The organism is Synechococcus sp. N32 (assembly GCF_900473895.1).
Classification (GTDB): domain Bacteria; phylum Cyanobacteriota; class Cyanobacteriia; order PCC-6307; family Cyanobiaceae; genus Parasynechococcus.
The window spans coordinates 109,639-327,105 of record NZ_UCND01000015.1 but is presented as its reverse complement, the minus strand read 5'-3'; the positions used below and the strand labels follow the sequence as shown (position 1 = coordinate 327,105).

Annotated in this window: 260 protein-coding genes, 3 tRNA genes, 3 pseudogenes and 1 riboswitch (2 of these 267 cut by a window edge); of the genes and pseudogenes, 142 read left to right on the top strand and 124 right to left on the bottom strand. The window is 60.7% G+C overall.

The window, feature by feature from the left end:
* The 3 genes in view from typA to DXY35_RS10265 are tightly spaced (at most 57 nt apart) and all read right to left on the bottom strand, a layout consistent with a single transcriptional unit that may run on beyond the window.
* A protein-coding gene (gene typA / locus DXY35_RS10275; RefSeq protein ID WP_114989070.1) for a translational GTPase TypA crosses the window boundary here: on the bottom strand, positions 1-28 show its 5' portion. 1,781 nt of this gene lie to the left of the window's left edge; only the first 28 of its 1,809 coding nucleotides appear in the window; it begins with the start codon at positions 26-28; its stop codon lies off the left edge, out of view.
* A gap of 57 nt (positions 29-85) precedes the next feature.
* Positions 86-2,617 (bottom strand): U32 family peptidase, encoded by a 2,532-nt coding sequence (locus tag DXY35_RS10270; protein ID WP_115082207.1) that lies wholly within the window; start codon positions 2,615-2,617, stop codon positions 86-88.
* Positions 2,614-3,366, bottom strand: a complete 753-nt coding sequence (locus DXY35_RS10265) for a M15 family metallopeptidase (protein ID WP_115082485.1) — start codon at positions 3,364-3,366, stop codon at positions 2,614-2,616. The genes DXY35_RS10270 and DXY35_RS10265 overlap by 4 nt, the downstream gene beginning before the upstream one ends.
* A 108-nt stretch (positions 3,367-3,474) precedes the next feature.
* On the opposite strand from DXY35_RS10265, the gene chlP reads away from it, so the two are divergent.
* Positions 3,475-4,857 (top strand): geranylgeranyl reductase, encoded by a 1,383-nt coding sequence (gene chlP / locus DXY35_RS10260; RefSeq protein ID WP_115082206.1) that lies wholly within the window; start codon positions 3,475-3,477, stop codon positions 4,855-4,857.
* 49 nt (positions 4,858-4,906) lie between these two features.
* Here the strand turns inward: chlP and DXY35_RS10255 are convergent, their stop codons facing one another.
* Positions 4,907-5,131: a hypothetical protein gene (locus DXY35_RS10255; protein ID WP_244273099.1), complete on the bottom strand. Its 225-nt coding sequence runs from the start codon at positions 5,129-5,131 to the stop codon at positions 4,907-4,909.
* A gap of 50 nt (positions 5,132-5,181) precedes the next feature.
* The gene (gene glyS, locus DXY35_RS10250; protein WP_115082205.1) at positions 5,182-7,347 is read right to left on the bottom strand and encodes a glycine--tRNA ligase subunit beta; all 2,166 of its coding nucleotides are present in this window, start codon (positions 7,345-7,347) and stop codon (positions 5,182-5,184) included.
* A gap of 88 nt (positions 7,348-7,435) precedes the next feature.
* Here glyS and DXY35_RS10245 point away from each other — a divergent pair, with 88 nt between their 5' ends.
* Complete coding sequence (locus DXY35_RS10245; RefSeq protein ID WP_115082483.1) at positions 7,436-9,178, top strand: NADPH-dependent assimilatory sulfite reductase hemoprotein subunit; 1,743 nt, start codon at positions 7,436-7,438, stop codon at positions 9,176-9,178.
* Here DXY35_RS10245 and DXY35_RS10240 read toward each other — a convergent pair.
* The 11 genes from DXY35_RS10240 to DXY35_RS10190 all read right to left on the bottom strand — a co-directional run bounded on the left by DXY35_RS10240 (position 9,142) and on the right by DXY35_RS10190 (position 19,756).
* Positions 9,142-9,843, bottom strand: a complete 702-nt coding sequence (locus DXY35_RS10240) for a M15 family metallopeptidase (RefSeq protein WP_115082204.1) — start codon at positions 9,841-9,843, stop codon at positions 9,142-9,144. The genes DXY35_RS10245 and DXY35_RS10240 overlap by 37 nt on opposite strands.
* A gap of 22 nt (positions 9,844-9,865) precedes the next feature.
* A complete protein-coding gene (gene recG / locus DXY35_RS10235; RefSeq protein ID WP_115082203.1) occupies positions 9,866-12,382 on the bottom strand; it encodes an ATP-dependent DNA helicase RecG in 2,517 nt (838 codons plus the stop codon).
* The gene (locus tag DXY35_RS10230) at positions 12,337-13,458 is read right to left on the bottom strand and encodes a hypothetical protein (protein WP_115082482.1); all 1,122 of its coding nucleotides are present in this window, start codon (positions 13,456-13,458) and stop codon (positions 12,337-12,339) included. The genes recG and DXY35_RS10230 overlap by 46 nt, the downstream gene beginning before the upstream one ends.
* A gap of 5 nt (positions 13,459-13,463) precedes the next feature.
* Positions 13,464-14,126 carry a translation elongation factor Ts gene (tsf, locus tag DXY35_RS10225; protein WP_115082202.1) on the bottom strand — a complete coding sequence of 221 codons (663 nt, stop codon included), beginning with the start codon at positions 14,124-14,126 and terminating at the stop codon, positions 13,464-13,466.
* An 84-nt stretch (positions 14,127-14,210) separates the two neighbouring features.
* Positions 14,211-14,927 (bottom strand): 30S ribosomal protein S2, encoded by a 717-nt coding sequence (gene rpsB / locus DXY35_RS10220; protein ID WP_006850376.1) that lies wholly within the window; start codon positions 14,925-14,927, stop codon positions 14,211-14,213.
* 130 nt (positions 14,928-15,057) lie between these two features.
* On the bottom strand, positions 15,058-15,990 hold the full coding sequence (locus DXY35_RS10215) for a glycosyltransferase family 2 protein (protein WP_115082201.1): 933 nt from the start codon (positions 15,988-15,990) through the stop codon (positions 15,058-15,060).
* Positions 15,991-16,081: 91 nt separating this feature from the next.
* On the bottom strand, positions 16,082-16,237 hold the full coding sequence (locus DXY35_RS10210) for a hypothetical protein (protein WP_006850288.1): 156 nt from the start codon (positions 16,235-16,237) through the stop codon (positions 16,082-16,084).
* Between the two features lie 36 nt (positions 16,238-16,273).
* The gene (locus tag DXY35_RS10205) at positions 16,274-16,951 is read right to left on the bottom strand and encodes a DevA family ABC transporter ATP-binding protein (protein ID WP_115082200.1); all 678 of its coding nucleotides are present in this window, start codon (positions 16,949-16,951) and stop codon (positions 16,274-16,276) included.
* Complete coding sequence (devC, locus tag DXY35_RS10200; protein ID WP_115082199.1) at positions 16,951-18,120, bottom strand: ABC transporter permease DevC; 1,170 nt, start codon at positions 18,118-18,120, stop codon at positions 16,951-16,953. The genes DXY35_RS10205 and devC overlap by 1 nt, the downstream gene beginning before the upstream one ends.
* On the bottom strand, positions 18,117-19,013 hold the full coding sequence (locus tag DXY35_RS10195) for an HlyD family efflux transporter periplasmic adaptor subunit (RefSeq protein WP_115082198.1): 897 nt from the start codon (positions 19,011-19,013) through the stop codon (positions 18,117-18,119). The genes devC and DXY35_RS10195 overlap by 4 nt, the downstream gene beginning before the upstream one ends.
* Positions 19,013-19,756: a phycocyanobilin:ferredoxin oxidoreductase gene (locus DXY35_RS10190; RefSeq protein WP_115082481.1), complete on the bottom strand. Its 744-nt coding sequence runs from the start codon at positions 19,754-19,756 to the stop codon at positions 19,013-19,015. The genes DXY35_RS10195 and DXY35_RS10190 overlap by 1 nt, the downstream gene beginning before the upstream one ends.
* Before the next feature lie 18 nt (positions 19,757-19,774).
* Between DXY35_RS10190 and DXY35_RS10185 the strand changes: the two genes are divergently transcribed.
* Both DXY35_RS10185 and DXY35_RS10180 read left to right on the top strand, forming a co-directional pair.
* Positions 19,775-21,058, top strand: a complete 1,284-nt coding sequence (locus tag DXY35_RS10185; RefSeq protein WP_115082197.1) for a pitrilysin family protein — start codon at positions 19,775-19,777, stop codon at positions 21,056-21,058.
* Positions 21,055-22,311 carry a pitrilysin family protein gene (locus DXY35_RS10180; protein WP_115082196.1) on the top strand — a complete coding sequence of 419 codons (1,257 nt, stop codon included), beginning with the start codon at positions 21,055-21,057 and terminating at the stop codon, positions 22,309-22,311. Before DXY35_RS10185 ends, DXY35_RS10180 begins: the two co-directional genes overlap by 4 nt.
* Here DXY35_RS10180 and DXY35_RS10175 read toward each other — a convergent pair.
* The gene (locus tag DXY35_RS10175) at positions 22,308-22,535 is read right to left on the bottom strand and encodes a DUF3148 domain-containing protein (RefSeq protein ID WP_115082195.1); all 228 of its coding nucleotides are present in this window, start codon (positions 22,533-22,535) and stop codon (positions 22,308-22,310) included. The two genes, DXY35_RS10180 and DXY35_RS10175, sit on opposite strands and share 4 nt — an antisense overlap.
* Before the next feature lie 56 nt (positions 22,536-22,591).
* On the opposite strand from DXY35_RS10175, the gene DXY35_RS10170 reads away from it, so the two are divergent.
* The 3 genes from DXY35_RS10170 to DXY35_RS10160 are packed head-to-tail and all read left to right on the top strand — an operon-like array spanning position 22,592 to position 25,273.
* Positions 22,592-23,161 carry a biotin transporter BioY gene (locus DXY35_RS10170; protein WP_115082480.1) on the top strand — a complete coding sequence of 190 codons (570 nt, stop codon included), beginning with the start codon at positions 22,592-22,594 and terminating at the stop codon, positions 23,159-23,161.
* Positions 23,158-23,649 carry a signal peptidase II gene (gene lspA, locus DXY35_RS10165; protein WP_115082194.1) on the top strand — a complete coding sequence of 164 codons (492 nt, stop codon included), beginning with the start codon at positions 23,158-23,160 and terminating at the stop codon, positions 23,647-23,649. Before DXY35_RS10170 ends, lspA begins: the two co-directional genes overlap by 4 nt.
* Positions 23,650-23,683: 34 nt before the next feature.
* Positions 23,684-25,273: a YcjF family protein gene (locus tag DXY35_RS10160; RefSeq protein ID WP_115082193.1), complete on the top strand. Its 1,590-nt coding sequence runs from the start codon at positions 23,684-23,686 to the stop codon at positions 25,271-25,273.
* Positions 25,274-25,394: 121 nt separating this feature from the next.
* On the opposite strand, the gene DXY35_RS10155 is transcribed toward DXY35_RS10160, so the two are convergent.
* Positions 25,395-26,804, bottom strand: a complete 1,410-nt coding sequence (locus DXY35_RS10155) for an aminotransferase class V-fold PLP-dependent enzyme (RefSeq protein ID WP_115082192.1) — start codon at positions 26,802-26,804, stop codon at positions 25,395-25,397.
* A gap of 100 nt (positions 26,805-26,904) precedes the next feature.
* Between DXY35_RS10155 and DXY35_RS10150 the strand changes: the two genes are divergently transcribed.
* The gene (locus tag DXY35_RS10150; protein ID WP_244273095.1) at positions 26,905-27,348 is read left to right on the top strand and encodes a nucleoside deaminase; all 444 of its coding nucleotides are present in this window, start codon (positions 26,905-26,907) and stop codon (positions 27,346-27,348) included.
* Here the strand turns inward: DXY35_RS10150 and DXY35_RS10145 are convergent.
* Positions 27,320-28,516: an alanine--glyoxylate aminotransferase family protein gene (locus DXY35_RS10145; RefSeq protein WP_115082190.1), complete on the bottom strand. Its 1,197-nt coding sequence runs from the start codon at positions 28,514-28,516 to the stop codon at positions 27,320-27,322. The genes DXY35_RS10150 and DXY35_RS10145 overlap by 29 nt on opposite strands.
* A gap of 95 nt (positions 28,517-28,611) precedes the next feature.
* Positions 28,612-29,136 (bottom strand): allophycocyanin subunit beta, encoded by a 525-nt coding sequence (locus tag DXY35_RS10140; RefSeq protein ID WP_115082189.1) that lies wholly within the window; start codon positions 29,134-29,136, stop codon positions 28,612-28,614.
* 206 nt (positions 29,137-29,342) lie between these two features.
* On the opposite strand from DXY35_RS10140, the gene glnA reads away from it, so the two are divergent.
* From glnA to DXY35_RS10125, 3 genes are all read left to right on the top strand, one after another.
* Positions 29,343-30,764 (top strand): type I glutamate--ammonia ligase, encoded by a 1,422-nt coding sequence (gene glnA / locus DXY35_RS10135; RefSeq protein ID WP_115082188.1) that lies wholly within the window; start codon positions 29,343-29,345, stop codon positions 30,762-30,764.
* Between the two features lie 115 nt (positions 30,765-30,879).
* Positions 30,880-31,953, top strand: a complete 1,074-nt coding sequence (locus tag DXY35_RS10130; protein WP_115082187.1) for a class I SAM-dependent methyltransferase — start codon at positions 30,880-30,882, stop codon at positions 31,951-31,953.
* A gap of 74 nt (positions 31,954-32,027) precedes the next feature.
* Positions 32,028-32,342 carry a copper-binding protein gene (locus DXY35_RS10125; protein WP_115082186.1) on the top strand — a complete coding sequence of 105 codons (315 nt, stop codon included), beginning with the start codon at positions 32,028-32,030 and terminating at the stop codon, positions 32,340-32,342.
* Positions 32,343-32,355: 13 nt separating this feature from the next.
* On the opposite strand, the gene DXY35_RS10120 is transcribed toward DXY35_RS10125, so the two are convergent.
* The gene (locus DXY35_RS10120) at positions 32,356-32,625 is read right to left on the bottom strand and encodes a hypothetical protein (protein ID WP_115008949.1); all 270 of its coding nucleotides are present in this window, start codon (positions 32,623-32,625) and stop codon (positions 32,356-32,358) included.
* A 49-nt stretch (positions 32,626-32,674) separates the two neighbouring features.
* On the opposite strand from DXY35_RS10120, the gene DXY35_RS10115 reads away from it, so the two are divergent.
* Entirely contained in the window at positions 32,675-32,929 is a 255-nt protein-coding gene (locus DXY35_RS10115) for a DUF6439 family protein (RefSeq protein ID WP_115082185.1), read from the top strand.
* Here DXY35_RS10115 and DXY35_RS10110 read toward each other — a convergent pair.
* Positions 32,889-33,326 (bottom strand): ATP-binding protein, encoded by a 438-nt coding sequence (locus DXY35_RS10110; RefSeq protein ID WP_115008947.1) that lies wholly within the window; start codon positions 33,324-33,326, stop codon positions 32,889-32,891. The genes DXY35_RS10115 and DXY35_RS10110 overlap by 41 nt on opposite strands.
* A 53-nt stretch (positions 33,327-33,379) precedes the next feature.
* Positions 33,380-34,099 carry a GUN4 domain-containing protein gene (locus tag DXY35_RS10105; RefSeq protein ID WP_115082184.1) on the bottom strand — a complete coding sequence of 240 codons (720 nt, stop codon included), beginning with the start codon at positions 34,097-34,099 and terminating at the stop codon, positions 33,380-33,382.
* Between the two features lie 39 nt (positions 34,100-34,138).
* Between DXY35_RS10105 and mnmH the strand changes: the two genes are divergently transcribed.
* From mnmH to DXY35_RS10085, 4 genes are read left to right on the top strand one after another with little or no spacing between them, the layout of a single operon-like run.
* A complete protein-coding gene (mnmH, locus tag DXY35_RS10100; protein WP_115082183.1) occupies positions 34,139-35,182 on the top strand; it encodes a tRNA 2-selenouridine(34) synthase MnmH in 1,044 nt (347 codons plus the stop codon).
* 30 nt (positions 35,183-35,212) lie between these two features.
* Positions 35,213-35,596, top strand: coding sequence for a photosystem II reaction center protein Psb28 (gene psb28 / locus DXY35_RS10095; RefSeq protein WP_115082182.1), 384 nt, complete (start codon positions 35,213-35,215; stop codon positions 35,594-35,596).
* On the top strand, positions 35,593-36,672 hold the full coding sequence (locus DXY35_RS10090; protein ID WP_115082181.1) for an AI-2E family transporter: 1,080 nt from the start codon (positions 35,593-35,595) through the stop codon (positions 36,670-36,672). The genes psb28 and DXY35_RS10090 overlap by 4 nt, the downstream gene beginning before the upstream one ends.
* Positions 36,669-37,658 carry an AI-2E family transporter gene (locus DXY35_RS10085; protein ID WP_115082180.1) on the top strand — a complete coding sequence of 330 codons (990 nt, stop codon included), beginning with the start codon at positions 36,669-36,671 and terminating at the stop codon, positions 37,656-37,658. Before DXY35_RS10090 ends, DXY35_RS10085 begins: the two co-directional genes overlap by 4 nt.
* Positions 37,659-37,807: 149 nt before the next feature.
* On the opposite strand, the gene DXY35_RS10080 is transcribed toward DXY35_RS10085, so the two are convergent.
* On the bottom strand, positions 37,808-37,987 hold the full coding sequence (locus tag DXY35_RS10080) for a hypothetical protein (protein ID WP_115132528.1): 180 nt from the start codon (positions 37,985-37,987) through the stop codon (positions 37,808-37,810).
* A gap of 128 nt (positions 37,988-38,115) precedes the next feature.
* Here DXY35_RS10080 and DXY35_RS10075 point away from each other — a divergent pair, with 128 nt between their 5' ends.
* Positions 38,116-38,337, top strand: coding sequence for a hypothetical protein (locus DXY35_RS10075; RefSeq protein WP_115082178.1), 222 nt, complete (start codon positions 38,116-38,118; stop codon positions 38,335-38,337).
* On the opposite strand, the gene DXY35_RS10070 is transcribed toward DXY35_RS10075, so the two are convergent.
* From DXY35_RS10070 to DXY35_RS10035, 8 genes are all read right to left on the bottom strand, one after another.
* The gene (locus DXY35_RS10070; protein ID WP_115082177.1) at positions 38,334-38,555 is read right to left on the bottom strand and encodes a hypothetical protein; all 222 of its coding nucleotides are present in this window, start codon (positions 38,553-38,555) and stop codon (positions 38,334-38,336) included. The two genes, DXY35_RS10075 and DXY35_RS10070, sit on opposite strands and share 4 nt — an antisense overlap.
* On the bottom strand, positions 38,548-39,537 hold the full coding sequence (gene secF / locus DXY35_RS10065) for a protein translocase subunit SecF (RefSeq protein ID WP_115082176.1): 990 nt from the start codon (positions 39,535-39,537) through the stop codon (positions 38,548-38,550). The genes DXY35_RS10070 and secF overlap by 8 nt, the downstream gene beginning before the upstream one ends.
* Before the next feature lie 3 nt (positions 39,538-39,540).
* Positions 39,541-41,022: a protein translocase subunit SecD gene (gene secD, locus DXY35_RS10060; RefSeq protein ID WP_115082479.1), complete on the bottom strand. Its 1,482-nt coding sequence runs from the start codon at positions 41,020-41,022 to the stop codon at positions 39,541-39,543.
* A gap of 5 nt (positions 41,023-41,027) precedes the next feature.
* The gene (locus DXY35_RS10055; RefSeq protein WP_011364166.1) at positions 41,028-42,011 is read right to left on the bottom strand and encodes a pyruvate dehydrogenase complex E1 component subunit beta; all 984 of its coding nucleotides are present in this window, start codon (positions 42,009-42,011) and stop codon (positions 41,028-41,030) included.
* 182 nt (positions 42,012-42,193) lie between these two features.
* On the bottom strand, positions 42,194-42,511 hold the full coding sequence (locus DXY35_RS10050; RefSeq protein WP_114989036.1) for a DUF3082 domain-containing protein: 318 nt from the start codon (positions 42,509-42,511) through the stop codon (positions 42,194-42,196).
* A complete protein-coding gene (gene ispE / locus DXY35_RS10045) occupies positions 42,508-43,431 on the bottom strand; it encodes a 4-(cytidine 5'-diphospho)-2-C-methyl-D-erythritol kinase (protein WP_115082175.1) in 924 nt (307 codons plus the stop codon). The genes DXY35_RS10050 and ispE overlap by 4 nt, the downstream gene beginning before the upstream one ends.
* 9 nt (positions 43,432-43,440) lie before the next feature.
* Positions 43,441-44,265 (bottom strand): 16S rRNA (adenine(1518)-N(6)/adenine(1519)-N(6))-dimethyltransferase RsmA, encoded by an 825-nt coding sequence (rsmA, locus tag DXY35_RS10040; protein ID WP_115082174.1) that lies wholly within the window; start codon positions 44,263-44,265, stop codon positions 43,441-43,443.
* Positions 44,266-44,279: 14 nt separating this feature from the next.
* Positions 44,280-44,642 (bottom strand): YraN family protein, encoded by a 363-nt coding sequence (locus DXY35_RS10035; RefSeq protein WP_115082173.1) that lies wholly within the window; start codon positions 44,640-44,642, stop codon positions 44,280-44,282.
* A gap of 78 nt (positions 44,643-44,720) precedes the next feature.
* Between DXY35_RS10035 and DXY35_RS10030 the strand changes: the two genes are divergently transcribed.
* The 5 genes from DXY35_RS10030 to DXY35_RS10010 are packed head-to-tail and all read left to right on the top strand — an operon-like array spanning position 44,721 to position 47,538.
* A complete protein-coding gene (locus DXY35_RS10030) occupies positions 44,721-45,206 on the top strand; it encodes a pentapeptide repeat-containing protein (protein ID WP_115082478.1) in 486 nt (161 codons plus the stop codon).
* A gap of 3 nt (positions 45,207-45,209) precedes the next feature.
* Complete coding sequence (locus tag DXY35_RS10025; RefSeq protein ID WP_115082172.1) at positions 45,210-45,638, top strand: hypothetical protein; 429 nt, start codon at positions 45,210-45,212, stop codon at positions 45,636-45,638.
* Positions 45,635-46,069 (top strand): 23S rRNA (pseudouridine(1915)-N(3))-methyltransferase RlmH, encoded by a 435-nt coding sequence (locus DXY35_RS10020; protein WP_115082171.1) that lies wholly within the window; start codon positions 45,635-45,637, stop codon positions 46,067-46,069. Before DXY35_RS10025 ends, DXY35_RS10020 begins: the two co-directional genes overlap by 4 nt.
* A gap of 9 nt (positions 46,070-46,078) precedes the next feature.
* Positions 46,079-46,936 carry a hypothetical protein gene (locus DXY35_RS10015; RefSeq protein ID WP_115082170.1) on the top strand — a complete coding sequence of 286 codons (858 nt, stop codon included), beginning with the start codon at positions 46,079-46,081 and terminating at the stop codon, positions 46,934-46,936.
* A gap of 2 nt (positions 46,937-46,938) precedes the next feature.
* The gene (locus DXY35_RS10010) at positions 46,939-47,538 is read left to right on the top strand and encodes a 2OG-Fe(II) oxygenase (RefSeq protein ID WP_115082169.1); all 600 of its coding nucleotides are present in this window, start codon (positions 46,939-46,941) and stop codon (positions 47,536-47,538) included.
* Here the strand turns inward: DXY35_RS10010 and DXY35_RS10005 are convergent.
* On the bottom strand, positions 47,507-47,896 hold the full coding sequence (locus DXY35_RS10005; RefSeq protein ID WP_244273093.1) for a hypothetical protein: 390 nt from the start codon (positions 47,894-47,896) through the stop codon (positions 47,507-47,509). The two genes, DXY35_RS10010 and DXY35_RS10005, sit on opposite strands and share 32 nt — an antisense overlap.
* An 88-nt stretch (positions 47,897-47,984) precedes the next feature.
* Here DXY35_RS10005 and DXY35_RS10000 point away from each other — a divergent pair, with 88 nt between their 5' ends.
* Together DXY35_RS10000 and DXY35_RS09995 are read left to right on the top strand one after the other, a co-directional pair.
* Positions 47,985-48,416, top strand: a complete 432-nt coding sequence (locus DXY35_RS10000; RefSeq protein ID WP_011364155.1) for a LexA family transcriptional regulator — start codon at positions 47,985-47,987, stop codon at positions 48,414-48,416.
* A 12-nt stretch (positions 48,417-48,428) separates the two neighbouring features.
* Positions 48,429-49,703 carry a Y-family DNA polymerase gene (locus DXY35_RS09995; RefSeq protein ID WP_115082167.1) on the top strand — a complete coding sequence of 425 codons (1,275 nt, stop codon included), beginning with the start codon at positions 48,429-48,431 and terminating at the stop codon, positions 49,701-49,703.
* Positions 49,704-49,724: 21 nt separating this feature from the next.
* Here the strand turns inward: DXY35_RS09995 and DXY35_RS09990 are convergent, their stop codons facing one another.
* Genes DXY35_RS09990 through dnaG form a run of 3 tightly spaced genes read right to left on the bottom strand, consistent with a single transcriptional unit; the run spans position 49,725 to position 52,382 of the window.
* Positions 49,725-50,021: a hypothetical protein gene (locus tag DXY35_RS09990; protein WP_115082166.1), complete on the bottom strand. Its 297-nt coding sequence runs from the start codon at positions 50,019-50,021 to the stop codon at positions 49,725-49,727.
* Positions 50,021-50,278 carry a hypothetical protein gene (locus tag DXY35_RS09985; protein ID WP_115082165.1) on the bottom strand — a complete coding sequence of 86 codons (258 nt, stop codon included), beginning with the start codon at positions 50,276-50,278 and terminating at the stop codon, positions 50,021-50,023. The genes DXY35_RS09990 and DXY35_RS09985 overlap by 1 nt, the downstream gene beginning before the upstream one ends.
* A gap of 55 nt (positions 50,279-50,333) precedes the next feature.
* Complete coding sequence (dnaG, locus tag DXY35_RS09980; RefSeq protein ID WP_115082164.1) at positions 50,334-52,382, bottom strand: DNA primase; 2,049 nt, start codon at positions 52,380-52,382, stop codon at positions 50,334-50,336.
* Positions 52,383-52,435: 53 nt separating this feature from the next.
* Between dnaG and DXY35_RS09975 the strand changes: the two genes are divergently transcribed.
* On the top strand, positions 52,436-53,326 hold the full coding sequence (locus DXY35_RS09975; protein ID WP_115082163.1) for a DMT family transporter: 891 nt from the start codon (positions 52,436-52,438) through the stop codon (positions 53,324-53,326).
* A 3-nt stretch (positions 53,327-53,329) separates the two neighbouring features.
* Here DXY35_RS09975 and DXY35_RS09970 read toward each other — a convergent pair whose 3' ends face one another.
* Entirely contained in the window at positions 53,330-53,791 is a 462-nt protein-coding gene (locus DXY35_RS09970; protein WP_170950597.1) for a hypothetical protein, read from the bottom strand.
* A 22-nt stretch (positions 53,792-53,813) separates the two neighbouring features.
* Here DXY35_RS09970 and ruvA point away from each other — a divergent pair, with 22 nt between their 5' ends.
* Genes ruvA through DXY35_RS09955 form a run of 3 tightly spaced genes read left to right on the top strand, consistent with a single transcriptional unit; the run spans position 53,814 to position 55,210 of the window.
* Entirely contained in the window at positions 53,814-54,458 is a 645-nt protein-coding gene (ruvA, locus tag DXY35_RS09965) for a Holliday junction branch migration protein RuvA (protein ID WP_025362328.1), read from the top strand.
* Between the two features lie 56 nt (positions 54,459-54,514).
* Positions 54,515-54,784, top strand: coding sequence for a 30S ribosomal protein S15 (rpsO, locus tag DXY35_RS09960; RefSeq protein ID WP_006851408.1), 270 nt, complete (start codon positions 54,515-54,517; stop codon positions 54,782-54,784).
* 12 nt (positions 54,785-54,796) lie between these two features.
* Complete coding sequence (locus DXY35_RS09955; protein ID WP_115082161.1) at positions 54,797-55,210, top strand: PAM68 family protein; 414 nt, start codon at positions 54,797-54,799, stop codon at positions 55,208-55,210.
* Between the two features lie 28 nt (positions 55,211-55,238).
* On the opposite strand, the gene DXY35_RS09950 is transcribed toward DXY35_RS09955, so the two are convergent.
* The 8 genes from DXY35_RS09950 to trpD form a co-directional block, all read right to left on the bottom strand.
* Positions 55,239-58,757 carry a DNA polymerase III subunit alpha gene (locus DXY35_RS09950; protein WP_115082160.1) on the bottom strand — a complete coding sequence of 1,173 codons (3,519 nt, stop codon included), beginning with the start codon at positions 58,755-58,757 and terminating at the stop codon, positions 55,239-55,241.
* Positions 58,758-58,827: 70 nt separating this feature from the next.
* Positions 58,828-60,303, bottom strand: a complete 1,476-nt coding sequence (gene gatA / locus DXY35_RS09945) for an Asp-tRNA(Asn)/Glu-tRNA(Gln) amidotransferase subunit GatA (RefSeq protein ID WP_115082159.1) — start codon at positions 60,301-60,303, stop codon at positions 58,828-58,830.
* A gap of 28 nt (positions 60,304-60,331) precedes the next feature.
* A complete protein-coding gene (locus DXY35_RS09940; protein ID WP_115082477.1) occupies positions 60,332-60,577 on the bottom strand; it encodes a DUF1816 domain-containing protein in 246 nt (81 codons plus the stop codon).
* A gap of 57 nt (positions 60,578-60,634) precedes the next feature.
* Entirely contained in the window at positions 60,635-62,263 is a 1,629-nt protein-coding gene (gene rlmB, locus DXY35_RS09935) for a 23S rRNA (guanosine(2251)-2'-O)-methyltransferase RlmB (protein WP_115082158.1), read from the bottom strand.
* Between the two features lie 16 nt (positions 62,264-62,279).
* Entirely contained in the window at positions 62,280-62,690 is a 411-nt protein-coding gene (locus DXY35_RS09930; RefSeq protein ID WP_115082157.1) for a Mini-ribonuclease 3, read from the bottom strand.
* Positions 62,687-63,076, bottom strand: a complete 390-nt coding sequence (locus DXY35_RS09925) for an STAS domain-containing protein (protein ID WP_115082156.1) — start codon at positions 63,074-63,076, stop codon at positions 62,687-62,689. Before DXY35_RS09925 ends, DXY35_RS09930 begins: the two co-directional genes overlap by 4 nt.
* Positions 63,077-63,118: 42 nt before the next feature.
* Positions 63,119-64,279, bottom strand: coding sequence for a glutamine-hydrolyzing carbamoyl-phosphate synthase small subunit (carA, locus tag DXY35_RS09920; protein ID WP_170950596.1), 1,161 nt, complete (start codon positions 64,277-64,279; stop codon positions 63,119-63,121).
* A 7-nt stretch (positions 64,280-64,286) separates the two neighbouring features.
* Positions 64,287-65,333 carry an anthranilate phosphoribosyltransferase gene (trpD, locus tag DXY35_RS09915; protein WP_115082155.1) on the bottom strand — a complete coding sequence of 349 codons (1,047 nt, stop codon included), beginning with the start codon at positions 65,331-65,333 and terminating at the stop codon, positions 64,287-64,289.
* Between the two features lie 161 nt (positions 65,334-65,494).
* Here trpD and DXY35_RS09910 point away from each other — a divergent pair, with 161 nt between their 5' ends.
* The 6 genes from DXY35_RS09910 to DXY35_RS09885 all read left to right on the top strand — a co-directional run bounded on the left by DXY35_RS09910 (position 65,495) and on the right by DXY35_RS09885 (position 69,596).
* Complete coding sequence (locus tag DXY35_RS09910) at positions 65,495-67,258, top strand: ABC transporter ATP-binding protein (protein WP_115082154.1); 1,764 nt, start codon at positions 65,495-65,497, stop codon at positions 67,256-67,258.
* Positions 67,259-67,325: 67 nt separating this feature from the next.
* Positions 67,326-67,589, top strand: coding sequence for a hypothetical protein (locus DXY35_RS09905; RefSeq protein ID WP_011364125.1), 264 nt, complete (start codon positions 67,326-67,328; stop codon positions 67,587-67,589).
* Between the two features lie 603 nt (positions 67,590-68,192).
* Complete coding sequence (gene msrA / locus DXY35_RS09895; RefSeq protein WP_115082152.1) at positions 68,193-68,906, top strand: peptide-methionine (S)-S-oxide reductase MsrA; 714 nt, start codon at positions 68,193-68,195, stop codon at positions 68,904-68,906.
* A 34-nt stretch (positions 68,907-68,940) separates the two neighbouring features.
* Positions 68,941-69,105 carry a hypothetical protein gene (locus tag DXY35_RS12825; protein ID WP_170950595.1) on the top strand — a complete coding sequence of 55 codons (165 nt, stop codon included), beginning with the start codon at positions 68,941-68,943 and terminating at the stop codon, positions 69,103-69,105.
* Positions 69,106-69,172: 67 nt separating this feature from the next.
* A complete protein-coding gene (locus DXY35_RS09890) occupies positions 69,173-69,508 on the top strand; it encodes a hypothetical protein (protein WP_115082475.1) in 336 nt (111 codons plus the stop codon).
* Between the two features lie 14 nt (positions 69,509-69,522).
* A tRNA-Pro gene (locus DXY35_RS09885) sits at positions 69,523-69,596 on the top strand.
* A gap of 79 nt (positions 69,597-69,675) precedes the next feature.
* On the opposite strand, the pseudogene DXY35_RS09880 reads toward DXY35_RS09885, so the two are convergent.
* From DXY35_RS09880 to DXY35_RS09865, 4 genes and pseudogenes are all read right to left on the bottom strand, one after another.
* Positions 69,676-69,888, bottom strand: a pseudogene (locus DXY35_RS09880) (replication/maintenance protein RepL); the annotation flags it as partial.
* 49 nt (positions 69,889-69,937) lie between these two features.
* Positions 69,938-70,918: a phosphate ABC transporter substrate-binding protein PstS gene (pstS, locus tag DXY35_RS09875; RefSeq protein WP_115082151.1), complete on the bottom strand. Its 981-nt coding sequence runs from the start codon at positions 70,916-70,918 to the stop codon at positions 69,938-69,940.
* Between the two features lie 88 nt (positions 70,919-71,006).
* Positions 71,007-71,276: a hypothetical protein gene (locus tag DXY35_RS09870; protein WP_115082150.1), complete on the bottom strand. Its 270-nt coding sequence runs from the start codon at positions 71,274-71,276 to the stop codon at positions 71,007-71,009.
* Between the two features lie 79 nt (positions 71,277-71,355).
* Entirely contained in the window at positions 71,356-72,198 is an 843-nt protein-coding gene (locus tag DXY35_RS09865; RefSeq protein WP_115082149.1) for a 3'-5' exonuclease, read from the bottom strand.
* An 85-nt stretch (positions 72,199-72,283) separates the two neighbouring features.
* On the opposite strand from DXY35_RS09865, the gene DXY35_RS09860 reads away from it, so the two are divergent.
* Positions 72,284-72,739: a peroxiredoxin gene (locus DXY35_RS09860; RefSeq protein WP_115082148.1), complete on the top strand. Its 456-nt coding sequence runs from the start codon at positions 72,284-72,286 to the stop codon at positions 72,737-72,739.
* 2 nt (positions 72,740-72,741) lie between these two features.
* Positions 72,742-73,470 carry a DUF1350 family protein gene (locus DXY35_RS09855; RefSeq protein WP_115082147.1) on the top strand — a complete coding sequence of 243 codons (729 nt, stop codon included), beginning with the start codon at positions 72,742-72,744 and terminating at the stop codon, positions 73,468-73,470.
* Here DXY35_RS09855 and acs read toward each other — a convergent pair.
* Positions 73,460-75,433 (bottom strand): acetate--CoA ligase, encoded by a 1,974-nt coding sequence (gene acs, locus DXY35_RS09850; protein ID WP_115082146.1) that lies wholly within the window; start codon positions 75,431-75,433, stop codon positions 73,460-73,462. The genes DXY35_RS09855 and acs overlap by 11 nt on opposite strands.
* Before the next feature lie 129 nt (positions 75,434-75,562).
* On the opposite strand from acs, the gene DXY35_RS09845 reads away from it, so the two are divergent.
* Positions 75,563-76,213, top strand: coding sequence for an HAD family phosphatase (locus DXY35_RS09845; protein ID WP_115082145.1), 651 nt, complete (start codon positions 75,563-75,565; stop codon positions 76,211-76,213).
* Positions 76,214-76,222: 9 nt separating this feature from the next.
* On the opposite strand, the gene sds is transcribed toward DXY35_RS09845, so the two are convergent.
* Genes sds through DXY35_RS09820 form a run of 5 tightly spaced genes read right to left on the bottom strand, consistent with a single transcriptional unit; the run spans position 76,223 to position 80,713 of the window.
* Complete coding sequence (sds, locus tag DXY35_RS09840) at positions 76,223-77,194, bottom strand: solanesyl diphosphate synthase (protein ID WP_115008902.1); 972 nt, start codon at positions 77,192-77,194, stop codon at positions 76,223-76,225.
* A 37-nt stretch (positions 77,195-77,231) separates the two neighbouring features.
* Entirely contained in the window at positions 77,232-78,029 is a 798-nt protein-coding gene (gene murI / locus DXY35_RS09835; protein WP_115082144.1) for a glutamate racemase, read from the bottom strand.
* Positions 78,026-79,120, bottom strand: a complete 1,095-nt coding sequence (locus tag DXY35_RS09830) for an N-acetylmuramoyl-L-alanine amidase (RefSeq protein WP_115082143.1) — start codon at positions 79,118-79,120, stop codon at positions 78,026-78,028. The genes murI and DXY35_RS09830 overlap by 4 nt, the downstream gene beginning before the upstream one ends.
* 5 nt (positions 79,121-79,125) lie before the next feature.
* A complete protein-coding gene (locus DXY35_RS09825; RefSeq protein ID WP_115082142.1) occupies positions 79,126-79,947 on the bottom strand; it encodes a carbon-nitrogen hydrolase family protein in 822 nt (273 codons plus the stop codon).
* A 34-nt stretch (positions 79,948-79,981) separates the two neighbouring features.
* Positions 79,982-80,713, bottom strand: coding sequence for a 2-phosphosulfolactate phosphatase family protein (locus DXY35_RS09820; RefSeq protein WP_115082141.1), 732 nt, complete (start codon positions 80,711-80,713; stop codon positions 79,982-79,984).
* Positions 80,714-80,776: 63 nt separating this feature from the next.
* Between DXY35_RS09820 and DXY35_RS09815 the strand changes: the two genes are divergently transcribed.
* The 4 genes from DXY35_RS09815 to glmU are packed head-to-tail and all read left to right on the top strand — an operon-like array spanning position 80,777 to position 85,994.
* Positions 80,777-82,339 (top strand): UbiD family decarboxylase, encoded by a 1,563-nt coding sequence (locus DXY35_RS09815; RefSeq protein WP_115082140.1) that lies wholly within the window; start codon positions 80,777-80,779, stop codon positions 82,337-82,339.
* A 24-nt stretch (positions 82,340-82,363) separates the two neighbouring features.
* Positions 82,364-83,689, top strand: coding sequence for a 3-phosphoshikimate 1-carboxyvinyltransferase (aroA, locus tag DXY35_RS09810; protein ID WP_115082139.1), 1,326 nt, complete (start codon positions 82,364-82,366; stop codon positions 83,687-83,689).
* Positions 83,670-84,605 carry a tRNA (5-methylaminomethyl-2-thiouridine)(34)-methyltransferase MnmD gene (locus DXY35_RS09805; protein ID WP_115082138.1) on the top strand — a complete coding sequence of 312 codons (936 nt, stop codon included), beginning with the start codon at positions 83,670-83,672 and terminating at the stop codon, positions 84,603-84,605. Before aroA ends, DXY35_RS09805 begins: the two co-directional genes overlap by 20 nt.
* A 36-nt stretch (positions 84,606-84,641) precedes the next feature.
* Complete coding sequence (gene glmU, locus DXY35_RS09800) at positions 84,642-85,994, top strand: bifunctional UDP-N-acetylglucosamine diphosphorylase/glucosamine-1-phosphate N-acetyltransferase GlmU (protein WP_115082137.1); 1,353 nt, start codon at positions 84,642-84,644, stop codon at positions 85,992-85,994.
* Positions 85,995-86,004: 10 nt separating this feature from the next.
* Here glmU and murF read toward each other — a convergent pair whose 3' ends face one another.
* From murF to menD, 6 genes are read right to left on the bottom strand one after another with little or no spacing between them, the layout of a single operon-like run.
* Positions 86,005-87,354 carry a UDP-N-acetylmuramoyl-tripeptide--D-alanyl-D-alanine ligase gene (murF, locus tag DXY35_RS09795; RefSeq protein WP_115082136.1) on the bottom strand — a complete coding sequence of 450 codons (1,350 nt, stop codon included), beginning with the start codon at positions 87,352-87,354 and terminating at the stop codon, positions 86,005-86,007.
* Complete coding sequence (locus tag DXY35_RS09790) at positions 87,351-88,127, bottom strand: hypothetical protein (RefSeq protein ID WP_244273091.1); 777 nt, start codon at positions 88,125-88,127, stop codon at positions 87,351-87,353. Before DXY35_RS09790 ends, murF begins: the two co-directional genes overlap by 4 nt.
* A 2-nt stretch (positions 88,128-88,129) precedes the next feature.
* Positions 88,130-89,665: a glycogen synthase GlgA gene (gene glgA, locus DXY35_RS09785; protein ID WP_115082134.1), complete on the bottom strand. Its 1,536-nt coding sequence runs from the start codon at positions 89,663-89,665 to the stop codon at positions 88,130-88,132.
* A gap of 55 nt (positions 89,666-89,720) precedes the next feature.
* Positions 89,721-90,266 carry a L,D-transpeptidase gene (locus tag DXY35_RS09780; RefSeq protein ID WP_115082133.1) on the bottom strand — a complete coding sequence of 182 codons (546 nt, stop codon included), beginning with the start codon at positions 90,264-90,266 and terminating at the stop codon, positions 89,721-89,723.
* Between the two features lie 5 nt (positions 90,267-90,271).
* Positions 90,272-91,141, bottom strand: coding sequence for a 1,4-dihydroxy-2-naphthoyl-CoA synthase (gene menB, locus DXY35_RS09775; RefSeq protein ID WP_114988990.1), 870 nt, complete (start codon positions 91,139-91,141; stop codon positions 90,272-90,274).
* A 5-nt stretch (positions 91,142-91,146) separates the two neighbouring features.
* A complete protein-coding gene (gene menD, locus DXY35_RS09770; protein WP_115082132.1) occupies positions 91,147-92,832 on the bottom strand; it encodes a 2-succinyl-5-enolpyruvyl-6-hydroxy-3-cyclohexene-1-carboxylic-acid synthase in 1,686 nt (561 codons plus the stop codon).
* 57 nt (positions 92,833-92,889) lie between these two features.
* Between menD and lepB the strand changes: the two genes are divergently transcribed.
* Both lepB and DXY35_RS09760 read left to right on the top strand, forming a co-directional pair.
* Positions 92,890-93,480: a signal peptidase I gene (gene lepB / locus DXY35_RS09765; RefSeq protein ID WP_115082131.1), complete on the top strand. Its 591-nt coding sequence runs from the start codon at positions 92,890-92,892 to the stop codon at positions 93,478-93,480.
* 49 nt (positions 93,481-93,529) lie between these two features.
* Positions 93,530-93,883 (top strand): DUF760 domain-containing protein, encoded by a 354-nt coding sequence (locus DXY35_RS09760; protein ID WP_006849758.1) that lies wholly within the window; start codon positions 93,530-93,532, stop codon positions 93,881-93,883.
* Here the strand turns inward: DXY35_RS09760 and DXY35_RS09755 are convergent.
* The gene (locus DXY35_RS09755; RefSeq protein ID WP_115082130.1) at positions 93,873-95,066 is read right to left on the bottom strand and encodes a DUF4336 domain-containing protein; all 1,194 of its coding nucleotides are present in this window, start codon (positions 95,064-95,066) and stop codon (positions 93,873-93,875) included. The genes DXY35_RS09760 and DXY35_RS09755 overlap by 11 nt on opposite strands.
* Positions 95,067-95,460: 394 nt before the next feature.
* Here DXY35_RS09755 and DXY35_RS09750 point away from each other — a divergent pair, with 394 nt between their 5' ends.
* Together DXY35_RS09750 and DXY35_RS09745 are read left to right on the top strand one after the other, a co-directional pair.
* Positions 95,461-95,745 carry a DUF1651 domain-containing protein gene (locus tag DXY35_RS09750; protein WP_115082129.1) on the top strand — a complete coding sequence of 95 codons (285 nt, stop codon included), beginning with the start codon at positions 95,461-95,463 and terminating at the stop codon, positions 95,743-95,745.
* A 77-nt stretch (positions 95,746-95,822) separates the two neighbouring features.
* Positions 95,823-96,047 (top strand): hypothetical protein, encoded by a 225-nt coding sequence (locus tag DXY35_RS09745; RefSeq protein WP_244273089.1) that lies wholly within the window; start codon positions 95,823-95,825, stop codon positions 96,045-96,047.
* A gap of 1,341 nt (positions 96,048-97,388) precedes the next feature.
* Here the strand turns inward: DXY35_RS09745 and DXY35_RS12820 are convergent.
* Both DXY35_RS12820 and DXY35_RS12815 read right to left on the bottom strand, forming a co-directional pair.
* On the bottom strand, positions 97,389-97,562 hold the full coding sequence (locus tag DXY35_RS12820; RefSeq protein WP_170950594.1) for a hypothetical protein: 174 nt from the start codon (positions 97,560-97,562) through the stop codon (positions 97,389-97,391).
* A 287-nt stretch (positions 97,563-97,849) separates the two neighbouring features.
* Entirely contained in the window at positions 97,850-97,996 is a 147-nt protein-coding gene (locus tag DXY35_RS12815) for a hypothetical protein (protein ID WP_170950593.1), read from the bottom strand.
* A 401-nt stretch (positions 97,997-98,397) separates the two neighbouring features.
* On the opposite strand from DXY35_RS12815, the gene DXY35_RS09740 reads away from it, so the two are divergent.
* Positions 98,398-98,610: a hypothetical protein gene (locus DXY35_RS09740; RefSeq protein WP_115008888.1), complete on the top strand. Its 213-nt coding sequence runs from the start codon at positions 98,398-98,400 to the stop codon at positions 98,608-98,610.
* 2 nt (positions 98,611-98,612) lie between these two features.
* Here DXY35_RS09740 and DXY35_RS09735 read toward each other — a convergent pair whose 3' ends face one another.
* The 6 genes from DXY35_RS09735 to DXY35_RS09715 all read right to left on the bottom strand — a co-directional run bounded on the left by DXY35_RS09735 (position 98,613) and on the right by DXY35_RS09715 (position 102,046).
* Positions 98,613-100,247, bottom strand: coding sequence for an FAD-dependent oxidoreductase (locus DXY35_RS09735; RefSeq protein WP_115082127.1), 1,635 nt, complete (start codon positions 100,245-100,247; stop codon positions 98,613-98,615).
* Positions 100,248-100,485: 238 nt separating this feature from the next.
* Positions 100,486-100,695, bottom strand: a complete 210-nt coding sequence (locus tag DXY35_RS09730) for a hypothetical protein (protein ID WP_115082126.1) — start codon at positions 100,693-100,695, stop codon at positions 100,486-100,488.
* Complete coding sequence (locus tag DXY35_RS12810) at positions 100,688-100,840, bottom strand: hypothetical protein (protein WP_170950592.1); 153 nt, start codon at positions 100,838-100,840, stop codon at positions 100,688-100,690. The genes DXY35_RS09730 and DXY35_RS12810 overlap by 8 nt, the downstream gene beginning before the upstream one ends.
* Before the next feature lie 107 nt (positions 100,841-100,947).
* Positions 100,948-101,106 (bottom strand): hypothetical protein, encoded by a 159-nt coding sequence (locus DXY35_RS12805; RefSeq protein ID WP_170950591.1) that lies wholly within the window; start codon positions 101,104-101,106, stop codon positions 100,948-100,950.
* Between the two features lie 91 nt (positions 101,107-101,197).
* Positions 101,198-101,845: a ParA family protein gene (locus tag DXY35_RS09720; RefSeq protein WP_115082124.1), complete on the bottom strand. Its 648-nt coding sequence runs from the start codon at positions 101,843-101,845 to the stop codon at positions 101,198-101,200.
* A gap of 9 nt (positions 101,846-101,854) precedes the next feature.
* Complete coding sequence (locus DXY35_RS09715) at positions 101,855-102,046, bottom strand: hypothetical protein (RefSeq protein ID WP_244272209.1); 192 nt, start codon at positions 102,044-102,046, stop codon at positions 101,855-101,857.
* A 33-nt stretch (positions 102,047-102,079) separates the two neighbouring features.
* Between DXY35_RS09715 and DXY35_RS12800 the strand changes: the two genes are divergently transcribed.
* From DXY35_RS12800 to DXY35_RS09700, 3 genes are all read left to right on the top strand, one after another.
* Positions 102,080-102,445, top strand: a complete 366-nt coding sequence (locus tag DXY35_RS12800; RefSeq protein ID WP_170950566.1) for a hypothetical protein — start codon at positions 102,080-102,082, stop codon at positions 102,443-102,445.
* Between the two features lie 532 nt (positions 102,446-102,977).
* The gene (locus DXY35_RS09710) at positions 102,978-103,184 is read left to right on the top strand and encodes a hypothetical protein (protein ID WP_115082122.1); all 207 of its coding nucleotides are present in this window, start codon (positions 102,978-102,980) and stop codon (positions 103,182-103,184) included.
* A gap of 2,031 nt (positions 103,185-105,215) precedes the next feature.
* The gene (locus tag DXY35_RS09700; protein ID WP_071823061.1) at positions 105,216-105,320 is read left to right on the top strand and encodes a DUF4278 domain-containing protein; all 105 of its coding nucleotides are present in this window, start codon (positions 105,216-105,218) and stop codon (positions 105,318-105,320) included.
* A gap of 53 nt (positions 105,321-105,373) precedes the next feature.
* Here DXY35_RS09700 and DXY35_RS12795 read toward each other — a convergent pair whose 3' ends face one another.
* The 6 genes from DXY35_RS12795 to DXY35_RS09675 all read right to left on the bottom strand — a co-directional run bounded on the left by DXY35_RS12795 (position 105,374) and on the right by DXY35_RS09675 (position 108,100).
* Positions 105,374-105,538 (bottom strand): hypothetical protein, encoded by a 165-nt coding sequence (locus DXY35_RS12795; protein ID WP_170950590.1) that lies wholly within the window; start codon positions 105,536-105,538, stop codon positions 105,374-105,376.
* Entirely contained in the window at positions 105,535-106,320 is a 786-nt protein-coding gene (locus tag DXY35_RS09695; protein ID WP_115082120.1) for a J domain-containing protein, read from the bottom strand. Before DXY35_RS09695 ends, DXY35_RS12795 begins: the two co-directional genes overlap by 4 nt.
* Before the next feature lie 15 nt (positions 106,321-106,335).
* Positions 106,336-107,001 carry an SDR family oxidoreductase gene (locus DXY35_RS09690; RefSeq protein ID WP_115082119.1) on the bottom strand — a complete coding sequence of 222 codons (666 nt, stop codon included), beginning with the start codon at positions 106,999-107,001 and terminating at the stop codon, positions 106,336-106,338.
* Positions 107,002-107,056: 55 nt separating this feature from the next.
* The gene (locus DXY35_RS09685) at positions 107,057-107,269 is read right to left on the bottom strand and encodes a hypothetical protein (protein ID WP_114989190.1); all 213 of its coding nucleotides are present in this window, start codon (positions 107,267-107,269) and stop codon (positions 107,057-107,059) included.
* A 110-nt stretch (positions 107,270-107,379) separates the two neighbouring features.
* Entirely contained in the window at positions 107,380-107,589 is a 210-nt protein-coding gene (locus tag DXY35_RS09680; protein ID WP_206749208.1) for a hypothetical protein, read from the bottom strand.
* Positions 107,590-107,773: 184 nt separating this feature from the next.
* Positions 107,774-108,100: a hypothetical protein gene (locus tag DXY35_RS09675; protein WP_244273087.1), complete on the bottom strand. Its 327-nt coding sequence runs from the start codon at positions 108,098-108,100 to the stop codon at positions 107,774-107,776.
* A gap of 98 nt (positions 108,101-108,198) precedes the next feature.
* Between DXY35_RS09675 and DXY35_RS09670 the strand changes: the two genes are divergently transcribed.
* A complete protein-coding gene (locus DXY35_RS09670) occupies positions 108,199-108,354 on the top strand; it encodes a hypothetical protein (protein ID WP_244273085.1) in 156 nt (51 codons plus the stop codon).
* Positions 108,355-108,657: 303 nt separating this feature from the next.
* Positions 108,658-108,822 carry a hypothetical protein gene (locus tag DXY35_RS12790; RefSeq protein WP_170950589.1) on the top strand — a complete coding sequence of 55 codons (165 nt, stop codon included), beginning with the start codon at positions 108,658-108,660 and terminating at the stop codon, positions 108,820-108,822.
* A gap of 135 nt (positions 108,823-108,957) precedes the next feature.
* Here the strand turns inward: DXY35_RS12790 and DXY35_RS12785 are convergent, their stop codons facing one another.
* Complete coding sequence (locus tag DXY35_RS12785; RefSeq protein ID WP_170950588.1) at positions 108,958-109,122, bottom strand: hypothetical protein; 165 nt, start codon at positions 109,120-109,122, stop codon at positions 108,958-108,960.
* A 175-nt stretch (positions 109,123-109,297) separates the two neighbouring features.
* Positions 109,298-109,398, top strand: a riboswitch (guanidine-I (ykkC/yxkD leader).
* A gap of 26 nt (positions 109,399-109,424) precedes the next feature.
* Between DXY35_RS12785 and speB the strand changes: the two genes are divergently transcribed.
* The 7 genes from speB to DXY35_RS09635 are packed head-to-tail and all read left to right on the top strand — an operon-like array spanning position 109,425 to position 115,462.
* Positions 109,425-110,615 carry an agmatinase gene (speB, locus tag DXY35_RS09665; protein ID WP_115082116.1) on the top strand — a complete coding sequence of 397 codons (1,191 nt, stop codon included), beginning with the start codon at positions 109,425-109,427 and terminating at the stop codon, positions 110,613-110,615.
* A gap of 3 nt (positions 110,616-110,618) precedes the next feature.
* Complete coding sequence (locus DXY35_RS09660; protein WP_115082115.1) at positions 110,619-111,017, top strand: hydrogenase maturation nickel metallochaperone HypA; 399 nt, start codon at positions 110,619-110,621, stop codon at positions 111,015-111,017.
* 21 nt (positions 111,018-111,038) lie between these two features.
* Entirely contained in the window at positions 111,039-111,743 is a 705-nt protein-coding gene (gene hypB / locus DXY35_RS09655; RefSeq protein ID WP_115082114.1) for a hydrogenase nickel incorporation protein HypB, read from the top strand.
* A gap of 38 nt (positions 111,744-111,781) precedes the next feature.
* Complete coding sequence (locus DXY35_RS09650; RefSeq protein ID WP_115082113.1) at positions 111,782-112,783, top strand: ABC transporter substrate-binding protein; 1,002 nt, start codon at positions 111,782-111,784, stop codon at positions 112,781-112,783.
* Positions 112,783-113,610 (top strand): ABC transporter permease, encoded by an 828-nt coding sequence (locus DXY35_RS09645; protein ID WP_115082112.1) that lies wholly within the window; start codon positions 112,783-112,785, stop codon positions 113,608-113,610. The genes DXY35_RS09650 and DXY35_RS09645 overlap by 1 nt, the downstream gene beginning before the upstream one ends.
* 3 nt (positions 113,611-113,613) lie before the next feature.
* Positions 113,614-114,369, top strand: coding sequence for an ABC transporter ATP-binding protein (locus DXY35_RS09640; protein WP_115082111.1), 756 nt, complete (start codon positions 113,614-113,616; stop codon positions 114,367-114,369).
* A gap of 22 nt (positions 114,370-114,391) precedes the next feature.
* Positions 114,392-115,462: an aromatic ring-hydroxylating dioxygenase subunit alpha gene (locus DXY35_RS09635; RefSeq protein ID WP_115082110.1), complete on the top strand. Its 1,071-nt coding sequence runs from the start codon at positions 114,392-114,394 to the stop codon at positions 115,460-115,462.
* Here the strand turns inward: DXY35_RS09635 and DXY35_RS09630 are convergent.
* Genes DXY35_RS09630 through DXY35_RS09620 form a run of 3 tightly spaced genes read right to left on the bottom strand, consistent with a single transcriptional unit; the run spans position 115,384 to position 116,802 of the window.
* Positions 115,384-116,253 (bottom strand): sugar phosphate isomerase/epimerase, encoded by an 870-nt coding sequence (locus DXY35_RS09630; RefSeq protein ID WP_115082109.1) that lies wholly within the window; start codon positions 116,251-116,253, stop codon positions 115,384-115,386. The genes DXY35_RS09635 and DXY35_RS09630 overlap by 79 nt on opposite strands.
* On the bottom strand, positions 116,250-116,426 hold the full coding sequence (locus tag DXY35_RS09625) for a hypothetical protein (protein WP_244273083.1): 177 nt from the start codon (positions 116,424-116,426) through the stop codon (positions 116,250-116,252). Before DXY35_RS09625 ends, DXY35_RS09630 begins: the two co-directional genes overlap by 4 nt.
* 37 nt (positions 116,427-116,463) lie before the next feature.
* On the bottom strand, positions 116,464-116,802 hold the full coding sequence (locus DXY35_RS09620; protein ID WP_038555629.1) for a phenylpyruvate tautomerase MIF-related protein: 339 nt from the start codon (positions 116,800-116,802) through the stop codon (positions 116,464-116,466).
* Between the two features lie 158 nt (positions 116,803-116,960).
* Here DXY35_RS09620 and DXY35_RS09615 point away from each other — a divergent pair, with 158 nt between their 5' ends.
* The 5 genes from DXY35_RS09615 to DXY35_RS12770 all read left to right on the top strand — a co-directional run bounded on the left by DXY35_RS09615 (position 116,961) and on the right by DXY35_RS12770 (position 119,815).
* Entirely contained in the window at positions 116,961-117,299 is a 339-nt protein-coding gene (locus DXY35_RS09615; protein WP_115082108.1) for a hypothetical protein, read from the top strand.
* A gap of 16 nt (positions 117,300-117,315) precedes the next feature.
* On the top strand, positions 117,316-118,776 hold the full coding sequence (locus DXY35_RS09610) for a glycosyl hydrolase family 57 (RefSeq protein ID WP_115082107.1): 1,461 nt from the start codon (positions 117,316-117,318) through the stop codon (positions 118,774-118,776).
* A gap of 56 nt (positions 118,777-118,832) precedes the next feature.
* A complete protein-coding gene (locus DXY35_RS13205; protein WP_256359520.1) occupies positions 118,833-118,955 on the top strand; it encodes a hypothetical protein in 123 nt (40 codons plus the stop codon).
* A gap of 492 nt (positions 118,956-119,447) precedes the next feature.
* Complete coding sequence (locus DXY35_RS12775; protein WP_170950586.1) at positions 119,448-119,621, top strand: hypothetical protein; 174 nt, start codon at positions 119,448-119,450, stop codon at positions 119,619-119,621.
* Between the two features lie 35 nt (positions 119,622-119,656).
* Entirely contained in the window at positions 119,657-119,815 is a 159-nt protein-coding gene (locus DXY35_RS12770; RefSeq protein ID WP_170950585.1) for a hypothetical protein, read from the top strand.
* Positions 119,816-119,818: 3 nt separating this feature from the next.
* On the opposite strand, the gene DXY35_RS12765 is transcribed toward DXY35_RS12770, so the two are convergent.
* Complete coding sequence (locus DXY35_RS12765) at positions 119,819-119,995, bottom strand: hypothetical protein (RefSeq protein ID WP_170950584.1); 177 nt, start codon at positions 119,993-119,995, stop codon at positions 119,819-119,821.
* A gap of 45 nt (positions 119,996-120,040) precedes the next feature.
* On the opposite strand from DXY35_RS12765, the gene DXY35_RS12760 reads away from it, so the two are divergent.
* Together DXY35_RS12760 and DXY35_RS09595 are read left to right on the top strand one after the other, a co-directional pair.
* Positions 120,041-120,196: a hypothetical protein gene (locus tag DXY35_RS12760; RefSeq protein ID WP_170950565.1), complete on the top strand. Its 156-nt coding sequence runs from the start codon at positions 120,041-120,043 to the stop codon at positions 120,194-120,196.
* Positions 120,197-120,228: 32 nt separating this feature from the next.
* Positions 120,229-120,594 (top strand): DUF1499 domain-containing protein, encoded by a 366-nt coding sequence (locus tag DXY35_RS09595; RefSeq protein ID WP_371681786.1) that lies wholly within the window; start codon positions 120,229-120,231, stop codon positions 120,592-120,594.
* A 7-nt stretch (positions 120,595-120,601) separates the two neighbouring features.
* On the opposite strand, the gene DXY35_RS12755 is transcribed toward DXY35_RS09595, so the two are convergent.
* Positions 120,602-120,742, bottom strand: a complete 141-nt coding sequence (locus DXY35_RS12755; RefSeq protein WP_170950583.1) for a hypothetical protein — start codon at positions 120,740-120,742, stop codon at positions 120,602-120,604.
* Positions 120,743-120,829: 87 nt separating this feature from the next.
* Here DXY35_RS12755 and DXY35_RS09590 point away from each other — a divergent pair, with 87 nt between their 5' ends.
* The 3 genes from DXY35_RS09590 to DXY35_RS09580 all read left to right on the top strand — a co-directional run bounded on the left by DXY35_RS09590 (position 120,830) and on the right by DXY35_RS09580 (position 123,338).
* Positions 120,830-122,206 (top strand): DUF2130 domain-containing protein, encoded by a 1,377-nt coding sequence (locus tag DXY35_RS09590; RefSeq protein WP_115082103.1) that lies wholly within the window; start codon positions 120,830-120,832, stop codon positions 122,204-122,206.
* 3 nt (positions 122,207-122,209) lie between these two features.
* Positions 122,210-122,707, top strand: a complete 498-nt coding sequence (locus tag DXY35_RS09585; protein ID WP_115082102.1) for an early protein (E6) — start codon at positions 122,210-122,212, stop codon at positions 122,705-122,707.
* 313 nt (positions 122,708-123,020) lie between these two features.
* Positions 123,021-123,338: a hypothetical protein gene (locus DXY35_RS09580; RefSeq protein WP_115082101.1), complete on the top strand. Its 318-nt coding sequence runs from the start codon at positions 123,021-123,023 to the stop codon at positions 123,336-123,338.
* A gap of 12 nt (positions 123,339-123,350) precedes the next feature.
* Here the strand turns inward: DXY35_RS09580 and DXY35_RS09575 are convergent, their stop codons facing one another.
* On the bottom strand, positions 123,351-123,584 hold the full coding sequence (locus DXY35_RS09575) for a hypothetical protein (protein ID WP_006851686.1): 234 nt from the start codon (positions 123,582-123,584) through the stop codon (positions 123,351-123,353).
* 93 nt (positions 123,585-123,677) lie between these two features.
* Between DXY35_RS09575 and rpsU the strand changes: the two genes are divergently transcribed.
* From rpsU to DXY35_RS13200, 4 genes are all read left to right on the top strand, one after another.
* A complete protein-coding gene (rpsU, locus tag DXY35_RS09570) occupies positions 123,678-123,854 on the top strand; it encodes a 30S ribosomal protein S21 (RefSeq protein ID WP_009790002.1) in 177 nt (58 codons plus the stop codon).
* Positions 123,855-123,997: 143 nt separating this feature from the next.
* A complete protein-coding gene (locus tag DXY35_RS13130; RefSeq protein WP_114988968.1) occupies positions 123,998-124,237 on the top strand; it encodes a hypothetical protein in 240 nt (79 codons plus the stop codon).
* Between the two features lie 39 nt (positions 124,238-124,276).
* On the top strand, positions 124,277-124,897 hold the full coding sequence (locus DXY35_RS09560) for a hypothetical protein (RefSeq protein ID WP_244273081.1): 621 nt from the start codon (positions 124,277-124,279) through the stop codon (positions 124,895-124,897).
* Positions 124,898-125,031: 134 nt separating this feature from the next.
* Entirely contained in the window at positions 125,032-125,166 is a 135-nt protein-coding gene (locus DXY35_RS13200; RefSeq protein ID WP_256359519.1) for a hypothetical protein, read from the top strand.
* A 212-nt stretch (positions 125,167-125,378) separates the two neighbouring features.
* Here the strand turns inward: DXY35_RS13200 and DXY35_RS12745 are convergent, their stop codons facing one another.
* The 3 genes from DXY35_RS12745 to DXY35_RS09540 all read right to left on the bottom strand — a co-directional run bounded on the left by DXY35_RS12745 (position 125,379) and on the right by DXY35_RS09540 (position 126,456).
* Entirely contained in the window at positions 125,379-125,534 is a 156-nt protein-coding gene (locus DXY35_RS12745; RefSeq protein WP_006850963.1) for a hypothetical protein, read from the bottom strand.
* 108 nt (positions 125,535-125,642) lie between these two features.
* Entirely contained in the window at positions 125,643-126,146 is a 504-nt protein-coding gene (locus DXY35_RS09545; RefSeq protein WP_250397550.1) for a DoxX family protein, read from the bottom strand.
* A 91-nt stretch (positions 126,147-126,237) separates the two neighbouring features.
* Positions 126,238-126,456 carry a CP12 domain-containing protein gene (locus tag DXY35_RS09540; RefSeq protein WP_006852050.1) on the bottom strand — a complete coding sequence of 73 codons (219 nt, stop codon included), beginning with the start codon at positions 126,454-126,456 and terminating at the stop codon, positions 126,238-126,240.
* A gap of 187 nt (positions 126,457-126,643) precedes the next feature.
* Here DXY35_RS09540 and DXY35_RS12740 point away from each other — a divergent pair, with 187 nt between their 5' ends.
* Entirely contained in the window at positions 126,644-126,802 is a 159-nt protein-coding gene (locus DXY35_RS12740; RefSeq protein ID WP_156915504.1) for a hypothetical protein, read from the top strand.
* 147 nt (positions 126,803-126,949) lie between these two features.
* Here the strand turns inward: DXY35_RS12740 and DXY35_RS09535 are convergent, their stop codons facing one another.
* On the bottom strand, positions 126,950-127,120 hold the full coding sequence (locus tag DXY35_RS09535) for a hypothetical protein (RefSeq protein ID WP_244273079.1): 171 nt from the start codon (positions 127,118-127,120) through the stop codon (positions 126,950-126,952).
* A gap of 77 nt (positions 127,121-127,197) precedes the next feature.
* Between DXY35_RS09535 and DXY35_RS09530 the strand changes: the two genes are divergently transcribed.
* The gene (locus DXY35_RS09530) at positions 127,198-127,695 is read left to right on the top strand and encodes a hypothetical protein (RefSeq protein ID WP_115082098.1); all 498 of its coding nucleotides are present in this window, start codon (positions 127,198-127,200) and stop codon (positions 127,693-127,695) included.
* Between the two features lie 17 nt (positions 127,696-127,712).
* Positions 127,713-128,462, top strand: a complete 750-nt coding sequence (locus DXY35_RS09525) for a sulfite exporter TauE/SafE family protein (protein WP_114989185.1) — start codon at positions 127,713-127,715, stop codon at positions 128,460-128,462.
* Here the strand turns inward: DXY35_RS09525 and DXY35_RS09520 are convergent.
* Complete coding sequence (locus DXY35_RS09520) at positions 128,439-128,669, bottom strand: hypothetical protein (RefSeq protein WP_115008869.1); 231 nt, start codon at positions 128,667-128,669, stop codon at positions 128,439-128,441. The genes DXY35_RS09525 and DXY35_RS09520 overlap by 24 nt on opposite strands.
* A 97-nt stretch (positions 128,670-128,766) precedes the next feature.
* Here DXY35_RS09520 and DXY35_RS09515 point away from each other — a divergent pair, with 97 nt between their 5' ends.
* The 6 genes from DXY35_RS09515 (at position 128,767) to DXY35_RS09495 (ending at position 131,346) form a co-directional block, all read left to right on the top strand.
* The gene (locus DXY35_RS09515) at positions 128,767-129,036 is read left to right on the top strand and encodes a hypothetical protein (protein ID WP_006850218.1); all 270 of its coding nucleotides are present in this window, start codon (positions 128,767-128,769) and stop codon (positions 129,034-129,036) included.
* A 52-nt stretch (positions 129,037-129,088) separates the two neighbouring features.
* Positions 129,089-129,214 (top strand): hypothetical protein, encoded by a 126-nt coding sequence (locus tag DXY35_RS13195; protein ID WP_006850359.1) that lies wholly within the window; start codon positions 129,089-129,091, stop codon positions 129,212-129,214.
* A 4-nt stretch (positions 129,215-129,218) separates the two neighbouring features.
* On the top strand, positions 129,219-130,118 hold the full coding sequence (locus DXY35_RS09510; RefSeq protein WP_115082097.1) for a DUF481 domain-containing protein: 900 nt from the start codon (positions 129,219-129,221) through the stop codon (positions 130,116-130,118).
* On the top strand, positions 130,118-130,564 hold the full coding sequence (locus DXY35_RS09505; protein ID WP_244273077.1) for a nuclear transport factor 2 family protein: 447 nt from the start codon (positions 130,118-130,120) through the stop codon (positions 130,562-130,564). The genes DXY35_RS09510 and DXY35_RS09505 overlap by 1 nt, the downstream gene beginning before the upstream one ends.
* 22 nt (positions 130,565-130,586) lie before the next feature.
* Complete coding sequence (locus tag DXY35_RS09500) at positions 130,587-131,096, top strand: ATP-binding protein (protein ID WP_244273075.1); 510 nt, start codon at positions 130,587-130,589, stop codon at positions 131,094-131,096.
* A 67-nt stretch (positions 131,097-131,163) separates the two neighbouring features.
* On the top strand, positions 131,164-131,346 hold the full coding sequence (locus DXY35_RS09495; protein WP_041434599.1) for a hypothetical protein: 183 nt from the start codon (positions 131,164-131,166) through the stop codon (positions 131,344-131,346).
* An 8-nt stretch (positions 131,347-131,354) separates the two neighbouring features.
* Here DXY35_RS09495 and DXY35_RS12735 read toward each other — a convergent pair whose 3' ends face one another.
* From DXY35_RS12735 to DXY35_RS09475, 5 genes are all read right to left on the bottom strand, one after another.
* Positions 131,355-131,507, bottom strand: a complete 153-nt coding sequence (locus tag DXY35_RS12735) for a hypothetical protein (RefSeq protein ID WP_170950581.1) — start codon at positions 131,505-131,507, stop codon at positions 131,355-131,357.
* 180 nt (positions 131,508-131,687) lie between these two features.
* On the bottom strand, positions 131,688-131,885 hold the full coding sequence (locus DXY35_RS09490; RefSeq protein ID WP_006851951.1) for a hypothetical protein: 198 nt from the start codon (positions 131,883-131,885) through the stop codon (positions 131,688-131,690).
* A 122-nt stretch (positions 131,886-132,007) separates the two neighbouring features.
* Positions 132,008-132,226: a hypothetical protein gene (locus DXY35_RS12730; protein WP_170950580.1), complete on the bottom strand. Its 219-nt coding sequence runs from the start codon at positions 132,224-132,226 to the stop codon at positions 132,008-132,010.
* A 108-nt stretch (positions 132,227-132,334) separates the two neighbouring features.
* Positions 132,335-133,411 carry a photosystem II q(b) protein gene (psbA, locus tag DXY35_RS09480; RefSeq protein ID WP_115008865.1) on the bottom strand — a complete coding sequence of 359 codons (1,077 nt, stop codon included), beginning with the start codon at positions 133,409-133,411 and terminating at the stop codon, positions 132,335-132,337.
* Between the two features lie 140 nt (positions 133,412-133,551).
* A complete protein-coding gene (locus DXY35_RS09475; protein ID WP_244273073.1) occupies positions 133,552-134,868 on the bottom strand; it encodes a YcjF family protein in 1,317 nt (438 codons plus the stop codon).
* A gap of 136 nt (positions 134,869-135,004) precedes the next feature.
* Here DXY35_RS09475 and DXY35_RS09470 point away from each other — a divergent pair, with 136 nt between their 5' ends.
* From DXY35_RS09470 to DXY35_RS09450, 5 genes are all read left to right on the top strand, one after another.
* Positions 135,005-135,907, top strand: coding sequence for a cation diffusion facilitator family transporter (locus DXY35_RS09470; RefSeq protein WP_115082094.1), 903 nt, complete (start codon positions 135,005-135,007; stop codon positions 135,905-135,907).
* Positions 135,900-136,427, top strand: a complete 528-nt coding sequence (locus DXY35_RS09465; RefSeq protein ID WP_115082093.1) for a hypothetical protein — start codon at positions 135,900-135,902, stop codon at positions 136,425-136,427. The genes DXY35_RS09470 and DXY35_RS09465 overlap by 8 nt, the downstream gene beginning before the upstream one ends.
* Positions 136,428-136,443: 16 nt before the next feature.
* Entirely contained in the window at positions 136,444-136,944 is a 501-nt protein-coding gene (locus DXY35_RS09460) for a hypothetical protein (protein ID WP_115082092.1), read from the top strand.
* 3 nt (positions 136,945-136,947) lie between these two features.
* Positions 136,948-137,961, top strand: coding sequence for a tryptophan--tRNA ligase (trpS, locus tag DXY35_RS09455; RefSeq protein WP_115082091.1), 1,014 nt, complete (start codon positions 136,948-136,950; stop codon positions 137,959-137,961).
* Between the two features lie 234 nt (positions 137,962-138,195).
* The gene (locus DXY35_RS09450) at positions 138,196-138,885 is read left to right on the top strand and encodes a glycoside hydrolase family 104 protein (RefSeq protein ID WP_244273071.1); all 690 of its coding nucleotides are present in this window, start codon (positions 138,196-138,198) and stop codon (positions 138,883-138,885) included.
* On the opposite strand, the gene DXY35_RS09445 is transcribed toward DXY35_RS09450, so the two are convergent.
* Positions 138,870-139,226, bottom strand: coding sequence for a DUF2605 family protein (locus DXY35_RS09445; protein ID WP_115082090.1), 357 nt, complete (start codon positions 139,224-139,226; stop codon positions 138,870-138,872). The two genes, DXY35_RS09450 and DXY35_RS09445, sit on opposite strands and share 16 nt — an antisense overlap.
* A 3-nt stretch (positions 139,227-139,229) precedes the next feature.
* Here DXY35_RS09445 and thrS point away from each other — a divergent pair, with 3 nt between their 5' ends.
* From thrS to DXY35_RS09415, 6 genes are read left to right on the top strand one after another with little or no spacing between them, the layout of a single operon-like run.
* Positions 139,230-141,065 (top strand): threonine--tRNA ligase, encoded by a 1,836-nt coding sequence (gene thrS / locus DXY35_RS09440; protein WP_115082089.1) that lies wholly within the window; start codon positions 139,230-139,232, stop codon positions 141,063-141,065.
* The gene (locus DXY35_RS09435; RefSeq protein WP_115082088.1) at positions 141,062-141,457 is read left to right on the top strand and encodes a DUF1824 family protein; all 396 of its coding nucleotides are present in this window, start codon (positions 141,062-141,064) and stop codon (positions 141,455-141,457) included. Before thrS ends, DXY35_RS09435 begins: the two co-directional genes overlap by 4 nt.
* Positions 141,458-141,492: 35 nt before the next feature.
* Positions 141,493-142,527, top strand: a complete 1,035-nt coding sequence (glk, locus tag DXY35_RS09430; RefSeq protein WP_115082087.1) for a glucokinase — start codon at positions 141,493-141,495, stop codon at positions 142,525-142,527.
* Positions 142,528-142,541: 14 nt separating this feature from the next.
* Positions 142,542-143,489 (top strand): homoserine kinase, encoded by a 948-nt coding sequence (thrB, locus tag DXY35_RS09425; protein ID WP_115082086.1) that lies wholly within the window; start codon positions 142,542-142,544, stop codon positions 143,487-143,489.
* A gap of 57 nt (positions 143,490-143,546) precedes the next feature.
* Positions 143,547-145,082: an NAD(P)H-quinone oxidoreductase subunit 4 gene (locus DXY35_RS09420; RefSeq protein ID WP_115082085.1), complete on the top strand. Its 1,536-nt coding sequence runs from the start codon at positions 143,547-143,549 to the stop codon at positions 145,080-145,082.
* 1 nt (position 145,083) lies between these two features.
* Positions 145,084-147,186 (top strand): M3 family metallopeptidase, encoded by a 2,103-nt coding sequence (locus DXY35_RS09415; RefSeq protein WP_115082084.1) that lies wholly within the window; start codon positions 145,084-145,086, stop codon positions 147,184-147,186.
* A gap of 2 nt (positions 147,187-147,188) precedes the next feature.
* On the opposite strand, the gene DXY35_RS09410 is transcribed toward DXY35_RS09415, so the two are convergent.
* Genes DXY35_RS09410 through DXY35_RS09390 form a run of 5 tightly spaced genes read right to left on the bottom strand, consistent with a single transcriptional unit; the run spans position 147,189 to position 154,820 of the window.
* On the bottom strand, positions 147,189-147,776 hold the full coding sequence (locus tag DXY35_RS09410; protein ID WP_114988318.1) for a triacylglycerol lipase: 588 nt from the start codon (positions 147,774-147,776) through the stop codon (positions 147,189-147,191).
* Positions 147,773-148,144: a dihydroneopterin aldolase gene (locus DXY35_RS09405; protein WP_114988319.1), complete on the bottom strand. Its 372-nt coding sequence runs from the start codon at positions 148,142-148,144 to the stop codon at positions 147,773-147,775. Before DXY35_RS09405 ends, DXY35_RS09410 begins: the two co-directional genes overlap by 4 nt.
* Positions 148,144-149,451, bottom strand: a complete 1,308-nt coding sequence (locus DXY35_RS09400; protein WP_170950579.1) for a glutamate-5-semialdehyde dehydrogenase — start codon at positions 149,449-149,451, stop codon at positions 148,144-148,146. Before DXY35_RS09400 ends, DXY35_RS09405 begins: the two co-directional genes overlap by 1 nt.
* Before the next feature lie 8 nt (positions 149,452-149,459).
* Positions 149,460-150,368 (bottom strand): ROK family protein, encoded by a 909-nt coding sequence (locus DXY35_RS09395; protein WP_115082082.1) that lies wholly within the window; start codon positions 150,366-150,368, stop codon positions 149,460-149,462.
* Between the two features lie 3 nt (positions 150,369-150,371).
* A complete protein-coding gene (locus DXY35_RS09390) occupies positions 150,372-154,820 on the bottom strand; it encodes a translocation/assembly module TamB domain-containing protein (RefSeq protein ID WP_244273069.1) in 4,449 nt (1,482 codons plus the stop codon).
* Between the two features lie 66 nt (positions 154,821-154,886).
* On the opposite strand from DXY35_RS09390, the gene DXY35_RS09385 reads away from it, so the two are divergent.
* From DXY35_RS09385 to DXY35_RS09325, 13 genes are all read left to right on the top strand, one after another.
* Positions 154,887-155,324, top strand: coding sequence for a Ycf51 family protein (locus tag DXY35_RS09385; RefSeq protein WP_115082080.1), 438 nt, complete (start codon positions 154,887-154,889; stop codon positions 155,322-155,324).
* Positions 155,324-155,725: a DUF4332 domain-containing protein gene (locus DXY35_RS09380; RefSeq protein ID WP_115082079.1), complete on the top strand. Its 402-nt coding sequence runs from the start codon at positions 155,324-155,326 to the stop codon at positions 155,723-155,725. Before DXY35_RS09385 ends, DXY35_RS09380 begins: the two co-directional genes overlap by 1 nt.
* A 46-nt stretch (positions 155,726-155,771) precedes the next feature.
* A complete protein-coding gene (locus DXY35_RS09375; protein ID WP_244273067.1) occupies positions 155,772-156,053 on the top strand; it encodes a hypothetical protein in 282 nt (93 codons plus the stop codon).
* Complete coding sequence (locus DXY35_RS09370) at positions 156,043-157,647, top strand: CocE/NonD family hydrolase (RefSeq protein ID WP_115082078.1); 1,605 nt, start codon at positions 156,043-156,045, stop codon at positions 157,645-157,647. The genes DXY35_RS09375 and DXY35_RS09370 overlap by 11 nt, the downstream gene beginning before the upstream one ends.
* A 10-nt stretch (positions 157,648-157,657) precedes the next feature.
* A complete protein-coding gene (locus tag DXY35_RS09365) occupies positions 157,658-158,368 on the top strand; it encodes a DUF3887 domain-containing protein (RefSeq protein WP_115082077.1) in 711 nt (236 codons plus the stop codon).
* Positions 158,369-158,428: 60 nt separating this feature from the next.
* Positions 158,429-160,726 (top strand): 1,4-alpha-glucan branching protein GlgB, encoded by a 2,298-nt coding sequence (glgB, locus tag DXY35_RS09360; protein WP_115082076.1) that lies wholly within the window; start codon positions 158,429-158,431, stop codon positions 160,724-160,726.
* A gap of 81 nt (positions 160,727-160,807) precedes the next feature.
* Positions 160,808-161,866 (top strand): uroporphyrinogen decarboxylase, encoded by a 1,059-nt coding sequence (gene hemE / locus DXY35_RS09355; protein WP_115082075.1) that lies wholly within the window; start codon positions 160,808-160,810, stop codon positions 161,864-161,866.
* Positions 161,863-162,882, top strand: a complete 1,020-nt coding sequence (locus DXY35_RS09350) for an NAD(P)-dependent oxidoreductase (protein ID WP_115082074.1) — start codon at positions 161,863-161,865, stop codon at positions 162,880-162,882. The genes hemE and DXY35_RS09350 overlap by 4 nt, the downstream gene beginning before the upstream one ends.
* A gap of 7 nt (positions 162,883-162,889) precedes the next feature.
* The gene (petE, locus tag DXY35_RS09345) at positions 162,890-163,249 is read left to right on the top strand and encodes a plastocyanin (RefSeq protein ID WP_006851002.1); all 360 of its coding nucleotides are present in this window, start codon (positions 162,890-162,892) and stop codon (positions 163,247-163,249) included.
* A gap of 133 nt (positions 163,250-163,382) precedes the next feature.
* Positions 163,383-163,760: a c-type cytochrome gene (locus DXY35_RS09340; RefSeq protein WP_115082073.1), complete on the top strand. Its 378-nt coding sequence runs from the start codon at positions 163,383-163,385 to the stop codon at positions 163,758-163,760.
* Entirely contained in the window at positions 163,757-164,014 is a 258-nt protein-coding gene (locus DXY35_RS09335) for a Nif11-like leader peptide family natural product precursor (RefSeq protein WP_170950578.1), read from the top strand. The genes DXY35_RS09340 and DXY35_RS09335 overlap by 4 nt, the downstream gene beginning before the upstream one ends.
* Positions 164,014-164,409, top strand: coding sequence for a hypothetical protein (locus DXY35_RS09330; protein ID WP_115082071.1), 396 nt, complete (start codon positions 164,014-164,016; stop codon positions 164,407-164,409). The genes DXY35_RS09335 and DXY35_RS09330 overlap by 1 nt, the downstream gene beginning before the upstream one ends.
* Positions 164,410-164,428: 19 nt before the next feature.
* Positions 164,429-164,707 (top strand): hypothetical protein, encoded by a 279-nt coding sequence (locus DXY35_RS09325; protein ID WP_244273065.1) that lies wholly within the window; start codon positions 164,429-164,431, stop codon positions 164,705-164,707.
* Between the two features lie 110 nt (positions 164,708-164,817).
* Here the strand turns inward: DXY35_RS09325 and DXY35_RS09320 are convergent, their stop codons facing one another.
* Together DXY35_RS09320 and DXY35_RS09315 are read right to left on the bottom strand one after the other, a co-directional pair.
* Positions 164,818-165,288 (bottom strand): glycine zipper 2TM domain-containing protein, encoded by a 471-nt coding sequence (locus DXY35_RS09320; protein WP_115082070.1) that lies wholly within the window; start codon positions 165,286-165,288, stop codon positions 164,818-164,820.
* 324 nt (positions 165,289-165,612) lie between these two features.
* On the bottom strand, positions 165,613-165,813 hold the full coding sequence (locus DXY35_RS09315) for a hypothetical protein (RefSeq protein WP_115082069.1): 201 nt from the start codon (positions 165,811-165,813) through the stop codon (positions 165,613-165,615).
* A gap of 143 nt (positions 165,814-165,956) precedes the next feature.
* On the opposite strand from DXY35_RS09315, the gene clpB reads away from it, so the two are divergent.
* Positions 165,957-168,545 carry an ATP-dependent chaperone ClpB gene (gene clpB, locus DXY35_RS09310; RefSeq protein ID WP_115082068.1) on the top strand — a complete coding sequence of 863 codons (2,589 nt, stop codon included), beginning with the start codon at positions 165,957-165,959 and terminating at the stop codon, positions 168,543-168,545.
* On the opposite strand, the gene DXY35_RS09305 is transcribed toward clpB, so the two are convergent.
* On the bottom strand, positions 168,531-169,007 hold the full coding sequence (locus tag DXY35_RS09305; RefSeq protein ID WP_115082067.1) for a 6-carboxytetrahydropterin synthase: 477 nt from the start codon (positions 169,005-169,007) through the stop codon (positions 168,531-168,533). The genes clpB and DXY35_RS09305 overlap by 15 nt on opposite strands.
* 67 nt (positions 169,008-169,074) lie before the next feature.
* Between DXY35_RS09305 and hisIE the strand changes: the two genes are divergently transcribed.
* Positions 169,075-169,743, top strand: coding sequence for a bifunctional phosphoribosyl-AMP cyclohydrolase/phosphoribosyl-ATP diphosphatase HisIE (hisIE, locus tag DXY35_RS09300; RefSeq protein ID WP_115082066.1), 669 nt, complete (start codon positions 169,075-169,077; stop codon positions 169,741-169,743).
* On the opposite strand, the gene DXY35_RS09295 is transcribed toward hisIE, so the two are convergent.
* The 3 genes from DXY35_RS09295 to DXY35_RS09285 are packed head-to-tail and all read right to left on the bottom strand — an operon-like array spanning position 169,740 to position 171,599.
* The gene (locus DXY35_RS09295) at positions 169,740-170,396 is read right to left on the bottom strand and encodes a L,D-transpeptidase (RefSeq protein WP_115082065.1); all 657 of its coding nucleotides are present in this window, start codon (positions 170,394-170,396) and stop codon (positions 169,740-169,742) included. The genes hisIE and DXY35_RS09295 overlap by 4 nt on opposite strands.
* A gap of 46 nt (positions 170,397-170,442) precedes the next feature.
* Positions 170,443-171,108, bottom strand: coding sequence for a peptidase (locus DXY35_RS09290; protein WP_115082064.1), 666 nt, complete (start codon positions 171,106-171,108; stop codon positions 170,443-170,445).
* Positions 171,108-171,599, bottom strand: a complete 492-nt coding sequence (locus DXY35_RS09285; protein ID WP_011363983.1) for a DUF2214 family protein — start codon at positions 171,597-171,599, stop codon at positions 171,108-171,110. Before DXY35_RS09285 ends, DXY35_RS09290 begins: the two co-directional genes overlap by 1 nt.
* A gap of 180 nt (positions 171,600-171,779) precedes the next feature.
* Between DXY35_RS09285 and DXY35_RS09280 the strand changes: the two are divergent.
* From DXY35_RS09280 to DXY35_RS09260, 5 genes and pseudogenes are all read left to right on the top strand, one after another.
* A pseudogene (locus DXY35_RS09280) lies at positions 171,780-172,705 on the top strand (sigma-70 family RNA polymerase sigma factor).
* A 68-nt stretch (positions 172,706-172,773) separates the two neighbouring features.
* A complete protein-coding gene (locus tag DXY35_RS09275) occupies positions 172,774-173,139 on the top strand; it encodes a YkvA family protein (RefSeq protein WP_115008832.1) in 366 nt (121 codons plus the stop codon).
* Between the two features lie 24 nt (positions 173,140-173,163).
* The gene (locus tag DXY35_RS09270; RefSeq protein WP_115082063.1) at positions 173,164-173,484 is read left to right on the top strand and encodes a hypothetical protein; all 321 of its coding nucleotides are present in this window, start codon (positions 173,164-173,166) and stop codon (positions 173,482-173,484) included.
* 40 nt (positions 173,485-173,524) lie between these two features.
* A complete protein-coding gene (locus DXY35_RS09265; protein WP_244273063.1) occupies positions 173,525-173,767 on the top strand; it encodes a hypothetical protein in 243 nt (80 codons plus the stop codon).
* A gap of 5 nt (positions 173,768-173,772) precedes the next feature.
* On the top strand, positions 173,773-174,267 hold the full coding sequence (locus tag DXY35_RS09260) for a phosphate-starvation-inducible PsiE family protein (RefSeq protein ID WP_115082062.1): 495 nt from the start codon (positions 173,773-173,775) through the stop codon (positions 174,265-174,267).
* A 483-nt stretch (positions 174,268-174,750) separates the two neighbouring features.
* On the opposite strand, the gene DXY35_RS09255 is transcribed toward DXY35_RS09260, so the two are convergent.
* Positions 174,751-175,272: a Nif11 domain/cupin domain-containing protein gene (locus DXY35_RS09255; RefSeq protein ID WP_115082061.1), complete on the bottom strand. Its 522-nt coding sequence runs from the start codon at positions 175,270-175,272 to the stop codon at positions 174,751-174,753.
* 90 nt (positions 175,273-175,362) lie between these two features.
* On the opposite strand from DXY35_RS09255, the gene DXY35_RS09250 reads away from it, so the two are divergent.
* Together DXY35_RS09250 and DXY35_RS09245 are read left to right on the top strand one after the other, a co-directional pair.
* The gene (locus DXY35_RS09250; RefSeq protein WP_115082464.1) at positions 175,363-175,596 is read left to right on the top strand and encodes a DUF3136 domain-containing protein; all 234 of its coding nucleotides are present in this window, start codon (positions 175,363-175,365) and stop codon (positions 175,594-175,596) included.
* A gap of 19 nt (positions 175,597-175,615) precedes the next feature.
* Complete coding sequence (locus tag DXY35_RS09245) at positions 175,616-175,972, top strand: c-type cytochrome (protein WP_115082060.1); 357 nt, start codon at positions 175,616-175,618, stop codon at positions 175,970-175,972.
* Here the strand turns inward: DXY35_RS09245 and DXY35_RS09240 are convergent.
* Positions 175,948-176,217, bottom strand: a complete 270-nt coding sequence (locus tag DXY35_RS09240) for a YciI family protein (RefSeq protein WP_115082059.1) — start codon at positions 176,215-176,217, stop codon at positions 175,948-175,950. The two genes, DXY35_RS09245 and DXY35_RS09240, sit on opposite strands and share 25 nt — an antisense overlap.
* A 98-nt stretch (positions 176,218-176,315) precedes the next feature.
* Here DXY35_RS09240 and DXY35_RS09235 point away from each other — a divergent pair, with 98 nt between their 5' ends.
* A complete protein-coding gene (locus DXY35_RS09235; protein WP_115082058.1) occupies positions 176,316-176,687 on the top strand; it encodes an AbrB family transcriptional regulator in 372 nt (123 codons plus the stop codon).
* 71 nt (positions 176,688-176,758) lie between these two features.
* Here the strand turns inward: DXY35_RS09235 and trpA are convergent, their stop codons facing one another.
* The 3 genes from trpA to DXY35_RS09220 are packed head-to-tail and all read right to left on the bottom strand — an operon-like array spanning position 176,759 to position 178,218.
* Positions 176,759-177,574, bottom strand: a complete 816-nt coding sequence (gene trpA / locus DXY35_RS09230) for a tryptophan synthase subunit alpha (protein ID WP_115082057.1) — start codon at positions 177,572-177,574, stop codon at positions 176,759-176,761.
* 34 nt (positions 177,575-177,608) lie between these two features.
* Positions 177,609-177,965 (bottom strand): DUF3007 family protein, encoded by a 357-nt coding sequence (locus tag DXY35_RS09225; RefSeq protein ID WP_115082056.1) that lies wholly within the window; start codon positions 177,963-177,965, stop codon positions 177,609-177,611.
* Position 177,966: 1 nt separating this feature from the next.
* The gene (locus DXY35_RS09220; RefSeq protein WP_115008824.1) at positions 177,967-178,218 is read right to left on the bottom strand and encodes an NAD(P)H-quinone oxidoreductase subunit L; all 252 of its coding nucleotides are present in this window, start codon (positions 178,216-178,218) and stop codon (positions 177,967-177,969) included.
* 39 nt (positions 178,219-178,257) lie between these two features.
* Between DXY35_RS09220 and DXY35_RS09215 the strand changes: the two genes are divergently transcribed.
* A tRNA-Leu gene (locus DXY35_RS09215) sits at positions 178,258-178,346 on the top strand.
* Positions 178,347-178,353: 7 nt separating this feature from the next.
* Here the strand turns inward: DXY35_RS09215 and DXY35_RS09210 are convergent.
* Genes DXY35_RS09210 through DXY35_RS09200 form a run of 3 tightly spaced genes read right to left on the bottom strand, consistent with a single transcriptional unit; the run spans position 178,354 to position 181,319 of the window.
* On the bottom strand, positions 178,354-178,656 hold the full coding sequence (locus DXY35_RS09210; protein WP_025362365.1) for a thioredoxin family protein: 303 nt from the start codon (positions 178,654-178,656) through the stop codon (positions 178,354-178,356).
* Positions 178,631-179,677 (bottom strand): dihydroorotase, encoded by a 1,047-nt coding sequence (gene pyrC, locus DXY35_RS09205; protein WP_115082055.1) that lies wholly within the window; start codon positions 179,675-179,677, stop codon positions 178,631-178,633. Before pyrC ends, DXY35_RS09210 begins: the two co-directional genes overlap by 26 nt.
* Positions 179,670-181,319, bottom strand: a complete 1,650-nt coding sequence (locus tag DXY35_RS09200) for a SulP family inorganic anion transporter (protein ID WP_115082054.1) — start codon at positions 181,317-181,319, stop codon at positions 179,670-179,672. Before DXY35_RS09200 ends, pyrC begins: the two co-directional genes overlap by 8 nt.
* An 81-nt stretch (positions 181,320-181,400) precedes the next feature.
* On the opposite strand from DXY35_RS09200, the gene DXY35_RS09195 reads away from it, so the two are divergent.
* The 7 genes from DXY35_RS09195 to DXY35_RS09165 all read left to right on the top strand — a co-directional run bounded on the left by DXY35_RS09195 (position 181,401) and on the right by DXY35_RS09165 (position 188,450).
* Entirely contained in the window at positions 181,401-182,486 is a 1,086-nt protein-coding gene (locus DXY35_RS09195) for a calcium/sodium antiporter (protein WP_115082053.1), read from the top strand.
* A 111-nt stretch (positions 182,487-182,597) separates the two neighbouring features.
* Positions 182,598-183,098 (top strand): DUF2231 domain-containing protein, encoded by a 501-nt coding sequence (locus DXY35_RS09190; RefSeq protein WP_115082463.1) that lies wholly within the window; start codon positions 182,598-182,600, stop codon positions 183,096-183,098.
* Complete coding sequence (locus DXY35_RS09185) at positions 183,095-183,715, top strand: DUF2231 domain-containing protein (RefSeq protein WP_115082052.1); 621 nt, start codon at positions 183,095-183,097, stop codon at positions 183,713-183,715. The genes DXY35_RS09190 and DXY35_RS09185 overlap by 4 nt, the downstream gene beginning before the upstream one ends.
* Positions 183,712-184,647 (top strand): cytochrome c oxidase subunit II, encoded by a 936-nt coding sequence (locus tag DXY35_RS09180; RefSeq protein WP_115082051.1) that lies wholly within the window; start codon positions 183,712-183,714, stop codon positions 184,645-184,647. Before DXY35_RS09185 ends, DXY35_RS09180 begins: the two co-directional genes overlap by 4 nt.
* 3 nt (positions 184,648-184,650) lie before the next feature.
* Positions 184,651-186,339, top strand: a complete 1,689-nt coding sequence (locus tag DXY35_RS09175; protein ID WP_115082050.1) for a cbb3-type cytochrome c oxidase subunit I — start codon at positions 184,651-184,653, stop codon at positions 186,337-186,339.
* Positions 186,340-186,343: 4 nt separating this feature from the next.
* The gene (locus tag DXY35_RS09170) at positions 186,344-186,940 is read left to right on the top strand and encodes a heme-copper oxidase subunit III (protein ID WP_115082049.1); all 597 of its coding nucleotides are present in this window, start codon (positions 186,344-186,346) and stop codon (positions 186,938-186,940) included.
* A gap of 4 nt (positions 186,941-186,944) precedes the next feature.
* Positions 186,945-188,450 (top strand): GMC oxidoreductase, encoded by a 1,506-nt coding sequence (locus DXY35_RS09165; RefSeq protein ID WP_115082048.1) that lies wholly within the window; start codon positions 186,945-186,947, stop codon positions 188,448-188,450.
* Between the two features lie 14 nt (positions 188,451-188,464).
* Here the strand turns inward: DXY35_RS09165 and gorA are convergent, their stop codons facing one another.
* A complete protein-coding gene (gorA, locus tag DXY35_RS09160; RefSeq protein ID WP_115082047.1) occupies positions 188,465-189,823 on the bottom strand; it encodes a glutathione-disulfide reductase in 1,359 nt (452 codons plus the stop codon).
* A gap of 115 nt (positions 189,824-189,938) precedes the next feature.
* Here gorA and DXY35_RS09155 point away from each other — a divergent pair, with 115 nt between their 5' ends.
* The 3 genes from DXY35_RS09155 to DXY35_RS09145 are packed head-to-tail and all read left to right on the top strand — an operon-like array spanning position 189,939 to position 192,083.
* Entirely contained in the window at positions 189,939-190,184 is a 246-nt protein-coding gene (locus DXY35_RS09155) for a hypothetical protein (protein ID WP_244273060.1), read from the top strand.
* Complete coding sequence (locus DXY35_RS09150) at positions 190,159-191,391, top strand: glutathione S-transferase family protein (protein ID WP_115082046.1); 1,233 nt, start codon at positions 190,159-190,161, stop codon at positions 191,389-191,391. The genes DXY35_RS09155 and DXY35_RS09150 overlap by 26 nt, the downstream gene beginning before the upstream one ends.
* Positions 191,392-191,414: 23 nt before the next feature.
* Positions 191,415-192,083: a ParB-like protein gene (locus DXY35_RS09145; RefSeq protein WP_115082045.1), complete on the top strand. Its 669-nt coding sequence runs from the start codon at positions 191,415-191,417 to the stop codon at positions 192,081-192,083.
* Here DXY35_RS09145 and dnaA read toward each other — a convergent pair whose 3' ends face one another.
* Positions 192,084-193,481: a chromosomal replication initiator protein DnaA gene (gene dnaA / locus DXY35_RS09140; protein ID WP_115082044.1), complete on the bottom strand. Its 1,398-nt coding sequence runs from the start codon at positions 193,479-193,481 to the stop codon at positions 192,084-192,086. It abuts the gene before it with no gap.
* Between the two features lie 83 nt (positions 193,482-193,564).
* Between dnaA and DXY35_RS09135 the strand changes: the two genes are divergently transcribed.
* The 3 genes from DXY35_RS09135 to DXY35_RS09125 are packed head-to-tail and all read left to right on the top strand — an operon-like array spanning position 193,565 to position 196,012.
* Complete coding sequence (locus DXY35_RS09135) at positions 193,565-194,692, top strand: trypsin-like peptidase domain-containing protein (RefSeq protein ID WP_244273149.1); 1,128 nt, start codon at positions 193,565-193,567, stop codon at positions 194,690-194,692.
* A gap of 1 nt (position 194,693) precedes the next feature.
* Positions 194,694-195,335: a TIGR04282 family arsenosugar biosynthesis glycosyltransferase gene (locus DXY35_RS09130; protein ID WP_115082042.1), complete on the top strand. Its 642-nt coding sequence runs from the start codon at positions 194,694-194,696 to the stop codon at positions 195,333-195,335.
* Positions 195,323-196,012, top strand: a complete 690-nt coding sequence (locus DXY35_RS09125) for a TIGR04283 family arsenosugar biosynthesis glycosyltransferase (RefSeq protein ID WP_115082041.1) — start codon at positions 195,323-195,325, stop codon at positions 196,010-196,012. The genes DXY35_RS09130 and DXY35_RS09125 overlap by 13 nt, the downstream gene beginning before the upstream one ends.
* A gap of 9 nt (positions 196,013-196,021) precedes the next feature.
* Here the strand turns inward: DXY35_RS09125 and DXY35_RS09120 are convergent, their stop codons facing one another.
* The 3 genes from DXY35_RS09120 to hisG are packed head-to-tail and all read right to left on the bottom strand — an operon-like array spanning position 196,022 to position 198,950.
* Positions 196,022-196,525: a GNAT family N-acetyltransferase gene (locus DXY35_RS09120; protein ID WP_115082040.1), complete on the bottom strand. Its 504-nt coding sequence runs from the start codon at positions 196,523-196,525 to the stop codon at positions 196,022-196,024.
* Complete coding sequence (locus tag DXY35_RS09115) at positions 196,522-198,300, bottom strand: ABC transporter ATP-binding protein (RefSeq protein ID WP_115082039.1); 1,779 nt, start codon at positions 198,298-198,300, stop codon at positions 196,522-196,524. Before DXY35_RS09115 ends, DXY35_RS09120 begins: the two co-directional genes overlap by 4 nt.
* Entirely contained in the window at positions 198,300-198,950 is a 651-nt protein-coding gene (gene hisG / locus DXY35_RS09110) for an ATP phosphoribosyltransferase (RefSeq protein ID WP_115082038.1), read from the bottom strand. Before hisG ends, DXY35_RS09115 begins: the two co-directional genes overlap by 1 nt.
* A 40-nt stretch (positions 198,951-198,990) precedes the next feature.
* Here hisG and gloB point away from each other — a divergent pair, with 40 nt between their 5' ends.
* From gloB to DXY35_RS09085, 5 genes are all read left to right on the top strand, one after another.
* A complete protein-coding gene (gene gloB, locus DXY35_RS09105) occupies positions 198,991-199,740 on the top strand; it encodes a hydroxyacylglutathione hydrolase (RefSeq protein WP_115082037.1) in 750 nt (249 codons plus the stop codon).
* 64 nt (positions 199,741-199,804) lie between these two features.
* Positions 199,805-200,197: a RidA family protein gene (locus DXY35_RS09100; protein ID WP_114988626.1), complete on the top strand. Its 393-nt coding sequence runs from the start codon at positions 199,805-199,807 to the stop codon at positions 200,195-200,197.
* Positions 200,198-200,242: 45 nt separating this feature from the next.
* Positions 200,243-200,470 (top strand): DUF3136 domain-containing protein, encoded by a 228-nt coding sequence (locus DXY35_RS09095; RefSeq protein ID WP_006850228.1) that lies wholly within the window; start codon positions 200,243-200,245, stop codon positions 200,468-200,470.
* Positions 200,471-200,657: 187 nt separating this feature from the next.
* A complete protein-coding gene (locus DXY35_RS09090) occupies positions 200,658-200,957 on the top strand; it encodes a hypothetical protein (RefSeq protein WP_244273058.1) in 300 nt (99 codons plus the stop codon).
* Between the two features lie 18 nt (positions 200,958-200,975).
* Entirely contained in the window at positions 200,976-201,218 is a 243-nt protein-coding gene (locus tag DXY35_RS09085) for a hypothetical protein (protein ID WP_115082035.1), read from the top strand.
* Positions 201,219-201,579: 361 nt separating this feature from the next.
* On the opposite strand, the gene DXY35_RS09080 is transcribed toward DXY35_RS09085, so the two are convergent.
* Positions 201,580-201,762: a hypothetical protein gene (locus tag DXY35_RS09080; protein ID WP_115082034.1), complete on the bottom strand. Its 183-nt coding sequence runs from the start codon at positions 201,760-201,762 to the stop codon at positions 201,580-201,582.
* A 172-nt stretch (positions 201,763-201,934) separates the two neighbouring features.
* Positions 201,935-202,042: transfer RNA gene (locus DXY35_RS12725), tRNA-Ser, on the bottom strand.
* Positions 202,043-202,151: 109 nt separating this feature from the next.
* On the opposite strand from DXY35_RS12725, the gene DXY35_RS09075 reads away from it, so the two are divergent.
* The 3 genes from DXY35_RS09075 to DXY35_RS09045 all read left to right on the top strand — a co-directional run bounded on the left by DXY35_RS09075 (position 202,152) and on the right by DXY35_RS09045 (position 208,941).
* The gene (locus tag DXY35_RS09075) at positions 202,152-203,432 is read left to right on the top strand and encodes a hypothetical protein (RefSeq protein WP_170950577.1); all 1,281 of its coding nucleotides are present in this window, start codon (positions 202,152-202,154) and stop codon (positions 203,430-203,432) included.
* 426 nt (positions 203,433-203,858) lie between these two features.
* Positions 203,859-204,098, top strand: coding sequence for a hypothetical protein (locus DXY35_RS09065; RefSeq protein ID WP_115082031.1), 240 nt, complete (start codon positions 203,859-203,861; stop codon positions 204,096-204,098).
* A gap of 4,147 nt (positions 204,099-208,245) precedes the next feature.
* The gene (locus DXY35_RS09045) at positions 208,246-208,941 is read left to right on the top strand and encodes a ParA family protein (protein WP_115082029.1); all 696 of its coding nucleotides are present in this window, start codon (positions 208,246-208,248) and stop codon (positions 208,939-208,941) included.
* A gap of 422 nt (positions 208,942-209,363) precedes the next feature.
* On the opposite strand, the gene DXY35_RS09035 is transcribed toward DXY35_RS09045, so the two are convergent.
* Together DXY35_RS09035 and DXY35_RS12720 are read right to left on the bottom strand one after the other, a co-directional pair.
* Positions 209,364-209,588 (bottom strand): hypothetical protein, encoded by a 225-nt coding sequence (locus DXY35_RS09035; protein ID WP_115082027.1) that lies wholly within the window; start codon positions 209,586-209,588, stop codon positions 209,364-209,366.
* 56 nt (positions 209,589-209,644) lie between these two features.
* Positions 209,645-209,809, bottom strand: a complete 165-nt coding sequence (locus DXY35_RS12720; protein WP_170950576.1) for a hypothetical protein — start codon at positions 209,807-209,809, stop codon at positions 209,645-209,647.
* A gap of 1,563 nt (positions 209,810-211,372) precedes the next feature.
* Between DXY35_RS12720 and DXY35_RS12500 the strand changes: the two genes are divergently transcribed.
* From DXY35_RS12500 to DXY35_RS13025, 3 genes are all read left to right on the top strand, one after another.
* Positions 211,373-211,816, top strand: a complete 444-nt coding sequence (locus DXY35_RS12500; protein WP_137006742.1) for a hypothetical protein — start codon at positions 211,373-211,375, stop codon at positions 211,814-211,816.
* 1,865 nt (positions 211,817-213,681) lie between these two features.
* A complete protein-coding gene (locus DXY35_RS09020) occupies positions 213,682-214,071 on the top strand; it encodes a hypothetical protein (RefSeq protein ID WP_115082025.1) in 390 nt (129 codons plus the stop codon).
* A 66-nt stretch (positions 214,072-214,137) separates the two neighbouring features.
* Positions 214,138-214,491 (top strand): hypothetical protein, encoded by a 354-nt coding sequence (locus tag DXY35_RS13025; protein WP_137006741.1) that lies wholly within the window; start codon positions 214,138-214,140, stop codon positions 214,489-214,491.
* 20 nt (positions 214,492-214,511) lie between these two features.
* Here the strand turns inward: DXY35_RS13025 and DXY35_RS09010 are convergent.
* A pseudogene (locus DXY35_RS09010) lies at positions 214,512-214,586 on the bottom strand (DUF3104 domain-containing protein); the annotation flags it as partial.
* A 76-nt stretch (positions 214,587-214,662) separates the two neighbouring features.
* On the bottom strand, positions 214,663-214,764 hold the full coding sequence (locus DXY35_RS09005) for a DUF4278 domain-containing protein (RefSeq protein ID WP_115008803.1): 102 nt from the start codon (positions 214,762-214,764) through the stop codon (positions 214,663-214,665).
* A gap of 511 nt (positions 214,765-215,275) precedes the next feature.
* On the opposite strand from DXY35_RS09005, the gene DXY35_RS09000 reads away from it, so the two are divergent.
* Complete coding sequence (locus tag DXY35_RS09000; protein WP_115082023.1) at positions 215,276-216,562, top strand: site-specific integrase; 1,287 nt, start codon at positions 215,276-215,278, stop codon at positions 216,560-216,562.
* 11 nt (positions 216,563-216,573) lie between these two features.
* Positions 216,574-217,467 carry the 5' portion of a hypothetical protein gene (locus tag DXY35_RS08995; protein WP_115082022.1) on the top strand. The gene runs 12 nt beyond the window's last position, so 894 of the gene's 906 nt are visible here — the first part of the coding sequence; the start codon lies at positions 216,574-216,576; its stop codon lies beyond the right edge, outside the window.

Here is a 217,467-nt window from a genome sequence, read left to right as displayed (position 1 = left end):
TGCGGATCGCCTTGTTGTTGGCGCTCATGCGGGCTGACCGTAAGTATTTGTGAAGAACGCCAAAGGCGCAGTGCGACAGGTTATCTCAACGTGAGAATCGACTGGTGCGCTCCGGACCCTTGCTGCGCAAGCTGCCGCGGGTGACGCCCAGCTGGTGGTGGATCTGCTCCTGGGACCAGACCTCCTGGGTGGCCATCCGACCCGCCAGAGCCTCGGCGTAAAGGCTGACGCGCCGTTGCGTCGCAGCGGCATCCTCATCGAGAAGTTCGAGCCGGATCCTGCGCACGCCTGCCCGCAGCAGCGACGGAAGCGCTTCAACGCCCGATTGCGCCGTCCCATTGAAAAGGGTGTTCCGACAACCCAGATCAGCCCGCAGTGGGTGTTCAACGCCACTGCGATCCCGCAGAGTGACGTGGTGCTTCTCACAGGGACGACCGCAATCGGTGTGGTCCTTGCCGTCCGAGAGGAATGCACAGAACAGGCAATGCTCCATGTGGAACAACGGCATGTGCTGATGCAGGGTGACCTCCAGCAGCGCTGGATCAACGGCGGCGGCCAGATCCAGCAGTTGCTGAAGGTTGAGGTCGTAACTGGCCGTGAGTCGCTGCAGCGCCCAATGGTCGCGATACCAGTGGAAACTCAGGGGGTTGGCGGTGTTGAGGGAAAAGTCACCAATGCAGGGGGCCAGCGGCGTGAGCACCTCCAGCTGATCGGCATTTCGCACCAGGAAACCGTCAGGACGGGCCCGAATGAGTGGCTCAAGCGACCAGCGTTCATCAGGCCGTGTGATCCGTGCACCGGCCAGCCATACACCCTCTGGCCAGCAGCCTCGACCGATCGCCACCGCTTCCCGCAGCTCCCGAGGCTGCTCGAGATCCGCCATCACCGAGCGAATCGGCAGGTCCGTGTCGGAGAGATCCACCAAGGCCTGCAGCTGCTCCAGGCTGCGCACCAGCACCACCAAGCCTGGCTTGGTCTCGCTGAGGGGAACGACAGCTGGTGGGCACATCTGAGCCAGCAGCTCTGTTGGGTCTGCCGTTTTGGTGGCTGCAGGGACAGGCCCTGAATCGGTGCTGCAATTCCCTGAGGCCTCCAACTGCTCCAGCAGAGCCCTGCGCATGCGGTTCAGTTCCGCCACGGGCAGAAAGAGATCGCCCTCCAGTTCGATCTCCAAATGCTGAAGCGACCAACCGGTGCCCCCCAGGCGTCCCAGTTGCTGCTCAAGCCGTTCCCGGTCAAGGGGGCGCTGCGAAGCGCTCTGCAGCGGCATGGTGCTGCAGAGCTTCAGCTCAAATCCCTGGGGCTCAAGCACGTGCAACTCCAGCGGGGCATCCAGCCGACCGGACACTCGCAGCGCCAGATCCCGGGACCGAGGCTCCACCGTGCGACGGGCGGCACGCTGCCAACGGGACTGCCAATCGGGGTCACTGGTGAGCCAGACCGAGGCGCCAGGCCTCAAGCCAGAACCGTCCACACGATCGGGCCCCAGGCGCAGCTTCCAGCGTTCGTCGCCCATCCGCTCACACACCATGATCCGGCCACCGATCTCCCGAGGCGGCTGCAGAGGATCGGACGACAGTTGTTCCAGCACAAGGCCCTGCCCGGGATGCAGCTGTTCACGGCTGCGCAGATGCAGCCAGCCACCCCGCTCCACCCGCAGCAACTGCCCCAGCAGCGGGCCCCGCTTCTTGCTCCAGCGGCCATGCACCAGACGGCGATGGTTCACCCCTTCAAGCCAACCGGTGGAAAGGCCTCTGGAAAAGGCCAGCTCAAGCTGGCGTTGCACCTGCGGCGCCGAAGCGGGGGTTTGATCCAGGCGCTGGCGATAGGCGTCGGTTACGGCAGCCACGTAGGCAGCGTCCTTCAGACGCCCTTCGATCTTGAGGCTGGCCACGCCGATGCGCTGCAACTCCGGCAGCAGCTCCCAGGCCGCCAGATCCTGGGGCGAGAGGAGGTAGCGCTGGTCTTCAAGGGGATGGGGTTGCCCATCCACCACCATTGCGTAGGGCAGGCGACAGGCCTGGGCACACTCACCTCGATTGGCACTGCGCTGCCCGAGGGATTCGCTGGTCAGACATTGACCGGAATAGGCGACGCAAAGGGCACCGTGCACAAACACCTCCAACGGCATCGCAAGGTTCCGCTGGATCAGTTGTGTCTGCAGGCGCTCGAGATCACGCAGGGCCAGCTCACGGGCCAGCACCACCCGCTGGCAACCGAGCGCCGCAGCCTGGGCAATCCCCGCGGCACTGGTGATCGACATCTGGGTTGAGCCGTGCAAAGAGAGGTTCGGCACCAGCCGCTGGGCCAGGCGACACAGCCCCACGTCCTGAACGATCACCGCATCCACGCCGGCTCGATCTGCAGCGATCAGCAACTGAGCCGCTGCCTCCAATTCATCGCTGAACACCAACACGTTGAAGGTGAGGAATCCCTTCACCCCCCGCTGATGCAGCCACTGCATCACCTCAGGAAGGTCTTGCAGTCGGAAATTCTCAGCCCGCTGGCGGGCGTTGAAGGCATCAACGCCGAAATACACCGCATCGGCACCGGAGGCAGCGGCCGCCTTCATCGCAGCCCAGTCGCCGGCAGGTGACAGCAGTTCGGGAACGGTCAAGGGTCGCGCCTGGAGAACCGACTGGCCGGCTCGAACAAACGCAGTGCATCCGCATTGCCCTCGTAACGCCAATGCCAGGGTTCGTACATCACACCCTGTTTGTTGCCCTCAGGGAAGGACAACACGAAGTGATATCTCGCCGCATGGTCCTGCAACCAGCGAAAGGCCGCGGTGTCTTGAAAGCTCTGGGAGAGGTTGGTCTCAGGAAAACGGCCATCGCCTAGATCGACGGCGTAACCCGTGCTGTGCTCGGAGTAGCCCGGTGGAGCTGACACCTGGGCTCGCTCTTCGGCGGTCTGGTTCCGTTCGGAGGCCACATCAAAGAAGATCGATTCCTGGAGGGCCAGGGAGCGGAATCCACTGAGCAGTCGCAGATCGATCCCGTCAGCCAAGGCGGAACGCATCATCGTGTCGAGGGCCGCGGCGGCTTTCACATTGAGCTCGATCCCCGGTTCAAAGACGATGAGTTGATCAGCGTCAGCCTCTCCATAGGGGAAGTGGCCCAGGAGTCGGCCATCGGCGTCGGGACGTTCGCGAAAGCCTGAAATCTCAAGGCTCTGCGTGGGCTGGCGCTGCGACAGCAGCGTAGGAACCAGCATCACCACAGCCAGGCTTCCGGCACAGACGAGAACGAGCCCGAACAACAAGCCAGCTGCGCCATTTCCCTTGCGTTGACGCGGCTGCCGTGTTCGTCGAGCGACCGGAATGTCCTCCCGCTCGATGCGTCGCGCAGAGGAGGCCCGAACCAAGGCGCTGATGCGTGTTGTTTCGATCGTAAAGGCAGCAGCCAGCTCAACCCACAATGGTTGTTGTGACAGTGATAGCTTCACAAAACAATCCAGCGGAGACGGGCTGAGATGTTGCGAGTTGCGGTGATCGGTGGTGGCCCCAGTGGCTCCTGTGCTGCCGAAATTCTGGCCAAGGCGGGAATTGAAACTTGGCTGTTCGAGCGCAAACTCGACAACGCCAAACCCTGTGGTGGGGCCATTCCGCTCTGCATGGTCGAAGAGTTCGACCTGCCCGACGAAATCATCGACCGCAAGGTCCGCAACATGAAGATGATCTCCCCTTCCAACCGGGAGGTGGACATCAAGCTCGATCCCCTCGGTTACGACGAAAACGCCTACATCGGCATGTGCCGTCGTGAGGTGTTCGATGCCTTCCTGCGCAACCGCGCCGCCGATCTGGGCACAACCCTGATCAACGGCCTGGTGCAGAAAATCGACACCGGTGCAGACCGTCAGGGCCCTTACACCATTCATTACGCCGACTACAGCGGTGGTGGCCCCACCGGTGAGCAGAAGACTCTGGCTGTGGATCTGATCATTGGTGCCGATGGCGCCAATTCCCGGGTGGCGAAAGCCATGGACGCCGGGGATTACAACGTGGCCATCGCCTTCCAGGAACGGATCAAGCTTCCTGCTGAGGAGATGACCTACTACGAAGATTTGGCTGAGATGTACGTCGGAACAGACGTCTCTCCCGACTTCTATGCCTGGGTGTTCCCCAAATACGACCACGTGGCCGTGGGAACGGGAACCATGCAGCAGAACCAGAGCTTGATCAAGGGTCTGCAAAGGGGCATTCGTGAGCGGGCCAACAAGCGCCTGTTCCAGGGCGAAGTGATCAAGGTGGAAGCCCACCCGATTCCTGAGCACCCTCGTCCGCGCCGGGTTGTGGGCCGCATGGCCTTGGTGGGCGATGCAGCGGGCTACGTCACCAAGAGCTCCGGGGAAGGCATTTATTTCGCTGCCAAGAGCGGACGGATGTGTGCCGAAGCGATTGTGGAAATCTCCAACAACGGTGCCTCCATCCCCACTGAAAAGCAGATCAAGTCGACCTACCTCAAGCGCTGGGACCGCAAATACGGTGCCACCTATGCGGTGCTCGACATCCTGCAGCGAATCTTCTATCGCAACGACGCTGCCCGGGAAGCCTTCGTCGAGATGTGCGACGACAAGGACGTGCAGAAGCTGACGTTTGACAGCTATCTGTACAAACGGGTGGTGATGATGAACCCCTGGCAGCAGATCAAGCTCACCCTCCGCACCCTGGGCAGCCTGATCCGGGGCGAGGCTCTTGCTCCATCCGTCTACAACCCTGTGCCTTCGGCCGTTGGCCGTTCCGACGGTGATTTCCTGGCGGAGGAAGCGGCCCAGCAGATCAAGGCTCAGGCTGGCGAATCCAAGAAGGGGAACTCCAAAGGTTCCGAGTCGAAGGAAAAGGCCGGCGTCTCCTGAGGGAGGCCGGCCCTCAACATCACTCCAACATCAATGACAATGCTGCTGGTCAGTTGCGCGACTCGATCGCCTTGCCAGCGGCATCCTTAACCCGTTCAATCCCCTGCTCAATGTTCTTGGCGGGGAATGTGTCTTTCTTGGTCGTCGACCAGACGTTGATGGCATAAACGGCGGCAGCAGCCAGGATCAGCGCCGCAATCACGCTGCCCAGACCACTTCCTCCCTGGCGGATCACCACAGGCTGCTGGGTGGTGTGCGTCTGTTGATCAGACATTGCGGCTCAAGCGGCTGGCCCCTACTTAGCCGCAGAGGTCAGGGCTGCCTTCATTTGGATTGAATCGATTCAAATTCGGCCAAGACCGAAGCCTGATTGCGCAGGACCGCCAACAGGTTGAGGCGATTGAGCCTCAGTGCGGCATCGTCGACCATCACCATCACGCTGGTGTCACCATCAAAGAAGGCCTGGAGCGCCGGGGTTGCCGCGACGAGCGCATCGGCAAGGGCCTGATATGACCGCTGCTGAGCCAATGGCTGCAGCTGCTCCAGAGCTGCGAACAGATCCTTCTCACTGGCGGACTCGAACCGTTCGGGCTCAACCACTTCGCCGGCCACAAGCTGATCGCGTGCCAGATCACCTTTTTCGGCAAGCTTCGCTGCCCGCTGCACCACCGCCTGGACGGCATCCAGCTGACCGCTGTCCCGAAGGTCACGCAACAGTTGAATCCGCTGCTTGACATCCAGGGGATCACTGAGCAGACGCTGACTGGAGACGGCATCACCAGCCACAGCCTGCACCAGATCAGGCGCAAAGGCGTCGTCTTCCAGTTGAGACATGATCCGCTGCCGCATCAGCTGACAGAGGTCGTTATGCAGTTGGCTGGCATCCACCGCAAAGGCCGGGAAGAGAGCAGCCCACTCCTCCACGGCGTTGCTGAGGAAGGCCATGAGGTCGAGGCGCCAGGCCATGCCCCAGAGAATCTGCACAACACCATTACCGGCCCGCCGCAGGGCATAGGGGTCGGAGGATCCGGTTGGTCGCTCTCCCTTGGCAAAGATGCTGAGCAGCAGCTCGAGCCGTTCCGCCAAGGCCACAACGGCTCCCGCGGGGGTTGCGGGCAGAGCATCACCGGCTCCTCGTGGCAGATAGTGCTCCACCACAGCGAGAGCAACATCGCGGGGTTCTCCCTCCTCCAGGAGGTATTTGCCCCCCATCAGGCCCTGAAGTTCAGGGAACTCACCCACCATCTGGCTGACCAGATCGTTCTTGCAGAAATGAGCGGCACGCTGGGCCGCATCCACCACGCCCTGATCCAGACCGAGTTGCTTCAACAGCAGGCCCGTGAGCCGCGCGATTCGCTCGGAGCGGTCCAGAAGACTTCCCAGGCCTTCGGCGAAAGTGACACGGTCGAGGGCTTCACGCCGGGATTCGCTGGACTGACGCCGGTCAACATCGAGGAAAAATTCGGCATCCGCCAGGCGAGCTCCAAGCACGCGTTCATTGCCGCGAACAATCAAGGACGACGCCGGGGCCAGGCCATTGCCCACCAAAAGGAACTGGGGCCGAAGCACAGCCTCAGCGGTGAGTCGGAGCGGGTCTGCTTCCAGACCAGGCACCTGCAGCGGCACATAACGCTGGTGGGCCTGCATCACCGTGCTGATCACCTCCGGAGGAAGCTGCAGGAACCGCTCAGCAATGGTTCCCTCGAGAATCCTGGGGTCTTCAACCAGGTCCACCAGTTCCTCAAACAGGGACTCCGGACAGTCGGGAGTTCCGTTGGCGGCCTGTGCCGACTGGTCCAGGCTGGTGCGAATTCGTTTGGCTCGCTCCGCACGATCGACAACAACGCCAGCGGCGGCAAGGGTCTCTCCAAACTGCTCCGCTGATGCGATGGAGAGGGGCTCGTCACCATGGAGACGGTGAGCACGGCTGAAACGATCGCTGCGGACCTCAGGGTCAGCGCCGCCCAGCACCACAGGGATCACCTCTGAACCCTTCAGCGCCAGCAGCCAGCGGATGGGGCGGCTGAAGCGCTGGGCTCCGGTGCCCCAGCGCATGAACCGCCGGCCCTGCAACGCATCAATCCATTGGGGGATCAGCCCCTGGAGCAGTTCAACGCAGGCTTGACCGGGGGTGAGCACGGTTGCGAAGACACAAGGCCCCTTGGGAGTGTCACGCTGCTCAAGTGCTGAGGGATCAACCCCGCAGCGTTTGGCGAAACCGATCGCCGCTGGCCCTGGGATGCCGTCCTTAAAAGCCTGAGCCACGGGAGGGCCCTTGCGGTCTTCCTCAAGATCGGGTTGGCGGTCCTCCAGATCAGCGACGGAGACCACCAGACGCCGGGGGGTGCCGTACACCGACACCACTCCATGGCCAAGCCTTGCCTCACGCAGATCACGGCTCACCCGCTGCTGCAGCTGGTCAAGCGCTTGCCTGACGAAATCGGCAGGAAGCTCCTCGGTGCCGATTTCCAGAAGAAAGGTTGCCGTCACGCCAAGGTCAGAGCCGGAAGCGACTGTATTGGAAGCCGTTTCGCTACGTTCAAATCAAGAAATCCTTTTCGGGGTGGGGGAAGGCTCCTTGGCAGTGGCGGAAACAGGAACTCAATCGCTGTCCAAGGCGGAGCAGCGCAAGCTGGACAGCGACCATCTACGCAACCCGTTGTTGAGCGAGCTCAGCAACGACGACGTGCGCTTCACGGAAGATGCCGTTCAACTGCTGAAGTTTCACGGCAGCTACCAACAGCACCACCGCGAACTGCGCAAGACGGACAAGGTTCGCAGCTGGCAGATGATGCTGCGGCTGCGCAGCCCGGGCGGACGCATCCCTGCCCGACTGTTCCTCGCACTCGATGACCTCTCCAACCGCCTTGGGGACGGAACTCTGCGGGCCACCACCCGTCAGGCCTTCCAGATGCACGGCATCGCCAAGGCCGACTTGAAAGAGGTGATCGGCACCATCGTTCGCAACATGGGCTCGACCCTGGCGGCCTGCGGGGACATCAACCGCAATGTGATGGCACCACCAGCTCCTTTTGAGAAAGGCGGCTATCCCGTGGCACGGCGCCTGGCCGATGAAATTGCTGATCTGCTCAGCCCCGAAGCGGCCGAGGGGGCCTATCTGGACCTCTGGGTGGATGGTGACCTGAGTTATCGCTTCAAGCCCAGCCGAGCCGTTCAGAAGGCCAGAAAGCGCCAGAGCGAGGGCGGCGTTTTTTCCGGCAGCACTGAGGAACCTCTCTACGGAGACACCTATCTACCCCGGAAATTCAAGGTGGCCGTAACCGTGCCGGGGGACAACTCTGTTGACCTGCTCACCCAGGACATCGGCCTGGTGGCCTTCACCGACCCCTCCGGCGATCTGCGGGGCTGCAATGTCTACGTGGGCGGTGGCATGGGCCGCACCCACAACAAGGAGGAGACCTTCGCCCGCACGGCGGACCCCTTGGGTTACGTCGATGCTGCCGACGTTCTGGATGTGGTTCAGGCGATCCTGGCGCTGCAACGGGATCACGGTGATCGGGAGGTGCGCAAGCACGCCCGCATGAAGTATCTGCTGCACGACAAGGGAATCCAGTGGTTCCGCGACACCCTGTGCGCGACCTACTTCAAGGGAAGCCTCAAGGGGCTGCGCAATGAGCCCAAGGCCAAGCTTTTGGACTATCTCGGCTGGCATCGCCAGAAGGCAGGGATGTGGTTCGTGGGACTTCCCCTGCTCTGTGGCCGCCTGAACGGAGATCTCAAGGCAGGGCTGAGGGAGCTGGTGGAGACCTACCAACTGGAGATTCGCCTCACCGCCAACCAAGACCTGCTGCTGTGCAACATCGGCACCTCCCAGCGAGCCAGCATTCGAACCCAGCTGGAAGCCCTCGGGTTTGAGGTGCCTGAAGCTCCAGCACCTCTAGCCAGGCATGCGATCGCCTGCCCAGCTCTACCCACCTGCGGGCTCGCCATCACCGAATCTGAGCGCATCCTTCCGGATGTTCTGGATCGCCTCGATGCCCAGCTGCGACGGCTCGAGATTGAGAAGTCCCTGCTGGTGAGGATGACCGGCTGCCCCAACGGCTGTGCCCGCCCCTACATGGCGGAGCTGGGCTTGGTGGGCAACGGTGTTAACCAGTACCAGCTGTGGCTCGGCGGCACCCCAAACCTCCAGCGTCTGGCGCGCCCTTACCTGGAAAAACTGCCCTTGGATGATCTGGAGACAACCCTTGAACCGCTCCTCCTCAGCTGGAAAGCCGCCGGTGGACGTCGCAGCTTCGGGGACCACATCGAGAAGCTTGGTGATCAGGAAGTGAGCGCGCTGTTGACGGCCTCGGCGTAGACCGCCACAGCTGCACCTTTTCGCCAGGCCCAGAGCTGATCACCGAACGAGTAGTGCCACCACTCGTTCGGATGCTGAGCAAAGCCGGCTGCTCCCATCACTTCAGCCAGCAACTTCCGGCGTTGATGCCAGCACCGAGCTTCGGAATCCTCCCGACCGGCGTAGTGCTGCGGTTCAGACACCGCACCTATGGCATCAATCTCTCCCCCCATGGCCAGCGGCGTTCCATCGCTGCTGCTGAGGGTGAGATCAACAGCCGCACCGGTGCTGTGGGGAGGCGGGGTCGCAGGATCCCGACTGGGAGCAGCCCAGAAGCGCCCCACATCGGCCACCACCTGATCGAAGACGTGCCCTGAGCGCGCTTCCACGCCGCGTTCACGGCAGAGTTCCGTAATGCTGTGGTCCACCATGAAGGCCTGCACGGCGATCGGCCGCCAGGCATCAAAAATGCTCAGGCGCAGGCGGGGATCGTGCTCGACCAGCTGCTGCTGAGCATCAAGCAGGCGCTGAACGACCCCGAGGCGCAACTGAAAGGGATTCCCCGACGTCCCATAGGGCGCCCCCAGCGCCATGTACGGGTGAGGTTCCATCCGAAACAAAGCGGGAGGCAGCGCTTGCAAAGGCTCGCCGCACTCTTCGATTGGAATCGGACTCCAGGGGCGCATCGAATCGCGGCAACGGGATGGATCAGTTCAAGGGGGTGCCACCGCTGAGGCGACGCTGCTGGGCCTCCAGGGTCTCGCGCAGCAACCGGTGCTGCTTGAGCTCAGGATCGTTGTTCAACAGCTCCTGGGCAGCTGTTCGTGCGTCCTCCAGCACAGCACCATCATCGGCAAGGCTGGCCAGGGCCAGATCAGGCAGCCCCGACTGTCGGGTTCCCAGCACCTGGCCAGGCCCCCGCAAGCGCAGATCCATCTCGGCGATCTCGAAGCCATCGGTGGAGCGCACCAGCACATCCAGACGCTGGCGGGCCAGGGGATTGGAGCTGCCATTGATCAACAGGCAATGGGAGGCAGCGGCGCCACGGCCAACGCGCCCCCGCAACTGATGCAGCTGCGCCAGGCCGAAACGTTCGGCATGGTCGATCACCATCACGCTGGCTTCGGGCACGTCCACGCCCACTTCCACCACCGTGGTCGAGACCAGCACCTGAGTCGTGCCAGCAGCGAAATCGGTCAGCACTGCCTGCTTTTCAGCACTGGAGAGACGCCCATGCAGCAAACCAACGGCCAGATCTGGGAACACCTCCGAGGCCAATTCAGCGTGAACTTCAACGGCTGAGCGAAGCTCGAGCTTTTCAGACTCTTCTACCAGAGGCAGAACGACATAGGCCCGCTGGCCCAGCTGCACCTCCTCACGGATCAACTCATAGGCCTTCTCGCGCTTTGCGGCCGTGAGCATGCGGGTGCGAATCGGTGTTCGCCCTGGCGGCAATTCATCGATCTGGCTGACATCGAGATCCCCATGCATCGAGAGCGCCAGGGTCCGGGGGATCGGTGTTGCCGTCATGGTGAGCAGATGGGGCTGCAAGCCCTTGTTGAGCAGGCGATCCCGTTGATGCACACCGAAACGGTGCTGTTCATCCACCACCACCAGCCCCAGGCGGTTGAAAACGACAGGATCCTCGAGCAAGGCATGGGTGCCCACAAGCACCTTCAGCGAACCATTGGCCAGGTCATCCAGCAGTTCCCGACGGCGGGGCCGCGGCGTGGATCCCGTCAGCAAGGCGACGCTCACATGGAGCTGCGGCAGCCACTGACAGAGGTTGCGGTAATGCTGCTCGGCCAACACCTCCGTTGGGGCCATCAGGGCCCCCTGCCAGCCCGAGGCAATGGTGCTGAGCAACGCTGCAATGGCAACCACCGTTTTGCCCGAGCCCACGTCCCCCTGCACCAGACGGGCCATGGGTTCGCTGCGCGCCAGATCGGCTTCGATCTCCTGAAACACCCGTTGTTGGGCTGCGGTGAAGCGGAAGGGCAGAAGATCCATGAACTCCCCCACAAGCCCATTAGCACTGGATTGGAGATCCAGGTCCGGGCCCGTCCGAGAGCGCAGCGCCTGGCGTCGGCGCAACAGACCGAGCTGCAGGAGCAGAAACTCATCGAACACCAGCCGGCGCCGTCCCCGATCGAGGCTCTCGCGGTCCTTAGGCGCATGCAGGTCCTGCAGGGCCTCCGACAGTGCCGGCAGCTGGAATTGCCGCTGCATCGCGGCGGGGAGAGGATCAGGCCACGATGCCGCGAGGGGCAGGACCTGATCGATCAGGCTGCGGAACCGATCCGCGCCAACTCCTTCGGTGAGGGGATACACCGGGAGAAGCCGGCCGATGCTGGGGGATTTCACCGGAGAGGAGGGGCTGTCCAGCACCTCAATCAACGGATCCTGAAAGGTGATGCCGTAGGGGCCGTCTTTCACCAGACCACTGACGGCCACGGTGGCACCAACGGGGTAGAGACGCTGCTGGCCTTTGAGGTAAGCCGGAGAACTGAAGCGTTTGCCCGCCAGGAAACGGCTCACCTTCAGGCGACCGGTCGGGTCCTGCAGCTGGAGCTCAATGATGGCGAGGTTGGTGTTCCGTGGGCTGACGAATCCGTTGCAACGGCGAATCGTGGCGACGATCGTGGCTGTTTCACCCGACACCAGCGCCTCAATGCGGCGCATCGCGGAGTAATCGACATGATCACGGGGGTAATAGCGGAGCAGGTCACGCACCAGAAGCAGGCCGATCGAAGCCAGCCGTGCCGCGAATTTCGGACCCACACCACGGATCTGGGTGATGGGACTATCGAGCTGCAGTGGTGAGCTGGCACGCTGCTGGGGCGACGCCTGAACCTTGAGGCGTGGCGGTGCCATCGGAGCCGAGGGTTCCAGGCGATGGCGCAGCTCATGCAGCCACTGACGGGCATCGGTGACCAAGCGACGGCGGGCAGGATCAGCGAGCTCCGGATAGTCGGCAAAGCCAGAGCTGAGCTTGGACATGCGTTCACTGACCCCCTGGGGGAAGGGAACGGCCGGAGGCGCTGCGAGTTGCTGCTGCAGAAACGCGTGAAAGCGCTGCTGGCGACCCTGCAGATTCTGAAAACCACGGTCGGCCTCCAACCCCAGCGAGCGCTGAAGGGGAAGCATCCAGGTGAGGAGCAGCGACAGCTGCTCGCTGGTCAGTCCCCGCTCAGCTGCTGCGTTGAATCCGATGGGGTCTGCCAATGGGTCCGGGCCTCACGATCCAGAGAGCGACGCTGCCAATGACGCTGCTGCCGCACCATTGTGAGCAGAGTATGGTGATGAGCGCGCAATCGTTTGCGGCACTGACGCAGACGTGGGCTGTCGAACTCCAGATCGTTGCTGCGTAACAGCACGCAAAGCACGTCCATGCCCTGGTCAAGCTCACCGACGGCCAGAGGGAGGCGCAGGCGAAGCACGTTCGTGGCGGTTGGCTGCGTTTCGATCTGCCCCTTCAGGACAGCATCCAGAAGGCTGATGGGAAGAAGGGTCTGGGCCAGTCCTGACCGCAGCATCTGCACATTCACCGCATGGGACAGGTTGCGAAGGCGTCGCTCAAGCGCCTGATCCATGGCCTGGATCCAATGCAACAGCGCATCCGGTTCATTCGGAAGAAAGTGGTCGTTGCCGTCCACCGAAGGATCAAGAAGAGCACCGGGATCAAGGGGCTGTTGGGCCTGCTGCATCGCATCACCGGCCAACTCGAACAGTGAGCGGAGTACATCCAAATCACCCGAAGATTTGTTGTCTGCGGGTTCAGGGACGGGTTCTTTAACGGGATCCGGGGAAGCCGTCCTCGAGGGGGATTCAAGCGGTGAAGCCAAGCTCAACTGAATGGATCCGCTCGGTTCGTCCCGTGGGAGCTCAGACGTGGGTGGCTCGGGTTCAGGCGCACTCTCCTGGGACTGGCGACTGAGCTTCTGCAGCATGCTTCTGCTGGCATGGGCCTGCTGGCGCCGTTGCTCCTGCTGCATCTGCCGCACCAGCTGCATCAGCTGCTCAACTGTGAGCAGAACGCTGCAGCGGTCGATCAGGTCTGTGACCGCTGCATGAAAATTCTGACGGGTCGACTCCGGCAGCTGACCAAAACGGGAGGGATCAACCTCACCGAGAAGATTGAACAGGGCCTGACGGGTGGCTCCTTCCAGCAGTTCCCGCAGCACCTGAAGATATAGAGCCTGCTCCCTGTACAGGGCGATGGCCCGCAGCCGGCACAACCGTTGAAGGCGTGCCAGCTGTTCTGACGGGTCGTAAGCAGGCCTGACGTCCGGGTCGGACAAGGGAATCAGCCGGCGTTCTGCATGGACGCCACTTCAGCAGCGAAATCGTTCTCTTCCACCTCGATGCCCTCGCCCAGGGTGTAACGGGTGAAGCGACGAACTTTCACGTTCTCGCCGATCTTGCCAGCGGTTTGCTTGACGAGGTCAGCAACGGTGATGGAGCTGTCCTTGATGAAGGGCTGCTCCATGAGGGCGAGTTCCTTGAGGCGCTTGCCGATGCGGCCCTCAACGATCTTTTCCTTCATCTGCTCAGGCTTGCCCTCGAGATCGTCACGACCCATCTCGATCGCCTTTTCCCGCTCACGGATCTCGTCGGGAATCTCGTCGGTGGTGACGTACTCAACGTTGGGGCATGCCGCCACCTGCATGGAGACATCACGCAGCAGCGACTGGAACATGTCGCCCCGGGCCACGAAGTCGGTTTCGCAGTTCACCTCAACCAGCACACCCACGCGGGCACCGGTGTGGATGTAGCTGCCGATGGCACCCTCGGCGGCGGTGCGGCCGGATTTCTTTTCAGCGCTGGCGATGCCTTTCTGGCGAAGCCACTCAACGGCCTTGTTGGCATCGCCTTCCGTGGCGGCCAGGGCCTTTTTGCAATCCATCATCCCCGCGCCGGTCTTGTCGCGCAGTTGTTTGACAAGCTTGGCGGATACGGCAGCAGCCATCGGTCGGAGCAGTGAGAAGGGAAATTGAATCGCCGCCGATTCCCTGATTGGAATCAGCGGCGTGAACTTAGCGGTGAGAGGAGATCAGCCTTCGCTGTCGCCACCACGCTGATCGTTGGAACCGTGGCGGCCCTCATTGATCGCATCGGCCAGACGGCCCAGGATCAGTTGCACAGAACGAACGGCGTCGTCGTTGCAGGGAATCGGCACCTCACAGAGGTCCGGATCACAGTTGGTGTCCAACATGGAAACCAGGGGGATGTCGAGCTTGCGGGCTTCGAGCACCGCATTCGACTCACGACGCTGGTCCACCAGGACCACAACATCGGGAAGGCGACGCATGTTCTTGAGGCCACCCAGATACTTCTGAAGACGCTCGAGTTCGCGACGCAGCACCGCACCTTCCTTCTTGGGGCGCATGGCGATGGCGCCGCTGGACTCCATCCGCTCCAGATCCTTGAGACGGTCGATCCGGGCCTTCATGGTGGTCCAGTTGGTGAGCATGCCGCCCAACCAGCGCTGGTTCACGTAGGAGGCCCCGCAGCGGGCGGCTTCCAGCGCCACAACTTCAGAGGCTTGCTTCTTGGTACCAACGAAGAGGAAACGCTTGCCGCTGCGTGCCGCAGAACGGGTCCACTTGTAGGCGTTGTTCATGCAGACGGCGGTCTGCACGAGGTCAATGATGTGAACGCCGTTGCGCGCGCAATAGATGTAGCGCGACATCTTGGGGTTCCAACGACGGGTCTGGTGCCCAAAGTGGGCACCAGCCTCCATCATCTCGGCGAGGGTGACGACAGCCATGGTTTGAGGGTTTCGGGTTCGCCTCCACCTGCCAGGGACCTGAACAACCAGCAGGAGCTGGTCTCACGGTGCACCCGAAACGGGCAGGTGTGCGGAGTGAAAGGACCTATAGAAGGTATCAAAACGTTGATCAGCGAAGCCCTGCCGCTCTGGCTTCACGGAACAGGGCACGCACACCGATGCGATTGAGGGGCAAACGAAGCAACTCCATCGCCGTTCCGGGATAGCCATGCCGGATCAGCCAACGGAGCAGCGGGCGAAGGCTTGAGGGATTGATCAGCCCACCGAGGGTGAGCACTTCCCAAAGGATGCGATGGAACCAGGTGAACTGGATGATCAACCGCACCCGCCTGGTGGGATGTTTGCGGTAAAAAACAAGCCCCATACGGGCCCGTTCACCCTCCACTTCCACAAGTCGGGGGATCTGGTCGAGACTCAGGGCGGGGTGCCAGTGATAGCCGACAGCGTCCGGGCACTTCACCAACTCAACCCCCATCCGCCGCAGACGCTCACCCAGTTCCAGGTCCTCCCAGCCGTAGAGGCGGAAACCGGTGTCAAACAGGCCTGAGCGCTCCAGCACCTGCCGATCGATGGCCACATTTCCAGTGGCGAAATAAGCCCAGGACAAGTCTCGTAATTTGTGGCGCTCCGAGCAGGGTGCTTCGAAGTTGGCGGTGTTAATGACAGCGCCGTAGGTGAAGCAGAGCCGATTACCGCGCCGTTGCCAGCACTGCTGCAACGCCCGTGCATGGGTGGCCAGAAAGGTTTCTGTGACCACCAGATCGCTGTCGATGAAGACGATCACATCGCCACGGGCGTGATCCACACCGCGGTTTCGGCCCTCGGCAGGACCACCGTGCTCCTGCTCGATCAGGCGCACATGGGGAAAACGCTGGGACTGCTCCCTCAGCCATGACGGCGTTCCATCAGTGGAACCGTCGTCAACCACAACAACCTCGTAGTCCTGAAGAGCTCCAGCAAGCTGCTGATCTTCCAGTGCCGAGAGGCATTTCTCGAGGATCGGGCGTCGGTTGTAGGTCGGAATAACGACGCTGACGAACATCGCGACGGCCGATGCAAATGGCCACCCACCCTACGAACAACAAAAAAGGGGCCCGCAGGCCCCCTTTTTGATGCATGGTCTGATCCGTTGATCAGTCGGCGGCACCACCGTTGTTGGCGGTTCCGGTCACACCGTTACCAGCGCCTTCACCACGGCCATCGTTCCGCATCTTGCGCTTCTTGAACTTGCGGGCGTAGGCGCGGTTCCGCTCCTGCTTTTCTTTCTTCAGGTTTCTGCGCTTGGCCATGCGGAACTGCGGGCTCTGATGTCAACTTTCATCGTACTAAACAGCATTCTTTAATCGCCCGTCCTCCATCTGAAGCAGGCGATCGGCCACATCAACGATGCGCGGGTCATGGGTCACCATCAGCACCGCGCAGGATTGTTCACGGGCGAGTCGGTGAAGCAGCTCCACCACCTCCCGGCCCGTACGGCTGTCCAGGGCAGCGGTGGGTTCGTCAGCCAGGAGAAGGCGGGGGTTTGCAGCAAGGGCACGGGCAATGGCGACCCGCTGCTTCTGTCCACCGGACAAGTCATGTGGGACTTTGGCCATGTGGTCCTCCAGGCCAACGGCACGGAGCCACTGACGAGCCTCATCCCGGCGCGCCCTGTAACTGAGATCAGGCAGAAGATCGGCTCCCATCTGCACGTTCTGTTCAGCCGTGAGGCAGCGCAGAAGGTTGTGCCCCTGAAAAATCATTCCAATGCGCCGGCGCACCTGCTGGCGGCGCCGGCGGCCTGCACCATGCAGGGACTCACCAAGCACCGACACCTCACCCTGCTGAACCGTCCGCAAGGCGCCGATCAAGGTGAGCAGTGTCGTCTTGCCACAGCCCGAAGGACCGGTCAGCAACACCACTTCGCCCGGCTCGATGCTGAAGCTGATGTTCTGAAGAACCGCGCGGCGCATCTCCCCTTGGCCGAAAGCGTGGGAGAGGTTGTCGACAACAACAGCTGCCATCAGAAGATCTCCGCAGGGTCTGCATCGATGAGACGACGCATGGCCAGGAACGACGACAACATGCACATCACCAGGATCATCATCAGAACGGTCAACGCTCGGGACAGATCCATGCCGACGGGCAGCTTGGTGGCGTCACGAACGAACCAGTACAGCCCCTGACCAGCCATGTAGGCGGGGACGTACCCCATCGCCGCCAGATAGAAGCCCTCACGAACCACCACTCCCAACAGATGGCTGAGGCGATAGCCCATGGCCATCAAAGTGGCGTACTCCGGCAGGTGATCACTCACATCGGTGTACAGCACCTGATAAACGATCACGCAGCCCACCACGAAGCCCATGGCGGCGCCGAGCGTGAAGATGAAACCGATGGAGGTGCTGCTCTTCCAATAGTTCTGCTCGAAATCGATGAAGCCCTGCTTGGTCAGCACCGAAACATCCTTGGGCAGTCGCTGTCTCAATCGGGACACCACCTGCTCAGGATCCGTGCCGGGCTTCAACCGCACCAGACCCACTTCGATCGCCCCAGGCGGCTTCTGAGGCATCAGATCGAGGAACGTCTCCGTGCTCGTGAGCAGGTTGCCGTCGGCACCGAAGCTGGTGCCCAGGCTCACCAGACCCGCCACCCGGACGCGGTTGCCAGCGATCTCGGTTACCACCACACGGCCATCGCGATACCAATCGGCAATGGGTCCGAATTCAGGACGTGACAGCTGATCGAAGAGGATCCGCCCCTTCTGCTTGAGAGCGTCAGTTTTCTCAGCCAGGGAGGGATCGACAAAAAAGGGGTCGTCGGGATTGAAACCCAAGGCCAGGATCGACCGGTTGCGCCGCGTTTCCGGGTTCCGCCACAGCATCAGCCCCCAATGCACCGGGGTCACCCCATCGACGTCTGGATCAGCCAGGGTCTGAACCAGTCGCCGCCTTGGAAAGGCCTCCATGCTTACGGAGCTGGCAGAGCGGGGACTGATCAGAACAACATCAGCATCGAACAGCCGGTGCGCTGTGACGCTGGCGTCAAAGAGGCCATCACGGAATCCAAGCTGCATGAACATCAGAATTCCCGCGAAACTGATGCCAGCAAGCGCCACCAGCAAGCGAACGGGCTGGCGCGTCAGCAACAGCCAGGAGAGGGGAATCCGACGCCCCCGCCAGAACCGATTCATGGATCGAAGCGGGCGATCACCTTCAAACCCGCCAGACGGCTGACTTTGGCGGCATCTTCAGGGTTCAGCACCACATCAACCATCACAACGCGGGCGTCGGCATCGCCGGTGGGATCGGTGGAGAGAACAGACCGTTGTTCGACCTGCGGGCTGATGCGCAGGACGCGCCCGACGAGTTCACCGCGGAAACCACCGTTCTCGCTGATGAGGCGCACGGACTGGTCGAGCCGAATCAGGGAAATATCGGATTCGTAGACCTCGATGCTGGCCTGCATCGCCTGATTGGCCCCCACATCCATCACCCCATCTGCACCGGGGCGCTCGCCTGCACGGGCATGCAGCTTGAGCACAACACCATCAAGGGGCGAGATCAGCTGACTGAGCACGAGGTCGGCCTGAAGCCCTTTGCGCTCCGCCAGGGCCTGATCCCGCTGTCCCTGAAGACGCACCAGCTCTTCACGCTTGTTGTCCACCAGAGTCAATTCGGCCGCACCCCAATCGGCGGCTTTGCTGAAGCGCTCCACCTCAAGGGCCTGTAGTTGTATCTCCTGATCGAGGCTGCGCAGCTGCGCATCGACGCGCTCCAGATCAGCGAGCAGTCCATCCCGGTGATCGAAGGACGCCAACACCTGGCCGGTCTTGATCAGATCACCCTCATTCACATTGAGGGCTGCCACCCGGGGTGTCCCCGCCATCCCCGCATTGGGAGCCGCCAGATTGCGGATGTCCCCGGCGGGCTCCAGCTGCCCCAGGGCCGCGACCGCTTCGGGACGAACCGTGGGTGCAGGCGTCGGTTCAACCGGCTTGGGTTCGGGCGTCGGCCGCAGCAACCAGCCGCCGATGACCGCAATGACCAAACTTCCAGCCAGAACAGACCAGCGCTTGGGGGTCATCAGAGTTCCGGAGGGTTGTCGAACAGAAGCATGTCGATATAGCGATCGGCCCAGGCTGAATCGAAGGCCTTCTCGAGCACGCGGCGGGTCTTGTCGTTGCGTTTCTGCTGAAGGCAATAGTTCAACTGACCCTCGTACCGGCGGACTGTAGTGAGAGCCGTGGACGGTTCGGGAGTCGCCTCGATCACGCTGGTGGCCATCACTTGCAGGTAATGGCTCACCAGTTCCTGAAAGGCTGCTTCCTCGTCAGCACCATCGGGGCGGATGAAGCACACCTTGTTCGAGAAGATGGCTGATCCCCAGGCCGGCAGCTCCCGAACCTGACGGAACGCCGGCCATGGCCTGGCCTCAAGCCGCTGGATCAGCTGCTCCGGCAAGGCATCGGAGGTGGGGGACAGATCGACGATCGCGGCGGAGATGCCTGCAGGGCCGGCCACGATGTCGGCCCCGAAGATCGGCAAGTCGTAGTGGGGATCGGGGAACCAGACGCTGTGGAGGATCTGCAGGCCGTTGCCGAGTCGCGCAACCTCCAAATGAAGTTTGCGAAGGCCGATGCAGCGAAAAAGCTCGTTCCCGATCGATAGGCCCTCGCCATCGAGTTGCCCCTGGATGAAGCGCAAATCCTCATCGCAGGGGAGGATCTCCAATCCGGGCAATCCCGCCCAGGCACTACGGATCGACGCCGCCAAGGCCTGCACGAGGGGATGCTGTCCTGGCGGTGGCGCCAGCGGCTTGGGCTGCATCGAAGGGGCAGGCACAGAATGGAACTTTGCCACGCAGTTCTGAACCTTCCGTTCTCCGGTCCCCCACTGGACCATTGGACCCTCCCCAACGGAGTGCGCTGCGTGACGGCGGACATGCCGGATGCACCCCTGACCTGTCTCGATCTCTGGTGCCGTGCCGGCAGTGCCAGTGAGCAGCCAGGGGAAGAGGGCATGGCCCATTTCCTGGAGCACATGGTGTTCAAGGGAAGTGAGCAACTGGCCGCAGGGGCATTCGATGAAGCCATCGAAGCTCTGGGGGGCAGCAGCAATGCCGCCACAGGCTTTGATGACGTTCACTTCCACGTGCTGACACCCCCGGATCGAGCCCGCGAAGCGTTGGATCTGTTGTTGGAACTGGTGTTGCAGCCAAGCCTCGAGCCTGACGGGTTCAACACGGAACGGGGGGTGGTGCTTGAAGAGATCGCTCAATACGCCGATCAACCCAATGAGCAGGTGCTGCAACTGCTGTTGAGCAAGGGCTGTGACCAGCACCCCTACGGCCGCCCCATCCTGGGTACCCCCCGCAGCCTGGAGGCCATGACGCCCGGGGCCATGCGGGCGTTTCATCAGCGGCAGTACCGCGGTTCCAACTGCTGCCTGGCGATGGCCGGGCCTTCGTCAGCGGAGCTGCGCAGTGCCCTGGGTTCCTCGGCTCTGGCGGACCTCCTGAATGCGCCTGAGCCGTCATCGCCGTCATCGCCCCTGAGCGTGCGTCCTGGACGCGAAAGCGTTGTTGTGGACCGGCTCGAATCCGCCCGACTGCTGATGCTCTGGGAAGCTCCACGGGCCCAGGATCAAACAGGCGTAATGGCCGCTGATCTCGCGACAACCCTGCTGGGGGAAGGACGACGCAGTCGTCTCGTGAACCGCTTGAGGGAGGAACTGCAGATCGTTGAAAGCGTGTCGATGGACCTCTCGGTTCTGGAGCAGGGAAGCCTGATCACGCTGGAGGTGATCTGTCCGGACGAGCTTCTGAAGGCCGTGGAAGACGAGGTGAACCGGCAGCTGCGCGCCATGGCGGAAGAGCTCGTCAGCGATCAGGAGCTGAAACGGGGCCAGCAGTTGGTGAGCAACGGACTGCGCTATGCCTTGGAATCGACGGGCCAGGTGTCTGGGCTCAGCGCCAGCCAGACCCTCTGGGACCGGCAGCAGGATCTGCTCCAGCCCCTTGCTTTCCTGCCGCCATGGACAGCCGAGCGGCTTCGCTCAGACCTGTTTCCAAGGCTTCAACCCGAACAGGCGTTTGTGCTGACCGCCCAGGCCAAGACGAAACACGGATGAACAACCCCGAACTGCTGATCGAACCGGTCTCAAGCCCGGGGATTCTGGCCGCGAAACTGCTGCTTCCTTTCGGCAGCGCCGACGACCCTGCAGGAACACGGGGTGCCCATGACCTGCTGGCATCTCTGCTCAGCCGCGGCTGTGGACGACACAACCACGTTGACCTGGCGGACCTGGTTGAGGGATGCGGAGCAGGTCTGCGCTGCGATGCCCAGGAAGATGCGCTCGTGCTGAGCCTGCGCTGCACGGTGGAAGACGCGCAGCAGCTCCTGCCCCTGCTGGCCCAGATGGTTCGTTCCCCCCGGCTTGAGCCTGGCCAGGTGGCCCTTGAACGTTCGCTCACGATTCAGGCCTTGCAACGGCAGCGGGAGGACCCCTTCCATTGCGCCACGACCGGATGGCGGCAGCTGACCTATGGCAACGGGGGCTATGGCCACGACCCGATGGGCATCGCTGAAGAGCTGGATGACCTGGATCGGGAGGCACTTCTTCCCCTGGCCGAGCGGCTACCGAGGGCATCGAGCGTTCTCGCCCTGGCGGGCAGCGTCCCACCGCAAATCATCGACACGATTGGCACCCTGGAGGACTTTCGCGACTGGCCAGAAGGGAGCGGCAACGATCGCTCAGGCCGCCGTCCCTACGCCGAAGCAGTGGGATCCGAAACGATCCAGCTCGAAGCGATGGACACCGAACAGGTGGTTCTGATGCTTGGGCAGGCGACGCTGGGGCATGGACACCCGGATGAACTGGCATTGCGTCTGTTGCAGTGCCATCTGGGCGTGGGCATGTCGAGCCTGCTGTTCCAGCGCCTGCGGGAAGACCATGGCGTGGCCTACGACGTGGCCGCGCACTTCCCTGCCCTGGCAGGACCGGCGCCCTTTGTGCTGATGGCCTCGAGCGTGGAGGAGCGCTCAGAGCTCGCGCTGGACTTGCTGCTGAACATCTGGGACGAGCTGAGTGAGCAACCCCTCAGTGAGGCCGCACTCGAGCTCGCACGGGCCAAGTACATCGGTCAGCTCGCTCAGGGCCTGCAGACCTGCTCCCAACGGGCAGAACGACGGGTTCAGCTGAAGGCCCAAGGGCTTCCCGACGATCATGACCAGCGCTGTGTGCGGGCTCTTGCGGAACTGACACCGACGGATGTGCTCCATGCCGCCCAACGTTGGCTAAGGGACCCACGACTCAGCCTGTGCGGAACCTCCGCTGCACTGAAGCAGCTTGAACGGCGCTGGGATCGGCGGGACGCTGCTTAGTCCACCTCAGCGGCATCCACCGGATCCAGCCGATCGAGGGGGATCAGAAATGTGCCCCGGCGAAAACGCACAGCAACCGTTTCCATCGGATGAAGTGCAACCACCTCGCCCACTTCACCGGCGGCCACCAGATCCGGCGGTCGCAGCATCGGCATCGGATCCGCCGACTTGAGGTACGGAAGCTGCTGCGACAGGCGCAGCTGATCACCAATCGATACCGACATCTGAACTGGGCAGGATCTGCATTGTCGAGCAGGATGGGCCGAGTTGAGTGAGTGATGTGAGGGCTCTCGCCTCCTGGTGTGGTGCCCTGGCGGGTCTGCTGGCCATCCTCATCGGTGGTCTTGTGCCGGCCGCGATGTTCCTGCCTGCTCCCGAGCCGATCCTTCTCCCCCTGCCGGTCACGTGGCAGGTGCCAGCGCTGCTTCTCTGCGCCATGGTCAGTGGCCCGCGTGCCGGCGTGATGGCCGCTGTTGGCTATCTGAGCCTGGGATTGTTCAGTCTGCCGGTGTTCCATGGCGGTGGAGGGCTGAACTACGTGCTTGAACCGGGTTTCGGCTATCTCGCGGGCTTCGTGCCCGCAGCCTGGCTCACCGGTCGACTCGCGCAGCAGGACGGCATGGATGACCTGCCCAGACAGTCGCTCTGTGCCCTGGCAGGGCTGCTCGCTCTCCAGATCTGCGGGGTGCTGAATCTCGCCCTCGGGGCACTGCTGGGGCGATGGAGCCTTGGTTTCCCCGAGCTGCTGATGCAGTTTTCAATCGGTCCGCTACCGGCTCAGATGCTGCTCTGCATCGGTGCAGGATTGCTTTCAATTGTGCTGCGTCGGTTGCTGATCATCGAGCCATGACGAGACCACTTCCACGTCGCTCAACCCTGCTGATTGCCCTGGTGATCGTGGTGGTGGATCAGCTGAGTAAGGCGGCGGCCTCGAGCGCTTTGCGAGAGGGTCAATCCCTACCCCTGCTGCCACATCTGCTCTCGCTGCAATTGGTGCACAACACCGGCGCGGCCTTCAGTGTTCTGCAGGGCTCCACTGCCCTGCTTGGGCTGCTCAGCTTGGGGGTGGGCATCGGGCTAATCCTCTGGATCTGGCGTGAACGGGTGCTGCCGTTCTGGCAGGCCCTCGCCGCAGCAGCGCTTCTAGGCGGAACGGTGGGCAATGGGATCGACCGTTGGCGTCTCGGCCACGTGGTGGATTTTCTGGCCCTCGAACCGATCGATTTCCCGATCTTCAACGGGGCGGATGTCGCCATCAATCTCGCCGTGCTCTGCTTTGCCATCGACCTCTGGACCCGCCGGGGGGACAGCAGCCTCCGTGACAACAGCCGTGGCTGACCCAAACTTGCCCTGAGGCTGGTGTGACGCAGGCATGAAACGCCAAACCCGGTTGCTGATCGGTCTCGCCGTTGCCTTTGTGGCACTCGTGCTGATCGGCGCTGCCGTTCAGACCATCCGCAGCCTGCTGTGGGATCTGAGTTACTTCCTACCTCCTTGGTTGCTCACGCCGGTGCTGCTGCTGGGGTTCGCGCTGGTGGCCACCCTGGCGGTGCAGGTGGGTTGGCCGATGTGGAAACGCCTGAAATCACGCCCAACCCAACACCCACGCCAAGCCAACCCGGCTCCACAGAACCGGCGGGATGCCGCGACCACCAGCCTCGGCCATGTGGATCGTCTGATCGAACGCATTCAGGACGACATCAGTCGCCGCAGCCTTCAGAACGAACGCGACCGGGTCGCCGAGGAACTGAAGCGAGGCGATCTGGTGGTTGTGGTGTTCGGCACTGGATCCAGTGGCAAGACATCACTGATCCGTGCCCTGCTCAATGAAATGGTCGGCGATGTGGGAGCGCCCATGGGCGTAACCAAAACCAGCCGCGCCTACCGGCTGCGTTTGAAAGGCCTGGAGCGTGGTCTTCAGCTCGTGGACACCCCAGGAATCCTGGAAGCCGGAGACGAAGGACTCAGCCGGGAGGAAATAGCCCGTCGTCGGGCAGTTCGTGCCGATCTGTTGATCGTGGTGGTGGACGGGGACCTCAGAGCCTCGGAATACGCCGTCGTGACCTCGCTCGCCGGGCTCGGCAAGCGGCTGCTCCTGGTGCTGAACAAGCGGGATTTACGCGGAGTTGACGAGGAGAAAAGGCTCCTGCAGGTGCTTCGCTCCCGTTGCCAGGGACAGCTCAACGCTGCTGATGTGGTGGCCTGCAGCGCCTCTCCTCAATCGATTCCTCAACCCGGCCGTCGCCCGCTGCAGCCGCTGCCTGACGTCAGCGATCTTCTGCAGCGCCTCGCCGTTGTGCTGCACGCCGAGGGGGAGGAATTGATTGCCGACAACATCCTTCTGCAGTGCCGATCCCTCGACAGCCGCGGGCGTGACCTCTTGAACGACCAGCGGTCTCGGGAAGCCAAACGCTGCATTGACCGCTACAGCTGGATGGGAGCGGGGATTGTTGCTGCCAATCCGCTGCCAGGGGTGGATCTGTTGAGCACCGCAGCGGTGAATGCCCAGATGATCCTGGAGATGGCCAAGATCTATGGGGTCGAGATGTCCCGTGATCGCGCCAAGGATCTGGCCCTGTCCCTTGGACAGACCCTGGGCAAGTTGGGCATCGTCAAAGGTGCCATGAGCTTGCTGGGCACCAGCCTGAGCCTGAGCTTGCCCACTCTGGTGCTGGGGCAGGTGCTCCAGGGGGTGGTGACCGCATGGCTCACCCGAATCGCCGGAAGCAGTTTCATTCGCTACTTCGAACAGGACCAGGACTGGGGTGACGGTGGCATGCAGACCGTGGTTCAACAGGCCTTTGAGCTCAACCGACGGGAACTCTCACTGCAGCGCTTTCTGACCAGTGCCATGCGGCAAGTGGTTGAACCGCTTCAGCAGTCGGCGGCGGGACGTCTCCCCCCCCGGCCAGGGCCTCAGCAGGAGGGGGAAGCATCGGCCCCCGGGCATCCAGAACGGTGATCAGAAGCAGATAGAGCACACCAATCGCCACTGAGATCGCCCCCGTGACGATGGCAACCCAGCGTGAACCCTGCTGCTGTTCCGGCATCGGAGCGTCTCGAACGATGGCGATTGTGAACGATCAGGCTGGAGCCAGCGATTTATTCAGTCGTCCCGACAGGTCGCTGAGGTGCTGAGCCGTGGTGTGGGGGTTTCCAAAAACCGCCTTGAGGCAGAAACGGTCGCCGTAAAAGGGTCGCGACAGCATGTAGCCGTGAGACAGCAGCATTTGCCGGGTGTCTTCACTCCAACGGCCGGCTGCAGCAGCATCTCCATGTTTGGGATGAAAGGCCAGCAGGTGCAGGTCACCCGCCAGCAACGTGAACTTCTCTGGGTCCAATTGGGCTGCGAAGGCGTTTCGCCGTTGCAAAGCTCCGCTAAGCGTTGCTTCGATGCCCGCCTCGCCCAACTGGCGTAGGCCCAGCCAAAGCTTGAGGATCTCCGCAGGTCGGGTGCCCTGCAAGCCGATCTCCCCGCCGTGATCCATCCCCTTGGGCGCCTCCATGTAGGGCAATCCTGTTGAAAAGGCCTGACGCAGATGGGTTCGATCCCGAAGCAACAGCAGGGATGACGCCTTGGTGATGCCCAGCAATTTCTGGGGATTCAGCGTGATCGAATCGGCAGATTCCATGCCATCCATCAGAGAGGCATGGCGGGCCGTGAGGGCGAACACACCGCCGATGGCCGCATCAACGTGCAACCAGACCCCAGCATCACGGCAGAGGGTTGCCAGATCCGACAGAGGATCAATGGCTCCACGCACCGTGGTGCCAGCCGTGGCCACCACCGCCAGACAAGGCCGCCCCTCCGCTTGCAGAGCTCTCAAACGCTTGGCCAAAGCCTCGAGGCAAAGGCCACCATCCGCGGCCACGGGAAGCGTCTGAAGGGCATCATCCGCCAGCCCCATCACCTTTGCCGCCTTGTTGATGGAGACGTGAGCGTCTTGGCTGCACAGCAGCACAGGATCCCGATGACTGGCCTTCAACGCCGCCCGTGCGGCCACCAGGGCCATGAGATTGCTCAGGGTCCCACCGCTGGCCAGCACCCCTCCGGAACCGGCGGGCAAGCCAATCCTGTGGCAGAACCAGCGGCAGAGGTCATGTTCCAGGCCGGTCAGACCAGGCGAAAGCTCCTCGGCCAGGAGGTTGTTGTTGAGACCTGCACAGACCAATTCCGCTGCAATCGACGCAGTAAGCGGGGGCGGATCGAGATGGGCGAGAGCACCAGGATGGGACGGCTGATAGGCCCCATCCATCACCTGCTGAAGATCACTGAGCAGCGATTCAACGCTGGCCCCATCAAGCCCTGGTGCCACGTCAGGCAAGGGCCGCATGACAGGGACCGGGCTTGATCGATCAGCGGAGCCGATCCAACGGCAGAGCAGATCCGAACTGCGATGCAGGAAGTTCCTCAGCACCGGGTCTTCGGCCGAGGGGATGGCGAACGGAGCAAGCCGATCCGGTGGGTGCTGAGACTCGGAACAGGCTTGCAACGGAGACCCGTGAACTGCACCGATCTTCGCGTCTCGTGGGATGGTGCTCAAAGGACAACGTGGAACAGCAGTGGATCAGCGGGATGAGTTCACTCGCTGGATGGATGTTCTGCTCCAGCGCGCGGAGGAGGCTGGAGCGGAAGGAGAAGTTCCGGTGGCCGCAGTGATCCTGGATGGACAGGGCCGAGCCATCGGCCATGGGCGGAACCGGCGGCAGAACGACAGGGATCCCCTCGGGCATGCCGAACTGGTGGCCTTGCAACAGGCAGCGATCGTTCAGAACGACTGGAGATTCAACAGCTGCACCCTGATCGTGACCCTCGAACCCTGTCCCATGTGTGCGGGGGCCTTGGTGCAGGCCCGCATGGGAACCGTAATTTTTGCGGCGTCAGATCCAAAGCGCGGTGGCCTGGGGGGAAGCCTTGACCTCTCCACCCATGCCAGTGCCCATCACCACATGAACGTGATTCAGGGCGTGCGCGAAACCGAGGCGAGGGAGCAGCTGGAACGCTGGTTCAGGCGGCGGCGGCGACGGAACCGCTGAAGCGAGGCAGCTCTGACTCAAACAGGTTGAGCAGACGATTCACGTTTTCAGGGGTGGAGTTGTAGCCCATCAGGCCGATGCGCCAGATTTTGCCGGCCAGGCTGCCGAGTCCACCACCAACTTCAATGCCGTGATTGTTGAGCAGGTGCTGACTGAAGGCCTTGCCATCTACACCTTCAGGGATGCGAACTGTGGTGAGGGTGGGCAGTCGGCGCTCGGCCGGCACATGCATCGAAAGGCCGAGACTTTCCAGCCCGTTCCAGAGCATCTCCGCATTGCTGCGATGGCGTGCCCAGGCCTGGTCGAGACCTTCTTCAGCCAGGAGCCGCAGGGCCTCACGCATGCCGAAATTCATGTTGACCGGCGCGGTGTGGTGATAGACGCGGTCGCTGCCCCAGTACTGGTTCAGCAAGGAGACGTCCAGATACCAGTTGGGCACCTTGCCCTGACGGGCTGTCATCTTGGCCTCGGCACGGGGACCCATGGTGAAGGGTCCGAGACCGGGAGGGCAGCTCAGGCCCTTCTGGCTGCAGCTGTAGGCAAGATCGACTTTCCACTCATCGATGTAGAGCGGAACGCCCCCCAGAGAGGTGACGGTGTCGAGCAGCAGAAGGCAATCATGCTTCCGGCAGAGGTCGCCGATGCCCTCCATGGGTTGGCAGACACCCGTTGAGGTTTCGGCATGAACCATCGCCAGAATGGCGGGCTTGTGCTCAATAAGTGCAGCTTCCAGCTCATCGAGCGAAAACCACTCACCCCAAGGCTTTTCAATGGTTTTCACCTCAGCGCGATAGCGGCCGGCCATGTCAGCCAGTCGCAGGCCGAAGTATCCCTTCACCGCCACCAAAACGGTGTCTCCAGGCTCGACGGTGTTGGCGATGGTTGCCTCCATGGCAGCACTGCCGGTGCCGCTCATGGGAAGCGTGAGGCGGTTGTCGGTCTGCCAGGCGTAACGCAGCAGTTCCTGCACTTCGCCCATCAGATCCACATAGAGAGGATCAAGGTGACCAATCGGGTTTCGCGACAGTGCCTTCAGAACTGTTGGATGGGCGTTGGAGGGGCCTGGTCCAAGCAGGAGGCGGTCGGGTGTGCCGATCGGTGCAAAGGCTTTGCGGTGACGATCGTCAACAGAGAGGAGTGAGTTCGTCGTCGCCAAAGCCCTGTTCATTGGTTCGAGTGTTGAGCCTACGCAGTCACGCCCCTTTGAAAGGGTGAGGGAGGCTTGATTGCAATCTGTTCAGATCTTGCGTTGAGCGTGCTGGATCAGCGCTGGCGCACATTGGTTTCACCCAGGCCCTTGGCCAGGTGATCAAACGGCTGAAGAACAGCGGCGAGCTGATTGGATGCAGCACCGTTGGCCAGAAGCATCTCGGAAACAACCTCTCCCAGCAGAACGATGCTGCGGACCGTTGGGCCGGTGGGAACGCCGAGACTCTTATAGGTGTCGTCGAGTCCGTTCAGCACACGCTCATTGAGGATCGTGGAGTCACCTGCCACCAGGGCGTAGCTGGCGTAACGCAGGAAATAGTCCATATCCCGTAGGCAGGCGGCGAGCCGACGGGTGGTGTAGGCGTTGCCGCCAGGCAGCAACAGGTCGGGCTCATCCCGGAACAGGCGCTGGCTGGCCTCACGCACAATCTCGGCCGAGGATCCATTGATCAGCTCTACGGCCTGAATCCGCAGCGCGGATTCATCCAGATACGCATTGATGCTGTCGATCGCCGGACGGTCGAAATAGCGACCCAGTTGGTCGTAACGACCGATCAGACCGCTGATTGCATCGCGCATGTCCCTGAATCTCCAGAGGATTCCCAGCGGAAGCTAACACCGTTGAGGCGGGCAGATCCTTTGGCATGCCTGCATTTCAGCCAAGTTGACAGAAACGGTTACGCAGTCGCCTTCCAGCAGCTGAAACGTACCTCTTGATACAAAATGGTGACTTGTGGCTGTATACGGTCACATCACTGCACAATTCAGTCGAGCAGTCCCTTCTTATGTCGAAATCCCCCCAGGACGTCCTGCGCCAGATCAAGGACGAAGGCATCGAACTGATCGACCTCAAATTCACCGATCTGCACGGCAAGTGGCAGCACCTGACGGTGTGCACCGATCTGCTGGAGGAAGAATCCTTCACGGAGGGCCTGGCTTTTGACGGCTCATCCATCCGCGGCTGGAAAGGCATCCAGGCCTCCGACATGGCCATGGTGCCGGACGCCAACACGGCCTGGGTGGACCCCTTCTACCGGCACAAAACCCTGAGCATGATTTGCTCGATTCAGGAGCCACGCACCGGCCAGCCCTACGAGCGCTGCCCCCGTGCCCTGGCCCAGCGGGCACTGAATCATCTGGCCAGCACCGGTCTGGCCGACATGGCCTTCTTTGGTCCTGAGCCGGAGTTCTTCCTCTTCGACGACGTCCGCTACAACTCGGCTGAAGGGGGTTCTTTCTACAGCGTCGACACGATCGAAGCGGGCTGGAACACCGGACGGATCGAAGAAGGCGGCAACCTCGCCTACAAGATCCAGGAGAAGGAGGGCTACTTCCCTGTCGCTCCCAACGACACCGCCCAGGACATCCGCTCCGAGATGCTCCTGCTGATGGGTCAGCTGGGCATTCCCACCGAGAAGCACCACCACGAGGTGGCAGGCGCTGGTCAGCACGAACTCGGCATGAAATTTGCTGAGCTGATCCAGGCCGCCGACAACGTGATGACGTACAAGTACGTCGTGCGCAACGTGGCCAAGAAGTACGGCAAGACGGCCACCTTCATGCCCAAGCCGGTCTTCAACGACAACGGCTCCGGCATGCACGTGCACCAGAGCCTCTGGAAAGGCGGTCAGCCCCTGTTCTTCGGCGAAGGCACCTACGCCAATCTCTCGCAGACGGCACGCTGGTACATCGGCGGCATCCTCAAGCACGCCCCCGCCTTCCTGGCCTTCACCAACCCCACCACCAACAGCTACAAGCGTCTGGTGCCCGGTTTCGAAGCCCCGGTGAACCTCGTCTACTCCGAGGGCAACCGCTCTGCCGCCGTGCGGATCCCGCTCACCGGCCCGAGCCCGAAGGCCAAGCGCCTCGAGTTCCGTTCCGGCGATGCCCTCGCCAACCCCTATCTGGCCTTCAGCGCCATGCTGATGGCTGGTCTGGACGGCATCAAGAACCAGATCGATCCCGGCGATGGTGAAGATCGCGACCTTTTCGAACTGGCAGCTGAGGAGCTGTCCAAGATCGCTACGGTCCCCGCATCCCTCAACGGTGCACTGGAAGCGTTGAATGCCGATCGCGGCTTCCTCACCGCTGGCGGTGTGTTCAGCGACGACTTCATCGACAACTGGATCGACCTGAAGTACGAGGAGGTGCAGCAGCTGCGCCAGCGGCCTCACCCCCATGAATTCACCATGTACTACGACGCTTGATCAGCGCCCGTGCATCCCACGACCCGCCTCCAAGAAGGCGGGTTTTTTTTGTGGACTGCTAGCCACGCGATTGTGCGCCTCATTCGTTGGAATGGGGTCGTTGTCTGAATCCGCGATGGCGTCAACGCCCCTGAGCAAGCTTGCGTACCAAACGCTTCAGCAAGGCAAAAGCATCGCGGGCCTGGCCCACAAGGAGCTGAGCACCAAGCTGATGGAGCTGTTGGCGCCAGATGCGGTGCCGAAAACCGAGCCCGTGTCCGCCGAAGTTCTTGGAGAGCTGCAGCTGGATATGAAGAAACTCCAGGAACAGGACTGGCAGGACGCCGAACAGGGGATCTACCCCGAGCAGTTGTTGTTTGATGCACCCTGGCTCGACTGGGTCAGCCGCTACCCGCAGGTTTGGATGGATCTTCCCTCCACCTGGGATCGACGCCGCGAGCGCAATGTGCGGGATCTCCCCAAGGAAACCGAAAAAGCGCTCTACCCCGAGTACTACCTCCAGAATTTTCACCATCAAACCGACGGCTACCTGAGTGACCATTCGGCTGGTCTTTACGACCTGCAGGTGGAAATCCTCTTCAATGGCACCGCCGATGCCATGCGACGCAGGGTTTTGGCTCCGCTGAAACGTGGCTTGAAGCACTTCGCAGACCGTGCTCCGGGTTCCCTCAAGATTCTTGATGTGGCTACCGGCACCGGCCGGACCCTGCAGCAGATCCGCGCCGCCGTTCCCCACGCGCAACTGATCGGAACCGATCTCTCCGAGTCGTACCTGCGTCAAGCCAACCGCTGGCTGAATGACGGCGATGCATCGCTGGTTCAGCTGATCCGTGCCAACGGGGAATCACTGCCCTTGGCTGATGAATCGGTTCAGGCAGTCACCAGTGTGTTCCTGCTGCACGAACTTCCGGCGGATGCCCGCCAGAACGTGCTCAACGAGGCCTGGCGGGTGCTTGAACCCGGTGGTGTGTTCGTGCTCGCCGACTCTGTGCAGATGGCCGATTCAGCCAAGTTCGCCTCCGTGATGGAGAACTTCAGGCGCGTCTTCCATGAGCCTTACTACCGCGACTACATCGGCGACGACATCGACGCCCGCCTCTCAGCTGCAGGGTTCGAAGGCATCACCGCGGAAACCCACTTCATGACGCGGGTCTGGTCGGCACGCAAACCCATCCCAGAGGCCAGCTGAGGGGATTCCCTGACAGCCTCCCTTGCACGAACGGCTGCGAGCCATAGGGTGTGCTGAATCCCGAAGGGAATGTCATGACCAATCCCTTCCGGCTGCGTTGGCTTCAGGGCTGGACATTCCAGGTGGTGCTGATGGAAGGCCATGTGCAGGTCGAAGCCCATGGCTTCGGTATCTGCCTGCGCACGGCCGTGATGCCTGGGGAAAGTCCTCAGTCTGCAGCCGATCGTTTGGTGTTGTCTGAAGATCGTCGCAGGCGAGCCCTGCACAATGCCTGGCTTCGCGGTCAGGACATGGCACTGCACGCGGGGGTTACACCCACGAAGGAATCAGCACCGGCCTCGAATTCGCTGGTGGTGGTTGGCCAGGCCCATTGCCAACGGGTGGCCTGATCTTCTTATGCGTTCAAAGCTGCGCCAGCAGCCAGGCCAAGGCAAAGCCTGCTCCACCGAAGCGTAGGGATCTCCAGAAGCGCTCCCCAGACACTGGGGAGAGGGCCCAGCCCACAGGCCGTTGCGTGATCAGATTCGCAGCAAGTTTGCGGCGCTGCAGCCATCGCCGCGCCGCAACACCCGACCGGGCATGGGCCTGACATTGCCCTTGCAACACCAGCCGTGAGGCATGGTGCAACCAACGCAGTTCACGAACGCGTCGTTGGCCTTTGCGCTGTTCCACGCCATTGCGCCCACATCAACCGAAACTAGATCGATCTGCTGATTCAGGGATGACTTCACCTGACGCCCCATGGCCCGACTCCGCTACAGCCAAGGCGGAAGAACTGCACCAGTTGCTCCGCATCGGCGATCGCGACTGGCATCAGCTGAAGAGCAACCGACAGCGGCGTGGAGCTGAGTTACTAGCAGCAGCGATGGTGCAACTGCTCCGCCAAGGGGACAGCACCGACGTGGAGAACCTGACCCAACAGGCACTGGGGTGGTTCAAAGGAGAGCTGAAGGATCCGGGCTGTCCGCGTCATTGACGGGCCGACGGCAGGCCAGCTGCAGGCGATTCCCCCGACGGCTCCAGCGCACATCATCAAAACATTGATGGATCAGGAACAACCCACGCCCGCTAGGAGCATCGAGAGCCGGCGGCAGGGTGGCTGTGCGGGACTGTTGTGGGAGGCCGCAACCCTCATCCTGAACCTGCCAGACCATCCAGTTGGGCGTGAGGATGCGGCGAACACGGAGCTTCTTGGCGGGGTTCTCGGCATTGCCATGGCGAACGGCATTGACCAGGGCTTCATGCAACCCCAGCTCAATCCGCTGACTGGTGAGAACACAACCGACGGGCTCTGTCAGCAGCTCCAGCAGAGGAGCCAGCTGCAGGGTCGACGGCAAGGTGAACTCAGCCCAGCGAAACCTCTTGGACGGCACAGTGGGGCCCGTTGACGTCGGTGTTTCGAACTTACCGTTAATGGGAAGCCCCGTCAGGATCTGCGGGCCACAAGTGCCGGATGCTTCAAGAGGGAATCCATCAGGCGAACGCCACGGAGCTGGTTGATCAACGGCATGTGCCCCTCTGGAGCCTCGATCGACCAGGTAAAGGCACCGGGATAACGTGTCCAGACGCCATCACATTTCCAGCCAATCCGGGGCCAAAGGCGTTCGTAACGCCCATCGAGGGCTGACAGCAACTGGGACTGGGCTGTGAAGCCGAAGCGACCTTGGGAATAGACCGTCCAGAGGCGATCAAGACTGACTAGATCAACGCCTGACATCGGCGCAACTTCTGTGAAGTAGACGTAGCCCCGCTTCACGGCGGCATCACCGGCCAATTCACGCAGGCACTGGCTGGTGACGCGATCCGCCTCTTCAAAGTTCTGATCCAGCAGCTCCTGCTGGAGCGGCCCGTAATCCAGGCCAACTCCGGAATCAGTGGTGAACCAACCTCGATCGGACGACGGAATGAGAGCGGTGATTGCATCGGGCTGGTGGCGCTGCAACACCTGCAAGATCCAACCTGCAGCCCAGTCATCACCGGCGGGGTCAAAGCCAGACAGAAGGTCTGGGCCCACCGCAGCCAACTCCTCGGCGCGGGTTTCGATCTGCTTGATCAGCGGACGACGCTGGCGAGGTGTTCCCTTCGCGAAACGATCCAGCAGCTGATCGATGCTGAGTTTGGTGGCGGGTGTGGAACCGGAGAGCATGAGTGGCAACCGGCCCCAACTGGCTCGGTGTTGGCCACTATGTCAGGCATGGGCGAAACAAGTTCAATCGAGATCCAGCAGCTTCGTGAGCTGAAAGGTCCACTGGTGGACGTTCGCAGCCCCAGCGAATTTGAAAAGGGGCACTGGCCCGGCGCCATCAACGTGCCGCTGTTCAACGATGAGGAACGTGCCGCAGTGGGCACCGCTTACAAGCAGCAGGGACGCACACCAGCGATTCACCTGGGGCTTGAACTCACCGGCCCCAAGCTCAGCAGCCTGGCCCGCCAATTGGACAACCTGCGTCAGCAGGGGGAACCACGGATCTACTGCTGGCGGGGCGGAATGCGCTCGGCCAGTGTGGCCTGGCTGGCCCAGCAGATCGATCTCAAGCCAAGGCTCCTTCAGGGGGGCTACAAGAGCTATCGGCGCTGGGCACAGAGCCGCTTTGAGCAGATCTGGCCCCTTCGCGTGATGGGAGGCCGCACGGGAACAGGGAAAACCGATCTGCTGTTGGCCATGGCCGCGCGCGGTGCAGCCGTGGTTGATCTGGAAGGGCTGGCCAACCACCGCGGCAGCAGTTTCGGCGGTCTGGGTCTGCCGGATCAACCCAGCACCGAGCACTACGAGAACCAATTGGCTGAGGCTTTGGACCAACACCAACGCTGTGGAGCCACAGCCATCTGGTTGGAAGCGGAAAGCATCCAGGTGGGCCGCTGCCGCATTCCCAAGGCCCTGTTCGATCAAATGCAAGAGGCGCCTGTGCTGGAGATTCAGCGCGACCTCGGGGAACGGGTGAACCAATTGGTGCAGGTGTACGGCCACCAGGGGGGAGCCGCCCTGGCTGAAGCAACCGAACGGATCAGCCGTCGCCTGGGGCCCCAGCGCACCAAGGAAGCCCTTGAAGCGATTGCCAGGGAGGACTGGGCCACCGCCTGCCGCGCCACGCTCGATTACTACGACCGCTGTTACGACCATGAACTGGCGCGATCGCCCAAACGCGACACGATCGATCTCTCAGGGCTCAGCGCTGATCAAGCCGCCGAGACCTTGATCAACGGCGGGTTAGTTGAAATCCCCGCTTAGGATCGCCCCCATCGATGGTTCGAGAACGGCATGAGCAAAGCGGCGATTCAGTTTTTTCGCGGGGTCAATGAGCCGGTAGTGCCCGACATCCGCCTGACCCGCAGCCGCGACGGCCGCACCGGTCAAGCCACCTTCCGTTTCGAGCAGCCTGCTGCGATTGCTCCCGAAACCATGGGTGACATCACCGGAATGTGGATGGTGGATGAAGAAGGCGAAATGGTCACCCGCGAAGTGAATGGCAAATTCGTGAACGGCACCGCCAGTGCCCTCGAAGCCGTTTACTCATGGAAGTCCGAGCAGGACTTCGAGCGTTTCATGCGCTTCGCCCAGCGCTACGCCGATGCCAATGGCTTGGGTTATTCACAAAGCCAGGATTCCAATCAGACTGTAGGGGCCGACGACCAACAAGCTTGAGACTGCCCCAGTGGCTGTTTCTGACAGCCTTCATTGCAGCCATCGTTCTGCTGTGGTCACTGCGTGAGCTGCTGCTGCTGATCTTTGCGGCAGTGGTTCTGGCCATGGCGCTGTGCACCTTGGTGGGCATTCTTCGCGAGCGGCGGCCGATGCAAAGGCCCCTGGCCCTGTTGCTCTGCATCGTTGGGTTGTTGTTGTTGGTCGCCGGTGCGGCTGGTGTTGTTGTCCCCCCGTTTCTCGAGGAATTCTCACTGCTGTTGCAGAAGCTGCCCGAAGCGGGTCAGACCCTGGTGCGGCTGGGACTCGGTTGGATCGACAGCATCAGTGAGGCCATCTATGGCGCCGATGCATTCCCCGACCTGGATCAACCGGGCCTGAACGGTCCGCTCCAGCTTGTTCCCGACAGTTCATCCCTCGCCGCTGGTGTGGGTAGTGGGTTTCTGGGTCTGCTCGGTTTGGCGGGCAACCTCGGCAACGGCGTCCTGCGGCTGTTGTTCGTGGTGGCGGTGGCTCTGATGATCAGCATTCAGCCCCAGGCCTATCGGAATGTTGGCCTGCAGTTGATTCCCTCCTTCTACCGACGCCGAGGGCGTCGCATCCTGGATCAGTGCGGTGCTGCCTTGAGCAGCTGGATGGTGGGTGTGCTGATCAGCTCCTTGGCCGTGTTTGTGCTTTGCAGCCTTGCGTTAACGCTGTTGGGCGTGAAGCTCGTTCTGGCCAATGCACTTCTTGCAGGGCTGTTGAACGTGATCCCCAATGTGGGACCAACCATGAGCACGATCTTCCCAATGGCGGTGGCTCTGTTGGATGCACCCTGGAAGGCCGCTGCGGTGCTGGGTGCCTACGTGGTGATCCAGAACATCGAGAGTTACGTGATCACGCCATCGGTGATGCACCACCAGGTGAAGCTGCTGCCCGGATTGACTCTGGCGGCTCAGTTCCTGTTCACACTCCTGTTTGGCCCCCTCGGTCTGCTGATGGCGCTGCCGTTGGCGGTGGTGCTGCAGGTGATCATCCGTGAAGTCGTGATCCACGATGTGTTGGATCGCTGGAAACGCCTGGAGCCGGTTCGATGACTGCCGGCACGTTTCTCATTGCACTCACCTTGGTGGTGCTGGTGCTTTTGCTCTGGCACCTGCGTTGGGTGCTGCTGGTGCTCTTTGGCGCCGTGGTGGTGGCCGTGGCCCTGGATGTGCTGATTGTTCAGTTTCAGAAGCGAACCCCACTGGAGCGCCCCCAGGCCATGGCGGCGGTACTGGGGATTTTGATCTTGGCCGGGGGGCTGCTGGGGCAACTGCTGGTGCCGGAACTGATCAGCCAGTTTCAGCAACTGGGAGAGGATCTGCCGCAGTTGGTCAGCAAGGTGTCCGACCTGCTGAGCAGTGAGCCACGCCTGGCGCAGCTGAATGACGCTTTGGGGGAGGGCCTCAACCTGAACGGCCTTCAGCCATTGCTGGGGTTCGCAGGAGGTGCAGCGAACTCGCTGATTCAACTGTTCTTGATGGTGCTGCTCGCGATCCTGCTGGCCTTGGATCCAAGCGCCCACCGGCGCATGGTGGTCGTCATGACGCCCCGACCCGCCCGGGAGCGGATGGAGCACCTGCTCGACGAGTGCAGGCAAGCGTTGGGGGGTTGGCTCAGTGGCATGACCCTCTCCGCCACCACCGTTTTTCTGCTCACCTGGGGCGGCTTGTTGCTGCTGAAGTCCCCCCTGGCCCTGTTGAGCGCCCTGGTTTGTGGCCTGCTCACGTTCGTGCCGACCATTGGGCCTACGGCGGCAACGCTGCTGCCCACGGGATTGGCCCTGCTGCAGTCGCCGCAATTGATGCTGTCGGTGCTGGTGCTCCGGCTGGTGCTGCAGAACCTGGAGGCATTTCTGCTCACACCACTGTTGCTGCGGAAAACCGTGAATCTGCTGCCAACGGTGGCTTTAACGGCTCAGCTCAGCCTTGGCGCTCTTCTCGGGCTTCCGGGCGTGCTGCTGGCCCTTCCGTTGGTGGTGGTGCTTCAGGTGTTGATGCAGCGGGTGGTGGTGCAGCAGATCATGGACCGCTGGGCCTGAGGACAACTCTGAAAGATGTAACCCAGCGAACATCGTGTAGCGGGGGTCACATCTGAGACCCGCACTGTATGAGTATTTTTACGGAGTCGTGAGAACGACGCGTCGAGCCTTGGGACTCTTGGGAGAGGGTCCCATTTTTTTCGACCACATCAGAGCAGGTGACGTTTCTTTTTTTCGCTCGAATCACGCTCCCGCTCAACCGCCTGCCAATAGGCCGCAGAGACCGCCACCTCTTGACCACGCTCAATCTTGTTCAAGCGCGTCTTCAGAGCTTCCACCTCAGCACGCAAGCCGAAGACCACCTCGCTGAGACCAGGATTCAACTCCATGGAACCTGAGCAACCAAATGTGTCGTAGCTCAGGCTTCCCAAGAACTGACGTTCATAGCGATACCGAAAAGCCACCTCCACGCCCTTCAATCCAATAGTGTGTCCAAGAGGTCGTGAGACGAGCGGGCTTGGACGTCATCTTCAATTTCTCCCGTTACGAGGAACTGAGGCAGGCCGTGATGCAGCTGGTTCGCGAGAATCTTGACTCCGATTTGCTGCAAGAGGAAGCCCACGATCTGTTCGAATCGTGGTGGGCCTCAACCCACAGCCAGGGGCAGTGGAACGCCGAGGTGAAACAACGCACCTGGGATTCGATCTGGCGGGAATTCGGCAACGGCCCCAAGCGCTAACCGAAACGACGCCAGAGAGAGCCGGAACCCAGCAAGACCACCACAGCGAGCTGATGATGCCGAATGGCATAACCAAGCCCTGTGATCGTGAACTGATCACTGAGCAGCAGAACTTCGGTGCGCAGATCAGCCAGAGCCAGCAGGATCAACAGAATTGGAAACCAACGGGCCGAAACAGCACGGCGTCTCCGCTCTGAATCACCCCTGGATTTAGTCACGGGAGCGGTCCCACAGCGTGAGCAACGAGGGCGCCAGGGCGATGCTCGACCAGGAACCAACAACAACCCCGAGGGCGAGGGCGATGGCAAACCAATACAGGGTTGCTCCACCGAAACACACGAGCGCCAAGAGAGGCAGAAGCGTGGTTCCGCTGGTGTAGAGCGTTCGGGTCAGGGTGGCGGACACCGCTTGATCCACCTGCACTGAAAGCGGCAGGTCGGCAGCATCCTTGCTGCGTTCACGGATGCGATCAAAGACCACCACCGTGTCGTTGACCGAATAACCAGCAATGGTCAGCAATGAAACCGCAAAGAGGCTGTCCACCTCCAGCTGGAGCACAACCCCGAGCCAGGCAAAAACTCCACAGACGATCGCCACGTCATGGGCCAGCGCCACCAGAGCGAGAAAAGCGTAGCGGCGGTCGTAGCGGAAGCTGATGTAGGCCGCAATACCGCTGAAGGCCACCAACAAAGAAATCAGACTGCTGCGCAGCAATTGTTTGCCCAGGCTCGGCCCGATCGTGTCGACCGATTGACCACCGGAGAGGAATGGCCCTGCAACGGGTTCAACCGCTTCAATCACCGCTTGGCCCTGGGCAGCCGACAACGTTGGCAGGCGCAGCAACAACGACTGACCGCCATCCAGAAGCTGAACCCGGGGAGCACCCAGGTTGGGGAGAGGTTGACCCTCCTCCTGGGGCAGCTCCAGGCTGCGGATCACATCCGAGACCTGAATCGCCTTGAGCTCGGCGCAGGCGTCATCACAGCGACGCTCCAGTTGAATCTGCGTGCCACCGGTGAAATCCAGACCCGGACGGAGGGGAGCACGAATCGCAGGATCCAACCAGCTGAGCACCAGGCCCAACAGGCTGATCAGAACCACCAGACCAGAAACGAGCCACACCTTGCGGCGCATGCTGCTGAGGGACCAGCGCAATCTGAGGACCGTTGCCGCTTGTGCCGATGACGATGCTTCAGTCATGGTTCAGGCGGTGGGGGAAGGAAGTTGCCCGGTGGGCAGAAAGTTGCTGGCACGACGCAGACCGGCGTAGCCCATCAGGAAACGAAGCAGGGTGCGGGTGCAGGTCAGGGCCGTGAACAAACTCAGCAGAACACCAATGCCCAGGGTCGCGGCAAAGCCCTTGACCAGGCCGGTGCCAAGGAAGAAGAGAGCTGCACAACTGATCAGCGTGGTCAGGTGACCATCGACGATCGATGAAAAGGCCTCGGAGAAGCCTGTATCGATCGAGCGGATCAAGGTGTTGCCCCGCCGCAATTCGTCCTTGATCCGTTCAAAGATCAGCACATTGGCATCCACGGCCATGCCGATCGAGAGGATGAAACCAGCGATTCCCGGCAGGGTGAGGGTGACCGGAATCAAGGCGTACACCGCCAGGTTGAAAAGGGCATAAAGGCTGAGGGCCATCACAGCCACCGCCCCTGGCAGGCGATAGGCCACCACCATGAACACCGCCACCAGAGCCAGGCCCGAGAGGGCGGCCACCAGGCTGCGGCGGATGTTCTCTGCTCCGAGCGTGGGCCCGATAGTGCGGACCTCGATCACTTCAACGGGAAGGGGCAGGGAGCCGCCGCGGAGCTTCACCTCGAGCTCACGGGCCGTTTCCGCACTGAAATTGCCACTGATGGTGGCTGCACCACCAGAGATTCCAGCACTTTTGAACTGGGGGCCAACGCTGGCGGCACTGATCAGCTGATCATCCAGAGTGATGGCCAGCAACCGGTCGGTACCGGCAATCGATTTGGTGAGGTCAGCGAAGGCCTCAGCACCCTCACCATCGAAATTGAGGGTCACCTCCCAGCTGTTCGGGTTGTTCTGGAGCGGTTGACGGCCTGCCGTCACCAGCTGCTTGCCCGTCAGGGCTGCTGGCTCAAGCATCGTGAGCAGATCGGCATCAACCTTCTTCAGAAGCTCGCGGAGCTGCTCCTCTTCCGAGCTGGCCTGCCCATCCAGACCCAGGGTCTGCTGGGTTGACTTCAGCTGAGCCAGATCCAAAGGCTCCGGGGTCTCACCACGGCGGATCTGATCTTCACGCAACCTGAGGATCGCTTCCACCTGGGAACGGAGCTGCCTCAGACCTCGGAACTCTGCTTCGGTGTCGGCTTTTTGGGCACGAAACTCCAACAGGGCTGTGTCGCCGAGAACCCGCGCAGCAGCGGTGGGATCCTGCTCACCTGGGAGCTGCAGAACGAGCTGCGACTCACCCACCGTCTGAAGGGTGGACTCAGCCACACCAAGACCGTTGACCCGTCGATCGAGCACGGCTTTCACCGCTTCCATCTCTTCGGCACCAACGCGGGTGATTTCTCCAGCTGGCTTCACCTCAACGGTGAGCTGACTGCCGCCCCGCAGATCGAGGCCCAGTTCCAGCGGCGTCCGAACCAAAAACATCCCGGCGGCGATCGCCAGGGCAAGAACAAGGGCAAACCAACCCTGATAACGCGCCATCAACGTCAGATGCCCTTGTTGACCAACGCCTGCGCCGCCTCAACGATCTGATGCGGCTGAATGATCGTGAGGTTCTCGAGAGAACCGTTGTAGGGGGTGGGGATGTCCTGACTGGAAAGACGCACAGGCCGGGCATCCAGATCGTCGAAGCACTGTTCGGTGATCAGCGCAATCAACTCGGCCCCGATGCCGCCGGTCTTCATGCATTCCTCCACCACGATCACCTTGTTGGTCTTGCGGATGGAGCGGCTGATCGTCTCCATGTCGAAGGGCTTGAGGCTGATCAGATCGATCAGCTCAACGCTCACCCCCTCTGCCTCCAGTTGCTCCACAGCCTTGAGGCAGTGATGACGCATCCGGGAGTAGGTGAGGATCGTCACATCGGTGCCTTCCTTCACCAGATCCGCCTGGTCGAGGGCACAGGTGTAGTCGCCTTCGGGGAGCTCCTCGCTGAGGTTGTAGAGCAGAACGTGCTCGAAGAAGAGCACGGGGTTGTTGTCGCGAATCGCGGCCTTCATCAGACCTTTGGCATTGGTGGGCGTGCTGCAGGCCACGATCTTGATGCCGGGGACGGCATGGAAGTAGGCCTCCAGCCGTTGGCTGTGCTCAGCGCCAAGCTGACGACCCACACCGCCGGGGCCGCGCACCACGGTGGGAATGGTGAAGTTGCCGCCGCTCGTGTAGCGGAGCATCCCCATGTTGTTGGAGATCTGGTTGAAGGCCAGGAGCAGGAAGCCCATGTTCATGCCCTCAACGATCGGCCGGAGACCGGTCATCGCGGCACCAACCGCCATTCCGGTGAAGCCGTTCTCAGCAATCGGGGTGTCGAGCACCCTGAGATCGCCGTATTTCTCCGCCAGATCCTTGGTGACCTTGTAACTACCGCCGTAGTGACCGACGTCCTCCCCCATCACGCAGACGTGGGGGTCTCTCCCCATCTCCTCGTCGATGGCTTCCCGGAGGGCGTTGAAGAGAAGTGTTCCTGCCACGGCGTCACAGTGATCCCGGCCAATCCGGGTGGTGAAGCCAAGCTATCTCAGTCAGCGCAGGGTCAACCGCCCGCCGCGAAGGTGAACAACAACAAAACGGAAAGCAGCATGGCCGGAGACAGCAGCAACGCCAGCTGGCCGAGGTCGTGGGGCGTCATCCAAACCCTGGCAATGAGCGGACGCTAGGCAGGGTTCTGATCGCGAGCCGTAAAGAGACTGCGAAGAAACACCAGGGTCAGGCCAAGGGCCACAAAACCCGTGCTGAAGGTGGCCAGGAAGGACAAACCCACCAGAAGGGTCTTCAGGGTGACAGCGATGTTCTGGGCAATCGGCGAGCTGTAGTGCGGGGGATGAACGGCGAAATACACCACCATCCGCCGACTCAGGCCCAGGGCCAGCCAGGCCAACAGCCCGGCCGTCAGCGCTCCGGAAAGAAAACTCAGCGGACCTTTGCGCGGATCCTGTGGTTCGGGGCTCTCTGGTGTGGGGACATCAGTCATGCCTCGATCCTCACGCCATCGCTGCGAAGGGCGCAAGACCAGGCCTTCAGGCCGGCGCGGTCCAGCTGGGGAGTGAGCTGATCCTGCGCCTGGCGACATGACGCCAGATCGGAGAACAGCGCGAAACAACTGGGTCCAGAACCACTCATGGCCACCGCCAGGCTTTCGGGAACGCTGTTCAACAGATCGAGCGCCGAACGCACCGCAGCTGTTTCAGGAGCAACCACCTCCTGCAGGTCATTGCGCAGGGGAGGTGGCAGCTCGCTGCGCAATGGCTGGAGCCAATCAACGCTGCGCAAGGCTTGCCGGCGTTGTTCAAAAGCCGCCTCGTCAGCGAGGTAGTGGGATTGATTTAGCTCACGGCAACGCTTGTAGGCCCAGGGCGTTGAAACGGTCACCGTGGGGTCTTTGACCAAGAGCACAGCCAGGGGTTGAGGCGTTGGTGGCACAGCTTCCAGTTGTTCGCCTCGCCCGAAGCAGAGCTGACATCCTCCGGCCACACAGAAGGGCATGTCTGAACCGAGCTCAGCGGCCATTCGCTCCAGATCCGCGGGGCTGTGGCCCAAGCCCCACAGAGCATTCAGACCAACCAGTGCCGCGGCGCCGTCGCTGGAGCCACCAGCCAGGCCAGCACCGATGGGGATGCGCTTCTCGAGATGAATGGACGCCCCCAATTCACTGAAACCCGAACGGTCCCGCAGCAACTGGGCCGCCCGGAGGATCAGGTTGTCGTCGCCGACGCTGAGGCTGGCGTCATCGCAGGTGAGGCTGAGTTGTGCATCAGCGGTGTTCTGAAAGCTCAGGCGATCCGCCAGTTCGATGCTCTGCATCACCATGGCCAGCTCATGGAAACCGTCCGAGCGCAGCCCCAGGACCTCCAGGTGCAGGTTGACTTTGGCCGGGGCCGTCACCGTGATCATGGTGGTTGTTCAGTCGCCCCGATTCAAACCCCTGGCCAGGGCGACCCAGGTGGCGGGCGCGAGTTCCTGGGGGCGTTGCTGCAGGCTGAAACCCGCGGAGGCCGCCAGCTCCTTCAAGCGGTCTGGCTCAGCCACACCCGCCAGGGTGTTGCGCAACATCTTGCGCCGGGCCAGAAACGCCTGCTTCAACAGCGATTCCACCCGGGCGGCCATAGCCGGCTCCACCCGCTCCGAGGCCGGCAAGGGCTCCAGGCAGATCACTTCCGATTGCACCTTTGGCGGCGGCTGGAAACAGCGCGGCGGCACCGGACACACCGAACGGCACCGGGCCAGCAGCTGCATGCGCACACTCAGGGCGCTGAAACTGCTGTGGCCGGGTCGGGCACGAATCCGCTCCGCGACTTCCTTCTGCACCAGCAACACAAGCCGTTGGTAGGGCGGATCCACCGGCCGGTCCAGTCGGCCCACCAACCGCTCCAGCAGTGGGCCAGTGATGTTGTACGGAATGTTGGCCACCACCTTGTCGGCGATGCGGCCATCACTCAATTCCAGTGGGGCTTCAAGAACATCGCCCTGATGGAGGCTGAACCCAGGCTGAGCCTCAAAACGTTCCTGAAGACCATCCACCAGATCGCGGTCGAGCTCAATCGCATGCACCGCCTTCAGACCCGCGGCCAGTAGACGCTCGGTTAATGCCCCGCGACCGGGCCCCACCTCCAGCACCCGATCGGTGGACTGCAGGTCAGCAGCCTCGATGATTCGTTGCAGCACGGATTCGTCCCGCAACCAGTGCTGACCAAAGCGCTTGCGGGCGTGATGTCCGGAGAAACCCATGGGTCAACTGTGCATCAGCACAGCCGCTCCATATCAATCCAGCGAATCGTTCGGCGGGACGTCATCAAGGGAACAAGGGCCAGCTTGACCCGGAGCAGCTGCTCAGCAGATGCCGGATGCACAGCTCTCCAGCAACTGATCGCGCGAGCCATGCGGCGCCGTTTGGCGGAATGAAAGGCATCAAGGCCATGGCAGTCCCGATGCCCCGTGCGACGGCCCTTCACCTCCACCACCAGCAGCTGCTGCTGCCGCTCCAGCACCAGATCGAGCTCGCCCCAGCGGCAGTGCCAGTTGCGGTCCAGCAACCGCCATCCCTGCGCTTCCAGCTGCTGCAAGGCCTGCTGCTCCGCCCAGCCACCGCTGCATTGAAACCCCACCGGCTTGAACCCTCACGTCTTGGTTCAAACCATTCCCCCCTGGAACGGTTCTAGGGTTCGGCGGTGATGGTTCCGATCATGGGCAGACGCTTCACGGCCGTACTGATCTCTCTGGTGGTGTTCACATGCCAGTGGCTGATGGCGGCTCCGGCCCACGCCGCGATTGATGTGGCCAAACAGGTGTTGATTGGGGCCGACTACTCCAACAAGGACCTGCGGGGGGCCACCTTCAACCTCAGCAACCTGCGCGAAGCCAACCTGTCCGGGTCTGATCTGCGGGGAGCCAGCCTCTACGGCGCCAAGCTGCAGGATGCCGACCTCAGCAGCACCGACCTGCGCGAAGCCACCCTGGACGCCGCTGTGATGACAGGCACCAACCTTGAGGATGCCGTGCTGGAGGGGGCTTTTGCCTTCAACACCCGCTTCAGCGATGTGTTGATCACGGGGGCCGACTTCACCGACGTTCCCATGCGCGGGGACCAACTCAAAAGCCTCTGCGCCGTTGCCGACGGAACGAATTCCGTCACGGGCCGCAGCACCCGTGAAAGTCTCGGTTGCGCCTGAACCATGAGCTTTGATCCCCGCAGCCTCGAGCGCCTGCGTGAGTTGGGGCGTCAACTCCCTGCACGCCTGCCGGAACCGGAGAAGCCTGCGTCAGCTCCCAAAGCCAGCCAGGTGCGCCATCGCGTTGAAACGGAGAAGAACCCCGAGGAGCTCTTCCGGGAACTGATGAAGGCCAGCCAGGACGGCACCGTTCCTGAGCACCTGATGGAGCGCCTCAAACAGTTGGAGGCCCAACGCAAACCATCGGCTCAACCATCGCCGTTTAACAACAACGACACCACCCCAGCCCTTGCCGCACCAGCGCGCAACCAGCCCGGACCGGGAAAAAACACCCAGCCGAAACGGCCTAGGGTGAACCCGGGCAGCGAGGAGGAAAGCCTCTACGTGGCTTTCGGGCAGCTGCTGCTCGAGGATGAGGGAGACGACGTTTGAACCCGGCCCGTTGCCGGATTCTTGCGGTGGGCAAAGTGCGTCGTGGCTGGATTCAGGACGGCATTGACCTCTACCTCAAACGCCTGCCTGGGTTGACCATCAGCGAACTGCGCGACAGCAATCCAGACAAGGAAGCCGATGCCATCAGAGCGGCCCTGCGACCCGACGAAACCCTGATCGCACTGATGGAACAGGGCGACACCTTGGCGTCGGTTCCCTTCGCGCGACGTCTCGAGCAATTCGGCAACCAACGGCTGGCCTTTGTGATCGGTGGGGCCGACGGTCTGACGGCTGAGCTCAAGGCACAGGCCAAATGGCGCCTGAGCCTTTCACCGATGACCTTCCCCCACGAACTGGCGCGGCTGATGCTCGTGGAACAACTGTTCCGAGCCCAGGCGATTGTTCAAGGCAGCCCATATCACCGTGCCTAGGGTTCGGCGATGGTCGCCGATCTTTCTCCCTCCACCATGCGTCTGGCTCTGCTCTCACCGATCCATGGCCAGTCGATTGATCACATCGCCCGCCAACTGGAGAACTACAGGGTGTTTCTTGCACCCTTTGAATTGCGACATTACTTCCATATATCTCTGGAGAGTTACCCAGAGCTGCAATCCGACCTCACCGCCTACGCCGAACGGGAGGGTCACAGCATCGTCTTCACCCAACACAGACGAGCCACTTGGCGTTACTGCACTGCTGATGCCTTATCAGAACTCATCAAGAGCGCACTAATAGACCCTTCAGAGCATGATGCCGTCCTCATTCACACCGACGCCGACCTGCTCTTCTCAACCAAGATCAAAACATCAATTCTCACTAGAATGGTTCACTGTGGCGAAAAAAAATTCAAAACTCGTACCAAATGGAAATGGATCAAACATTCACTCTCCGACCCTAGAATCAAGACATTTACAGATCGGTATTTCGAAGGAAACTTCAACAACTTAAGCAGAGGTCGCGTTTGTGGCAGCTTGATCCCTTGGAACATTTTTGAAAAATTCAGCAACACCTACCTTTCCGCTTTCGACAACAACTACTTCGAATCAACCACCAAGACTCAATGGCCCCTGACAGAGGTCACAATTCCTACAATACTCAGAATGATTACAGGAGATGAACAGGATTTTCTTCCTCCTCTGATTACAGCACCCAAAAAAAAATTGATAACTGTTCGCGACATCAAACGCGCGCTCAAACAGGGTGAAAGCTTCGGGCTCAAGAAAATTGCCCGCGACACCGACAGCGACGCGTTTCATTACCTCATGCGCCTGCAGGCCCAAGCCGCCGAGGAGACCTGACCGTGCTTCACATCATCGACAACCTTCTGCCCGCCAGCGCCCTTCAGGACCTACGCGACCTCTGTGACATCCACGGGCGACTCAAGGAGGAACACGACGGTGATGCTCAATTCAGCTGGCGACCCGAGAGCGGTGCTCCCCGCACCATCCATGCCCCTGCGCAGCAAGCCGTCGTCGACCGCTACCTCGACGACGCCCTTCTTCCCCTGGCCACCGCGTTCGCCCCCCAGCGGGCCGGAGTCGAGTGGTGGTGCAACACCAACAACGATCTCGACTGGCACATCGACAAGGACGAGCTGGAAGGTCGACGCAGCGGCCGTTTTCTGCTTCCGTTGCTGTCCACCGTGTTCTACCCCCACGTGAGCTGCGCTGGCGGCGAACTGCTGGTGGCCGACAGCCCTCCGATCGAAAACGGATACCAGGGGCCGTTACCCACATTCCGCTCGGCGATCTCGATCCCGCCGGTGGTCAACCGTCTGGTGCTGTTCTCCCCCGGCATCCTGCACCGGATCAACCCGTTCGAAGGCGATCGCTATTCCGTGGCCGTGAACATCTGGGAGCAAGCGCCCCTCACCACAACGGCTGCAGAGCCACCGGCTTGAATTTTTCGATCGAAACCGTCCAGGCCCGCGGGGAGAAAGCCTGCAATGCCGCTTTGAACGCGGCCGTATCCCCCGTGTTCAACCAGTCCGCCTTGAGCCTGGGCACGTCCTCCGGCAGCCGTTCCATCGGCAGCTCCACCAGCAGCAGGCTGTCGGCTCCAGCCGCACGTTGCAGCACACCCTGATCACTGCGCTGCCACACCCGTAGCAACAGCTCCAGCACCAGTGCATGGCCCAACGCCTCCGGGGCCTCACCCTGCGGAGTCACCTCTTTCTGAGACCGTCCCCCCAGGGGCAGGGCGCGCCGGCCCTGCTGATCGATCAGCGCCATGGCCACGAGGTAAGGGGAGTCAGCCAACACCAGATGTCGAAGGCCACCATCCTCACCGGATCCTCCCCACAGCGAGCAGTACATGCGTACTATTTAGTCAGTTGTCGCTGCTGCCGTGGAGCTCCAACACAGACCGCTTCCCCTGCAGCCCAAGCGCAGTCGGCTCACGCTGCCCCTGGCCGGGGAACGGGTCGCCGCTGGCTTCCCGTCCCCCGCCGATGACTACGTCGACGTGGGGATCGACCTCAATGAACAGCTGATCCGGCATCCCACCAGCACCTTTTTCCTGCATGTGAGCGGCGAATCGATGACCGACGCCGGCATCCACGACGGCGATCTTCTGGTGGTCGATCGCAGCCTCGACCCGCGCCCGGGCCAGGTGGTTGTAGCTGTGCTCGACGGTGCCTTCACCCTCAAACGCCTGATGCATCATCGCGGCCGGTTGCGCCTGGAAGCCGCCCATCCGGACTATCCGCCACTGGAGCTTCACCGCTGCGGCGAAGTGCAGATCTGGGGCGTCGCCATCCACGTGATCCATCCGCTCTGAAGCGACATCGCCATGCCTCAGGCCACGGCCCTGATCGATGGAAACAACTTCTATGCCTCCTGCGAACAGAGCCTGGATCCGGCTCTGATCGGTCACCCCGTGGTGGTGCTGTCCAACAACGACGGCTGCATCGTTGCGCGCAGTGCCGAAGCCCGTGCCCTCGGCATCCGCATGGGGACGCCGTACTTCAAGGCGCGCCGGGAGCTGGAACGGCACAACGTGGTGGTGCGCAGTTCGAACTACGCCCTTTATGCCGACATGAGCCAGCGGATGATGAGCCTGCTGGAGGCCCACTGTGAAGAGCTGGAGGTGTATTCGATTGACGAGGCCTTCGGGAGAATTCGTCGTCCCCGCGATGGCGACCTGCAGGGTTGGGCCCGCCAGCTGCGAGCACGGGCACGGCAGAACCTCGGCCTACCGATCGCCATCGGCTTAGGGGCCAGCAAGGCTCAGGCCAAGCTGGCCAATCGCCTGGCCAAACAGACCCCAGACCATGCCGGGATGTTCGACCTCGGCCAGTGCGACAACCCTGATCGCTGGCTGGAAACCATTGCGATTGAGGATGTCTGGGGAATCGGTCGACAACTGGCCCATTGGTGTCGCCTGCGGGGCGTCAGCAACGCACGACACCTCCGGGACATGCCGAGCGGTGAACTGCGCGCCAAATGCGGCGTGGTGGGTCTGCGGCTGCAACGGGAGCTGCGGGGCCATGCCTGCCTGCCGCTGGAGCTGGCACCAGCACCGAAGCAGGAAACCTGCGTGAGTCGCAGTTTCAGCCGACCCATCACCAGCCAGGAGGAGCTGCACCAGGCCATCACCACCTATGTGGTGCGCGCCGCCGAGAAATTACGCAGGCAACGGCAACGGGCAGCAGCCCTCACCATCTTCACCCGCACCAGCCCGTTCGCTCCTGGGTTTTACAGCCAAGCCGCCAGCACGCAGCTGGACCTGCCGAGCAATGACACAGCCGTGCTGCTGGAAGCGGCACGCCCCTTGGTGGCACGGATCTTTCGCCCCCACCGTCCACTGGCCAAGGCCGGCGTGCTGATGCAGCACCTGCAGAGCCACGACATCCTGCAGACCCATCTGATGGTGCCGATGAGTGAGCAGCAGCAGCAGAAACGGGAGTGCCTGATGCAGACCATCGACCGGATCAATCGGCGTTACGGGCGTGGAACCCTGCAATGGGCCGGTTGCGGACTGCAGCCCAGTTGGTTGATGCGGCGTGAGCAACTCAGCCGCGCCGCCACCACCCGTCTGCAGGATCTACCGGTGGTGAAGGCCTGACCCACAGCGTTGAGCCAGGCCTCAAACCTCCTGCAGCAGCTGGATGACCTGCTCACGGGTGCTGAGCAGCAAGACCATCCGCTCGCCGTGGGCGTTGAGACCCGTCTGCTCCCGCACCAGATCGGTGCTGGCCAACGCCAGTCCTCCGGTTTCAGTGAACAGCACCGGCAGGGTGCCCTGGTGCCCTCGCATGCCCTGCAGATCCAGCGCCTGACGAACAGCCCGCTGAGCCTTCTCGGAACCCAGACGCTCCACGAAGGCCGGCCAGAGGTGGTTGACCGGATCGAGCACGGCGAAATCCAGCTGCGAATCAGTCATCAGGACGGCAACAACGCAAGGGCTTCGCTGATCATCTGCGGGGTGACGGCAATGCGCTCAAGCGGATCAGCATTGTCGAGGTAGGCGTCAAACGAGGCGAAGCGCTCGATCACAGGGTCGGCCCCCTCGGCGGCGCAAGCCTCGACCCAATCCCCCTCCTCCGGCTTCACCACGACGTAGGCCTGCAGCGCTTCCTCCAGATCACCGCCGTCGCCGACGCCCTCACCGTGCCAGATCGCTTCGAAGAATTCAGACATCTTCAACTCGAGGAACAGATCCTGATGCAGTTTGCCCAGACCACCGGCCCATGGCTCAGGCGGCCGGGGGAACGGTGTAGCTGGCGCAACGTTGCTGATCCAGATGGCCGATGTGTTTTCGCTCGGTGTAATACAGCTCCTGGTAGCGCAGCGCATCACGGTTGAGGTCATCGAAGAGGGCCTGAATCCGTACCTCCATGTCCACGGAGGCCTGATCTGACGAAGCCTCCTGATCAATCAGAACAGCGATGCAGGATTCCAGGGTTTGCAGACGCTGGCCGCCCCAGGCCTCCAACAGGTGCCGGCAGCGCTTCAAGCTTTTCTGACGCTCCAGCAGAGCAGCAATGCCCCGCAGCTGCTCCAGGGGCTCCGCCAGGGCAACACGCTGCAATTCACCTGGCTCCAAAAGGGGCGTCAAGCGGGACAACAGCGCACTGCTCTCCAGCAGAAGCTGATCGGTGAGCAAGCGGGGCAGATCGATGAGATCCAGACCCTCGCCGTCGTCGTCGCAACGGCTGATCGACTCCATGCGCCCCTCACCCAGGTTGGTCTCCTCGAGATCCGTAATGGCCGCCCAGAGATGGCGGTGATGGGGAATGGCGAAATCCTCCAGTTCGCGTTTGCGCAGTTCCTGGCGAATCGTGGCCCGATGCCGGGGGCAATGCAGATACAGCCGCAGCAGATCGGCCTCACAACGCTCCCGCTGTCCGGATTCACCGGGCTGCTCGTGACGGCTGGAGCGCCCATGCCAACGCTGGCCCTTCACCTGCTGCCGCAGGTCGTCCTCGAGCTGAAGCGCCAGGCGTCCCTGGCCACCACTGAGGCGCTCCGCCACCCGTTGGAGGTAGTGGGTGCGCACGGCGGACTGGGGCAGTTTGCCCAGCAGCCCCACCAGGGCCGTAACCGCCTGTTGGAACTGGTCGGCCCGGCTGAGATCGCGCTGCTCCAGCACCTGCTCGATCTGCCAATCCAGCCAGAGGGGGGCCTGATCGAGCAGAGCGCGGTAATCGCCGGCCCCGTTCTGTTTGAGGAACTCATCGGGGTCCTTGCCTGAAGGGAGGTGCAGAACCCGCAGCTCCAGCTGGCCCTGCATCGCCAGCTGCTCCACCTCACCGATGGCTCGATTGGCTGCACGGACACCGGCGCCGTCGGCGTCGAAATTCAGAACGATCCGCTTGCTGTCGCTGACGCGGCACAACTGGGTGATCTGCTGACTGCTCAGGGCCGTGCCGAGGGAGGCCACAGCGTTGGTGATGCCAGCGGCATGCAGGGCAATCACATCGAAATAGCCCTCCACCACCACCGCCCTGTCGTCCTTGCGGATGGCATTGGAGGCCTTGTCGAGACCGAACAGATGCTTCCCCTTCTCGAACACTTCGGTCTCGGGGGAGTTGAGGTATTTCGGTTCACTGCCATCAAGGCTGCGTCCCCCGAAACCGATCACCCGGCCCTGACGGTCATGGATCGGCACCATGACCCGATGGCGGAAGCGGTCATAGAACCCGTTGCCTCCCTTGCGGGGAACCACCAGCCCAGCAGCCTCGAGAAGCTCGGGCGCCAGCCCCTCAACTTGCTGAAGATGCTTCAGCAGGCCATCCCACTGATCCGGCGCATAGCCGAGTTGAAAGGTCTCCTGGGTGGCGGGACTCAACCCTCTGGCCTCACTGAGGTACTTGAGGGCCTCTGCGCCAGCAGGCGCCATCAACTGGCTGCGAAACCAACCGGCAGCCAGGGCCAGGGCCCGCTGCAGTTTGTCCCTGCGGGACAACTGTTGCCGCAGCCGTTCCTGCTGCGGACCATCCACCGTCTCGATCGGCAGCTGATAACGCCGCGCCAGATCCAGCACCACATCGCTGAAACTCTGGCGCTGGAACTCCATCAGGAACTTGATGGAGTTGCCGCCAGCACCACAGGAGAAGCAGTAGTAGAACTGCTTGGCGGGCGACACCGTCATCGACGGTTTGCTGTCGTCATGGAACGGACAGATCCCGACGAATTCCCGTCCCTTCTTCTTGAGCACCACGTGCTCGCCCACCACATCAACGATGTCGGCCCGTTCCTTGACGGCCTCAATCGTTCTTGGGTGCAGGCGGGCGTTCACCATCGGTCCATTCTGCGAAGTCGCAGGGTTCCGTGCACCCCGTCATCAGAACAGCCATGGCCGAACCGCAGACCCCACAGCCCTGGTGGAACCGGGACTCGGTGCGGGGCAGCCGAGCCCTGATTCTGAGCTCCCTGGCCTTCAGCCTGATGACGGTCTGCGTCAAGCAACTGAACAGTCGGCTTCCGGTGGCAGAAATCGTGCTGTGCCGGGCCCTGATCAGCATCGTTCTGACCGCTGTAGGCCTGCACCTGGCCGGGGTCTCCCCGTGGGGCCAGCGACGGGGGCTGCTGGTGGCCCGGGGGGTGCTGGGCAGCTTGGCCCTGCTCTGCTTCTTCGAAGCGATTGACCAGCTGCCGCTCGCTTCAGCGACTGTGCTCCAGTACACCTACCCCACCTTCACCGCCGTGGCAGCGCTGTTGCTGCTGGGCGAGCCCCTGCGCCGACGCATCAGTGCAGCGGTTCTGCTGGGCTGGATCGGCGTCACCCTCGTGGTGCAACCGCAGTGGCTTACGGGAACAGCCCAACCTGCGCAACTGATCCCTGCCCTGATCGGCATTGGTGGCGCTCTGATGACCGCCCTGGCCTACGTGAGTGTGCGGCGGCTGTCGCAAACCGAGCACCCCTTGGTGATCATCCTCTATTTCCCGATGATCTCGGTTCCCCTGACCCTGCCCTGGGTTCTGCAGCAAGGGGTCTGGCCCCAAGGCATCGAATGGTTCTGGCTCCTGGGGGTCGGGGTGATGACCCAGCTGGGCCAGATCTGGGTGACCGAGGGCCTGCGCTGCCTGCCCGCCGCCCGAGCCACATCGATCAACTACGTGCAGGTGGTCTTTGCCGCAGGCTGGGGCTGGCTGTGGTTCGCAGAAACGATCAGTGCCTGGCAAGTGGGCGGCGGGATGCTGGTGCTGGCCGCCACCCTGATCAGCCTGTCGGCGCGACGTTAGAGCTCAGGCTTTGTCCAAACCCAGGGGGTACGTCAGCCAGGCCTGGCGGTCGTCGGATCCGCCTTTGGGTCTGGCCAGGCGCCAGCTCTGACCACGGGAGCCCCGCTGCAGAAACAGTTCAAACCGGCTATCCACCTGCACACGGTCGCCGGGGAGCTGCCAGTCGAAGCGGCCTGAAATCCTGAGGCCCTGCTCGTCACCAAGGGCAAAACTTTCCTGGTCCTCCACCCGCACCCGACTCACGCTTGGGGCGATGGGCATCGGGGTGAGATCGAGGGAGCTGGCAATGGCCGACTGGGTGAGCTGAATCTGCAGGGCCAGCGCTTCATTCAGGAGAGCCCGTGGCGGCTGAGATCCGTTGCATGCCGTCAGTGAAACCACGATCGATAGAACGCACAGCACCTGAAGCAAACGGCGCACAACGCGCTTGAAAGCAGAGACAGGCAATGACAGCTGCGGCAACATGACGCGGTTGAAACCTCTCCCCATGATCGGCTGGCTGCAAGGACGACCGATGGAGTGCTGGACTCAAGGCAACCGTAGCGGCGTTCTGCTGCTCTGCGGTGGGGTCGGATATGAGGTGCACCTGACCGAGCGACATCAGCAGAACCTTCCGGCGGATGGCGACCTGAACCTGTGGATTCATCAGGTGCAGCGGGAGGACGGCAGCAGCCTCTACGGCTTTCCCCTGCGCCAGGAGCGGGATCTGTTCCGGCTGCTGATCAGCGTCAGCGGTGTGGGCCCCCAGGCCGGTCTGGCGCTGATGCAGGAATGCAAACCCCAGGAGTTGGTGGAAGCGATCAGCAGCGGTGATCTGCGTCGCCTCTGCAAGGCGCAGGGCATCGGCAAACGCACCGCTGAGCGTTTGGCGGTGGAACTCAGGGCCTCGATTGCGGCCTTCGCAGGCGTGGATCCCGCCCCATCGCTGGCGGAAGGCGTCAGCTCGGAGCAGATGCCAGCAAGCGGTGCCGACGTAGAAGCGACCCTCTCGATGCTGGGCTACGACGATCTGGAAATCCGTCGAGCCATCCGTGCGATCGCTGAGGGCGCCGATGGCCAACCGCCTGCTGGAGACGACCAGGACGCCTGGCTGCGGGGCTGCCTGCAATGGCTGAGCCGCGAATCTGCCTGAGCCGCCCCACGCGAAGGTAAGCTGGTTGTTTGCACTGACAGGGCCGCCCCCCGCGCATGTCGCTTGATACCACCGAGAAGCAGCAGCTGATCAACACCCACCAGACCCACGGCACCGACACCGGTTCTGCCGAGGTCCAGGTGGCCATGCTGAGTGAGCGGATCAACCGTCTCAGCAGCCACCTGCAGAACAACATCCATGACTTCTCCTCACGGCAGGGGCTGCTCAAGATGATTGGCCGCCGCAAGCGCCTGCTGAGCTACATGCGCAGCAAGAGCGAGCAACGCTACGCCGACACGATCGCCAAACTGGGCATCCGCGGCTGATCGACGTCCCCCATGCCTGAGCAACGCAACGCCCTCCCCTTTGAGCCCAAAGGGTCTGGGAAGGGAAGCAAGCCTGCTTCAGGGACGCCTCGGCAGGAAGCCATTCCTCGCTACGTGGCCGATCGCATGGCTCGCCGGGTTGCTGTGTTCACAGGACTCCCGTCCCTCGCCGGGATGGGAGTTTTTGTTGGCAGTTATTTCGTCGTCACCCGTGGCATCGCCGATATCGCTCCAGGGCTCACGCTGACGGGCTCCGGCCTGTTTTTCCTCCTGGGTCTGGTGGGCCTCAGCGTTGGCGTGTTGACCGCCAGCTGGGATCCCGAACCGGGTTCTCTGCTTGGCTTCGAGAACTTCAAGCCGAACATTCAGCGGATGAAGGAGTCGATCCGGGCCCAGAAGCAGCAGCAACAGCAATCGAAGTCCTGATCCAATTCTGTGGATCAGGCCTTCCTGATCAGGTGAGCACCAGACGGTCGCTGCACCGGGCTTCAAAGGACTGGGTGCGCAGTGACGCGATCGCTGCATCAACGTCTTTGACGCAGAACTGGGAACCGAGTCGCACATAGCGAACGCTGTCGCCGTGGCACACCTCGGCGACCACAGGCACCTTCACTCCCAGCTCATCCCGCTCAGGGCGATGTTGGTTCAGGCATTCCCGCAGCTTGTGCTGAATGGCAATGTCGCTGGCCTGATCGGAGGGGAGCTGAACCAGCAGCAGATTGAGCTCATCGACGGCGCGGCAGTCGTCAATGATCAGCTGCACGCGCTCGTCACGGCGATCAACCCCAGCCCACACCAAGAGGCGGGCTTCAGCCATCAGGTGATCTGCGAGGCGCGCGTAACTCTTGGGAAACACCACCGCTTCGCAACTTCCGGTGAGATCCTCAAGCTGCAGGATCGCCATGCGATCGCCCTTACGGGTGGTGACCTGGCGCATTTCAGCCACCATCGCAATGGCACTCACCTTGGCTTTGTCGGGCTGTTCCTCCAAGGAACCCAGACCGATGGGGGCCAGCAACTTCGACGAGGGGGTTAGCTGTTTAAGTGGGTGATCGGAGAGGTAGAAGCCCACCAGATCTTTTTCAAGACGAAGCTTTTCGGTTGGGGGATAGTCCGGCACCGGCGCCGCCTTGGGTGCATGGCTGAGATCCGCCGGCCCATCGGCATCGGCCGCAGGAGCCATCAGATCAAAGAGGTTGCCCTGGCCGCTGTCTCGGTCTTTGGCCCGCGAGGAGGCCCAGTCGAGCAGCAGATCAAGATCTGCCATCAACTGAGCACGGTTGGCCTGCGGATCCATGGCATCCAGGGCACCGCAGTGAATCAACGACTCCAGACCACGGCGGTTGAGCACCGAGGACGGGATCCGGTCACACAGATCCGCCAGGGAACGGAAAGGCCCATCGCTATCGCGGGCAGCGATCAATTGACGGATCGCACCATCACCAAGGTTGCGAACGGCGGAAAGGCCGAACAGGATCCGATCGCCGTTGGGGGTGAAATCGGTGAGCGAGGCATTCACATCCGGGGGCATCACCTCAATCCCCATCGCATTGCAATTGGAGATGTAGCGCTGCACTTTGTCGGCGGCTCCGGCATTCACCGTGAGCAGGGCCGCCATGTAAGCGACCGGGTAATGCGCTTTCAGGTAGGCCGTCTGATATGTGACGGCGCCATAGGCCGTGGAATGGCTCTTGTTGAAGCAGTATTCAGCGAAGAGAACCATCTGGTCGAACAGTTCGTCGGCGACCTTTTCATCAACGCCGCGCTCTCCAGCACCCTGAACGAAGATGCCGCGGTGCTTCTGCATCTCGGACACTTTTTTCTTGCCCATCGCCCGCCGGAGCAGATCGGCCTGCCCCAGGGAGTAACCGGCCAGATCCTGCGCGATCCGCATGATCTGTTCCTGGTACACCATGATCCCGTACGTCTCGGACAGGATCGGCTCAAGAATCGCGTGGGCGAAGTCGATCGCCTCCCGGCCGTGCTTGCGGTTGATGAATTTGGGAATCAGGCCAGCATCGAGAGGCCCCGGTCTGTAGAGGGCAAGGATCGAGGAGATGTCTTCCAGGGATGACGGCTTGAGATCACGCACGATCTGCCGCATTCCGCTGGATTCCAACTGGAAGATCCCCTCGAGATCACCTCTCGCCAGAAGGGCAAAGGTCTCTTCATCCTGGGGCGGCAGTTTGTCAGGATCGACACGGGTGCCACTGCTCACCTCCACCAGTTCGAGGGTCTTTTCGATCATCGTGAGGTTCTTCAACCCCAGGAAATCCATCTTCAACAGACCCATGGATTCGACGTCTTCCATGAAGTACTGGGTGATCACCTGACCATCGTTGTTGCGCTGCAACGGCACCAGTTCGTCGAGGGGATCAGCAGCGATAACCACACCAGCTGCGTGAACACCAAAGGTTTTGTTGGTGCCTTCAATCCGCATTGCCATGTCCACCCAACGCTTCACCGTTGGATCCGCCTCGTACTTCTCGCGGAACTCGGGGTTGGGTGATTCCTCGCCGATCATCGCCTTGAGCTTGGCGGGCTTGCCGCGAACCACCGGGATCAGCTTCGCCAGACGGTCAGCATCCCCGTAGGGAATGTCGAGCACCCGGGCCACATCCTTCAAAACCGCCTTGGACGTCATCCGGTTGAAGGTGATGATCTGCGCCACCTTGTCCTCGCCGTAGCGTTCGGTGACATAGTCGATCACCTCACCACGACGCTCGATGCAGAAGTCGGTGTCGATATCAGGCATCGACTTGCGTTCCGGATTGAGGAAGCGCTCGAACAGCAGGCAGTTGGTGATCGGATCGATGTTGGTGATCCCCAGGCAGTACGCGACGAGCGACCCTGCGGCGGAGCCACGACCCGGACCGACGGGAATGTTCTGTTCCCGGGCAAAACGGATGTAATCCCAGACCACCAGGAAGTAAGTGGGAAATCCCATCTGCTCCATGATCTTGAGCTCATGGGCCATGCGCTCGGCATAGTCGTTGGGCAAGGCAGCATCAGGGCTGAGCTCGAGCCGATCCCGCAATCCCTGCTCGGTCACTTCCCTCAGGTAGCTGACGGGGGTATGGCCCTCGGGAATCGGGAAGCGGGGCATTTGATAGCGCCCAAGAATGTCGTAAGGCTCCACCTTCTCGGCCACCTTGACGGTGTTGGCGATCGCCTCCTGAACCACCTCAGGCTCGAGGTGATCCCCGAAGAGAAGGCCCATCTCCTCTTCGGTTTTGATGTATTCGGTGCCGGTGTAACGCAGCCGCTTCTCATCGGTAATCAGCTTGCCGGTGAGCACGCAAAGCAAGGCATCGTGGGCTTCAACGTCCTGCTTGCTCAGGTAGTGGGCATCGTTGGTGGCAACGATCTGAATGCCGAGCTCCTTGGCAATTTTGACGATCTCAACGTTGACGATCCGATCTTCCGGGGATCCGTGATCCTGGATCTCGAGGTAGTAGTCGTCGCCGAAAACCTCCTGATACCAAGCCGCCACCTTGCGAGCCACATCGGGGCGACCCCGCAGAATCGCCTGGGCGATCTCACCGCCGAGGCAGGCCGTGGCGATGATCAGGCCTTCGCTGTGTTGCTTCAGCAGTTCCTTGTCGATGCAGGCACGGGAGAAAATCCCGCGTCCCCGCATCCCCCGCAGGTGGCTGATGCTGGTGAGCTTCACGAGATTGCGGTAACCCGTGGCGTTTTTCGCCAGCACCACCAGGTGATATCGCTTCTCCTTCTTGGGTTGCGGGTCGTCAATGGACCCATTGATCACATACATCTCATTGCCGATGATCGGCTTGAGATCTGAACCCTGACAGAGCTTCAGCAGTTCAATCGCGCCGTACATCACGCCGTGATCCGTCAGGGCGATGGCAGGCATGCCCAGCTGCTTCGCCCGCTCCACCATGGCCGGCAACTGCGACGCACCGTCCAGAAGGCTGTAGTCGCTGTGGTTGTGGAGAGGAACGAAAGCCATAGGGTCAGACTAGGACCCGACGCAAGATCCAGCGTTCAGGGGGAACACAACCCCCCATATGTGGCGCAGATCAGGGAACCAGTGCAGCTTCCGGGCGTGACGCAAACACCTGAGCGGCCTGCTCGTACTGATGCGCCACCTGAAGCAGACGCGGTTCATCCAACACATTGCCGATCAGCTGCATCCCGATCGGCAGACCCGCCGCGCTGAATCCACAGGGAACACTGATGGCCGGAAGTCCAGCAAGGTTGACCGGAATCGTCAGCAGGTCAGCCAGATACATCGCCAGCGGGTCGTCGGCGTGGGCGCCAGCCTTGAAGGCCGTGGACGGCGCTGTTGGCGTCAGCAGCACATCAACACTCTGGAAGGCCGCATCAAAATCCCGCCGGATCAGGGTGCGCACCTGCTGCGCCTTTTTGTAGTAGGCATCGACATATCCGGCGGACAGGGCGTAGGTGCCGATCAGGATTCGCCGTTGCACCTCAGCGCCAAATCCTTCAGCACGGCTTCGCGCCGTCATCGCGGCAAGGCTCTCGGCGTCTTCGGCACGGAAGCCATATTTGACACCGTCGTACCGCGCCAGGTTGGCCGACGCCTCAGATGGTGCGATCACGTAGTAGGTGGCGATGCCGTCGTTGAACCGGGGGCAGCTCACCTCCACCAGTTCAGCGCCGAGAGCCTCCAGCTGGGCAGCAGAGGCCTGCACCGATACCTTCACCTCGGGATCGAGGCCTTCGGCATCGAAGCACTCCTTGATCACCCCCACCTTGAGCCCCTTGATGGACTGGTTGAGGCCGGCGCTGAAATCGGGAACCGCTGCATCAAGGCAAGTGGAATCGCGGGGGTCGGGTCCGGCAATCACCTGGAGCAGTTCGGCCACATCAACAACGCTGCCGGCGAAGGGACCCACCTGATCCAGAGAGCTGGCGAAGGCCACCAGGCCCCAACGGCTGACGCGGCCGTAGGTGGGCTTGAGGCCCACCACACCACAGAACGACGCCGGTTGGCGGATGGAGCCACCGGTGTCGGAACCAAGCGAAGCGACGCAACTGCCGGCGGCGACGGCCGCTGCACTGCCACCGGAGCTTCCACCCGGCACATGGGCGGTGTTCCAGGGGTTCTGTGTGGCCCCAAATGCGGACGTTTCGGTTGAGCCACCCATGGCGAACTCATCCAGATTTGTCTTGCCCACCAACACACCACCGGCCTGCCAGAGCCGCTCGGTGACCGTGGATTCATAGGGCGGCACGAACTGCTCGAGCATGCGGCTGGAACAGGTGGTGCGAACACCTTTGGTGCAGAGGTTGTCCTTGATGGCCAGCGGCAATCCCGCCAGGGGGCCGAGCGTCTCGCCAGCGGCCCGGGCTTCATCGATGCGGGACGCCTCAGCACGGGCCTGATCGGCCGTGACTTCAACAAAGGCGTTCAGCGAAGGCTCAGAACTTTCGAGCCGCTTGAGGTGCTGATCAACGAGCTCGCGGGAGGAAACCTCGCCGCTCTGCAGTTGCTGACGCCACGCGCTGATCGTCATGTCCCTGCGATCCATTGCAGCAAGGACGCTATCAGCCGCAGGATCAGCCCTCAGCTGAGATGGTGAGGGGCTCGGAGCGCCGGGTCCGCAGCAGGGAATGGCTGATCGACTGGGGTTGCTCCGACTTGACGTCGTCCAGGAAGGCACTGAGCTCGCTCTCCAGCCCCTTGCGGGTGATGAAAGGTCCGAACCAGTAGGTCACATCAGGGCCTGACGTCTGAACGCGAGACCACCAAGCGACTCCAAAGCCATTGGCAAGGCTGCGCAGCGGCCGAATCAGGGGACTCATGGGAGGAACAAGACCTCGGGGCATTGTGCCCCGAGATCTTGGTCAACCGCGCTGTTTTCAGGGAGATAGCTGGATGTTCTGATCGAACGGCAGGGCAGCATCCGGCTGCGATGGGTTCAGATCCAGGTCAATCCGCTGTTCAGGGGCCTTCTCCACAGGAGCTTCAGGCTGTTCAGGCGAAGCAAGCTGTTCAGGCGAAGCAAGCTGTTCGGGCGAAGCGGGCTGTTCAGACGAAACAGGTTGTTCAGCCACAACAGGCGATTCAGCATCGGCAAGCTTGGGCCTGCGAATCGGCGGCGACGGTGCCTGGCCGTGAATGTCCTTCATCCAGTTGCGCCGTGCCACTTCATAGACGCACAGGGCTGTGGCGACGGAGGCATTCAGGCTCGGTGTGATGCCCCGCAGCGGGATGCGAACCAACTGGTCGCAATGGCGCCGGGTCATCAGCGACAGGCCCTGGTCCTCGGATCCGGTGACCAGCACCATCGGCCCACTGAGGTCGACATCGGTGAGGGTCACATCCCCTTCAGCGGCAAGGCCCACCACCCTGTAGCCGGCGTCTTTGAGCTTTTCCAGGGAGCGATTGAGGTTGACCACGCGTGCCACCGGCAGGTGTTCCAGGGCTCCGGCGGCCACCTTGGCGGCGGAACCGGTCAAGCCAGCACTGCGGCGCTGGGGGATCACCACGCCATGGGCTCCCATGGCTTCAGCGGAGCGAACAACCGCCCCGAGGTTGTGGGGGTCGGTGACACCGTCCAGGGCCACCAACAGGGGGGATTCCCCCAGATCCGAGCAGCCCTCGATGAGGCTGTCGAGATCAAGGGTTTCCGCTGCCGCCGTCTGCAGGGCGATGCCCTGGTGAACGGACCCACCTGTGATCTGTCCCAACCGGGCCCAGGTCACCTCTTCCACGAGAACGCCCGAGGCCTTGGCATCGCGCAGGAGCTGGAGGAATTTGGAGGCACTGCGCATCTCGGCAGTGCACCAGATGCGATGGATCGGGCGTCCGGCCTCCAACGCAGCCTGGGTGGCATGACGCCCCCAGATCAGATCGTCCGCTGGCGGGGTGGCCGCTGCAGCCTCCGGGGCTGCATCCGGCCGCTGAGGACGAGCCTCGTCGAAGCGGGATCTGGGGCGCTGGGACGGTTGGCGCCGTTCATCCCCGGAGCGACGGCGGTCGCCGAACCGATCGTTGCGATCGCGAAAACGTCCAGGCCCTGAGCGTTCGTTTTGATAGCCCGAGCGGGGCGCGTTCTGATCTCGGTCGAAGGAACGGGAGCGGTTGCCGAAACGCTCTTTCGGGCGATCACCGAAACGTTCTCCAGTTCGATCACCGGATCGATCAGCGGCGCGATCACCGAAACGCTCCTCAGACCGCTTCTTTAACCGATAACCGGGTCGATCACCAGAGCGCTCACCAAACCGATTGCCGGGTCGATCGCCACCTCGCGACTGGTCCCACTCTCCATCCCGTGGAGCGCGTCGTTCGCGATAACCGCCGCCATCACGCCCAGGTTTGGCATAGGGGGAACGACCGCCGTCGGAACGGCGGTTGCCAGGCATGGGGCGGCCATTGCCGGAACGGCCCATCGACGAGCGCCCCCCTGCCGGTCGTCCACTGCCACCAGGCCCCGAACGGCCATCGCGGGATGGGCCGCTGGAGCGGCGTTCAAAGCGAGGGCTCATGGTGTGCGAGGCAACGTTATGGGTTGGATCCGGCTTGCTCCAAGTGATCGAAGAGCTCCGCAAGCCGGGCTGGATTGTTCAGAAACAGCCAGCCCACCATTGTCTCAAACCCTGTGGCCCTTCCATAAACCGCAGCGTCTGCGCGCCGTGACCCCCGCCCGGCACTGTTGCGACCCCGCCGCACCAGATCGAGTTCTTCTGAACAGAGGAGCTCGCGTTCTTCCAGCCAGCTCAACAAGCGGGACTGGGCGTCAGCACGAACATCAGCCACGACAGCGCGATGCAGGTCGTCAGAACGTCCTGGCCTCGACCCATGGCGTAGCCGTTGATGCAGCTCCCACACGGCATCACCAATCCAAGCCAGTTGCAATGGTCCCAGCTGTTCGTTGGTGTCCCGGGGAGACTGGCTTCGAATCCAATCGCTCAAGCGGCCAACTGGTTGAGGGCTGTGGGCAGATCCTCCACCAGATGAAGGAACTCCTCAAGACGCACCAACTTGATCGTTTGCGTCACCCTTGAGTTCCCCACCAGCACAAACGAGCGCTTGGCATCCGTGCATTGCTTAGCCAGCTGAACCAAAGCCCCAAGGCCGGATGAATCGAGGAAATCGATCTTGCTGAGATCGAGAACAGAAGGAAGCTTGTTGGCCTTCAAAACATCACCCACGTACTCCATGAACTGCTTCTCGGAGTACGCATCCAGCTGACCGGTGAAATGAAACACCAAACAGCCGTCTTTCTGTTCGAATCCGCCCCGGAGAGAGACGGTCAGTCGCTGCAGTTCGCTGATGGGATCAATCCCCCCAGGCATCATCGGCACGAAGTGTAGTGATGGTGAGCGTTGGCTACCACCTCATCAACGGCGATCGGCCATCAGCGTCACAAAGCGGGCGAAATGATTGTCGGCGTCATGGGGGCCCGGACTCGCTTCTGGGTGGTACTGCACCCCGAACACCGGCTTCTGACGGTGGGCGATCGCTGCCACGGTGCGGTCGTTCAGATTGAAATGGGTGACGTCGATGACGTCTGAATCCAGAGAATCAGCGGAGAGGGCAAAGCCGTGGTTCTGACTGGTGATTTCAACCTGGCCTGTGGTGCCACAGGGATGGTTCAAGCCGCGGTGGCCATAGGGCAGCTTGAACGTCTCTCCGCCCAGGGCCAGACCAAGGATCTGATGGCCCAGGCAGATGCCGAACAGGGGTAGATCGGATTCCTCCAGCAACAACTTGGCCAGGGCGATACCACGGGTCACCGCTGCCGGGTCGCCAGGCCCGTTGGACAGGAAGACGCCGTCCGGGCGATGGGAACGAACCGTCTCCAGATCCGTGTCTGCCGGCAGAACCGTGACATCACAACCATGGGCGACCAATCGATCGAGGATGGCGCGCTTGATGCCGAAATCGATGGCGACAACGCGGAAGGGCGCGTCGCTGCGGCGCTGCAAACGCTGATCGAAGCCAACACTGCAGGCCTGATTCCACTGATAGGGCTCACGGGTTGTGACGCGGTCCGCCAGGTTCAACCCCTGCATCGACGGGGCCTGCTTCAGGAGCTCAAGCAACTGCGCCGGGGTCTGGCCGTCACTGCTGATCACGCCATTCATGGCCCCCACCTCACGCAGGTGACGCACCAGGGCACGGGTGTCCAAACCGCTGATGCCCACCAGCTGGTGGGTCTGCATCCAGCTCTCAAGGGACTGTTCACAGCGCCAGTTGCTTGGAACTGGGGCCAGCTGGCGGGCAATCACGCCACGGGCATGGGGGCGATCAGCTTCTTGATCGTCAGCATTCACCCCGGTGTTGCCGAGTTCGGGATAGGTGAAGCTCACCAGCTGCCCGGCATAGGAGGGGTCTGTCAGCACCTCCTGGTAACCGGTCATGCCGGTGTTGAACACCACCTCACCGATGGTGGTGCCGCGATGGCCGAAGCCGACACCGGTGAGAACCGTGCCATCGGCAAGGACGAGATAAGCCTTGTCTGATGGGGAATCGGGCATCGAAGGGCCGCCGCAGGTCATCAGTCACTCATTCTCCATCTCCGTCGGACAGGGCATCCCGCAGAGCCACAAGCTTGTCCCAGGCCTTGCCCTCATTGAGAACAGCCAGAGCCTGAGCAACAGCAGCCGGCAGATCGCTTTGCAACCCGGCAGCCCAGAGCACCAGGGCTGTGTTGAAGGCCACAACCTCCGTCTGCGCCAGGGATCCCTGCCCCTGCAGAACGTTCTGAAGGATCTGCTGGTTCACCGCGCAGTCACCACCGCGCAGCTGATCGAGACCAGCACGGGTGAGGCCCAGATCTTCAGGGGAAACCTCCTTTGTGGTGATGCCCCCGGGTTCGATCAGACGCAAGGCATTGGGCCCCGCCAAGGAGGCCTCATCGAGGCCTCCAGCGCCATGAACCACCACGGCACGGCTCAAGCCCAAGTGCTGCAGAGCGCCCGCCATGGGGTCGAGAAGTTCCGGACGCGCAACACCAAGAACCTGGGCCTGGGGCTGCAGCGGATTGACCAGAGGACCCAACAGGTTGAACACCGTGCGGACCCCCAGGCTGCGTCGCAGCGGCGCCAGATTCACAAGAGCTGGATGCCAGGCGGGAGCGAACAGGAAGGTGACACCGGTTCCCGGCAAAGCGTCGACCACCTTGTTCAACGCTGCCTTGAGGTTGAGGCCGAGCCCTTCGAGCACGTCGGCTGAACCCACTTTGCCGCTGGCGCTGCGGTTGCCGTGCTTGGCCACATTGACCCCGCAGGCGGCGGCGGTAAAGGCGACCGCCGTGGAGATGTTGAAGGTGTCGGCACCATCACCACCGGTGCCGCAGGTGTCGACCATGGCCAGATCGGGCCGGGGGCAGGGAAGGGGGCAGGCCTCGAGCAGGACAGCCGCCATGGCCGCCAGCTCATCGGCCACCATCCCCTTGGCGCGCAGTCCAGCCAGGAACGCCCCGGTCTGCACGGGCTCGAGCTCTTCGGCCAGCCAGGCACGCATGAGGGCAGTGGCCTCATCGGAGCTGAGGTTGTTGCCCTGCAGCAGATGGTCCAAGCAACCGGACCAGGAACGCGGGTCTGAAGACATGGAGGGGGGCTGGCAGTAAAAAACCCGGGGTGCGAGGCACGCCGGGCCGGGTGATGGGGACAGTCCCACTATCCCCCAGATCAACGGATAACGACCAGTCAACGACCAGCCGTTGAAGCCGGATGCCTAGGTTGGCCTGCCAACGGGACCCACGAGCTCGCATGGCCGCCCTTCGTCTCGATCTGATCGGCCGCTATCTGCGTCCCCACCGCCGCACGGTGCTGCTGGGAGCCATCGCTCTAGTGGTGGTCAACGTTCTGCGGGTCACGATCCCGATGGAAGTGCGCAGCGTTGTGGACGAGCTCCAGGAGGGATTCAGTTACGCCGGAGTCCTGCGCCAGGCGGGATGGGTTGTGCTGCTCGCCAGCACCATGGGGGTGATCCGGCTGGCCTCGCGACAACTCATCTTCGGCGTGGGCCGGCAAGTGGAGGTGGATCTGCGTCAGCGCCTGTTCGAGCACATGCTCCGCCAGGAACCTGATTGGATTCAGAGCAAAGGCAGCGGTGAAGTGATCAGTCGCGCCACCAGCGATGTGGAAAACATCCGGCGCCTGCTCGGATTCGCGATTCTCAGTCTGACCAACACGCTGCTGGCCTATGCGCTTACGCTGCCTGCGATGTTGGCCATCGATCCGTGGCTGACCCTGGCCGCCGTCGGGCTTTACCCCGTGATGCTCAGCACCGTGCGCCTGTTCGGTGGGCGCATGATGCGTCAGAAGCGTGCGCAGCAGGAAGAACTCTCCGCCCTCAGCAACCTGATTCAGGAGGATCTCTCGGGAATCGGGGCCATCAAGATCTACGGCCAGGAGGGAGCAGAACAGCAGGCCTTTGCCACGCGCAATCGCCGCTACCGCGACAGTGCCATTCAGCTGGCGAGAACACAAAGCACTCTGTTCCCGCTGCTTCAGGGCATTTCCTCCCTCTCGGTTCTTTTGCTGCTGGCCATCGGCAGCGGTCAGCTCGAAGCCGGTCGTCTGAGCATTGGAGGACTGGTGGCTCTGATCCTTTATGTGGAGCAGCTCGTCTTCCCAACGGCACTGCTGGGATTCACGCTCAACACCTTCCAGACCGGCCAGGTGAGCCTCGAGCGGGTTGAGGAGCTACTGAAACGGGAACCAAAGATCAAAGACCCTGATCCCTCTGATGCTCAGCCCCGGCCAACGACCGAACGCCGGGGGCGTTTTGAAGCCCGCGGCCTGACGGTTCAGTACCAGGGCGCAGAGCAGAACACCCTCAATGGCCTGAGCTTCTGCATCGAGCCTGGAGAGTTGGTGGCTGTTGTCGGGGCCGTGGGCTGCGGCAAGACCACCCTGGCTCGGGCCTTCGGTCGGATGGTTCCACTGGAACCGGGACAGCTGTTCCTGGATGGTGTGGATGTCACCCAGATGCCCCTGAAGAGGTTGCGCCGTGACGTGGCGATCGTTCCCCAGGAGGGCTTTCTGTTCACCAGCACCCTGGCGGACAACCTGCGCTATGGCGACCCTGACGCCAGTGATCAGCGGGTTGAACTGGCGGCAGAGCAAGCCCGCCTGGCTGATGACGTGAAGGGCTTCCCCGATGGTTTCGGAACCATCGTTGGCGAACGCGGCATCACCTTGAGTGGTGGTCAGCGTCAACGCACAGCTCTGGGCCGGGCTCTGCTGATGTCGGCGCCGGTGTTGGTCCTCGACGACGCCTTGGCCAGCGTTGACAACAACACGGCCGCGGCGATTCTGGATTCGATCCGAGCTCAGGACGACCGGACGATCGTGATGATCAGCCATCAACTTTCAGCCGCAGCAGCCTGTGATCGCATCCTGGTGATGGAGAACGGACGCATCGTTCAACAGGGCCACCACAATGCCTTGATTCAGCAGCCGGGTTTGTACAAACGGCTTTGGGAGCGTCAGCAGGCGTCGCAACAACTGGATGCGTTGGCTTCCTGAAGAATCTCCGGGCGGTTTCTGACAACACCAACGTTTGTGGCTTAGCTGTGAAGGCAACTCCTTGCCTATGACCAGCGGATCCCCCTTCGCGGTGCGCTGCACGCTCACCTTTGGCGATATCTACGGACAGGTGCTGGCCTGGATGGCCGTCATTTTTGTGAGCCTGGCTGCGGGGCTTGCCCTGATGGGCTCGTCGCGACCGGTGTTTGCGCTGGTGGGAGTGGGGCTGATTTTGGTGCTCAGCCTGCCGTTTCTGCTCTTCGCCTTCGTCACAACGCTGCTGAATCACATCCAGCTCAACCCAGTTGAGGGGGAAGCCAACGCGTCCTGAGCATCAACGGCAACAAGAAACGAGGGCCTGTCAACACGTCCGGAACGGCTATCCCGCGATGGTTCCGCAGGACGAGACAACTTTCCCTTGGTCGGCCATCAGCTGGAGCTCGTTCCATCCTGCACAGCGATTGAGGGCAGACAGTCCTGGCGCAGATGCGGTTTCTGGTTCAACCGTGTGAACCATCTGGTTTTGTTTCTGAGAAACAGCTTTCGTAATCAACAAGCCATCAATCAATGGCTTGCAATTGATTGATCCATCCAATTCGTCTTCTTTCTGGCCATGGCCCAGCCATCGGCACAATCTCCTCCACGCCTGATGACATTCCCAATGGTGTCCAAAGTCAAACGTGCCTGACCCGCAGACTCGTCTCGGGACAGATCAGCAACAGCGCCATTCAGGCTGAAAACCACTGACAAACAATCAACACCTTTCTGCAGAACATTGTTCAAAGAAGAACCACTCTTCAAGACAAGCTTTGATTCGTTCCCTATGTATCCCTCACTTGGGGAGCCATCACTGAAAGTTCACAGATGGCCCTCGACGCGCCAGCATCACTGTGCTGAATCCGCTGCCTAAGCTCTGCGGACCAACGCAACCAACATGCTTCCTTCCTGGCTGTCTCCCCGCGGCAGCGCCGAATCTTCGGCCCCGGCAACGCACGCCGTGTTGGGAACGCCGCTGAAGGCACCCCTGATGGCCGACCAGGAGGAAGCAATCTTTGCCTGTGGGTGCTTCTGGGGTGCTGAAAAAGGGTTCTGGCGATTGCCTGGGGTGGTGAGCACTGCTGTGGGGTATGCGGGCGGCCAGACCGAGCAACCCACTTACAACCAGGTCTGCTCCGGCAGAACGGGACACACGGAAGTTGTGCGTGTGGTGTGGAGCCGACCCGCCCTCGACTTCAGCGACCTGCTGAAACTGTTCTGGGAGTGCCACGACCCCACCCAGGGCAACAGGCAAGGCAACGACACCGGCAGCCAATACCGATCAGCCATCTACACGTTCAATCCGGAGCATCTGCAACTGGCCCTGGCCAGCCGGGATGCCTATCAAGTCGCCCTCTCGGCCAAGGGCTACGGGGCCATCACCACCGAAATCCTGGCGGACCAGACCTTCTATTTCGCTGAGGACTACCACCAGCAGTACCTCGCCAAACCCGGCAGCCGCCCCTACTGCTCCGCCATGCCAACCCAGACGCTGCTTGGTGACTTCGAGGGATCGAACTACAAACTCCCGAAGCAGGTCTGGGACAAGTACGACTGGTCCATCAGCCACTGCGTGCTTCGATCCGACAACAGCCCGATCGCCCTGGGCTGACTCGGCCAAGATGAGGACGGTCCCGACCCATGTCATGCCCGAGCCCTGGTCTGATCGGCAGGTGATCCTGGCGATTGCCCTCACCTTGATTTTGGTACTGGGCCTGATCCTCGGCAGTGTCTCCCACAACCGAGAGCAGCAAGCTCCGATGCTGTGGCGGGAGACCCCCCAACCCAAAGCAACACCTTTGGCAATCTGACCACCAGCCCGCGGGCACGCTTCCTGTTGGTGCGATCGTGGGTGAAGAAGGACGCCTCCGTTCTGCAGTGAGTGAACGGCCTGATCCATCCGAGCAGCGTCAACTGCATCCCCTGCCGAGGGGGCTGGTGGAGCTCTACGGCTTGATCGCCGTTCTGGTGGTGCTCATCCCCGAATGGCTGGCAGATGGAACCCTGAATCTGGGCCAAGCGAAAGGCCCTGCCTCACTCCCAATGCGCTCGAGAGCCTGGCGCACCCTGCCCGAGCTTCGTCTGGCGGCGATGACCCTGGCTGAGCTTCGCCAGGCCGCCGCAGAACTGCGGCTGTACCACTACGGATCCGCAACGAGAGACCAGCTCACCACTCGGTTGCTCAGGCGACTCAGACGCCGGGATGCACTGTGATAACTTAAATCTGACGGGGCGTGGCGCAGCTTGGTAGCGCACCACTTTGGGGTAGTGGGGGTCGTGGGTTCAAATCCCGCCGCTCCGATTCAACCGTCTTGTTTCCCCACCTGAACATCAACACTTCAGGGATTGAGCCGGCGTTTTCGCCGGTTCTTTTTTTGTCTTCAGCGGCGGCCAGCGCCGGTCACCATCAGATGCCTGGAGGCATCAATCTGAAGCCAGCCTTCATCCCGCAACTGCCCCAACACGCGGGTCACGGTCACCCGTGTGGTGCTGAGGGCACTGGCGATCTCCTGATGGGTCAGGCGAAGGTTGAGCCGCAACCCGGCCTCACAGGGTTCGCCAAAGTCCTTGGCGAGCAGCTCCAAAAAGCCCCGGTTCGGACTGTCCAAACCGGGGCTTTTCATTCACCGAAAGAAGAGGTTTTCAGGGCTGAATGCTCGCCACCGCACTGCGGGATTTTTCGAGGATGCTGCCCCGCAGAGGCACAAAGCCCAGGGCCGCCGCCCGCTCCTGGGTGGAATCTTCCAGCATGTAGTTGAAGACGTCCCGCACAGCCTCGGCCTTGGCGCCATTGCCGTTGGCATAGGCCAGCACCCAGGTGAGTGTGGCGATGGGGTAGGCCCCAGCTGCCTCGGGGTTGGGATTGCTGCCCGCCAGATGCTCATCAAGCTCAATGCCGTTGAGAGCTTTGGCACCGGCCTCCACGGAGGGCTGGAGGAATTCACCGGATTTGTTCTGCAGCGCAGCAGCCTTCACATTCCCCTTGATGTACGACTGATTCACGTAACCGATCGCACCCTCACGGTTCTCGATCACTCCGGCCACCCCGGAATTGCCCTTGGCCCCTACGCCCGCTGGCCACTTCACCGATTTGCCGCTGCCGAGGGTCCAATCGGTTGAGAAGGCCTGCATGGAATCGGCGAAGGCCTTGGTGGTGCCGGAGCCATCGGAGCGATGCACCCAGGTGATCGTGCCTGCTTCGCAGCCCAGCTCCTTCCAATCGCTGATGCCGCCCGTGGCCACCTCCACAGCCTGTTGCTGGGTGAGTTGAAGCTCGCAACCGGGCTTGTTGTATCCGAAGGCAATGGTTCCGCCCACCATCGGGATCTGAACCACTCCCTGGCTCACCTGCTTGCGATCGGCCTCTTTGATCGGGTCGTCCGAAGCGGCGAAATCCACGGTGCCATCAATGAAGGCTTTGCGACCGGAACCGGAACCCACCGCTTGGTAGTTCACCTTGATTCCACCGGAGCCGGCCAGATCGGCAAACCAACTCTGGTACACCTTGGCGGGGAAGGATGCTCCCGCCGCATTGAGGCTGGACACACTGGAGCTGCCACCACAGGCGGCGAGGCCAACAGCGAGGACGCTCAGGCTTGAAACAACAAGGGAACGACGTGCCAAAACCGTTTGTGTGATTTAGCCCATCCTCTCGCGGAGCAGGAGAGCTTGGGTTAAGAGCCCTCTAACAACTGCCTAAATCGGTCCACCTTCAGGTGGTGGGCAGAACGGTGGATGCAACGGTGAGCCGCGTGGCCACCGCGTAACAGCGCAGCCAGCGGTTCACCCGCTTGCGGTGGGGGGAGGGAACCTCCTCAATCAACTGGCTGAGTTCATCCGCCCCCATGCGTCGCAGGGCACGCACATCCACATGCCAGAGCGCTTCGGCTTCACGAATCAAACGCGCCCAGGTGCGCACCTGCTGCCATTGACGCAGGCGGGAGCGGATGGGGCGTTGATGGGGATGCAGAAAAGCCGTCATGGCTTCAGCCTGCTGCGTTCAGCAGCACTCTCTGCAAAATCACCCAGACGCTTCGGAGTGCTGAAGCAAATGCGCAGGCTCAGGCGCTGAGGCGATCGGCTTCGAGCTCAACGGGAGCGACCGGAAACTCCAGCTCCGCCACCTCACGATCGCTCAAACGACGGGTCCAGGCCCCCTTGATCGGATCGTTCCAACGGAAACCCGCTGCTTTGGCGAGGTGGCGTTCGTCGAACGACACCCGGGCACGCATCAACTGGCGGGGTTCCAGGCCCCGCTCCAACAGCTGCTCAAGATCGTCGCAGCGGGCGAAGACTTCCGCGATGTAGATGCAATCGCTGAGGGCGCGGTGGGCCGCCCAGACCGGAACGCCGTAGGCCAGGGCCAGGTCCCGCACCGACGGCCGCGAACGCAGCTGACGCTCCGCCGGCCAGCGGATGTCTTCCATAGTGCAGAGCCACGGTGTTGCGGTGGCCGGCACAACGCCGAGACCAAACCACTGGCGATCGAAGGCCGCGTTATGGGCCACCAGCAGATCGGCAGCTTCAAGCAGATGCTCAAACCACACCAGCGCCTCCCGCCAGGGCTGGGGCCTGCGGGTGACGGCGGCGGGGATCCGGTTGATCGCCTCTGCCGCGTTGGAGTCCACCGGCAGGAGAAACGATTGCTGGGCCAGCACCGAACGACTCGGCACATCAAACAAAATGCAGCCCACCTCCAGGCATTGGTCCTGCTGCGGATCCAGACCGGAGGTTTCGGTGTCGATGATCAGCAGGGTGGTGGGTGAGGCATTTGGCGCGTCCTCGGGCTGATCAGCCTTGGCCTCGGGTTCAGCGGCTGGCGGAGCAGGCATCGGTATTGCCGCTGTTTGGGGCTCCGCCTGAGGCCTTGAAAATCCCGCAAGCAAATCGAGCTGTTCAGGCATGGCGCAGTGACTCCTCCCGCCCCTGATTCTCCCGCCCCGGGCAAGGTGCCTGCTACCTAGGGTTCAACCTCTTCATTTCAATCGAATGGCCCTCGAGATCGGCGACCGGCTCCCCTCCTTCAGCCTGGAGGATCAGAACGGCGACCTTCGCACTCCCGCTTCGGTGCAGGGCCGCTGGCTGGTGCTGTTCTTCTATCCCAAGGACGACACACCTGGCTGCACAGCTGAAGCCTGCAGCTTCCGCGACAACGCAGAGAGCTTTGCTGCCCTCGATGCAGAGGTCTGGGGCATCAGCGGTGATGACGCCGTCAGCCACCGCCGTTTCGCCAGCCGCCACAACCTCACGTTTCCGCTGCTGTGCGACCGCAACAACGCCCTGCGCCGCGAGATGGGTGTGCCCAAAGCCCTTGGCCTGCTGCCCGGTCGCGTCACCTACATCGTTGATGGCGAGGGAGTGATCCGCCACACCTTCAGCAAACTCCTGGATGGCCCGGCCCACGTGCGTGAAGCACAGCAAGTGCTGAATCAGCTGCGCGGTTGAGCATGGCCAACTGGCGTCAGCTGGGCTCGATCTGGCAACTGCGGCCGGCCGAACCCACGGGATTGATCGAATTCATCGGTGGAAGCTATCTGGCGGCCACCCCCCAGATCAGCTACCGCAGGCTGCTGGAAGAGCTGGCGGCGGATGGGTTTGCGGTGCATGCCTGGGCCTATGTGCCCGGGTTCGATCATCAACGTCAGGCCCGCGATGCCTGGAGTGCCTTCCGCTCTGCGCGTCGCCAACTTGAGGAGCGCTGCGGGACCTTTGGGGCTCCGCTGCGGCTTGGCCACAGCCTGGGATGCAAGCTTCACCTGCTGGCCCCCGATGGGGGTCGGGGCAGCAGGGCTCTGGTGGCCCTGAGCTTCAACAACTTCAACGCCGATCGCTCGATTCCGCTCCTGGGGGAACTGGCACCAAGGCTCGGGGTGGAAACCGAGTTCAGCCCAAGCCCAGCTGAAACGCTTCGCTTGATCAGCCGCCACTACCAACAGGAGCGGAACCTGGTGGTGCGCTTCGGGCGCGATGAACTGGATCAAAGCGGCGATCTGATCCAGGCCCTGCGAGAACGTGCTTCCGACGCCAGCTCAACCCTGGAGCTGCCCGGCGATCACCTCACCCCAGCCAGTGCAGGGCTGCGGCGCAGCTTTCTCGGAGACTGGGCGGATGACCCCAGGCGGGTGGCGGTCATCCGTCAGCTGAGCCGAACCATCGGCCAGGCGATCAGGCCCTGAGGCGATCCAGCACGGAGCGATCTTCCAGGGTGCTGGTGTCGCCACTCACCTCCTGACCCGCCGCCAGGGCCCGCAGGATCCGGCGCATGATCTTGCCGCTGCGGGTCTTGGGCAGGGCATCACTGCAACGGATCTCGTCCGGTCGGGCAATCGGACCGATTTCCGTTCCCACGTGGGCGCGCAACTCCTTCACCAGGGCGTCATCGCCCTCGCGTCCCGCCTCCAGGGTGACGAAGGCCACGATGCCTTCGCCCTTGAGGTCGTCGGGCCGACCCACGACGGCCGCCTCAGCCACCGCAGGGTGACTGACCAGCGCTGATTCAATTTCCATCGTGCCGAGACGGTGGCCTGAGACGTTGATCACGTCATCGACGCGACCCATCACCCAGAAGTAGCCATCGGCATCCCGCCGGGCACCATCCCCGGCGAAATAGAGGTAGGACCCATCGGCAGGACGGATGTGCTCCCAATAGCTTTCGCGGAAGCGTTGGGGGTTGCCATGCACGGTGCGCATCATTCCAGGCCAGGGGGCACGCACCGCCAGGTAGCCGCCTTCATCGGCACCGCAGCTGTTGCCTTCCGCATCGATGATGTCGGCCTGAATGCCGGGCAGGGGCAGGGTGGCGGAGCCCGGCTTGGTGGGCGTTGCCCCCGGCAGGGGGCTGATCATCACCCCGCCGGTTTCGGTCTGCCACCAGGTGTCGACGATCGGGCAGCGGTTGCCTCCAATCACGTCGCGATACCACATCCAGGCCTCCGGATTGATCGGTTCGCCGACGGTGCCGAGCAGGCGAAGGCTGCTCATGTCGAATTGATCCGGAACGGAGCGGCCACTCTTCATGAACGCCCGGATTGCGGTGGGAGCCGTGTAGAAGATCGAGATCTTGTGTTTCTGGATCAACTCCCAGAAGGCACCGGGCTTGGACGGTCGCGGCGCACCCTCGTACATCACCGTCGTGGCACCGTTCGACAAGGGGCCGTAGACGATGTAGCTGTGGCCGGTGATCCAACCCACATCGGCCGTACACCAGAAGACATCCTCATCCCGGATGTCGAAGATCCACTGGAAGGTGAGGTGCGCCCAGAGGTTGTAGCCGGCGGTGGTGTGAACAACGCCCTTGGGCTTGCCGGTGGAGCCGGAGGTATACAGCACGAACAGGCGGTCCTCGCTGGCCATCGGCTCAGCGGGGCAGTCGGCACTCTGACCCTCCACCAGGTCATGCCACCACTGATCACGACCGGAAACCATCTCCACGTCCTGCTTGGTGCGCTGCACCACAAGCACGCCGGTCACCGAGGGGCAGGCGCCATTGGCCAGCGCCGCATCTACCGCGGGCTTGAGTGACACCGGCTTGTCTTTGCGGAAGCCGCCATCAGCGGTGATCACCGCTTTCACTTCACCATCGTTGAGCCGATCCCTCAGGGCTTCGGCGGAAAAGCCGCCGAACACCACTGAATGGGGTGCACCGATGCGCGCGCAGGCGAGCATGGCGATCGCCGCCTCAGGCACCATCGGCATGTAGAGCGCCACAAGGTCACCCTTGCCGATGCCCATGGCCTTGAGGCCATTGGCGGCTTTGCACACCTCGGCATGCAGTTCCTGGTAGGTGAAACGGCGCACATCCCCCGGTTCTCCTTCCCAGATCAACGCTGTCTTCTGCGCCGTTGGCCCATCGAGATGACGGTCCAGGCAGTTGTAGGAGAGATTGGTGGTGCCGCCCTCAAACCAGCGCGCGAACGGAGGATTCGACCAATCGAGCACGGTGTGGAAGGGCTCGAACCAATGCAGTTCTCGAGAGGCGGCCTCACCCCAGAAGGCATCAGGATCGTTTTTGGCGGCATCGGCCATGGCCCGGTAGGCCTCGAGGCTGCCGATGCGCGCTTTGGCGGCGGTGTCTGCTGGCGGCTCGAACACCCGCTGCTCCTGCAGCACGCTTTCGATGGTGGTGTTGGCGTCGGTCACAGCAGACTGCCCAGTACTTCTCCTGGAAGGGTAAGGAGCAGGACCCCGCTTGATCCAGGTCCCGTATCAATCCGTCGGACGATGATGCAGTCGATGCGAAAGGATTGAGCTGGGCATCGCCATCCCGGGATGAAACTGCCACCTGCCGCTTGCCTGTTCGATCTGGATGGGCTTCTGCTCGACACCGAGCCGCTGCATGGCCGGGGCTGGTGGGAAGCCGCGGCCCACTTCGGCACCCAGCTGAGCGAGGCCCAGTTGATGCAGCTGAAGGGCCGTCGACGGCTCGACTGTGCGGCCCAGGTGGATGCATGGCTGGCGAAACCGGTGGGCGCGGATGCGCTGTTGGCGGTGCAGCAGCCGATCGTGCGTGCCCTGCTTCCGGATGCTGCCCCGATGCCTGCCGCGCAGGAGCTGGTAGCGCATTGCCACAACCGGGGCATCCCCATGGCACTGGTCACCAGCAGCAGCAACGAGGCCGTTGCGTTCAAGGCAGCACCCCATCCCTGGCTGGAGCTAATCCAGGAACGGGTCTATGGCGACGATCCCGAGCTCAACGCGGGCAAACCCGACCCCGCACCCTTTCGGCTTGCTGCCCACCGCTTGGGGCTCAACCCAAGCAACTGCTGGGCCCTGGAGGATTCCCAGGCCGGCAGCAAATCGGCCCTTGGCGCTGGGTGTCAGGTCTGGCTGGTGAGCCCCAAGGGCTCAGACCAACCCGACCTGAACACCAACCCCTGTGCCATCAACAGCCTGGCTGTTGTGTGGAAGCTGTTGACTTGAAGTCGCAGCTCAGTACAGGCGGCTGAGGACAAAGTCCGGCAGTTCCATCAAGGCGCGTTGCGCCGCAGACTCCGGCAGCCAAGCGATCGATTCCCGGGATTCGCGGGCAAAGGTTTCCGCCAGCTCACGGGTGCGTTCAATCGCCTTGGAGGCCCGCACCATCTCCAGAGCCTTGTCCAGGTCACCGGGCTCGGAGAACTGGCGATCGATCAACGGCTGCAGCGATGGATGCTCCTCAAGGGCATAAAAGGTGGGAGCCGTGAGATAGCCGCTGGCGAGATCACTGGCAGCCGGCTTGCCGAGCTGCTGGTCGCTCCCGGTGAAATCGAGGATGTCATCCACCACCTGGAAGGCCAGGCCCAACTGGCGACCGAATTGATAGAGGCTGTCGAGCTGGGAGGGTGAGCAGCCGCTGAGCACGCCTGCAGCACGGCAGCTGTTGGCAATCAGGGAAGCCGTCTTGCAGTAGCTCTTTTCGAGGTAGGTCTCAAAGGTTTGGGCCGTGTCGAAGCGGTAGAGGCCCTGCTTCACCTCCCCATCCGCAAGATCCATGATCACGCGGCTGAGCAGCTTGACCACGTCGAGGTCATCGAGATTGGCAAGGTGCCAGCTGGCCTGAGCGAAGAGGAAGTCGCCGGCAAGAACAGCAACCCGGGCATCGAACCGGCTGTGGACCGTGTCCACCCCGCGCCGGGTGGACGCCTCATCCACCACATCGTCGTGAACGAGCGAGGCCGTGTGGATCATTTCAGTGATCTCAGCCAGGCGGCGGTGGCGGGGCGTGAGCTCTCCCTGAGGGGATAGAGCCCGCGACAGAAGCAGAACGATGCCGGGGCGCAACCGCTTGCCGCCGGCACTGAACAGATGCTCGGCGGCGGCCTGGAGGATGGGGTGACCTGCCCCGATCAGGCTGCGCAGGTCTCCGAGCAGGGTTTCAAGATCTGTCTCTACCGGTTGGAGTAGCTCGGTAACGGTGCTCATGACTCCCCTCGGCGCCGCGATCCTAGTGGTCCCACGCTCAGTCCTGCAGCAGCTGAAGGCTGACGGCAGGCCGCTGGCCCAGCCAGGGGGTGGCGCGCACAGCGAAGCCATCGGGGTCTGCGGTGACGCAGAAGCGGCAGCTCTCCAGGGAAAACGGCCTTGGAGCCGGCGAGATCTTCGCCGGTGGCCCCAGAACGGCATCCAGTTGACGGGCCACGCCGATGGCCGGGTCAATGATCTGGACCGCCTCCGGCAGCAGCTGACGCAACAGCGGCACCAATAACGGGTAATGGGTGCAACCCAGAACGATCGAGTCCACGGAGGCTGCCAGCAGGGGTTCGAGATAGGCCTGGGCCGCACGACGCAGGTCGTCGCTGTTCATCTCGCCGGCTTCGATCAAAGGCACAAAGGCAGGACAGGCCTGCTCGATCACCACCGAGCCGGGATGAAGCGCTTCGATGCTGGCCCGGTAGGCCGAGGAGGCCACGGTGGCTGGTGTGGCCAGCACGCCAACACGGCGCGTTCCCAACATCGCTGCGGCGGCGCCGATCAGACCGATCACCGGCACCCCGGCCTGGCCCTCGGCCACATCCCTCGCCAGGGCATTGGTGGTGTTGCAGGCCATCACCACGGTGGAGACCTGTTGGTCGCGCAACCAACCCACCACTTCTGCGGCGATGCGCCGGATGTCATCCGATTGACGGTTGCCATAGGGAACCCGGGCCGTGTCACCGAGGTAGACGCAGGGCACCGGTCCATGGCGTTCGAGCACCCGACGCAGAACCGTCAGACCACCGAGGCCGCTGTCGAAGAACCCCAGCAGTTGCTTCGTCATCGCACCTCCTGCTTGAGGTAGTTGAGGATGCCGGCCGCCAGAGCCAAGGCCAGGCGGCGGCGATGGTCGGCCTTGGCCAGACGCGGCGCATCAATCGCCCCGGTGACGAATCCCATCTCCACCAGAGCCGAAGGCATGGTGCTGCGCCGGATCACGAAGAAGCGACCACGTCTGACGCCGCGGTTCGGTGTTCCGGGGGACACATCCATCATCTGCTGCTGCAGATAGGACGCGAGGCGTCCAGAACGGGGGTCCGAGAAGAAGAACGTCTCGATCCCGTTCACATCCGGACGGTTCATGCTCAGGGCATTGGCATGGATGCTCACGAAGGCCGTGGCCCCACTGCGGTTCGCCAGGGACACCCGCGGCGGCAGGTCCACATCCACTTCACGGGTGCGGGTCAAGCGCACGTCCACGCCCCTCGCCCGCAGAAGGTCGGCCACCTGAAGCGAAACATCCAAAACCACGTCGGTCTCGCGCAGACCGCCGATGCCGATGGCCCCCGGATCAGGCCCCCCATGACCGGGGTCGATCACGATGCGATAGCGGTTGCGGGCCACAGTGGGCAGCCCGGAAGGATCCACCGGCGTGCGGGTGGGACCGAAGCCACCCGGTGGGAGCCAGGCCGTGGCACGACCGCTGAGGTCGCCTTCACCGAAATCATCCAAGCCGCGGGTGGGCAGGCCTGTGAACACCAGTTCCCAACGGTCCGGAGCGGTTCCGCGCAGGCGCAGATCGTTGGGGTTGAGATCCACATCAGGGCGGAATTCCACCACCAGACGGGTGGCACCCGCGCGGGGTTTGCCCAGCCGGATCTCACGGACGGCACCGCGTCCCGCCAGGCGCCGCGGGAATCTCAGCTCACCTGGTATGTCAATCCAGACCCTGGTGCCGCGGCCATCGCTGGCGGCCTGAAAAAACGCCTCCAAGCGAGCGTTCCGGCTGGTGCGCAGCTTGAGAACCCCCTCCTCGGTGAAGGCCCAGGCGGCCAAGGCACTGGCGGCTCGGGCAGGCAACGCCTGGGTGAAGGCCGTGCACTGCAGGGCTGCGGCCAGAAGCCAGGCCATCCGTCGGGACGAGGCCGGAGCCATGGCGCTCAGAACAGCGTGGGTTGGCGGTGCCGAAGGCTCGGCATCTGACCCCGAACATGACCGAGGTGGTTGGTGTTCACCGGAGCAATGGCGGCTCCCGCCAAGACACCCGCATCCGCGAGGACCGTTCCCCAGGGATCAATCACCAGGGCGTGTCCATGGCTCTGACGGCGACCGTGGTGGACACCGGTCTGAGCCGGAGCGAGGACATAGGCCGTGTTTTCAATGGCCCTGGCCTGCAGAAGCACCTGCCAGTGGTCTTTTCCGGTGAAGGCCGTGAATGCCGCAGGAATCATCAACAGGTCTGCGCCGGCACCGACGAGATGGCGATAGAGCTCAGGAAACCGCACGTCGTAGCAAATGGACAGCCCCACTTTGCAGAGACCAGGAATCTCAACAACCGGAGGCAGATCCCTGCCTGGGTTCACCGTTGCCGACTCGCGGTAGGTGTTGCCGTCCGGCAGGTCGACATCGAAGAGGTGAATCTTGTCGTAACGGCCCAGGAGCATGCCGTCACGGTCGACAAGCTCAGCGCGGTTCAGGGTTCGCGATCCGTCACCCACCGGCACAGGAAAGCCACCACCCAGCAGCGCCACCTGATAGCGACGCGCCATGGTCACCAGGAAGCGACTGCTCTGCTCCGCCAGAGTGGGAGCCAGCTCCAGGCGCCGGCTGTCTTCGCCCATGAAAGCGAAGTTCTCCGGGAGACCGATCAGCTCAGCACCACGGCGGGCAGCCAGATCGATCTGCTCTTCAGCTGCATTGAAGTTGAGCTCCGGGTCCTGACCGCTCGTCAGCTGGACAGCAGCCGCCAGGAAGTCGCTCACATGCACTGATCAGATGAGCGAACTTTAGTGAGGGTCAGGCCGCCCGAAGCACTCCGGGCTCGACCTGTGTCGGAACGACACTGAGCTGATCGAGGCCAGCACAGCAGCGGAAATCCGCGTCGTGATCGCCCAGGCGAATCAAGCGCTGACCATGGCTCGCCGTGCGAAGACAAGCCTCCGGTTCAGATCGCCACTGACGCCAGAGGGAGACGGCTGCCGTGAGTTCGTCGTTGGCGGCACGGCTGCCCGTGGAATCCAGCTCCAGCAAGCGATGGCCCAAGGCACCAGCGGCCAGGGAATCCTCGAGGGAATAGGCCCCCTCCCAACCGCTGCCGACAATCGCCACGTGGCTGGGTTGTTTCGCCAGCAAGCGCTGGGCCACGGCTTCACGGTTCGGCAACGCCGCCGTTAGCAGCAGGGGGACCTCGCGGACACGATCGAGCGCCCGGGTGCCATTGGTGGTGCTCATGAACAGACGCTTGCCAGCCACGCGCTCCGGCGTCACGGCAACGGGTGAATTGCCCAGGTCAAACCCCTCGAGCATCTGCCCACCTCGCTCACCAAGGAGCAACCGAGCATCGGCAGGCCACGCCGCAGCAGCAGCACGCAGATCGTCGAGGCTGGCGAAGGCCTGCACCGCCTCCGCACCGTTGTGCAACGCCCAGGCAATGGTGGTAGTGGCCCGGAGCACATCAATAACCACCGCCGCATCGGGGCGAAGGTCCTGCGGCATCTCTGCCGGCACATGGAAGTAGGAGATCTGCATGGCCACGCTGAACACCGGCGTGCGACACAGTACCGAGACCGCTTGCGCCGAGACCCTCATCCCATGGCCCTGTTCCAATCCGGTCCGGCCACCCGAGATCTGCGGGGCTTCCTCAAGCTGCTCGAGGACCGCGGCCAGCTGCGCCGGATCACAGCACCGGTGGATCCCGACCTTGAGCTGGCGGCCATTGCCGACCGGGTGCTGAGCCAAGGGGGGCCCGCTCTTCTGTTCGAGAACGTGATCGGCTCGTCAATGCCGGTGGCCGTCAACACCCTCGGCACCGTGGAACGGGTGGTGTGGAGCATGGGCCTCGAACGGGCCGAGCAGCTGGAGGAGCTGGGGTCACGCCTGGCCCTGCTGCAGCAACCCCGCCCCCCCAAAGGCCTGGAGGAAACCAAACAGTTCGCCCGGGTCTTCTGGGACCTGGTCAAGGCCAAGCCCGACCGCGACCTCACACCCCCCTGCCGTCAGCAGGTGTTCCGTGGCGATGAGGTTGATCTCGACAACATCCCCCTGATCCGGCCCTGGCCAGGGGATGCCGGGGGCGTGATCACGCTTGGACTGGTGATCACCAAAGACCCCGAAACCGGTGTCCCCAACGTGGGTGTTTACCGGCTTCAGAAGCAGTCGGTGAACACCATGACCGTGCACTGGTTGAGCGTGCGCGGTGGTGCCCGCCACCTGCGAAAGGCAGCCGCCATGGGCAAGAAGCTGGAGGTGGCGGTGGCCATCGGCGTGCACCCGCTGCTGGTGATGGCCGCAGCCACACCGATCCCGGTGCAACTCAGCGAGTGGCTGTTCGCAGGCATCTATGCCGGAGAAGGGGTTCGTCTGGCCCCCTGCAAAACCATCGACCTGCAGGTGCCCAGCCACAGCGAAGTGGTTCTGGAGGGAACGATCACTCCCGGTGAAGTGCTGCCGGATGGCCCCTTCGGGGATCACATGGGGTTCTACGGCGGTGTGGAGGACTCACCTCTGGTGCGCTTCCACTGCATGACCCAACGGCGGGATCCGGTGTTTCTCACCACCTTCAGCGGCCGTCCTCCCAAGGAAGAAGCGATGCTGGCCATCGCGCTGAACCGGATCTACACGCCGATCCTGCGGCAGCAGATCCCAGAGATCACCGACTTCTTCCTGCCGATGGAAGCGCTCAGCTACAAGCTGGCGGTGATCTCGATCGACAAGGCCTATCCAGGGCAGGCCAAGCGTGCTGCCATGGCCTTCTGGAGTGCCCTGCCGCAATTCACATACACCAAGTTCGTTGTGGTGGTGGACAGTCACATCAACGTGCGCGACCCGCGTCAGGTGGTCTGGGCCATTGCGGCCCAGGTTGATCCCCAGCGCGACCTGTTCACCCTGGAAAACACCCCCTTCGACACCCTGGACTTCGCCAGCGAGCAGTTGGGCCTGGGGGGACGACTGGCCATTGATGCCACCACCAAGGTGGGACCTGAGAAAAATCACGAATGGGGCGAACCCCTCAGCCGTCCCGCGGATCTGGAACAGCGGGTCAGCGACCGCTGGGCCGAGCTGGGTCTGGAGGACCTCGGCACCGACGACCCCGACCCCAGCCTCTTCGGCTATGCCCTCGATCGCCTGATTCAGGGCCTGAAGACCGGCCAATAGGATCAGCCCAACGACAAAACAACCTTGAGCGGCACAGGCCAATCCGACGATCCCCGTGAGCTCAAGGCCGGAGGAAGCCTCCAGGGACGGGTGAAGGTGCCAGGCGATAAATCGATCTCGCACCGATCGCTGCTGTTCGGCGCCATCGCAGAGGGCACCACAACCATTGATGGTCTGCTCCCGGCCGAAGACCCCCTGAGCACCGCCGCCTGCCTGCGGGCCATGGGCGTCAAGATCAGCCCGATCACCGATGGCGGCATCGTCACCGTGGAGGGGGTTGGCCTCGACGGATTGCATGAGCCAGCAGAAGTGCTCGACTGCGGCAACTCCGGCACCACGATGCGATTAATGCTGGGCCTGCTGGCGGGCCGCGACGGTCGCCACTTCGTGCTGGATGGCGATGCCTCCCTGCGCCGCCGCCCGATGCGTCGGGTGGGCCAGCCGTTGGCCTCGATGGGTGCGGATGTGCGTGGCCGTGATGGCGGCAACCTGGCGCCGCTGGCGGTGCAGGGGCGCCAGCTGAAAGGAACGGTGATCGGCACGCCCGTGGCCAGTGCTCAAGTGAAATCAGCCCTGCTTCTGGCTGCGCTCACGGCCGAGAGCCCGACCACGGTGATCGAACCGGCCCAGTCCCGTGATCACAGCGAGCGGATGCTGAAGGCCTTCGGAGCTGATCTCACCGTTGGCGGCGAAATGGGACGGCACATCAGCGTGCGTCCCGGCGCCACCCTGCAGGGCCAGAACGTGGTGGTCCCTGGTGACATCAGCTCGGCGGCCTTCTGGCTTGTGGCGGGAGCCCTGATTCCAGGTGCCGATCTCACCATCGAAAACGTGGGGCTGAATCCAACACGCACCGGGATCCTTGAAGTGCTGGAGCAGATGGGTGCCCGGATCGAGGTGCTCAACCCCCGTGACGTGGCGGGCGAACCGGTGGGCGATCTGCGGGTGACCCACGGGCCATTGAAGCCCTTCAACTTTGGCGAGCAGATCATGCCCCGCCTCGTGGATGAGGTGCCGATCCTCAGCGTCGCCGCCTGTTTCTGCGAGGGCGAAAGCCGGATCAGTGGAGCGTCTGAACTGCGGGTGAAGGAAACCGATCGGCTGGCCGTGATGGCGCGTCAGCTCAAGGCCATGGGTGCCGACATTGATGAGCATGAGGACGGCATGACCATCCGCGGCGGTCGACCGCTCAAGGGAGCCATGCTGGACAGCGAAACCGATCACCGGGTGGCGATGAGCCTCGGCGTGGCGGCCATGCTCGCCGACGGCAACTCAAGCCTGGCGAGGAGCGAAGCTGCAGCTGTGTCGTATCCCTCGTTCTGGGTCGAACTTGAACGGCTCCGCTGCTGAGCTCGGTGCGCTCCGCGTCTACCCGACGGCGGATGGCAGCTTCAGCCTGCACAGCGATCACTTCGGCGAGGCCTTTCACAACTCGGCGGGAGCCCTGAATGAGGCCCGGGCCAAGTTCGTCCAACCCGCTGAGCTGCAGCGCTTCAGAAGCGGCTCTGATTTAAGGATCCTGGATGTGTGCCTGGGGCTCGGCTACAACACGGCCGCTGTGCTGGAAGCCTTGCCGACGGCAGAGCCGAAGCTGCAGTGGTGGGGGCTTGAGCTGGACCGCCGGCCCTTGGAACAAGCCTTGGAGCAGGCCAGTTTCCAATCCCTCTGGTCAGCCTCTGTGCTGGCGAGACTTGAAGCCATTCGCGACCAGGGCTGCTGGAAAGAACCCAACAACTGGCAAAAACCCAACAGCCAAGGGATCCAGCTCTGGGGCGATGCCCGATCGATGCTCCGGGAGATTCCCGAGCCCGTTCGCTTTGATCTGGTGCTGCTGGACGCCTTCTCCCCCCAGCGCTGCCCGGAACTGTGGAGCGAGGAATTCCTGGGAGCGCTGGCGCAGCGCTTGGCTCCGCAGGGACGGTTGCTCACCTACAGCCGTTCCGCCGCGGTGCGGGCCAGCCTGAAGCGGGCGGGCTTGAGTCTGCATTCCCTGCTGCCGGCCCCGGGCGAACGGGTGGGGTGGAGCAGCGGCACCATGGCCACGCCCGCAGACTCCGGGTGTCCTCCAAAGGGCCCCGGTTGGCGCCAGCTCTCGGCGATGGAATGGGAACACCTGCAGACCCGGGCGGCCGTGCCATTTCGTGATCCCCAGGGCAACGCCACAGCTGAAGACATCCTTGAGCGCCGCCGCCTTGAACAGGAGCATTGCGGTTATGAACCCACCAATGCCTGGCAAAGGCGCTGGCGCAAAGACAGTCCGTCCTGAGCCCGGTAGATTCCGCCCGTCTTCCCCTCGCTCCGCATGCTTGCCGTAGCCGTACTGGCCGCTGGAAAAGGCACCCGCATGAAGAGCGCACTCCCAAAAGTGCTCCAACCGCTGGCAGGAGACACCCTGGTGGAACGGGTTCTCGCCAGTGCCGGCAACCTGCAACCGGAACGGCGGCTGCTGATCGTTGGGCATCAAGCCGAACGAGTGGAGCAGCAGCTGGCTCCGCTCGGAGGCCTGGAATTTGTTCTGCAGCAGCCCCAGAACGGCACGGGCCATGCGGTGCAACAGCTGATCCCCTCGCTGCAAGGCTTTGAAGGCGAACTGCTCGTGCTCAATGGTGATGTTCCGCTGCTGAGGAGCGAAACGGTCGAAGCGCTGGTCGAGCAGCATCGCGCCAGCGGTGCCGATGTCACCCTGCTCACAGCACGGCTCGAAGATCCCACCGGTTACGGGCGTGTGTTCGCCGATGCCGAGGGCCAGGTGAGCAGCATCATTGAGCATCGCGATTGCACGGACGAGCAACGCAGCAACAACCTCACCAACGCCGGGATCTACTGCTTCAACTGGACAGCCCTGGCCAACGTGCTGCCGAAGCTCAGCACCGACAACGATCAGGGGGAGCTCTATCTCACCGACACGGTGGCGATGCTGCCGAAGGCCATGCACCTGGAGGTAGCCGATGCCGATGAGGTGAACGGCATCAACAACCGGCGGCAACTGGCCCAGTGCGAAGCCTTGCTGCAGCAACGGTTGCGCCACCACTGGATGGATGAAGGAGTCACCTTCGTTGATCCCGAAAGCTGCACCCTCAGCGAAGGCTGCAGCTTCGGCCGCGATGTGGTGATCGAACCGCAAACCCACTTCCGCGGCCGTTGCGTGGTCGGCGACAACTCCCGGATCGGGCCCGGCAGCCTGATCGAGGACGCGTCGGTTGGGACCAACGTCAGTGTGGTGCACTCCGTGGTGCGAGAGGCCAACGTCGGCAACGACGTTGCCATCGGTCCCTTTGCTCACCTGCGGCCGGCCGCTGATGTCGGTGATGGCTGCCGCATCGGCAACTTTGTGGAGGTGAAGAAAAGCCAGCTGGGGGCTGGCACAAAGGTGAACCACCTCAGCTATATCGGCGACGCCCAACTCGGGCAGAAGGTCAACGTGGGGGCCGGAACCATCACCGCCAACTACGACGGAGTGAACAAGCACCGCACCGTGATCGGCAGCAACAGCAAAACCGGTGCCAATTCCGTGCTGGTGGCCCCCATCAACGTCGGTGAACGCGCCACCATCGGTGCCGGGTCAACGATCACCAAGGATGTGGCGGATGGCGCCCTGGCGATTGGTCGCGCCCGCCAGATGACCAAGGACGGCTGGGCGGAACGCAAGGTTTAGTCCAGCCTTTTCAGAGGCGTGGCAACAGCGGAATCAACCGTTCCAAGGCGACACCGCGGCTGGCCTTGAGCAGCAGAACATCACCGGAGTTCAGCCAGGCAGCCAGGGGCGCTGCGGCGTCTTCGGGATGCGACACCAGCTGCAGGTGGGGCAGGGAGGCCGCCACTTCAGCCATCGCCTTGCCCTCCGCACCGCCATCCACCAGCACCAGACCATCCAAGCCCAGCTGCACGGCGCGGGCGGCAACCTCCTGATGCAGCTCCAGGCTGCGCTCCCCAAGCTCGAGCATGGTGCCAAGCACGGCAAAACGTCGCCCCGGTTGCGCCGCCAGCAGCTCAAGAGCCGCCAACACCGCCTCAGGCGAGGCGTTGTAGGTCTCATCGAGGAGTGTCAAACCACCCTGCTGCAGGCGGCGGTTGCGTCCGCCCGGCACCGTCACCTGCATGGCTTGCAACGCCTTGCGGGACACGCCCAACTGGTCTGCAACAGCGACGGCCAAGAGCAGGTTGCGGGCGTTGTGGCGCCCCTCCAGCTGAAGCGGGAGACGATCTGCACCGATCAGCAACTGGTCGCCGTTGACGTCTCCAACCAGATCGGATTCGACCTCGGGATCGTCAGCCAGGCGCACGCGCAGCACGCAGCCGGACCAGACCGCCGCCAAGGCCGACTCCAGCAGGGGGTCACCGGCGGGAATCACCACGGTTCCCTTCGGATGCAACCCAGCCGTGATTTCACATTTGGCCGCTGCAATCGCTTCACGGCTGCCGAGACGACCGATGTGGGCCGTGCCGATGTTGGTGATCACCGCAAGATCAGGCTCGGTGCAGCGGGAGAGACGCTCGATCTCCCCAGGCCCCCGCATGCCCATCTCAATCACCAGGGCCGCATCAGCTGCGGTGGCGCCCAGAACGGTGAGGGGAACGCCGACATCGTTGTTGTTGTTGCCTTCGCTGGCCTGAATCGCTCCCAGCGGAGCCAATGCAGCTCGAATCAACTCCCGGGTTGTGGTTTTGCCGGCTGAGCCCGTCACTGCCACCAGAGGTTTGGCCAGGGCACGGCGATGCAGCAAGGCCAGCTGTTGGTAGGCCAGCAGTGTGTCGTCCACCCGCCAATGCAACAGGCCCGAAGGCAACGGTTCAGTCCAGCTGCGGCTCACAACAGCAGCCTGAACCTTGTGTTCAGGCAGTTGGGCGAGAAAGTGATGACCATCGAAGCGCTCGCCCACCAGGGGGACAAAAAAATCACCCGCCTGAAGCTGTCGGCTGTCGGTGCAGACCCGTCCCACCAGGGCATCGGGTTCAAAGCTGCCGCCCTGCGGCGTTCCCCAGGCATCCAGCAGCTGACGCAGCGTCAGGGTCATCCCACCAACCCGAGGTCAAACAGGATCATGCCGCCCCCAACCCGAGCGGACCGCCCCAGCAGATCGCCCTGTTCATTGACCAACTGAAGACTGGCGTAATCCAACTCCAACGCCGACTGAAGCCAACTGGAGGCCAGGCTCTGGCGCTGATCGAGAGGCAACTGCTGCCAAGCGTCAACAGACAACTCCAACAGCAAGCGGTCCCGCTCCGGAACGGGCTTGGCTGAACGGAGCAGTCCTTCCGGGACGGCCTTGTCCTGAAACAGCTCGAACAGGGGATCGAAACTGAGTTGGGGTTGGAGGGGCTGCTCCGGCTCCGATGGTTCCAAAGCCGGCTCCGCATCCACAGCTTCCGGCACTGGTGATGTCTCCTCCGCCATGGGCTGTGGTGCTGGGATCAGCTCCGGCAGGGGAAGCTCAAGGGGAGACGTCCGCTGCTCCACGACCGGCTCCAGACGCGGGGCGGGGCGGGCATGGTCCTGCCAGAAGCGGACCCCAGCCAGCGGCAGCAGCAGGAGCAGCACCAGCAGCAGTGGCCAGAAGCTGGGGGCCAGATCCCTGGGCCAGAAGCCTGGCACCGAAAGCTCACCCTCTCGATTGCGGCGCCAGAGTTCCTGGCCCCTGAGCCGAAGATCGGCGGCCATCGCCTGCAGGTTGCGGCCGAACTCCTGCCAGGGGCTGACGTAGGGAGCCGGGAGATTGCCCGATGGCTCCACCCCCTGGAGCTCGGATCGAGCCTCAGGTGGGGAGTCGGATCGGGCGGGCTCGCTCAAACTCAACTGGATCGACGACCGAAGAGACGATTCAGGGGATTCCGGCCGGCGGAGGTCACCTCAGCAGGAACCCTGGCCTCTTCAGTTTGACCTTCGGAACGGGAAGGATCAGCAGCCTGCCCCTGAGAGAACTGTTCCACCAGGGCAGCATCCGGGGTGGGTTCCTTGATGCCGCAGACATCCTTGTACATGAGGTCGTAATCGACCGCGGAACGATCCCAGCTGTAGTCCTGATTCATGCTGCGTTTCTGCAGCTCGACCCAGCTGTCCCGGTGGCGGAACGCCTCCCAGGCCCGCACCAGGGCTGTGTAGAAGTCGACCGGTTCAAAGCGATCGAAGCAGAAGCCTGTGCCGCTGTCGGCAGCTGGGATATGGGGCGGAACGGTGTCAACGAGACCACCAACCTTGCGAACCACGGGCACTGAGCCGTAGCGCATGGCGTAGAGCTGGCTGATGCCACAGGGCTCAAACCGGCTGGGCATCAGGAAGGCATCGCTGCCGCCGTAGATCAACCGCGACAGGTCATCGTCGTAGGTGAGGAAGACGGCGCACTTGCCGGGGTGACGGGATGCGAGTTGCCAGAGCCCGGATTCCAGCCCCCGGTCGCCGGTGCCCAGCACAACGATCTGGGTGTCGGTGTAGGCCAGCAACCGATCAGCCACCTGCAGCAGCAGATCAACTCCCTTCTGGTCGACAAGGCGGCTGACCATGCCAAGGACGAAGGCGTCCTCCCGCACCTCCAGCCCCATGCGCTCCTGGAGCACCTTCTTGCAGACCGCCTTGCCGGAAAGATCGTCGGCGCTGAAGTTTGCCGGCAGGGAGCGATCGGTGGCTGGGTCCCAGGCATCCAGATCAATGCCGTTGAGGATGCCGCGCAGCTTGCCCGAGACGAAGTTGAGCAGACCCTCCAGCTTTTCGCCGTATTCCGCCGTGCGGATCTCCTGGGCGTAGGTGGGCGACACCGCATTGACGCGATCGGCGTAGAGCAGCGCAGCCGCCATGGTGTGATCCCCCTGCATGTACCAGGGGCACCAGGTCATCCGATCGAGCTTCCAGCGCCAGGGACCCTGGTACTTGAGGTTATGGATGGTGAAGACCGTGCTGATTTCCGGGTCCTGATGCATCCACACCGGGATCATCCCGGTGTGCCAGTCGTGGCAATGCAGCACCTGGGGCTTCCAGACGTTCCAGGAGAATTCGGCAGCAGCGCTGGCGAAGAAGGTGAAGCGCCAGTCCTCGTCGTCGCCGCCGTAGATGCGCTCCGGGTCGAACACCGGATGACCCACCAGGTAGATCGTCATCCCATTGGTGGGATGCTTCGTTTCATAGACGGCGAACTCGTTGCCCATGGTCTGGGCTCGCCAGATCGGCTCCGCCGGCACGTTGAGGCGGCTCCAGAGCTTGGCGTAGCCCGGCATGATAAGGCGCACGTCATGGCCGAGCTTGGCCAATGCCGGGGGCAGAGAGCCAACAACATCGCCCATCCCTCCAACCTTGATCATCGGGGCGCATTCCGCTGCAGCGAAGAGGATGCGCATGTCTCAGATCGGCGTTGGCGCAGCGACTTTAAGGGGAATTTAGGAATCTGTTCCGTCAGGGAAGAATCGTCACCTGAGTTCCAAGCGACACCTGGCGATACAGGCCACGCACATCCTCGTTGTAAAGCCGCACGCAGCCATGGGATACGGCCCGTCCCACCGTCCAGCGGTGGGGGGTGCCATGGAACCCCGTGGTGGTGCATCCCTTGATCGTGATCCAGGCATCGCCGTCATGGGCATCACGGCCGCGGCAATCGCGATGGAAAGCGATCCAGTGGCTGCCCAGGGGATTGTTGACCCCCTGTTCCTCCACCCGCTCGCCACTCACCGGATGCACCCACACCGGATTGGGGATCTTCTGAAGCACTTCAAAGCGTCCGGTGGGGGTTTCCCAGCCGGGCATGCCGATGGCCACCGGAAAGGCGTTGCGCAGCCTGCCGTTGTCGAGAAGGAACACACGGCGACGGCCGCGCAACATCACCACATGGCGAGTGCTGTTGCCCCGCAGATCCTGAGGCAGTGAAGCCAGGCCTGCCGTCACGGAATCCTCAGCCGCCGCCTGCAGCAGGGCCAGCGGTTCCGGCGGAGGAAGAGGAAGCATGCCCGTCAGGGTAACCAGCCTGTCTCGGAAAAATCCGGAGACCGCTTCTCAAGGAAGGCATTGCGGCCTTCCACGGCTTCTTCGGTTCGATAAAAGAGATGAGTGGCATTGCCCGCCAATTCCTGCAACCCGGCGAGGCCATCGGTTTCGGCGTTGAATGCGGCCTTGAGGCAACGGATGGCCGTAGGGCTGTGTTGCAGCACCTCGCGGGCCCAGCGCACCCCCTCCGCCTCCAACTGCTCCAACGGCACCACGGCGTTGACGAGCCCCATCTCCAACGCCTCCTTGGCGCCATAACGGCGGCAGAGGAACCAGATTTCACGGGCCTTGCGCTGGCCAACCACCCGCGCCAGGTAGCCCGCACCAAAGCCGCCATCAAAACTGCCGACCTTGGGGCCGGTCTGGCCGAACACAGCGTTCTCGGCGGCAAGGCTGAGGTCGCAGAGCAGATGCAACACCTGGCCGCCGCCCATGGCATAGCCGGCCACCAGGCCGATCACCACCTTGGGCAGGCTGCGGATGATGCGCTGCAGATCCAGCACGTTCAGGCGCGGCAGGCCGTCCTCACCGACGTAACCGCCGTCACCGCGAACGCTTTGGTCGCCGCCGGAACAAAAGGCATAGCCACCATCGGGGGCTGGACCCACGCCGGTGAAAAGCACCACACCAATGTCACGGTCATCCCGGATGCGCGTGAAGGCATCACAGAGCTCCATCACCGTCTGCGGGCGGAAGGCGTTGCGCTTGGCGGGGCGGTTGATGGCCACACGCGCCAGGCCGTCAGCGCAACGGTCCACAAGGATGTCCTGGTAGCTGCCCCACGGTGTCCATTGCGCGGTTGGCGCACCGGGGAGCACCTGACGCATGTCACTCATCGGGTTCAGGGCTCGGTGCGTTCATTCTGAGCAGCGGCGCGCAGCTGCTGACGCAGGGCAGCATCACGACCGCGGTCGCTGCACAAGCGCAACAACACCGGCCGTTGCTGCGACAAGCCCCAGGCCAAGGCCTCCTGCAGATCCTCCAGACAGGCCACCTGGCGTCCAGGCACACCGTGGGCTGCCGCCAGGGCCAGGGGATCCACCTGCTGGGGCATGGCGAAGAGCGCTTCGAAGCCCGGCGTGGCAATAGGCAACTGCTGAAAAATGCCGCCGCCGCCGTTGTCGATCAGCAGCACCAGCAGTGGTGGAGCTGCAGCAGCAGACGATGCATGCAGCCAGCCGTTGCTGTCGTGCAGCAGGGCCAGATCACCGGTCACCAGCGCCAACGGACCGAGATTCGCCGCCAGCCCCATGGCGAGGGACAAGGTGCCGTCGATGCCCGAGGAGCCGCGGAAGCTGAAGCAACGGTGGCGGCCGCAGGCGGGCCCGCCCCAGGTCAACCAATCGCGCACCGGTGAACTGGCGGCCAACATCAGCGGGAACGACTCCGGCAGGAGCTGGGGAAGCCAATAGGCCAGGGCGGGCTCATTGACGGCGCCACGCAAGGGCAGCTGGGCCTCGATCCAGGCCGAGAGGTCGTCGGTGCCAACCGATGGCTTGCTCAGCGGCTCCAGACCAGGCTGTTGAGCAATCCAGGCGGCCATGCCCCCCGACCATTGGCTGGATTTCTGCAACGGATCCAGCGGCCTTGGATCCCCTTCGGTGATCAGCAGTTGGGGGCCCTGATGGCGCTGAAGCCAAGCCTCCAACCGCCGGCTGGCGGGCATGGGTCCCAGCCGCAACACCTGAGCGTCGTCAGGCAGGTTCAGCCGATCCAGTTGCAACTCCCAGTGCTCGATCCGGTTGGGGCACTCGGGAGCAAGGGCGGCGAGGGGGTCGGCCAGCAGAGGCCAACCGCTGAGGTTCAGCCAGCAATGCAGAGCCTGTTGAAAAGCCTCCACCGCGGGCGAAAGACCGCGCCAAGGGCCCGCAATCACAACCCCCGGGCGCTCTGAATCAAGGCGAGGCGCAGGCGCGATCTCGGGCGAAGGCTCAGGGAAAGCCGTGGGCGGGAGCGCAGCCGAAACCAGCTGTTGCTGCTGCTCGAGCGTGGTGTGCAGCGGCTCCTCGAAGGGCAGGTTGAGGTGAACCGCTCCCGGTGGACCAGCGCCTGCACCCTGGGCCTGCTGCCAAGCCTGAACCGCCAGGGCGTTGAGGGCGTTGTTGGCCTGGGTGTGGACACCGTCTGCAGCTCCACTACCGAACCAGCGGCAGGCCGAGAGCAGAAAGGATTCCTGGTTAACCGTCTGGTTGGCACCGCAGTTTTTGAGCCGGGCGGGGCGATCCGCCGTGAGCAGCAGCAAGGGCTGACAGGAGCGGTCCGCCTCCACCGCAGAGGGAAGCAGGTTGGCCACCGCGGTGCCGGAGGTGGTGACCACTGCCACGGCACGGCCATGGGCGGTCGCCATGCCGAGGGCCAGAAAGGCGGCCGAACGCTCGTCGATGGCCGTGACCAGCTGCAGCTTCGCCTGGGAGGCCAGCATTCCCGCGGCTGTTGCCAGGGGACCGGAACGGCTGCCAGGGCAGAGCACCAGCTGCTTCAGCCCCTGGAAACAAAAAGCCTCCAGCAGCGTGAGGGCGGCCTGCAAATTGGCGCGAGCGATGGTCAGTGCAGCAGGCCAGGCTGGTGTGATCTTCGGTCAACGATGACCCAACCCACGACACCCGCTCCAGGAGAAGACAGCAAGGGCTTCTGGCGCAATCTGATTCTCTGGGCCCTGCTGGCGCTGCTGCTGCGCTTGTGGGTGGTGGAACCGCGCTGGATTCCCTCCGGCTCGATGCTGCCCACCCTGCAGCTGCAGGACCGCATCCTGGTGGAGAAGGTGAGGCCCCGCCTGGCCCGCAGCCGCCACGGCCATCTACACCGGGGCGATGTGGTGGTGTTCGCCCCGCCGGAGCAGCTCGTGGCCGCTGGCTACGACGCATCTGCAGCACTGATCAAACGGGTGGTGGGGCTGCCTGGCGATCAGTTGGAGGTGCACGACGGCCGGCTCTTCCGCAACGGTGAACCGGCTGCGGAACCCTGGTTGGCGGAAGCGATCAACTACGAGATGGCCCCGATCACCGTGGCGACGGATCAACTGTGGGTGATGGGGGACAACCGCAATGCCAGCCTCGATTCCCACCTCTGGGGATCACTGCCGGAAACCAATGTTCTGGGCACGGCGGTGTGGCGGTATTGGCCGCTGCAGAGGTTCGGTCCGTTACGGATCACCGACAGCAGCGATGGCGGTTGATGCCAATGGCTTGCGTTAAGGTCAAGTCCGTGATGTAGATCACACACGAATGTTTAACCCCGAGTTCCTGACAACTGACAGCAGTGACGGTCACGCGGGGAACAGCCTGATCCAGTACCTGCAGGAGCAGTCGCCGGACACCTTGCAGCGGGTCGCGAAATCAGCAAGCAACGATATTCAGGACATCATTCGCCACAACGTTCAGGGTCTGCTGGGAATGCTTCCTGGCGAGCACTTCGAGGTGAAGGTGACGGCCAACCGCGACAACCTCGCCAACATGTTGGCCTCGGCAATGATGACGGGTTATTTCCTGCGCCAGATGGAACAGCGCAAGGAGCTGGAAGAGACGCTGTTCGCCGACGAACAGATGGCGATCGAGCCTGAAGACGAACTCAAGCTTTGATCACGGGCTGATCAGGCACAACGCCTAGATCGAGCAAACGCTGATCAATGGATCCGAGAAACTCCCAGTTCTCAGAACTTGGAGCCCAGTCCCGCTGTTGCAATGACGCGAGCAGGTGTTGCACGGTTTCGGGCGTGAATGTGACCGGCGCGCTGTAGTGAGCCGGCACCAGCCAGCGCAGCTCAGCCTGGCCGCTCAACTCCTGCAGCCATCGCAACAGAGCCTCTTTGGCTCTGGGCAACACCAACCGCTCAAGCACCGGGGCCACCTGCAACTTGGGCGCGTCTTCGCCGATCAAGCCATCGGCAGCCGCCTGCCAACCGGCCTTCCAGCGGAAGGGGTAGAGGCCGAAGTGGGCTTTCAGGGAACGGAGCCCTGGCTTGAACGCATCCCGCAGCAACTCCGGCAGCGCGGGCACCTCCAGCGGTTCAGGCCTGAGGTAAGAGGCAAACAGCACCAGCCGGGCCCAGCCGCGGCGGCGGGCTTGCGCTGAATCAGTGAGAGGCTCATCGCCGCGTTCGCGGGCATGGAACAACAGCGGCGTTGGATCGAGGTCAAACAGAGCCGGGGGTTCAGCACTGATGCCCACAAGGGCATCGGTCACCAATAGTGCGCCTGACGGGCGATACAAACAGGAGACTTCCTGGAAACGGCCCACGCCAAGGTCGAGCGGTCCAAGGGAGAACCACTCACAAACATCGCCATGGGGAAGGCCATCGTCGAACAACACCTTGGTGCGACTGGCCGGCACACCCAACCAGGACAGAGGCAACTGCACAGGGAAGCTCCACTGGCCCGGACACACCCAGATGTCCGCATCCGGGAAGGCGCGGGCCAGGGGACCGAGGGGAAGCTTGTGCTCCAAACCAGAGGCGGTGGGCAGCACGATCGTGCGCACGGGGCCGTGTTGTTGCTCCAGCCCGGCGATGGCTTGGCGCACTTCGCCGGTGGGCGGCAGAGGGTTCACCAACATCAAGCCGCCGGGCACCTTGGCCACGGTGAGCCGCACCGGCACGGCCACGTAATACACCCCCTGCAGCTGCTCCAGGCTCCAGAGCTGGCCAGGGATCAGCTCACTGAACAGCGTGCGGCGGCGGCCGTAGGGGTAGAGCGGCAGAAGCGGCCAGAAACCCCAGCGCTGATCAGCAGGATTCACACCAGCTCCAGCCACCACGCTCCCCATCAATGCAGTGATTCTGCAGAGGAATGGATCAGGCCAGGGTCAAACCACCCACTCCGGCGCAGAACAGCACCACCCGCCATGCTGGTTGCCGCCAACTCACCAACAGCACAAACGCCACCAAAGGAATGTGCCGACACTCATGATGGGAAAACGGCCTCTCCAGAGAGGTCCATCAGTAGTTATGAGGAAGATTCCCTTCTTACCCACCAGAAGGGGCCGGTGATGGTCCACTGTGGATAGGATCCTTGGTCCGAGGACCCAGCGAGAGAACTCAACAACCAAATCTCGGAACTTCAAGCCCGAGTGGCCTTCCCACAGCACTGGAGCAGCGGAGAGCATGAGCAGCACATCGAAAGGCTCCGCCAGCTCACCTACGAAAAAAGCCGTCTAATCGATCGATCAAGCTCCTCTCCTATGGAGAGAACTCATCACTGAAGAACTCTCCTACAAGTCTGTTGGCGCATGGCTTGCTAATGAGCCACAGCAGCTTTACTACCAATTCACCGCCGCCAAGGATGGCTCTCAAGGCGAGTCGATCGTCATGCGCAGCTTCCATTGGCGACCACCTGACGACCCGATCCCTCAGGGGAGTCAACTGCTGACGCGACAAGAGGCACTGGAGAAATGGAATGCACTCAAGTCAATGGGCTGGAGGAGATGCGCCGGTCCACTTCGGTAGGGCAGTGAACGGGGCAACCAAGTGCTTACAAGTCGTTGGCAATTGGAGCAAAACCAGTGGTAGTCCAGAGTGCGGTTATGAAACAGCCGAACACAAAGCGACTTAGGGCTCTACGGCTGTCTGCACTCGCCAGGGACAACAAAGTCGTCAATGCCATTCGCGCCTCGATCACTCAGGCCCCTGATGCTCTGGTTAAGGAGTTGATGGACGTCCATGGATGGCCAGCGCATGAAGCCCTCTGCGCCGTTCAGCAGCTTCAGCAAGATGTCCTCGATGACACGGCTGAACAGGCATCGGCGTGAAAGAAATCATTCGCAACGGCCAAGATTTGGTCGAGCGATTGAAGCTCCAGTCAGCTCTAGCCATCGTTTGAAGTGAGGGCTCACTGGCATTCGATGCACGCACGATTCATATGTCTACGTTGCGAGTGTCGTCCTTCTTAGGGACATGGGATTCGACGGAGTTGATAAGACAGATCGCTTCATCATTGCCGCCAGGCGACGTGCGGAAGCTGCAATGCATGAGACAGATCCAAAGCTGACGGCGCTTGAGAAAGCGATGTGGCTCAAGTTGAAGCGAGGTGAACGCCCCTGCAAAAACAGCAAGGCTTCCTAGGGAACTACTCACCTGCACTTCAACAAAGGAGGAGGCCGCCCCTCCCAGGTGGAAGAGACGGCCTAACTCGCTCGTTTATGCATTGCAGTCGACCTAGTCAGTACGTGTTGCCTTTGGGGATCACCTTGGCAATGGGACTGAGAGAGAAAGGTCGAAGCGTCTGGCTTGTGGCAACCCTGGGGCCATTTGGACCAGGTGTGAAGCGGGACTCCTACGGGGCACCTAGACGAACGGTGCAGAGGAGTGTCGACTGATCAGACGCACATCAGTGTCGTCACAGACGAGACGCTCACGGTTGAGTTGAAAAGTTGGAGCAGGGGCCAGAAAAGTCAGGCTGCTTCTGCAATTTGCTCAGGTGGAGTGTCGGCCGTCATGGGCTCCTCCGATCTCGATGCACACACTCTCGGAAGCGGTTGGGCATCAGGCAATCAGCTGTCATGCTCATTGCCTTCTGGGGCAAATAAGTCGATTGTGGAACCGACGCGCCTTGCGTTGGGACCAATGCGATGCGCAAGTTCTGCTCGGACGGCCAGGCCAAATCCAAGACTTGTGCTGAGATCCTGACAAGATTTGTGTGTTTTTGATCCCGCGACAGAAAAAAGATCCCAAGTTCAGTTGACCCAACAAGGAGGGTCACATGTACGAAGCTTTCAAAAAGCCTGTCGATTGCACCCTGAATACCTGCATGAAGTGGGGCGCAGACGGAACCCTGTCTCCCCACGACCAAAACGGCTTAATGAGGCGTCTGTGCTCTACCGATCCGGCCTTGGCTGGTAGCGAGGCTTGCAAGCTCTACAAAAACGACAGCTAAACGCAAAAGCCATTTGCGCTCTTCTCCCCCTGCTTTTGGCGGGGGGTCTCTTTTTGCCTGTAGTTCAACGCTGAGGTTCCCGTCTTTCCATGACGCTCTGGAATGGCGGTAAACCTTGGCTTACATCGGCTGCGCGCATAAAGAGGGAGTCAGAACGAACAACCTCACCTACGTTTCCATCAACAACCAGAACGCGTGCCAAAGGAAGGGGTCGATTTCAGCGGCGATTGGAGGGCTTGGAGTGACTGTGTTTCGACGACAAATGCAACAGGTTGGATGCCTTGTCTTGCTCTTCAACCTTGGTGAGCTTTTTCACCAGAGTCCAGGTGTCATGCGCAGACATTTCCCCATCTTTCTCCCATTTGATGCTCGACAATTCAGCAGGAGACATCAAGGGAACACGTTTCTTTTTAACTTAAGGAACGTGATATCGATGTGGCCGTTGCCACCAAGTAATGTCACTTAAGACAATCGGAAGTTGGTTTGCCTTGATACAACGTCCTGCAAAGAGACAATAAAAAAGCCTCAGCCGCATGAGCTGAAGCCAGGTGATGGGGAACAAACGAAACATACCGGCCCTGCACCCACAATCAAGGCTGAGGACACCACATCTGGTGGCTAGCGCAGCCTTGCCGAGGCAGCCAACACCACAGACCACCAGCTACCAAACCGAAAAGGTCAGTGCGAACCGAACCAGGAGCAACAGGCGCCAAGACGGATCGTCAACAACGTCAGAACCCCAACCGCTGCAGCCACAAACGACACTCCCATCAGCTGCTGACGGCGCTTCTCGCTCCTGGCCTCGACCGATTGGCTGCCGTTCAACAGAAAAATCCAGACGCGTCAACTTAAGCGTTTTCAGTAACTTGAGCTACCAAGACAGGCGTTCTACCGGCGATGCTGCGGCGGCTGCGTGCGCTGAGTTGCGTGCGCGCCCTGAGATGACGGTGACGGCGACAGGGCCTTTCATACAGATCGGCGCTGTTTTTCCACGAGCGCGGGTAAGGCCAGCTGCGCTTAACCGCAGGCGAATTGGTTGTTCTGCAACACCACCAGGCGTGGAGCCACAGGGCGGTCATGCCACAGATCAAACCAGTCATGGCTGCATGATGAAACCCATCGGGGCGGCGTCAAGCGCAGGCCAGCAACCTAAGCAACACCGAGTCATCCCCCAGCAGCTCTGCGTGAATGAGTGATACGGCCTGTTGCCAAGTGGCCTTGGGCCGATGCAGAACGGGTGCATCGGATCAGCAGCCATGGCCAAGCGTCGCTTTCTCGAAAAGCAACCGCTCACCGAAGCGGAAGGACTGACCGCCCTGATCATGATGGGGGTGGGGCTCACCCTGGGTGGCATCAGCGTGACCATCCTGATGGCGCTGAACGCCTCAGCCGCAGGGTCTTGGCAGGAACTCTGGCTGTCAGGCCAACTGAATTTCTGAGCTCAGGCCAACCAAGGCCAACGGATGCCGAACGCCTCCAGGGGGTCCATCACGAGTTTGTTGAGGGAACGGCCCAACAGCACCTGGGGTTCTTCCGGACGGATCGGCCGCACCAAATGCTCTGGGCTGGTCGCAGCATTCGCCCCTCTCACCACCCCACTGCGCATCAAGGCGTTGGCCGCCTCAAGACCGCAGACGTAGGCCCGTTCCTGGCACAGGCCCTTGGCACCGTGCTCGCGTTCGCCCATCCGCACCCAGTCGCCAGCGCAGACCACAGACGGAAGTGCCGTCTGCAGCGGCGGTCGCTGGCTGAAACTGCCGGGGGAGAACAACGACACCGAGCCCGGGTAACGCCGCACCTCAAACTCCAGCACCTGGGCAAGCCGGAAGGCCGGCACCGCCTGGGGCAACAACTCCTTCAGCAGGGTGTCGACGATCTCCTGATCACTCAAGGCTGCGATTGCCGTGGCGTTGTAGAAGTCGCTGGCCACCACGGATCCCTGGGGCTCGCTGCCGCCCCAGAGCGCATCAAGATCCGCGTTCTGCAGCTGGTCGAGCATGAAAAATGTGGCGCCCGAGCCCTGTAAGGCGTCAAAGCGCGAGAAGACATTGGCGGGATCGGCGACTGCGATGGTGCGATCCAGCCACAACCGCACCGACACCACATCAATCGCCCCCAAACCGCCAGCAGCCGCCAGCTCCGGCAGCACATCACTGCAACGCGGCGACTCCGCCATCAGGGCATGCATGCCCTTGGCACCCACCGCCAGCACAACCGCATCAACGTCATCAACAACGCTGGAGCGGCCTGTTGCTTTGCAACGGACCTCCACCGACCGAATTGCTTCGCCTGGCTGATCAAGATTCAGGCGCGTGGCCAACGTGCCTCCCAGAACAGTGAGCAGACCAGAAGCGAGCAGGCGTTCCGCCAGGGGAGCGATCAGCTTCTCGGCGATGCTGCCAGTGCGAATCCAGCGCACATCAAAGGAATCTTGATGCGCCAAGGCGTAGTAGTAGAGCAGCTCCATGGTGACGGCTGCCGACAATTCCTCGGGTGGCTTGAACAGACCCACCAAAAGAATCGGACGCAAGAATTCGTCGATCATCCGCTCCGTGATTCCCAGTTGGCGGAACAGGGTCAACGCATCGATGGCGTCGTAGCGCCGGAAGGTCTCCTCGTTGCGGTTCAGATCAAGCATCGCCACCAAAAGGCCGGCAATGCTCATGCGATCGGCAACAGGCAGGCGCTTGAAGTTCTTGATCGTTGCCATGGCCTGCCCCAGGGGGCTGGGCAATTGCAACCCGTCACCGAACACCGGGGCCGTGGCCTCCAGACCGGCGGGAGACCAGAAGGCGCTGGTGGTGAATTCAGTGAACACGTCGGTGAGCCCAAGCTCATCGGTCAGCGCATTGATGTTGGGGTAATCCCTCCAAAAGCCCCGGGTGCCCGCTTCAAAGGGTTTACCACTGGCCGTGCGCATCGGCGTCCTCCCCGTGGGATCCGACATCCCATCGACCAGGGTGACGCGAACACCGGCTTCACAGAGGGTTTTGGCTGCACCCCAGCCGGCCCAGCCTCCACCGATCACCACCACATGGGAGGCATCAGCGTTAGCGGCCTTGGAAAGCTCAGGCATCGACCAAACAGAGATGCTGGGAGAGGCTTCACATCATGCAGCCATGGCACGAAAAAGGTCGCCATCGCCACAGAGAAGAGGGAATGAATAGCGTCGTCTGGAGATGAAACCGTTTTATGGCTTCAGATTCAGCCGTCCGCTGGCCTGTTTTTCTGCCATTGGTGCTGTTCTTTGGTGGCATCGGTGCCGCAGCAGCGATGACCCAGTTGCTGGGATCGTTCTGAGCTTCAGGGCGCGATCAGACCAGATTCAAAGCCTCAAGCACTTGAGCTCGAATCCCGCCGAGACGAAACCAAGCTTGAACGGCATCGGCCTTGCTGGTGTAGGGCCGCCAGTCGTCTTCATGCATCCGCCGTTGGATGTGGCGCAACACCCGTTCTGCGACGACACGATCGCTGGACGCCTTCAAAACAATCTGCCGGCCATTCAGCTCAAACGTGTTATTCATTTTTTGGAGGTTTGATTAGCTCACCGGTCTGCAAGGACACCACAGCAAAGCTGCTAACAAAGACCACCGCCACCAGAGCGAGGAAGACCGCTGTGAGATTGCTGATCTCAAGCTGCCCGAGCATGAAGGCAAATGAGGTGGCCATCAAAAGCAGCAACTGCTTCTGAACTTAAACGGGCTCGTCGTTGTTCAGATTGCCAAGAACCACGCCTGCCATCGACAAACCAATGGCAAGCATTACAACGGCTTCGATCATGCGGCTTTGGTGGAGATGCTCGGCGTCTTGAGCAGAACCGCCGCGGTGGAGGCCTTCACCGTCACCTGAGCAGAAGAAGCGGCTTGCGCCTGGGGCTGCCAGGTGGATGCTGCTGAGCAACGGGTGGGATTCTTCAACCAAGAACTGCGACCCATCAACCTTCAATCAGCTGAGGTAAGTATTGCGGCTGAAGCTCAGAAGATCTGTCTGATTGGCGACCGACGCCAAAAGTGAGCTGTTTCTTGATCAAGCACTAATGGCGTCCGGCGTTACTGCCGACAAGCGATCACGGATCTGAACAGCAGCCTGGCAATAGGCCGCCCAGCCTCCCATGCGCCGCAGATCGGCACGGCCACGGTCATCGACGGCATTCGACACACAAACACCCTCCGCTTCTGCTTTTTCAAACGCCGCCAACAAGGGGATTTCCGCCTGCATCACATCCACATCAAAACCCTCCAAAATTTGGCGTGCTTCCTGGGCGAGCCGTTGTTTTCGGCTGTCCACTTTCACCAACAGCGCGGCATGCATGGTGCCCATCTGCCTGAGGATTGAGGAGAGTTCAACAGTGAGCTCAACCGATCTCGACTGCGGCGTAGTGGGCAGCAAAACAAGATCTGCTCCGGCCGAAAGATTCTTGAGTTCATCTTCGTGGCTGCTGGCCTGCCCGTCAGTGATGATCACTTGGGCATTGCGGGTGGCCTTTGCTGCAGCCTCCACAGGCACCACTTCCAACGGAAGCATCCCCCGGGCGGCGTAGGCGGTTGCTGAACGGTTGCGATCCGCATCAACAACACACACCGAGAAGCCCTGCTGGGCCCAGACACAGGCCAGATGAATGCTGGTGCAGGTTTTTGCCACACCACCCTTCTGGCCAAAGACAGTCAAAAACATGGCTGAGATTTAAATGCGCGGGATGATCGCATCGTTGGGAAAGAACTCTTCAAACACGCAAATGCGGTCGGCCCAACGGGCCTCCACTTCCAAGCGCATTAAGCGATTGCGCACCCACATCAATGTGTCCACATCAATGGGTTTGTGGAACTTGTGCTGCTGCGCCTTCACCCAATCATCCTTGCTCTGAGAGCTGTTCATGACCGCGAAAACTGACCTGCCCACACCGTACGGATGGCGTCTTTCGGCGCAATCAGCTTCACACTGAGTAAGCATCAAGGATCACTCAATCGCAGCAGAACTGTTCAGCAGAACAACGAATTAATGGAAGCTTTGAGTCCAAGCCAGAGCGATAAGGACCTGAACCTCGTGATCGGTAGCCGATCCATCATTCCGACCATTCAAGCGGCGACAGAATCGACTCAATTCACCTTCAGCCGTGATGACCCAGAAAGCACCTCAACTCAAGCCACGCCCGGTGCACACACCACCCAAACGCGCTTGAAGCACTTAAAGGGCCTGAATCAACCCATCGGAGCCGAACAGATTTCCTGTTCTGTAACAGTACGAACGAAACGTCGATTGACACCACCCCCATAAAAGATCTGTAGCAACTGCTACGCAATCACGTTCACCTCGTCTTCGGCTAGGTGCAGTTCGACTCAGGCCATGGAACGGTGACCTGAGTTGCTTCGAGGAAACAGTTTCTCAAGCAAAGAATCAGAGAACCGTTGGCAATACAGGGATTTTGGAGGCCAAGAGATTCTCTTTTGTCCACTGTTTGTTCCACTGAGTGATCCACAGTTCTGAGGCTTGGATGAGGGCTCTCTGACCCAACTTCACACCGGGTCGATTTGTCGCCACTCTGAGCAAGTCAACAAACACGAGCCCCTTTATTCAGAGCTGGGGGGCTCTTTTTTTAGGTAAGCGAAGCCACTGCCCTCGTAGAGGTGGCCTCGCCGCTCCAAGGTCAGTCGTCCAACGGAGCACTTTTGTCGTAACCCTGCTTCGACAGGGCAGAACGCATCACCTGACACCAATCAGCAGATGGGTGTCCTGAATCCAGGAAACAGAGATGCACAGCTGCTGAACGCATCTACCTTCTAGCTTCACTCTGAGAGCCATTCTCGGCATGTACTTCATCGAACGCCAAGGTCCTGATCATCAATGGATCAGGGAATTGAACTTTAAGACTGAGTTCAAGGCCTTGATCGATGCTCGACGCAAGGCAATTTCAACCTTGGCTACCTATCGGATCGTCCATGCGATGTGGCCAAACCAAGCGGTTTGCTACGTGGATGGACCTGAATTGGCCAACGAGGTGGAAACAAAGGGGTGACCGCTCTGCAAAGCACACCCCCCTGAGACCAAATTCATCTTGATGAGCTCAGGCAGAGGTGATGGGGCAAATCAATCCGATATGCAGGATCGGCATACCGAGGTCAGGCCTACATCCGAACTACTTGTGACGCTTTGCCCCTCTTTCGCTTCTCACCACCGAAGGTTTCAACGGGCAAGCCAATGCGCGAAATGGCGTGTGTCGTCCATCCAGGATGAGTTCGCCGAGTGATTGGGCGTGGTGAAGGTGAATCTCCATCAGATCTCCTACCAACCTCCTCGGTGTAACCAGACCTCATTGCGGGTCAAGTGTCATTGGCTGCCATTTCGGCATTGCTTCTGGTTTGCCTCGTGCACCGTGGTGAGGTGTCGTCGGCACCGTGTGGTGAAGATTTAGGGGTGAACCTGGCTGCGTCCTTGGGATCGCGAGGTGGCTCTTCCTTCCCTTTCTTCCTCAAGGCGACAACAGCGCCGGTCAGTGCATCCAGGCCTGTCTCCATCCATTGTTGCCAGTCACGCTCGGTTCTGTCGAAAAAGCAAGAGTCCACAAAAGAGACACCAGTCAGTGGCCCCAATGCTTCTCGGTGTCCACTGTTGTTAGCCAGCGCCGGACCATTCTCAACAAGCCTGCCGAATCCACACCTGGCAGGCGATGGGAAAAGAAAAGACCACCCCCTGGCAGGCCTCAAGCCACAGACTCTGGACACTCCCATGGGGTCGTTTTCGTCCCTGGCGTATCGATATGGGGGTTTGCATTTTTCTGTGGTGAAAACGGGCTTGACCTCAGATACTGGTTTTGTTTCTTGTGAGAAAAAGCCAGCCAATAAATGTGGTCACGTAGATAACACCAATCACCAACAGATTCAAAGGCAAGAACAGATCCCAGAGGAAAGAAATTCCAACTGAAATCACTCCTGCCCAACCCAAGCCATCAAGCCAGTCCATTACTAGCAGCAAGCATCTTCATAGTCGTCAAACTCTTGAACAAGAGATTCAGCATCGACTGGCTGTATTTGCCCGAGCAGAAGCTCTGTTCTTTGCTTCAACCATCTCGACACCTGAATCTGCTGTGCGGGTGGCACCTCATCCACAGTGATTAGCTTGAGATTCCTCCTCCAATTCTGCTCCCAATAGCTCATGACATTCAGAGCGGAGCCTTGGAAAATATCTCTATTGGAGCTGTGGTTCTGTTGCGTAGACAACCATTGGCCCTACAGCAAATCCGCCAAGGCCATTCAGACGGCACTCAACAGACACCAAGACCAATCCCACACAACACACAATCAACAGCCCACACAGACGCTCTCAGGACTCATGCAGAGCAGGCCACGTCAATCGTCGTCATCGAGAAAATCCAGCGGAATCAATCCGAGCGGATATGGAGGAACAATCTGCATCGATTTCAGTCGTTCATCAATACGCAACGCGGAGAAAGAAAAGGATCTGTTGACACCACTGGGACGCGATTTCTTCATTGCAAAGTGACGCTTGACGCAAATGATTTGGGATTGGGATTTCACGAAGAAATTGGGTCTGGGAAGTTGTTTCGACAGCTCTCAGTTTTCAATTGCCAACAACGGGAGTTGCACCCATATGTTCAAGAAGAGGGTCGAGGTGATTGCTTTCAATCAATGTTGGAGGGATTACCAATGCGCGTTCCATCCCCCCCTGGGAACGAACCTCCGAAAATCCACCATTGACCACCACCCGCCCCAAGAGCCGACCAAGGACCATCGGATGACGAGATGGACCAAAAGCCGCCTCAGAGGTCAACTGGTATCGCAAAGATACATTCAGCAGGATTCATTGTTGAATTCATCACAGCCAAGAACCCAGACCCAGACTGAGTTCATCAATTCACGAGCAACCAATCTCCCTGGTTTGTATCGGCGTGAACGACACAGGGATTGACCCCATGGATATAACCAATATGTAGCAACCGCTACCCACTACGTTCAGTCAGCACTCGTGTTGACCGCAGTTCGACTCAGGCCATGGAACGGGGACCTGAGCTTGCTTCGAGGAACCCATCATGACCCTGACCTATCGCGGCCAGAAGTACAACCAGAACAACGCTGCTGCATCCAACGTTCAACGTCCGGTTCTTGTTTATCGCGGTCAGAAAGTCGCCAGCTGACAACAGCATGACGACCTCTTACAAGCCCCGCCTCGGCGGGGCTTTTTTATGGCTCATTTGCCTTCAGGATCGGGATGTTTTGCCTTCCAACGTTCAAACCAAACGGCGACGGCGAGGGACACACCCACGGCAAAGCCAGCACCAATCAGCACCACACCAACTTCCACCGGCATTAACACCACCTGTTGCTGCCCCAGATCATCGGACAAGAGCGTCACTGAACCAACGACTGATACGCCTCATTGACGCGTCGAAACGCCTCAGCAGAACCACCGAGATCGGGATGGTGCTGCTTCACCAGTTTTCGATGCGCCTGCTTGATCTCAGCGAGGGACGCGTTGGCCTCCAAACCCAACACCCTTAAAGCGGCACGGCGTGGATCACGGGCGTGACCATCGTCCTGACGATCCGTTTGACGTTGGTCCGTTCGGGTGCGGCGACCCTGCCGCCTTGAACCTGATTGGTCCTGCCGCTGACGCAACTGCTCCACCACACGCTGTGGATCCTCATCCAGCCATTCACTGGCGCGAACCCCAAACAAGGCAAACGCCGCCAGAACGGCCGTTGTTTGCTTGTTCGGCTTGGCTCCCACCGCCGCCATGAGATCTGTTCCCAGCCCACGAACCAACCGATCCAACCGCTGTTCAAGGGTTAAGTGGGCAGGAAAACCACTGCGGTTGAGCTGGTCAATCAACAACTCCAATCCGCGCTGACGCAGTGCCGTCCATCCCGGCTGCTGAGCGAGGGCCTGCCCCCAGGCCCGCACCTGTTGGCTGCTGATGCGCGGTGGAGCTTGTGCCGATGGCTCACTCCAGGGGCGATGGGATCTGGGCTCCGTACGAATGCGTTGGCGTTGCTGACGTTGCAGTCGCTCCAACTCACGGTTGAGCCGCAACACCTCGCGACGCAAAGCGTCGTTCTCCGCCAGCAACGCCTCAACATTGCTGGTGACCCGTTGTTCAGGGCCTCCGCCTGACCACTGACGCGGATCAAAGCCCAAAGCGTGTCTCCCGCCTCACCACGGCAACAACTCACCATTGGCATGCCAGAAGCTGCCGCTGGTGGCCATGGTCAAGCCATCGATCCGGGCCAACAGCCCCTTCACCGACTGCTCGGGGGGGATCCCGCTGGGATTGAAGCGAATCATGCGGGTGCGCACCAATCCGGGATGCAAGATCGCCACGGCGATGCCCCGCGGTTCCAGATCAATCGCCAACGACTTTCCGGCCATGTTGAGCGCCACCTTCGACATCCGATAGCCATAGGAGCCTCCCGAACTGTTGTCGTCGATGGAGCCCATGCGGCTGGTCATCAGCACCAACTTGGCTCCGCTGGGCATCTGATCCACCAACGCCCTGGCCAGCAGCAAAGGAGCAAGGGCATTCACCTCAAACTGGCGGCGAATCCCGGAGGGATCCATATCCAACAGGCCCATCGACTGCAAAATCCCGGCATTGAGGATGACGCCATCGAGGGGCAAACCATCCAGACGCTGCACCAGGTCATCAATGGCTTGGCTGTCGCTCAACTCAAGGCCGGCTTCCACCCGCACTCCCAGGCACTCCAGTTCATCACTGGTTTGACGGCAAATGGCCACCACATCATCGCCACGGGCCTTGAGCTGCCTGCAGTATTCCAAGCCGATCCCACGGTTTGCGCCGGTGACCAGAAACGTCGCCATCGGGATGTTTCAGCAACCGCCATCCTGCCGGCTCTTGCGTCGATCCCCTCAGGGATCACGCCGGAAAATCCCCTTCGACGCCGTACTGATGTAAACACTGTTTCACCGTGAGCACGGAGACCGTGCTGCCGGTCTCTGCATCCACCAGCAGATAAGGACAGCCCCGCAGCACGCAGCGTCGCCGTGCGTCGATGTAGGCATCAAAAGCGTTGGCATGGGAACACTCCTCCACCCAACCTTCACTACTGAGATACCGCGTGAGGATCATGGCCACAGGCCCCTGGGCCACCGGTTATGGCTCAGGACATTTCACATCCAAGAAAGAGCCTTGAAGTCTTCGGGATCGCAACGGCTCGGGAAACGCCGAAGCAAGCCAGATCAATGGGGTTCAGCTGATCCCTGCACAACGGTGACCACCTGGTTCCAGGTGACATGCACCACGCGATAGGTCTTCAACGTGGCGCGCGATTTGGTGCGGGCATTCACAAAGGCTTTGAACTCCGTTTTGAAGCAGATCTCCTGGATCCACTGCCCTCCTGTATCAAGCCTCTCGATGCAATACATCAGAGATTTAGCGGTTAAAAACATCAAAACCGCAAAACATTTGCTGAGCACAAAATCGAAAGGTGCTGTTCGGGATCAATCAAAAAAAAGCCCCCGCGCTTGGCGGAGGCTCAGGTGGTGTGAGGAGTCGACGATTTTGCAACTGCCGACACCGATTTCATAGCTCGATTTCAGATCAGCAGCGGCCCCGGCCACAAAGCTTTATCCGCTACAGATAAAGAACACTGGCGCGACAACGCCGGAGCGCATCACGCACAGCCTCCAGCCTCGTTTCGTCCGGCCGATGCAGTCCGGCAGGCACTACCATCTCGTCGTTCGCATCCAGATGAACCCGTGCCGAGAACCAGGTGCCAGGTCCTGGCACAGACGCACGGCAGATCGGATCCTGGTTTGCATCCAAACGTCGCTCGATCAACCAACCCTCCACCCGATCCAAGGGCTGAAACGACATGGAGGCAGAGGCGACGTGCGCCATCAAGGTGAGCAGCAACAAACGCAGGGCCTGCATCACAAGGCTGGGGCGAGCGAAGCGCACCCATCGTCACAGAGAACACCGGTTCAACCGCGCCGTTGCGTTAGAAGAGCTGCGTCGCGGAGCCGTCGATGCCGTTATTTCGTTGTGAAGGTTGCTCCATGCGCATCGAGCGCTCGATGGCGGCGTACTGGCGCAACAAGGGGAAATTGCTGTGCTCATCGTGTCTCGACCGTCAGGAGATGCTTCTCAAAACAGCCGAGGGAGGCCGAAAGCAAGGTTCTTCCGAATTCCGTGCCAACAGCAACAAAAGCTGACGCCAGCTGTGGGAATGATGCTCAAGTCGTTTCCTCCCCACTGATCCATGGGTTTCCTCGCCGTCGCCGGATGCGTGCTCCTGGCCTCCGCCATGTCTGCTGCACTCACCACCAAGCCTTCCAAAGCCTGAGCGTTCAAAACGCCAGCAAAAGCTGAACAAAAACCGGGCCTGGCCCGTTTTTTTATGGCGCTGAGCTGTTAGCCATGGATCTTTTCTCCTGCAAAAGAGATTTAGAACTGCAAATCAAATGTGCATGGCGCCCCCTCACGGCTGTAGATCCTTGATCCACTGAGCCAATCCCATGGAGAGCATCAGTCGCATCTGTGCCACCTCCAAGGGCACAACCATTGATGCCATCGGCCAGGGCCGCTACCGCGTCTGCAATCGACATGCAGTGTGCTCTGACGTTGAATGTCTTTGGCAGGCCTATGAGATTCTGCGGCGTCAGGAACAATCCTTAAGTTGATCTTTGCGCCAAGGAATAAGTATCAACACTTACAGCGGCTGAGTGTTCAGCACGTAACACTTGATTTACCCCGGTGAGGGGTAATGCGTCGAATCCGGGAGGGCCTAGGGAACCCTCCTTTTTTATGCGGGTTGCTCAGAAACCCAGCGTTCCTGCACTGTCCTCCCCGAACTCCAGGTAAAGGCAGCGGGCATCCTCAGCCCGGCCGCAATCAATCAGGTGTTGAACCCTTTCGCGCCACCACTGCGACACACCAGAACTCAACTCTTTATTGGGCAGACCACCGAAGGATTCACTCACAGCAATCATTCGTGCTGAGCAAACGCTAAGCAGCACGAATGACAACGCGAATTGGCTTGTTACCTGCTGTTAGCAGCTGTTGTTACCCAACAGCCATCTTCTGCAAAATCAGCCACACCAATCATTTGTAGCGGTTCACACTCCGCAGAGGATCAAAGCCGCAGACAGTGAAATTGCGGATGAAACCTAGGGTTCCGATCTCTTCACGGGGATGCCTGGTCCAAGAGGTTTCCACCGGCCTTGCCGGTTGCACGGAGGGACAAAAGCCCGGGAGACCGCCTCAACGCACACTCCCTTGTTTGATGTCATCCCCATCGGACCCTTCAGGGGCCTTCCAGCGTTCGCATCCCAGCGAAGGCATGCAGGCACTCGAGAAGGAACGCAAGCTTCCACTCACTGGCTGGCAGCAAGAAGTTGACCAGGCCAAACGCTTCGGGCTTGAAGCCGCCGAAAGCATTGTTGACCGCAACATCTCCACCTTCTCTAGAGGCGAGCTGCCGCATTTTGCCGGCATCAACACCTTCATGAAGGCGCCCTACTTAGAAGATGTGAACCAAGTGGGGAATTACGACGTTGCCATCGTTGGTGTACCCCACGACTGCGGCACCACCTACCGGCCCGGAACGCGCTTCGGCCCCCAGGGGATCCGACGAATTTCAGCGCTTTACACCCCTTACAACTACGAAATGGGGGTCGACCTGCGTGAACAGATCACCCTCTGCGATGTGGGTGACATCTTCACGATCCCGGCCAACAACGAAAAGAGCTTCGATCAGATCTCCAAAGGCATCGCCCACGTGTTCTCGAGCGGCGCCTTCCCGATCATCCTCGGTGGCGACCACTCGATCGGTTTCCCCACGGTGCGTGGCGTGTGTCGCCATCTCGGCGACAAAAAAGTGGGAATCATTCATTTCGATCGCCACGTCGACACCCAGGAGATCGACCTTGATGAGCGGATGCACACCTGCCCTTGGTTCCATGCCACAAACATGGCCAACGCCCCGGCAGAAAACCTGGTGCAACTGGGCATTGGTGGTTGGCAGGTGCCGCGTGAGGGCGTCAAGGTCTGCAGGGAGCGGGGCACCAATGTGCTCACGGTGACGGACATCACCGAAATGGGGCTGGAAGCCGCAGCCCAGTACGCCATTGAACGAGCCACCGATGGCACGGACTGCGTCTACATCTCCTTCGACATTGACTGCATCGATGCCGGCTTCGTGCCGGGAACTGGCTGGCCTGAGCCCGGTGGCCTGATGCCCCGGGAAGCGCTCAAGCTGCTCGAGCTGATCGTGCGCAACGTTCCCGTCTGCGGCCTTGAAATCGTTGAGGTTTCACCTCCCTACGACATCAGTGACATGACCTCCCTGATGGCCACCCGGGTGATTTGCGACACCATGGCCCACCTTGTGGTGAGCGGTCAGTTGCCCCGCAAAGAGAAGCCGGAGTGGATCAGCGACACCTGCAACATGAACGTTGATCAGAAATGGAGATAGGCCATGCATGAAGTCGACATGACCAAGTGCCTGCTGATCTCCCTGAATGAATGGCGCGACCGTCGCGAAGACACCTCTGCGATGGTCGAGACCGTTCATCTCGATGTGGGGCGATTCACCTGCGTTGAACCCGATCAGCTGGTGACCACCTACAACGCTGCGGTGCAGGGCAACTGGCTGGATGGATCCCGGCTCACGATCACGGAAATCCCCTTTGTGGGGCGCTGCTTGATCTGCAACGGCACCTACGACCCCGTGCCCGAAAACGCCTACCGCTCTCCCTGCTGCGATCACCCGCTTGAGGAGATCGTCAGCGGTAGGGAATTGCGCATCCGCAGCATCGATTACCGCAGCGATGCCGCCGCTGCCCTTGAGTCCGCTCCAATCCAGCGTCAGCGCTGAAACCAATACCCCCCTTTTGCCATGCATATGCCTCTTGAAGACACCCTCGGCCTCAATCTGCTTGCCGCGAACAACCATCAGGCCGAACACAACAACGAGCATTTCCAGAGCTGGGATCTGCTTTGCCTCAATCTGATGAGCAGTCCTGGCGCAGGAAAAACCGCCCTGCTCGAACGGTCCCTCCCAGCCTTGGCTCGCGAACTCAGCATGGCCGTGCTGGAAGGCGACATGACCACCCAGCTGGATGCCGACCGCTTGGAGGCCGTTGGCATCCCGGTGGTGCCCATCACCACGGGCAGAGCCTGCCACCTTGATGCGGCCATGGTGAGTGGTGGCCTGAAGTTGCTGCAACAACGGCTCAATCCTTCCGCGCTGGATTTACTGCTCGTGGAGAACGTGGGCAACCTTGTCTGCCCTGCGGAATTCGATGTTGGGGAACACCACAAAGTGGCGTTGCTCAGCGTGACCGAGGGCGATGACAAGCCGCTCAAGTACCCCCTGATGTTCCGCAACGCGGATGTGGTGCTGATCACCAAGGTGGATCTTCTGCCCCACCTGCCTGTGGATGTGGCAGCGATCCGCCGCAACATCCACAGCATCAACCCCAACGCCAAGGTGATCGAGATCTCCGCCCTGATGGGTGAAGGCCTAGATGCCTGGCACATCTGGGTGCGGCAAGCCCTCGCCAGCCGAACCACCACAACCCCTGCTCTGGCAACCGCCTGAGCAGATCAATCCAACGTCTTGTTCCTCCCGCCCATGCCATGACCAAACAACTGCGCAACCTTCTCTTCGCCGGCCTCGCCATCGTGCTGGCCGTCGCTTGCTCCAAGCCCTCCACACCGACGGTGGGCGGCACACCAATTGTTTTGGGCTACAGCAACTGGGCCGGATGGTGGCCCTGGGCGATTGCCGTGGAGGAAAAGCTGTTCGAGAAGAACGGCGTGAATGTGGAGATGAAATGGTTCGACGGCTACGTGCAGTCGATGGAAACCTTCGCCGCTGGCAAGATCGACGGCAACTCCCAAACCTTGAACGACACCATTTCCTTCCTACCGGGTGAGAACGGCGGTGAAGTGGTGGTTCTGGTGAACGACAACTCTGCTGGCAATGACCAGATCATTGCCGATGCCTCCATCACATCCATCGCCGATCTCAAAGGCAAGACCGTTGCTGTTGAGGAAGGCGTTGTGGATGACTACCTGCTCAGCCTGGCCCTCAAGGATGCGGGCATGAGCCGCGACGACGTGGTGATCAAAGGCATGCCCACAGATCAGGCAGCAACTGCATTCGCGGCCGGTCAGGTCGATGCCGTTGGTGCCTTCCCTCCTTATACAGGCACCGCCATGCAGCGCGAAGGTGCGCAGGTGATTGCCAGCTCCAAGGAGTATCCCGGTGCCATTCCTGATCTGCTCACCGTCAGCGGTGATCTGATCAAGGAGCGCCCCGACGATGTGCAGAAGATCGTGAAGACCTGGTGGGACGTTCGCGAGTTCATGGAGAAGAACCCCGAAAAATCCGAGGCGATCATGGCCAAGCGTGCCGGCATTCCCACTGAGGAATACGAGCAGTACAAAGACGGCACCCGCTTCTTCTCCATCGAGGAAAACCTCGAGGCCTTCAGCACTGGTGAGGGCATGAAGTTCATGCCGTTCGCCGCTGAGTCGATGGCCGACTTCATGGTTTCGGTGGGCTTCATCCCTGAGAAACCAGACATGACCAAGCTGTTTGACGACAGCTTCATCAAGAAGGTCGCCGCCTCCTGATGGCTGCCTCGGCCGCCGCTGCCCGCAAGGGGAGAAGCAATGGGCTTCTCTCCCTGTTCACCCTTGGTGCCATGCCATCCAAGGCAGTGCGTGGCGGCCTGCAGGTGGCATCACTGCTGGTGCCCCTGCTGCTCTGGTCCGCCATCGCTTCCCTCGGACTGGTGGATGAAAAATTCCTTCCCTCTCCGCAGGCCGTGTTCCGCTCCCTGGCCTCCATGGCCGCGAGCGGAATCCTGTTCCAAGACATTGTGGCCAGCACCGGCCGCGTGTTTGGAGGATTTCTTCTCGCCACACTTCTGGCGGTGCCGATCGGCATCTGCATGGGGGTGTACCCAGCGATCTGCGCGATCTGCGAGCCGCTGATCGCCATGCTGCGTTACATGCCTGCAGCGGCCTTCATCCCTCTGCTGATCATCTACCTCGGCATCGGGGAGGAACCCAAGATCGCTCTAATTTTTCTCGGCACGATCTACTTCAACATCCTGATGGTGATGGATGCGGTGAAGTTCGTTCCCAAAGAACTCATCGAAACTACACTCACCCTGGGTGGTCGCAGCAGACAGGTGCTTGTGCAAGTCGTAGCCCGCTACAGCCTGCCCAGCATCATCGACACCTTGCGAATCAACATCGCAACCTCCTGGAACCTTGTGGTGGTGGCTGAGCTGGTGGCCGCGGAAGTGGGCCTTGGCAAACGCATCCAGCTGGCTCAGCGCTTTTTCCGCACCGATCAGATCTTCGCCGAGTTGATCGTTCTCGGCTTGATCGGCTTCGCCATCGACATGGGATTCAGGCTGTTGCTGCGTCTCAGCTGCAAATGGGCGGTGTGAGCCTTGGAACTGATCGTTAACAACCTCAGCAAGCGTTTCGGGGAGAAATTGATCCTCGATCACCTGTCGTTTTCCATGAAATCCGGAGACTTCATGGCCCTTGTGGGCAGCTCTGGGTCCGGGAAGAGCACAATTCTGCGGCTGATTGCTGGTCTGGATCAACCGAGCAGCGGCAGCATCACTGTTGACGGCATCCCAGTCACCGGTCCCGGGCCAGACCGGGGCATGGTGTTTCAGAAATACAGCCTTTATCCATGGCTCAACGCCGCTGAGAACGTTGCCTTCGGGATGCGACTACAGCGGATGAAAGCAGCAGAGATCAAGGAGCGAACCGCCTATTTCCTCGAAGTGGTTGGCCTTAGTGACGCCGCCACAAAATTGCCGCGCGAACTGTCGGGCGGAATGCAGCAGAGGGTGGCCATCGCCCGGGCCCTCGCCACCAACCCCAGCATCCTGTTGCTGGATGAACCCTTCGGGGCTCTGGATCTACAGATCCGCGAATCGATGCAGGACTTCCTGCTCAAGCTCTGGCAACGAACAGGCCTGACCGTTCTGCTGATCACCCACGACGTGGAAGAGGCTTTGGTGCTGGCCCAGCGCGTCCACGTGCTTGCCCCAAATCCAGGGCGAATCATTCGATCCCTCAATGTCGATCTCGACAAAACCGATCTCGATCAGCTGCGCCTAAGCAGCGACTTCCTCTCCATGCGTCGTTCCCTCTCCGCCACCATGCGGGAGCTGGAGCCGGCACTGTCCTGACTGAACTGTCTTAAGTGAAGCCGTGTTGAATCAGACGTTCCTTCCTGCATCGCTGTACCGCGGCGACGCGATGCATGAATGGGACATCCACACCTATGCCAACCACTACTGGCATCCGGTTGCACCAATCAGCCATCTCCAACCGGGAGAGGTGCTGGCCATCACCATGCTGGATCAGCCACTTCTGCTCACCTGGCCCACTGGCGAGCATCCCCGTGCTTTTCGCAACCGCTGTCCCCATCGCGGTGTTGCATTTCGGCAAGGCGGAGGAACGGGGCAGTCCTGTCGACGCCTGGTTTGTCCTTATCACGGCTGGACCTACAACCTGCGCGGAGAGCTGCTGGCCGCGGCGCGTGAAGCCGATTTTGAGCAGGACTTTGACCGGCAGGGATGGGGGTTGCAAGAGCTTGCCTGCCGCATCGATGGCCCACTGATCTGGATCGCTTTGAGCGATCAAGCTCTAACGCTCGAGGAGCAGCTGCAGCTGGTTCATACCGAAGCCGCAGCAGCCTGGAACACTGCATCCACCCTGCTGCGACAGAGCCGAAGCAGCCTGGCCTGCAATTGGAAGATTGCCCACGACAACACACTTGACGACTACCACGTCGCCATTGCCCATCCGACAACGCTGCACCGCGAACAAGGGCCGGTGAGGGATTACCGCCATCGCTTCAGCCAACACAACAACCTTCTGGAGACACCCCACCCGGACGGTGGTCGATTCCTTACCTTCGGGCTGCCGCCATGGAGCCATCTTCTGGTCTGGCCAGACGGGCGGTTGGCATGGCTGGAATTCATGCCCGAACGACCCGACCGCTGCACGATGCAATTGCACTTGTTCGCAGGCAGCGACGCCATGGATGCAGCTACAGCCGACGCCTGGCTGAGTGACATGCTCACCTTTCTGGACGAAGACAAGGCTTTGGTTGAGTCAGTCCAACACGGATATCAAGAGGATTTCCAGCCAGGGCCTCCGCATCAGCTGGAACGAAGGATCCTGCATTGGCAGGGTATTTATCGAGAACGGTTGGGATCAGCAGGAAACAGCATTGAAGAACGCAGCCAGGAGGCCATCTCTGCATTGAGGAGCTGAACATCCGCAAGGGGTGCAGCTGTGAATGGCTGAAGCGGCATGTAGCCATCGGGGCCAAACTCAGGCGTCATCGTGATCGGCCGTTCGGGCCTCGCGCTCTGATCGAGAAACAACTGCCAACAGCGGCGATGGCTCTCGAGGGCCTCAGCCCATTCCGGTGCGAAAGGGTGGCTGACGGAGGGCCCCTGAGCATGGCCGATTCGGGCATGAATGTGATCAACCCGAGCGGCCACCGCCTGAATGGGGGGGAGTTCAGGTGTCATTAACCGTTCCGATACCGCACACCAGTGACTGAGATCCGCTGTGAGCCGAAGCCGTGGATGGCGGGCCAGCCAGGCGGGCATGCGCCATGGATTGAAGAGAGAACGACTGCGATGCGTCTCGAGCGTCACCGGAATCGAACACGCATCAATTTTGTCCAGAAGTCTGTCGAGAAAACGATGCTGCTCGACTTCGTCCCAGCTGTCGCTGCCGGTGATCAGAGTGATCTTGAGCGGGGCCAGCGCGATGGCTCGCTCCAAGCCGCGCTGAACTTGATCAAGATGCTGCGATGGAGAGCAGTTGAGATCGGGGGTGTAATCACCCCCGGTAACAATTTCAACAATCAGATGCTGGTTTGCATCGGAGAGGCAACGTCGGATCCCTTCAGGCTGAAGAGGCTCAAGACAAGGATGATCGAGGTTCACCTCAAGACCATCAAAGCGCTCGCCTTCAGCGGAGGAGCAGGCCTGTTCAAGGGACTCAGTCCAGCCCCACAGTGTTTTGAAAAGCAGCAACCCGGGGCTGCTCAATGGATTTCCGTAAACACCTGCGGCTGAATGCCGAGATAGATCGCTTCGCGGAAGAGAGCCTGCTTCGCCTTGGCATCACGGTTCTGTTCCGCCAAGCGAAACCTCTCACGCAACGATGCGATCAACGTGGTTTGACGTGGGTTGCCCGGAGTGCCGGGAGGAGAGCTTGTCACCACCAAAGCGCGATCTCGGCATCAGTATGGGAGAGCATCAGCCAAAGGTGTTGCCGTTCCATCCCCAGCAGCTGGCCTGCACATCTTCAAACCCGATGTACACCCGGTTGGCGGGGATTCCCGTCCTCGCCTGAATCAGCTCACAGAACGCAGCTGTCATCGCAGGCGGACGCAGCGCACCGATCGATTTCACCTCGACATAGGCACAGGGCTCATGACTGCCGGCGAAGGTCATCGGAACGCCTGTCTCCAGAAGCGTCATCACGTAAGCCTCCGGCTTGCCCGTCTGATTGGCCAACTCGGACGAAAGCTCCTGCAACAACGCCGATCCGTCTTTCAGTGCTGGAAGCGACGTGCGCACATTGATCAGAGGCATCGGCTCAAGAATGCTGGGAGAAGCTTGGCACTCTCAAGCCATGAGTGCCAAGCCCTGGATGTTGATCTAATTGAAATATTTCCAAAAGCAAAGACCATCAACCTGAACAATTCGGACAAAGAAAGGCTCATAAATTTCACGCAAAAGTGATCAGCTCAATGATCCTTCTTCACTTCTTTGGCCTTGGAGACGTTCTGCGTCGCTTTGAACTCGAGCAAATCACAGGTCTAACAATCATGGGATTCAGACCACTGAGCCTGGATGAATTGATGCACTGGTCGCAAAACATGGCCGACCAGCACCACTGGGATGGGGAGGCGATTCGTCACGACGTGATGAGCACCTGGCTTGATCAAGCCGAAGACATCACCCGCTGGAGGCATCGGCTGAATCAGGCCCCTGCTGAGGTTGAACTTTTGGCTGGCATTGGCGATCAGCGCACCTGGCGCGATCATTGGGAAGGCATGCTGCGCCAAACACCGCGTGCCGGCTGGTGATCACGAGCGGAGTGCAATGACAGGCTGTCCACCGATCAGCGGACGAGAAGCCGACGTTGCTGCTGTGATGCAAAAACAACGGCAGGCCTGGTCGAACAGTGCGATCGATCTGGAACAACTGCGTTCCGGATTTGCCTGTGCTCTTCACATGCACCAACCGACGGTGCCGGCGGGAGCGAACAAGAGCTTGATCTCCCATCTCCAGTACATGCTGGATCACCCCAATGAGGGTGATAACCACAACGCCGAACCATTCGCCCACTGCTATCGGCGTCTTGCCGACCTGCTGCCGGAACTGATCAATGAGGGCTGCAGCCCGAGAATCATGCTCGATTACTCGGGCAATCTGCTCTGGGGAATCGAGCAGATGGGGCGCGGCGACATTGGCGATGCACTCCATTACCTCGCCTGTGACCCTTTGATGCAGGGACATGTGGAGTGGCTTGGAACCTTTTGGAGCCATGCCGTGGCTCCGTCCACACCCATCCCAGACCTGAAACTGCAGATCAGCGCCTGGCAACAGCAGTTCGAGGCCTGTTTTGGCAGCGCTGCCCTGGAACGAGTCAAGGGCTTCTCTCCACCGGAGATGGCGCTACCCAACCATCCCGACACCCTTTTCGAATTCATCAAAGCCCTTAGAGAAGCGGGATATCAGTGGCTCCTGGTGCAGGAGCACAGCGTTGAATGCATGGACGGGAGCCCACTGCAGCGCAGCCAATGCTTCGTTCCCAATCAACTTCTGGCCAAGAACAGTCGGGGCGAGGAGATCAGCATCACGGCACTGATCAAAACCCAGGGGTCTGACACCAAACTTGTGGGGCAGATGCAGCCTTATTACGAGGCATTGGGTTGCGAACGGCAACGTCTTGGTGACGTCGAGGTGCCAGCACTGGTGAGCCAGATTGCCGATGGAGAAAACGGTGGGGTGATGATGAATGAATTTCCAGAGGCGTTCCGGCAGGCCAATCGCCACATCCGTGACAACCCGAAAGGCACCGCGGCCATCAACGGCAGTGAATACCTGGAGGCTCTGGAGCGCAACGGAGTGGATCCTCACCACTTCCCCGCCATCCAGGCGGTGCAACAACACCGCCTTTGGAGTGAACTTGGCGACAACACCCCAACCGAAGGGATGGAAAAAACCATCAGCAAACTGATGGCTGACGACACCAGCTTCAGCATGGAGGGTGCGTCGTGGACCAACAACCTGAGCTGGGTTGAGGGTTACGCCAATGTGCTGGCCCCGATGAACCAACTCAGCGCTCAGTTTCATGCGCGGTTCGACCCATCAGTCGCCGCAGACCCCACCACCACCCGTACCCGGGCTTATCAGGAGTCGTTACTGCATCTGCTGCTGCTGGAAACCAGTTGTTTTCGCTACTGGGGGCAAGGGGCATGGACCGAGTACGCCAGGGAGATCCATCGACGTGGAGAGGATTTGCTGAACCAGAACACAGTCACGCCCAACCGAAACTGAGAAGTGCTTTACAGAGCGTTACATTCGTGTAACGTAGGCCTATCCGAGCACGCTGCATGGGTGACTACACAACCGCAATCATCGCCATGGTGGTCATTGGCATCGTGTTGACGGCTGCTGTGGTGTTTGCCCTGATGCGTCCCAGTGACATGCCACCCATCGACGAGAACCGCAATTGAGCATGGAAATCGTTACCGAACTGCTGATCGCTGCCACGGAGATCGGAATTGCCCTGCTGGTGGCTGTTTCCCTGCCCGTCGCTGAATCCCAGAACTGATTTCGATTCAGCCGATCCCTTTTAGGCGAAATTCCATATAAATCGAAGCAGCATCGCCCTCACGATCGAGCTCCTGCAGGTCGCTGCATCGTGCTTGCATCCAGTACACCGTTTCCCTCCAAACTTCCAGGTGATAACGGCGCTCGAGATTTTGTCCGGAACCGTCCAAAGCTCTACCTGCATCACCCACAAAATATAAGCAATGCATAACGGCATCGCCTTCGATGTCAACATTTAGCGACCGACGCTTGCTTCACATCACGATGGCAAGAACGAGGGTCAATCTTTCATCCAGACCAAGTACGGAACAGCACACAGCAGAGATAAAACGTACCCGTTGTTACGACAACGCAAGATCAAGTCAATACTTTGAGCTGATCCTGCCGACGTCACCATGGAGCCCATCGCTCTGACACTTGGCCAACAATTCGATATTGAACAGCGCAGTCGCGATATCAGTTCAATGACTGACGTGAAACAGCTTCAGGAGATCAGCAAAGATCTGCTTCTGGCTTGGCAGCAGGAGATTGCCCGCTCACGGGCAGCAGCCAGCCCACACAAGAAATAACGCTTCGTTACGATTGGTTGACCTGGTTGGAAGTCATGAACCTGAGCTTGCCTCAGCAGTTCGAAGCTGAAGCGATCAAGCGGTCCATCAACGAAACCGACGATCTTGACCAGTTGAAAGCTCTGGCACGGGAACTCGCAGATCTCTATGTGCGTCAGAGAGCTGCAACGGCCTGGGTGATCGCCGAGAAATAAGCCTCACACTTTGCTGTCGTTTCGCCAGCGTCTTTCCAAACGTTGACGTGCTTCTTCAACGGTTTGCCCACGGGAGAGAGCTGTTTTATCGCGATAGGGGCGCGTGATCGACCAAAACTTCAGGGCAGACGCCAACGCCACCACCAACCATGCGAGCACAATCCAACCCGGATTCGTCATCGTTGCCCAGCAATGCGCTCCATGATGGCGAACGGGACGCGAGTCTTGCCTGCATGTCCCCTCATCAGCGCAACCGTGGATCCTGAGGTGCGCCAGTTCGTGATCAGCCAGTTGGTGGTGATCGGCTTACCCGTTGGAAGCCTTTTCGGCATCTGGCTTTGGATGCTGAACTGGGGCGGTCGTTCCCGCAGAGACCAGTGACCTTCCTTGCCGGCCTACTGGCCCCCGTGTTGATGCTCTTCCATCTTTCTGGCCCAGTCCCTGCGGATCTCGGCGTGGGCAACGGGGCGTTGCGCGACTGCCCGACAACAGCTCACTGTTCCAGCCAAACCTGGGCGAGCTCCGACCCGATGGCGGACTTCAGCAAGCTGAGTGGGTTGGTGCAGGAGTCGCCACGGACGGTTGTGATTGATCAAACCGAGACCTACCTGCATGCCGAGGCCAGCAGCGCTTTCTTTGGCTTTGTGGATGACCTGGAGCTGTTCGCTGATCGCGACAACAACCGGATCCAGGCACGGTCCGAGTCGCGTCTCGGCGACTCGGATCTTGGTGTTAACGCCGCACGATTGGCGGCGCTGCGGTCGGGGCTGGAGAGCTGAAGGCCGCTTAAACCTTGGCGCGACGCAGTTTGCTCAGATCGATGATCATTTCCTTGATGCCAACCACGAATCCGATGGCGGCCAAGGCCACGATGCTCAAGATGATCACCGTGTCGAGCAGCGAACGTGGATCGATCCAATCAGGCATGGCATGAACCGTAGGCTGATCTCGTATTAGCCAGAGCCGGATAAAATCCCAGCACGTAGCGCGAACGTTCAACACAAATCGTCAGACATGCACGACATCATTTGCCCTCACTGCAATACCGCCTTCAAGGTGGATGAGGCCGGGTATGCCGACATCCTCAAACAGGTGAGGGATCGTGAATTTGAACAGCAACTGAACAAGCGACTGGCCCTCGCCGAACAGGACAAACGCAATGCCATCGAGTTGGCCGTTACCAAAAAAGACAGGGAAATGCAAACGCTTGAGGCCCAACTCAAGCAAAGTGCAATCCATCAGGAACTGGCGATTAAAGATGCCGTGAACAAAGCGGAGAAGCAGCGTGATCGCATTGCCGCTGAGCTCCAGCAGATTCGTGAGCAGCAGGCCACAGAACTACGCCTGGCTGAAACCAAATTCGCCAAAGAAATGCAGGCGATGACGCTGCAAAAAGACAGTGAAGTGAGGGATTTGCAGGCGAAGCTCCAGGCTGGAGCCATGCAGCGCCAGCTGGCCGTGAATGAAGCGGTCAGTTCCGTGGAGAAGCAACGCGATGCACTTCAAAGCGGCTTGAAAGAAGCGGAACTGAAGCATCAACTGGAATCTCAATCACTGAAAGATCGCTACGAAGCCCAGCTCAGTGATCGGGATCAGGCCATTGAACGCTTGCGCGACATGAAGGCGCGGCTTTCCACCAAAATGGTGGGTGAAACCCTCGAGCAACACTGCGAAACCGAATTCAACAGGATTCGTGCAGCGGCTTTCCCCAAGGCCTATTTCGAAAAAGACAACGACGCACGCAGTGGTAGCAAGGGTGACTACATCTTCCGCGACCAGGACGACCACAACAATGAAATCATCTCGATCATGTTTGAGATGAAAAATGAGGCTGATACAACGGCCACCAAAAAGAAAAACGAAGACTTTCTCAAAGAGCTAAATAAAGATAGGAACGAAAAAAATTGCGAGTATGCGGTGCTCGTCTCCCTGCTAGATCCTGAAAATGAGCTTTATAATTCAGGCATTGTTGATGTGTCTCATCGCTTCCCGAAGACCTACATCATTCGCCCACAATTCTTTATTCCATTCATCACATTGCTCCGCAATGCAGCCTTGAAGTCTCTGGAATACAAGGCTGAACTGGCTCTGGTGAAGGCGCAGAACATTGATGTCACCAATTTCGAGAACGACCTCGAAACCTTCAAAACAGCCTTCTCACGCAACTACGACCTCGCCTCCAGACGCTTCCAAACAGCAATCGATGAAATCGATAAGTCGATCGATCACCTCCAAAAAACCAAGGATGCCCTGATGGGTGCGGATCGAAACCTGAGGCTTGCCAATGACAAGGCACAGGATGTGACCGTTAAAAAGTTGACCCGACGCAATCCAACGATGGCAGCCAAGTTTGCTGACTTGAACAACGCTCCTGATCAGAAATCGGCCTGAGCCATGCCCTCCAGTCCACGCAACCGCATTGGCGAGGTTTACGGCAAACTCACCGTGGTGCGCGCATCCGAACGGCGAACCAAAGCAGGAAACGCTTTTTGGTGGTGCCGCTGCAGCTGCGGGGCCGAGCGGGAAGTTCCCAGCGACAAGTTGTCGCTGAACACGGCTCGCCGAAAGCCCACCGTGAATGCCTGTGAAACCTGTTCCCGCGAACTTCAAATTGAAGGGGTTTATCGCAAAAACGATCGGGAGGAAAAACAACGCCGCCAAGCAGCACTGGAAGCCAGATCACAGCTGAAGGGTCAAGTGCCTGATCGCTGGCTTTCCCTGCCGCTCACCGATGCTCACGCACGAGAACTGGGACAAAAACTCTTCTTCCGCGGCACAACTTGCCTGCGTGGACACCTCGCGCCCTACCGCATCAACGGCGGTTGTCAGGCTTGCTCCGGTCAGACCCCATCCGCGGCAAATTCGCCATCAACCAAGCCCAAAGGGTCATAACAGCGGCACCAAAGGCCATCATCGCCAGGAGCTTGGCTTCCATTCAGAGGAAATCGAAATCGTCTTCCGAATCTCCGGAAAATGCATTCATCACGAGGGCAGAAATGGGCACAAATACGGCCGCCATCACAAGTATTTCCACAGGCTTAAGAACAGCAGTCTGAACCTAACAGGTTTGACTTTACAAAAAGTCATCAGCACTACCGTCCCGCTGGAGTGAGTTCAAATACTCATTTCTGATCCAGGCATAGGCATTTCACTCTGTTGTCAGCCCAGACGACCGAATCAGACTGAACTGAGTCGGACAACGACGATGCCAAAGGTGCCGAAGGCGGCCTCACAGACGATTCGCAGTCTGCTCAAGCCGGCAACTCAACACAGCTTCTCCGAAGACCGGCTGCGCAACGACCGGCAGAGCTACATCGCGATGACGCGGGCACTGGTCGATGCCCAGCTCAAATGGCGTGATGCGGAGCTCAGCTCACGCCTCTGGAAAGACGTGGCCGACCGTGGCATGGATCGCGGCCGCCTGCTTCACCTCATCTACAGCGTTGACGCTCATCACGATGATGTCGCCCTGCAGAACGCCGATACGGCCTATCTGCAGCTGGTTGATCCCAGCGATCCCTGAGGCGGAACTGCTTTAGAGCTCAAACAGAGTGCCCAGCAGCATGGCGGGATGGGTTGACTCCCCTGCCGTGCTGCGTTCGAGCTGAACGGCCATCACGCAGTGGGCCATGAATCGAACGGCCGAAAGAACAGCCAGACCAATGCACAGGGGGCAGTGCGTGAGGGTCAAGACAGGGGCCTGCCGGAGTGATGGACCCATCCCAAAGCAGAAGCCGGGACGCGCCACGATCTCTTCAACAAGCGTCATGCAAGAGACCCATCCCACCCCGGGCAGGTGGTGGGGGATGGGGTAGAGGGCGGCTGGTAAAGTTGTTGTTTATTGCTCTCTTTCGGGGAACGGATGAGTCAGGTCACAGTCGGCGAAAACGAAGGTATTGAATCCGCGTTGCGTCGCTTCAAGCGCTCCGTCGCCAAAGCCGGCATCTTTTCTGATCTGCGTCGGATCCGTCACCACGAGACCCCCGTTGAGAAATACAAGCGCAAACTGAAGCAGCGTTCACGCAACCGTCGTCGCTGAGCTCGCACGACACGTCAGCTGCAAACGGGCCCTCGGGCCCGTTTTTTTGTGCCCATCCGTCGCCCTCTTCACGGTTCACTTTTCACGGTGCGCTCTGGTTTTCGCCAGACTTCATAAATGCTTAAGAAGACCAAGGCCAGCCAATGGTGTTGATCAATCCTTTTTGCCCGATCAGCGCGGCAAAAATCGCTGGCTTGAAGACCACCGTGGTCTTGCTGTTGGTGTTGTTGATGAAGTCGAAATTGCTGCGAATCAAGATGTCCCTCCTGGGATCTGTTCTTGGATTCGCCATGTTGGTGAGCTTCTTACTCACCACAGGCCTCCTCACTGTGATCACTGGCGGAGCCGTTGCTTACGCCGCCATGCAAAACCGGAGCAACTGAGCCATGCGAAATCGTCTTCCTTTCTTGAGCGGACTTGCATTGGCAACCCTCGGAGTTTCAGGTCTTGCCGGCGGTGGTTTGCTTTGGAATTTTCAGGGCCGCACTCTGGGGCTTGGCAGCACGGTTACGGCATTGGTTCTGCTGGGAATAAGCTTTGTTCTGCTTCGGCCTGAACCACGACTTTCACCCGTTGAAGTCCCTGAAGCCAGCCAGCCGCTCAAATTCAAGGCACCACAGGCATCCTTCCTCGGCCTGATGCTGGCAATCCTCGGCACCTTCGGCATGGCGGGTTCCGGGTTGCTGTGGAATTTTCAGGGTTTGGCCTTTGGACTCACCGGCACCCTCACGGCCGCCGTTGCTCTTTTGCTGAGTCTGGTTTTTCTGTGGCCCCTCGGCACCTCCAAGGCCAAAACATCTCTCAAGACTGAGCCGGTGGAGACCACCGAAGCTGTTTCGGAAAGCGCAGCTCCCGCACAAACCACAGCAGAAGCCATTGCCGAATTGCTGGCAGCCGAACAGCAGCAGCGCCCAGAGCTGACGTTGGTGAATTTCGCTCCGTTGAACCTGTTGCCGGGACAACGTGTGCCCACAAAGTTTCGTCGCGCAGGCAGTTCTCTTGGTCGTTACCGCTCAATGGCTAACGACCTGTTCAAGAGCTGAAGTCTCTCCAGAGATTGCGAATCTGTCGGTGCCAGGGGGTGATATTGAGATCAGGGCGCTGAACATTCGACCTGGGTTCATCAACACTAAATCCAGCCTCTTCCATCTCCCGTCTCAACCGACGGGTGATTGGGATGAGCGCGATTGAAAGCACCAAGGCCGCGAGAAGCAGAAAGGGGAGCAACGACACCAGCCAAATGGTGGCCATCACGGTGATTGCACCTGCCATGACCGTCTTCAGCCATCGCGGCAGGGTTCTGCTCTGTTGACCTGGAAGTTGCTTCATGGCTCAGGACAGTCCGTTCGCTCTTGAGAAAATCCGCTGGAGTTCGCGTTGAAATGCTGTGGCACTGAGGGGTTCCCCCAGGCGCCCGCGTTGGTTGCGCCGAAGCACAGCTCCAATCCAACAAACCTGCAGAACAATCAACAGCGAAGCAATGATCAGAACCGGAGATTCAAGATCATTCCACTGCATCTGAGTTCAGTAACTGGATTGGGGCAGGGTGAAGCCCGACTGCATATGACCAACATCAAGCATCACGTAGGTGAGCCAAATCAGCACTGCTGCAACACCAGCCCCTGCTGCAACCTTTGCCAGAGAACGGCCAATCATCTCGAGCAGGCTGACCTCTTTCATCGCGTTGATCCAACTTTGATGATTCTGACGCGTCTTTCGCCCATACCGTCGCCAGCCATCAAAAAAGCCCCGCGATGGCGGGGCTTTTGAATCAGATCACGCTGGTGTTCAGCGGCTGGCCACGGCCTCTTCCAGAACAGCGGCTTCGCCAGCGGCGAAATCCGTGTCTTCCGCAGCGGAAAACTGCATGTCGGGCTCAAGGCGGCGGGCAATGAGCTCGTCAATGGAAAAGACGCCTGGGCCACAGGCGAGAACGGCCACGGCAGCCGCGAAATAAAGGCCAAGAAGCTCCAACAGATAGATGTTGAAGCCCGCTGTGACGATGGCGTGATAAATCGCGACGGAGATGGTCCCTGCGACTGCCAAGGCTCCCATCCGCGTCAGCAAGCCAGTAATCAACAGCCAGCTGCCGATCACCTCCGAGAACGCTGCGACGTAGGAGAGAAGGATCGGGAAGGGCAGATGCAGAGGGCGAACGAATGCATCTGCAAAATTCTCGATATTGGCGAGCTTTTCGTAACCGTGGTGAATCAGCAGCGCGCCGGTGAACACCCGAAGCAGGAGCAGACCGAGATCGCCAGCAATGGGGCGGGTCAGAATGGCACGAATCACCACAGAACACATCGACTACACACAACTTAAATAAGTTGCGTGTAGCAACGCGGCTTCGCGCCAGGGCGGAGCAAGGAATGGGTACTTCTACTCAGTCGTCGTAGACCAAGCACTCGGGCTCATCGGGGTTCTGCTCGCAGAACAGCTCAAGGGGTGAGGGGTCATGGGGATCATCAGGAAATTCCTTCTTGTGATCCAACAGCCACTGCAGCTCCTCCGTGAGATGACGCACCTTGCCTTCGTTGTGCTCAGACAGGGCCTTAAGGAACTCCTCCTGGTCCTTCTGAATGTGCTCGTCAATCGTTTTCATGACTGAAACTGTCATCTGGCTGACATTCGGTTGTTAGCGAAGACCACCCCGATCGATCAGTCGGTAGATCTACCTTTGTGGCCGAAACCACACAACAGATCTGCTCCGGGCCCTATCACGTCCTGTGACACCACAGTGGCCATTGGACGATGGCCGCAGGAAAGTCAGGTTGGCTGATGTTGAGTGGATGCAATTTTCCGAACGCAGCGTTCTGACGGGGCTGCTTGTCTTCGCCGTAGGCGTTGTGGTGGGAATCGGAATTGGCTCAGCCAGTGCTGTTGCCGCCCTAACCCAAGGCGCACCTGACGTTCTGCAGAGTTGGTCGGGGGTAGTTGCCCTGCCGTGAAGGTTGACGGGACAGCCTTTCCCGCCTATCAGAAGCGCAGGTCGGGTGAGTCGCGCGATGCTGTCAAATGAGCGGCAGATTTTTAGCCGTGACAAAAAGCCCCTGCGCCAATTCCTGAAACGGCTTCAACGCTTTTTGTTCGGATAATCAACGCGTTCCAACACTGATATTCCCTGCGCCAATCAACTGTTCAAGCCGTGCAGTGAGTTTCTGTTCGGTTCGATCAAATTGCTCCTGATGGCCGGCCACATAGGCAAGCTCTTCACTGGTGATCACCTGGTGGGTGACGGCATCAAGGTAGATCTGAACCAGGGACATCCACATCGGCATCAACCGGCGGCCATCCTGGCAACACTGGAACGCAAACGGTGAATCGGGCCACGCGGAACTGAGCTATGGATCGAGAGACCATTCAGAGCCTGATCAAGCAATGCAGCTTGGGACTGTTCGATCTGGCCTGTGCCGTCAGCGGACACCCAAGCTGGGATCTCAATCTGCCTGTGGGAGTGATCGATGCACGACGCTCCAAACCAAAGCTGATGGTGAGTGCCATCGGCACGATCAACTCAACCCTGAAGGCCTCATCCACCATTGCCCACCCGTTGATGGTGCGCCTGTTCGAACGGTTCGAAGACGTGGGCCTGGAACAGGCGCTGACGGAAATGAAACATGGTGAGGATGGGGAGGCGTTCTGCGAGGTCTGGCAGGCCTACAGGGATGAACGCCGTTGTGGTGATGCCCCGATGTGGAGCATCGAAGACGCCACAGCCTTTGTGGTGCAGTCCCGCGAGGCTCACGCTGATCGTGAAGTGGCCTGCGTCGCCATTCTTCCGGGGGATCCCCACCGCATCATCACCTTTTCAGTTCCCATCGCCTTCCTGACACGAGATTGAGTGTGTCCGAACTGCTGATGCAAATCGCCCTGCTGGGCATCGCCATTGGCGCCAATGCCCTCTCGGCTCTGGCGGGAGGGGGAGCGGGACTGGTGCAACTGCCCGCCCTCATCCTTCTGGGCCTTCCTTTCTCCATGGCATTGGCCACCCACAAGGTGGCCAGTGTTGCGCTGGGGCTGGGAGCGAGTGGGCGTCATTGGCGTGCCAGCAGCCTTGACCTGAAACGCTCAGCGCTGGTGTTGGCTGCTGGTCTTCCAGGTGTGTTTGTGGGAGCCAGCATGGTTCTTGCGCTGCCCGATCAAGTGGCCACAGCGAGCCTTGGGCTGCTGACCCTTGGGCTGGGGGTTTATTCGGCTCGGAAACCGGATCTGGGGACGACAGACCAGCCCTACCCGCTGACAGCCCGCACCGTTGGGCTTGGCAGTTGCGGGCTGTTCATCATTGGCGTTCTCAACGGTTCCCTCACCTCAGGCACGGGGTTGTTCGTCACCCTGTGGCTGGTGCGCTGGTTTGGGCTGAGCTACGCCAGAGCCGTTGCTCACACCCTGGTGCTGGTGGGCCTGGGGTGGAATGGCACCGGGGCGCTGGTGCTGGGTTTGAGCGGCGAAATCCGTTGGGACTGGCTTCCACCGCTGGTGCTGGGTTCACTGATCGGAGGCTTCCTGGGGGCCCACTATTCCCTGGTGAAAGGAAGCCGCCTGGTCAAAAAAGCGTTCGAGATCTTGGCGCTGCTGATGGGCGGATCACTCCTGATCCGCAGCCTCTGAATCGGCGTCTGCAAGGAAACGCCCCGAGAACCGCGTGGCCAACACCACTGTTGCGGCCCCGTAGGCGATGAACGTCACCGCCTGACCAGAGCTGGCCGTTTCGTAAACCTCACCCGTCAGCAGCATCCAGTCCATCAAGGACGCCACCGTTCCCCAGATCACCACCCAGACGGACACGTAAGCAACACCGCGGAAGGTCCGATTCACAAGGCCAAGGATCGAGCGAACCCGACGCTAGGGGAAGTCGCCCGAACGAGGAAGACCTGCGGCTCCCGTAATGTCGCTGGTTGAACCGGTTGAGGGGATGCCGAAGAAACGCCGCAAGCTCAATAAAGAGATGGAAGCGGAGATGGCCGCTGCCAAGCGCAAGATTGAGCTGGTGGGCGCGCTGATCAACGACATCCGCGATGAAGACATCCAGGGTGAGTACCTCGGCGCCTTCACGCAAATCCGCAGTGCCGTGGTGAATCTGATCGCGAAGTACACAACGGACGGATTCTGCGAAGAGACCGAGGGCCTTCTGGCGCTCTACAAGGGCTTGATTGAGCAGTTTGAAGAGGAGTACGAGCTCTGAACAGGCACGAACGCAGCACAGCGTTTAGGTTCACTTGCCTTCGTGCCTCGCCATGGCTCTTCGAGAGACCAAACCCCAGGTGTCACCGCTGCGCCTCAAGATCACTGTGTTGATCGCCGGCTTCGGCCCCCTGGTCGCCATTGGCCTCTGGCTTCAGTCCAAGGGGTTTTTCAACTGACGCCATGCATCGATTCCTCGCCACGGCTGGACTTCTCAGCCTCGGCCTGGTTCCCAGCGTGAGCTGGGCCGAGACCATCAACTTGACCCTGCGCAACGGCGACAGCCTGCAAGGGGAGTTGATTGAGCGGAATCCAGAGAACGGGACCACGGTGCTGAACCACCCCCAGCTGGGACGGCTGGAACTCACCGCAGACCAACTCAAACCAGCCACGACCAAGCCCCCATGGACCAGCTCGGTCTCGGCCGGTGTGATCGGCAATGAGAAGGATGGCGACAACTCCCTGTCGGTCAGCTTCACCGGCAAAACCCGCTACAAGGACGACCAGCAGAAGCTGTCATTGAGCGGCAGCTTCAACGCAAGCAAGTCGAAGGATTCAGGCGAGCCACTCTCGATCGATACGGAGAAAGGATCCGCGGAACTCCGCTACGACAAACCGATCGGTTCCAACCTCGATCTGTTTGCTCTGAGCAGTTACCAATACAACGGCACCAATGATTCCGGGGTGAACACCGTTCTGGGGAACATCGGTGTGGCATTCCCGCTGTTGAAGTCAGAAACCACTGAGCTCACCATCTCCATCGGTCCGTCGCTCCAGTGGAGCGGCGGTGGCATCAGCTGCGCCGGCGACTCGTTTTGCGGCAACAGCTATGGCGGCGCAACGCTGACGGCCGATCTCAGCTGGAAACCTTGGCCCACACTGCAGTTCGGACTGCAGAGCCAGTTCACAACGGTCTGGGCGAATGAGATTCAACCGGCCAACACCCTCACCGCTGAGGTGCGCTACTACCCCGCAGAAAACAGCAAGTTGTTCACAACGTTGCGGGTGCAATCGATCTACCAAAGCATGAACACACCCGAGTTGAACAACACCATCACCGCTCAGGTGGGCGCCGACTTCTGATGACAACACCCATGCTTCATCCTCCGCTGGACGCAGAACAGATCCGTGCCCTGTTCACCAAGCCCTACGGCGCGCCTGGCCCCACAGCTGCGCAGTGGAAAGCCGTTTATGCCAGTGACGTGCATTTCACCGATCCAACCCAGGAACGGCAGGGCATTGACGCCTACATCCTTGCCCAGGACGGTCTGATGCAGCGCTGTGATGACGTGTTCCTGGAAACGGAATCGGTGGTGGTGAACGGTGAAACAGCCTTTGTTGAATGGCGCATGGGCCTCAAGATCAAAGGGATTGAGTTCATCTACCCCGGGGCGACCCGGCTCCGCTTCAATCCAGATGGAAAGATCGGGGATCACCGCGATTATTTCGATTTCGTCGGCCCCACGTTTGCTCCAGTGCCCGTAATTGGTGGACTGGTGCGGTGGCTCTACAAACGCTTCGTTGCCTAAACCACGGCCCCAGGGCCATCTGTTGATCGGTCCCCCGGGCAGCGGCAAGACCACCCTCGCCACGATCCTCACTCCGCTGCTCCCTGCACGGGTCATCGCCAATGACGCTCTGAGGGAACAGCTGTGGGGAGACGCGAATGTGCAGGGCCCTTGGTCTGAATTGGAACCCCGTCTGCATGGCGCCATCGAACGCACCATCGCCGATGGCGACAACGTGCTTGTGGATGCAACCCATGCGCAACTCAACTGGCGCCAAGGGTTGATGCAGCGAAGCATGGGGGGCCATCACTTGCAATGGACCGGCTGGTGGTTGCAGACACCGTTGGATCAGTGCCTGGTCTGGAACCGCTGCCGCCAACGGTCCGTTCCTGAGGCCGTAATTCGTGCGATGCACGTGAGGCTGAACAGCCCACCCCACAGGCCCGACCTCAGCGAAGGATTTACAAGCTTGATCCACCTCAATCCCGCCGGCTCACAGCTCAGCGATCAGATCAACCGGGCCCTCCAGACCATCCTTGATCCCTCGCCATGAAGAAAGGTGAGCAGGTCATGCACCCCCTTGGGAGTCCCATCAACGTGATCCCAACGGCACAAGTGTCATGACACTCGGCGAACTCTTTCTCGAAGCCATGTCCACCGGCGTGATCACCAACGGTGAAATGGCGTGGGTGACCGCCCGCCAGGATCAATTCACGCGAACCGAGGAGGCTGTCGCCCAACGGCTTGGCCGGTTGATCGACGAAGGCACGATTCAACTGGGGTGTCGCATGCCCATGGCCTGATTGAAGGCCTAGTGATGGTGCTTGCGTCGCCGCGAATGACGACGCATCCGCTTCACCAAACGGCCGCTGACGGAGCGGCTTTCAGCACATTCGAGCTGATTCCAACGCCATCCCAGCCAGGACAGCACCACGACGATGGCAAGGGCGATCAACCAACCCACGGGGACAACGGCTTAAGAGAACAACGCAGGAACCAAAGCTGCTGGAGCCCAGTTCTCTTCCATCGTTAATCCAACAGGTGACGATGCAGTCCAGCCAGGCCTGAACCGACTCAATGCGTTGTACAGCGGCCAACGCAGCGCTGTCGCTGCTTCCTTGCTCAGCCGTGAAGGGAGCAGGTTTCAGCGCTGACCGTCCTGGTCAAGGCTGAACTCGAGCAACGCTGCCGTGAGCAAGGTCTTCATCGACTGCAGGGCCTCCTGCTCTCTGGGATCTGGCCCCCCGGGCCATTTCTCAAGGTGAAAGCTCACCGAGCGGTGGAGCAGGCGAACAGCTTCAAGGTCCAGATCGAACTGGAGGGTGGGGCGAGGCTCACTCATGGCTCCATTCTCCCCAACACCACGTTGACAACCAAAAGGACTGCGAGTAGTACATAATTACCAATAAGACGCATATGGGCATCGTCAACGCTCCGCCGCCAAGCGCCTGGCCACCGATGGGATCAGGGCAACTCCGACCGAGCCGATCCCTCATGGTGTGCCTCACCTGCCAGCACTTTCAACACATCCTTGCTGAGGCGGGGGTCACCCAGCCAGCCTGCGCACACCACCAACAGCGCATCCCCCAAGGAGCACACCTCACACACCGCTGCCATCAATGGATGCAACGGCTGGAGAAGCAGATCGGCTGGTGCCCTGAAGGGGCCTGATGCGCCGCCCAACCTTCACAGCCAACACAGCAACAAAAAGCCCCCTCCTCGGAGGGGGCTTTCCGATTCAGTTGATCTGAATCGTTTTGGCGGTTCCAAAGGGAACAGGTTGATTCCAGATCAACCGATGGCAGGAGCCTGCAGAGCCACAGGAGTGGACTCAGCAGCAGCCAGGTCGAGGGGGAAGTTGTGAGCGTTGCGCTCGTGCTGCACTTCCATGCCGAGGTTTGCACGGTTCAGCACATCAGCCCAGGTGTTCAGGACGCGGCCCTGACTATCCAGGATGGACTGGTTGAAGTTGAAGCCGTTCAGGTTGAAGGCCATGGTGCTGATGCCCATGGACGTGAACCAGATGCCGACAACAGGCCAGGCGCCCAGGAAGAAGTGAAGGCTACGGCTGTTGTTGAAGGAGGCGTATTGGAAGATCAAGCGACCGAAGTAACCGTGGGCAGCCACGATGTTGTAGGTCTCTTCCTCTTGGCCGAACTTGTAGCCGTAGTTCTGGGACTCGCTCTCGGTGGTTTCACGCACCAAGGAGGAGGTCACCAGGGAGCCGTGCATGGCGGAGAACAGGCTGCCGCCGAAAACACCTGCGACGCCCAGCATGTGGAAGGGGTGCATCAGGATGTTGTGCTCAGCCTGGAACACCAACATGAAGTTGAAGGTGCCAGAGATGCCAAGGGGCATGCCATCAGAGAAGGAACCCTGACCGAAGGGGTACACCAGGAAAACAGCCATCGCTGCAGACAGCGGAGCGCTGTAAGCGACGCAGATCCAGGGGCGCATGCCCAGGCGGTAGGAGAGTTCCCACTGACGACCCATGTAGGCGGAAATGCCGATCAGGAAGTGGAAGCAGACCAGCTGATAAGGGCCGCCGTTGTACAGCCACTCATCGAGGGAAGCAGCTTCCCAGATGGGGTAGAAGTGCAGGCCAATGGCGTTTGAAGACGGAATAACAGCACCAGAGATGATGTTGTTGCCGTAGATCAAGGAGCCAGCGACGGGCTCGCGGATGCCATCGATATCAACCGGGGGAGCGGCGATAAAGGCAATGGTGAAGCAGATGGTGGCAGCCAGGAGGCAGGGAATCATCAGCACGCCGAACCAACCCACATAGATGCGGTTGTTGGTGTCGGTCACCCACTGACAAAAGGCTTCCCAATTGCTCTGGCGTCCGCTGCGAATTGCGGTGGACATGGAAGAAAAGAAGACGGATGAACCTCTCCCCAAAAAAGGGACAGGTGGATCAAGTTTATGGACAGAACGTTCCGTTACATGACAACTCAACAATCAGAATCAGGTCTCAAAAAAACTTCATTAAGCGCTTTATGAAGCGTTCATGAAGTTGCATGAAGCAGCCACTCGCGGGATTGCTGAACGAAGCCATTCCAGTTCACCCGTTCCTCCTCTGCAGCCCTAGCCACCAACAACGGTGCCTGCTGCTTCAACGCCACAAGATCAAGCTCGTCCACACCGGCATTGATCGCCAGCCAATCCGCCATGGAGCGTCCCACCACACGGGTGAGGTAAGCCGCACTGAGGGCCTGCATCGAACCGGCGATCAGCCAGCTCCCCCCATCCAGCTTTGCCAGGCCCAGCAAGGTCTGTCCGGTCCACTCCACCACGCCCTGGGCAAGGGCCACCCGAGCCAGCTTCGCCGCCGCTTCCCTCAGCACATCCGGTTGCAGCGATGTTCCCCAGATCTCTCCCATCTCCTTGATCATCAAACCGTTCGCCACCGCCACGGCCAGAAGATCAAGGCTGGCGATGGGGGAGGCCATCACCGACCCGGCCACCAGCCACTGGGTGCGCTGCTGGATCTGCAGAAAGCGTTCGCGCCGAAGCGATTCGAGGTCACGCTGCCAACGGCGATGCAAGTCCGCCAGGAGTCGCGGACGCGTCTCCACCGCAGCCTGTTTCAGCGAACGGCGCAACGGTGCCAGGGCAGTGCGCAGCTGCATCGAAGACTCCTGAACCAGGATCCGCTCACGCCAGCGCTCGGGAAGATCGTCCCGAACAGCAGCGACAGCATCGGTGGATGCGTCCTTCGCGTCGGTCGACACAAGCAGCCAGGCCGGCTGATCATCCGGCACCTGCTGCAGCCAGAGCAGATCCGAGGCCAGGAGTGGCGCCTGCAGGCTGAACAGGATCAGATCCTGATCCAGCAGGCCGCCGGGCCAGGAACGGCTGCCGTCGTCGGTGGTCAGGGGATGGCAGAGCGACAGCGTCACCGGCGTCGGGCCAGCAAGAGAGCTGCTGAGGTCTGCCTCATTCGGTCCCTGAGAGCCCCCCAAGGCGACCATCGCCATGCGCACCGGACCGCAGCGGTCCAGCACCCGTTTCAGTTCAGCGCGACGGACCAGATCGGCAGAGGGTTGCTGCTCAAAACGTGCGAATTGATCCAGCACCTCCTGGCACCGAGCCATCCATCCATCCAGAGAGACCGGCGCCGCAAACCGCGGCTGACGTGGCTTGCGGCCAAGCCAGATCACAACGCCACCGGCGGCCAGCAGACCCAGCCCCCCGCCGGGAACATGCATCACATCACTGATCAGCCACTGTCCAGCAAGCAGACCAGCTCCAGCCAGAGCCAACGGCCGCAGCAGCGACGACGGTGGCATCACCAGGTCTGGCCATGAAGCCGGGAGTTTCAACAGAACGGCTGCTGTAGCAGTGGCCCTTCTTAGCTCAACCCACCACCTGACACCAGAACTTCAGGCCAGAAACACGAGTTCTCCATAGGTTGGGAACAGGCCGGAGTCAGCCGTGACACTCAGTCATCCCAATGCGATGGTCGACAACCGCCGGGGGGTGCGCAGGGTTCTGATGGTGGCCCTGGGCCTGAACATCAGCATGTCGCTGCTGAAGCTTCTGGTGGGGGCCATGAGTGGTTCCCTGGCGGTGATCGCCGATGGCATGCACAGCGCCACCGATGCGTTGTCCAGCCTCACGGGACTGGTCACCAACAAACTGTCCGATCCGCGCCCCGACAGGGATCACCCCTACGGCCACCGCAAATACGAGGCGGTGGGAGCCCTGGGCATCGCTGGTTTCATCCTGTTCACAGCCCTTGAGATCCTGCTGCGTTCGGGGGAAAGGCTGCTCGAGGGCCTGCCACCGATCCGGGTGACCAGCCAGGAGCTGGTGCTGCTCACGCTGGTGCTGGGGTTCAACCTCCTGCTGGCGGGATATGAGCTGCGGGAAGGTCGGCGACTGAACAGCAACCTGCTCAAAGCGGATGCTCAACATGCGGCGAGCGACGTTTGGACCACCGTGGTGGTGCTGGTGGGCATGGCCGGGGCGGTGTGGCTGCAGGTGAGCTGGCTCGACGTTGCGCTAGCCATCCCCATGGCACTCCTGCTGATCCGTGTGTGCTGGCAGGTGCTGCGCGGAACCTTGCCCTGGCTGGTGGACCACATGGCGGTTGCACCTGAAGCCATCTATGCCGAAGCGATGGCCACCGCCGGCGTCTTGAACTGCCACGACATCGCCAGCCGGGGCGTTCTGGGCCAGCAGGTGTTCATCGAAATGCATATGGTTGTCGACGCAGACGACCTCACCAAGGCGCACCGGATCACCGAACAGGTGGAAGAGCGCTTGGACGAAAGTTTCGGGCCGGTGCGGTGCACCATCCATCTGGAACCCAAGGACTACGTGGAGGACGGGATCACCTACACCGGCGCCCATGGCTGAGGTCGACACCACAACCCATGCGCTCGCTGGACTGACCGAGCGTCAGCAGCGGGGGCTGATTGAGGTGCTCGATGAAGTCCGTCGTGCCGAGGGCTGGTCGTGGCAACTGCCGGTGTTGCTGCGGGAGCGCTGCTGGCTGCGGCTGTCTCGAACTCCCCTGACCGAGCTGCATCGTTGGCTCCCTCCGGATGGGCGCGATGAAGCTCCGGAATTGATGCACTACCGGCGGTTGCTGCAGCAGGGGATGGATCCACTGTTGGCCCAACAGAGCTGCTGGCGGGAGTTCGGCATCGAGGACTGCCAAAGGGCGCTGCAGGACTACTGGAACAGTCGTGACACAGCCATCCACGGTTGGACAGCGGAGCGGTACCGACAGCTGGTGAGCAGCTATCGCGAACGGATTGAACGGGGGATCACGGTGGTTCCGATGCTGGTGCTGGCTCGGAAGAACAGCGTTGAATGCCACCAGCTGCTCTGGATCACCGAAAACACCCCGGTGATGCGTCACACTTGCGCCTGATTCCAGGCCATGGGCCATGAGTGATTCCTACAGCGATCCCCAACAACAGGCGGGACAGGGAGACGGCGGCCGAGATGGTCAGCGCAGTCGTGGCAACCGTGGTGGCGGCCGTGAGGGCGGAGGCTTCCGGATTCGTCTGAGTGACAACGAAATGCGCTCAGCCCGGGCCCTGCAGGAGGCCTTCAATCTCCGCTCGACCGTGGCTGTGCTGGGTTTCGCGGTCCGCAGCCTTGGCCAAATGCTGGAGGACGGCCAACTCGACGCTCTGATCGAACAGCAGAAAAATCAGCCTGCCCGAGGTGGCCGGCGTGATGGTGGTGGTCGTGGCCGCCGCTTTGACGATGAGCGTGGTGGCCGTGGGTCCCGTCCGAATCCCTTTGCCCGACCAGCCAAACCCCAGCCGGAGGCTGCAGCTGAACCGGTTGCCGAGCCGGAGGCCGAACCAGTAGTGGAGCCGGTGGTGGAGTCAGAAGCAGCCGCCAGCGACGACACCAATACTGCAGCAACCGAGGCCTGATTGATGAGCCGGCCAAGGGTTCTTTCCGGGGTGCAACCGACCGGAGCACTGCACCTCGGCAATTGGCTGGGTGCCATCCGCAATTGGGTTGATCTGCAGGAGACCCACGACACCTTTGTATGTGTTGTGGATCTCCATGCCATCACCGTTCCCCATGACCCCAGCCGCCTGGCTGAGGACACCCGTTCCACAGCAGCGCTTTACCTGGCCTGTGGCATGGACCCCAAACGCTGTTCGGTGTTTGTGCAGAGCCAGGTGGCAGCCCACAGCGAACTGTGCTGGTTGCTGAATTGCGTCACGCCGCTCAACTGGCTGGAGCGGATGATTCAGTTCAAGGAGAAAGCGGTGAAGCAGGGGGACAACGTCTCCGTGGGCCTGCTGGACTATCCGGTCTTGATGGCCGCAGACATCCTTCTCTACGACGCTGACCTCGTGCCCGTCGGCGAGGACCAGAAGCAGCATCTGGAGCTGGCGCGGGACATCGCCCAGCAGCGCATCAATGCCCGCTTCGGCGGCAAAGACACGCCGGTGCTCAAAGTGCCCAAACCGCTGATCCTCAAGGAGGGGGCACGGGTGATGAGCCTGACGGATGGCCGCAGCAAGATGAGCAAGAGCGATCCCAACGAGGGGAGTCGCATCACGCTTCTGGACCCTCCAGAGCTGATCACCAAAAAGATCAAACGCGCCAAGACCGATCCAGAGCGTGGCCTCGAATTCGGCAACCCCGATCGACCGGAAACCGACAACCTGCTTGGGCTCTACGCAATCCTGAGCGGCAAGGGGCGGGAGCAGGCCGCCACTGAATGCGCCGAGATGGGTTGGGGACAGTTCAAGCCGCTGCTGGCCGAAGCCACCGTGAGCGCGCTGGAGCCCATCCAGGCCCGCTACCGGGAGCTGATGCAGGACCCCACAGAGCTCGATCAGGTGCTGAGAACAGGCCGTGAGAAGGCCGAAACCGTGGCCAATGCCACGCTTGAACGGGTTCGGGATGCCTTGGGCTTCGCCCGACCAGCCTGATCAGCAACAAAGAGAAGCATTAGCTGCTCTGATCAATGCGACGGCCATGGGCTCGAGCCATGACCCCTGAGGCTTGAGTGAGACAACGCCAGCCGCAGAGGCGAGTCTCGCAAGACTCTCAGCCTTCTCTCAGCTGCATATACACAGCACAGACAACGCGTCAACCCCTCAGGCGCCGATCTCGCGTCCAGACCTCGTGGGCCAGCACTGTGATCGTCCACCTGATTGCTCTGTGTGCGTCGCCTTTTTTCTGTGTTCAGCCCAGCCACCCGTTGGAGCCGGCCTGTCGTCGGTGCAGCTCTGACCGCAGGATTGGTGTTGTCCGCAGGAGCCAAACAGCCGCTCCAGAACGCAGTAGCGCCCGCAGAACAGTCTGAGCAAAGCGCTATCAGCAGCCGCAACACCAGCCGCCGCGCCACCCTGTCCTCCGGCACGGAGGGTGGTCGTTACGAGCTGACACCTGAGCGACGCGCCCTGCTCAACACCATTCGCTACGCCGAGGGGACCTGGAAAGACGGCGAAGACAAGGGCTACCGGATCATGTATGGGGGCGGGCAGTTTCAGGACCTCTCACGTCATCCCGAGCGGGTGATCGTGAAGCGCTACACCAGCGCCGCAGCGGGGGCCTATCAATTCCTGCCCAAGACCTGGAAGGGCGTGGCGAAGGAGCTCAAGCTGTCCAGCTTCGAGCCCAGGCATCAGGACCAAGCCGCTCTGCACCTTGTTGAGCGTCGCGGTGCTCTCAAGGAAATTGACCGGAAAGGGCTGACCAGGAACGCCATGGCGAAGCTGGCTCCCGAATGGGCATCCTTCCCCACCTGGACTGGCCGCTCCGCCTACGGTCAACCGGTGAAGAGCCCTCAGGAACTGGCGAGCTTCTACAGCAGCAACCTGCGCCAGCTGCGCAATCAGCTCGGGGCCTGAGGCGAACGGTTCGACCCCAACCTTGCGGCTAGGGCCCACACCTCCGTGACCAAGCCATGCCACGGGTTCATCACCTCCATCGAAACGGCCATGGGCTGCGTTGATGCAGCCACAAGGGAGCGCGTTGCAGCAATGGCTTTCTTGCCGTCCTGCAGCCGCTCCTCCATAAGTCGGCGCTCCTGCAACGGCATCACCTCCTCCGGACAGGCCTGCAGAAGCTCCTCACCGCGCTGAAACCAATGCTCGAAGTCATCGAGCAGGGATGCCAGCAACTCATCCAACAGTGCACCAGCGTCCTGGTTGGTTGACTCACCCACCTGTAGCCCTCGGGTCTCGCCCATAGGATGGCGGGCCCTGAAACTAAACCGGTGAGCAGCGCTGCAGCAACCACCCCAGCCCCTTCAGCACCGGTGGTTCTGCCCAAGACCAGCGAAAGCGATCAACTGCTGAAGATTCGGCACTCCATGAGCCATGTGATGGCCATGGCTGTGCAGCAGTTGTTTCCCAAGGCACGCGTCACCATCGGCCCCTGGACCGAAACAGGTTTCTATTACGACTTCGACAATCCCGATCCCTTCACCGAGGCCGACCTGAAGGCCATCAAGAAGGGGATGATCAAGATCATCAACAAGAAGCTGCCTCTCGAACGGGTCGAGGTGAGCCGGAACGAGGCCGAGGAAAAAATCAAAGCCCAAAACGAGCCCTACAAGCTCGAGATTCTTGAAGGCCTGCAGGAGCCGATCACCCTCTACACCCTTGGTGAGGACTGGTGGGACCTCTGTGCTGGCCCCCACGTTGATCACACCGGCCAACTCAATGCCAAGGCCTTCGAGCTGGAAAGCGTGGCAGGCGCATACTGGCGAGGCGATGAAACCAAAGCGCAGCTGCAACGCATCTACGGCACGGCCTGGGAAACCCCGGAACAGCTGGCGGAGCACAAACGTCGCAAGGAAGAAGCGCTTCGCCGCGACCATCGCCGCATCGGCAAAGACCTCGACCTCTTCTCCATCGAGGATGAGGCCGGGGCTGGTCTGGTGTTCTGGCACCCCCGCGGTGCCCGCATGCGCCTGTTGATCGAGGAGTTCTGGCGCCAGGCCCACTTCGAGGGCGGATACGAGCTCCTTTACACCCCCCACGTGGCGGACATCAGCCTCTGGAAGACCTCAGGCCACCTCGACTTCTACGCCGAGAGCATGTTCGGCCCGATGGAGGTGGACGAACGGGAGTACCAGCTCAAGCCGATGAACTGCCCGTTCCACGTGCTCACCTACGCCAGCAAACTGCGCAGCTACCGGGAACTGCCGATCCGCTGGGCGGAGCTTGGAACGGTGTATCGCTACGAGCGGCCCGGCGTGATGCACGGTCTGATGCGGGTGCGGGGCTTCACCCAGGACGATGCCCACGTGTTCTGCCTGCCGGAGCAGATCAGCGACGAGATCCTGAAGATCCTCGATCTCACCGAACGGATCCTCTCCGCCTTCGATTTCAGCAATTACGAGATCAACCTCTCCACCCGCCCCGAGAAGTCCATCGGCGATGACGCCGTCTGGGACCTGGCCACCAAGGGACTGATTGAAGCCCTGGAGCGCAAGGGTTGGGCCTACAAAATCGATGAAGGCGGCGGTGCCTTCTACGGACCGAAAATCGACCTCAAGATCGAAGACGCCATCGGCCGGATGTGGCAGTGCTCCACGATCCAACTGGATTTCAACTTGCCGGAACGGTTCGAGCTCGACTACATCGCCGCCGACGGCAGCAAGCAGCGGCCGATCATGATCCACCGCGCCATCTTCGGTTCGCTGGAGCGTTTTTTCGGGATCATGACCGAGAACTACGCCGGCGATTACCCCTTCTGGCTGGCCCCCGAGCAGGTGCGTCTGCTGCCGGTCACCGACGAGGTGCAGCCCTACGCCGAGCAAGTGTTGGACCAACTCACCAAAGCTGGCGTTCGCGCCACCATTGACCGGAGCGGTGACCGGCTCGGCAAGTTGATCCGCACCGGTGAACAGATGAAGATCCCCGTGCTGGCGGTCATCGGTGCCAAGGAAGCGGAACAGAACGCCGTGAGCCTTCGCAGCCGACGGGACGGTGACCTCGGGGTCACAGCGGTGGCCGACCTTCTCAGTGCTGCCCAGATGGCCAACAGCGAGCGCGCCGCGGGCCTGGAGCTGAACCGATGACGGATTCCCCTGTGCAGCACCTGGCCGATCTCGCGCGTCTGCGGGGAGCGCCGGAGCTGCCTGCCCAGATCAGAAACGAGCTGCGAGGAGAACTCGATCAGGCGATGGCCAAGGCCAGCTGGTTCACCATCGGCGTCATGGCCCCGTCCAGGGAGCAGGCCCTCACAGCGCTGCGCAGCCTCGAGCAATGCCAACAGTGGGAGTCGCTTGAGCTCGTCGACAGCCCAGAGGAGCAGGGCCCTGTTTTCTTGAAAGCCAATCAGAAGGGGGGCACGATCCGCATTCGGATCGAACACGGCCTTGGCGAAGGAATTCTGATCAGTGGCCACGGTGACGGCGACACCACGCCAAGCACCACATGGGGACCGCTTCCACTGGACTTCTTCTCCTGAGCCAACCACGCTAGTAGGAGTTGCCGCAGCCCTGGATGGCCACCACCACACTCCTGGCGGGGGACATGGGAGGCACCAAGACTCTGCTTGCTCTCTACGGGAGTGAAGCGGGCCAGCTGCGCCTGCTGCATCAGGAACGGTTCCGCTCGGGAGAATGGCCATCCCTTGAGCCGATGCTCGAGGCCTTCCTCAGCAATCGCCCCGCTGATCTCCCAGCTCCAGCGCATGCCTGCATCGCTGTTGCCGGTCCGGTGCGACACAGGGAGGCCAGGATCACCAACCTGCCCTGGAGGTTGCGGGAGGCCGACCTGGCGCGGGCTGCGGGCATGGAACAGCTCGAGCTGGTGAATGATTTCGGCGTGCTGATTTACGGGCTGCCCCATTTCGACAGCCATCAGCAGGTGATCCTTCAGAAGGGCCACCAAGACGAGGGCCCTCTGGCCATTCTTGGGGCCGGCACCGGTCTCGGCATGGCGCGAGGCCTCCAGAGCGAACAGGGACTGTTGGCCTTGGCGAGCGAAGGAGGGCACCGCGAATTTGCTCCGCGCAATGAAGCGGAATGGGAGCTGGCCTCCTGGCTCAAACAAGACCTCGGCGTGAGCCGCCTGTCGATCGAACGAATCGTGAGTGGCACCGGCCTGGGGCATGTGGCCCACTGGCTGCTTCAGAAACCCGATGCCGTCATGCACCCCCTGCGCGGCGTGGCTGAGGCTTGGCGGCGCAACAGTTCCAACGATCTTCCCGCTCAGGTGAGCGTTGCCGCTGAAGGGGGTGATCCCTTGATGCAACGCGCGTTACAGCTTTGGCTGGAGGCCTATGGCTCAGCGGCAGGCGATCTTGCCCTTCAAGAACTCTGCACAGGAGGCCTATGGGTTGGCGGGGGCACCGCATCAAAACAATTGAAGGGACTGCAATCCGCCAGCTTTCTCAATGCGATGCGCGATAAGGGACGCTTCCGCGAACTGATCGAAGGGATGCAGGTCACAGCGGTGATCGATCCCGATGCTGGACTCTTCAGTGCAGCCTGTCGCGCCCGGATGCTGGCGGAGTCAGGTGGGACACTGGCCTGAGCAGAGGATCAGCGATGGCGCAGCCGCGCATCGGTCAGAAAGTGGTCGTGGACGTCCCGGCAACCACCGCCAATCTGGGCCCCGGATTTGACTGCCTCGGTGCAGCCCTTGATCTGAACAACCGCTTCGCGATGCGGCGGATCGAAGGGGGCGGTGAACGATTTGAGCTGATCATTGAGGGAACAGAGGGCAGTCACCTCCGGGGTGGGCCTGAGAACCTCGTTTACCGAGCGGCCCAACGGGTGTGGAAAGCTGCTGGGCTGGAACCCGTCGCCATTGAGGCACGGGTGCGTCTTGCCGTGCCGCCGGCACGGGGACTGGGCAGCAGTGCCACAGCGATCGTGGCGGGATTGATGGGAGCCAATGCCCTCGTCGGTGAGCCCCTCTCCAAGGAGAAGCTGCTGGAGCTAGCCATCGATATCGAAGGTCACCCCGACAACGTTGTGCCCTCGCTTCTTGGGGGCCTCTGCATGACCGCCAAGGCCGCATCGAAGCGCTGGCGCGTGGTGCGTTGCGAATGGACGCCGAGCGTGAAGGCGGTCGTGGCGATTCCATCGATTCGCCTGAGCACCAGTGAAGCCCGCCGGGCCATGCCAAAGGCCATCCCCGTTGGCGACGCTGTGGTCAACCTGGGTGCCCTGACGCTGCTGCTGCAAGGGCTGCGCACCGGCAATGGTGATCTGATCTCCGACGGCATGCACGATCGGTTGCACGAGCCTTACCGCTGGCGCCTGATCAAAGGCGGCGACCAGGTCAAACAGGCCGCCATGGACGCGGGAGCCTGGGGCTGCGCCATCAGCGGAGCCGGACCAAGCATCCTGGCTCTGTGCGAGGAAGACAAAGGCCCGGCCGTCAGCCGAGCCATGGTCAAAGCCTGGGAGGCGGCGGGGGTAGCCAGCCGCGCGCCGGTGCTGAATTTGCAGACCTCAGGCAGCCACTGGCAACCGGCCGACGATGAGTAGATCCACCTAAACAGGGCATTCAGCCCTGTTAGCTTTGTTAAAGATTGCGGACACGGAATGGACGCTGGGTTAGCAGAGCTTGCTGTCTCGGGCAGTCCTTTCCCTTGGTTATCGCTGATTGTGCTGTTGCCAGCGGCAGCAGCTCTGGTGCTGCCGCTGGTTCCGAGCAGCGAAGAGAAGCCATCCCCCGCGCCCAAGATCATCACCCTGGGCGTCCTGCTGGTCGATCTTCTTTTGATGATGGGGGTGTTTGCCACCCGCTTCGACCCCAGCACTGAAGGGCTGCAGCTGGTGGAGCGGGTGAGCTGGCTCCCAGCACTCGGACTGGAATGGTCCCTTGGTGTGGATGGTCTTTCAGCACCTCTCGTGGTGCTGAGCGGCCTGGTCACATTCCTTTCTGTGGCGGCCAGCTGGTCGGTTCAGCGCAAATCACGGCTGTACTTCGCCCTGATGCTTGTGCAGGCCTCGGCCCAGGGCCTGGTCTTTCTGTCGCAAGACTTCCTGCTCTTCTTCCTGGCCTGGGAGCTGGAACTTGTTCCCGTCTACCTGCTGATTGCCATCTGGGGCGGACAAAACCGCCAGTACGCCGCGACCAAATTCATCCTCTATACAGCCCTGGCCTCTCTGCTGATCCTGATCAGCGGACTGGCACTGGCCCTCTCCGGTAACACGTTCACCTTCAACATCACGGAACTAGCGGCTCGTTCTCCGGGCGGCAGCTTCGGCCTGTTGTGTTACGTGGGTTTCTTGATTGGCTTCGGCGTGAAACTGCCGATGTTCCCGCTCCACACCTGGCTGCCCGATGCCCACGGTGAGGCCAACGCTCCGGTGTCGATGCTTTTGGCCGGGGTGCTCCTGAAGATGGGCGGCTACGCCCTGCTGCGCTTCAACGTGCAGATGCTTCCAGAAGCGCACGCCACCTTGGCGCCAGCCCTGGTGATCCTTGGGATCGTGAACATCGTTTACGGCGCCCTCAACGCCTTCGCCCAGGACAACGTCAAACGCAGGATTGCCTGCAGTTCCGTGAGTCATATGGGCTTTGTGCTGGTGGGGATCGGTGCCGTTGATGCCCTGGGAATCAGCGGAGCCATGCTCCAGATGGTGAGCCATGGCCTGATCGCAGCCGCGATGTTCTTCGTGACGGGCGTGTTCTATGAGCGCACCAAGACCCTCTCGATCCCCAACATGGGCGGACTGGCCAAGGCACTGCCCATCACGTTTGCCTTCTTCCTGGCCAGCTCCCTGGCGTCGCTGGCGCTGCCGGGCATGAGTGGCTTCATCAGTGAAATCACCGTGTTCCTTGGCATCACCAGCCAGGAAGCCTTCACGTCAGTGTTCCGATCGATCACCGTTCTGCTGGCCGCCATCGGACTGGTGCTCACACCGATTTATCTGCTCTCCATGTGCCGACGGGTGTTCTTCGGCCCCAGGATTCCGGCCCTGGCCAGCGTCGCTGACATGCGCCCCAGGGAGCTGGTGATTGGCCTGAGCCTGCTGGTGCCAACCCTGGTGATCGGCATCTGGCCCCGCATTGCCATGGACCTCTACGAAGCTTCCACCAACGCTCTGGCCCTGCAGTTCATTGCCAGCTGAGATGTCGACTGTTTCCCCCCTCCTGCACGGCCAAGGGCTTCCCGAGTTCCGGGCCATTTCCCCTGAGCTCGTCAGCACAGACATCCCGGTTTTGCTCGCACAGCTGGATCGGGACTTCACTGCGCTCGAGCAGGCTCTTGAGACAGCTCTCGCCGGACCCTCGAAGCTGTCCTGGGAACGGGTGATGCAACCGCTGCAGGCCATCGGCGAACGGCTGCGTTGGAGCTGGGGTGTGGTGTCACACCTCAATGGCGTCTGCAATTCCCCTGAGCTGCGCGATGCCCATGCCGCCCAGCAACCTGATGTTGTGCGCCTCAGCAACCGGCTTGGCCAAAGCCAGATTCTTCATCGGGCCTTGATGGCCCTCCAAAGCGATCCCTCCGAACCGCTCAACCCAACCCAGGAGCGGATCCTGAAATCCGAGCTGCTCTCGATGCAGCAGCGCGGTGTTGGCCTCAGTGGCGATGAGAAAGCAGCCTTCAACAGCACCAGTGAACGCCTGGCTGCTCTCTCCACCCAGTTCGGCAACCACGTGCTCGATGCAACGCAGCAGTGGACCCTGAAACTCAGCCAGCCCCATGAGGTGGAAGGCCTGCCGCAACGGGCCTTGGAGGCACTGGCCGCCGCAGCGCGTGAAGCAGGGGATGCTGATGCGTCTGCGGAGTCCGGCCCGTGGCTGCTGGGACTGGACATGCCCCGCTATCTGCCCTTTCTCACCCACGCCAACAACCGATCCCTGCGGGAGAAGGCCTATCGCGCCCATGTGGGGCGGGCCAGTGAAGGCGAACTCGACAACCGGGCACTGATCGAGGAGATCCTGACCCTGAGGCGCGAGCAAGCGTCCCGCCTGGGCTATGCCCATTGGGCTGACCTCAGCCTCAGCGCCAAGATGGCTGACGATGTTCCGGCGGTGGAAGCACTGCTGGAAGAACTGCGCGCTGCGGCATACCCAGCAGCTGAGCAAGAACTGCAGGATCTCCAAGCCATCGCCAGGGAGCACAAGGCCCCCGAAGCCTATGAGCTGGCCCCTTGGGACATCGCCTACTGGTCGGAGAAGCTGCGCCAATCCCGGTTCGATCTGGACCAAGAGGCGCTGCGCCCCTGGTTCCCGCTGCCGCAGGTGCTCGAAGGACTGTTCAGCCTTTGTACACGTCTGTTCGACGTCGAGATCGTTGCCGCCGACGGCGAGGCACCGACTTGGAACGACGATGTGCGCTTCTTCCGGGTGAAGCGATCCGATGGCACACCGATTGCAGGCTTCTACCTCGACCCTTACAGCAGGCCCGCCAGCAAACGCGGCGGAGCCTGGATGGATGAATGCCTGGGCCTGAGCAAGAAACCCGATGGTTCTGTGGTGCTGCCGGTGGCCTACCTGGTCTGCAACCAGACCCCACCTGTGGGCGACACACCCAGCCTGATGAGCTTTGAGGAAGTGGAGACCCTCTTCCATGAATTCGGCCATGGGCTCCAGCACATGCTCACCACCGTTGAGGAACCGGAAGCCGCCGGCATCAGCAACGTGGAATGGGATGCCGTGGAACTCCCCAGCCAGTTCATGGAGAACTGGTGCCTTGATCACGCCACCTTGATGGGCATGGCGCGCCACTGGCAAACCGGTGAACCCCTGCCTGAATCGGAATTCAACAAGCTGCGCAGCAGCCGCACCTTCAATGCAGGCCTCGCCACCCTGCGGCAGGTTCACTTTGCCTTGAGTGACCTTCGTCTCCACAGCCAGTGGACCCCGGAACTTGGCGTCAGCCCAGACGGACTGCGCCGTGAGATCGCGGCCACCACCACGGTGATGGATCCCATCCCGGAGGATCAGTTCCTCTGTGCCTTCGGCCACATCTTCGCGGGGGGCTACTCCGCCGGGTACTACTCCTACAAGTGGGCTGAGGTGCTCAGCGCAGATGCTTTCTCCGCTTTTGAGGAGGTGGGTCTGGATCAGGAGGATCAGGTGCGTGCAACGGGAGCCCGCTTCCGCGACACCATACTCAGCCTCGGTGGCAGCCGATCTCCAGCAGAGGTGTTTGAAGCCTTCCGAGGCCGTCCTGCCAGCACCGAAGCCCTGATTCGCCATTCCGGCCTGGTGGCCGCGGCCTGATCTCAGGCGCGCAAGCTGCTGCAGAGCCGTCGAATCGCGGCGGGGTGGCTGATCAGTTGCTGATGGGTCCAGACCGGTATTTCCTCACACCGGCCCATGGGCAGAACGGCCCTCCAGCCGGGACACACCATCAGATCCCAGCGGCAAAAGAAACTGGAGCACTCGACCCCAGCCAGGGCATCGGGTTGGCGATTCAGCTCGCGCAGCAGGCGACTTCCCACTTTCATGTCTGCCGCACCGGCGAGGAGCGGGCGGGGAATCATCTGAGCAGCCAGGGTGCCCTGCTGCGGGCTGCCCACACTGAGGAAGCGCCGGGTGCGCTGCACCCCCCCCAGTTCCTGCAGCCAGATCCTGCCGATCACGCCCCCCATCGAAAACCCCAGAAGATCGACCCTGGTGTCAGCACCAAAGCGCTGCTGGATGTGCTGATCCAGGCGAGAGGCCAGCTGCCGCAGGGGAATCCAACCCAGACCATGGGGCAGATGCGGCGCCAGCAGCGGGCGATCGGGCTGGTCCAACCCCTGAATCAATCGATGAAACAGGCGGGGCGTGTCCCAGAGACCATGGACCAGCACCAACGGGATGCTCACAGGGCTGATCTACCGCCATGGCGGGAGCGTTCCACGAACACGCGGCCGTTAAATCCTGGAACCGGTGCAGCACATTTGGTCAATCGCAGCCAGACCGGGATGGGCCCGTACAACGTTTCCAGCCGATCCAGCATCTGCTCGCTGAAGTGCTCGATCGTGAGGCAACGAACCTGCCGGGACAAGCCTTGCAGGGCCTGAATGGCCACGCCGTAGTCCAGGCTCCGGCTCAGGTCGTCGGCCACTGCAGCAGCCTTCAGATCGAGCTGAACACTGAAATCAAGGCTGAACCATTGGCCATCCCGACGTTCGTGTTCCAATACCCCGACGTGGGCCCACAACCGCAGGTCCCTCACACCGATGCAATCCATCAGAGCGGCCGATCGATGTGGGTGAAGACGCGGCTGCCGTTGGCGTAGTCGGCAGCGATGTGGCCCTCGCCGCGCAACCGATAGCGGTAGGTCACCAACCCTTCCAGACCAACGGGTCCGCGGGGCGGCAGGGTCTGGGTGCTGATGCCCACCTCAGCGCCGAATCCGTAACGGAACCCATCGGCGAAGCGGCTGGAGCAGTTGTGATAGACCCCTGCGCTATCCACCGCTGCAAGGAAACGATCAGCCGCCTGGGCATCCTCCGTCAGGATCACTTCGGTGTGACGCGAGCCATAGGAGCGGATGTGATCGGTGGCTGCCTCGAGATCGTCCACCAGCTTCACCGCCAGGATCAGATCCAGATACTCCGTGCTCCAGTCCTCCTCCGTGGCCGCTTCCGCCACACCAAGGGCCACGCTCTCGGCATCGCCCCGCAGCTGAACCCCGGCAGCAGCGAAGGCCGGCAGCGCAGCGGCGAGAAAAGGCTGCGCAATCGAGCGGTGCACCAGCAAGGTCTCAATGGCGTTGCAGGCGGCGGGGTACTGGCTCTTGCTGTCCACCGCCACCCGAACGGCTTTGTCGACGTCGGCCGCCGCATCCACGTAGAGGTGGCACACCCCATCGGCATGGCCCAGCACCGGAATGCGGGTGTTGTCCTGGATGAAGCGCACCAGTTCGTTGCTTCCCCTGGGAATGATCAGGTCCACGAGGCCATCGAGACGCAACAAGGCCAGGCTTTCTTGACGGGTGGTGAGCAGAGCCAGGGCATCGGCAGACACCGGACTGGCCGCCAGGCCTGCCTGCAGAGCCTCCATCACAGCCTCATTGGTGCAGCGAGCCTCACTGCCGCCTTTCAACAGAGCACCGTTGCCCGAACGGATCGCCAGCGAGGCGATCTGCATCACCGCATCCGGCCTGGCTTCAAAGATCACACCCACCACCCCGAGCGGAACGGAGACCCGTTCCAGCACCAGGCCCTGATCCAGCTCCCGATGCAACTGACGACAACCCAGCGGGTCACTGAGGCTGGCCACCTTGCGGACGCCATCAATGGCCGCCGCCAACTTGGAGTCATCCAGCTTCAGCCGCGCCATCAAAGCCGGCGCCAACCCCTCGGCTGCAGAGCGTTGGAGGTCTTCACGGTTGGCCGCGAGGATGCTTTCCGCACGGTCGGTCAGCGCGTCCGCCATCGCCTGAAGCGCCTGAGCTCTCTGGCCGTCATCGGTCTGCCCCAGATCAACAGCAGCACGGCGGACAGCCGCGGCACGCTGCAGCAACGCAGCAGAAGGCTCTGGAACGCTGGACATCAAGGCAATCAATCTGGAGCCATCATCCCGTTCAGCCGCTGCAGAGCGAGCCGCGCAGCCCCCAGGCGTCCAGCGCCGTTCCCCAGACAGGCGGCTTCGATCCGCAACCCCTCCCTTGAGACGACCTGAACCCGCGACTCCACCTCGCGGCGCACCGCCGGCAGAAAGTGGCGGGCAGCACCGGCCAGGCCGCCACCCAGCAACACCAACTGCGGCGTGAACACGTACACCAGCGAAGCAACGCCACAGCCAAGGCGCTCGCCGTAACGGCTCCAAACCTCCAGGGCCTCCGGATCACCAGCATCGGCCTCTGCACTGAGCTCGCGGGGATCGCGATCACACAAGCGCCGCAGGCCAGTGATGCTGGCGAACTGCTCCAGGGAGCCACGGTTACCGCTGTTGCAGGCCGGACCATCGGGCTGAACCCCGATCAGACCGGGTTCCGCTGCAGCACCGTTGTGGCCCGTGAACAACTCACCCCTTAGAAGCACCCCCCCTCCCACACCGGTTCCGAGGGTCAGCAGCACCACATCATCAACACCACGGGCGGCGCCGAGCCAGGCCTCACCGACCACCGCACAGTTGCCGTCATTGGCAAGGGTGACCCGGCGGTTGAGCCTGGACTCCAGCCAATCCGCCAGCGGCACGTCCTCCCAGCCGGGCAGGTTGATGCAAACCCGGGCCACCCGAGCCGCCGCATCCATGGGACCGGGGAGGCCTATGCCGACCGCCTCAGCAGCATGCTCAGGATCAATCTGTTCAATGGCGTCACACAGGGCCATCGTCACGGCGCCAGGTACGGCGGGCTGCGGTGTGGGGCATTGCGCTTCCGCCAGCACCGTTCCATCATCACGAATCCGGGCCAGCTTGATCGCCGTGCCCCCGAGATCCACTCCAATCACCTGCGCGGTAGGCATGGCTCAGAACCGGAAGAACACCTGCAACTGGCTCTGCCAGGTGCCATTGGCATCCATGGCCGCGGAGACTGACGTGGTCGGTGTCAGCCGATAGGAGACCGTTCCTTGTGGAGGAACGTCGGTTGTGTTCGGTGCCATCAGAACGGAAAGGTTGAACCGGTCGGTCAACGCCACACCAAACTCCGTCACCACTGTGAGTGTTGGTGAAACACGGCCGGAGGTGCGCTCCTTCTCTGATTTCACCTCGGGGTTGACGTAGGTGGGGAAAATCGCCACCTGAAGCCGTTGCCCCATGGCATCGGTCAACGTGCCCAGCACCGGTGAGAGCAGCGACTGACTCAGCATCGTGGCCAACGCGGCGCCACCGGTTCCACCCAGGGAAGCCAGGGTGTTGCCACCGATCAAACCCAACAGCTGTTGCTCGCTCATCGGTGGCGAGCTGCGCAGGACCAGGTTGTTGCTTTCACCCAGACGGTTGGCCGGGCCGCTGACCTGGACCATGACCTTCACCAGCCGCAGTTGACCACCGCCGACATAGGCACTGCCCGTTCCATTCGAAGCAAAGAGGTTTGCGCTGGTGATCTGATCGTTGGTGCCCGCACTCACGGTGTCGGCGACCCTGGCTTGCATGGCGATATCCACGTAGGGGACAAGCCCCAGCGAAGGCGTGAACACCGCTGCATTGGCCGCCTGTGGGTCCAAACGCAATGGAGCCAGAGGAGGAACCCAGATCCTGCCGGAATTGAGCTGGATCAAACCTCGTGCCTTAAGCGAGGGATCCAAGGGGCCGTTCAACGTGACGGCACCTCCCCCTTTGAAGCTGATCCAGGGGGGCATCAGCACCTCGATATCAGGGCCGAGGGCCAGCCGAAGGTTCTCAAAGCGGATAGCCGGCAGTTTCGGCATGAACCGTTGCAGCTGATCCGGAGCTTGGATGGATCGGTTGGGACCCATCAGGACCAGAGGTTCCTGGAAGTCCCACTCCTCCTCCAGAAGTGTGTTCAACGCCTGAGTACCGAGCTGCACCGCCGCTGAGGAGCCCTCCACCCCGGTGGGTACCAGAGCTTGAAGACCGCCCCGACGCAACCGTCCGAAGAAGCCGGACTGGGGCCGAAGCGTGCCCCGCGACAGGTCCAGATCTCCGGAGAGGACGGGTTGCACCAAAGCTCCAGACACCTGCAGTTCGCCATCGGCCTGGAACTGCACGATCGGCTGTCGAATCTGAGCTTGGCTGAGTTGCAGGGTGAGCGGTGAAGACCCGCTCTGGGGGGTGAACAAGCCAAGGCTTCCTGAACCGCGCAACAAGCCGCCGCGGCCCACTTCAGCCTCCAGGCGTTGCACCAAGACGCGATCGAAATCGAACAGGATCGAGGCGTTGATCCGACTCAGCTCCTGTTCACCGATGCTGAGATCTCCATTGCTGACTACGACAAAGCCATTGGCTTGCGGTTGGTTCAACGGCCCGCGCAGCAACAGCCGCAGATTGGTGCTGCCCCGCTTCACGGCCAGGGAATCCCCAGCCAGAAGCGTCAACACGCCAAGGGCATCCCCATGGCTTTCCAGCCTCAGGTTCAAATCCGAATCGGGGCTGAAGCGCACCGTGCCGGCCACGGTGACGGCTTCCTTGCTCTCGCCTCCCTTCAGGGCCAGGTTCAAGCGGATCAACTCACGCTCAACGACAACCGATCGCTGCTCCAACTGCAGGGGCTGGCCCGCCAGGCTGGCGGAGTCGAGCAACAGATCGGAAACCAGCAGGGGGGCCGTTCCGCTGAGGTCGTAGCGGCCGCGGATGCCAACACTGCCGCGGAGCTGCGGCGGCACAGGAACCAACAACGCCAGCAGAGAGAGCGGGACCTGCAGCAGGGAGAGGTCACCGGATCCACCGAGCAACGGGCCGCGAAGCGTGGCAACCATCGGTTCAAGCTGTAGTGCCTTGGCCTGGTCATCCCCTTCAATCCAAAGGTGGGCCTTGGCGATCAGATCGGCCTTCAGGCGCTTTGGATCAGGACCGTCGATCGTTCCCGACAGATTGACCCGCCCCTCCAGACGCTCCAGCTCAGGGCCCTTGCGGGGGTGAGCCAGGGCATAGGCCTCAAGCGCCCGGCGCGATGCCGCCAGAGCTTGCAGCTGACCATCAAGCGACCCACCAAAGGTGTTGATGAACAGGGTTCCGAGATCCTCTGCACGGCCGGGGGCCAGGCCCGGTTCGGGATCGCTCCCTCTCAACTGACGGGCCAGAAGCGTCAGCCAGGTCACATCCAGGCCTTCTGCCTCGATGCCGCTGTGCATCCAGCCACCCAGGTCGCCACGGGCCTTCAGCCGAATGCTGCCCTGCAAGAGCGCCAGTGCTGCATCGGCCTGAAAACGCCCATCCCCGAGGGAACCCTCCAGCTCGAGGCTCTGCACGGCAACCCCCGCCATCGAGCCGTCCGCAATGACGGCAGACCCACGGATCGCGAGGGGGCCCGTGGCAAGGCTCCCTGAACCCGAGAGCTGACCTGCCACCGCTTTGGGCTGGTTGACCGGAGGCACGATGAAACGAAGTCCATCGATGTTGAGGTCCGCTGCACGCCAGTGATAGCGGCGTTGCTCTCCAGCCGGAGCCAGCCCGTGCAAGCGCAACTCCCCCTCACCACGGCGCAAGAGCACGGTCTTGGGCCAAGCATCGGCATCGAGTTCAGCCACGAGCGAGCCGGGCACGGCAGGCTGCTGGGCCGCCATCGCCAGACGAGCACCACGGCCCAGTTCACCGTTGAGGCTGCCTTGCCAGCGTTCGGGAACCTGCAAGGCACCAACGCGGGGTTGATTCAGCGTCAGGCTGATGTCGGGCTGAAGCCCCGACAGAGGACCCTTCACGCGCCCCCGCGCCGCCACCTGCCCGCCCAGCGGCGTACCGATCAAGGGGGTGAAACGGCTCAGGTTGAAAGGTTGGAGTTCAAAGCCGCTCTGAAGCTCACCGGTTTGCAACCGCCCCTGCGCCAGTTTCACAGGAAGGCGCGCTTCCGCCAGCAACAGCGGACTGGTGAAGTGATCCAGCACCAGGGCGGAGTCCTGCGAGGACCATCGGGTCTGAAACGACCATTCGTCCAGCAAAGGGTTGGACGCCTGGCCAAGCTTCAGGCTCAGCTCCGGTGACGCCAACCCACCACTGACGTCGACGCTTCCAAGGAGCGGAGCGGTTTGGCCCAGTCCGGCCTGCAGGGTCGGCAGCGCAGACCAGAAGCGGGGATCGATCTGAAGCTCCGTGCTGCGCAGATCCAATCGGGATCCAATCGTCCCGGCCAGCCCGAAGCGCAGTCCCGGGGCACTGAGGCGGAGTCTGTCCACGGCAACAGACGGTTGCTGGTCTTTCAACCAGGGGGTGCGCCACTGAGCGTCCAGCGTCAGGGCTGTGTTGAGCCCTATGACCTCAGGCAGCTGGATCTCACCATCAGCACTCCACCGGGGCTCCCCCCAGGGGCCCTGGATCCTGAGCTTCAACCGGTCCTGGCTTGCAGAGCTGAGGTCTGTACGGCGAACGTCAGCCTGGAGATCAAAGCTCTTGTTCAAGGCAACGGACCCTGAGGCCCGAGCCTCAAAGGCTCCAAAACGCAGTGTTGCGGGCTGCAAAATGAGTTGATCGCCCTTGCAAGCGACCCTGAGGCGATTGCTGTTCAGCGCAGCAATTTCGAGACGCTTGAGACTGAGCCCACCTCGACAGTTCAACGACCCATCGGCCCAGCCGATCTGAACATCTCCCTCCAAGGTTCCAGAGGCATCCAGATCCTGAGCGGGGGCGATGACGGCCCCCAACGGTTTCAGGTTGAGCCGATCCAGCCGCGTTCGAAGCCTGAAGCGAGGGCGATCCCAATGCCCTTGTGCATCGAGCCGCAGCACCCCTTCTGCGTCGCGCCAGCGAAGTTCCGATACGGTACTGAATAAAGCCTCCCCGAGCCGCACTGCGCCCTGACTGCGGAGTTCAAGGGTCTGCTGCTGAGGACCGAAACGGAGCAATGCAGGATCGGCCAACCGGTACTGCACGCCAAGTCGTGGCAGAGTGCCGTCGCCGCTCAGGGGCCCAAAGGTCCAGTACCGACCAGCCTCATTGGCCTGCAACTGACCACGCAGCCTGTGCACCGTGATCTGCAGAACCGGCTGCAGACGCCGAAGACTCGCCAAGGGAGCAAGGCCCACCTCAAGCCCCGCCAGGCTCAGTTCAGAACGATCCGCCGCAGACGGCAGGATTCGACTCGGCCCGATGGCGATCCCCAGGCCCAAGGGGCGAAGTCCTTCGTAAGGGCCAAGATCCACGTCGTGGCCCAGAGGACCCGACAACGTGCGCTCCAAGCTGGGGCGCGCACGGCTCAGGATGCCTTCGGCAGCGTGGTCAAGGGCGATCAAGCCTGCTGCTCCAGCCCCGACCAGAACAAAACTTCCCGCAACCAACCAGGTCCTGCGCCGCGTTTTCCCCATCAGACGCGGCGATCTCCCCGGAATATCGCGCAATATAAGGAGACTGTTTTCAGTCCACCAGACCCCATGGCCTTCGATCAGCTGCTGCTTACTGCCGCTCCCTGGCTGGGTTGGTCTGGGCTTGGGCTTGGAGCGCTAACGGCAGTTGCCTTTCTCGCCAAGTGGGGCATTCGGTTTCGACTGGTCGGCGTGAGCAGCTTCACCCTGCTGCTGGCCGTGAGTTGCTGGGCATTCGGCGTGAGCTACACACCGCCAGTGGTGGTGGAGGGTGCCGTGCGGGCACCGATCGTGTTCGATAACGGCAACGACCTGGTGGTCGCCCAGGTTCCTGCCGACTTGGCCCCAACAACAGTTCAAGCCACCCTGGAGCAATTGGAGGGCAACCTGCGCGGCTCAGGTCGCTCCAGCAGCACCGTGCTGGTGCGGTTGCGGGGCATCCAGCCGGAGGGCGATGGGCTGGGACGCCCCGTCATCCTGGGCGAGGTGAGCAAGACCTTGCGTTGATGCCGAACTTCAACGACGCGATCGAGGAGCTCCCCCAGTCGTTTCGCAGGGAACAACAGGAACTTGATCGAGCCGGTATCAAGCGCTGGTCCAGCATTCGTGATCTAACGGATCTGCAACTGAGCCAACTCGCCCGCAGTGGCCAGGCTTCGGCCCGAAACCTCAAGCGGCTGCGGGGCATGGCCGATTTGGTCTGCCGCTTGGAATTGCCTCCCCAGGACGCCGCGCTGCTGATGCATGCGGGCATCGCCACGCCCGCCGCACTGGCGGCATGCACCCCCGAACGTCTCGTGCGCCAGACCGGAAGGCTGGAGCGCAGCCTTGGAACCAAACGGCCTGCCGTGGTGGATCTGCGGGTTGCCGGCGATTGGATCCGCCGCGCCAGGCAACTGACGAACTGACCCCAGCCACCCTGCCTTGGCATCCAAAACTGCGTATGAACCTGTTATGGGCTTGAAACTCCTACGCACAGCTTTGATCGCTCTGGCGCTCCTGGGCTCACCATTGCTCGTGGTTGCCGCTGACTCGGACTTGCTCAACAGCGTCAAACGCAATCCAGAAAAAGCAAAAGCCATGTGCCGTTCGTTCCGGCAAATGAACGCCAACGGCCGATCGCCATTCTCCAAGCCCCATATCAACAAGGTCGCCGCCAGCGAGAAGCTGAGTTTTCAGGATGCGGAAATCCTCATGACCTACATCGTGGGGATGCATTGCGCCGATGTCCGCTGAGACCAGCGGAATTGTCTGCCGATCTGCAGCGCTGAAGACGGCCGATGGCGTGGTGCTGCGTTCACGGTTGTGGCATCCAAGCGGCGAAGGCCCCTGGCCTGCCCTGCTGATGCGGCAGCCCTACGGCAGCCGCATCGCCTCAACCGTGACCTACGCCCACCCCAGTTGGTGGGCGTCCCATGGCTTCCTGGTGGTCGTTCAGGACGTCCGAGGACAAGGCGAGTCGGAGGGACGTTTCCGGGGGTTTGGTCAGGAAACAGCCGACACCAGCGCCACCCATGCCTGGGTGCGGCAGCTGCCGGAATGCAATGGACGCCTGGGGGTCTACGGGTTTTCGTATCAGGGCCTGACCCAGCTCACCGCAGCTGAATCGGCCCCACCGCCGGAGTGCACCGCTCCGGCGATGACCGGCCTGGACGAACGACGCCATTGGAGTTGTGAAGGCGGTGCCCACTGGTGGCACCTTGGCCTGGGCTGGGGGCTGCAGCTGGCGGCCCTCCAGGCCCAGCGACGCGGAGATGCAACGGCCTGGCTGGAGATCCGCCGCAGCCTTGAAGACAACCGCTATCTGCGGGACGGACCAACCCTGCTGGAGCGCCATGACCCCGAAGGCATGGCCTGGAGCTGGTTGAACAACGACCCCAGCAACGATCAGCATTGGACGGTTCATCACGCCCCGGAGAGCTGGCTCCAGCGGCCGATGCTGTTGATCGGTGGATGGTGGGATCCGCATCTGGTGGGTCTGCTGGACCTCTGGCATCGCAGCCAAGCGGCAGGCGGGCAGCCATCCCTGCACATCGGGGCTGCCTCCCATCTGCAGTGGTGGCCGGAAACCCAGCAGCTGATGCTTCAGTTCTTCCAACAACATCTGCAGGATCGCCCCCCGCAGGAACCGCAGCCCAGTCACCAGCTCTGGAACATCACCCAGCATCAGTGGAACGCGATCCCCGCACCCGCCACGGGCAGGTCAGCGTCATGGGGACTGCGCAGCCATGGACTGGCCTGCATCGACCCAAGTGAAGGCGCCCTTGTGGCGGATGGAGAAGGAGAAGGAAGCGTGGTCATCGTTCATGACCCGTGGCGAGCGGTTCCGGCCATCGGGGGACACCTCGGAACAAACCCTGGCCCCGCTGAGCGCACGGCCGTGGATCAACGCAGCGACGTCGCGACATTCACCACCGCACCCCTGGTCGATGAGCTGCTGCTGTCAGGTCAACCGCACCTCGTGTTGGACGCCGAAGCGGACCAGCCCGGGTTTGATCTTTGCATCAGCCTCTCGCGCCTTCCCGCGGAAACCAACAGCGTTGATCAACTGAGCACGGGAGTCGTCCGGATTCGCGGAGAGGAGGCGTTGCAGCCAGCCAGGCGCAGCGTGACCCTCCAGCCGCTGCACGCGAGCCTGGCTTGTGGCGATCGACTGAGGATCTCCGTTGCCGCAGCAGCGTGGCCCGCCATTGGCGTCAACCCTGGCCACGATGCCGTGCCCTGCGGAGCACCAAGCCCAGAGCATCGTGTGGTGACGCTGACACTGAAACTTGCTGACTCCACCCTGCAGCTGAACCCCTTTGATTCCGGCAGACTGAAGCTCGACTGACCTTTGTGCTTTGAAGCTCTCCGCTGCCCTGCTGGCCATCGCTCTGTCGGCTCCCATGGGGTTGATCAGTCCCGCAGCAGCAGAGCAACTCACCAAAACCGAACTCACCCCAGGCCAAGCAACAGCGGCGGCTGAATTGCTGCTGGAGGCCCTTAAAGAGCGCCAGGGAGACGTCATGCACGACGCCCTAGCCGCCCCCGTGCAAGCCAGTATCGATGTGAACACCGTCCAAGCGCGCCTGGACCAACGCGCAGCCATTGATGCAACCCGCGTTGTCAGCGTGACCCCTGGCTACAACACAACAACCATCGATGCGGTGGTGACCACTGCATCCGGTGACGAAGGGATGCTGATGGTGCTGGATGAGGACGGCAAACTGCTCGCCTGGAAGTGGAGCGACCGGATCCTGCCGATCGAAACAACGGCCCTCGACTTCACCCGCGACCTGGCAGCAGGACGCTGGATTGCCGCGCGATCCAAGATGTCCCTCCAACTCCAGGAGGATCTGGCCCCGGGAGACCTGGAACGCAAATGGACCAAGCTCAGCCAGGTGTCGGGTGGGTTCCGCAAGGTCAAGGACGCTGTGATCGCCCATCAAGGCGGCGATCAGCAGCTCGTGCTGGTGGCTGTCGCCTTCGGCCAGGCCACAACCAACCTGTTCGTGATCTTTGACGCAAACGGTCGGATCATCAACGTCGACATTTCCAGAGACTTCGTCTGATCAACAGCGGATCTGTTTCGTAAATCGGGCTTAACATCTCGCCCAATTCACAGATCTCCCATGGGTGTCGCCGCAGTCCTCGACTGGATGGTGCAGGACGGCGAACGGTTGGCGAATTGTCGCCATGACCACCCGTTTGCGGTGCTTGGTCCTCAAGCCTCGGATCAGGGTTGGACCGTGCGGATGTGGATGCCGGAAGCCCAAAAAGTCACCCTGTTGCAGGCTGGCGACGAGATCGCCATGACAACGCCGAACCACCCCTGGGTGTTCGAGGCCCAGCTCAACAGAGACCCCGGCTGCACGTACCGGGTCAGGGTTGAGCGGGGCGGGATCGTGCACGAACAACACGACCCCTGGGCCTTCCGCGGCGAATGGATGGGCGAAGTGGATCGCCACCTGTTTGCTGAAGGCAACCATCACCACATCTGGCAAAAGATGGGTGCCCACCTCACCGAGCGTGACGGGGTCAAGGGTGTGATGTTTTGCCTGTGGGCGCCCAGCGCTCTCACTGTCTCCGTGATTGGAGATCTGAATTCATGGGACGGACGTCACCACCCCATGCAGCAACGCGTCGGAGGGATCTGGGAACTGTTCATCCCCGGCCTCGAGGAGGGGCATCTCTACAAGTACGAAATCCGTACCCAAGAGGGCCACTGCTACCAAAAGGCTGATCCTTACGGCTTCCAGCACGAGGTCCGCCCAGACAACAGCTCCGTTGTGGCTCGCCTGGGCGGATACCAATGGTCCGATCAGGGCTGGATGCAGAAGCGCGACAGCAGCAACGCGCTTGATCAACCGATCTCGGTGTATGAAATGCACCTGGGCAGCTGGATCCACGCCTCAGCGGACGAGCCCTGGATTCAACCCGACGGCACCCCTCGAACGCCCGTTCCCGCAGCGGAGATGAAACCAGGCGCTCGCCTGCTCACCTACGCCGAACTCGCCGATCGCCTGATTCCCTACGTCAAGGAGAGAGGCTTCACCCACATCGAGGTGATGCCGATCACCGAGCATCCCTTCGACGGCTCCTGGGGCTATCAGGTGACGGGTTGGTATGCCCCCACCAGCCGTTACGGAACGCCCGATGAATTCCGGACCTTCGTGGATCGCTGTCACGCCGAAGGCATCGGCGTGATCATCGACTGGGTTCCGGGCCACTTCCCGAAGGATGCCCACGGCCTGGCCTTCTTTGATGGCACCCATCTCTATGAGCACAGTGATCCCCGGATCGGAGAACACAAGGAATGGGGAACGCTGATCTTCAACTACAGCCGCAACGAGGTTCGTAATTTCCTCGTCGCAAACCTGGTGTTCTGGTTCGAGCAGTTCCACATCGATGGCATTCGCGTGGATGCCGTGGCCTCGATGCTCTATCGCGACTACCTGCGTCCCGACGGGGAATGGCTGCCCAATGAGAACGGTGGTCGGGAGAACACCGAAGCCGTTCGCTTCCTGCAGCAGGCCAACCACGTGCTGTTCCAGCACTTCCCAGGGGCCCTCTCGATCGCGGAGGAATCAACCACCTGGCCGATGGTGACGCAGCCCACGGACAGCGGCGGCCTCGGATTCAACCTCAAATGGAACATGGGTTGGATGCACGACATGCTCGATTACTTCGAGCTGGACCCGTGGTTCCGCCAGTTCCACCAGAACAACATCACGTTCTCGATCTGGTACACCTACACCGAGAACTTCATGCTGGCCCTGAGCCACGATGAAGTGGTGCACGGGAAGAGTCATCTCCTGCACAAGATGCCGGGAGATGACTGGCAGAAGTACGCCAACACCCGGGCGTTGCTCTCCTACATGTGGACGCACCCCGGCAAGAAGACGATCTTCATGGGGATGGAGTTCGGCCAGCGGGCTGAATGGAATGTATGGGGCGATCTCCAGTGGGATCTGCTCAACTACGACCCCCACAAGGGCATCCAGCGTTTGGTGGATGACCTCAACGTTCTCTACAAGGCAGAACCGGCCCTCTGGCGGGACGACTTCGACCAGTTCGGCTTCCAGTGGATCGATTGCAACGACAACCGCCACTCCGTGATCAGCTTCATGCGTCGGGAGAGTGCCAGCGGCACCTGGCTGGTGGTGGTGGCGAACTTCACGCCCCAAAGTCACTCCCACTACCGCGTGGGCGTTCCTCTCTCTGGGTTCTACGAGGAGATCTTCAACTCTGATGCAGCCAAGTACGGCGGCAGCAACCTCGGCAACATGGGCGGCAAACCAACAGACGAATGGGGCATCCACGGCTACGAGAACTCCTTGGATCTCTGCCTGCCGCCGCTGAGCCTGATGGTGTTCAAGCACGACCCGAAACGCAGCCTGAGCAGCAGCGAGCCGGACAACATCGTGTGACGAACGTGATGACAAAGAGGGGATAAAGCTCTAGCCAAGGCCTCGATTCGGGTAGGTTTCCGGCTGACCTGACCGGGCTTGATGAGCGACTCTTTACCCCTGCTCCTGCGTGCTGCGCGCGGTGAATCGGTGGAGCGTCCTCCGGTGTGGATGATGCGCCAGGCCGGTCGCTACATGAAGATCTACCGGGACCTGCGGGACAAGTACCCCAGCTTCCGTGAGCGTTCCGAAAACCCTGATCTCTCCTATGAGATCTCGATGCAGCCGTTTCACGCCTTCAAGCCCGATGGCGTCATCCTGTTCTCCGACATCCTCACGCCCCTACCGGGGATGGGAATCGATTTCGACATCATCGAGAGCAAAGGCCCCCAGATCGGCGATCCAATCCGGAGCATGGCCCAGGTGGATGCCCTGCGCCCCCTCACCCCCGCCGAGTCGATGCCGTTTGTGGGTGAAGTGCTGGGTCGTCTGCGTCAAAGCGTTGGCAACGAAGCAGCGGTTCTCGGCTTCGTTGGTGCCCCCTGGACCCTGGCCGCCTACGTGGTGGAGGGCAAGAGCAGCAAGAACTACGCGGTGATCAAGGCCATGGCCTTCCGCGAACCCGAAATCCTGCACAAGCTGCTCGACCACTTCGCCGAGTCGATCGCCAATTACCTGCGCTATCAGATTGATTCCGGCGCCCAGGTGGTGCAGATGTTTGATTCCTGGGCGGGCCAGCTGAGCCCAGCGGACTACGACACCTTCGCTGCCCCTTATCAGAAGAAGGTGGTGGATCTGGTCAAGCAAACGCACCCCGACACCCCCTTCATCCTCTACATCTCCGGCAGCGCCGGCGTGATCGAGCGGATGGCCAACACCGGTGTTGACATCGTTTCGCTGGATTGGACCGTGGACATGGCCGAAGCACTGGCCCGTTTGCCGGAGCACGTTGGTGTTCAGGGCAACGTGGATCCCGGCCTGCTGTTCGGCACCCCGGAGGCGATTGAGGCCCGCATCGATGACTGCGTGCGCAAGGCCCGCGGCCGCAAGCACATCCTCAACCTCGGCCATGGAATCCTGCCGGGTACACCGGAAGAGAATGGTGAAGCCTTCTTCCGGGCCGGCAAGAGCGTGATGGACCGTCTCGGGGCCGTCGTTTGACCCGCATCCTGGTGACCGGCGCCAGCGGATGCGTCGGTCAGTACATTTCCCGCTGGCTTCTGGACCACTCCGATGCCGAGCTGCTGCTCTGGCTGAGGGACCCCGCCAAACTCACCGCTGTTCCAGCAGACCATCCCCGCATCCGCCTCTTGTTGGGGGACCTGCGGGACACCGACCGTTTTGCCCAAGAGCTGGCCTCGGTGAACCGGGTAATTCACACCGCCACAGCCTGGGGTGACCCCGAGCGGGCCGAACAGGTGAATGTGGTGGCTGTGAAACGGATGCTGGCGCTTCTGGATCCCAGCAAACTCGAGCAGATCATTTACTTCTCAACGGCCAGCGTGCTCGATCGGCACCTGCGCCCCCTGCCGGAAGCTCTGGCCTACGGCACGGAATACATCCAAACCAAGGCTCGCTGCCTCAGGGATCTGGAGCAGCACCCGCTAGCCAGCAAAGTCGTGGCGGTGTTTCCCACCTTGGTGTTCGGTGGACGGGTTGACGGCACCAGCCCCTTCCCCACCAGCTACCTCACCGAAGGTTTGGCTGAAGTCAGCCGTTGGCTCTGGCTGGCCCGCTGGCTTCGGGTGGATGCGAGCTTCCACTTCATCCATGCGGAAGACATCGCCCGCATCTGTGGCCTGTTGGCCACACGCCCCCATGAACCGAACCGAGAACCCGGGCAAGGCGCCCTGCGCCGGGTGGTGATGGGACAACCGGCCATCTCGGTGAACGACACCGTGAGAACCCTCTGCCGCTGGCGCGGTGTGGCCCGAACGCCCGGCATTCCGCTCTGGCCATGGCTAATTGAGACCTTGATTCGCGTTCTGCCAATCGAAGTGAATGCCTGGGACCGGTTCAGCATTCGCCAGCGCCACTTCATTCATGACCCGGTGACGCAGCCGGAACGTTTCGGTGGCAGCAGCCATGCCCCTGACTTGGCAACAGTTCTTAGCGATTCCGGTCTACCCAACCGCGGAACCCCCAGACCGGCGCGTAAGGTCAATACATCGACCTAGCACTTTCATGCGCTCCGTCATCCGCACCATTGCAGCTGCCTGCTGCGCCTTCCTGATGCTGATCGGCCTCAACGTCGGCAGCGCTCAAGCCGCCACTGTTGAAGTGAAGCTCGGCACCGACGGCGGCATGCTGGCTTTCGAGCCCGCCACCGTGAACATCAAGGCCGGCGACACCGTCAAGTTCGTCAACAACAAACTGGCTCCTCACAACGCTGTTTTCGAAGGTCACGACGAGTACAGCCACTCTGATCTCGCCTTCAACCCCGGCGAATCCTGGGAAGAAACCTTCGCCACCGCTGGCACTTACGACTTCTATTGCGAGCCCCACCGCGGTGCTGGCATGGTCGGCAAGGTGGTTGTTGAGTGATTCCTGGATTTCTGAGGAAATCTCCGAACATCTCAAACTGAACTGAAAGCCTCGAGCTGTGTATCAACCACAGCTCGGGGTTCTTTTTTTTGCCAGCAACGATGGATAGCTTGGGGCATTGAGGGGGGTTGCGATGGCACGCTTATCAGGCCTGATCCTGACGTTGCTGTTGATCGTTGGCGCAACAGGTCTGCTGTCTGCTCCGGCAATAGCGATCGACACGATGGAAAGCTCCGCCTTGGAGCGAGGTGAGCAGATTTTCAACAGCAACTGTGCGGCCTGTCACATGGGTGGCGGCAATGTGATCCGCGCCAACCGAACGCTGAAGATCAGCGACTTGAACGACCATGTGGAGGCCTACTCCAGCTCCCCGCTGGAGGCCCTGGAGCATGAGATCGAGGATGGGCTGAATGCCATGCCCAGCTATGCCGACAAACTAAGTGAAGAAGAGATCATGGCGGTGGCTACCTACGTTGAACAACGGGCCGAATTTGGCTGGTCCAGGCGATGAGTCGGGAAGCTCTTCGGGATTTTCTGCGGGCTGTGGAGCACCACCAGGGCTTGCGGCGTGATGCAGCCCAATGCCGTGATGACGATCAACTGTTGGCCCTGGCACGCCGCCACGGCTTCAATGTAATTCAGCGGGATCTCTGCGACGACGCCCGCGAATCAGCCATCACCAGCTGGTTCGAAACCAGCCGGATCCAGCGCTCTTTTCAATCAACACCCTCCCAATCAACACCCCCGCAATCACCAAAGACCTGATGGCCGTTGTCACCCTGCTCAGTGATTTCATCGACGGCACCAGCATGGCCCTGGCGGAAGACACCGATGCCGCCGATCTGAACGCCTTCATGACCGCCAATCAAGGCCGACTCTGGGCGAGCGTGCAGCAGCGCCGCCGGCAGCGACAGCAAACCATCAAGCGGCGAGGTCCGGGAACGGTGTATTTCGCCGCGGACGCCCCAGGGGCTGCCGCCGTGGAGCGCTACCTCGGCAGTGAAACGGGCTCAGCTGAGGAAGCAGCGGCACTGCAGGAGATGCGGAGCGCTGGGGTGGAGATCGCCCCCCATGTGGGAGCAGACCGTGAACGGGATGTTCTGCTCAACGGCCGGTTGAAGGACCTGACGACCCAGGCCAAGGCCAAGGGTTTTGGTTGAAGCCATGGGCGATGCAGCGATGACACTTCCTGAGAACCCGCTTGGCCTGCAGAGTTTTGACGAGTTGGTGGAGTGGACCGTGTCCTACCTCCACTTCAAACACGCCCTGGAGGTGATTGCCTTCACCCCAGAGGCCGCAACGTCGTATCTCGATCGCTTCAGCGCGTTCAGCAGCCGCTATGCCACGGAAATGAAAAAACAGGACATCCTTGAGGCCCGCCTCCCCAAAGAGATGCGGGAGAGCATCGAAGCCGAAAACTCTCACCGCGCACTTCTACGGGAGCTGCTCAACGGCTGATCAGACACCAACTTCGATCCGAAGATGATTTGATCGTCGTGTTGTTCACATGGGAAAAATCCATCCAGAACAACATTTAAAGCGCCCCCAATTGAGCCGAAAAGCGAAGATCAGCCCCCATCAACTTGGCAACCAACCAGGGCACCACCAACTGCGCCAGCAGGAATCGACCATATCCAATTGTCCTTTTTCGCAAGAGCACCTCCCAAAGCACCACCCAGAACACCACCGGCCAACGTTCCTTCCAAACAAGAGTTGTTGTCTTCCTTGCCAGGTTTCACAACAACAGGACGTGCATCAGTTGTGGAATGAGAATGATGGTCATGGGCGACATATCCCTCCCGATGCTTATGACTCTTCTTCCCATGAAAATGCATGTTCTTGGGACATGGTCGTTCAACCCTGACCTCACGACTGCTCACGTAACCAGGGTTTTCACGCGTACCAGGGTGGTATTTCTCAACATATTCATTCTTGTAGCAAGTTTTTGCGCGTGAATAACTCTTGTGAGCGAGAGCTGGCTGTTGCAACAAGGGGATGAACAGATTCCCCGCAAGAAAAGCAAGCAAGACTTTTTTCATTAATCCAACATCACATGCATTTAATCATCGTACAACGGCTTTCCACTGCAAACATGTCTTGGCATGTCTGAGGTGCGACAGAATGTGTCCAGCCAACATGAAAACCAATTTCTTCAAGTTTGAGTGCTGGCAGATCACGTCAACTGAAACCAGATCACTCAATAGATTCGTGGCAAATTCCCTCATTTTCATCCCCCGATTGAGGGATCTTTGAACATGCCTCGATCCCCAAACCAGGGACGTGATGAATCAATCTTGAACTTGTGCAATCCATCCTCGAAGACCTTTAAAACGCGGACGACTGCCATCGCAGCAGCAAAGTGCCTAGGACGACGCTTTTGCTGCTTGCAGTACCGCGAGATAGAGATCCTCGTCGATTTCCCGGATGTCGTACTCCGTGGGTTTCACACCATGGTGGTGCTCATGCACCACCATCCAACAGCTGCGTTCCAGCTCACCGCCAGCCGTTGCTGCGAGCGCCAGGCCCTGCTGCACGAGTGAGTCCACCAGCGGCTGATCAGGCATTGGCATCCAAGGGTTCGGCAAACTCTAAAAAGACACCCCGGTTTGCCGCTCCCTGGTGTGGGGACCGATCCAAAGGCTTCGGTTTGCCCCCACTGAAAACGGAACAAGCCCCATACGGTGAACCCAGTTGAAACGCATCCGAGATGCAACCCACGGCGGAACAGTTCACCGAACAAGCCTGGGCCGCCATCGTCGCCGCCCAGCAACTGGCGCAGAGCGCCAGGCATCAGCAACTTGAAACGGAGCATCTGCTGCTTGCGCTGTTGCAGCAGAACGGTCTGGCTGGACGCATTCTCAGCAAAGCAGGGGTCGACGTCGGCAATTTCCAGGCGGCCGTCGACAGCCATCTCAGGCAGCAGCCCAGTCTTGGCTCTCCATCGGAATCGGTGTTTCTGGGACGCTCCCTCAACAGCTGCCTGGATCGCGCCGAAACAGCCCGCGATGGTTTCAGTGACAGCTACATCGCCATCGAACATCTGTTGCTGGCCATTGCCGACGATGAACGCTGCGGCAGACAACTGCTCAGCCAAGCGGGCGTTGACACCAGCAAACTCAAAGAAGCCATTACAGCCGTGCGAGGCAACCAGACGGTGACCGATCAAAACCCGGAAGGGACCTATGAATCGCTTGAGAAGTACGGACGGGACCTGACGGCCGCCGCCCGTGACGGAAAGCTGGACCCGGTGATCGGTCGCGACGAGGAGATCCGGCGCACCATCCAGATCCTCAGCCGGCGCACCAAAAACAACCCCGTGCTGATCGGCGAACCCGGGGTCGGCAAGACCGCCATTGTTGAGGGATTGGCGCAGCGCATCGTGAATGGCGATGTGCCCCAGGCCTTGCAGAACCGTCAGCTCATCGCCCTCGACATGGGAGCCCTGATCGCCGGTGCGAAATACCGCGGTGAGTTCGAGGAACGGCTCAAAGCTGTTCTCAAGGAGGTCACCGCCTCGGAAGGCCAGATCGTGCTGTTTATCGATGAAATCCACACGGTGGTGGGCGCTGGCGCCACCGGTGGAGCCATGGATGCCAGCAATCTGCTCAAGCCGATGCTGGCTCGGGGGGAACTGCGCTGCATTGGCGCCACCACCCTCGACGAGCACCGCCAGCACATCGAAAAGGACCCCGCCTTGGAGCGTCGCTTCCAGCAGGTGCTGGTGGATCAACCCAGCGTGGAAGACACGATTTCAATCCTGAGGGGCCTGAAGGAGCGCTATGAGGTGCATCACGGTGTGCGCATTGCCGACAGTGCCCTGGTGGCTGCTGCTGTGTTGAGCAGCCGCTACATCGCCGACCGCTTCCTGCCCGACAAGGCCATCGATCTGGTGGATGAGTCGGCCGCCCGCCTCAAGATGGAGATCACCTCCAAACCGGAGGAGATCGATGAAATCGATCGCAAGATCCTGCAGCTGGAGATGGAGAAGCTCTCCCTCGGCCGTGAATCCGACAGCGCCAGCCAGGAACGCTTGCAACGGATTGAACGGGAACTGGCGGAACTGGGCGAACAGCAAAGTTCCCTGAATGCCCAGTGGCAGCAGGAGAAAGGAGCGATCGATGAGCTGTCGTCGCTCAAGGAAGAGATCGAACGGGTGCAGCTGCAGGTGGAACAGGCCAAACGCAGCTACGACCTGAACAAAGCAGCGGAACTGGAATACGGCACCCTGGCCTCGCTGCAGAAGCAGTTGCTCGAACAGGAAGCCCAGATCGCCTCAGAGGAGCCTGGCGAGAAAGGCTTGCTGCGGGAGGAGGTGAGTGAAGACGACATCGCCGAGGTGATCGCCAAGTGGACCGGAATCCCTGTGGCGCGGCTGGTGCAGAGCGAAATGGAGAAGCTGCTGCAGCTGGAGGATGACCTGCATCAGCGGGTGATCGGCCAGCACCAGGCCGTCACCGCCGTCGCCGATGCGATTCAACGGTCCAGGGCGGGGCTGAGCGATCCGAACCGCCCCATCGCCAGCTTCCTTTTCCTCGGCCCTACGGGTGTGGGCAAGACGGAACTCTCCAAAGCCCTCGCCAACAGGCTGTTCGACAGCGATGACGCCATGGTTCGCATCGACATGTCGGAGTACATGGAGAAGCACACCGTGAGCCGTTTGATCGGGGCACCTCCCGGCTACGTGGGCTATGAGGCCGGTGGCCAGCTCACCGAAGCGGTGCGTCGTCGGCCCTACGCCGTGATCCTGTTCGACGAGGTGGAGAAAGCCCACCCGGATGTGTTCAACGTGATGCTGCAGATCCTCGATGACGGCCGTGTCACCGATGGGCAGGGCCGCACCGTGGACTTCACCAACACCGTGCTGATTCTCACCAGCAACATCGGCAGCCAGTCGATCCTTGAGCTGGCCGGCGATCCCGAGCAGCATGGAGCGATGGAAAGCCGGGTGAATGACGCTCTCCGGGCCCATTTCCGGCCGGAATTCCTCAATCGCCTCGACGATCAGATCATCTTCCACAGCCTCAGGCGGGAGGAACTGCGCCAGATCGTCACCCTTCAGGTGGAACGTCTGCGCCAGCGGCTGGCTGAGCGCAAGCTGGAGCTCAGCCTGAGCGATGGGGCCGCCGACTGGCTTGCCAATGCTGGATACGACCCCGTCTATGGGGCACGACCGCTGAAACGCGCTGTGCAGCGGGAACTGGAGACACCCATTGCCAAAGCGATCCTGGCGGGTCGTTACAGCGAAGGGCAGGCGATCAGCGTGGAGCTGGAAGCGGACGCGTTAGCCCTGCGCTGAAAACCAGGCGGGAACAGCGCTGTAGGTGGCGGCATTGCGGCTGTTCTCCCGCGCCTCCACGCCAAAGCAACAGGTGCGACCGCCGTCCCGCTCCCGCAGCAGCTCATTGGCCCAAGTCCAGATCAAGGCCGCCGTTGCCTCCATGCCCACGTTCTCCATCACGCGGAGATCAATGGCCTGGAGGTCATGCAACCGCTGCCATTCCGCCAGCAGTGGATCGTCGGCATTGACCAGAAAGGTGTGGTCGAACTGCTGCCTCAGGCGTTCTTCGAAGGGGCGAAGGCTGGAGAAATCAACAACAAACCCGCAGGCATCCAGCTCCGTTGCGGCGAACCAGAGGTTGAAACTGCGGCTGTACCCATGCACGAAGCGGCAATGGCCCTGGTGGCGCCACTGACGGTGACAGCAGGGATAGCCGCTGAAGGCTTTGCTGCAGCTGTAGGGGGTCGGAGAAACGAGCAAGGGGCGAAAACGCGGAATGGAGCACGCTGCGGGAAGATTCAGGCGTTGCCCGAATGTCCGAGGCCTGATGCAGCCCCTCAGCCCCGCCTTCATTGACCAACTCCGTTTTAACGAAGCGGGGCTGATTCCAGCTGTGGCCCAGGACTGGCTGGACGGGGCGGTGCTGATGGTGGCCTGGATGAACCGGGAGGCCATCGAAGCCACCCTGCGCAGCGGTGAGGTGCATTACTGGAGCCGCTCACGCCAGGAGCTTTGGCACAAGGGGGGCACTAGTGGTCACGTCCAGACCATGCGGGAGATCCGCTACGACTGTGATGCCGACGTGCTGCTGGTGATCGTGGAGCAGGCTGGGGATGTGGCCTGCCACACCGGCTCCCGCAGCTGTTTCTATGAAAACAGCGATGCACGAACCAAAGGTGGAGCCGAGGCTTTAGCGCCACCAACGGATGCCTGCACCGAACTATTCCGGGTGATCGAAGGGCGACGCGAGCAGCCGGAGGAAGGCAGCTACACCAACAAGCTGCTGGCAGGGGGAGACAACAGCATCCTCAAAAAAATCGGCGAGGAGAGTGCTGAATTCGTGATGGCCTGCAAAGACGACAACGCCGCCGAGATCGCCGGCGAAGCGGCCGACATCATCTTCCACATGCAGGTGGCCCTGGCCCATCACGGCGTGAGCTGGCGGCAGGTGCAGGAAGTGCTGGCCGCACGACGGGGTGCCCCGCGCCGACACTAAGGCAGACAGGGGCTGTCGCTGCTGATCACCACTTCATCGCCAAGCTCCACGGTGTCCAACAACACCCCCATGGTGAGCTTTCCGGCATTGATGCAACCGCCAGTCACCGCCTTGCCGATCCGGGACTCGTCATTGGTGCCGTGAATGGCGAAGCTGTACCAGCGAAAGACGCCGTCGTAGGTGTTGAAACGGAAGGGCTGCTCTGTGGCAGGCACAGGAGCCAGGCTGATGTAACCGATGCCGTATTCCCCGGTTTCCCCATCACCTTTGAAGTCGATGGAGTTCATGTTGGTGAAGAGGCTCTCGCGCAGCTCCTCTTCTGATTTGCCGGATTGCTCCACCAGTGCCGGATCCATCTCGAAGCGGTCGTTGCTGAGGATGGCGTTGACCTGAAAGGTTCCAAGCGGAGTGACGCCCTCTTCAAAGGTGGTGCCTTCACAGGCAATGCCATGGCGACCATGGCCAACGGTGAAACGCAACGGCCCCTCAGCACGATCCAACACACCTTCGCTGGCGGCTGGATTGCTGCCGTCCAGCTGAATCCGAATCGGTGCTCGAACCTGTGGGTCCTGCTGGGGCAGGCTGTTGTTGGAACGACAACCCACCAGACTCAGCAGCAGACCAGCCAGCGCCAGAGAACGGATCAGGTGCATCGATCAACCACGACTGCCGGCAGCATGCCGCGCCCGAATGGTGACGTCACTCAAGTGATTCAGATTCGGCCGGTTCGATGGGCTTTCGAAGCGTTGAACCGAAACGGGTGGATTGCTGCATGACCCACGCCAGCGTGAGGCGATCCCGCTGCGATGGCACCAACACCGGACGCTCGCCCTGGCTGATCGCCAGAACATCAGTGGGAACAGGACTGTGGCCCCAAAGGCCAAAGGCGTGGCCCAGCTCATGCAGAGCGGTGGCCTGCAGTGCTTCCGCTCGCAGCCCTGGTGACACCATCACCTTCACCAGGGGTTCAAGCCTTCGGCGGCCCTGGCGCTGCACGTCCACAACCTGAAGCTGTGTGCGTCCGTTGCTGGCGCGCCACACCCCAGCAACCTGCCGGCGGGCCGGACGCTGCCGATGAATCAACACGTTGGCCTGGTCCGGATTGTCCACCAGCGTGAGCGGAACCAGTGCACCCCAGGTGGTCAGCGCCGATGACACTTGATCAAACCAACGTTGGTCCCAGCGGTTGGCCGGCGTGGCGGCGGCGGGCTGAACCCACACGCACCAGTGCTTCAACACCGGAGGGCCCAGGGAGGTGGTGGCGATGGAGGAGGCATAGCCCGGCCTTTGGCCTGGAGGCTGGCGTTCCAAAGCCACCTGCAGGATTCGAACCTGCTGTTGCGGAGGACAGAGCTCGGGCTGCATCAGGCGGCGGGAAGACCCACACCGCGGGCCATCAGGGTGGCCATCAACGGAATGCTGGCGAAGCCGACCAGTTCAATGTTGATGATCCAGGCCAGACGCTTGGCCAGGGCTTCGCTCACCTTCGGCAGCTCACCCTTGCGCAGGGGAATCGCCCAGAGGATGTAGGTGATCGTGGGGTACAGCGACAGGCCTCCCACGGAGAGGTACAGACCAACCTTCCACCAGAACAAGGGATTCTGGGTGTAGAACTCAGCCCCCTGGCCGAAGTGGATCACCCGCAGGATCCCACTGACCAGAAGTGCCAGGGCAGCGATGCCATAAACGATGTCGGTGATCACCATCGCCGTGGCCTCCTGGCGATTCGGATCCGCTTTGATCAGCTTCCGCTCCAGCACCAGAGCGCCAAAACAGAGCATGAAGCTGAGGTAGTGAACGTAGGCAACGCCAGCGTTTTTGGCGATGTCGGACGTGAGAGCGACGGCCAGGGGCATGGTCGTGGCGGCGGAAGGTGCGGCGACCTTAGCCACCCAATTGAATTAACAATGAAAGATTCACTTCAGTAACAGGAAGAAAGAGTGAAATAGCGCACAAAGTATTAATTCGGGAGTCTTTATTATGACCGCCAGAAAAAAACACTTTGGTTCTAGGTTCAATTCAGCCGTATCGTCATGATGACGAGTTCTCTGAGTGCTTTTCTCGGCGAAATTGGTCGCCATCAACTGCTCACTCCAGAGCAGGAACTCATGATGGGGAGGAAGGTTCAGGCGATGGTCGCCATCACAGAACGCTGTCATCTGGCTGGCGGGAGTGGCCCAGCCTGTGAGTACAGCGATGAAGAAAAAGGTGTGATTCGCCGTGGCGAACGGGCCAAGAATCAGATGATTACGTCCAACCTTCGTCTTGTCGTCAATCTGGCCAAGCGTTATCAGGGCAAGGGCTGGATCTTCTCGATCTGATTCAGGAGGGCACCCTTGGCCTTACCCGTGCCGTCGAGAAATACGACCCCACCCGAGGCCATCGTTTCTCCACCTATGCCTACTGGTGGATTCGGCAGGGGCTGAATCGAGCGCTCTCCACCCAGAGCCGCACGATTCGCATTCCCGTGAATGTGAACGAAAAGCTCACCAAATTGCGGGCTGCCAAGGCACGTTTGATGCAGCGCAATGGCCTCAGCCCCAGCGGAGAGCAGCTGGCGGAGTTCATGGAGATCCCCATCGCTGAGGTGGAAGATCTGCTGGCCTGTGAACTGCGCAGCGTCACCGTGAGCCTGCAGGGGGTTGTGAAATCGAAATCGGATCCCTCCGAGCTGGTGGATGTGCTGCCAAGCGAGGAGCTCCCTCCCCTGGAACGGGCCGAGATCGCTGAACGCACCGCGTCGGTGTGGTCTTTGCTGGCCAAAGCCAATCTCACCCCGAAAGAACACACCGTTGTGACCCTGCGCTTTGGGCTGGATGGCACCAACGAATGGCGCACCCTCGCAGAGGTGGCTCGCCACATGAACTGTTCACGGGAGTATTGCCGTCAGGTGGTGCAGCGGGCCCTGCGCAAACTGCGCAAGACGGGCATTCAAAGCGGACTCGTGGAATCCACACCCTGAAGATCGGCCCGCCCCGCTGGCGTCTTGCAGAGGAACTGGGGAAAGTGGATCAAACCGGTTCCCTCCGCATGACTGACCAGGCTGCGCGAACCACCGTTGAAGCCGACGTGCTTGAACGGGAGGTGATCGACGAAAACCTGCTGCGGCGCCTGTTGCAACGGGCCGGTAGAGGTCTTGCCGCCCCAGCCCTGGAAGCCCTGGAGTTGATGCTTGACCCCGGGACCCCCTCAGCCGCGCGGCTGACGATGCTCGCCGCCCTGAGTTATCTGCTGATGCCCGCCGACCTGATTCCAGACCTGCTGCCGGTGGCCGGTTTCAGTGATGATCTGGTGGCGCTTACGGCCATGGTGGGTCTGTGGAGCAATCACGTGACTCCGGCCATCCGGATGCGAGCTCGCCGCAAACTCGATCGCTGGTTTCCCCTGGCGCACTGAATCGCTGAACTGAATCGCTGATCAATGTCTGGCTGGACCCCTGAATTTGAAGCGGAACTCACTCTGCTGCTGAAGGACTGGTTGAAGCAGCAAGGGCGCACCCAGGCCGACCTGCGTCGAAACCTGCGCGCTGTGTCGACCCGAATGCCTGCCCTGCTTGAAGTGCTGGAGCGCGAACACAACATGCGTGGTCTGGCTGGACTGGCTGATCGGCTCTGCAGCGTTGAAGCCGAATGGCATGGCCAGCCTTCCAGCCAACCTGCCGGTGTGGCAACGGCCGACGACGATCCGTTCGGGCAACTTGATCTGCTTTTGCAGGAAATTCGAGACGACTGCACCGATTAACGGCCGACACGGGCAAAGTGGTGGCTCAGACATCGCCCCGATGACGCGAAATCACCTCCTCAGCGCCTCCGTTCTGTTGATGATGTCGGTGTTGGGCGCCGCCTCGGCCCATGCGCAAACCGAGGGATGGCTGCGGGGACCGGGTAGCGCCACGGGCAAAGACAGCAAGATTGAAGCCGATTGCATCAAGGCAGAGGACGGCTCCGTCACCTGCGACACCAAGGTGGTCAACCCAGCCAGCGACACCAAGGCTCGCCCCTACTACAACCCCTTCAACGACTGAAGCCCGTGAGTGAACCCACGCGTTCCAAGAGAAGTTTTCTCGGTTTCGTTGATGCAGGTGAGCGCGAGGTCGCCCGACTGCTCACCCTGATCACGGCCGTGGTGATCAGCGCCGCCATCATCCAGCTGATTGTTTCCTTGGGCTCCAAATTGCTGACTGGGTCAGCGGCGACATGGTTGGGCGATGACCTGATCAAGATCCTTGGCGATCTGCTCACCGTGTTGATCGCGCTGGAGGTGCTGCAAAACATCACCAGTTACCTGAGACGCCACGTGGTGCAGATCGAACTGGTTCTGGTCACCGCGCTGACGGCTGTGGCTCGAAAGGTGATCGTGCTGCCCTCCGGTGCTGAAAACAAACCCCAGCTGCTGGTGGGCCTCGGGATCGCAGTCGTCTCACTTTCAGCGGCTTACTGGTTGGTGAAGCGTGCGAACGCCACTCCCTCCCGCAGCCGACTGGGCCGCGGAGGATCAGCCAACAAGCTTGATTTCCAGGACTGAGCTTTAACGAACAAAAGGAAGGCCGCCCTTCCCGATGGAAAGACGGCCTAACTGGCTCGTTTGCGCATGGCAATCGACCTCAACTTCAGTGTCTGATGCCTTGGAAAAACTCCTCCAGCAATGGAACTGAGACAGGAAGGTCGAAGCGTCTGGCTCAAGGCACCCTGGGGCCATCGGGTCCAGGTGTGAAGCGGCTCTCCTGCGGGGCACCTACGGACGATGCAGAGGGGAGTCGACTGGCTTGACGCTCTTCGTTGTCGCGCCAGACGAATCGCTTACGAATGGGTGGAAACTGTTGGAGCAGGGGTCAGAAAGTCAGTCTGCTTCTGGGATTTGCTCAGGTGGAGTGTCGGCCGTCATGGGCTCCTCCGATCTCGATGCACTCACTCTCGTCAGCAACGCGACCAACGGCAATCAGCTGTCGTGCTCATTGCCTTTTGGGGGCTGCACGACCCATCGTGGAAGTGGCGTGCCTCGCCGGGCTTAAGCAGCATCCCAGTGCAAGGCCAGCCACAGGGTTCCTGGAGCGGGATCGGTGCGCTCCACTCGGTGGCGTTGATGGGGCGAAAGCAGTAGGTGATCGCCTGGACTGAGATCCACAATCCGATCGGGGTTCTGCAGCGCAACACAGGCACTCCCCCGCAACACAAGCACCCATTCGTGATCGCACTGATCCATCCATTCGTCTTGGGGGGAGCTAAAGCCGTTCGATGCGATCAACAGCAGTCTCCATGTTTCTGCAGACGCCAACACCTGAGTTGATTCCGCACCCGGAGGAGGGCAGGGGGTCGCCAGCAGGTTGGCCTCTCCCCCCGGCCGATGGTCACGCTCACCCCAGCGCCGACCGATGTCGAACCCCCAGGATCGGGCCAGCTGAACAACCTGGTTGTGGTCCGCACAAGCCGCGAGCTTTTCGCGGCTGCTGGGGTCGTTCTGCACACGCTCCGCAAGGGCCTGAAGTTGGGAGATCTTGTTGAGAAAACGGATCAGATCCTGTTCCGCCATGGGGACCACCGCACAGCTCCAACAGTGATCCTGACAACAGACCAATCAGGGGATCGACGCAAAAGTCAGAAGATGCTGACCTTCTGTTTCATGCCGTCTGCAACCAAGGCACTCACGATCGGAGATCTGGAGGCTGGATTCTCGACCTACTGCCATGCCCTACGTCGCCTTGTGGCTGATGGACGCGACCTTAACGCCATTCGCCGGACGGTCTGCTGGGACTACCTCAACAGACTGCACACCTCGCTTCCGAAGGATTACCGCTCTCCCGATGAACTGATCCAGCGGTTCCAGAAGGAGGGATCACCTGCTCAAGCAGACTGACCCAAGCCACACCATCCCTGTGCTGAGCGACCTCCTGCGCTACTGCATTGGTGCGTTTCTTGTTCTGCTGCTGAGCTTTGGTTCAGCCGGGGCTTCGCTGGCTGCCGGGCCTGACGCCAGCCCCGGCGCCCTGTTGTTCGAACAGCACTGCGCGGGATGCCACATCAACGGCGGCAACATCATTCGCCGGGGAAAAAACCTGAAGTTGAAGACCCTCGAGCGTGATCAGATCGCAACGGTGGACGCCATCGCAGCTATCGCCCGGGAAGGGCGAGGCCAGATGAGTGGTTACGCCGACGTTCTCGGAAGCGATGGAGATCAGCTCGTGGCTGAATGGGTGCTCATGCAGGCTCAGAACGCCTGGATCCAGGGATAAACCTCGAGCGCCGTCCAGATTCCCTGCTTCCAATAGATGTCGTCCTCAACCAGCTTGCGGACGACGTCGATGCTGTCGGCCTCGAAGATCCCGAAAACATGGGTGCTTCCCTCGGTGGGTCCGAGCGTGACCAGCGTTCCCTGCTCTTTCAGACTTTGGAGACGAGCAAGGTGCTCATCCCGATAGGGAGCACGCTTCTCAAGAGCATCCGCGCAGTAAGTGCCCCACAAAACGAAACGTGCCATAGCGAAGGATGAAATAACAGCGAACTTTTCAGTAGAAAATGATGGCATAGCCGCTTGAACCATGGCTATGTTGTGAAGGTTGATATCTCTCGAAAGCGATGCTCACTGGGAGCGGACTTCTCAATAAAGTCAAAGACCTGGGTGACATCAGCAAGTCTGACCTTGTTCGTGCTTGTGGCTATGTCTCCACGAAAAAAGATGGTGGTGAACGTCTGAATTTCACCACTTTTTATGAAGCACTGCTGGAGGCCAAAGGCGTCAGTCTTGGCGTGGGTGGAGTTGGCGGCGTGGGTAAAGGCGGCCGCAAACTCAGCTATGTGGCCACTGTGCAAGGCAACGGCAATCTTCTCATCGGCAAGGCCTATACAGCGCTGCTCGACCTGAAACCTGGAGATGAATTTGAAATCAAACTTGGTCGCAAACAGATTCGTCTGACACCGGTGGGTGCCACCGACGAAGACGACGAGTGATTCAACATTAAAAAGCAGTGCAACCCCGGGCAATGCCGGGGTTTTTGATGGCTTGAGCGGGATGGCAGCCCCTAGGACTGATCGGCAGCGGCACGCAACTCAGCGCAAAAACGACCAGCTTCCTGAGCAATGTCCCCAGGCGATGCTGCCGCCATCCGTTTCACAAGTGCACTGCCCACAATTGCTCCATCGGCACCCCAACCCCGAACCTGACGCACCTGCTCGGCACCGGAGATCCCAAAACCAACCGCAACAGGAACCGGTGAGGTTTGTTTGAGTTGCTGCACCAAACCTTCAACCCTGCTTTCCATCTGAGCTCGCTCACCGGTGACACCGGTGACACTCACCAGGTAGGTAAAACCTCGGCTGCATGTGGCAATCCGACCCATCCGATCTTGGGGAGTGGTGGGTGCAACCAAGAGCACCAAATCCAAGCCATGACGCTCTGCGATTGTCGACAGCCGCTCCGCTTCCTCAAGGGGTAGATCAGGGACCACCAAACCCGCCGCACCAGCCTCCGCTGCGGACTGGCAAAACACCTCCATCCCCACATTGAGCAGTGGATTGGAATACGTGAACAGGATCACGGGAATCTGCAGCTGGCCTTTCAACGAGCGCAGCATGTCCAGCACGCCCGTTGGCGTGGTTCCGGCAGCAAGAGCACGGGACGCAGCAGCCTGAATGACCGGCCCATCAGCGAGAGGGTCGCTGTAGGGCATCCCCAGTTCCACCATGTCGGCCCCTGCCCTTTGCAGACTCAGCAGCACATCAGCGGTGACAGAGAGATCCGGATCGCCAGCCATGAGGAATGGCATCAAGGCGAGGCGACCGTCCTGCTTCAGCTGCTCAAAGCGCTGGGCGATGGAAGAGGACTGCTGATTGGGCATCTCGGTCAACCGACCAGGAACAAACTTCGGAAGCCTATGAGTCGACGGGGTCATCGCCGTCCGTCGGAACCGAGGCATCCGCTCCAATCTTGCGCAACAGCGCCTGTTGCTCCTCCTCGGGGAGAGCATCAAAACGGGCTTGAAGCGCTTCAGCTTCCTGTTTGTCGTACACCTCGCGGTAGCGACGCCGCTGATCCATGTAGGTCATCTGGCCGGTGACCACACGGAACAGGTAAGAGCTCGTCCACACCACCACAATCACAACCAGCAGGGCCTCCGCAGCAATTCCTGCCGAAAACCCCTCAAAGCCTGCAGCCTGAAAGCCGACTTGCCCAAGCCCGCCCAGCAGGAGGACTGCAAGTCCGATCAGAAGAACCTTTCCACGCGTCAAGTCAGACGTCTCCTTGCCCGCTCAGCCGGAAATTGAGGAAGGGGGCGAACAGAATCATCCCCGGGAAAAAGAGGAAGACCAGGCCATAGATCCCCAGACGCTCCAGCTTGCCCATGCGATGCCAACGCTGGTTCATCCACGCATACAGGGCGAGGGGAACCACAACGAGATACAGGCCGCCCAGAACGGTGTAGGCCAACAGAACCAACAACGTGTCCTGTGGGACTTGAGAAAGCAGGGACGAAAGGTCCAAAGCCTGAGGACAGCTGGGGGAAATCTAAGATGTCCGGGCGGGGGCATGGCGGAATCGGTAGACGCACGCGACTTAAAATCGCTTGGGCCGAAAGGCCTGTGGGGGTTCAAGTCCCCCTGCCCCCACCACCTGAGCTCAAGACGGCAGCAACTCAGCCAGCTTGGTGCGGAAATCTCCCTTGGGCATGCCGCCCTTCAGTTCTCCTTCGATCGAAAAATCTCCATCGGGATCGTTCACCAGCAGGTAGGTGGGCCAGCCCATTCCCTCCTTGTTGGGGTACTGCTTGAGCAGGATCTTCCGGTATTTCCGATACATCTCGGTGTCCTGCAGCATCACGGAGATGAAGCTGCAGCCGAGTTCCTCGGCCACCTTGCCGTCGTAGTGACTCATGCGGTGACAGGTGCCGCAGTCTTCAGAGCTGAACTTGATCAGGTGCATCGGCAACGGCCCAGGACAGGATCTCTCCAGCATGGAAAGGAACCAGTCCATCCACAAGTTCCGGCACAAGTTGGTCACGACGTTGCAACGTGATGCGACGCGTGTTGGCTGGCCGGTTGTAAAAGGCCGGCCCATTCAGGCTGGTGAAGGCTTCGAGATGCATCAGGGCGCCCTCCTCATCAAAAACCTGGGCGTAACTCTCCAGGGCGAAGGGCGCATTGAAGATGCCGGCGCATCCGCAGGCACTTTCCTTGGATGCCCGTTCGTGCGGTGCCGTGTCGGTGCCGAGAAAGAAGCGTGGGTCACCGCTGGTGGCCGCCCGGCGCAGGGCCTGACGGTGACATTCCCGCTTGGCCACGGGGAGGCAATAAAAATCACTCCGCAACCCGCCGGCGAACATCGCGTTGCGGTTGATGTGCAGATGGTGGGGGGTGATGGTGGCGGCGAGATGACGATCCGCTGAGCTGACGTACTGCACCGCTTGCTCGGTGGTGATGTGCTCGAACACAACCCGCAGCTCGGGATGGCGGTCCCGCAGTGGTGCCAGATGGCGTTCGATGAACACCGCCTCTCGGTCGAAGATATCGATCTCGCTGTCCGTGACTTCACCATGGATCAGCAAGGGCATACCGATCCGGGCCATCGTTTCCAGCACAGGATCGATCTGCAGCAGATCCGTCACCCCTGCGGCGGAATTGGTGGTGGCGTTGGCGGGATAAAGCTTGGCGGCAGCAAAAACGCCTTCTCGAAATCCAGTCTCCAACTCAGTAGGAGCGATCGAATCCGTGAGGTACGCCGTCATGAGGGGCGTGAACTCCAGATCAGCGGGGCACGCCGCCTGAATACGGTCGCGGTATGCCCGTGCAGCAGCCACCGTGGTCACCGGGGGACGCAGGTTGGGCATCACGATGGCCCGCTGAAAACGGCGGGCGGTATGGGCCACAACGTGGTTCAGCATCTCCCCATCGCGGAGATGCACGTGCCAATCATCTGGGGCGATGATCGAGATCTGATCAGACATTCAGCTGCAAACCGTTCACGGCAAGGCGCAAGGCATCCAGGCGATCACCAGTGATGTGGCTTTGGGGGAGCCGATCCAACAACTTCAGCTTCTGCAGGCGCTTCTCCGTGCTGCCCGTTGCACCGACCAGGAACACCTGACGACTCTCTTCAATCGCTTCCTTGACGGCATTCTCGAGGGCGATCGCAGCGGTGACCCCCAGGTGGGACACCTCGGAGAGGTCGAAGACCACCGCCTGACAATTGCCGATGGCGTTGTGCTCACGCGAGATGGCCTTGGCCACGCCGAAGATCATCGGCCCGGCGAGCTGGAACAACAGAACCTTGCCGGAGGCCTGATCCAGCAAAACCTGCTCTTCATCGGTCAGCTCCACATCGTCATCGGCGGTGCTGATCGTTTTCACTTTTCTGGACTGCAACGCGCTCATCCGATCAATGGTGAGCACGTTGGCCACGAAAACTCCGATGCCCACTGCAGTGATGAGATCCACCAGCACCGTGAGCGCAATCACGCCGTAGGTGATCACCGCAGCTTTCACCGAGAGGTGGTGGGCCCGTTGGAGGAAATCCCAATCAATGATGTCGATGCCCACCTTCAGGGCGATGCCAGCCAGCACAGCGAGGGGAATCGTGGACGCAAGGGGCGCGGCAGCCAGAACGACCACCATCAGAATCAGCGCGCGGACAATGCCCGACAGGGCTGAGCGTCCGCCGGCCTGAATGTTCACCACGGTACCCATCGTGGCTCCCGCCCCAGGCAGTCCGCCAAAGACGCCCGACGCGATGTTGGCCAGTCCCTGACCCACCAATTCCTTGTTGGAGTTGTGCTCCGTGCGGGTGAGGCTGTCAGCCACAACGGAGGTGAGCAGCGCATCGATGCAGCCGAGCATGCCCAGCACTGCGGCATCCACGAACATCAAACGCAGCTGTCCGCCCGAAAAGGTGGGCACATGCAGGCTGGGGAGCTCAGCATTGAACGGCGGAATGGTCTTGAGACCGGCGTCGTGGAACAGGGTCATCGACAGCACCGTTCCCAGCACCAGAGCGAGCAGCTGCGGTGGGCAGAAACGCTTCACGCTGGCTGGGGTGAACCAGAGGATCGCAACGGTGATCAACGCCAGCGCCAGCTCCATCGGCTGAATTCCGGCAATCAAACCCGGCAGGTTGGACAGGGTTCCCATCACCCCGCCCGATGCGGTCTGCCCCAGGAAAGCGGGCAGCTGGAGAATCACCAGGATGGCTCCAATCCCCGACATGAAGCCAGAGATCACGGTGTATGGCATCTGGGTGACGTATCGACCCAGACGGAACACACCAAAAAGGATCTGAAACAGACCCGCCAGGATGACCACGGTGAAGGCCATGGCCATGGCCGTTTCCTTGTCCGGAGCTGTGGCGGTGAAGCTCAGGATCACGGAGGTGAACACCACGGTCATGGGACCGGTGGGTTCGGAGATCAAGGTGGGCGTTCCGCCGAAGAGAGACGCCACCAAGCCGATGATCACGGCGCCCCAAAGCCCAGGGGCAGGGTCACCCGTTGCGGCGACCCCGAAAGCCAGGGCCATCGGCAGAGCAATCACCGCGGCGGTCACGCCACCAAAGGCATCACCCCGGAGGTTGCTGGTGCTGATCCGGTTCAACAAGGTTTCTTATCTATTACCCAGGTGAGTGACCTTAGGTTGATTCGCTTCAAAGCAGAATCCCCGTACAGCTGAGCTCGCCCCATGCCTGAATTTCTGCAGGCCTCGATCCAAGTGCTGCTGGGCATCGGACTGCTGTTCGGTGGCGGGGAACTGTTCGTTCAGGGGTCCGTCGCCATGGCGGTGATCTTCGGGATTCCCCAGCTCGTGATCGGCCTCACGGTGGTGTCGCTGGGCACCAGCGCCCCGGAACTGTTCGTGAGCCTGAGTTCGGTGCTGCAGGGAGCTGATGCCCTTGCCGTGAGCAATGTGGTGGGCAGCAACATCTTCAACGTGATGGTGGTGCTGGGCAGCAGCGCCCTTGTGCTGCCCTTGCGGGTTGAAAGCCGCCTGGTAAGGCGAGATGTGCCTCTGATGATTGCCATCTCGGCGGCGGTCTGGGGCATGGCCTCCGCAGGACGGGTCACCTGGCAAGCGGGCCTGGCCTTGCTGTTGGGGCTTGTGATCAACACCGTCTGGGAGATCCGCACCGCCCGTGAAGAACCGGACGACAGCGGCAGCGCTGAACCCGAGATCGAAGAGGACGCAGCGAGCGGCGGTTGGACTCTGGCCGTCCTGCGACTGATCGCAGGCATCGCCATCCTCACCATCGGATCACGGGTGCTGGTGAGCGGCGCCACAGCTGCCGCCACCTATTTAGGGGTGAGTGAAGCGGTGATCGGTCTGACGATCGTTTCTGCTGGAACGTCGATGCCGGAATTGATCACCTCCCTGGTGGCCGCCCTGCGCGGGCGCACCGATCTGGCGATCGGCAACGTGGTGGGCAGCTGCCTGTTGAACCTGCTGCTGGTACTGGGCGGGGGCGCCTTGGCTGCCGCTGGCCGCGGCCTGGACGTCAGCCCCGAGTTGATTCAAGACGACCTGCCCGTGATGTTGCTCACCAGCCTGGCTTGCCTGCCGATCTTCTGGACGCGCGGACGGATCAGCCGACTGGAGGGTGGATTGCTGCTTGGTTTGTACATCCTCTACATCGTTGACAACGTTCTTCCCAGAACAAGCCTCGCCAGTTGGTCAGACGAATTCCGGCTGTTGATGCTCTGTTTTGTGCTGCCAGTGGTGATGATCGTGATCATGACCCAGGCATTGGTGTTCTGGCGCACCAAGACCTAGCGGCATCGCGGCTGCAGCCCGTGATGAGACGAATGGAGTTGTAATTGCACATCCGGTGATGACCGTTAGATCCACCTTGGTCATCCTTGGTGGGTGTCGATCGGCTTGCCGATGCTTGAGCTGCTTCCACCGCTCAACGACAAAAATCTGCCCTGGCTCGACGTCATCCATCCGATCGTCGTTCACTTCGTGATCGCCATGGCGCTGATCACGGTGGTGTTCGACGTGATTGGTGTTGTCAGCAGAAAAAAGAACCTGTTTGAAGTCAGCTTCTGGAACCTGATCGTCGCCACCGTTGCGATCTTTGTGGCGATCATCTTCGGCCAGGTGGAGGCCGGTCTCGCCAATCCCTACGGCGCCTCGCGGGACATTCTCAACATTCACAGCACCATCGGTTGGTCCCTGGCTGGTGTGCTGGCCCTGCTCACGGGCTGGCGCTATGTCGCCCGGCAAAAGGATCCGGCGAACTTGCCCAGGGGCTTTCTGGCCCTTGATGTGGTGCTGGCGGGGCTTGTGATCACGCAGGTGTATCTCGGCGACAAGCTGGTCTGGGTTTACGGACTACACACGGTCCCCGTGGTGGAAGCCATCCGTCAGGGGGTGGTGTCGTGACCCACTTCGCCGCGATCGCATCGCCGATCAACGACATCGCCGACTCCCTCGGCGCCAACAACCTTCCCTACGCGATTCCACTGCACCCCAACCTGGTGCACCTGACCATCGGACTGTTTGCGATCGCCATCGCCTTCGACGTGGCCGGTGCGTTCTACCCGCTGGAGAAACGGGTGTTCCGCTACTTGGCCCTGCCGGTCACCCGCAGCGGCTTCCACGACGTGGGCTGGTACAACCTCGTCGCCTGCAGCGGCATCAGCTTTTTCACCGTGGCCGCGGGGTTCTACGAAATGCTGCTGGCGGTGCCGTTGCCAGGCATCCGCAGCATTCTCGGCCAGACCGCCATCGACACGATGCTCTGGCATGCCATCGGTGGCGTCGCGATTCTGCTGGTGATCGTGGCCATGACCATCTGGCGTGGTTACCAACGCTTTGTCTGGCGCAAGGACCTGGGCCGTCAAGTGAGCTGGCTGTATCTGCTCTGCGGCATCGGCATGCTGCTGGTGATGGGGCTGCACGGAAGCCTGGGCGCCTGGCTGGCCAGCGACTTCGGCGTGCACATCACCGCAGACCAGTTGCTGGCCGCTGGTGCCGATCTGCAGGAGGCCTTGCCATGACCAGCACAGCCCCCAAGAGCGGCCCGAACCTCGGCGCCATCGTGATCATTGGCATCGCGGTAGCCATCAACCTGGTGATCGCCAAGGCGATAGCGACGTGGTCCTACAGCTGGTTCCCGCCGCAGGCCTCCAGCGCAGCGGCGTACGTCGACGATCTGTTCGCCCTGGAAACCGGCATCGGCTCCTTCATCTTCTTCGGCTGCACCGGCGTGATGGGCTGGGTGCTGCTGTTCAACCGGGCCGGCAAATACGACGAAAGCGACGGAGCACCGATTGAGGGCAACACCAAATTGGAGATCATCTGGACCGTGATCCCACTGCTGCTGGTGTTCGCCATCGCCTTCACGTCCATGAAGGTGAATGACACCCTGAACGCCCTGGGGCCGAAGCAGAAGTACGCCATCGGTGCCGACACCAGCGCACTGCTCTCGGCCGATCCCATGGCGCAGGTGGGACCCATCCAGGTGATTGCACGGCAATGGAGCTGGGAATTCAGATATCCCAATGGCGTTCGCAGTTCAGAACTGCACCTCCCCATCGATCAAAGGGTCAACCTTCAGCTGCAATCCGAGGACGTGATTCACAGCTTCTATGTGCCGGCCTTCCGGCTGAAGCAGGACATCGTTCCCGGCAGCTTGATCTCCTACAGCCTCACGCCCACCCGAGAGGGACGCTTCCGCCTGCGCGACGCCATGTTCAGTGGCGCCTACATGTCGGTGAATCAATCGAACGTGATCGTCGAATCGGAGCAGGCCTACTCCGATTGGCTGAAGCGTTCGGCCAAGCAAGCCCTGCAACCCGGCCTCGACCCCGGCCGCACGCTTTACGACCGCCGCATCGCCCGTGGTGACAAAGGCTGGGCCACGGTGCCACCGGCTCCCGCCCCGATGGTGAACGACCCCGGAGATCCCTCCATCCCGCACGACGCCTGAGCCATGACCACCACCAACTACGACCCACGCATCCTCAAGGCGCCGCACCCTGTCCCCGGTGCCCCGGACAACTGGAAGCGCTTCTTCAGCTTCAACACCGATGCCAAGGTGATCGGGATTCAGTACATCGCCACCTCGCTTTTCTTCCTGCTGGTGGGGGGATTGCTGGCGATGATCGTGCGCGGTGAGTTGATCACACCGCCGGCGGATCTGGTGGATCCGAGTGTTTACAACGGCCTCTACACCATGCATGGAACAGTGATGCTGTTCCTGTTCCTGTTCCCGATCCTCAACGGCTTCAACAACCTGTTGATCCCCACAATGATCGGTGCGCCGGACATGGCGTTTCCCAAACTGAATGCGGCCGCCTTCTGGTTGGTGCCGCTGTTCGCGGTGGTGTTGATGGGGAGTTTCTTCGCCCCCGGGGGGCCGGCGTCATCGGGGTGGTGGTCCTACCCACCAATGAGCCTGCAGAACCCCCTGAACCACTTCATCAACGGGCAGTTTCTCTGGATTCTTGCGGTGGCTCTTTCGGGGATCTCCTCGATCATGGGCGCCGTCAATTTCGTGACGACGATCATCCGGATGCGGGCCCCCGGCATGGGCTTCTTCAAGATGCCGATCTTCGTGTGGACCGCCTGGGCCGCTCAGACCATCCAGCTTGTCGGCCTGCCCGCTCTGACCGGTGGTGCGGTGATGCTGCTGTTCGACCTCAGCTTCGGCACCAGCTTTTTCAAGCCTGAAGGGGGCGGTGATCCCGTGCTGTTTCAGCACTTCTTCTGGTTCTATTCGCACCCAGCCGTGTACGTGCTGGTGTTGCCGGTGTTCGGCATCTTCTCCGAGCTGTTCCCGGTTTATTCCCGCAAACCCCTGTTCGGCTATCGCTTTGTGGCGATCGCCTCCTTCGGCATCACCTTCCTCAGCCTGATCGTGTGGGTGCACCACATGTTCTATTCGGGCACACCGATGTGGATGCGCAATCTGTTCATGGCCACCACGATGCTGATCGCCGTTCCCACCGGCGTGAAAGTGTTCGCCTGGCTGGGAACCCTGTGGAAAGGCAATCTCCGCCTCAGCACCCCGATGCTGTTCTGCCTCGGTGGCCTGTTCAACTTCATCTTCGCCGGCATCACCGGCGTGATGCTGGCCACCGTGCCCATCGACGTGCACGTGGGAAACACCTACTTCGTGGTGGCCCACTTCCACTACGTGATCTTCAACACGATCGGCTTCGGTGTGTTCGCCGGGATCTACCACTGGTTCCCCAAATTCACCGGCCGCATGTATTACGAGGGTCTTGGCAAGGTGCACTTCGCACTCACCTTCATCGGCGCCACCCTCAACTGGTTGCCCTTGCATTGGGCTGGGTTGCTGGGGATGCCGCGCCGGGTCGCCTCCTATGACCCTGAATTCGCCATCTGGAATGTGATCGCCAGCATCGGCGCCTTCATGCTCGGCGTCGCCTCGATCCCTTTCATCCTCAACATGGTGAGCTCCTGGGCCCGGGGGCCTCAGGCTCCCCCCAATCCTTGGCGGGCCATCGGCCTGGAGTGGCTGCTGCCCTCACCGCCACCGGCTGAAAACTTCGAGGACGACATCCCCACCGTGATCAGCGAGCCCTACGGCTACGGCCTGGGGCACCCCCTCGTTGAGGACGAGGAGTTCTACGTGCGCCGTTCCCAGGAGGCCTGAGCCGATGACCAGCGTCAATCCCGATCTGCAGCTGAATCACACCCCGGGCCATGTGAAGCACGACGGTCACAACATGACCGGTTTCGTGATCTTCCTCTGCTCTGAGAGCGTCATTTTTCTGGCCTTCTTTGCCGGCTACGCCGTGCTCAAGCTCACAGCCCCCCAATGGCTACCGGATGGCGTCGAAGGGCTGGAGGTGCGCATGCCGCTGATCAACAGTGTGGTGCTGGTGAGCTCCAGCTTTGTGGCCTATTTCGCTGAGCGCTATCTGCACAAGGGCAACCTCTGGGGCTTCCGGGCGGTGTGGCTGCTCACCATGGCGATGGGCTCCTATTTCATCTACGGCCAATACGTCGAATGGTCGGAACTCAGCTTCAGCCTCAGCAGCGGTGTGTTCGGCGGGATGTTCTATCTGCTCACTGGCTTTCACGGCCTTCACGTGATCACCGGCGTCCTGCTGATGGGCCTGATGTTGGCGCGTTCGTTTGTTCCCGGGAACTACGACAAAGGCGAGATGGGCGTTGCTGCGGTGAGCCTGTTCTGGCACTTCGTTGATGTGATCTGGATCCTTCTTTTCCTTCTGATCTACGTGTGGCAGTAATTCCATGATCATCGACGACAACCACTACGACGTGATCGTGATCGGCAGCGGCGCCGGCGGGGGAACCCTGGCGGGTGCTCTGAGCCGCAAGGGCAAGAGCGTGCTGGTGCTGGAGCGGGGCGGAGCGATGGCCCTCGAAGACCAGAACGTCGCCGACGTGGATCTGTTCCGCAAGGATCGCTACCACCCCAAGGGCGAACGCTGGTTCGGCCCTGACGGCGATCCCTTTGCCCCGCAAACCACCTACGCCCGCGGTGGCAACACCAAGATCTGGGGCGCGGTGCTGGAACGCATGCGTGAAAAGGATTTTGAGGAGGTGGCTCTTCAGGACGGCATCTCACCGGCATGGCCCCTGGATTACGCCGATCTGGAGCCCTACTACCAACAGGCCGAACAGCTGTATCGGGTGCATGGCAAGGCGGGGGTTGATCCCACCGAACCCAGGCGCAAGGGAGATTTCCTGGCGCCGCCCAAGCCCATCGAACCCTTCCTCGAACCCCTGCGCGGTGCCCTGCAGCGTCAGGGCTGTCAGCCCTACGACATCCCGATCAGTTGGTCGGAGGACGCCGACGATCCCAGTGGTGACGCCCAGTTGTTTGGGCTGCAGGTGGGTGAACCCAAACGGATCAGCGTGCGTGACAACGCACGGGTGTTGCGTTTGCACGTGAATCCCAGTGGCCGCGCCATCCGGGCTGTGGAAGCAGACGTGAACGGCGATGCCTGGCTGTTCAGTGCGGATGTGGTGGTGCTCGCTGCGGGGGCGATCAACACCCCTGCGATCTTGATGCGCTCCGACAATGCCCACCACCCCAAGGGCATCAGCAACGGATCGGATCAGGTGGGCCGGAACCTGATGAATCTGCAGCTCACCTCGATCCTGCAGCTGGCCACGGAACGCAACAGCGGCCGCTACGGACGCTCCCTGGCAAGCAACGACTACTACTGGGGAGACAAGAACGTCAGTTTTCCCCTGGGCCACATTCAGGCCGCCGGCGGCGTGCTGCAGGACGCGCTGTTTGCCGAGTCACCACCGGTGCTCTCGCTGGTGACCAAGCTCATCCCCGACTTTGGATTGGAGCGCCTGGCCTCCCGCTCGGTCGCCTGGTGGGCCATGACCGAGGTGCGTCCGGATCCCCACAACAAGGTGTGGCTCAACAACGAGCAGATCCGGATCAACTACATCGCCAACAACCGCGAGGCCCACGACCGGCTGGTGTACCGCTGGATCGACACCCTTAAAGAGGTGGAGAACGACCCGATCACCAAGGTGGTGCTGAAGGCACCCACCCATGCCCGTGGGGAAGCCCCCCTGAGCGTGGTGGGCTTTGGCTGCGGCACGTGCCGGATGGGAGAAGACGCCGCCAGTTCCGTGGTGGACCCCCGGGGTAAATGCCATGAGCTCGAGAACCTCTACATCGCCGACAGCAGCATTTTTCCCAGCTGCCCGAGCGTTGGCCCAGGCCTCACGGTGATTGCATTAGCGCTGCGGCTTGCCGATCACCTGAGCTAACGGGGCGCCGTCGACTACATCGTGACGAACTCCTCTGACACAGAGGGGTGCAGTGCCATGGTGCGATCGAAATCGGCCTTGGTGGCGCCCATCCCCACGGCAATCGCCGCCATCTGAATGATCTCCGCGGCATGCTCGCCCACCATATGGCAGCCCAGCACCCGATCGGTGGCCTTCTCCACCACCAACTTGAGCAGACAACGGGGGCCGGAAGCGGGCAGGGCCCGCGCCATGGACCGGAAGCGGGCGCGATGCACAACAACACCATCCACGCCATGGCGTTCGATGGCCTGTTCTTCCGAGAGGCCGACGGTCGCCAGCTCTGGATCGCTGAACACGGCACTGGCCACCAGGTCGTGGTTCACCTGTCGCTGACGCGACCCGAAGACGCTGTCGGCGAAGGCACGACCTTCATCAATGGCCACAGGCGTGAGGTTGACGCGATCGGTGACATCGCCGACGGCATGGATGTGGGGAACCGAGGTGCAGGAGTTGGCATCGACCCTGATGCGGCCGTTCTCGATCGCTATGCCAGCAGCATCCAGCCCAAGGTCCGCAAGCCAGGGGCGACGCCCGGTGGCCATCAACACACCGCCGCAAGCCAAAGACTCACCATTGCCCAGCCGCGCCGTCAGCGCCCCGGGCTCTCCCTCCACGGCCACCACCCTTTGCTCCAACAGCACCTCAATGCCCTGCTCACGCATGCCACCGAGCACGGCATCGGCCAACTCGGCATCAAAACCGCGCAGCAAGCGCGGACCACGCACCACCTGGGTGACCGCAACACCAAGGCCCCGCAGGATGCAGGCGAACTCGCAGGCAATGAAGCCTGCGCCCACCACCACCACGGCTGAGGGGACATCCTCCAGAAGGAACATGTCGTCGCTGACCGAGGTGTGTTCAACCCCAGGAATCTCCGGCCGGGCCGGCCGGCCACCAACCGCCACCAGAAAGCGCGGGGCCGAGAGTTCCTCTCGCACGGGCCCACCGCGTTGATCGGAAATGCCAATGCGATCTGCTGCCGTGAAGCGTCCCCAACCGGAAATCAACTGAACGCCGGCCTTCTCCAGAAATCCGAGATGGAGGGCATTGAGCCGATCCACCTCGGCGCGCACCCGACGCAGGAGATCAGGCACATCCGAACGCACCGAACCGATCTCAAGGCCGTAGGCCGAGGCATCCGCCAGTTGATGGCGGGCCTGGGTGCCGTACACCAAAAGCTTTTTGGGAACACAGCCGCGAATCACGCAGGTGCCGCCAACGCGATCGCCCTCCACGATGGCGACGCGGGCTCCATGACGGGCCGCGCGTTTCGCAGCAGCCAGCCCACCGGAGCCTGCGCCGAGCACAACCAGATCCAGATCAGCGCCCATAACAGAAGGGTGCTCGAGACGACGGGCGTCATCGTAAAGATGGCGTTATGGTCCGGGGAAGGTGGCCATAAAGGCCCAAGACGAGTCGGTCGTATTTCAACCGCGTCCTTAAACCATGAACCGTTCTTCCAAGCGCCGCAGGCAGCCGCCTGAACCTGAGCTGCCTCTCAAACGATCGCAACGCCGCGAGATCGTGATGATGATCACCAGCGACGACATGAAATTGCGGCTGAAGCAGTTGGCTGATCAGGGCCGCCAGCAGGACTGTCTGGCGCTGATGCACGAACTGGGCGACTGGCAGTCCTATGGACGGGCAACGCTTACGCCGATCCTGCATGCCCCTTTCATCGGAATCAGCTGAACCCCTGAGCTGGTCGGACCTGGCCAGGCTGGCGATGCCGGAACCGAATCGGATTGAAGGGCCGACCAGTGCCCAGGCCACGCTGCGCCTGTTCGGACAGCCTGAATCCAACGTGATGGTCACGCTGTACCGCGACCACCACGCCTGGTGCCCCTACTGCCAAAAAATCTGGCTGTGGCTGGAGTTCAAGCGCATTCCCTACCGGATCCGTAAAGTCACCATGCGTTGCTACGGCCCGAAGGAGCCGTGGTTCCTGGAGAAAGTGCCCTCAGGGATGTTGCCGGCCCTGGAGCTCAACGGGCGGCTGATCACCGAAAGCGACGACATCCTGCTGGCTCTCGAACAGCAGTTCGGGCCCCTGGGCATGGCGATGACAGCGCCGGAAGCTCTGGAGCTGCGCCGTCTTGAACGGCTGCTGTTTCAAGCCTGGTGCATCTGGCTGTGTTCACCACGGCTGAGTCCGAGACAACAGGTTCTGGCCCGAGAGCAGTTTCAAGACATCGCCCGGCGCTTCGAACGGGAGCTGAACCGGGAGGAAGGACCGTGGCTGCGGGGCCCGGAGCCGCAGACCGTGGATCTGATCTTCGTTCCCTACGTGGAACGGATGAATGCCTCGCTGGCTTATTACAAGGGATACCGGCTGAGGGCTGAGCATCCAGCTATTGACCGCTGGTTCCGTGCCCTGGAGCAACTGGAGACCTACCGCGGCACTCAAAGCGACTTCCACACTCATGCCCATGACCTGCCGCCCCAGATGGGCGGCTGCTGGCCCGACGATGGAGCGGAAGCAAAGCGCCTGGCCGAACGGATCGACCGAGGTGATGGCCTCGGCGAGGACGAAGCCTGCTGGGATGCGGACCATCAAGCCGATCAGGCCGTCATCGCCCTGAGCCGGGTGCTGCGTCACCAGCAACGGCTGCGCGAGGTGAACCCCATGGGTGCTGCAGCCTTTGACCAGCCCCTGCGCTGTGCCCTCACCCGGTTGGTTCGCAACACCCCCTGCCCGCCTCCAGCGGGGAGTGCCGCCGGGCTGCGCTATCTGCGCGATCGCATTTCGGTGCCAAGGGATATGCCGCTCCCGGCTGCTCGACTGCTGCGTCAAGCCCTTGAAGCCACCGCCCAGCTGGATGGCCCTGAGCAGGCCAAGCCCTTGCCGGTGAGGGATCGCTTTGATCAGGATCCCCGACCCTTCTTAGTTGGGTCATAGTGCGGGGGCGCCAACGCTGAGTCGTGCCCCTGCGGCTGCCCACTTACCAACCGATCCCCGCCCCCGATCGGGGGACCGATCTGATTGAGGTGTCAGCGGCGCAGCTGCAGCCGACCCAGTGGTGTGTGGGACTGGCGGAGATCTGGTCGCGCGAGAAGGATTTCGCCCAGGACACCCGTCAGCAGCGTCTTGACTACCTGCGCGGCAAACCGGTCCCTTTGATCCGATCTGCCGATGGCGCCATGTGGATGCTGGACCGGCACCACCGGCTGCGAGGCCTGATCGGCATTGATCCTGGTGCCACCACCTGGGGTTACGTGGTGGAGGGGCTGCCAACAGCCGACAGGAACGCTGTGCTGGCCTATCTGCACAACCAGGGCTGGCTCTACCTCTACGACGGACGAGGCAACGGCCCGCGCCCGGCCGAGCAGCTGCCCACGAGCCTGCTGGGACTGGACGACGATCCCTACAGGAGCCTCGTGTGGAAGCTGAAGCAGGAGGGGTGGATCAAGCCTCAGCCCCTGATCCCGTATCACGAGTTTCGTTGGGGTGCCTGGCTGCGCAGCCGGCCCCTGCCCCCCTTCAGCTCCAGGCGCCTGGAGCCGGCACTCGCAGCAGCCCGCCAGCTGGTGTGCTCAGCCGCTGCACAGGACATGCCGGGCTGGAAAGGTGACAAGAAAGCCTGCCGCTGATCAGCGCTTCTTGCGGGAATCGATCTGCAGCAAATCCTTCACCTTCTGCACCTGACCGGCGAGCTGGGGGTCGGAGGCCAGTTTTTTCTCCACCTGCTCGATCGCGTACATCACCGTGGTGTGGTCTTTTCCGCCGAAGTTGTCGCCGATCCTCGGCAGGCTGAGGTCGGTGCCCTGGCGCATGAGATACATCCCCACCTGACGGGCCTGGCTCACGGCGCGGCGACGGGTGCTGCTGCACATCTCCTCGGCCGTGACATCAAACACCTCAGACACCTTGTCGATCACCTGTTGCGGCGTGACCTCCACCCCCTGCCCTGTGGGGTCGAGCATCGGTGCCACGGATTCCACGGTCATCGGCAGCCCCGTGATGGAGGCGAAGGCCACAGCCCGGGTCAGGGCCCCTTCCAACTCGCGGATGTTCGAGGTGAAGCGACCGGCGATGTACTGGATCAGATCACGGGGCAGCGACATGCGCTCCTGCTCCGCTTTCTTCTGAAGAATCGCCATGCGTGTCTCCAGGTCAGGCGACTGAATGTCTGCGATCAGGCCCATCTGGAACCGGGAGATCAGGCGCTGCTGCAACCGGGGAATCTGGCTGGGGGGACGATCACTGGCGATCACCACCTGACGGCCTGCCTCATGCAGGGCATTGAAGGTGTGGAAGAACTCCTCCTGGGTGTACTCCTTGCCCTCGATGAATTGAATGTCGTCCACCAGGATCAGATCCGCGGCGCGGTAGCGATCGCGGAAGGCCTGCATGCCGTCCTTGCGGATGGCCTGGATCAGGTCGTTGGTGAAGGTTTCGGTGGAGACATAGGCCACCCGAGCCCCGGGGTCGATTTCCAACCGGTAATGACCAATGGCTTGCATCAGGTGGGTTTTGCCCAGGCCCACACCGCCGCAGATGAACAGGGGGTTGAACTCCCTGCCCGGTGCTTCGGCCACAGCCAAAGCCGCCGCATGGGCCATTCGGCTGTTGGGGCCGACCACAAAACGGCCGAACACGTAGCGGGGATTGAGCCCGGGCAGGTAGCGGCGTGGGGAGCCGTTCCGCACTGGAGCCGATGCCGACTCCTGGGCCGCTGGAGGCGGCGCCGCATCTGCAGCGGCTGAGGCCTCATCGGTGGCATCCGGCAGCGGCAAGGCGGTTTCCGCCAGCACCGTCACCTGGACGGGCTGACCGCTGATGCTGCTGGCCATTTCGGCGATCGTGGGCAGCAGCTGCTCCCGCAGACGAACGCTGGCAAAGGGATTCGGGGCCAGAAGCTTCAGCTCTCCATTGGCAAAGCCGCTGCAACCCGTGGGGCGAATGAAGGTCTCGAAGGTGGGCTTGCTCAGCTTCGCCTGCAACCCATCCCGCACCTTGATCCAGAGCTCTTCGCCCGTCTGCGCCAAAACCGCCCATCGCCCGAGCGCTGAATCTACGCATGCCGATCCGCTCAGGCCGTCTTAAATGCATCAGCACACATCTCGTCGTGATGCCCAACGCCCAGCATTGGCTCGCCATCGCCCTGGCCGGGAGCGCACTCTCCGGGTGCAGCCTTGTGAGAGACCAGCTGGGTCTGACCTTCAAGCCACCGATGACGGCGCCACCGGTGGTGCACGATCAGCCCCGCAGCGCGCCTCTGCAACCGGGGGACAACGTGATCGTGAAGGCGGTGGATCGCGTCGGTCCGGCGGTGGTGCGCATCGATGTGGTGAAGGAGATCTCCAACCCCTTCGGAGGGATTTTTGGGATGGGTCCCTCCAGCCAGCGGCAGCAGGGCCAGGGCTCCGGCTTCATCACCCGGGCCAGCGGCCTGATCTTCACCAATGAGCACGTGGTGCGTGGTGCCGATCAGGTGGCGGTAACCCTGCCGGACGGACGCAATTTCAAGGGCAAGGTTCTCGGCACCGACCCCCTCACCGACGTGGCGGTGGTGAAAGTGGTGGCCGACAACCTGCCGGTGGCGGCCCTGGGCAACTCCGACCAGCTCAAGCCGGGGGAATGGGCCATTGCCATCGGCAATCCCTTCGGCCTGAACAACACCGTGACGGCCGGCATCATCAGCGCCGTCGGCCGCCTCAATGCGATCGGTGACGGCCAGCGGGTTCCCTACATCCAGACCGATGCAGCGGTGAACCCCGGCAACAGCGGCGGCCCGTTGATCAATGCCGCCGGTCAGGTGATCGGCATCAACACAGCGATCCGCACGGCCCCAGGTGGCGGATTGAGTTTTGCGGTTCCGATCAACCTGGCCAAGCGGATCGCGCAACAGATCGTCAGCACCGGCCAGGCGTCCCATCCCTTCATCGGCGTGCAGCTGATGAACCTCACACCGCAGCTGGCGCGGGAAATCAACGCCACCAACAGCGCCTGCACGGTGCCCGAGCTGAATGGCGTGTTGGTGAAGGAGGTGGTGAAAGGCACTCCGGCCGCTGCTGCCGACATCCGCCAGTGCGATCTGATCCTCAAGGTGGAAGACAACCCCGTTCAAACCCCCACCGAAGTGCAACTCGCCGTGGACCGCGGCCAGGTGGGGGAACCGATGCAGCTCACCCTTCAACGCAACGGAAGGGAGCTGATCGTGCAGGTGCGCCCGCGGGAACTGCCCCGCAACAACTGAGATGGTGCAGATCGTTGTGATGGCCCGCTGGCCATCACCGGGCCGATGCAAACGCCGCTTGAGCAGCGATCTCAACCATGAGCTGGGCTTGGCCAACAGCAGCGAACGCGCCACAAGGATCCAACGGCGGCTCACGCAGCACACCGCTGCGGTGGTGCGGGGCCTCGCCGGCGCAATGGAGATCGAGCCGGTGCTGGCGGTGAGCGGACTCGCCCCCCGTGCGGCCGATCGCTGGGGGAAACAGCTGGGGCTGGGGCAGGTGCGGCTGCAGGGGAGGGGGCAACTCGGCACCCGATTGAGACGGCAATTGATGCACGGCCATCGCCACAACAGGCCCTGCCTCGTGATCGGCACGGATCTGCCCGAACTCAATCCCGATGATTTGAGGCAGGCCGTTGAGCACTTGGAGCAGCATGACCTGGTGTTGGGGCCAGCCTCCGATGGGGGCTACTGGCTGCTGGGGATCGGTGCATCCCTGATCCGCAGCCCGCAGCACTGGCCGCTGATCGGCATTCCCTGGGGCGGCCCCAGGGTGCTGGAGGCAACGCTGGAGGCGGCGCGCAGGCGGCAGCTGTCATCGGCCCTCGTGGCCCAACGGAATGATCTGGATCACTGGAGCGATCTGAGGCCATGGCAGGGCTGAGCGTTGTGATTCCAACCCTGGAGGAAGCCAGCAGGCTGCCGCTGCTGCTGGCGGATCTGCAGCGATGGCCGGGGGAGTTGGAGGTAATCGTCTCTGACGCGGGAAGCAGGGATCACACCCGGGCGGTGGCTCAGCTGGCCGGCGCCACCGTGCTCGACAGCCCCACCGCCGGACGGGGACCACAGCTGCGCTGGGGCGTTGGCCACAGCTCCCATGCCTGGGTGCTGGTGCTGCACGCCGACAGCCGCCTGCCGGACACCTGGCACAACAAGGTGGGAGCGATTCTGAACAGGCCGGAGGCTCACCTGAGCGCCTGGTGCTTCGACTTCAAGGTGGAGACGCATGGGCGGCCGATGCTGTGGCTGCTGGAGCGGATGGTGAACCTGCGCAGCCGTTGGCTGCAACGCCCTTACGGCGATCAGGGCCTGTTGATTCAGCGCCAGCTTTATGAGCGCGTGGGCGGCTACCGGCCCCTGGCACTGATGGAAGACCTGGACCTGGTGGAACGCCTGAGCCAGGTCGCCCCCCTGCGTTCATTGAACTGTGCCCTGCTCACCAGCGCAGAGCGCTGGCAGAAGCGAAGCGTGCTGGTGCAGGCCTGGCGTAATGCCCGGCTGCGCTGGCTGTGGCGGCAGGGGCGATCAACGGAGCAGCTGTTGCGGCTCTACCGGCGCTGAAGGGGCCGATCAGTTGGCGTACCAGAAGGCACAGCGATGGCCCTGGGGCTCGAGATCCCAGCCCTGGCCCTGATAGAAGCTGACGACGCCCGGATCGGCAAACAGGCTGACCCGCTCAGTTCCCATCTGATCAAGGGCCTCGAGGATGTAGGCCATCATCTGCTTGCCCAGGCCATTGCCCTGGTACAGGGGATGCACGGCCACGTCCCAGACGGTGGCTTCAAACACACCGTCACCGGTGCAGCGCGCAAACCCCACCAGACGGGGCACCCGTGGGTCGTGCCGCCAGAGGCCAACTTTGAGCAGGCTGTGGCTGAGGGCTTTGCGCACCCGGCGAATCGGCCGGCGGCTCCAGCCCACCGCTTCCAGCAATTGCTCGAGTTCCACCAGATCGAAGGGGTACTCCTGACTGAACACCAAGGTGATCTGGTCATTGGCGCAGGGGCAGAGGCGCGCCCCCTGGCCGTACTGCTCCAACAGAGGATCAGCAGGAATGGGCAGAGGAGCGATCACAGACGCGCCAACCCCCGCTCCTGCAGATCAGCCAGCTGGGCGTAGAGCCCGCCACGGGCCCTTAGCTCGCGATGGGTTCCCTGCTCGATCAGTTCACCGCGGCGCAGCACAAGAATGCGGTCCGAGGCTTCCACCGTGGCCAGGCGATGGGCAATGACGATGGCGGTGCGCTTTTGCAGAAGCCGATCAAGATCAGCCTGCAGCGTCGCTTCCGTTGAAGGGTCCATGAAGGCGGTGGCTTCATCCATCACCAACACCGTTGGCTTGCGGATCGCCACCCGGGCCACCGCAAGCAGTTGGCGCTCTCCTGAAGAGAGGTTGCCGCCCCGCTCGCGCAGCTCCGTCTCCAGGCCGTTGGGAAGCTTGGCCAACAGCTCGTTGAGACCAAGCTCAGCACAGACCTGAGCCAGCTCTGGATCACTCACCGACGCATTGAGCCGGAGGTTGTCGGCCACATTGCCGCTGAACAGGAACGTGTCTTGAAGCACGACGCCCAGCTCACGCCGGAGATCGGCCATCGGGATCGTGCGGATGTCCCGTCCATCCAGAAGGATGCGCCCCTGCTGGGGTTCATAGAGGCGGCAGAGCAGGCGGATGATCGTGCTTTTGCCCGACCCCGTGGGGCCCACCAGGGCGACATGTTCTCCGGGGGCGATGCGGAAGGAGAGGTTGCGGAGGATCGGATCGTCCGGCCGATAGGCGAAGCTCACGTTCTCGAAGATCACCTCGCCGCCACCGCCACTCACGTGGGGGAGAACCCCTTTGGCCTCAGCGATCTCGAGGGGCTCCTCCATCAACTCGCCGATGCGTTCGACCGCCGTCAGCCCACCCTGGATCTGGGTGAAACGCTCCGCCAGCTGACGCAGCGGATCGAAGAGGCGTTGGGAGGCCAAGATGAAGGTGGTAAGGGTGCCTAGACCCATGGCGCCATTGGTCACCATCAAGCCGCCAAGGGCCAGAACTAAGGCAATGGCGGCCAGAGCCACCCATTCCAGGAAGGCTGAAATGCTGCTGTCGAAAAAGATCGTTCCGTTCACAGCGCTGCGGTAGTGCATGCCGGTGCGCAGGAAGCGGGCGCTGTTGACCGTTTCACGGCCATACATCTGAACCACCTCGAGGCCCTGGAGGTTCTCCTGGAAGTCGGCATTGAGCTGGGAAAGCTCTTCACGCACGCGGTAATTGGCCTTGCGGTAACGGCGCTGCAGCCAAAGCACGGCCAGGGTGACGGGCACCTGCGTGAACAACAGCAGCAGCCCCAGCCTCCACTCGATGAACAACATCGTTGAGGCCAGCACCAGCAGGCTCACCAGATCATTGAGCACCCCCACGGCACCACTGCCAAACACCTCAGCCAGGGCATCCACATCGCTGGTGAGCCGTGTGAGCAACTTGCCCACCGGCATGCGGTCGTGAAACCGCAGGGACAGCGACAACGCATGTTCAAACAGGTCGTCGCGGATTCGAGCTGTGAGCCGTTGTCCGACGGCCAGGATGCTGAATTGCTGCACCCCCTGCAGGCCGAGCCGCATTAGCACGGAAACGAAGTAGAGCCCAATGATCACGCGGATCGAAGCCGAGAGGCTCATCCCCGAAAGGAAGGGAAGACTGGGCTCTCCGCGCAGGACGCTGACGGCCTGACCGAGCAGAACGGGCTGCAGTGCTCCGGCAAAGGCCAAGGGCAGCAGCAGCAGCAGGGCCACCAGCAGCCGCCGGCGATCCCGCACGAGATAACGGCCCAGACGACGGACCCGGCGCCAGTCGGCGACGGCCCCCATCAGCTGGAGCTCCCGACGGGTGTTGCTGCGCGGATCGCATCAACGATGGAGGCCAAGGGGCCGTGGTCGAGGCGAACCGACAGGGGGTGCCCCACCAGTCGAGCTGTGGAGTGGAACAGGTCTTCGATGGCGATCAGGCCGTTCTCCCGCAGGGTGCGACCGGTGGCCACCAGGTCGACAATCGCTTCTGACATACCGGTGATTGGCCCCAGCTCCACCGAGCCATTGAGGTGAACCAACTCAACGGGAAGGTCGAGGGCATCGAAATATTCCCGGGCGCAGTGGGTGAATTTGCTGGCAACGCGGCAGTGGGCGGGCAGATCAGCGGCCCGGGTGTAACCACTGCTCTCATGAACCGCCACAGCCATGCGGCAGCCGCCAAAGCCCAGGTCCACCAGTTGAGCAACGGGGAGTTGATGCTCCTTGAGCACGTCGTAACCCACCACCCCCAGCTGAGCCTGGCCGTAGGCCACATAGGTGGGCACATCGCCGTTGCGAACCAGCAGGGCCCGGGCGCGCCCGCAGGGGGTGGGCACCATCAACTGGCGGTTGTTCTTGTCCAGAACAGCGGAGAAATCAAGACCAGCCGCCGCAAAGCGGGCCACCGAGTCTTTGAGCAGCGCTCCTTTGGCCAACGCGACGGTGATCATGTGTCCAGCGCTGACCGGTTAACCAGGCAGGACTTTAACGATGCATTCCTCACTTCATGCCCTGCCGGTGCTCCAGGACAACGTGATCTGGATCTGGGTGAGGGGCGCGGAGGCCGTGGTGATCGACCCCGCCGTGGCGCCGCCGGTGCGCGAGTGGCTGGACGAACGGCAGTTGAGCCTGGCCGCCGTGCTGCAGACCCATCACCACGCCGACCACATCGGCGGCACACCGGAGTTGCTGGAACGCTGGCCCCAGGCTGCGGTGATTGCCTCCGCTGAGGACAGGGAGCGGATTCCTTTTCAGACGATGCCGGTACGGGATGGGGACCAGATCACTGTTCTTGGCCATGAGGTGGAGGTGCTGGACGTGGCGGCTCACACCCGGGCCCACATCGCCTTTTTCATCCCGAACCCACAGGGCGGCGAGATCGGGCCCCTGTTGTTCTGCGGAGACACCCTGTTCAGCGGGGGCTGTGGCCGACTGTTTGAAGGCAGCGCTGAACAGATGCATCAGGCCCTGCAGAAGCTGGCGGAACTGCCCGAGGCCACAAGGGTTTGTTGCGCCCACGAGTACACCGAGGCCAACCTGCAATGGGCCGTGGAGCAACGCCCCAGCGACGCCGTTCTGGCTGAGCGCTACCGGGAGGTGCGGAGGCTCCGTGCCCAAGGAGAGCTCAGCCTGCCCAGCAGCATCGGCATGGAACACCGCACCAACCTGTTCATGCAGGCCGGTTCAGCCGCGGAGTTGGCCGTGCTGCGCCAGCACAAGGACCAGTGGCGGCCGGCATGAGCGATGGCGAAGCAGGGGATCACCAACGGCGATGATCGTTGCGACTGCTGTTGAGAACCAACCCATGAGCGCCAAGGCCATCACCACTCAAGACGCCCCTGCACCGGTTGGGCCTTACAACCAGGCAGTGCTGGCCGGCGAGTGGCTCTATTGCTCCGGGCAGATTCCACTGGATCCAGCCACCGGCGAGATGGTGGGGAACGGAGATGTGGCGGCAGAAACACATCAGGTGCTGAAAAACCTCTGTGCTGTGCTGAAAGAAGCAGGCGCCACCCCGGCTCAGGTGGTGCGCACCACGGTGTTCCTGGCAGACCTGGGCGATTTCGCAACGGTGAATGGCATCTACGCCGAGGTGTTCGGCGAAGGGGTCAGCCCAGCGCGCGCCTGCGTTCAGGTGGCAGCCCTTCCCAAGGGAGCGAGAGTGGAAATCGACTGCGTCGCCTGGCTCGGCAGCTGAGCCTGGCCCGCGGGGGCATAGGTTGGAACTGGCTTCAGTGGTCCTATGCCTCAGGCAAAACTCACCATCGGTGAATTAGAGGCGGGCTATCCGATGTATTGCAAGGCGCTGCGGCGTCTCCTCCAGCAGGGAAAAACCGTTCAAGACATTGAGCGCACCGTCTGCTGGGGGCATCTGGAAACGCTCAACCGCTGCCTGCCCACCCGCTACAAATCGCCCTCCTACCTGCTGGCCCTGATTCGCCGCGACCTGGAGAACCCCAAAGAGGATTGAGACCGGTTGTCTCAGCGTTTTCCCAGCGTTGTCGTGGCCAACGCTTCAATTTGAACTGAAAACAGGCGTTAAACCAGGCTGAGTAGCAAGGGCCTGGTATGAGCCGCTGTATTTTTCGCAAGCCCAGAAGGCGACTCAAGCTGAGTCAGGGACTCGGCGTAGTAACGGTGATGCTGGGAGCTGCCCTTTGCCTGGAACTGCAGAGCGAGCTGAATCCCAAGCCGTCGACGATGCAGGGGACACCCCTGCTGGGGCTGGGAGAACGCGGGACAATGCAGGGATGGAGATCGAACAGCTCGAGCAGATTGCCGCAGTGATCGTGACGGCAGGGCTGGTGGCCGGAAATTTCCTGATGTTCACCCCCTGGCGCAATGGGGAGGATCCAAGGCAGCGGCAACCGCAGAGCCTGATGCCCCAGAACGAGTCTGTTGTTTCAGATCGCGCGAAGACGTACGCCATGGAGGCATCCCAACGCTTGGATTCGTGATCTCCTTAGGGTGATCTGATGCACCCACTCGAGCTGTTCGATCGTTTTCGTCGCTGGTTTGGCTGGGTCGCACCAGGACGCCAGCTGTGGGAACGCAATCCTCAGCAAGTGGCCCCAAATCGATCTGATGACTGGCTCTTGGAGCCCCCGAGCCTGGAGGAAGCTCGTTTGCTGTTTCCTCAGTTGGATGAGGAGCGGGCCTTGCTTCGCTACCAGCAACTCCGCCTGGAAATGCGGGAACGTGACGGCCGCGGTTTTTGATCAGCCAGACCACGGTGCCGCCGGTGCCCTGAGTCAATGCGCCAGTTAGCTCATGTATCGAGCTGAACAGTTGAGCCATAACTGAGGTTCTATGGCACGGGCTAAGACCAGCTAAATCAAGGTGAATACCTCAGCCGGGTTGCGATTGGAGACAGCACCCTGCTTTCTTATGCCGCAACGGTGCAGCCCGATCTAGCTCGCTTCTGGAGCCCAAAGCTTGCAGCGGGTCTGGCTACTCCTTGTCTTTCCTCAGCTTCTCGAAAGCTGCCATCACGTTGGCAGTGGCTACCGCCTGCGACTCTCCAGTGACCCGCATCCGCCTCTCAACCAGTTTCTCCACGAGCTTCTGGGTGGAGTCCATTCAGCGATGAACCAGAAGTGCCACGACATAGCCGATCAGCAGACCTTTGCCGAAGGTGATCCACAGCATTTGGTATTTGCTCAGACCAAAGCGTTGTCTGATCCGCTTGATGGACGTCTTATGCCACAGCAGGACAGAGCAGGTCTGCTTCGCCTTCTTTGACTTCTTGGATTTCTTGCCCATACATCCATCCTGCCCTCAACCAACATCAGATGCCCAGCCCAGCTCCTTTGGCCAGGTGGGCGCCCAGAGCTTGCAGCGCTTCATCTTTTTGCACCAACACAGGGCATCGAGCGGAATCATCGCCGCGCATTGGCAATAAAAAAAACCAGCCAGAGACTGAGCTTCTGTTGAATGGAGCCAAGGAGACTCGAACTCCTGACCCCCTGCATTCCATGCGTCTCAAGCCTTGATCCAGAGTCAAGTCAGAGGCAAGCAAAACCCATTGCAGCACAATGGTTTCAAGGACTAGCAGTCCTACCTGCAACAGCAAGCAGGAGCAGATAAGAGCTGAAATCACACCGAGGAATCACACCAAATCACGGCATACTGAGCACCTGAAGGGCAAGCAGGTGCTCATGGTCAAAACGGCTCCTTGGCTCAAGGACCTGCGGGGCACCATCAAGCGCACCTACGGACCTGGGTGGGTGCTGGAGGAACGCTCTGGCTGCTTCAAAATCCAGCGTCGTGAGGCAGGCAACGCCAGGGAGGGCAAGCGCCCCACCATCACCACCAAGATTCGTTTTGCACCCAGCAGCAGCACTGAGGTGCTCGTCCTCATTGGTGAGCTGAAGCGAAAGATGGCTGACCTGGGGCTAGGGCTCTATGCGGCCCACTCGCTGATCAGCGGTGCTGCAGAAGATAAGAACTCCGGTGGCACCAACTGGCCTGAGGTGGTCAAGCGATACGAAGCCAGCCGCGTCGGCACAGGACAGGTGAAATCTGCGACCTACGACAGAGAGGAACGCCGTCGCATCGAACGCACCATCGAACTGATCAACGCCAAAGGGCGCGGGGCGGCGAATGATGGCCCCGGTGTCATGCGGAACTACACCAGCCAGCACCTGGCAGACCTCAAGCTGGGCGGCGTCGGACGCAAGCGTGCGCTTCTCGATGTCTCTCGGTTCCTGCGCTTTGCGGTGACCAAATGCGGCGCAGAACAAAGCTGGCTTCCTATTGAGGGTGACGATCTCCAAGACCTGATCGGCCTGGCGGAGACGAGGAAAGATGACAAAGTCCCGGTCAAAACAGAACAGCTATTCGGTCTGATCGACAGCCTTTACGAAAAGCCGGAGCTGCGCCTCGCAGTCACGCTGGTTGGTCTGTTTGGTCTGCGGCCAGCAGAGCTGAAAGCAATGCGTGTGGAGGACGGGAAGCTCAAGGTCGGCAACGTCAAACGCAACCGGGCCACAGCAAAGGCTCCTAGGCCCGATCGCATTGCCTACCCACTGGAAATTCCAGAACTCGCAGGCGCAGCAGGTCAGGCTCTGGCTCAGCTCAGCAGCGGGCTGGTCAAGCTGCCTGTCGGCATCCTGAACGCCCAAGACTTCAAAAGCTGCGGGCACACCTTCCGGCAATACCTCGATCGCCATCCCTACTGGGCTTCGCTGGTCAAGGCCAACCCTGGGCTCTCCCCGTACAGCCTTCGGCATGGCTACGCCTACCGAGGAGCCCTAGCCGGAATACCTCTCAGACAGCTCGCAGCATCAATGGGCCACGACGTACGCACCCACATGAAGCACTACGGCCAATGGACTGATGAGGCTGGCCTTGATGCTGCCTTTGATGCAGCCAATGCCAAGATCACCGCATCGCTGACCAAGCGTCAACAGCAGATGCAGCAACAGCAGTAGTCAGCGGCAAACTGACCGCACTCTTGATTTGCTGATGAAGCTGAATAATTAATGGGCGCACCATCAGCGTTCGCTTTAAGAGCGATGCGGTCGTAGCCCAGAGAGTCGCGGCTCAGGCGGCGGGCAGCGTCTCCAGCCGTTTTTTTCTCTTGGCAACAAAAAGACGAGGTTGGTATCGATTCACGCTGAATCGACTGGTGTCACTCGCATATTTGAGTTGTGTCCCGTTTTGGAGGGCTCCGGGCGGGACGCGGACCCATATCAGCGGCAACTGCTGGGTCCGTCTGTCATAACGAAAATGATTGCTCTTCAGCGCACAGGCGGTGAAGGCGGAACCGAGCTTGAAGTGCACACACAAAAAAACACTCTCTGTAATCGCAGCAAAGAGTTTTTACTGATACACCTTGACCAGATTTGGGCCAAGCCGTGGGCGACCTGAGCAAGGAGCAGGAACAAGCCATCGCTCGGTCAACGATGTATCTGATCGCATTACTCCTGAGCATCCTGATGATCTTCATTGCAGGACTGTTTCTGTCTGCGGAACTTGAACAGCAAGCCCTACAGAAAGCCGAGACAACACAACAGATCGCACGTCAACAGGAGATCACTCCTCAAACGCAGCGGCCATGGGCTCTGTGGAGAAGACACGCTGATGAGGAAGCATGAGCCCTCTTCTCCTGCTGGTTGGCTTAGGGCTCGGGGGTTGTCTCGCCGTATGGCGAAATAAGCGAGCCCTCAAAGCCAGAGAAAAACGAAGGCGTTAGCTGTCCTTCGCCAGCTGAATAACGTTCCGCCAATCAGGCCCCAGCTCCGCTGCCAGCTCCTTTTCTAACGATCTCAAGTACCGCTTTCGCTGCCCTGACTCTCCGCCGACCCAAATCGGAATCTCTTTCGTGGTTTCACTCATGTTCAGAACCTTCCCACAACGAGGCGATAGTTTGTTCCTCACGGTTAACGCTGCTTTACATACTGGCAGTCGATCGACACACCAACCACTCCGGACGCTTATCACTACTTCTTCAATTCCGTGCCAAACAACCATCACTCATAGGAACTATGCAGACAACTGAGCGTCAAGGTCAGAGAGTTCTTTTATATCTACCTCTAATTTATCCAAAAGAGGTTCACAATGCATGCGAGCACTGGGATCTTGAACGAACTCTTCCCGATAAAGCATTAATTGAAGGATCTCAATCTCCTCGCTCAGACAATCACGGTAGGAATAGCCCACAACACACTCCAAAAAAACGGAGAACTCGTCAACCCTGCACGAATTTCGAAAATGCCGTGGTCCAAGTAGTGCAATGTCCGGGACTCAACAACACAAACTGTGGCCTTAGTTACACATCAAGGACCGGGCCACCGTTCTCCAGCACCTCCAGCTGCTCACCTATTGCAGCTGGAGGTTGCAAGTCAAAGTCTCAAGCCAGTTGACGCAGTCGCGATTTATGCGTTGTGGCGCCGTGAAGGCAATTGGGGCTATGCCCCCTGCAGAAACTCGCCCCCAAGAGAGGTGGTGGGCTTGGCTCGGTTGATTCGCCTTCTGGTGAGCGGATTGCCCTGTCTGCGATTCGGTAGTAGGTGACGCGAAGTAGCCGCAGCCAAGAGGATTACAACTGAACTGCATCGTTGTATCGCGCATGAGCTGCGGTGCGGCGAAGCCCCTATGCAAGGGGCTTTCGCCTGCCTGGAAATGGTGTGGGGAAGAGTCCATACGGTCCTCGATTCCCCAGTTATTAGGGAGGAGGCCAAGTGGTCCTCGACTCCCAAGTGCAGACCCCCTCGGGCTGCAGGCTCAAGATGCGCTCACTGCTTGAGCGGTCTGCTTAAGCACCCTGTTTTCTTCAGGCTGCCCCGCCGACTCACCAAAAAAAGGCTTCAAGCCACACCAACGCCACTAGTGATGCTCCTGCAATCGCCATCGATGCCCAGGGGTCACGAAGAACTCGAGTCATCACCACAAAGCAGCTGACCCAATAAATCGCAACCAAACCAGATAGCAATCAGCTCCCGGCTCTGCAGCCCCTTCCATCGGTCGGGCTGACTTCCAACAGCCTTACCGAATCAATGATGTGAGGCCACGGAACCGCGAGGAGAACGACGTTCTCCCCGAGCGATGCGGTATCCGCTTAAACACGTTCCTCGGTATACAAACCTTCGTCTCAAAAGGTACAAATTTCTTCCGATTTTTGAAAAGCGCAGAAAGCTACCCCTGACAATCGCTCGTGCCAAGGGTGCTTTGACTGCCAGCCAACGGGTCGCTCTCCCGTGCTGCCAAGACAGTGACAAGTAACACCGTCTGGACACCAAATATGGGGGCGGTTGGGGAGCCCTGCAGCGATTTCTCAATTCCCTGAAAAACGACTGAGCGACGTTCTTTTTGTATTGCCTACTACTGCGAGCGAACACTCGTCATATCACTCCAAGAGCACCTAGATCGCATTGCCTGGGTTCGGCTGACAAGAAAAGACCCCTGGGATCTCATCCCCAGAGGTCAGGTGTTCTCTTCCCTGTGACCTCTTCAGAGTGCTCCAGGCGCTCTGCCTTGAGGAGTGGGAGAACCGTCAGAGGAGGTAGTGACGACCGTTCTTGGTTCGGTCGCCCGCAAGCAATAAGAAAGGGCGGCAGGGAGTGCCGCCAGCAACAAGGGGACGAACGCGTCGAAAACACTGGGGTTACCAGCGGCACCACCCTCTTAAGGCAGTCAGTGGTGCCGTGGGTGCCGTTTACGAACTGCCAAAAAAAGAGGGGTCCCACCCCCTCTGAGTTCGACGCATTGCCCCTTCACCGAAGAAGCAACCGAAGGATTACGCGGGGTTCACCTACTGGTCGTCGCGGTTACGACCAAACGACTACTGAGGTCAGCAAGCCAAGAAAAAGCAGAGGTCCCACCCTCTGCTCTGTTCGACGCATTCATCTCTTACGGATGATGCTCTTTTATGTTTGCTCAGTTACAAACCCTTCCGGCATCAGTAGAACCGCTCATTAAGAAGGGGGGTGAGCAAACACCCCCCTGAAGGTCGTTGAGACCTGGTTTTCCGACCTGTTCGGTCTCTGACCTCATTCCTGTTCTAAGGCGATTCAGAGCACCAAGGCATGAGCGGAACTACCGCTTTCTGTATCGAATGGGCACAAAGTCATTCGCTTAGATCAGGACCCCTTGAGAACTCTGAATAGAGCGCCGATGCTTCATCGGGCATCCCGTCATCCCAAAGCGTTTGCGTCCTCTCCAGTAACCAAGTCCCCGCTTCACTCCAAAGTTCCCGCTGGAAGGTTGATTTGAGGTGGTTGGCGTCTCTGTAAGACATGGCGGGGCAACACCTTTTTGAAGTTGTAGGCACCCGCCATATGGATAGCGGCAGCGATTTTTACTGGATTGGGATTTAGGTGGCGGGGAGACCTTCAGGGTTCGGCTGATACTGAGGGGCATGGCAGAAAGGCAGTTCCGAGTGGAAGAACTCAACCCTTTCCTGGAGTGGCATCTCCACACGTCAGCAGCGTCATTGGAGGTCGCCTCATCTGAAGCGAAGCGGATCGCCAGGATGATTGGAAGGCGAACCAGGGTGCTCAGCGAGAGCGGATCAGTCCTGCTTGAGGTGGATCCAATGGAGGTTCGTCGTACGGATTAATCGCCAAATGCTGCATGGTCAGCACCTGAAGAAGAAGTGCAAGCTCTGGGCGCCAACGTGGCAGAAGGAGATGGGCTGGCTTCCGAAGCGGGCTAGCCCCAATGGGGAAACCACTGGGGAAGAAGTCCTGCGCGAGCTAGCCCAATTACGACTGCCAGCGTCGCGAGCTTCATGCCTGTCAGGATGCCTGCCGTCTTCCAGGTGAACAGCGATTTCGACATGGTAATCACTGGGAATCCTTAGCCAAAGGACATCATGTGCCATTGACGAGCACGGCTCGTAAGGCTGACTGAGTCCGTTGCTCACTGGTCGCCAACTGACGACATGATCCCGAAGCTCATTTGGAGATAGCAAGCGAGCAGCTCTGCCCTCTCCAAGCTGAGAACCTCAAGGGATACAGATGATGTTCTGCGTTCAACGAAACGATGGGCCCGACATTTGGGTTCAAGAGCAGTGCTTCGAGACTGAGTTCAAGGCTTTCACCAACGCCCGAGCCAAATCGCTGAATACTTTCGGGCTCTATCGAGTCATGTACGAAAGTCCCGGCAACTCAGGTGAGGTGCTGAGGATTTCAAAAGGGAAAGCGATCCTGGCTGAAGATGACCGACTCGTTGGATAAGTGCTGGTGCCTAAACAGCGGAAATTACGTGCATTGGGCTGACGCATCAAAGGCATTGCTAGAGCAAGGGTCCAGGCAATAGCCGTGTACAACGTCGTCAAGCAAGAAGCTCCCGACCGTTGGGTCAAGGAGCTTTACTTCCAAACGGAATTCAGGGCTTACCTGTGTGCCCGCACAAAGTCGAAGGCGCTGATGTGCACTTACATGGTGGTTGACGCGACCACTAATGAAGTGACCTCGATCGTTCGTCACGGCAGGCCCCTCATCGCATGAGTAATGCTGAGGGCGCCATTTGCCTGATCAGCAATTACGACGATCAGAGCCACACTCTTATCGGGGCTCGAAGAGGGCAGGAGGATTATGAGCGCAGCAGAGCGTGATCCCCAATAGGAGTTGGTGGACTTGGCTAGCGCAAACTACTTTTACAAACAGCGAATCACCCCGTCTACAAATAAGCTGGAGAGCCGTAGCCCACCGACCTTTCATAGCTAAAAAAGTAACAAAACACGTATTGCCTTACCGAGAAAGAACGCGATCCTAAAGGGAAGCCTTGAGTCGCTACCAAATGTTCATCACTGTTTTTGGTCAGAAGGGTGGTGTCGCCAAAACATGTAGCAGTGTGCACATAGCAGCGTGCTGGAGCAACCAGAAAAAACGAGTAGTGCTTGTTGATGCCGACCGCAACCGCTCAGCAACTGCTTATGGTGCCAGAGGACTCTTACCTTGTCCTGTGGTACCAATTGAGGCGGCAGCCAAAGCCACTCGATTAGCAGATATCGTAGTCACAGATGGGCAGGCAAGCAGCAACGAAGAAGAAATGAAAAACTTAGTGGAGGGGGCTGATTTCATACTGCTGCCTACGACTACGCAAAGCAGATCAATCGAATTGACGGTCGAGATGTCGCAAATACTGAGACAATACAAAATCCCCTATGCAGCACTTTTGGTGAAAGTAGATTCACGCAAAGAAGCTGCAGCAAAGCAAGCCACAGAATTACTCCAGGAATTTGATATCAAAGTTCTTACAGCTCAAATCCCACTGCTTAGCGCCTTTGAACAGGCAGAAACAGAAGGAGTCACAGTTGATCAGGCTATTGACAAGCGTGGACGCGCGAATCCTCGCAGAATGATGGGATGGACTGCATACAGTTCGGCCTGCAAAGAGATTGAAAGTCTGTTTGAGGAGCACCACAGACTGAATCAGAGTCAATCACCAATCGGATGGGACTTCACACCCATGGAACAACGCAATGCGGCGTAAACACTATTGTTTTTAAGTGTGATACTGATCTTGTACGGGCTAGCTATTCCTAAGAAAGACACTATCGACGCGCCACTGACATAAGCCCTGCAGAGTCTTCTGTAATTCATCAGCGTCAAGTAAACGCTGCCCACTAGGCATCTGAACATGCACGTGAGCATCTAGCCAGCCGTCATTCATCAGCTTGTACAGCTGCGAACGGCTTTTATATCCGAGGTGCCTGGCAGCGGCACTCACACTCATGAGTTGCATTGCTCTGTCTCCCGATGTCTCTAAGTGTCCAATGTTTTGACAACCACTGTCTAGAGGATCAACGCGCCTTCGAATGACCCACGTTGGGTTAGCCCAGAAGGACCCGCTAAAGAGTCCACCACTGAAGACCTCTCAAAAGGCTTATGCGATCCAACCAATCTGAAAATAATTCAGCTTGAACCCCAGTTAAAACCAAATTTTTTTGAGGCCGCGAACTCCATTTCTTTCCGTAGCTGAGACATCGCCTCGCGAGCAAAGGCCTTCTCATTTTCCTGTGCGGTGATGATCTGTTTAGTTACCTCGCGAAGCTTCTCCAAGTCTTGGCAAGCGTCGATCTCGCGAAATGCAGCTTCGAGATGGAATCTCTGCTCAACCGATAGATGGTGATTTGTCATGAAAAGTATGGGAGGGAAAGGCCTGATGGTTAGTCAGGCCAAGAGTCGCTTTGGTTTCAAACAGCCGAAATACTGAAAGGAGCCGCCGGAAAACTAGTGGGCATAGGGTCGGACTTACCTTCTGCAAGTGCTTTGGCACGGATATACATTTGACTATTAGTTGCACCTTGAGCTTCCATCGAGGCAGCAACAACAGCCCAGTTACGAATTTCGGTGGTCATTGGATTGATTGAAATGACTCAACTACGTTCGCAAGCTTTAGAAGCAGTACGTGAGTGAGATAACCGAACCCCAGCCGAACAGCTGACAAAAATCAAAAGCGGTAAGCAAGAAGCCAATCAAGCGTCATAAAAGCGCAGAAAAGTTACTGCAAGAGAAGTGAACTCAGAAATCGTTAAAGCTTAGGCTTTGCAGACTCATTACTTTTGCCTTTACATGGTCCGAAGCCAAAAACACGCTGCACGGCGGAAAAGACCTGCAATGGCTTGAGAAGCACCATCAGCACTGAGGTGGAGACAGGAATCATGGCTCATCTCTCCATAGCTTTAACGCTGCAAAACGCCAAGCGACGATGGAACTCACAGAAGCACCTAACGCAAGAAATGCGATCAGCATCTGAGAAATATTCATGGGTAACTAACCAGTAACGCGCTTCTAGCTAGTCATTAACGATTGGCGCTGTTGTTACCGATCAGTAGGTGAGGGTGTGGGGAAAGTCAAATTCTGTGTTGGCACAAAGAGGGAGGCCGCCCCTCCCAGGTGGAAGAGACGGCCTAGCTCGCTCGCTTGTGCATCTTTAAACCCGTGATGTGATCAGGGGTTGAGAGGCCAGCCCACCTACGACAGGAATGGGGTGACCTCTCTTATGACTCGCTTCCGACACCCCTGTAGTGGCAGAACAGGGGCCATGCCGTATGCCATTGCTGGCGTCGGGCGAAGTGTCGGGCTTTCAGGTTCCTGGGGCCATTACGTCCAGGTGTTGGGCTGGCCTCCTACGGGGCACCTACGAACGGTGCAGAGGAGAGTCGACTGTTCTGACGTACTGGAGTGTCTTCACAGACGAGTAGCCCACGGTTGGGTGGAAACTGTTGGAGCAGGGACCTAAAAGTCAGGCGACTTCTACGGTTTGCTCAGGTGGAGTGTCGGCCGTCATTGGCACCTCCGATCTCGATGGACTAACTCTCGTCAGCGGGCACGCACAAGGCAATCAGCCTTAACGCTCATTGCCTTTCAAGACTGAACCATCCGATGTTGGTTTCGATTTGCTTGGCCAGGGAGACAGAGTCATAGATCTTTTGGGCAGCACACCAACACACCAGAAATCCAGGTCCCCCTTACTCACATTCAGAGAAAGCTCAGCACATTTGCCAAAAACACATGTGCTGAGTGCCAAGTCGCTCAAAACCCTTGCCTTGAAAGGGCCAGGTCGACACAGGCTTACCTGGCGTCGCCTGTGTCTCCTGTGCCAGGCCAGTGCCATTTACGCGTCCTGCCAACCAAAGGATCTTTAGTGGCATTTCGCTCCTGAACAAAGCCCAACTCCCTGAGGCATTGAGCCATCTGTCGCATCTCCCTTTGCCCAGCCGGGCGCCCTTCGCAGACACCTGACTCATCAAGGGCGAAGCGAGTATCGAAAGCACAGGACGATGACTCGCAGGCGGATGCTGAGGCACAACGCGATCTAGGCCTGGTACCTGGGTGTGAGTCTTTGACGCGTCAGGGGTGTTCAATAAATGAGTTGATTAATGTATGTTATGTATGCTCATGATTGGCTTTTATTGGTCATGAAAAGAAACCTCCTCTTGCTAGCAACTCTTGGCGTACTGAATGTTTTACCTGCTTTTTCAGTTGCGAATGAAAACGACCAAAAAATAAAGTCTGACGATCCTCGTCATCATTTTATTATGCATTACCCTGGCAGAGGTATAATAGTTTCTAAGAGTTACGGTAGTAATGCTAGTTGCGGCAAGAATGCTCGGCACTTGCAATTAACTTTCGGCCTTAAAAAGCAGTGGATATGCATTGAGTCAAACCAAAATACCGGTTCCGACGAAAATAAAAGATATCCGCTTTATATGGATATGGGAGACGAAGTTCTGGAGTTTAAATTTTATAATTCAAGAGACTGCTCGGCAAATGGAAGAAAAATTAAAAATTACTTTAAGCCATTGAAGCTCAATAGTCTGGCTACATTTAAATATTCGTGCAAGGTTACTTATCAAGACTAGATTTTCTTTATCTAGGCTTTTAAGGGGTTGAGTAGACCCTTCTTTTGGCCACCCACTTCTCGGCATAACACCCACTTCCTCAGCACTGAAGACGCGGTTCGACCCTTGATATGCCGAACAAGGAATACAGCCACCCCTCACCACCAGCCTTCTGTGGCGCCTCGTGGAAGCTGCGGTCCTTGTTGGGCATACCTCCAGAAGTAGCCAGACTGAGTTGCATGCCGAGCCTTATGCGATGAAACGACTACTGCTCGTCTTCCTCCTCTTTCCACTTATGCCTGTAAGAGCACAGGAACCAGACATACAGTGCCCTGGGATGAACACCATCGAGATGAGGTGGTGTGCGTCAAAAAGTTTGGAGGAATCCGACCAATCACTGAGACAACAGCTGCCTCCAGCAATCTTTGAAAACTGGAGACGAGCAACAAGAGAGGTCTGTGCCGTTGCCTATGCCCCATACCTACAAGGAACGATTTATCCCCAAATGGTTGTTGGATGCGATGACCGGCTCAACCGAGTTCTACTTGAAGAACTGCAGGATTTGCGTAAATGATTCTTCGAGTCCACCTCTGCGGGAATTACAAGTCGACCACGTTGGGCATTAACTGTCCTCAGCCAGCTCAATGACGTTCCGCAGCGTCACCCACTGCAGCTCGGTCCATGGTGGTGGCCCCCACTGCGTCAGATCCAAATATCCATTCGCAACCTCAGTCCACGTTGGTACTTGCCACAGCGGTGAATCAAACCTGCACGCTGTGTGTTTCTGGACGTGCTCACGCAACGACGGCAACCCATAAGGATCCGTCTCCAAATAAATGGCTCTCTTGTCCGGCCCGACCCGCCGATAGTCATCTAGTTGTCCTTTCCGGTGCAATCGTCGCAATGTCACGCAAGATTTGAACCCAAGGTGAGCACTGGCGTTGTTGAGGTTTAAAACAGTCATGACTGGACTAGGTGACTATCCCAAAAATTGCTGTGCCTAGCTAAATATCAAGCCTTCGGATGACCCACAGAGGTCGACCAACGAGGACCCAGTCCTAAGCATTTGTTGTTGAAAATTTTGACTAATGCTTCCTACGCCATGCGTGTTTGCCGGGACCGTAGAGGATTAGCGAAGGCAAAGCAGCCGCAGGAGTGAACCCCAAAACAAACAAGAACAACAATAATTTTGGGAAATCTTCTAGATTATTGGTTGAAACTGAGATACTGAAAAAAGGCAAAATTAACGCGATCCAAAGAAAGATGCACAAGCCAATACCGAAAAGGCAAATTAAGTTGTTTTTGCCAATAACTGGCTTCATCCTCCCCCCTAGATAAAGAGCTCCGAGCGAAAAAGCAAATCCCGAACACAGGCAGTAAAACATTAACGGAAAGACAAAAATTATCAGCACAAATATTTACCCAAGCGAAGCGCACAAAGTATAAAGGAGAAGCTTCATTGGCCGGCCTAGTTGTAATCGTTTTGACAAAAAATACTGATGTCAAAAAAGCCCGAGAGTTCTGCAGTTCCCTCGGGCACCACTGCACCAAAGCAGGCAACGGTCGCGGTTATGCGATCGCGTCCTGCATGGCGGCGAATGATTCAGCGCGACGAACAGCGATGTGTATCGACTGCAGAGCACGAACATCCACGGTGCCTTTAGCGAAAGGGATTTAGGCACTACTCATGAGGCTGTCGGTGTCTACTCCTCCAGCAGCAACAGATTGAGTGACTGACTGGGTTTTGAACGAACCTCGACAATCTGCACGCAAAAAAGCTCGCTTATTTGGTTATGGATGCTTATGGCTGCCTTAAGCAGTTCTGGGTGCGCTGCAATGGATCTCTGTCAAAAATTGCCCATAACCGGCAGCAACACCGGCCACCTATGAGGACCACCAAAGCCGAACGCAAACGCCGTAGGGAAGCTGCTCTGGCCGAGATCAGCAATGGTCATGGCTTCGCCGACACCGTGGCTTATGTGATGTCTGAGTGGGGGTGCAGCCGCTCAACTGCAAGACGGGACGTGCATTGGGCTCACGGTGAGCTTCAACTGGGCCTTGATGCGCACGATGTTCAGCACCTGGTCACCCATCTCTGCACCAGCCTTCAACGCATCAGCCTCAAAGCCGAAGGGCACCAGCAATACGGTGCATCGGTTGGCGCTTTGCGCTTGCTCTACGAAATCTTGCTGAGCCGTCGCTTGGACAATGAAGCCCACAAGGCAAGGCGTGCTGGCTGGGGTTACGGCCAACGGCACGGCAACACCAAGTTCTGATCAAACCATCGCTGTACTGCAGAAGGCAGTTGACCTAGTGTCGCAGCTTGAAGAGGATGTTGACTATTGACAATGAACATCCGAATAATTCACCTCTACCTCTATGCGATAGGAGCCCTCACTGTCTTCACTTTCATAAGGATGAGTGGGGATGATTGGGCCAAACCCAGAGAAGAGGCCAGGGCAGCCTGCAAAGCAGCTAGGAATGAGGGACGCATCTATAGCGTTTCGTACCCAAAGTCGGGGGACCCAAAGAAGAATTTCTACGGGCGCCGCTGTGAACTGTTCTCGGAATGGAAACACGTCGAACTTTGGGAGCGTAAAGACGGTGATTACAAGACCTATGAAGAGTTGAAAAAGGCTGATTACATCCTCATCCGTAAGTACCACTTCGACGGGCGCGTCAAGGATTTTCGATGAACATGAATGGCGCCCCGAGCTCAGACCCTCGGACAAATGTGAGTCACCAGGTCAGCGTTGACCCAATTGATGACGCCCGTATCGACATCAGCCACGCCGGGGCTGACGCATAGCCAAAAAGAAACCCCCGCCAAGGGCAGGGGGTTTCGGGATTTTCTGATTAAGCCTTGATCACTTGGCGTAGGAAACGCCGCGGTATGTCAGTGCAGGCTTAGCGGAAGCACCAGCCACTTTCTGCTGGTCGTACTTCTGGCCGCGATAGGTCAGGGTCATTTGAGGTTCCTCAGAAATCCAGGTCCCCGTTCCTTGGCCTGGTGATCTGCGCCTCGCAGAAGCGAGGTGAACGTTGTTGGTAGCGGTTGCTACGGATCATTTATAGGAGCAGCGTCAACCCCTCTGTCGTTCAAACGGATACACAGCGCATTTTTGGCACTAGCACCGCTCAGCGCCCTCACTCCAGAATTTTGCGCATCATTTTGCGCATCAAAGTGATATTTAGCGATTTGGCATCAAAAAAGCGGCCCGTGTGGACCGCTCAAAGGCCAGTACTGGACTGACTTTTTGAAGAATGGAGCCAAGGAGACTCGAACTCCTGACCCCCTGCATGCCATGCAACTAGTCAGAAGTTCTGAGTTCGCTTGTGGCAACCGTAAAAAGCCCAGTATCAAAGAGATCTCCGAGAAACTAGCCTTCAAGCCACCGTAGCTAGCTATGGCTAGCTACGGTGGATTCGCGCTAAAAATCGCGCTAAGTTTCTGACCACCTGACTCACAGTGCAACTCCCATGGCAAAGCGCCGTACATGGGAAGACGACCTCAAGGACATGCTCCGTAGAGAACACGGCGTTGGGTGGAGATTGCGCGAGCAGTCAGGCAAGGCTCAGCTCACACAACTGCTGGAGCGTGACGGGCAGAAGCGCAAGAGCGGCGACCTTGGGATCAAGTGGTTGGCCAGCAACCAAACAGAAATTCTCAACGCCGTCGGGAAGGTTATCGAGCTAGTCACCGCTGATCCACCAAGGGCGCTTAGGGACGCTCTAAAGCTTGTGAAATCAGCGCCCATTTCCAAAGGTGGTGCTGTGGATTGGGATGAGGTGGCGAGGCAGTACGAGCAATTCAGAGTTGGATCTGGACAAGCCAAAAGGGCTAACTACGAGGCCAACGAGAGGTATCGCATCAAGCGATGCCTAACCCTGCTGGAACAAAAGAAACACGCACCGAGTGACGGTCCCTCTTTGCTGCGCGCTTACACAACGGCACACCTGTTGGATGTCACATCAGGCGGTTCAGGACGAAAGCGGAATCTGTTGGACGTTGCCCGGTTTCTGACTTTTGCCGTCAAGAGATGCGGGGCAGACAGCCGTTGGCTGCCCTTGCAAGGAGAGGAGTTATCAGAGCTTGTTGGCGTCCGTGAGGTGGCTGAACAAGACACACCACCCATCAAGCCAGAACAGCTTTTTGCTCTTTTAGACAGCCTTTACGAAAGCCCTGAATTGCGGCTTGCAGTGGCGCTAGTCGGCTTGTTCGGCTTACGGCCATCGGAGCTGATGGAGCTTGAAGTGCGCGAAGGTCACCTTTACGTCGGACAAACCAAGCGAAACCGTCATTCCGCTGCCAAGCCAAAAGGCAAACGTCTTGCATTACCTCTGGACCTAAACGATTTGCCAGAAGAGGGAGCGCGCGTTCTGAAGCAGTACGAAAGTGGCCTCATCAAACTGCCTACGAGCATTCGCAACGCGAAGGACTACAAGGACTGCGGTGATGCCTTCCGTCAGTACTTAGATCGCCATCCCTACTGGCTTTCGCTTAAGGCAGAGATTGAGGGATTGGTGCCCTACAGCTTGCGGCATGGCTACGCATGGCGCGGAGCGAAGTACTACGACCGAAGCATTCCTATTCGGGACCTAGCTGCCTTGATGGGGCACACGGTCAAAACCCACATGAAGCACTACGGCAAGTGGACAGACGATGAAGGGCTGATGGCATCAGTGCAGGCCATCACGAAGGCAGCAGCAAGCCAGTCAAAGCGACCTAAATCCCTGAGTCAGCAGCAGATGCAGCAACAGCAGTAGGAGCGGAACTGATGCCGAAGAACCTCTACAGCGAGCAAGACGACGAGTTCTTACGCGCCAACTATCTGGAGATGTCGAACGCGGTGTTGGCCGAACACTCGGGTCGCACAGTCAGAAGCGTCGAAAAAAGGCTTTTGAGCGTGCTCGGTCTGAAGCGAACTCAGCAGGACATGGGTCGTATTCGCCGGAAGGAGGAGGACACTCGCAACAAGGCAGAACGTGAAAAGCACCGTGGTCAGGTTCCAGACGAATGGTTTGACCTACCTGCCTCTCGTACTGCAGCTCAGGAAGCAAATGACTCCAAGTACTTCGACGGCAAGACCTGCGACAAGGGCCATTTAGACCTGCGCTTTGCAAATGGAGGTTGCATTCCGTGCACGCTGGATGCTGACAAAGAAAGGCAAGCCGATCCAGAACGCATGACAGCACGTTCCGCTTGGCGTAAGACCTACCGGAAAAGAGACGACGTACGCGAATACGAGAACGATCTACGTCGGGAACGAATGAAAGACCCGACTTTCAAGTACAGAGCCAACATGTCGTCTCGCATTTCAGTAGCGATGCGTGCCAACAAGATCAGTAAGCCTGCTGAAAGCGAAAAGCTGATGGGCACTACTTGGGCAGAATTTCGTAAGTGGATCGACAGCCAACTCAAAGAGGGAATGACTCCCGAGAACTATGGGGAATGGCACCTAGACCACGTACGCCCCTGCGCCAGCTTTGACCTAGCCGAGGAAGCGCAGTGCTTTGTTGCCTTCAATTGGCGTAACTATCAACCGATGTGGGGTCTGGAAAATATCGAAAAGAACGACGATTACGAACCTCACCATGAGGTCGAATGGGCACGACGAATGAGAGAGCTGGGATATGACGGCGAGCTGTTCCTCCTGTTTGAGGAAGGACGC

Coding starts and splice junctions, on each gene's coding strand:
- DXY35_RS09830 (WP_115082143.1), bottom strand. CDS start 79,120: ATGGCTCCGGCCTCGTCCCGACGGATGGCCTGGCTTCTGGCCGCAGCC.
- DXY35_RS10160 (WP_115082193.1), top strand. CDS start 23,684: ATGAAACGCCAAACCCGGTTGCTGATCGGTCTCGCCGTTGCCTTTGTG.
- DXY35_RS09495 (WP_041434599.1), top strand. CDS start 131,164: ATGACACTCGGCGAACTCTTTCTCGAAGCCATGTCCACCGGCGTGATC.
- DXY35_RS09470 (WP_115082094.1), top strand. CDS start 135,005: ATGGTCGACAACCGCCGGGGGGTGCGCAGGGTTCTGATGGTGGCCCTG.
- DXY35_RS09465 (WP_115082093.1), top strand. CDS start 135,900: ATGGCTGAGGTCGACACCACAACCCATGCGCTCGCTGGACTGACCGAG.
- DXY35_RS09680 (WP_206749208.1), bottom strand. CDS start 107,589: ATGTTTTTAACCGCTAAATCTCTGATGTATTGCATCGAGAGGCTTGAT.
- hisIE (WP_115082066.1), top strand. CDS start 169,075: ATGCAGCCCCTCAGCCCCGCCTTCATTGACCAACTCCGTTTTAACGAA.
- DXY35_RS09150 (WP_115082046.1), top strand. CDS start 190,159: ATGCCCCTTTCATCGGAATCAGCTGAACCCCTGAGCTGGTCGGACCTG.
- glgB (WP_115082076.1), top strand. CDS start 158,429: ATGGGTGTCGCCGCAGTCCTCGACTGGATGGTGCAGGACGGCGAACGG.
- DXY35_RS09855 (WP_115082147.1), top strand. CDS start 72,742: ATGGCCAACTGGCGTCAGCTGGGCTCGATCTGGCAACTGCGGCCGGCC.
- ispE (WP_115082175.1), bottom strand. CDS start 43,431: ATGATCACGGTGACGGCCCCGGCCAAAGTCAACCTGCACCTGGAGGTC.
- DXY35_RS12800 (WP_170950566.1), top strand. CDS start 102,080: ATGGCGTCTTTCGGCGCAATCAGCTTCACACTGAGTAAGCATCAAGGA.
- glmU (WP_115082137.1), top strand. CDS start 84,642: ATGCTTGCCGTAGCCGTACTGGCCGCTGGAAAAGGCACCCGCATGAAG.
- DXY35_RS09095 (WP_006850228.1), top strand. CDS start 200,243: ATGCCTCAGGCAAAACTCACCATCGGTGAATTAGAGGCGGGCTATCCG.
- DXY35_RS09115 (WP_115082039.1), bottom strand. CDS start 198,300: ATGGGGGCCGTCGCCGACTGGCGCCGGGTCCGTCGTCTGGGCCGTTAT.
- DXY35_RS09170 (WP_115082049.1), top strand. CDS start 186,344: ATGACCAGCGTCAATCCCGATCTGCAGCTGAATCACACCCCGGGCCAT.
- carA (WP_170950596.1), bottom strand. CDS start 64,279: ATGACCTGCGGCGGCCCTTCGATGCCCGATTCCCCATCAGACAAGGCT.
- DXY35_RS12740 (WP_156915504.1), top strand. CDS start 126,644: ATGCAATTTTCCGAACGCAGCGTTCTGACGGGGCTGCTTGTCTTCGCC.
- DXY35_RS09490 (WP_006851951.1), bottom strand. CDS start 131,885: ATGAGTGAGCCTCGCCCCACCCTCCAGTTCGATCTGGACCTTGAAGCT.
- DXY35_RS10125 (WP_115082186.1), top strand. CDS start 32,028: ATGACCAATCCCTTCCGGCTGCGTTGGCTTCAGGGCTGGACATTCCAG.
- DXY35_RS09020 (WP_115082025.1), top strand. CDS start 213,682: ATGAGGACCACCAAAGCCGAACGCAAACGCCGTAGGGAAGCTGCTCTG.
- DXY35_RS09295 (WP_115082065.1), bottom strand. CDS start 170,396: ATGCACCTGATCCGTTCTCTGGCGCTGGCTGGTCTGCTGCTGAGTCTG.
- menB (WP_114988990.1), bottom strand. CDS start 91,141: ATGAGTGACATGCGTCAGGTGCTCCCCGGTGCGCCAACCGCGCAATGG.
- DXY35_RS09125 (WP_115082041.1), top strand. CDS start 195,323: ATGGCAGGGCTGAGCGTTGTGATTCCAACCCTGGAGGAAGCCAGCAGG.
- DXY35_RS10050 (WP_114989036.1), bottom strand. CDS start 42,511: ATGACTGATGTCCCCACACCAGAGAGCCCCGAACCACAGGATCCGCGC.
- DXY35_RS09660 (WP_115082115.1), top strand. CDS start 110,619: ATGCATGAAGTCGACATGACCAAGTGCCTGCTGATCTCCCTGAATGAA.
- DXY35_RS09870 (WP_115082150.1), bottom strand. CDS start 71,276: ATGACGGCTTTTCTGCATCCCCATCAACGCCCCATCCGCTCCCGCCTG.
- DXY35_RS09720 (WP_115082124.1), bottom strand. CDS start 101,845: ATGTTTTTGACTGTCTTTGGCCAGAAGGGTGGTGTGGCAAAAACCTGC.
- trpS (WP_115082091.1), top strand. CDS start 136,948: ATGAGCCGGCCAAGGGTTCTTTCCGGGGTGCAACCGACCGGAGCACTG.
- DXY35_RS09995 (WP_115082167.1), top strand. CDS start 48,429: ATGCCTCAGGCCACGGCCCTGATCGATGGAAACAACTTCTATGCCTCC.
- DXY35_RS09460 (WP_115082092.1), top strand. CDS start 136,444: ATGAGTGATTCCTACAGCGATCCCCAACAACAGGCGGGACAGGGAGAC.
- chlP (WP_115082206.1), top strand. CDS start 3,475: ATGTTGCGAGTTGCGGTGATCGGTGGTGGCCCCAGTGGCTCCTGTGCT.
- DXY35_RS09315 (WP_115082069.1), bottom strand. CDS start 165,813: ATGCCTGATCAGCCGCTGGTGGACTCACTCGTGCAGCAGGGCCTGGCG.
- DXY35_RS09445 (WP_115082090.1), bottom strand. CDS start 139,226: ATGGGCGAGACCCGAGGGCTACAGGTGGGTGAGTCAACCAACCAGGAC.
- DXY35_RS09180 (WP_115082051.1), top strand. CDS start 183,712: ATGACCAGCACAGCCCCCAAGAGCGGCCCGAACCTCGGCGCCATCGTG.
- hisG (WP_115082038.1), bottom strand. CDS start 198,950: ATGATCACCGTCGCGTTGGCCAAAGGAGCGCTGCTCAAAGACTCGGTG.
- sds (WP_115008902.1), bottom strand. CDS start 77,194: ATGAGCACCGTTACCGAGCTACTCCAACCGGTAGAGACAGATCTTGAA.
- DXY35_RS09155 (WP_244273060.1), top strand. CDS start 189,939: ATGAACCGTTCTTCCAAGCGCCGCAGGCAGCCGCCTGAACCTGAGCTG.
- DXY35_RS10215 (WP_115082201.1), bottom strand. CDS start 15,990: ATGTTCGTCAGCGTCGTTATTCCGACCTACAACCGACGCCCGATCCTC.
- DXY35_RS09735 (WP_115082127.1), bottom strand. CDS start 100,247: ATGCCTGAGCTTTCCAAGGCCGCTAACGCTGATGCCTCCCATGTGGTG.
- DXY35_RS12720 (WP_170950576.1), bottom strand. CDS start 209,809: ATGACCACCGAAATTCGTAACTGGGCTGTTGTTGCTGCCTCGATGGAA.
- rpsU (WP_009790002.1), top strand. CDS start 123,678: ATGAGTCAGGTCACAGTCGGCGAAAACGAAGGTATTGAATCCGCGTTG.
- DXY35_RS12790 (WP_170950589.1), top strand. CDS start 108,658: ATGGAGAGCATCAGTCGCATCTGTGCCACCTCCAAGGGCACAACCATT.
- DXY35_RS12765 (WP_170950584.1), bottom strand. CDS start 119,995: ATGACGAATCCGGGTTGGATTGTGCTCGCATGGTTGGTGGTGGCGTTG.
- DXY35_RS10240 (WP_115082204.1), bottom strand. CDS start 9,843: ATGCGCCCCTGGAGTCCGATTCCAATCGAAGAGTGCGGCGAGCCTTTG.
- DXY35_RS09710 (WP_115082122.1), top strand. CDS start 102,978: ATGTACTTCATCGAACGCCAAGGTCCTGATCATCAATGGATCAGGGAA.
- DXY35_RS09740 (WP_115008888.1), top strand. CDS start 98,398: ATGCAGAACGGGTGCATCGGATCAGCAGCCATGGCCAAGCGTCGCTTT.
- DXY35_RS12755 (WP_170950583.1), bottom strand. CDS start 120,742: ATGCCTGATTGGATCGATCCACGTTCGCTGCTCGACACGGTGATCATC.
- DXY35_RS09130 (WP_115082042.1), top strand. CDS start 194,694: ATGGTGCAGATCGTTGTGATGGCCCGCTGGCCATCACCGGGCCGATGC.
- DXY35_RS10255 (WP_244273099.1), bottom strand. CDS start 5,131: ATGTCTGATCAACAGACGCACACCACCCAGCAGCCTGTGGTGATCCGC.
- DXY35_RS09285 (WP_011363983.1), bottom strand. CDS start 171,599: ATGCCCCTGGCCGTCGCTCTCACGTCCGACATCGCCAAAAACGCTGGC.
- DXY35_RS12745 (WP_006850963.1), bottom strand. CDS start 125,534: ATGAAAGAGGTCAGCCTGCTCGAGATGATTGGCCGTTCTCTGGCAAAG.
- gatA (WP_115082159.1), bottom strand. CDS start 60,303: ATGGATCGCAGGGACATGACGATCAGCGCGTGGCGTCAGCAACTGCAG.
- DXY35_RS09035 (WP_115082027.1), bottom strand. CDS start 209,588: ATGACAAATCACCATCTATCGGTTGAGCAGAGATTCCATCTCGAAGCT.
- DXY35_RS09815 (WP_115082140.1), top strand. CDS start 80,777: ATGGCCCTGTTCCAATCCGGTCCGGCCACCCGAGATCTGCGGGGCTTC.
- DXY35_RS09730 (WP_115082126.1), bottom strand. CDS start 100,695: ATGAATAACACGTTTGAGCTGAATGGCCGGCAGATTGTTTTGAAGGCG.
- glnA (WP_115082188.1), top strand. CDS start 29,343: ATGTCGAAATCCCCCCAGGACGTCCTGCGCCAGATCAAGGACGAAGGC.
- DXY35_RS09415 (WP_115082084.1), top strand. CDS start 145,084: ATGTCGACTGTTTCCCCCCTCCTGCACGGCCAAGGGCTTCCCGAGTTC.
- DXY35_RS10210 (WP_006850288.1), bottom strand. CDS start 16,237: ATGGCCAAGCGCAGAAACCTGAAGAAAGAAAAGCAGGAGCGGAACCGC.
- DXY35_RS09235 (WP_115082058.1), top strand. CDS start 176,316: ATGCTCACTGGGAGCGGACTTCTCAATAAAGTCAAAGACCTGGGTGAC.
- DXY35_RS09670 (WP_244273085.1), top strand. CDS start 108,199: ATGCGCATCGAGCGCTCGATGGCGGCGTACTGGCGCAACAAGGGGAAA.
- DXY35_RS09575 (WP_006851686.1), bottom strand. CDS start 123,584: ATGACGCTTGTTGAAGAGATCGTGGCGCGTCCCGGCTTCTGCTTTGGG.
- DXY35_RS09690 (WP_115082119.1), bottom strand. CDS start 107,001: ATGGCGACGTTTCTGGTCACCGGCGCAAACCGTGGGATCGGCTTGGAA.
- DXY35_RS09820 (WP_115082141.1), bottom strand. CDS start 80,713: ATGCAGATCTCCTACTTCCATGTGCCGGCAGAGATGCCGCAGGACCTT.
- DXY35_RS12825 (WP_170950595.1), top strand. CDS start 68,941: ATGCCCGAGCCCTGGTCTGATCGGCAGGTGATCCTGGCGATTGCCCTC.
- DXY35_RS09000 (WP_115082023.1), top strand. CDS start 215,276: ATGGCAAAGCGCCGTACATGGGAAGACGACCTCAAGGACATGCTCCGT.
- trpA (WP_115082057.1), bottom strand. CDS start 177,574: ATGCCCAATCAGCAGTCCTCTTCCATCGCCCAGCGCTTTGAGCAGCTG.
- DXY35_RS09085 (WP_115082035.1), top strand. CDS start 200,976: ATGCACCCACTCGAGCTGTTCGATCGTTTTCGTCGCTGGTTTGGCTGG.
- DXY35_RS09420 (WP_115082085.1), top strand. CDS start 143,547: ATGGACGCTGGGTTAGCAGAGCTTGCTGTCTCGGGCAGTCCTTTCCCT.
- DXY35_RS09645 (WP_115082112.1), top strand. CDS start 112,783: ATGGCTGCCTCGGCCGCCGCTGCCCGCAAGGGGAGAAGCAATGGGCTT.
- DXY35_RS09525 (WP_114989185.1), top strand. CDS start 127,713: ATGCAAATCGCCCTGCTGGGCATCGCCATTGGCGCCAATGCCCTCTCG.
- murI (WP_115082144.1), bottom strand. CDS start 78,029: ATGACGAAGCAACTGCTGGGGTTCTTCGACAGCGGCCTCGGTGGTCTG.
- DXY35_RS10130 (WP_115082187.1), top strand. CDS start 30,880: ATGGCGTCAACGCCCCTGAGCAAGCTTGCGTACCAAACGCTTCAGCAA.
- mnmH (WP_115082183.1), top strand. CDS start 34,139: ATGTCAGGCATGGGCGAAACAAGTTCAATCGAGATCCAGCAGCTTCGT.
- DXY35_RS09650 (WP_115082113.1), top strand. CDS start 111,782: ATGACCAAACAACTGCGCAACCTTCTCTTCGCCGGCCTCGCCATCGTG.
- DXY35_RS09375 (WP_244273067.1), top strand. CDS start 155,772: ATGGGCTTGAAACTCCTACGCACAGCTTTGATCGCTCTGGCGCTCCTG.
- DXY35_RS09080 (WP_115082034.1), bottom strand. CDS start 201,762: ATGGGCAAGAAATCCAAGAAGTCAAAGAAGGCGAAGCAGACCTGCTCT.
- DXY35_RS09340 (WP_115082073.1), top strand. CDS start 163,383: ATGGCACGCTTATCAGGCCTGATCCTGACGTTGCTGTTGATCGTTGGC.
- ruvA (WP_025362328.1), top strand. CDS start 53,814: ATGATCGGCTGGCTGCAAGGACGACCGATGGAGTGCTGGACTCAAGGC.
- DXY35_RS09535 (WP_244273079.1), bottom strand. CDS start 127,120: ATGTCCCTGGTTCAGATCTACCTTGATGCCGTCACCCACCAGGTGATC.
- DXY35_RS09210 (WP_025362365.1), bottom strand. CDS start 178,656: ATGCACCTGATCAAGTTCAGCTCTGAAGACTGCGGCACCTGTCACCGC.
- DXY35_RS09745 (WP_244273089.1), top strand. CDS start 95,823: ATGAAACAGCCGAACACAAAGCGACTTAGGGCTCTACGGCTGTCTGCA.
- glgA (WP_115082134.1), bottom strand. CDS start 89,665: ATGCGCATCCTCTTCGCTGCAGCGGAATGCGCCCCGATGATCAAGGTT.
- msrA (WP_115082152.1), top strand. CDS start 68,193: ATGCTTCCTTCCTGGCTGTCTCCCCGCGGCAGCGCCGAATCTTCGGCC.
- DXY35_RS09385 (WP_115082080.1), top strand. CDS start 154,887: ATGGCCTTCGATCAGCTGCTGCTTACTGCCGCTCCCTGGCTGGGTTGG.
- DXY35_RS09595 (WP_371681786.1), top strand. CDS start 120,229: ATGCTCTTCCATCTTTCTGGCCCAGTCCCTGCGGATCTCGGCGTGGGC.
- DXY35_RS09585 (WP_115082102.1), top strand. CDS start 122,210: ATGCCCTCCAGTCCACGCAACCGCATTGGCGAGGTTTACGGCAAACTC.
- devC (WP_115082199.1), bottom strand. CDS start 18,120: ATGAATCGGTTCTGGCGGGGGCGTCGGATTCCCCTCTCCTGGCTGTTG.
- DXY35_RS10080 (WP_115132528.1), bottom strand. CDS start 37,987: ATGGAGTTGAATCCTGGTCTCAGCGAGGTGGTCTTCGGCTTGCGTGCT.
- DXY35_RS10145 (WP_115082190.1), bottom strand. CDS start 28,516: ATGAACAGGGCTTTGGCGACGACGAACTCACTCCTCTCTGTTGACGAT.
- DXY35_RS09910 (WP_115082154.1), top strand. CDS start 65,495: ATGGCCGCCCTTCGTCTCGATCTGATCGGCCGCTATCTGCGTCCCCAC.
- lspA (WP_115082194.1), top strand. CDS start 23,158: ATGACGAGACCACTTCCACGTCGCTCAACCCTGCTGATTGCCCTGGTG.
- psbA (WP_115008865.1), bottom strand. CDS start 133,411: ATGTCCACCGCAATTCGCAGCGGACGCCAGAGCAATTGGGAAGCCTTT.
- DXY35_RS12770 (WP_170950585.1), top strand. CDS start 119,657: ATGAACCTGAGCTTGCCTCAGCAGTTCGAAGCTGAAGCGATCAAGCGG.
- lepB (WP_115082131.1), top strand. CDS start 92,890: ATGACCCAACCCACGACACCCGCTCCAGGAGAAGACAGCAAGGGCTTC.
- rsmA (WP_115082174.1), bottom strand. CDS start 44,265: ATGGGTTTCTCCGGACATCACGCCCGCAAGCGCTTTGGTCAGCACTGG.
- tsf (WP_115082202.1), bottom strand. CDS start 14,126: ATGGCTGCTGCCGTATCCGCCAAGCTTGTCAAACAACTGCGCGACAAG.
- DXY35_RS09175 (WP_115082050.1), top strand. CDS start 184,651: ATGACCACCACCAACTACGACCCACGCATCCTCAAGGCGCCGCACCCT.
- DXY35_RS09005 (WP_115008803.1), bottom strand. CDS start 214,764: ATGACCCTGACCTATCGCGGCCAGAAGTACGACCAGCAGAAAGTGGCT.
- murF (WP_115082136.1), bottom strand. CDS start 87,354: ATGACCCTGACGCTGCGTCAGCTGCTGGATGCCTGGGGAACGCCGCAG.
- DXY35_RS09955 (WP_115082161.1), top strand. CDS start 54,797: ATGCCTGAGCAACGCAACGCCCTCCCCTTTGAGCCCAAAGGGTCTGGG.
- DXY35_RS10185 (WP_115082197.1), top strand. CDS start 19,775: ATGGAACTTTGCCACGCAGTTCTGAACCTTCCGTTCTCCGGTCCCCCA.
- rpsB (WP_006850376.1), bottom strand. CDS start 14,927: ATGGCTGTCGTCACCCTCGCCGAGATGATGGAGGCTGGTGCCCACTTT.
- DXY35_RS09395 (WP_115082082.1), bottom strand. CDS start 150,368: ATGCCTACCGCGCAGGTGATTGGAGTGGATCTCGGGGGCACGGCGATC.
- DXY35_RS13130 (WP_114988968.1), top strand. CDS start 123,998: ATGGTGTTGATCAATCCTTTTTGCCCGATCAGCGCGGCAAAAATCGCT.
- DXY35_RS09580 (WP_115082101.1), top strand. CDS start 123,021: ATGCCAAAGGTGCCGAAGGCGGCCTCACAGACGATTCGCAGTCTGCTC.
- DXY35_RS09700 (WP_071823061.1), top strand. CDS start 105,216: ATGACCCTGACCTATCGCGGCCAGAAGTACAACCAGAACAACGCTGCT.
- DXY35_RS12500 (WP_137006742.1), top strand. CDS start 211,373: ATGAAAAGAAACCTCCTCTTGCTAGCAACTCTTGGCGTACTGAATGTT.
- DXY35_RS09905 (WP_011364125.1), top strand. CDS start 67,326: ATGACCAGCGGATCCCCCTTCGCGGTGCGCTGCACGCTCACCTTTGGC.
- dnaG (WP_115082164.1), bottom strand. CDS start 52,382: ATGGTGAACGCCCGCCTGCACCCAAGAACGATTGAGGCCGTCAAGGAA.
- DXY35_RS09510 (WP_115082097.1), top strand. CDS start 129,219: ATGCATCGATTCCTCGCCACGGCTGGACTTCTCAGCCTCGGCCTGGTT.
- DXY35_RS09265 (WP_244273063.1), top strand. CDS start 173,525: ATGACGCGAAATCACCTCCTCAGCGCCTCCGTTCTGTTGATGATGTCG.
- thrS (WP_115082089.1), top strand. CDS start 139,230: ATGGCGGGCCCTGAAACTAAACCGGTGAGCAGCGCTGCAGCAACCACC.
- DXY35_RS10180 (WP_115082196.1), top strand. CDS start 21,055: ATGAACAACCCCGAACTGCTGATCGAACCGGTCTCAAGCCCGGGGATT.
- DXY35_RS10025 (WP_115082172.1), top strand. CDS start 45,210: ATGAGCTTTGATCCCCGCAGCCTCGAGCGCCTGCGTGAGTTGGGGCGT.
- pyrC (WP_115082055.1), bottom strand. CDS start 179,677: ATGTCTGATCAGATCTCGATCATCGCCCCAGATGATTGGCACGTGCAT.
- DXY35_RS09390 (WP_244273069.1), bottom strand. CDS start 154,820: ATGGGGAAAACGCGGCGCAGGACCTGGTTGGTTGCGGGAAGTTTTGTT.
- DXY35_RS09270 (WP_115082063.1), top strand. CDS start 173,164: ATGTCTGGCTGGACCCCTGAATTTGAAGCGGAACTCACTCTGCTGCTG.
- DXY35_RS10115 (WP_115082185.1), top strand. CDS start 32,675: ATGACTTCACCTGACGCCCCATGGCCCGACTCCGCTACAGCCAAGGCG.
- DXY35_RS13200 (WP_256359519.1), top strand. CDS start 125,032: ATGAGCGCGATTGAAAGCACCAAGGCCGCGAGAAGCAGAAAGGGGAGC.
- DXY35_RS09615 (WP_115082108.1), top strand. CDS start 116,961: ATGATCCTTCTTCACTTCTTTGGCCTTGGAGACGTTCTGCGTCGCTTT.
- DXY35_RS09370 (WP_115082078.1), top strand. CDS start 156,043: ATGTCCGCTGAGACCAGCGGAATTGTCTGCCGATCTGCAGCGCTGAAG.
- DXY35_RS09845 (WP_115082145.1), top strand. CDS start 75,563: ATGAAACTGCCACCTGCCGCTTGCCTGTTCGATCTGGATGGGCTTCTG.
- psb28 (WP_115082182.1), top strand. CDS start 35,213: ATGAGCAAAGCGGCGATTCAGTTTTTTCGCGGGGTCAATGAGCCGGTA.
- secF (WP_115082176.1), bottom strand. CDS start 39,537: ATGACTGAAGCATCGTCATCGGCACAAGCGGCAACGGTCCTCAGATTG.
- DXY35_RS10085 (WP_115082180.1), top strand. CDS start 36,669: ATGACTGCCGGCACGTTTCTCATTGCACTCACCTTGGTGGTGCTGGTG.
- DXY35_RS09755 (WP_115082130.1), bottom strand. CDS start 95,066: ATGGGGAGCGTGGTGGCTGGAGCTGGTGTGAATCCTGCTGATCAGCGC.
- DXY35_RS09195 (WP_115082053.1), top strand. CDS start 181,401: ATGCCTGAATTTCTGCAGGCCTCGATCCAAGTGCTGCTGGGCATCGGA.
- DXY35_RS09685 (WP_114989190.1), bottom strand. CDS start 107,269: ATGATCCTCACGCGGTATCTCAGTAGTGAAGGTTGGGTGGAGGAGTGT.
- petE (WP_006851002.1), top strand. CDS start 162,890: ATGCGCTCCGTCATCCGCACCATTGCAGCTGCCTGCTGCGCCTTCCTG.
- DXY35_RS09405 (WP_114988319.1), bottom strand. CDS start 148,144: ATGGATTGCATCGGTGTGAGGGACCTGCGGTTGTGGGCCCACGTCGGG.
- hypB (WP_115082114.1), top strand. CDS start 111,039: ATGCATATGCCTCTTGAAGACACCCTCGGCCTCAATCTGCTTGCCGCG.
- DXY35_RS10015 (WP_115082170.1), top strand. CDS start 46,079: ATGGTCGCCGATCTTTCTCCCTCCACCATGCGTCTGGCTCTGCTCTCA.
- DXY35_RS09400 (WP_170950579.1), bottom strand. CDS start 149,451: ATGTCCAGCGTTCCAGAGCCTTCTGCTGCGTTGCTGCAGCGTGCCGCG.
- DXY35_RS10150 (WP_244273095.1), top strand. CDS start 26,905: ATGGATGTTCTGCTCCAGCGCGCGGAGGAGGCTGGAGCGGAAGGAGAA.
- DXY35_RS09135 (WP_244273149.1), top strand. CDS start 193,565: ATGCCCAACGCCCAGCATTGGCTCGCCATCGCCCTGGCCGGGAGCGCA.
- DXY35_RS09860 (WP_115082148.1), top strand. CDS start 72,284: ATGGCCCTCGAGATCGGCGACCGGCTCCCCTCCTTCAGCCTGGAGGAT.
- DXY35_RS09530 (WP_115082098.1), top strand. CDS start 127,198: ATGGATCGAGAGACCATTCAGAGCCTGATCAAGCAATGCAGCTTGGGA.
- DXY35_RS09165 (WP_115082048.1), top strand. CDS start 186,945: ATGATCATCGACGACAACCACTACGACGTGATCGTGATCGGCAGCGGC.
- DXY35_RS09975 (WP_115082163.1), top strand. CDS start 52,436: ATGGCCGAACCGCAGACCCCACAGCCCTGGTGGAACCGGGACTCGGTG.
- DXY35_RS09715 (WP_244272209.1), bottom strand. CDS start 102,046: ATGAACAGCTCTCAGAGCAAGGATGATTGGGTGAAGGCGCAGCAGCAC.
- clpB (WP_115082068.1), top strand. CDS start 165,957: ATGCAACCCACGGCGGAACAGTTCACCGAACAAGCCTGGGCCGCCATC.
- DXY35_RS09190 (WP_115082463.1), top strand. CDS start 182,598: ATGCTTGAGCTGCTTCCACCGCTCAACGACAAAAATCTGCCCTGGCTC.
- DXY35_RS09780 (WP_115082133.1), bottom strand. CDS start 90,266: ATGCTTCCTCTTCCTCCGCCGGAACCGCTGGCCCTGCTGCAGGCGGCG.
- DXY35_RS09320 (WP_115082070.1), bottom strand. CDS start 165,288: ATGAAAAAAGTCTTGCTTGCTTTTCTTGCGGGGAATCTGTTCATCCCC.
- DXY35_RS09505 (WP_244273077.1), top strand. CDS start 130,118: ATGACAACACCCATGCTTCATCCTCCGCTGGACGCAGAACAGATCCGT.
- DXY35_RS09985 (WP_115082165.1), bottom strand. CDS start 50,278: ATGTCTGAATTCTTCGAAGCGATCTGGCACGGTGAGGGCGTCGGCGAC.
- DXY35_RS09990 (WP_115082166.1), bottom strand. CDS start 50,021: ATGACTGATTCGCAGCTGGATTTCGCCGTGCTCGATCCGGTCAACCAC.
- DXY35_RS09325 (WP_244273065.1), top strand. CDS start 164,429: ATGACACTTCCTGAGAACCCGCTTGGCCTGCAGAGTTTTGACGAGTTG.
- glk (WP_115082087.1), top strand. CDS start 141,493: ATGGCCACCACCACACTCCTGGCGGGGGACATGGGAGGCACCAAGACT.
- DXY35_RS09865 (WP_115082149.1), bottom strand. CDS start 72,198: ATGCCTGAACAGCTCGATTTGCTTGCGGGATTTTCAAGGCCTCAGGCG.
- DXY35_RS10205 (WP_115082200.1), bottom strand. CDS start 16,951: ATGGCAGCTGTTGTTGTCGACAACCTCTCCCACGCTTTCGGCCAAGGG.
- DXY35_RS12820 (WP_170950594.1), bottom strand. CDS start 97,562: ATGTCTCCTGCTGAATTGTCGAGCATCAAATGGGAGAAAGATGGGGAA.
- DXY35_RS10190 (WP_115082481.1), bottom strand. CDS start 19,756: ATGCAGCCCAAGCCGCTGGCGCCACCGCCAGGACAGCATCCCCTCGTG.
- DXY35_RS09940 (WP_115082477.1), bottom strand. CDS start 60,577: ATGAGTCCCCTGATTCGGCCGCTGCGCAGCCTTGCCAATGGCTTTGGA.
- rlmB (WP_115082158.1), bottom strand. CDS start 62,263: ATGAGCCCTCGCTTTGAACGCCGCTCCAGCGGCCCATCCCGCGATGGC.
- DXY35_RS09290 (WP_115082064.1), bottom strand. CDS start 171,108: ATGCAGCCCGAGCTCTGTCCTCCGCAACAGCAGGTTCGAATCCTGCAG.
- DXY35_RS10195 (WP_115082198.1), bottom strand. CDS start 19,013: ATGACCCCCAAGCGCTGGTCTGTTCTGGCTGGAAGTTTGGTCATTGCG.
- DXY35_RS09045 (WP_115082029.1), top strand. CDS start 208,246: ATGTTCATCACTGTTTTTGGTCAGAAGGGTGGTGTCGCCAAAACATGT.
- DXY35_RS09610 (WP_115082107.1), top strand. CDS start 117,316: ATGACAGGCTGTCCACCGATCAGCGGACGAGAAGCCGACGTTGCTGCT.
- DXY35_RS09275 (WP_115008832.1), top strand. CDS start 172,774: ATGACTGACCAGGCTGCGCGAACCACCGTTGAAGCCGACGTGCTTGAA.
- DXY35_RS09435 (WP_115082088.1), top strand. CDS start 141,062: ATGACGGATTCCCCTGTGCAGCACCTGGCCGATCTCGCGCGTCTGCGG.
- DXY35_RS09330 (WP_115082071.1), top strand. CDS start 164,014: ATGGCCGTTGTCACCCTGCTCAGTGATTTCATCGACGGCACCAGCATG.
- DXY35_RS09620 (WP_038555629.1), bottom strand. CDS start 116,802: ATGCCTCTGATCAATGTGCGCACGTCGCTTCCAGCACTGAAAGACGGA.
- DXY35_RS09335 (WP_170950578.1), top strand. CDS start 163,757: ATGAGTCGGGAAGCTCTTCGGGATTTTCTGCGGGCTGTGGAGCACCAC.
- DXY35_RS13195 (WP_006850359.1), top strand. CDS start 129,089: ATGGCTCTTCGAGAGACCAAACCCCAGGTGTCACCGCTGCGCCTCAAG.
- DXY35_RS12810 (WP_170950592.1), bottom strand. CDS start 100,840: ATGGCCACCTCATTTGCCTTCATGCTCGGGCAGCTTGAGATCAGCAAT.
- trpD (WP_115082155.1), bottom strand. CDS start 65,333: ATGTCTTCAGACCCGCGTTCCTGGTCCGGTTGCTTGGACCATCTGCTG.
- DXY35_RS10175 (WP_115082195.1), bottom strand. CDS start 22,535: ATGTCGGTATCGATTGGTGATCAGCTGCGCCTGTCGCAGCAGCTTCCG.
- DXY35_RS09380 (WP_115082079.1), top strand. CDS start 155,324: ATGCCGAACTTCAACGACGCGATCGAGGAGCTCCCCCAGTCGTTTCGC.
- DXY35_RS10105 (WP_115082184.1), bottom strand. CDS start 34,099: ATGCTCTCCGGTTCCACACCCGCCACCAAACTCAGCATCGATCAGCTG.
- DXY35_RS09100 (WP_114988626.1), top strand. CDS start 199,805: ATGAGCGCCAAGGCCATCACCACTCAAGACGCCCCTGCACCGGTTGGG.
- DXY35_RS10140 (WP_115082189.1), bottom strand. CDS start 29,136: ATGCGCGATGCAATCAGCGGTCTGATCGGTCGTTACGACCAACTGGGT.
- speB (WP_115082116.1), top strand. CDS start 109,425: ATGTCATCCCCATCGGACCCTTCAGGGGCCTTCCAGCGTTCGCATCCC.
- DXY35_RS10030 (WP_115082478.1), top strand. CDS start 44,721: ATGGGCAGACGCTTCACGGCCGTACTGATCTCTCTGGTGGTGTTCACA.
- gloB (WP_115082037.1), top strand. CDS start 198,991: ATGCATTCCTCACTTCATGCCCTGCCGGTGCTCCAGGACAACGTGATC.
- DXY35_RS12805 (WP_170950591.1), bottom strand. CDS start 101,106: ATGGGTCGCAGTTCTTGGTTGAAGAATCCCACCCGTTGCTCAGCAGCA.
- DXY35_RS09250 (WP_115082464.1), top strand. CDS start 175,363: ATGCCGTCTGCAACCAAGGCACTCACGATCGGAGATCTGGAGGCTGGA.
- DXY35_RS13205 (WP_256359520.1), top strand. CDS start 118,833: ATGGGTGACTACACAACCGCAATCATCGCCATGGTGGTCATTGGCATC.
- DXY35_RS09760 (WP_006849758.1), top strand. CDS start 93,530: ATGTTTAACCCCGAGTTCCTGACAACTGACAGCAGTGACGGTCACGCG.
- DXY35_RS12775 (WP_170950586.1), top strand. CDS start 119,448: ATGGAGCCCATCGCTCTGACACTTGGCCAACAATTCGATATTGAACAG.
- DXY35_RS09540 (WP_006852050.1), bottom strand. CDS start 126,456: ATGAAAACGATTGACGAGCACATTCAGAAGGACCAGGAGGAGTTCCTT.
- DXY35_RS09950 (WP_115082160.1), bottom strand. CDS start 58,757: ATGGCTTTCGTTCCTCTCCACAACCACAGCGACTACAGCCTTCTGGAC.
- DXY35_RS09925 (WP_115082156.1), bottom strand. CDS start 63,076: ATGATGCCTGGGGGGATTGATCCCATCAGCGAACTGCAGCGACTGACC.
- DXY35_RS09970 (WP_170950597.1), bottom strand. CDS start 53,791: ATGTTGCCGCAGCTGTCATTGCCTGTCTCTGCTTTCAAGCGCGTTGTG.
- gorA (WP_115082047.1), bottom strand. CDS start 189,823: ATGGGCGCTGATCTGGATCTGGTTGTGCTCGGCGCAGGCTCCGGTGGG.
- DXY35_RS09590 (WP_115082103.1), top strand. CDS start 120,830: ATGCACGACATCATTTGCCCTCACTGCAATACCGCCTTCAAGGTGGAT.
- DXY35_RS09515 (WP_006850218.1), top strand. CDS start 128,767: ATGCCGAAGAAACGCCGCAAGCTCAATAAAGAGATGGAAGCGGAGATG.
- thrB (WP_115082086.1), top strand. CDS start 142,542: ATGGCGCAGCCGCGCATCGGTCAGAAAGTGGTCGTGGACGTCCCGGCA.
- DXY35_RS09255 (WP_115082061.1), bottom strand. CDS start 175,272: ATGGCGGAACAGGATCTGATCCGTTTTCTCAACAAGATCTCCCAACTT.
- rpsO (WP_006851408.1), top strand. CDS start 54,515: ATGTCGCTTGATACCACCGAGAAGCAGCAGCTGATCAACACCCACCAG.
- secD (WP_115082479.1), bottom strand. CDS start 41,022: ATGGCGCGTTATCAGGGTTGGTTTGCCCTTGTTCTTGCCCTGGCGATC.
- DXY35_RS09240 (WP_115082059.1), bottom strand. CDS start 176,217: ATGGCACGTTTCGTTTTGTGGGGCACTTACTGCGCGGATGCTCTTGAG.
- hemE (WP_115082075.1), top strand. CDS start 160,808: ATGAGCGACTCTTTACCCCTGCTCCTGCGTGCTGCGCGCGGTGAATCG.